The organism is Natrinema salsiterrestre (assembly GCF_029502005.1).
Lineage (GTDB): Archaea > Halobacteriota > Halobacteria > Halobacteriales > Natrialbaceae > Natrinema > Natrinema salsiterrestre.
Map to the genome: position 1 here is coordinate 336,979 of NZ_JAMQOT010000002.1, position 221,201 is coordinate 558,179.

Annotated in this window: 231 protein-coding genes and 1 tRNA gene (1 of these 232 running past the window's edge); 118 read left to right on the forward strand and 114 right to left on the reverse strand. The window is 65.7% G+C overall.

The window, feature by feature from the left end; translation table 11 throughout:
- Positions 1 to 53 precede the first annotated feature (53 nt).
- Complete coding sequence (locus NDI89_RS07125; RefSeq protein WP_277520823.1) at positions 54 to 287, forward strand: hypothetical protein; 234 nt, start codon at positions 54 to 56, stop codon at positions 285 to 287.
- A 284-nt stretch (positions 288 to 571) separates the two neighbouring features.
- Entirely contained in the window at positions 572 to 1,720 is a 1,149-nt protein-coding gene (locus NDI89_RS07130) for an MBL fold metallo-hydrolase (RefSeq protein WP_277520824.1), read from the forward strand.
- Between the two features lie 37 nt (positions 1,721 to 1,757).
- Here NDI89_RS07130 and NDI89_RS07135 read toward each other — a convergent pair whose 3' ends face one another.
- On the reverse strand, positions 1,758 to 2,507 hold the full coding sequence (locus NDI89_RS07135; protein ID WP_277520825.1) for a DUF2270 domain-containing protein: 750 nt from the start codon (positions 2,505 to 2,507) through the stop codon (positions 1,758 to 1,760).
- 97 nt (positions 2,508 to 2,604) lie between these two features.
- Positions 2,605 to 2,988, reverse strand: a complete 384-nt coding sequence (locus NDI89_RS07140) for a DUF302 domain-containing protein (RefSeq protein ID WP_277520826.1) — start codon at positions 2,986 to 2,988, stop codon at positions 2,605 to 2,607.
- A gap of 110 nt (positions 2,989 to 3,098) precedes the next feature.
- On the opposite strand from NDI89_RS07140, the gene NDI89_RS07145 reads away from it, so the two are divergent.
- The 4 genes from NDI89_RS07145 to NDI89_RS07160 all read left to right on the forward strand — a co-directional run bounded on the left by NDI89_RS07145 (position 3,099) and on the right by NDI89_RS07160 (position 6,019).
- Positions 3,099 to 3,761 carry a class I SAM-dependent methyltransferase gene (locus tag NDI89_RS07145; RefSeq protein WP_277520827.1) on the forward strand — a complete coding sequence of 221 codons (663 nt, stop codon included), beginning with the start codon at positions 3,099 to 3,101 and terminating at the stop codon, positions 3,759 to 3,761.
- A gap of 221 nt (positions 3,762 to 3,982) precedes the next feature.
- A complete protein-coding gene (gene trxA / locus NDI89_RS07150) occupies positions 3,983 to 4,339 on the forward strand; it encodes a thioredoxin (protein ID WP_277520828.1) in 357 nt (118 codons plus the stop codon).
- The gene (locus tag NDI89_RS07155; RefSeq protein ID WP_277520829.1) at positions 4,336 to 5,373 is read left to right on the forward strand and encodes an NAD(P)/FAD-dependent oxidoreductase; all 1,038 of its coding nucleotides are present in this window, start codon (positions 4,336 to 4,338) and stop codon (positions 5,371 to 5,373) included. Before trxA ends, NDI89_RS07155 begins: the two co-directional genes overlap by 4 nt.
- 322 nt (positions 5,374 to 5,695) lie before the next feature.
- Positions 5,696 to 6,019 (forward strand): hypothetical protein, encoded by a 324-nt coding sequence (locus NDI89_RS07160; RefSeq protein ID WP_277520830.1) that lies wholly within the window; start codon positions 5,696 to 5,698, stop codon positions 6,017 to 6,019.
- A 25-nt stretch (positions 6,020 to 6,044) separates the two neighbouring features.
- Here the strand turns inward: NDI89_RS07160 and NDI89_RS07165 are convergent, their stop codons facing one another.
- From NDI89_RS07165 to NDI89_RS07185, 5 genes are all read right to left on the reverse strand, one after another.
- Positions 6,045 to 6,173, reverse strand: coding sequence for a hypothetical protein (locus tag NDI89_RS07165; RefSeq protein ID WP_277520831.1), 129 nt, complete (start codon positions 6,171 to 6,173; stop codon positions 6,045 to 6,047).
- A gap of 280 nt (positions 6,174 to 6,453) precedes the next feature.
- Positions 6,454 to 6,849 (reverse strand): helix-turn-helix transcriptional regulator, encoded by a 396-nt coding sequence (locus NDI89_RS07170; protein WP_277520832.1) that lies wholly within the window; start codon positions 6,847 to 6,849, stop codon positions 6,454 to 6,456.
- A 346-nt stretch (positions 6,850 to 7,195) separates the two neighbouring features.
- The gene (gene surE, locus NDI89_RS07175; RefSeq protein WP_277520833.1) at positions 7,196 to 8,002 is read right to left on the reverse strand and encodes a 5'/3'-nucleotidase SurE; all 807 of its coding nucleotides are present in this window, start codon (positions 8,000 to 8,002) and stop codon (positions 7,196 to 7,198) included.
- Between the two features lie 47 nt (positions 8,003 to 8,049).
- On the reverse strand, positions 8,050 to 9,606 hold the full coding sequence (locus NDI89_RS07180; RefSeq protein WP_277520834.1) for a small ribosomal subunit Rsm22 family protein: 1,557 nt from the start codon (positions 9,604 to 9,606) through the stop codon (positions 8,050 to 8,052).
- The gene (locus NDI89_RS07185; RefSeq protein ID WP_277520835.1) at positions 9,603 to 10,385 is read right to left on the reverse strand and encodes a prephenate dehydrogenase/arogenate dehydrogenase family protein; all 783 of its coding nucleotides are present in this window, start codon (positions 10,383 to 10,385) and stop codon (positions 9,603 to 9,605) included. Before NDI89_RS07185 ends, NDI89_RS07180 begins: the two co-directional genes overlap by 4 nt.
- A gap of 163 nt (positions 10,386 to 10,548) precedes the next feature.
- Here NDI89_RS07185 and NDI89_RS07190 point away from each other — a divergent pair, with 163 nt between their 5' ends.
- The 3 genes from NDI89_RS07190 (at position 10,549) to NDI89_RS07200 (ending at position 13,489) form a co-directional block, all read left to right on the forward strand.
- Positions 10,549 to 11,283 carry a histidine kinase N-terminal 7TM domain-containing protein gene (locus NDI89_RS07190; protein WP_277520836.1) on the forward strand — a complete coding sequence of 245 codons (735 nt, stop codon included), beginning with the start codon at positions 10,549 to 10,551 and terminating at the stop codon, positions 11,281 to 11,283.
- Positions 11,284 to 11,601: 318 nt separating this feature from the next.
- Positions 11,602 to 12,222 (forward strand): heme NO-binding domain-containing protein, encoded by a 621-nt coding sequence (locus tag NDI89_RS07195; RefSeq protein ID WP_277520837.1) that lies wholly within the window; start codon positions 11,602 to 11,604, stop codon positions 12,220 to 12,222.
- Between the two features lie 217 nt (positions 12,223 to 12,439).
- The gene (locus NDI89_RS07200; protein WP_277520838.1) at positions 12,440 to 13,489 is read left to right on the forward strand and encodes an NAD(P)/FAD-dependent oxidoreductase; all 1,050 of its coding nucleotides are present in this window, start codon (positions 12,440 to 12,442) and stop codon (positions 13,487 to 13,489) included.
- A 12-nt stretch (positions 13,490 to 13,501) separates the two neighbouring features.
- On the opposite strand, the gene trkA is transcribed toward NDI89_RS07200, so the two are convergent.
- On the reverse strand, positions 13,502 to 14,839 hold the full coding sequence (gene trkA / locus NDI89_RS07205) for a Trk system potassium transporter TrkA (protein WP_277520839.1): 1,338 nt from the start codon (positions 14,837 to 14,839) through the stop codon (positions 13,502 to 13,504).
- Positions 14,840 to 15,047: 208 nt separating this feature from the next.
- The gene (locus NDI89_RS07210; RefSeq protein ID WP_277520840.1) at positions 15,048 to 15,569 is read right to left on the reverse strand and encodes an SRPBCC family protein; all 522 of its coding nucleotides are present in this window, start codon (positions 15,567 to 15,569) and stop codon (positions 15,048 to 15,050) included.
- A gap of 190 nt (positions 15,570 to 15,759) precedes the next feature.
- On the opposite strand from NDI89_RS07210, the gene NDI89_RS07215 reads away from it, so the two are divergent.
- From NDI89_RS07215 to NDI89_RS07225, 3 genes are all read left to right on the forward strand, one after another.
- Positions 15,760 to 16,497, forward strand: coding sequence for an NAD(P)/FAD-dependent oxidoreductase (locus tag NDI89_RS07215; RefSeq protein WP_277520841.1), 738 nt, complete (start codon positions 15,760 to 15,762; stop codon positions 16,495 to 16,497).
- Between the two features lie 96 nt (positions 16,498 to 16,593).
- Positions 16,594 to 18,702, forward strand: a complete 2,109-nt coding sequence (locus NDI89_RS07220; protein ID WP_277520842.1) for an IucA/IucC family protein — start codon at positions 16,594 to 16,596, stop codon at positions 18,700 to 18,702.
- Positions 18,703 to 19,107: 405 nt separating this feature from the next.
- Entirely contained in the window at positions 19,108 to 19,302 is a 195-nt protein-coding gene (locus tag NDI89_RS07225) for a hypothetical protein (protein ID WP_277521305.1), read from the forward strand.
- 21 nt (positions 19,303 to 19,323) lie between these two features.
- On the opposite strand, the gene NDI89_RS07230 is transcribed toward NDI89_RS07225, so the two are convergent.
- Together NDI89_RS07230 and NDI89_RS07235 are read right to left on the reverse strand one after the other, a co-directional pair.
- On the reverse strand, positions 19,324 to 20,256 hold the full coding sequence (locus NDI89_RS07230; protein ID WP_277520843.1) for a Vms1/Ankzf1 family peptidyl-tRNA hydrolase: 933 nt from the start codon (positions 20,254 to 20,256) through the stop codon (positions 19,324 to 19,326).
- A 29-nt stretch (positions 20,257 to 20,285) separates the two neighbouring features.
- The gene (locus tag NDI89_RS07235) at positions 20,286 to 20,681 is read right to left on the reverse strand and encodes a DUF5802 family protein (protein ID WP_277521306.1); all 396 of its coding nucleotides are present in this window, start codon (positions 20,679 to 20,681) and stop codon (positions 20,286 to 20,288) included.
- 248 nt (positions 20,682 to 20,929) lie between these two features.
- Here NDI89_RS07235 and NDI89_RS07240 point away from each other — a divergent pair, with 248 nt between their 5' ends.
- Positions 20,930 to 21,694, forward strand: coding sequence for a hypothetical protein (locus tag NDI89_RS07240; RefSeq protein WP_277520844.1), 765 nt, complete (start codon positions 20,930 to 20,932; stop codon positions 21,692 to 21,694).
- 155 nt (positions 21,695 to 21,849) lie between these two features.
- Positions 21,850 to 22,509 (forward strand): ArsR/SmtB family transcription factor, encoded by a 660-nt coding sequence (locus NDI89_RS07245; RefSeq protein WP_277520845.1) that lies wholly within the window; start codon positions 21,850 to 21,852, stop codon positions 22,507 to 22,509.
- A gap of 17 nt (positions 22,510 to 22,526) precedes the next feature.
- On the opposite strand, the gene NDI89_RS07250 is transcribed toward NDI89_RS07245, so the two are convergent.
- Positions 22,527 to 23,171, reverse strand: coding sequence for a DUF456 domain-containing protein (locus NDI89_RS07250; RefSeq protein WP_277520846.1), 645 nt, complete (start codon positions 23,169 to 23,171; stop codon positions 22,527 to 22,529).
- A gap of 82 nt (positions 23,172 to 23,253) precedes the next feature.
- On the opposite strand from NDI89_RS07250, the gene NDI89_RS07255 reads away from it, so the two are divergent.
- A complete protein-coding gene (locus NDI89_RS07255; protein ID WP_277520847.1) occupies positions 23,254 to 23,463 on the forward strand; it encodes a hypothetical protein in 210 nt (69 codons plus the stop codon).
- Between the two features lie 112 nt (positions 23,464 to 23,575).
- On the opposite strand, the gene ppsA is transcribed toward NDI89_RS07255, so the two are convergent.
- From ppsA to thiC, 4 genes are all read right to left on the reverse strand, one after another.
- Complete coding sequence (gene ppsA, locus NDI89_RS07260; protein ID WP_277520848.1) at positions 23,576 to 25,918, reverse strand: phosphoenolpyruvate synthase; 2,343 nt, start codon at positions 25,916 to 25,918, stop codon at positions 23,576 to 23,578.
- Positions 25,919 to 26,213: 295 nt separating this feature from the next.
- Positions 26,214 to 27,113: a PhzF family phenazine biosynthesis protein gene (locus tag NDI89_RS07265; RefSeq protein ID WP_277520849.1), complete on the reverse strand. Its 900-nt coding sequence runs from the start codon at positions 27,111 to 27,113 to the stop codon at positions 26,214 to 26,216.
- A 52-nt stretch (positions 27,114 to 27,165) separates the two neighbouring features.
- Entirely contained in the window at positions 27,166 to 28,506 is a 1,341-nt protein-coding gene (locus tag NDI89_RS07270; RefSeq protein ID WP_277520850.1) for an alpha/beta hydrolase family protein, read from the reverse strand.
- Positions 28,507 to 28,596: 90 nt separating this feature from the next.
- The gene (thiC, locus tag NDI89_RS07275) at positions 28,597 to 30,042 is read right to left on the reverse strand and encodes a phosphomethylpyrimidine synthase ThiC (RefSeq protein ID WP_277520851.1); all 1,446 of its coding nucleotides are present in this window, start codon (positions 30,040 to 30,042) and stop codon (positions 28,597 to 28,599) included.
- Between the two features lie 115 nt (positions 30,043 to 30,157).
- Between thiC and NDI89_RS07280 the strand changes: the two genes are divergently transcribed.
- Positions 30,158 to 30,856 (forward strand): phosphoribosyltransferase, encoded by a 699-nt coding sequence (locus NDI89_RS07280; protein WP_277520852.1) that lies wholly within the window; start codon positions 30,158 to 30,160, stop codon positions 30,854 to 30,856.
- Between the two features lie 82 nt (positions 30,857 to 30,938).
- Here the strand turns inward: NDI89_RS07280 and NDI89_RS07285 are convergent, their stop codons facing one another.
- Positions 30,939 to 32,399 (reverse strand): MATE family efflux transporter, encoded by a 1,461-nt coding sequence (locus NDI89_RS07285; RefSeq protein ID WP_277520853.1) that lies wholly within the window; start codon positions 32,397 to 32,399, stop codon positions 30,939 to 30,941.
- A gap of 148 nt (positions 32,400 to 32,547) precedes the next feature.
- Here NDI89_RS07285 and mtnP point away from each other — a divergent pair, with 148 nt between their 5' ends.
- A complete protein-coding gene (gene mtnP / locus NDI89_RS07290; RefSeq protein WP_277520854.1) occupies positions 32,548 to 33,408 on the forward strand; it encodes an S-methyl-5'-thioadenosine phosphorylase in 861 nt (286 codons plus the stop codon).
- Here the strand turns inward: mtnP and NDI89_RS07295 are convergent, their stop codons facing one another.
- The 4 genes from NDI89_RS07295 to NDI89_RS07310 form a co-directional block, all read right to left on the reverse strand.
- Positions 33,409 to 34,062: a DUF8108 domain-containing protein gene (locus tag NDI89_RS07295; protein WP_277520855.1), complete on the reverse strand. Its 654-nt coding sequence runs from the start codon at positions 34,060 to 34,062 to the stop codon at positions 33,409 to 33,411.
- 165 nt (positions 34,063 to 34,227) lie between these two features.
- Entirely contained in the window at positions 34,228 to 35,400 is a 1,173-nt protein-coding gene (locus NDI89_RS07300) for a segregation and condensation protein A (RefSeq protein ID WP_277521307.1), read from the reverse strand.
- A 142-nt stretch (positions 35,401 to 35,542) separates the two neighbouring features.
- A complete protein-coding gene (gene smc / locus NDI89_RS07305) occupies positions 35,543 to 39,115 on the reverse strand; it encodes a chromosome segregation protein SMC (RefSeq protein WP_277520856.1) in 3,573 nt (1,190 codons plus the stop codon).
- Between the two features lie 85 nt (positions 39,116 to 39,200).
- Positions 39,201 to 39,515 (reverse strand): DUF7518 family protein, encoded by a 315-nt coding sequence (locus NDI89_RS07310; protein ID WP_277520857.1) that lies wholly within the window; start codon positions 39,513 to 39,515, stop codon positions 39,201 to 39,203.
- Between the two features lie 244 nt (positions 39,516 to 39,759).
- Between NDI89_RS07310 and NDI89_RS07315 the strand changes: the two genes are divergently transcribed.
- From NDI89_RS07315 to NDI89_RS07335, 5 genes are read left to right on the forward strand one after another with little or no spacing between them, the layout of a single operon-like run.
- Complete coding sequence (locus NDI89_RS07315) at positions 39,760 to 41,088, forward strand: ABC transporter substrate-binding protein (protein ID WP_277520858.1); 1,329 nt, start codon at positions 39,760 to 39,762, stop codon at positions 41,086 to 41,088.
- Between the two features lie 28 nt (positions 41,089 to 41,116).
- Positions 41,117 to 42,037, forward strand: a complete 921-nt coding sequence (locus NDI89_RS07320; protein WP_277520859.1) for a branched-chain amino acid ABC transporter permease — start codon at positions 41,117 to 41,119, stop codon at positions 42,035 to 42,037.
- Positions 42,034 to 43,176 (forward strand): branched-chain amino acid ABC transporter permease, encoded by a 1,143-nt coding sequence (locus tag NDI89_RS07325; protein ID WP_277520860.1) that lies wholly within the window; start codon positions 42,034 to 42,036, stop codon positions 43,174 to 43,176. Before NDI89_RS07320 ends, NDI89_RS07325 begins: the two co-directional genes overlap by 4 nt.
- A 1-nt stretch (position 43,177) precedes the next feature.
- On the forward strand, positions 43,178 to 43,951 hold the full coding sequence (locus NDI89_RS07330; protein WP_277520862.1) for an ABC transporter ATP-binding protein: 774 nt from the start codon (positions 43,178 to 43,180) through the stop codon (positions 43,949 to 43,951).
- A complete protein-coding gene (locus NDI89_RS07335; RefSeq protein WP_277520863.1) occupies positions 43,948 to 44,712 on the forward strand; it encodes an ABC transporter ATP-binding protein in 765 nt (254 codons plus the stop codon). Before NDI89_RS07330 ends, NDI89_RS07335 begins: the two co-directional genes overlap by 4 nt.
- Positions 44,713 to 45,062: 350 nt before the next feature.
- On the opposite strand, the gene NDI89_RS07340 is transcribed toward NDI89_RS07335, so the two are convergent.
- Entirely contained in the window at positions 45,063 to 45,776 is a 714-nt protein-coding gene (locus tag NDI89_RS07340; protein ID WP_277520864.1) for a helix-turn-helix domain-containing protein, read from the reverse strand.
- Between the two features lie 226 nt (positions 45,777 to 46,002).
- On the opposite strand from NDI89_RS07340, the gene NDI89_RS07345 reads away from it, so the two are divergent.
- Both NDI89_RS07345 and NDI89_RS07350 read left to right on the forward strand, forming a co-directional pair.
- Positions 46,003 to 46,860, forward strand: coding sequence for an SDR family NAD(P)-dependent oxidoreductase (locus tag NDI89_RS07345; protein ID WP_277520865.1), 858 nt, complete (start codon positions 46,003 to 46,005; stop codon positions 46,858 to 46,860).
- 2 nt (positions 46,861 to 46,862) lie between these two features.
- Positions 46,863 to 48,887: an AMP-binding protein gene (locus tag NDI89_RS07350; protein ID WP_277520866.1), complete on the forward strand. Its 2,025-nt coding sequence runs from the start codon at positions 46,863 to 46,865 to the stop codon at positions 48,885 to 48,887.
- A 78-nt stretch (positions 48,888 to 48,965) separates the two neighbouring features.
- Here NDI89_RS07350 and NDI89_RS07355 read toward each other — a convergent pair whose 3' ends face one another.
- Entirely contained in the window at positions 48,966 to 49,715 is a 750-nt protein-coding gene (locus NDI89_RS07355) for a DUF4897 domain-containing protein (protein WP_277520867.1), read from the reverse strand.
- Positions 49,712 to 51,349 (reverse strand): DUF7096 domain-containing protein, encoded by a 1,638-nt coding sequence (locus NDI89_RS07360; protein ID WP_277520868.1) that lies wholly within the window; start codon positions 51,347 to 51,349, stop codon positions 49,712 to 49,714. The genes NDI89_RS07355 and NDI89_RS07360 overlap by 4 nt, the downstream gene beginning before the upstream one ends.
- A 172-nt stretch (positions 51,350 to 51,521) precedes the next feature.
- Here NDI89_RS07360 and NDI89_RS07365 point away from each other — a divergent pair, with 172 nt between their 5' ends.
- Complete coding sequence (locus NDI89_RS07365) at positions 51,522 to 52,670, forward strand: helix-turn-helix transcriptional regulator (RefSeq protein WP_277520869.1); 1,149 nt, start codon at positions 51,522 to 51,524, stop codon at positions 52,668 to 52,670.
- Positions 52,671 to 52,745: 75 nt separating this feature from the next.
- Here NDI89_RS07365 and NDI89_RS07370 read toward each other — a convergent pair whose 3' ends face one another.
- The 8 genes from NDI89_RS07370 to NDI89_RS07405 all read right to left on the reverse strand — a co-directional run bounded on the left by NDI89_RS07370 (position 52,746) and on the right by NDI89_RS07405 (position 61,675).
- A complete protein-coding gene (locus tag NDI89_RS07370) occupies positions 52,746 to 53,987 on the reverse strand; it encodes a hypothetical protein (protein WP_277520870.1) in 1,242 nt (413 codons plus the stop codon).
- Complete coding sequence (locus NDI89_RS07375; protein ID WP_277520871.1) at positions 53,984 to 55,261, reverse strand: Glu/Leu/Phe/Val family dehydrogenase; 1,278 nt, start codon at positions 55,259 to 55,261, stop codon at positions 53,984 to 53,986. The genes NDI89_RS07370 and NDI89_RS07375 overlap by 4 nt, the downstream gene beginning before the upstream one ends.
- A gap of 157 nt (positions 55,262 to 55,418) precedes the next feature.
- Complete coding sequence (locus NDI89_RS07380; protein ID WP_277520872.1) at positions 55,419 to 55,808, reverse strand: helix-turn-helix transcriptional regulator; 390 nt, start codon at positions 55,806 to 55,808, stop codon at positions 55,419 to 55,421.
- A gap of 85 nt (positions 55,809 to 55,893) precedes the next feature.
- The gene (locus tag NDI89_RS07385; protein ID WP_277520873.1) at positions 55,894 to 56,220 is read right to left on the reverse strand and encodes a hypothetical protein; all 327 of its coding nucleotides are present in this window, start codon (positions 56,218 to 56,220) and stop codon (positions 55,894 to 55,896) included.
- Between the two features lie 188 nt (positions 56,221 to 56,408).
- A complete protein-coding gene (locus tag NDI89_RS07390) occupies positions 56,409 to 57,950 on the reverse strand; it encodes a cytochrome c oxidase subunit I (RefSeq protein ID WP_277520875.1) in 1,542 nt (513 codons plus the stop codon).
- Positions 57,947 to 59,317, reverse strand: coding sequence for a transporter (locus NDI89_RS07395; RefSeq protein WP_277520876.1), 1,371 nt, complete (start codon positions 59,315 to 59,317; stop codon positions 57,947 to 57,949). The genes NDI89_RS07390 and NDI89_RS07395 overlap by 4 nt, the downstream gene beginning before the upstream one ends.
- A 147-nt stretch (positions 59,318 to 59,464) precedes the next feature.
- Complete coding sequence (locus NDI89_RS07400; RefSeq protein WP_277520877.1) at positions 59,465 to 60,973, reverse strand: permease; 1,509 nt, start codon at positions 60,971 to 60,973, stop codon at positions 59,465 to 59,467.
- A gap of 258 nt (positions 60,974 to 61,231) precedes the next feature.
- Positions 61,232 to 61,675 (reverse strand): hypothetical protein, encoded by a 444-nt coding sequence (locus NDI89_RS07405; RefSeq protein ID WP_277520878.1) that lies wholly within the window; start codon positions 61,673 to 61,675, stop codon positions 61,232 to 61,234.
- A 208-nt stretch (positions 61,676 to 61,883) separates the two neighbouring features.
- Between NDI89_RS07405 and NDI89_RS07410 the strand changes: the two genes are divergently transcribed.
- The 8 genes from NDI89_RS07410 (at position 61,884) to NDI89_RS07445 (ending at position 69,015) form a co-directional block, all read left to right on the forward strand.
- Entirely contained in the window at positions 61,884 to 62,450 is a 567-nt protein-coding gene (locus NDI89_RS07410) for a hypothetical protein (RefSeq protein WP_277520879.1), read from the forward strand.
- Positions 62,451 to 62,500: 50 nt separating this feature from the next.
- Positions 62,501 to 63,511 (forward strand): TIGR00341 family protein, encoded by a 1,011-nt coding sequence (locus NDI89_RS07415; protein WP_277520880.1) that lies wholly within the window; start codon positions 62,501 to 62,503, stop codon positions 63,509 to 63,511.
- Between the two features lie 30 nt (positions 63,512 to 63,541).
- The gene (locus NDI89_RS07420; protein WP_277520881.1) at positions 63,542 to 64,996 is read left to right on the forward strand and encodes a DUF7972 family membrane protein; all 1,455 of its coding nucleotides are present in this window, start codon (positions 63,542 to 63,544) and stop codon (positions 64,994 to 64,996) included.
- Positions 64,993 to 65,976: a WD40/YVTN/BNR-like repeat-containing protein gene (locus NDI89_RS07425; protein ID WP_277520882.1), complete on the forward strand. Its 984-nt coding sequence runs from the start codon at positions 64,993 to 64,995 to the stop codon at positions 65,974 to 65,976. The genes NDI89_RS07420 and NDI89_RS07425 overlap by 4 nt, the downstream gene beginning before the upstream one ends.
- Before the next feature lie 171 nt (positions 65,977 to 66,147).
- Positions 66,148 to 66,387 carry an AbrB/MazE/SpoVT family DNA-binding domain-containing protein gene (locus tag NDI89_RS07430; protein ID WP_277520883.1) on the forward strand — a complete coding sequence of 80 codons (240 nt, stop codon included), beginning with the start codon at positions 66,148 to 66,150 and terminating at the stop codon, positions 66,385 to 66,387.
- Positions 66,384 to 66,806 (forward strand): type II toxin-antitoxin system VapC family toxin, encoded by a 423-nt coding sequence (locus NDI89_RS07435; RefSeq protein ID WP_277520884.1) that lies wholly within the window; start codon positions 66,384 to 66,386, stop codon positions 66,804 to 66,806. Before NDI89_RS07430 ends, NDI89_RS07435 begins: the two co-directional genes overlap by 4 nt.
- Before the next feature lie 106 nt (positions 66,807 to 66,912).
- Entirely contained in the window at positions 66,913 to 68,409 is a 1,497-nt protein-coding gene (gene gatB / locus NDI89_RS07440; RefSeq protein ID WP_277520885.1) for an Asp-tRNA(Asn)/Glu-tRNA(Gln) amidotransferase subunit GatB, read from the forward strand.
- Between the two features lie 132 nt (positions 68,410 to 68,541).
- Entirely contained in the window at positions 68,542 to 69,015 is a 474-nt protein-coding gene (locus NDI89_RS07445; RefSeq protein WP_277520886.1) for a DUF6789 family protein, read from the forward strand.
- A 33-nt stretch (positions 69,016 to 69,048) separates the two neighbouring features.
- Here the strand turns inward: NDI89_RS07445 and NDI89_RS07450 are convergent, their stop codons facing one another.
- On the reverse strand, positions 69,049 to 69,570 hold the full coding sequence (locus NDI89_RS07450; protein ID WP_277520887.1) for a helix-turn-helix domain-containing protein: 522 nt from the start codon (positions 69,568 to 69,570) through the stop codon (positions 69,049 to 69,051).
- A gap of 201 nt (positions 69,571 to 69,771) precedes the next feature.
- Between NDI89_RS07450 and NDI89_RS07455 the strand changes: the two genes are divergently transcribed.
- The 6 genes from NDI89_RS07455 to NDI89_RS07480 all read left to right on the forward strand — a co-directional run bounded on the left by NDI89_RS07455 (position 69,772) and on the right by NDI89_RS07480 (position 75,681).
- Positions 69,772 to 70,782 carry an MBL fold metallo-hydrolase gene (locus NDI89_RS07455; protein ID WP_277520888.1) on the forward strand — a complete coding sequence of 337 codons (1,011 nt, stop codon included), beginning with the start codon at positions 69,772 to 69,774 and terminating at the stop codon, positions 70,780 to 70,782.
- A 157-nt stretch (positions 70,783 to 70,939) separates the two neighbouring features.
- Entirely contained in the window at positions 70,940 to 72,301 is a 1,362-nt protein-coding gene (locus tag NDI89_RS07460; RefSeq protein WP_277520889.1) for an ABC transporter substrate-binding protein, read from the forward strand.
- A gap of 15 nt (positions 72,302 to 72,316) precedes the next feature.
- Positions 72,317 to 73,189 carry a branched-chain amino acid ABC transporter permease gene (locus NDI89_RS07465; RefSeq protein WP_345781968.1) on the forward strand — a complete coding sequence of 291 codons (873 nt, stop codon included), beginning with the start codon at positions 72,317 to 72,319 and terminating at the stop codon, positions 73,187 to 73,189.
- Positions 73,182 to 74,240 carry a branched-chain amino acid ABC transporter permease gene (locus tag NDI89_RS07470; protein ID WP_277520891.1) on the forward strand — a complete coding sequence of 353 codons (1,059 nt, stop codon included), beginning with the start codon at positions 73,182 to 73,184 and terminating at the stop codon, positions 74,238 to 74,240. The genes NDI89_RS07465 and NDI89_RS07470 overlap by 8 nt, the downstream gene beginning before the upstream one ends.
- Positions 74,237 to 74,965 carry an ABC transporter ATP-binding protein gene (locus NDI89_RS07475; RefSeq protein WP_277520892.1) on the forward strand — a complete coding sequence of 243 codons (729 nt, stop codon included), beginning with the start codon at positions 74,237 to 74,239 and terminating at the stop codon, positions 74,963 to 74,965. Before NDI89_RS07470 ends, NDI89_RS07475 begins: the two co-directional genes overlap by 4 nt.
- Positions 74,965 to 75,681 (forward strand): ABC transporter ATP-binding protein, encoded by a 717-nt coding sequence (locus tag NDI89_RS07480; protein ID WP_277520893.1) that lies wholly within the window; start codon positions 74,965 to 74,967, stop codon positions 75,679 to 75,681. Before NDI89_RS07475 ends, NDI89_RS07480 begins: the two co-directional genes overlap by 1 nt.
- Before the next feature lie 93 nt (positions 75,682 to 75,774).
- Here NDI89_RS07480 and NDI89_RS07485 read toward each other — a convergent pair whose 3' ends face one another.
- Both NDI89_RS07485 and NDI89_RS07490 read right to left on the reverse strand, forming a co-directional pair.
- Positions 75,775 to 76,239 (reverse strand): acyl-CoA thioesterase, encoded by a 465-nt coding sequence (locus NDI89_RS07485; RefSeq protein WP_277520894.1) that lies wholly within the window; start codon positions 76,237 to 76,239, stop codon positions 75,775 to 75,777.
- Between the two features lie 99 nt (positions 76,240 to 76,338).
- The gene (locus NDI89_RS07490) at positions 76,339 to 77,133 is read right to left on the reverse strand and encodes an N-acyl homoserine lactonase family protein (RefSeq protein ID WP_277520895.1); all 795 of its coding nucleotides are present in this window, start codon (positions 77,131 to 77,133) and stop codon (positions 76,339 to 76,341) included.
- A gap of 138 nt (positions 77,134 to 77,271) precedes the next feature.
- On the opposite strand from NDI89_RS07490, the gene NDI89_RS07495 reads away from it, so the two are divergent.
- The 3 genes from NDI89_RS07495 (at position 77,272) to NDI89_RS07505 (ending at position 79,220) form a co-directional block, all read left to right on the forward strand.
- Complete coding sequence (locus NDI89_RS07495) at positions 77,272 to 77,409, forward strand: transporter (RefSeq protein WP_277520897.1); 138 nt, start codon at positions 77,272 to 77,274, stop codon at positions 77,407 to 77,409.
- Positions 77,410 to 77,566: 157 nt separating this feature from the next.
- Positions 77,567 to 78,877, forward strand: coding sequence for an NAD(P)/FAD-dependent oxidoreductase (locus tag NDI89_RS07500; protein WP_277520898.1), 1,311 nt, complete (start codon positions 77,567 to 77,569; stop codon positions 78,875 to 78,877).
- Positions 78,878 to 79,031: 154 nt separating this feature from the next.
- Complete coding sequence (locus tag NDI89_RS07505; RefSeq protein WP_277520899.1) at positions 79,032 to 79,220, forward strand: hypothetical protein; 189 nt, start codon at positions 79,032 to 79,034, stop codon at positions 79,218 to 79,220.
- Positions 79,221 to 79,269: 49 nt separating this feature from the next.
- Here the strand turns inward: NDI89_RS07505 and NDI89_RS07510 are convergent, their stop codons facing one another.
- Positions 79,270 to 79,986, reverse strand: a complete 717-nt coding sequence (locus tag NDI89_RS07510; protein ID WP_277520900.1) for a metallophosphoesterase — start codon at positions 79,984 to 79,986, stop codon at positions 79,270 to 79,272.
- The gene (gene artA / locus NDI89_RS07515) at positions 79,983 to 81,029 is read right to left on the reverse strand and encodes an archaeosortase A (RefSeq protein ID WP_277520901.1); all 1,047 of its coding nucleotides are present in this window, start codon (positions 81,027 to 81,029) and stop codon (positions 79,983 to 79,985) included. The genes NDI89_RS07510 and artA overlap by 4 nt, the downstream gene beginning before the upstream one ends.
- 130 nt (positions 81,030 to 81,159) lie before the next feature.
- On the opposite strand from artA, the gene NDI89_RS07520 reads away from it, so the two are divergent.
- The gene (locus tag NDI89_RS07520; RefSeq protein WP_277520902.1) at positions 81,160 to 81,939 is read left to right on the forward strand and encodes a DUF7839 domain-containing protein; all 780 of its coding nucleotides are present in this window, start codon (positions 81,160 to 81,162) and stop codon (positions 81,937 to 81,939) included.
- Between the two features lie 129 nt (positions 81,940 to 82,068).
- Here NDI89_RS07520 and NDI89_RS07525 read toward each other — a convergent pair whose 3' ends face one another.
- From NDI89_RS07525 to NDI89_RS07545, 5 genes are read right to left on the reverse strand one after another with little or no spacing between them, the layout of a single operon-like run.
- On the reverse strand, positions 82,069 to 82,836 hold the full coding sequence (locus tag NDI89_RS07525; protein WP_277520903.1) for a proteasome assembly chaperone family protein: 768 nt from the start codon (positions 82,834 to 82,836) through the stop codon (positions 82,069 to 82,071).
- Positions 82,837 to 82,842: 6 nt separating this feature from the next.
- Positions 82,843 to 83,022 (reverse strand): RNA-protein complex protein Nop10, encoded by a 180-nt coding sequence (locus tag NDI89_RS07530; RefSeq protein ID WP_277520904.1) that lies wholly within the window; start codon positions 83,020 to 83,022, stop codon positions 82,843 to 82,845.
- Positions 83,022 to 83,822 carry a translation initiation factor IF-2 subunit alpha gene (locus NDI89_RS07535; RefSeq protein WP_277520905.1) on the reverse strand — a complete coding sequence of 267 codons (801 nt, stop codon included), beginning with the start codon at positions 83,820 to 83,822 and terminating at the stop codon, positions 83,022 to 83,024. The genes NDI89_RS07530 and NDI89_RS07535 overlap by 1 nt, the downstream gene beginning before the upstream one ends.
- Positions 83,819 to 83,992 (reverse strand): 30S ribosomal protein S27e, encoded by a 174-nt coding sequence (locus tag NDI89_RS07540; protein ID WP_097378458.1) that lies wholly within the window; start codon positions 83,990 to 83,992, stop codon positions 83,819 to 83,821. Before NDI89_RS07540 ends, NDI89_RS07535 begins: the two co-directional genes overlap by 4 nt.
- Positions 83,993 to 83,997: 5 nt before the next feature.
- Positions 83,998 to 84,279 (reverse strand): 50S ribosomal protein L44e, encoded by a 282-nt coding sequence (locus NDI89_RS07545; RefSeq protein ID WP_226005608.1) that lies wholly within the window; start codon positions 84,277 to 84,279, stop codon positions 83,998 to 84,000.
- A 239-nt stretch (positions 84,280 to 84,518) separates the two neighbouring features.
- Here NDI89_RS07545 and NDI89_RS07550 point away from each other — a divergent pair, with 239 nt between their 5' ends.
- The 3 genes from NDI89_RS07550 (at position 84,519) to NDI89_RS07560 (ending at position 85,664) form a co-directional block, all read left to right on the forward strand.
- Positions 84,519 to 84,797: an HAH_0734 family protein gene (locus tag NDI89_RS07550; RefSeq protein WP_277520909.1), complete on the forward strand. Its 279-nt coding sequence runs from the start codon at positions 84,519 to 84,521 to the stop codon at positions 84,795 to 84,797.
- A gap of 279 nt (positions 84,798 to 85,076) precedes the next feature.
- Positions 85,077 to 85,529, forward strand: a complete 453-nt coding sequence (locus NDI89_RS07555; RefSeq protein ID WP_277520910.1) for a GtrA family protein — start codon at positions 85,077 to 85,079, stop codon at positions 85,527 to 85,529.
- A 60-nt stretch (positions 85,530 to 85,589) separates the two neighbouring features.
- A tRNA-Met gene (locus NDI89_RS07560) sits at positions 85,590 to 85,664 on the forward strand.
- Between the two features lie 275 nt (positions 85,665 to 85,939).
- On the opposite strand, the gene NDI89_RS07565 is transcribed toward NDI89_RS07560, so the two are convergent.
- The 11 genes from NDI89_RS07565 to coaBC all read right to left on the reverse strand — a co-directional run bounded on the left by NDI89_RS07565 (position 85,940) and on the right by coaBC (position 97,836).
- On the reverse strand, positions 85,940 to 86,728 hold the full coding sequence (locus NDI89_RS07565) for an acetoacetate decarboxylase family protein (RefSeq protein WP_277520912.1): 789 nt from the start codon (positions 86,726 to 86,728) through the stop codon (positions 85,940 to 85,942).
- A 13-nt stretch (positions 86,729 to 86,741) separates the two neighbouring features.
- The gene (locus tag NDI89_RS07570) at positions 86,742 to 88,109 is read right to left on the reverse strand and encodes an alpha/beta fold hydrolase (protein ID WP_277520913.1); all 1,368 of its coding nucleotides are present in this window, start codon (positions 88,107 to 88,109) and stop codon (positions 86,742 to 86,744) included.
- Between the two features lie 189 nt (positions 88,110 to 88,298).
- The gene (locus tag NDI89_RS07575) at positions 88,299 to 88,829 is read right to left on the reverse strand and encodes a DUF7974 family protein (protein ID WP_277520914.1); all 531 of its coding nucleotides are present in this window, start codon (positions 88,827 to 88,829) and stop codon (positions 88,299 to 88,301) included.
- A 66-nt stretch (positions 88,830 to 88,895) separates the two neighbouring features.
- Complete coding sequence (locus NDI89_RS07580) at positions 88,896 to 90,215, reverse strand: ABC transporter ATP-binding protein (RefSeq protein ID WP_277520915.1); 1,320 nt, start codon at positions 90,213 to 90,215, stop codon at positions 88,896 to 88,898.
- Entirely contained in the window at positions 90,212 to 91,306 is a 1,095-nt protein-coding gene (locus NDI89_RS07585; protein ID WP_277520916.1) for an ABC transporter ATP-binding protein, read from the reverse strand. Before NDI89_RS07585 ends, NDI89_RS07580 begins: the two co-directional genes overlap by 4 nt.
- Complete coding sequence (locus NDI89_RS07590; protein ID WP_277520918.1) at positions 91,306 to 92,427, reverse strand: ABC transporter permease; 1,122 nt, start codon at positions 92,425 to 92,427, stop codon at positions 91,306 to 91,308. The genes NDI89_RS07585 and NDI89_RS07590 overlap by 1 nt, the downstream gene beginning before the upstream one ends.
- Positions 92,428 to 92,430: 3 nt before the next feature.
- Positions 92,431 to 93,378, reverse strand: coding sequence for an ABC transporter permease (locus NDI89_RS07595; protein WP_277520920.1), 948 nt, complete (start codon positions 93,376 to 93,378; stop codon positions 92,431 to 92,433).
- A gap of 12 nt (positions 93,379 to 93,390) precedes the next feature.
- Positions 93,391 to 95,031, reverse strand: a complete 1,641-nt coding sequence (locus tag NDI89_RS07600) for an ABC transporter substrate-binding protein (RefSeq protein ID WP_277520921.1) — start codon at positions 95,029 to 95,031, stop codon at positions 93,391 to 93,393.
- A 198-nt stretch (positions 95,032 to 95,229) separates the two neighbouring features.
- Entirely contained in the window at positions 95,230 to 95,799 is a 570-nt protein-coding gene (hpt, locus tag NDI89_RS07605; RefSeq protein WP_277520922.1) for a hypoxanthine/guanine phosphoribosyltransferase, read from the reverse strand.
- A 113-nt stretch (positions 95,800 to 95,912) separates the two neighbouring features.
- Positions 95,913 to 96,548, reverse strand: coding sequence for a DUF7344 domain-containing protein (locus tag NDI89_RS07610; RefSeq protein WP_425607755.1), 636 nt, complete (start codon positions 96,546 to 96,548; stop codon positions 95,913 to 95,915).
- A 115-nt stretch (positions 96,549 to 96,663) separates the two neighbouring features.
- On the reverse strand, positions 96,664 to 97,836 hold the full coding sequence (coaBC, locus tag NDI89_RS07615) for a bifunctional phosphopantothenoylcysteine decarboxylase/phosphopantothenate--cysteine ligase CoaBC (protein ID WP_277520924.1): 1,173 nt from the start codon (positions 97,834 to 97,836) through the stop codon (positions 96,664 to 96,666).
- A gap of 192 nt (positions 97,837 to 98,028) precedes the next feature.
- On the opposite strand from coaBC, the gene NDI89_RS07620 reads away from it, so the two are divergent.
- Positions 98,029 to 99,225, forward strand: coding sequence for a polymer-forming cytoskeletal protein (locus tag NDI89_RS07620; protein ID WP_277520925.1), 1,197 nt, complete (start codon positions 98,029 to 98,031; stop codon positions 99,223 to 99,225).
- Here the strand turns inward: NDI89_RS07620 and NDI89_RS07625 are convergent.
- The 4 genes from NDI89_RS07625 to NDI89_RS07640 form a co-directional block, all read right to left on the reverse strand.
- Positions 99,222 to 100,553, reverse strand: a complete 1,332-nt coding sequence (locus NDI89_RS07625; RefSeq protein WP_277520926.1) for an MFS transporter — start codon at positions 100,551 to 100,553, stop codon at positions 99,222 to 99,224. The genes NDI89_RS07620 and NDI89_RS07625 overlap by 4 nt on opposite strands.
- Positions 100,554 to 100,637: 84 nt before the next feature.
- Positions 100,638 to 101,201, reverse strand: a complete 564-nt coding sequence (locus NDI89_RS07630; RefSeq protein WP_277521308.1) for a YqaA family protein — start codon at positions 101,199 to 101,201, stop codon at positions 100,638 to 100,640.
- 97 nt (positions 101,202 to 101,298) lie between these two features.
- The gene (locus tag NDI89_RS07635; protein ID WP_277520927.1) at positions 101,299 to 101,727 is read right to left on the reverse strand and encodes a GtrA family protein; all 429 of its coding nucleotides are present in this window, start codon (positions 101,725 to 101,727) and stop codon (positions 101,299 to 101,301) included.
- Positions 101,728 to 103,158 (reverse strand): sulfatase, encoded by a 1,431-nt coding sequence (locus NDI89_RS07640; protein WP_277520928.1) that lies wholly within the window; start codon positions 103,156 to 103,158, stop codon positions 101,728 to 101,730.
- Positions 103,159 to 103,476: 318 nt separating this feature from the next.
- Between NDI89_RS07640 and NDI89_RS07645 the strand changes: the two genes are divergently transcribed.
- Positions 103,477 to 104,496, forward strand: a complete 1,020-nt coding sequence (locus NDI89_RS07645; protein ID WP_277520929.1) for an N-acetyltransferase DgcN family protein — start codon at positions 103,477 to 103,479, stop codon at positions 104,494 to 104,496.
- A gap of 1 nt (position 104,497) precedes the next feature.
- Positions 104,498 to 105,538 carry a dipeptide epimerase gene (locus NDI89_RS07650; RefSeq protein WP_277520930.1) on the forward strand — a complete coding sequence of 347 codons (1,041 nt, stop codon included), beginning with the start codon at positions 104,498 to 104,500 and terminating at the stop codon, positions 105,536 to 105,538.
- A 43-nt stretch (positions 105,539 to 105,581) separates the two neighbouring features.
- Here NDI89_RS07650 and NDI89_RS07655 read toward each other — a convergent pair whose 3' ends face one another.
- Positions 105,582 to 106,790, reverse strand: a complete 1,209-nt coding sequence (locus tag NDI89_RS07655) for an outer membrane protein assembly factor BamB family protein (RefSeq protein WP_277520931.1) — start codon at positions 106,788 to 106,790, stop codon at positions 105,582 to 105,584.
- A 235-nt stretch (positions 106,791 to 107,025) separates the two neighbouring features.
- On the opposite strand from NDI89_RS07655, the gene NDI89_RS07660 reads away from it, so the two are divergent.
- Positions 107,026 to 107,904 (forward strand): hypothetical protein, encoded by an 879-nt coding sequence (locus NDI89_RS07660; protein ID WP_277520932.1) that lies wholly within the window; start codon positions 107,026 to 107,028, stop codon positions 107,902 to 107,904.
- A gap of 137 nt (positions 107,905 to 108,041) precedes the next feature.
- Here the strand turns inward: NDI89_RS07660 and arsN2 are convergent, their stop codons facing one another.
- The 6 genes from arsN2 to NDI89_RS07690 form a co-directional block, all read right to left on the reverse strand.
- Positions 108,042 to 108,488 carry an arsenic resistance N-acetyltransferase ArsN2 gene (gene arsN2, locus NDI89_RS07665; RefSeq protein WP_277520933.1) on the reverse strand — a complete coding sequence of 149 codons (447 nt, stop codon included), beginning with the start codon at positions 108,486 to 108,488 and terminating at the stop codon, positions 108,042 to 108,044.
- 84 nt (positions 108,489 to 108,572) lie between these two features.
- Positions 108,573 to 108,863: a hypothetical protein gene (locus NDI89_RS07670; RefSeq protein WP_277520934.1), complete on the reverse strand. Its 291-nt coding sequence runs from the start codon at positions 108,861 to 108,863 to the stop codon at positions 108,573 to 108,575.
- Positions 108,864 to 109,015: 152 nt separating this feature from the next.
- On the reverse strand, positions 109,016 to 109,387 hold the full coding sequence (locus NDI89_RS07675; protein WP_277520935.1) for an ArsR/SmtB family transcription factor: 372 nt from the start codon (positions 109,385 to 109,387) through the stop codon (positions 109,016 to 109,018).
- 153 nt (positions 109,388 to 109,540) lie between these two features.
- Positions 109,541 to 109,987 carry an AAA family ATPase gene (locus tag NDI89_RS07680; protein ID WP_277521309.1) on the reverse strand — a complete coding sequence of 149 codons (447 nt, stop codon included), beginning with the start codon at positions 109,985 to 109,987 and terminating at the stop codon, positions 109,541 to 109,543.
- Between the two features lie 77 nt (positions 109,988 to 110,064).
- On the reverse strand, positions 110,065 to 111,096 hold the full coding sequence (locus tag NDI89_RS07685) for a DUF7972 family membrane protein (RefSeq protein WP_277520936.1): 1,032 nt from the start codon (positions 111,094 to 111,096) through the stop codon (positions 110,065 to 110,067).
- Between the two features lie 199 nt (positions 111,097 to 111,295).
- Positions 111,296 to 112,345: a DUF7972 family membrane protein gene (locus tag NDI89_RS07690; protein ID WP_277520937.1), complete on the reverse strand. Its 1,050-nt coding sequence runs from the start codon at positions 112,343 to 112,345 to the stop codon at positions 111,296 to 111,298.
- Positions 112,346 to 112,580: 235 nt separating this feature from the next.
- Here NDI89_RS07690 and NDI89_RS07695 point away from each other — a divergent pair, with 235 nt between their 5' ends.
- Positions 112,581 to 113,090 (forward strand): FxLYD domain-containing protein, encoded by a 510-nt coding sequence (locus tag NDI89_RS07695; protein WP_277520938.1) that lies wholly within the window; start codon positions 112,581 to 112,583, stop codon positions 113,088 to 113,090.
- A gap of 45 nt (positions 113,091 to 113,135) precedes the next feature.
- Here NDI89_RS07695 and NDI89_RS07700 read toward each other — a convergent pair whose 3' ends face one another.
- From NDI89_RS07700 to NDI89_RS07715, 4 genes are all read right to left on the reverse strand, one after another.
- Positions 113,136 to 113,483: a BRCT domain-containing protein gene (locus tag NDI89_RS07700; protein ID WP_277520939.1), complete on the reverse strand. Its 348-nt coding sequence runs from the start codon at positions 113,481 to 113,483 to the stop codon at positions 113,136 to 113,138.
- A 152-nt stretch (positions 113,484 to 113,635) separates the two neighbouring features.
- Positions 113,636 to 114,475 carry a PspA/IM30 family protein gene (locus tag NDI89_RS07705; RefSeq protein ID WP_277520940.1) on the reverse strand — a complete coding sequence of 280 codons (840 nt, stop codon included), beginning with the start codon at positions 114,473 to 114,475 and terminating at the stop codon, positions 113,636 to 113,638.
- A gap of 148 nt (positions 114,476 to 114,623) precedes the next feature.
- Positions 114,624 to 115,163 carry a DUF7351 domain-containing protein gene (locus tag NDI89_RS07710; protein WP_425607757.1) on the reverse strand — a complete coding sequence of 180 codons (540 nt, stop codon included), beginning with the start codon at positions 115,161 to 115,163 and terminating at the stop codon, positions 114,624 to 114,626.
- Positions 115,138 to 115,479, reverse strand: coding sequence for a DUF7347 domain-containing protein (locus tag NDI89_RS07715; protein WP_277520942.1), 342 nt, complete (start codon positions 115,477 to 115,479; stop codon positions 115,138 to 115,140). Before NDI89_RS07715 ends, NDI89_RS07710 begins: the two co-directional genes overlap by 26 nt.
- 129 nt (positions 115,480 to 115,608) lie before the next feature.
- Between NDI89_RS07715 and NDI89_RS07720 the strand changes: the two genes are divergently transcribed.
- The 3 genes from NDI89_RS07720 (at position 115,609) to NDI89_RS07730 (ending at position 118,959) form a co-directional block, all read left to right on the forward strand.
- Complete coding sequence (locus NDI89_RS07720; protein WP_277520943.1) at positions 115,609 to 117,201, forward strand: M23 family metallopeptidase; 1,593 nt, start codon at positions 115,609 to 115,611, stop codon at positions 117,199 to 117,201.
- A 93-nt stretch (positions 117,202 to 117,294) separates the two neighbouring features.
- Positions 117,295 to 117,918, forward strand: coding sequence for an alpha/beta hydrolase (locus tag NDI89_RS07725; RefSeq protein ID WP_277520945.1), 624 nt, complete (start codon positions 117,295 to 117,297; stop codon positions 117,916 to 117,918).
- Between the two features lie 141 nt (positions 117,919 to 118,059).
- Positions 118,060 to 118,959: an FRG domain-containing protein gene (locus NDI89_RS07730; RefSeq protein ID WP_277520946.1), complete on the forward strand. Its 900-nt coding sequence runs from the start codon at positions 118,060 to 118,062 to the stop codon at positions 118,957 to 118,959.
- Between the two features lie 25 nt (positions 118,960 to 118,984).
- On the opposite strand, the gene NDI89_RS07735 is transcribed toward NDI89_RS07730, so the two are convergent.
- The 4 genes from NDI89_RS07735 to NDI89_RS07750 all read right to left on the reverse strand — a co-directional run bounded on the left by NDI89_RS07735 (position 118,985) and on the right by NDI89_RS07750 (position 123,096).
- Complete coding sequence (locus tag NDI89_RS07735) at positions 118,985 to 119,410, reverse strand: DUF6069 family protein (protein ID WP_277520947.1); 426 nt, start codon at positions 119,408 to 119,410, stop codon at positions 118,985 to 118,987.
- 217 nt (positions 119,411 to 119,627) lie between these two features.
- A complete protein-coding gene (locus NDI89_RS07740; RefSeq protein ID WP_277520949.1) occupies positions 119,628 to 121,481 on the reverse strand; it encodes an ATP-binding protein in 1,854 nt (617 codons plus the stop codon).
- 56 nt (positions 121,482 to 121,537) lie between these two features.
- Complete coding sequence (locus NDI89_RS07745) at positions 121,538 to 122,347, reverse strand: cohesin domain-containing protein (protein ID WP_277520950.1); 810 nt, start codon at positions 122,345 to 122,347, stop codon at positions 121,538 to 121,540.
- Between the two features lie 125 nt (positions 122,348 to 122,472).
- Positions 122,473 to 123,096, reverse strand: coding sequence for a DUF7344 domain-containing protein (locus NDI89_RS07750; protein WP_277520951.1), 624 nt, complete (start codon positions 123,094 to 123,096; stop codon positions 122,473 to 122,475).
- A 421-nt stretch (positions 123,097 to 123,517) separates the two neighbouring features.
- Here NDI89_RS07750 and NDI89_RS07755 point away from each other — a divergent pair, with 421 nt between their 5' ends.
- The gene (locus tag NDI89_RS07755; protein ID WP_277520953.1) at positions 123,518 to 123,865 is read left to right on the forward strand and encodes a DUF7113 family protein; all 348 of its coding nucleotides are present in this window, start codon (positions 123,518 to 123,520) and stop codon (positions 123,863 to 123,865) included.
- Between the two features lie 240 nt (positions 123,866 to 124,105).
- Here the strand turns inward: NDI89_RS07755 and NDI89_RS07760 are convergent, their stop codons facing one another.
- A complete protein-coding gene (locus NDI89_RS07760; RefSeq protein ID WP_277520954.1) occupies positions 124,106 to 125,383 on the reverse strand; it encodes a DNA double-strand break repair nuclease NurA in 1,278 nt (425 codons plus the stop codon).
- A gap of 126 nt (positions 125,384 to 125,509) precedes the next feature.
- Here NDI89_RS07760 and NDI89_RS07765 point away from each other — a divergent pair, with 126 nt between their 5' ends.
- From NDI89_RS07765 to NDI89_RS07795, 7 genes are all read left to right on the forward strand, one after another.
- Positions 125,510 to 125,788, forward strand: a complete 279-nt coding sequence (locus NDI89_RS07765) for a hypothetical protein (RefSeq protein ID WP_277520955.1) — start codon at positions 125,510 to 125,512, stop codon at positions 125,786 to 125,788.
- A gap of 139 nt (positions 125,789 to 125,927) precedes the next feature.
- Positions 125,928 to 127,481: an HTTM domain-containing protein gene (locus tag NDI89_RS07770; RefSeq protein WP_277520956.1), complete on the forward strand. Its 1,554-nt coding sequence runs from the start codon at positions 125,928 to 125,930 to the stop codon at positions 127,479 to 127,481.
- Positions 127,482 to 127,598: 117 nt separating this feature from the next.
- On the forward strand, positions 127,599 to 129,119 hold the full coding sequence (gpmI, locus tag NDI89_RS07775) for a 2,3-bisphosphoglycerate-independent phosphoglycerate mutase (RefSeq protein WP_277520957.1): 1,521 nt from the start codon (positions 127,599 to 127,601) through the stop codon (positions 129,117 to 129,119).
- Positions 129,120 to 129,396: 277 nt separating this feature from the next.
- Positions 129,397 to 129,615, forward strand: coding sequence for a hypothetical protein (locus NDI89_RS07780; protein WP_277520958.1), 219 nt, complete (start codon positions 129,397 to 129,399; stop codon positions 129,613 to 129,615).
- Between the two features lie 163 nt (positions 129,616 to 129,778).
- A complete protein-coding gene (locus NDI89_RS07785) occupies positions 129,779 to 131,515 on the forward strand; it encodes a histidine kinase N-terminal 7TM domain-containing protein (protein ID WP_277520959.1) in 1,737 nt (578 codons plus the stop codon).
- Between the two features lie 235 nt (positions 131,516 to 131,750).
- Entirely contained in the window at positions 131,751 to 133,043 is a 1,293-nt protein-coding gene (locus NDI89_RS07790; protein ID WP_277520960.1) for an O-acetylhomoserine aminocarboxypropyltransferase/cysteine synthase family protein, read from the forward strand.
- A gap of 93 nt (positions 133,044 to 133,136) precedes the next feature.
- Positions 133,137 to 133,526, forward strand: a complete 390-nt coding sequence (locus NDI89_RS07795; protein ID WP_226005561.1) for a DUF7522 family protein — start codon at positions 133,137 to 133,139, stop codon at positions 133,524 to 133,526.
- Here NDI89_RS07795 and NDI89_RS07800 read toward each other — a convergent pair.
- On the reverse strand, positions 133,504 to 133,710 hold the full coding sequence (locus tag NDI89_RS07800) for a hypothetical protein (protein ID WP_277520961.1): 207 nt from the start codon (positions 133,708 to 133,710) through the stop codon (positions 133,504 to 133,506). The genes NDI89_RS07795 and NDI89_RS07800 overlap by 23 nt on opposite strands.
- Before the next feature lie 188 nt (positions 133,711 to 133,898).
- On the opposite strand from NDI89_RS07800, the gene NDI89_RS07805 reads away from it, so the two are divergent.
- A complete protein-coding gene (locus NDI89_RS07805; protein WP_277520963.1) occupies positions 133,899 to 134,435 on the forward strand; it encodes a DUF5813 family protein in 537 nt (178 codons plus the stop codon).
- A gap of 547 nt (positions 134,436 to 134,982) precedes the next feature.
- Here the strand turns inward: NDI89_RS07805 and NDI89_RS07810 are convergent.
- The 4 genes from NDI89_RS07810 to tmk all read right to left on the reverse strand — a co-directional run bounded on the left by NDI89_RS07810 (position 134,983) and on the right by tmk (position 137,079).
- Positions 134,983 to 135,213, reverse strand: coding sequence for an Lrp/AsnC family transcriptional regulator (locus NDI89_RS07810; protein WP_277520965.1), 231 nt, complete (start codon positions 135,211 to 135,213; stop codon positions 134,983 to 134,985).
- Positions 135,213 to 135,971, reverse strand: coding sequence for a potassium channel family protein (locus tag NDI89_RS07815; protein ID WP_277520966.1), 759 nt, complete (start codon positions 135,969 to 135,971; stop codon positions 135,213 to 135,215). Before NDI89_RS07815 ends, NDI89_RS07810 begins: the two co-directional genes overlap by 1 nt.
- A gap of 166 nt (positions 135,972 to 136,137) precedes the next feature.
- The gene (locus NDI89_RS07820) at positions 136,138 to 136,368 is read right to left on the reverse strand and encodes an Lrp/AsnC family transcriptional regulator (protein WP_226005556.1); all 231 of its coding nucleotides are present in this window, start codon (positions 136,366 to 136,368) and stop codon (positions 136,138 to 136,140) included.
- Between the two features lie 108 nt (positions 136,369 to 136,476).
- Positions 136,477 to 137,079 (reverse strand): dTMP kinase, encoded by a 603-nt coding sequence (gene tmk, locus NDI89_RS07825; RefSeq protein ID WP_277520969.1) that lies wholly within the window; start codon positions 137,077 to 137,079, stop codon positions 136,477 to 136,479.
- Positions 137,080 to 137,182: 103 nt separating this feature from the next.
- Between tmk and NDI89_RS07830 the strand changes: the two genes are divergently transcribed.
- The 5 genes from NDI89_RS07830 to cofG all read left to right on the forward strand — a co-directional run bounded on the left by NDI89_RS07830 (position 137,183) and on the right by cofG (position 142,773).
- Positions 137,183 to 138,103 carry a complex I NDUFA9 subunit family protein gene (locus tag NDI89_RS07830; protein WP_277520971.1) on the forward strand — a complete coding sequence of 307 codons (921 nt, stop codon included), beginning with the start codon at positions 137,183 to 137,185 and terminating at the stop codon, positions 138,101 to 138,103.
- Positions 138,104 to 138,332: 229 nt separating this feature from the next.
- The gene (locus NDI89_RS07835; RefSeq protein WP_226005553.1) at positions 138,333 to 139,514 is read left to right on the forward strand and encodes a tubulin/FtsZ family protein; all 1,182 of its coding nucleotides are present in this window, start codon (positions 138,333 to 138,335) and stop codon (positions 139,512 to 139,514) included.
- 131 nt (positions 139,515 to 139,645) lie between these two features.
- Positions 139,646 to 140,335, forward strand: coding sequence for a 2-phospho-L-lactate guanylyltransferase (gene cofC, locus NDI89_RS07840; RefSeq protein WP_277520972.1), 690 nt, complete (start codon positions 139,646 to 139,648; stop codon positions 140,333 to 140,335).
- A 65-nt stretch (positions 140,336 to 140,400) separates the two neighbouring features.
- Entirely contained in the window at positions 140,401 to 141,534 is a 1,134-nt protein-coding gene (gene solA / locus NDI89_RS07845) for an N-methyl-L-tryptophan oxidase (RefSeq protein ID WP_277520973.1), read from the forward strand.
- Positions 141,535 to 141,609: 75 nt separating this feature from the next.
- Positions 141,610 to 142,773 (forward strand): 7,8-didemethyl-8-hydroxy-5-deazariboflavin synthase subunit CofG, encoded by a 1,164-nt coding sequence (cofG, locus tag NDI89_RS07850; RefSeq protein WP_277520974.1) that lies wholly within the window; start codon positions 141,610 to 141,612, stop codon positions 142,771 to 142,773.
- Between the two features lie 83 nt (positions 142,774 to 142,856).
- Here cofG and NDI89_RS07855 read toward each other — a convergent pair whose 3' ends face one another.
- From NDI89_RS07855 to NDI89_RS07865, 3 genes are all read right to left on the reverse strand, one after another.
- Positions 142,857 to 143,213, reverse strand: a complete 357-nt coding sequence (locus NDI89_RS07855; RefSeq protein ID WP_277520975.1) for a DUF7344 domain-containing protein — start codon at positions 143,211 to 143,213, stop codon at positions 142,857 to 142,859.
- A gap of 197 nt (positions 143,214 to 143,410) precedes the next feature.
- Positions 143,411 to 143,926 (reverse strand): Lrp/AsnC family transcriptional regulator, encoded by a 516-nt coding sequence (locus NDI89_RS07860; RefSeq protein ID WP_277520976.1) that lies wholly within the window; start codon positions 143,924 to 143,926, stop codon positions 143,411 to 143,413.
- A gap of 119 nt (positions 143,927 to 144,045) precedes the next feature.
- Positions 144,046 to 144,270, reverse strand: a complete 225-nt coding sequence (locus NDI89_RS07865) for a hypothetical protein (protein WP_277520977.1) — start codon at positions 144,268 to 144,270, stop codon at positions 144,046 to 144,048.
- A gap of 438 nt (positions 144,271 to 144,708) precedes the next feature.
- Between NDI89_RS07865 and NDI89_RS07870 the strand changes: the two genes are divergently transcribed.
- Positions 144,709 to 145,134, forward strand: a complete 426-nt coding sequence (locus NDI89_RS07870; RefSeq protein ID WP_277520978.1) for a hypothetical protein — start codon at positions 144,709 to 144,711, stop codon at positions 145,132 to 145,134.
- Positions 145,135 to 145,158: 24 nt separating this feature from the next.
- Here the strand turns inward: NDI89_RS07870 and NDI89_RS07875 are convergent, their stop codons facing one another.
- The 4 genes from NDI89_RS07875 to NDI89_RS07890 all read right to left on the reverse strand — a co-directional run bounded on the left by NDI89_RS07875 (position 145,159) and on the right by NDI89_RS07890 (position 148,870).
- Complete coding sequence (locus tag NDI89_RS07875; RefSeq protein WP_277520979.1) at positions 145,159 to 145,611, reverse strand: nucleoside deaminase; 453 nt, start codon at positions 145,609 to 145,611, stop codon at positions 145,159 to 145,161.
- Positions 145,612 to 145,662: 51 nt separating this feature from the next.
- Positions 145,663 to 146,421 carry an SDR family NAD(P)-dependent oxidoreductase gene (locus NDI89_RS07880; protein WP_277520980.1) on the reverse strand — a complete coding sequence of 253 codons (759 nt, stop codon included), beginning with the start codon at positions 146,419 to 146,421 and terminating at the stop codon, positions 145,663 to 145,665.
- Between the two features lie 98 nt (positions 146,422 to 146,519).
- Positions 146,520 to 147,533 carry an agmatinase gene (speB, locus tag NDI89_RS07885; protein ID WP_277520981.1) on the reverse strand — a complete coding sequence of 338 codons (1,014 nt, stop codon included), beginning with the start codon at positions 147,531 to 147,533 and terminating at the stop codon, positions 146,520 to 146,522.
- The gene (locus tag NDI89_RS07890) at positions 147,530 to 148,870 is read right to left on the reverse strand and encodes an aspartate aminotransferase family protein (RefSeq protein WP_277520982.1); all 1,341 of its coding nucleotides are present in this window, start codon (positions 148,868 to 148,870) and stop codon (positions 147,530 to 147,532) included. Before NDI89_RS07890 ends, speB begins: the two co-directional genes overlap by 4 nt.
- 243 nt (positions 148,871 to 149,113) lie before the next feature.
- Between NDI89_RS07890 and NDI89_RS07895 the strand changes: the two genes are divergently transcribed.
- Positions 149,114 to 150,079, forward strand: coding sequence for an NrpR regulatory domain-containing protein (locus tag NDI89_RS07895; protein ID WP_277520983.1), 966 nt, complete (start codon positions 149,114 to 149,116; stop codon positions 150,077 to 150,079).
- 75 nt (positions 150,080 to 150,154) lie between these two features.
- Here NDI89_RS07895 and NDI89_RS07900 read toward each other — a convergent pair whose 3' ends face one another.
- Both NDI89_RS07900 and NDI89_RS07905 read right to left on the reverse strand, forming a co-directional pair.
- On the reverse strand, positions 150,155 to 150,382 hold the full coding sequence (locus NDI89_RS07900; protein ID WP_277520984.1) for a hypothetical protein: 228 nt from the start codon (positions 150,380 to 150,382) through the stop codon (positions 150,155 to 150,157).
- Complete coding sequence (locus NDI89_RS07905; protein ID WP_277520985.1) at positions 150,379 to 151,902, reverse strand: sodium:solute symporter family protein; 1,524 nt, start codon at positions 151,900 to 151,902, stop codon at positions 150,379 to 150,381. Before NDI89_RS07905 ends, NDI89_RS07900 begins: the two co-directional genes overlap by 4 nt.
- Before the next feature lie 156 nt (positions 151,903 to 152,058).
- Here NDI89_RS07905 and NDI89_RS07910 point away from each other — a divergent pair, with 156 nt between their 5' ends.
- Both NDI89_RS07910 and NDI89_RS07915 read left to right on the forward strand, forming a co-directional pair.
- Positions 152,059 to 152,700 carry a cyclase family protein gene (locus tag NDI89_RS07910; RefSeq protein WP_277520986.1) on the forward strand — a complete coding sequence of 214 codons (642 nt, stop codon included), beginning with the start codon at positions 152,059 to 152,061 and terminating at the stop codon, positions 152,698 to 152,700.
- A gap of 334 nt (positions 152,701 to 153,034) precedes the next feature.
- The gene (locus NDI89_RS07915) at positions 153,035 to 153,904 is read left to right on the forward strand and encodes a cupredoxin domain-containing protein (RefSeq protein WP_277520987.1); all 870 of its coding nucleotides are present in this window, start codon (positions 153,035 to 153,037) and stop codon (positions 153,902 to 153,904) included.
- 64 nt (positions 153,905 to 153,968) lie between these two features.
- On the opposite strand, the gene cofH is transcribed toward NDI89_RS07915, so the two are convergent.
- Together cofH and NDI89_RS07925 are read right to left on the reverse strand one after the other, a co-directional pair.
- The gene (gene cofH / locus NDI89_RS07920; RefSeq protein WP_277521310.1) at positions 153,969 to 155,348 is read right to left on the reverse strand and encodes a 7,8-didemethyl-8-hydroxy-5-deazariboflavin synthase subunit CofH; all 1,380 of its coding nucleotides are present in this window, start codon (positions 155,346 to 155,348) and stop codon (positions 153,969 to 153,971) included.
- Between the two features lie 138 nt (positions 155,349 to 155,486).
- Positions 155,487 to 156,488: a potassium channel family protein gene (locus NDI89_RS07925; protein WP_277520988.1), complete on the reverse strand. Its 1,002-nt coding sequence runs from the start codon at positions 156,486 to 156,488 to the stop codon at positions 155,487 to 155,489.
- 241 nt (positions 156,489 to 156,729) lie between these two features.
- Between NDI89_RS07925 and NDI89_RS07930 the strand changes: the two genes are divergently transcribed.
- From NDI89_RS07930 to NDI89_RS07950, 5 genes are all read left to right on the forward strand, one after another.
- Entirely contained in the window at positions 156,730 to 156,912 is a 183-nt protein-coding gene (locus tag NDI89_RS07930; protein ID WP_277520989.1) for a hypothetical protein, read from the forward strand.
- 138 nt (positions 156,913 to 157,050) lie between these two features.
- Positions 157,051 to 158,070, forward strand: coding sequence for a phosphoribosylaminoimidazolesuccinocarboxamide synthase (locus NDI89_RS07935; RefSeq protein ID WP_277520990.1), 1,020 nt, complete (start codon positions 157,051 to 157,053; stop codon positions 158,068 to 158,070).
- A gap of 130 nt (positions 158,071 to 158,200) precedes the next feature.
- On the forward strand, positions 158,201 to 158,410 hold the full coding sequence (locus NDI89_RS07940) for a hypothetical protein (RefSeq protein WP_277520991.1): 210 nt from the start codon (positions 158,201 to 158,203) through the stop codon (positions 158,408 to 158,410).
- Positions 158,411 to 158,485: 75 nt separating this feature from the next.
- Entirely contained in the window at positions 158,486 to 158,758 is a 273-nt protein-coding gene (locus tag NDI89_RS07945) for a MoaD/ThiS family protein (RefSeq protein ID WP_277520992.1), read from the forward strand.
- Between the two features lie 51 nt (positions 158,759 to 158,809).
- Positions 158,810 to 159,610: a hypothetical protein gene (locus NDI89_RS07950; RefSeq protein WP_277520993.1), complete on the forward strand. Its 801-nt coding sequence runs from the start codon at positions 158,810 to 158,812 to the stop codon at positions 159,608 to 159,610.
- Positions 159,611 to 159,912: 302 nt separating this feature from the next.
- Here NDI89_RS07950 and NDI89_RS07955 read toward each other — a convergent pair whose 3' ends face one another.
- Positions 159,913 to 161,220, reverse strand: coding sequence for an acetamidase/formamidase family protein (locus NDI89_RS07955; RefSeq protein WP_277520994.1), 1,308 nt, complete (start codon positions 161,218 to 161,220; stop codon positions 159,913 to 159,915).
- Between the two features lie 197 nt (positions 161,221 to 161,417).
- Between NDI89_RS07955 and NDI89_RS07960 the strand changes: the two genes are divergently transcribed.
- The 6 genes from NDI89_RS07960 (at position 161,418) to NDI89_RS07985 (ending at position 165,683) form a co-directional block, all read left to right on the forward strand.
- The gene (locus tag NDI89_RS07960; protein WP_277520995.1) at positions 161,418 to 161,588 is read left to right on the forward strand and encodes a hypothetical protein; all 171 of its coding nucleotides are present in this window, start codon (positions 161,418 to 161,420) and stop codon (positions 161,586 to 161,588) included.
- Positions 161,589 to 161,755: 167 nt separating this feature from the next.
- Positions 161,756 to 161,926, forward strand: a complete 171-nt coding sequence (locus tag NDI89_RS07965) for a DUF7576 family protein (protein WP_277520996.1) — start codon at positions 161,756 to 161,758, stop codon at positions 161,924 to 161,926.
- A 296-nt stretch (positions 161,927 to 162,222) separates the two neighbouring features.
- Positions 162,223 to 162,903 carry a helix-turn-helix domain-containing protein gene (locus tag NDI89_RS07970; protein WP_277520997.1) on the forward strand — a complete coding sequence of 227 codons (681 nt, stop codon included), beginning with the start codon at positions 162,223 to 162,225 and terminating at the stop codon, positions 162,901 to 162,903.
- A gap of 70 nt (positions 162,904 to 162,973) precedes the next feature.
- Complete coding sequence (locus NDI89_RS23925; protein WP_277520998.1) at positions 162,974 to 163,315, forward strand: HalOD1 output domain-containing protein; 342 nt, start codon at positions 162,974 to 162,976, stop codon at positions 163,313 to 163,315.
- A 425-nt stretch (positions 163,316 to 163,740) separates the two neighbouring features.
- Positions 163,741 to 164,397, forward strand: coding sequence for a helix-turn-helix domain-containing protein (locus NDI89_RS07980; RefSeq protein ID WP_277520999.1), 657 nt, complete (start codon positions 163,741 to 163,743; stop codon positions 164,395 to 164,397).
- A gap of 98 nt (positions 164,398 to 164,495) precedes the next feature.
- Complete coding sequence (locus tag NDI89_RS07985; protein ID WP_425607758.1) at positions 164,496 to 165,683, forward strand: sensor histidine kinase; 1,188 nt, start codon at positions 164,496 to 164,498, stop codon at positions 165,681 to 165,683.
- Positions 165,684 to 165,719: 36 nt separating this feature from the next.
- Here the strand turns inward: NDI89_RS07985 and NDI89_RS07990 are convergent, their stop codons facing one another.
- Positions 165,720 to 166,670, reverse strand: a complete 951-nt coding sequence (locus tag NDI89_RS07990) for a formyltetrahydrofolate deformylase (RefSeq protein WP_277521001.1) — start codon at positions 166,668 to 166,670, stop codon at positions 165,720 to 165,722.
- A gap of 377 nt (positions 166,671 to 167,047) precedes the next feature.
- On the opposite strand from NDI89_RS07990, the gene NDI89_RS07995 reads away from it, so the two are divergent.
- The 4 genes from NDI89_RS07995 to NDI89_RS08010 all read left to right on the forward strand — a co-directional run bounded on the left by NDI89_RS07995 (position 167,048) and on the right by NDI89_RS08010 (position 171,819).
- Positions 167,048 to 167,362 (forward strand): HalOD1 output domain-containing protein, encoded by a 315-nt coding sequence (locus NDI89_RS07995; RefSeq protein WP_277521002.1) that lies wholly within the window; start codon positions 167,048 to 167,050, stop codon positions 167,360 to 167,362.
- A gap of 127 nt (positions 167,363 to 167,489) precedes the next feature.
- Positions 167,490 to 167,741: a phosphoribosylformylglycinamidine synthase subunit PurS gene (gene purS, locus NDI89_RS08000; protein WP_277521003.1), complete on the forward strand. Its 252-nt coding sequence runs from the start codon at positions 167,490 to 167,492 to the stop codon at positions 167,739 to 167,741.
- A 59-nt stretch (positions 167,742 to 167,800) separates the two neighbouring features.
- The gene (gene purQ / locus NDI89_RS08005) at positions 167,801 to 168,493 is read left to right on the forward strand and encodes a phosphoribosylformylglycinamidine synthase I (protein ID WP_277521004.1); all 693 of its coding nucleotides are present in this window, start codon (positions 167,801 to 167,803) and stop codon (positions 168,491 to 168,493) included.
- A 116-nt stretch (positions 168,494 to 168,609) separates the two neighbouring features.
- Positions 168,610 to 171,819: a PAS domain S-box protein gene (locus NDI89_RS08010; protein ID WP_277521005.1), complete on the forward strand. Its 3,210-nt coding sequence runs from the start codon at positions 168,610 to 168,612 to the stop codon at positions 171,817 to 171,819.
- Positions 171,820 to 171,829: 10 nt separating this feature from the next.
- On the opposite strand, the gene NDI89_RS08015 is transcribed toward NDI89_RS08010, so the two are convergent.
- Together NDI89_RS08015 and NDI89_RS08020 are read right to left on the reverse strand one after the other, a co-directional pair.
- Positions 171,830 to 172,042, reverse strand: coding sequence for a hypothetical protein (locus NDI89_RS08015; RefSeq protein ID WP_277521006.1), 213 nt, complete (start codon positions 172,040 to 172,042; stop codon positions 171,830 to 171,832).
- A 9-nt stretch (positions 172,043 to 172,051) separates the two neighbouring features.
- Entirely contained in the window at positions 172,052 to 173,152 is a 1,101-nt protein-coding gene (locus tag NDI89_RS08020; protein WP_277521007.1) for an archaeosine biosynthesis radical SAM protein RaSEA, read from the reverse strand.
- 109 nt (positions 173,153 to 173,261) lie between these two features.
- Here NDI89_RS08020 and tgtA point away from each other — a divergent pair, with 109 nt between their 5' ends.
- The 6 genes from tgtA to NDI89_RS08050 all read left to right on the forward strand — a co-directional run bounded on the left by tgtA (position 173,262) and on the right by NDI89_RS08050 (position 179,010).
- Positions 173,262 to 174,737: a tRNA guanosine(15) transglycosylase TgtA gene (tgtA, locus tag NDI89_RS08025; RefSeq protein ID WP_277521008.1), complete on the forward strand. Its 1,476-nt coding sequence runs from the start codon at positions 173,262 to 173,264 to the stop codon at positions 174,735 to 174,737.
- Positions 174,738 to 174,819: 82 nt separating this feature from the next.
- Positions 174,820 to 175,176, forward strand: a complete 357-nt coding sequence (locus tag NDI89_RS08030; RefSeq protein WP_277521009.1) for a TRAM domain-containing protein — start codon at positions 174,820 to 174,822, stop codon at positions 175,174 to 175,176.
- Positions 175,177 to 175,350: 174 nt separating this feature from the next.
- On the forward strand, positions 175,351 to 177,102 hold the full coding sequence (gene arcS, locus NDI89_RS08035) for an archaeosine synthase subunit alpha (RefSeq protein ID WP_277521010.1): 1,752 nt from the start codon (positions 175,351 to 175,353) through the stop codon (positions 177,100 to 177,102).
- A gap of 688 nt (positions 177,103 to 177,790) precedes the next feature.
- Positions 177,791 to 178,390: an HdeD family acid-resistance protein gene (locus tag NDI89_RS08040; protein ID WP_277521011.1), complete on the forward strand. Its 600-nt coding sequence runs from the start codon at positions 177,791 to 177,793 to the stop codon at positions 178,388 to 178,390.
- Between the two features lie 81 nt (positions 178,391 to 178,471).
- Entirely contained in the window at positions 178,472 to 178,603 is a 132-nt protein-coding gene (locus NDI89_RS08045; RefSeq protein WP_277521012.1) for a hypothetical protein, read from the forward strand.
- The gene (locus tag NDI89_RS08050; protein WP_277521013.1) at positions 178,600 to 179,010 is read left to right on the forward strand and encodes a metal-dependent transcriptional regulator; all 411 of its coding nucleotides are present in this window, start codon (positions 178,600 to 178,602) and stop codon (positions 179,008 to 179,010) included. The genes NDI89_RS08045 and NDI89_RS08050 overlap by 4 nt, the downstream gene beginning before the upstream one ends.
- Positions 179,011 to 179,071: 61 nt before the next feature.
- Here NDI89_RS08050 and dpsA read toward each other — a convergent pair whose 3' ends face one another.
- A complete protein-coding gene (gene dpsA, locus NDI89_RS08055; RefSeq protein ID WP_277521014.1) occupies positions 179,072 to 179,617 on the reverse strand; it encodes a DNA starvation/stationary phase protection protein DpsA in 546 nt (181 codons plus the stop codon).
- A 179-nt stretch (positions 179,618 to 179,796) separates the two neighbouring features.
- On the opposite strand from dpsA, the gene NDI89_RS08060 reads away from it, so the two are divergent.
- Entirely contained in the window at positions 179,797 to 180,816 is a 1,020-nt protein-coding gene (locus NDI89_RS08060; protein WP_277521015.1) for an LLM class flavin-dependent oxidoreductase, read from the forward strand.
- Between the two features lie 12 nt (positions 180,817 to 180,828).
- Here the strand turns inward: NDI89_RS08060 and NDI89_RS08065 are convergent, their stop codons facing one another.
- From NDI89_RS08065 to NDI89_RS08100, 8 genes are all read right to left on the reverse strand, one after another.
- Entirely contained in the window at positions 180,829 to 182,517 is a 1,689-nt protein-coding gene (locus tag NDI89_RS08065) for a bacterio-opsin activator domain-containing protein (RefSeq protein WP_277521016.1), read from the reverse strand.
- Positions 182,514 to 182,978 carry a response regulator gene (locus NDI89_RS08070; RefSeq protein ID WP_277521017.1) on the reverse strand — a complete coding sequence of 155 codons (465 nt, stop codon included), beginning with the start codon at positions 182,976 to 182,978 and terminating at the stop codon, positions 182,514 to 182,516. The genes NDI89_RS08065 and NDI89_RS08070 overlap by 4 nt, the downstream gene beginning before the upstream one ends.
- A 242-nt stretch (positions 182,979 to 183,220) precedes the next feature.
- A complete protein-coding gene (locus tag NDI89_RS08075; protein WP_277521018.1) occupies positions 183,221 to 185,425 on the reverse strand; it encodes a type B DNA-directed DNA polymerase in 2,205 nt (734 codons plus the stop codon).
- Positions 185,422 to 185,703 carry a DUF8156 family protein gene (locus NDI89_RS08080; RefSeq protein WP_277521019.1) on the reverse strand — a complete coding sequence of 94 codons (282 nt, stop codon included), beginning with the start codon at positions 185,701 to 185,703 and terminating at the stop codon, positions 185,422 to 185,424. The genes NDI89_RS08075 and NDI89_RS08080 overlap by 4 nt, the downstream gene beginning before the upstream one ends.
- Positions 185,703 to 186,395: a RecA family protein gene (locus NDI89_RS08085; RefSeq protein ID WP_277521020.1), complete on the reverse strand. Its 693-nt coding sequence runs from the start codon at positions 186,393 to 186,395 to the stop codon at positions 185,703 to 185,705. The genes NDI89_RS08080 and NDI89_RS08085 overlap by 1 nt, the downstream gene beginning before the upstream one ends.
- Positions 186,396 to 186,543: 148 nt before the next feature.
- Entirely contained in the window at positions 186,544 to 187,407 is an 864-nt protein-coding gene (locus tag NDI89_RS08090) for a VOC family protein (RefSeq protein ID WP_277521022.1), read from the reverse strand.
- Positions 187,408 to 187,480: 73 nt separating this feature from the next.
- The gene (locus NDI89_RS08095) at positions 187,481 to 188,509 is read right to left on the reverse strand and encodes a Cdc6/Cdc18 family protein (RefSeq protein WP_277521023.1); all 1,029 of its coding nucleotides are present in this window, start codon (positions 188,507 to 188,509) and stop codon (positions 187,481 to 187,483) included.
- A 308-nt stretch (positions 188,510 to 188,817) separates the two neighbouring features.
- Positions 188,818 to 189,003, reverse strand: a complete 186-nt coding sequence (locus NDI89_RS08100) for a hypothetical protein (RefSeq protein ID WP_277521024.1) — start codon at positions 189,001 to 189,003, stop codon at positions 188,818 to 188,820.
- 856 nt (positions 189,004 to 189,859) lie between these two features.
- Between NDI89_RS08100 and NDI89_RS08105 the strand changes: the two genes are divergently transcribed.
- The 11 genes from NDI89_RS08105 (at position 189,860) to NDI89_RS08155 (ending at position 195,460) form a co-directional block, all read left to right on the forward strand.
- Positions 189,860 to 190,714 carry a GNAT family N-acetyltransferase gene (locus NDI89_RS08105; protein WP_277521025.1) on the forward strand — a complete coding sequence of 285 codons (855 nt, stop codon included), beginning with the start codon at positions 189,860 to 189,862 and terminating at the stop codon, positions 190,712 to 190,714.
- A 103-nt stretch (positions 190,715 to 190,817) separates the two neighbouring features.
- Entirely contained in the window at positions 190,818 to 191,387 is a 570-nt protein-coding gene (locus tag NDI89_RS08110) for a helix-turn-helix transcriptional regulator (protein WP_277521026.1), read from the forward strand.
- A gap of 98 nt (positions 191,388 to 191,485) precedes the next feature.
- Positions 191,486 to 191,872: a DUF7971 family protein gene (locus NDI89_RS08115; RefSeq protein ID WP_226005501.1), complete on the forward strand. Its 387-nt coding sequence runs from the start codon at positions 191,486 to 191,488 to the stop codon at positions 191,870 to 191,872.
- A 92-nt stretch (positions 191,873 to 191,964) separates the two neighbouring features.
- Positions 191,965 to 192,315 carry a hypothetical protein gene (locus tag NDI89_RS08120; RefSeq protein ID WP_277521028.1) on the forward strand — a complete coding sequence of 117 codons (351 nt, stop codon included), beginning with the start codon at positions 191,965 to 191,967 and terminating at the stop codon, positions 192,313 to 192,315.
- 91 nt (positions 192,316 to 192,406) lie between these two features.
- Positions 192,407 to 192,685 carry a ubiquitin-like small modifier protein 1 gene (locus NDI89_RS08125; RefSeq protein ID WP_277521029.1) on the forward strand — a complete coding sequence of 93 codons (279 nt, stop codon included), beginning with the start codon at positions 192,407 to 192,409 and terminating at the stop codon, positions 192,683 to 192,685.
- A gap of 74 nt (positions 192,686 to 192,759) precedes the next feature.
- A complete protein-coding gene (locus NDI89_RS08130; RefSeq protein ID WP_277521030.1) occupies positions 192,760 to 192,969 on the forward strand; it encodes a hypothetical protein in 210 nt (69 codons plus the stop codon).
- A gap of 93 nt (positions 192,970 to 193,062) precedes the next feature.
- The gene (locus NDI89_RS08135; protein WP_277521031.1) at positions 193,063 to 193,857 is read left to right on the forward strand and encodes an AzlC family ABC transporter permease; all 795 of its coding nucleotides are present in this window, start codon (positions 193,063 to 193,065) and stop codon (positions 193,855 to 193,857) included.
- Positions 193,847 to 194,167, forward strand: coding sequence for an AzlD family protein (locus NDI89_RS08140; RefSeq protein WP_277521032.1), 321 nt, complete (start codon positions 193,847 to 193,849; stop codon positions 194,165 to 194,167). Before NDI89_RS08135 ends, NDI89_RS08140 begins: the two co-directional genes overlap by 11 nt.
- 58 nt (positions 194,168 to 194,225) lie before the next feature.
- Positions 194,226 to 194,486 carry a MoaD-like domain-containing protein gene (locus tag NDI89_RS08145; protein WP_277521033.1) on the forward strand — a complete coding sequence of 87 codons (261 nt, stop codon included), beginning with the start codon at positions 194,226 to 194,228 and terminating at the stop codon, positions 194,484 to 194,486.
- Positions 194,487 to 194,900, forward strand: a complete 414-nt coding sequence (locus tag NDI89_RS08150; protein WP_277521034.1) for a DUF8048 family protein — start codon at positions 194,487 to 194,489, stop codon at positions 194,898 to 194,900.
- Between the two features lie 107 nt (positions 194,901 to 195,007).
- Complete coding sequence (locus NDI89_RS08155) at positions 195,008 to 195,460, forward strand: pyridoxamine 5'-phosphate oxidase family protein (protein ID WP_277521035.1); 453 nt, start codon at positions 195,008 to 195,010, stop codon at positions 195,458 to 195,460.
- A 34-nt stretch (positions 195,461 to 195,494) separates the two neighbouring features.
- Here the strand turns inward: NDI89_RS08155 and NDI89_RS08160 are convergent, their stop codons facing one another.
- Both NDI89_RS08160 and NDI89_RS08165 read right to left on the reverse strand, forming a co-directional pair.
- On the reverse strand, positions 195,495 to 195,644 hold the full coding sequence (locus NDI89_RS08160) for a DUF7560 family zinc ribbon protein (protein ID WP_226005492.1): 150 nt from the start codon (positions 195,642 to 195,644) through the stop codon (positions 195,495 to 195,497).
- A gap of 176 nt (positions 195,645 to 195,820) precedes the next feature.
- Complete coding sequence (locus tag NDI89_RS08165; protein WP_277521036.1) at positions 195,821 to 196,480, reverse strand: helix-turn-helix domain-containing protein; 660 nt, start codon at positions 196,478 to 196,480, stop codon at positions 195,821 to 195,823.
- A 199-nt stretch (positions 196,481 to 196,679) separates the two neighbouring features.
- On the opposite strand from NDI89_RS08165, the gene NDI89_RS08170 reads away from it, so the two are divergent.
- Entirely contained in the window at positions 196,680 to 197,069 is a 390-nt protein-coding gene (locus NDI89_RS08170) for a winged helix-turn-helix domain-containing protein (RefSeq protein ID WP_277521038.1), read from the forward strand.
- A 160-nt stretch (positions 197,070 to 197,229) separates the two neighbouring features.
- Here NDI89_RS08170 and NDI89_RS08175 read toward each other — a convergent pair whose 3' ends face one another.
- From NDI89_RS08175 to NDI89_RS08190, 4 genes are all read right to left on the reverse strand, one after another.
- On the reverse strand, positions 197,230 to 197,826 hold the full coding sequence (locus NDI89_RS08175; protein WP_277521039.1) for a YIP1 family protein: 597 nt from the start codon (positions 197,824 to 197,826) through the stop codon (positions 197,230 to 197,232).
- Between the two features lie 252 nt (positions 197,827 to 198,078).
- Positions 198,079 to 200,004, reverse strand: coding sequence for an aldehyde ferredoxin oxidoreductase family protein (locus tag NDI89_RS08180; RefSeq protein ID WP_277521040.1), 1,926 nt, complete (start codon positions 200,002 to 200,004; stop codon positions 198,079 to 198,081).
- A 242-nt stretch (positions 200,005 to 200,246) separates the two neighbouring features.
- Positions 200,247 to 200,435, reverse strand: a complete 189-nt coding sequence (locus NDI89_RS08185; RefSeq protein WP_277521041.1) for a DUF1328 family protein — start codon at positions 200,433 to 200,435, stop codon at positions 200,247 to 200,249.
- A 112-nt stretch (positions 200,436 to 200,547) separates the two neighbouring features.
- Complete coding sequence (locus tag NDI89_RS08190) at positions 200,548 to 202,443, reverse strand: bacterio-opsin activator domain-containing protein (protein WP_277521042.1); 1,896 nt, start codon at positions 202,441 to 202,443, stop codon at positions 200,548 to 200,550.
- A gap of 106 nt (positions 202,444 to 202,549) precedes the next feature.
- Between NDI89_RS08190 and NDI89_RS08195 the strand changes: the two genes are divergently transcribed.
- Positions 202,550 to 202,741 carry an HVO_0649 family zinc finger protein gene (locus tag NDI89_RS08195; protein ID WP_277521043.1) on the forward strand — a complete coding sequence of 64 codons (192 nt, stop codon included), beginning with the start codon at positions 202,550 to 202,552 and terminating at the stop codon, positions 202,739 to 202,741.
- Between the two features lie 292 nt (positions 202,742 to 203,033).
- On the forward strand, positions 203,034 to 204,176 hold the full coding sequence (locus NDI89_RS08200; RefSeq protein WP_277521044.1) for a hypothetical protein: 1,143 nt from the start codon (positions 203,034 to 203,036) through the stop codon (positions 204,174 to 204,176).
- 68 nt (positions 204,177 to 204,244) lie between these two features.
- Here NDI89_RS08200 and NDI89_RS08205 read toward each other — a convergent pair whose 3' ends face one another.
- The gene (locus tag NDI89_RS08205; RefSeq protein WP_277521045.1) at positions 204,245 to 204,817 is read right to left on the reverse strand and encodes an NUDIX hydrolase; all 573 of its coding nucleotides are present in this window, start codon (positions 204,815 to 204,817) and stop codon (positions 204,245 to 204,247) included.
- Between the two features lie 200 nt (positions 204,818 to 205,017).
- Here NDI89_RS08205 and NDI89_RS08210 point away from each other — a divergent pair, with 200 nt between their 5' ends.
- Positions 205,018 to 205,293, forward strand: a complete 276-nt coding sequence (locus NDI89_RS08210; protein WP_226005482.1) for a PadR family transcriptional regulator — start codon at positions 205,018 to 205,020, stop codon at positions 205,291 to 205,293.
- A gap of 138 nt (positions 205,294 to 205,431) precedes the next feature.
- Here NDI89_RS08210 and NDI89_RS08215 read toward each other — a convergent pair whose 3' ends face one another.
- Entirely contained in the window at positions 205,432 to 206,160 is a 729-nt protein-coding gene (locus NDI89_RS08215) for a profilin-fold protein (protein WP_277521046.1), read from the reverse strand.
- A 149-nt stretch (positions 206,161 to 206,309) separates the two neighbouring features.
- Entirely contained in the window at positions 206,310 to 206,639 is a 330-nt protein-coding gene (locus NDI89_RS08220; protein WP_277521047.1) for a hypothetical protein, read from the reverse strand.
- A gap of 178 nt (positions 206,640 to 206,817) precedes the next feature.
- Between NDI89_RS08220 and NDI89_RS08225 the strand changes: the two genes are divergently transcribed.
- Positions 206,818 to 207,207, forward strand: a complete 390-nt coding sequence (locus tag NDI89_RS08225) for a pyridoxamine 5'-phosphate oxidase family protein (protein WP_277521049.1) — start codon at positions 206,818 to 206,820, stop codon at positions 207,205 to 207,207.
- A gap of 144 nt (positions 207,208 to 207,351) precedes the next feature.
- Complete coding sequence (locus tag NDI89_RS08230; protein WP_277521050.1) at positions 207,352 to 208,932, forward strand: acetolactate synthase large subunit; 1,581 nt, start codon at positions 207,352 to 207,354, stop codon at positions 208,930 to 208,932.
- Positions 208,933 to 208,992: 60 nt separating this feature from the next.
- On the opposite strand, the gene NDI89_RS08235 is transcribed toward NDI89_RS08230, so the two are convergent.
- Positions 208,993 to 209,241 (reverse strand): hypothetical protein, encoded by a 249-nt coding sequence (locus NDI89_RS08235; protein WP_277521051.1) that lies wholly within the window; start codon positions 209,239 to 209,241, stop codon positions 208,993 to 208,995.
- Between the two features lie 312 nt (positions 209,242 to 209,553).
- On the opposite strand from NDI89_RS08235, the gene NDI89_RS08240 reads away from it, so the two are divergent.
- The 5 genes from NDI89_RS08240 to NDI89_RS08260 all read left to right on the forward strand — a co-directional run bounded on the left by NDI89_RS08240 (position 209,554) and on the right by NDI89_RS08260 (position 218,870).
- Positions 209,554 to 213,387: an Eco57I restriction-modification methylase domain-containing protein gene (locus NDI89_RS08240; RefSeq protein WP_277521052.1), complete on the forward strand. Its 3,834-nt coding sequence runs from the start codon at positions 209,554 to 209,556 to the stop codon at positions 213,385 to 213,387.
- 221 nt (positions 213,388 to 213,608) lie between these two features.
- Positions 213,609 to 215,693 (forward strand): hypothetical protein, encoded by a 2,085-nt coding sequence (locus NDI89_RS08245; protein WP_277521053.1) that lies wholly within the window; start codon positions 213,609 to 213,611, stop codon positions 215,691 to 215,693.
- Between the two features lie 186 nt (positions 215,694 to 215,879).
- Positions 215,880 to 216,062: a hypothetical protein gene (locus NDI89_RS08250; protein ID WP_277521054.1), complete on the forward strand. Its 183-nt coding sequence runs from the start codon at positions 215,880 to 215,882 to the stop codon at positions 216,060 to 216,062.
- A gap of 385 nt (positions 216,063 to 216,447) precedes the next feature.
- Positions 216,448 to 216,957: a hypothetical protein gene (locus NDI89_RS08255; RefSeq protein ID WP_277521055.1), complete on the forward strand. Its 510-nt coding sequence runs from the start codon at positions 216,448 to 216,450 to the stop codon at positions 216,955 to 216,957.
- Positions 216,954 to 218,870, forward strand: a complete 1,917-nt coding sequence (locus NDI89_RS08260; RefSeq protein WP_277521056.1) for a hypothetical protein — start codon at positions 216,954 to 216,956, stop codon at positions 218,868 to 218,870. Before NDI89_RS08255 ends, NDI89_RS08260 begins: the two co-directional genes overlap by 4 nt.
- Before the next feature lie 131 nt (positions 218,871 to 219,001).
- On the opposite strand, the gene NDI89_RS08265 is transcribed toward NDI89_RS08260, so the two are convergent.
- Together NDI89_RS08265 and NDI89_RS08270 are read right to left on the reverse strand one after the other, a co-directional pair.
- Positions 219,002 to 219,415 (reverse strand): type IV pilin N-terminal domain-containing protein, encoded by a 414-nt coding sequence (locus tag NDI89_RS08265; protein ID WP_277521057.1) that lies wholly within the window; start codon positions 219,413 to 219,415, stop codon positions 219,002 to 219,004.
- A gap of 1 nt (position 219,416) precedes the next feature.
- Positions 219,417 to 219,827: a type IV pilin N-terminal domain-containing protein gene (locus tag NDI89_RS08270; protein WP_277521058.1), complete on the reverse strand. Its 411-nt coding sequence runs from the start codon at positions 219,825 to 219,827 to the stop codon at positions 219,417 to 219,419.
- A 973-nt stretch (positions 219,828 to 220,800) separates the two neighbouring features.
- Here NDI89_RS08270 and NDI89_RS08275 point away from each other — a divergent pair.
- Together NDI89_RS08275 and NDI89_RS08280 are read left to right on the forward strand one after the other, a co-directional pair.
- Positions 220,801 to 221,049, forward strand: a complete 249-nt coding sequence (locus NDI89_RS08275; protein WP_277521059.1) for a hypothetical protein — start codon at positions 220,801 to 220,803, stop codon at positions 221,047 to 221,049.
- A gap of 83 nt (positions 221,050 to 221,132) precedes the next feature.
- Positions 221,133 to 221,201, forward strand: partial view of a hypothetical protein gene (locus NDI89_RS08280; RefSeq protein WP_277521060.1) — the 5' portion only. The gene runs 63 nt beyond the window's last position; the window shows 69 of its 132 coding nt (coding positions 1-69); its start codon is at positions 221,133 to 221,135; the stop codon falls past the right edge of the window.

A 221,201-nucleotide genomic window follows, 5' to 3' on the forward strand; every position in this document is an offset into this window, starting at 1 on the left:
AGGGCCGAAAAACGTCACAATACATTTACGGGTATCCGATCGGAAATGGACTCATGGACTCCGACTCGGCCTCCCGACGGTCGCTCCTGGGTCTCGCGGGAGTCGCGAGCCTCTGTTGTCTCGGAACCGGCGGCCTCGTGGTCGGTGGCACCGCTGCCGTCGCCGGCGGTGCTGCGACTGGAAGCGCGACCAGCGGATACGTCCAGTTAGCGGTCACTCTCGTCACACTCGGCGTGATCGGCGCTCTCCTGCGGTTCCGGACACGCCGTTCGGACTGCCAAGCGTGAACTATAGCCACCGAAAGTCATTGCACACCTGACCGCACGACAGCGTTGCGGTCAGTGGGTAAACCGGTTCAGTGGCTGCCATCGCTCGCCGGAACTCGGTACGTGAGGAACCGGAACTCGCCGAACTCCCGACGATGGCGGGAGAGCACTGGAATTGGGGCTAATTCCGACCGAGACCGTCTTCCCTCGGATCGGTCGGTACTCGTCTCGGTGGCCGTGGGCGCTTGTGCAGGGACGAGAACTATCCGTGGCCTCGCGCCAGATAGTATTGCAGGGTGATTTCAATGGTGAACCAGATTTCCCCCGAGCGGCTCGCGGAGATGATCGATTCGGACGAGGCGTTCACGCTCGTCGATACGCGGCCCGAGGACAGTTACGAGGGGTGGCGGATCCACGGCGCCGAAAACGTTCCCTTCGGCCCGGATGACGAGATCACAGACGCAGAGCTCGAGCGCGTCGGAGCGGCGAGAGACGGCTATTCGGTCGTCGCGATCTGCGGAAAGGGACTCACCTCGACGCCGTTCAGCTTCGAACTCGAGCAGCACGACTACGACGACGTGGCCGTCGTAAAGGGCGGCATGGAGGACTGGAGTAAAGTCTACGAGATCGTCCCCGTCGAGACCGAAAACGACGACCTCGTTATCGTCCAGTTGCAGCGGCGGGCGAAGGGCTGTCTCGGCTATATCGTCGGCTCGAGGGACGCCGAGTCGGCCGTCGTCGTCGATGCGACCCGTCAGACGGACCAGTTCAAGATCGTCGCCGAGGAGGCCGGGCTGACGATCGAGCGCGTCCTCGATACCCACGTCCACGCCGACCATATCTCGGGTGGGCCGAAGCTCGCGGACGAACTCGACGTATCGTACCACCTCGGAGAACACGCGAGCGAACGGGGTGTCGAGTACGACTACGAACCCCTGGCAGACGGCGAAACGATCGAGCTCGGCGAGATCGAGATCGAAGCGCTCCACACGCCGGGGCACACGTCCGAGATGGTCAACTACCTGATCGACGGCGAGGCGTTGCTGACCGGCGACACGCTGTTCGTCGAGTCCGTCGGCCGCACGGAGCTTCAATTCGGTGACGAAGATGCGGCGCGAGGTGCCGAACTGCTCTACGAGTCGCTCCACGAGACCGTCCTCGAGCTACCGGACGAGACGCGGATCCTTCCGGGCCACGTTTCGGTCACGGAAGATAACCGATACGAGGTCGGCTCGCCCGGCGACCTGATCGGCGCTCGACTGGGTGACCTCCGCGACGACCTCGACCTGCTGGGACTGGACGAGGACGAGTTCGTGGACCGATTGGTCGACAACGCGCCCGACAAGCCGCCGAACTACGAGCGCGTGATCGAGATCAACACGGGTTCGGAGCCGCCCGAGGACGAGTCCGAGGCGACGGAACTCGAGTTAGGGCCGAACAACTGCGCGGCCTAGTTCGCGCAGCGGGCTCGAATCGGTTCCCCGCGGTCGATCATCGATTCCGCGGCTCGTCTTCCGTATCGGACTCCTTCCAGTCGCCTCCTGCCCCGTTCTCTTTGCGAAATTCACCCTTCGCCTGGCGCTCTCGCGGCCACAGCGCGATCGCGAGCAGGGCGACGTAGAACGCGACGACGACTGCGATCACGATCGGCCCCCGGATTCGAGCGATCGCAGCGGTTTCGATCCAGTCTTCGCGTCCCGCAAACGCGGTCACTCTGAAGACCCACGCGACGAGGAGGACGCCGAGCAGTGCGAGATACACGCGCTGCAGGCGATTCGCGAGAGCTTCCCGCATCGGTACCTTCACCGTGGGCTCGCGGTAGTCCCGACTCAGTTCCGCTCGCCAGTCGACGTGTTCGACCCCCTGGGACGGATCGAGAGCGGTCGCGAGCAGGTTCTCCTGCAGAATCCGAACGCGCGACCGGAAGACGTCGTAGTCGCGGTACCGTCGCCCCTCGATGCCGAGGAAGACCGTGACGATCACGATGCCGATCAGCAGGATGTAGTGGGGGTTATCGGGACTCGAGAACGCCCACGTCAGGATCGCCGCCATCACGGTCACCGCCCACGTCGTCGTCTGGTCGAGGCGCTGTCGCCACGTGTCTACCCGGCCGAGCTCGCCCCGGTACGCGTGGGCCATCACCGACCCGAGGCCCGTACTCTCGTCGACCATTTCGCGGCCGATCTCCCGCTGTTCGGGCGCCTTTGGATCGAACTCGTCGTCGTCGTTCGAATCTACCATGTACGACGGACACCGCCCTGTCCCATAAGCGAACGCGGCGTCGGGACGAACCGTGAACGGGACGAGACCGACCTCGAACGGCCGCTCTCGGACCCGACTACAGCGACTCGAGAACCCGTTTGAAGCGTTCGGACGCGTCGTCGCCGATCGGGTCGAGGTCGTCGTTCTCGGCGACACCGATCAGACGCCGCGGATCGACCGCGCTGACGACGACGCCGTCGTCATCGTCGTAGACGACGACGTTGCACGGGAGCAACGTCCCGAGTTCGAGATCGTCCTCGAGTCCCTGATGGGCCAACTGCGGATTGCACGCACCCAGGATTCTGTACTGTCGGAAGTCCTCGTCGAGTTTCTTCTTCAACGTGTCTCGGACGTCGATATCGCAGAGCACGCCGAACCCCTCGTCCTCGAGGGCGTCGAGCGTTTTTTCGACGACGTCGTCGAATCCGCCGTCGACTCGGGTACGGAGCGTATAGGACATACTGTACGACCGATTTCGAGAACGGTCGTCGTTGGGGTAGCAACAGCAAGCCCGCGGCACGTACGTCAGTTCGCGGAAGACTGTAGTCCGTCCGCGGTGGAGATGTTACTATGGTCTCTCGTCGTCCCGTCCGAGCGATGGTGGCCCTGCTCGCGCTTCCGCTGCTCGCCGGACTCGGATATGCCCTCCGGTGGCGATCGAACCCGTCACCGTGTCCGTACGCCCAGCGCCACGCGATCGACCTCCCGCGTCCGGTCATCACTCGCTCGAGGCTGCGAGACGTGCTCAAGCCCCGGCCCGGTGAACGTCTTCTCGAAGTCGGCCCGGGAACGGGCTACTACACGGGGACGGTTGCGCGAGCGATCGAACCGGCGGGGACGCTGCACGCCGTGGACGTCCAATCGGAGATGGTCGAACACCTCCGAACGCGAATGCGACAGGAAGGCGAGTCGAACGTCGAACCGGTCCGCGGCGACGCGCGCTCGCTTCCGTACCCGGACGACACGTTCGACGCCGCGTATCTGGTCCTCGTTCTCGGCGAGATTCCCGACCGGGAGCGAGCCCTCGACGAACTCGAGCGAGTCCTGAAACCCGACGGCCGACTCGTCGTCGGCGAGTCGCTCCCCGATCCGCATTTCGTCGGATTCGAAGGGTTGCGACGCCGTATCGAACAGCGGGGACTGGCGTTCGACGCGCGTGCCGGAACGCGAGTCGGGTATTTCGCGCGCTTCGACGCGAGTCCCGCGGCGGAGTCGATCGACTCCGTCGAATAGCCGATTGTTATCTGTATGTGCAAAACCGACCGGGACGATTCGATCGCCGAATGCGTCGCTATGTCACTCCAATATCTATGATGGACCACTATTCGGCGCCCTTAGCTGGTTACTCCGTTCACTACCATGTGCGCTACACGAGGTTCATCCCAAATCCCCTCATCCAATATTGTGCATACTACACAAAACCTTTAAACGCTATCAGTGCATACGTAGTGGTGATGGCAACTGATGCACGCGGTACCTCCGGTGAATCGCTCGACGAACCGATCTACATCGACGGCAGACGTCACCTCGAGGACGTCACGACGGCACACGACGTCGTCCTCGTGGACTTCTACGCCGACTGGTGCGGGCCCTGTCAGATGCTCAATCCCGTCCTCGAGGGGCTGGCAGACACGACCGAGGCCGTGATCGCCAAGGTCGACGTCGACGAACACCAGCAACTCGCGGGCTCGTTCGGCGTTCGCGGCGTCCCGACGCTCGTCCTCTTCGCGGACGGCGAACAGGTCGAACAGCAGTCCGGTGCGCTGCCGGAAGACCGACTCCGTACCCTGATCGAGAGACACACCGAATGAACGAGGAAACAGACGCGACTGGAGACGTCCGTGACGTCGTGATCGTCGGCTCCGGCGTCGCCGGCCTCTCGGCGGCCGTCTACGCCGCTCGGGCCGATCTCGAGCCGCTGGTACTCGAGGGGCCCGAACCGGGCGGTCAGCTGACGCTGACGACGGACGTCGAGAACTACCTCGGTTTCCCCGAGGGCGTCGGCGGGATGGAGCTGATCAAAAACGGAACGGATCAGGCGGAGCGCTTCGGTGCCGAGTTCACTCACGGCACTGTCGAGAATGCGACGCTCGAGGAGCGCCCGTCCGAACTCGAACTCTCGAACGGCGACGTCCTCCGAACGCGCGCGTTGATCGTGGCGAGCGGCGCGAGCGCTCGCTGGGTCGGCGCCGACAGCGAAGACGAACTGATGGGGTACGGTCTCTCGACGTGTGCGACCTGCGACGGCGCGTTCCACCGCGGGGACGACGTCCTCGTCGTCGGCGGCGGCGATTCAGCGATGGAAGAGGCGCTCTTCCTCGCGAAGTTCGCCGACAACGTGACGGTCGTTCACCGCCGCGAGGAACTGCGCGCCTCCGAGATCATGGCCGACCGTGCCCGCGACCACGAGGACATCGAGTTCCGCTGGAATACGGAGCTCGAGGCGATCCACGGCTCGCAGGAAGACGGCGTCACCGGGGCGACGCTCGTCTCACACCCGGACGGTTATCCCGGGGAGAAGGCCGCGAGCGGCGTCGACATCGATCGCGCGACCGTCGATGTCGGCGGCGTCTTCTACGCGATCGGCCACACGCCCAACACCGAGTTCGTGCGGGACACACCAGTCGAACTCGACGACGACGGCTACGTGCGGATCACCGACACCGACGCGTGGGCGACGACGGCGACTGCGGTCAGTGGCGTCTTCGCTGCGGGGGACGTGATGGATCCCGGCTACCAGCAAGCCATCACTGCGGCCGGAATGGGCAGCATGGCCGCGCTGGATGCCGAAGAATGGCTCGAGACGGCGCGGTTACGTCGGCAGAAACCCACGGCTCGAGCGTAGCGGAGGGTGACGACTGATTGGAGCGTGAACACGATCGATCTGTTAACCGTCGAGGACTTAGCGGATAGGATTGTCGTCTCGGTTCGGTTGCGGGAGACGGATCCCGACGAAACCGGGGACTGGTAGATAGCCGATAGCCAGTGACTGCGAAAGAGCACGATGGAAGCGACCCGCTGGCAGTATCCGTGATCGGTAACAAACTATCCGGACTGTACAACGAGTTTCAACGAGAACGGGCGTAATCGAAGCACTCAAAAGTGAAGAATATAACTACTGTGGCGTCATGAAATCAAGTCGAAGAGCGATACTCGGGGGAGCAGGTGTGGCGACGATAACAGCGCTGGCGGGTTGTTCCGAGAGTCTTAGCGGGGTTACTGGCGGGTTAGAGATCGAAAACGTCGATTCTCGGACCACCTCGCTCGGGGACATCGTTCTCACTGTCACGATCACCAACGATAGCGGCTCGTCGAAATCCAGCACGCTGATCGGTCAGGTCGATATTTCCGGGGGAGACACCTATACGAAACGCCGAGACGTGACGGTCACCGGGGACAGTTCGAATACGTTCGATCTCGGGTTCGATATCAGTTTTTCAGATTCGCTCTCTGCCAATCAGTACGAGTACGACACGGAACTCGAGGAGTAGAGCCGATCGAGGGAGTCGATGTCGGTCAAAACAGCCCTCTGAACAGTACCAGCGCGACTCCGGAAAGGACGACGAAACTGAGGAACCCGATGAAAATCAGTCCCGCCTGTCGACCGGTGAGCGACTCTCCGTCGAGGAATTCGTTAATGTCCATATCTCGTGATCGGAACTCGTCCGCTTAAACGTGATGGTCTACGTAAGGAAACAGTCGTGATCGAGCAGGTGTCCCGAGACTGGACGAGCGCTCGGTGTCTGTTCGGTCGTCCGAACGTGCAATAGCGGATCGGTGCTCGAGACCGACTGGTCGCGTCCGATTCTCGGGGCTCGCGCCGGGTGCGACCGGAAGGGGAAACAGCGCCGATCGGTGCCGAGCGGCTCGAGCCGAACTACCGGTCAGGAACGGGGCCCATCGTCGGTCGCTGACATGGGGGCTGTCACTCGTTGAGATGCCCGCGATAGCCTTTCGGTTCGAATCCGCGCCGACAGATCACGCGCTTTCGACCGACGGTAATCGCGCTGATCTGGTCGTCGTCTTCCATACGGTCGATGACGTCGGCGAGACGGTCCTGAGACCAGCCGGTTTCCTCCCGGACGGTCGATTGGTCGACGCGGCCGCCGCGTTTGACGAGCAGTCTGAGAATCTTGTCCTCGTCGGGGAGTTCGCGTTCGTCGACGCCGTATTCGATGTCTTCGGCGTAGCTCAACGTCTCGTCGTCGGCGTCTGTACTCGGTTCATCGGCTGGCGTCGCGGCGGACTCACCCGATGAGGACTCGTTGGTCGATCCGTTCCAGAGAGACGAAAGGCGAGTCCAGAGTGAATTGAATACCATCTGTTGATCACGCTCCGTTGGGACTGTCGTATCTTGAACGCCCACCTACCTTGCTTTTATGCTCTTCATATAACATGTTTGGAGTCCAGTTGTTACGCCGTGACTATCGTGACGGTGCGGGCCTCGAATAGCGGCGACCTTGCGACCCGCAAGTCAGTTATCACTTTCCGCGACCGACAGGCTCGTCGACAACCGGAAAGCGGTCCCGTAAAGACACGTGCTACGCGCGTGACACACCAGTAGTCATCGGTTTCGCCGACTCGAGTCGGCTCGAGCGGTCGTTGGTGGCCGCGTCGCGGCTCGGAGAGGGAGTCTCGAGGGCGACCGCGACGGATCGGCGCGGTCCTCAGCCGTCGGTCGGCTCCACGGTCTCGCGGTAGGTCCTGGCGAGCGCGTCGAGCGCGTCGTGGTGGTTCGTCGAGTGGGGTGCGGTCAGCGGCGAGACGCTGATGCGCCCCTCGACGACGGCGCGGCGGTCGGTTCCCTCGGGGTCGGGGAGCGAGTCGGGGTCCATGTCGCTCCAGACGCGGTCGTGAAGCGTAACGCGTGTACCGTCGCGCTCGGCGTCCATCTCGTAGCGCTTCGAGGGGCGCGTGATTTCGATGGGGGCCGGCTCGCCGTCCGGCAGGGGAACGTTGACGTTGAGATAGGCCGCGTGGTCGAACACGCCCGCCTCGAGGGCGTGCTCGGCCAGATAGCTCGTCACTCGAGTCGCTTCGGCGTACTCTGCGGCCGTCAGTTCGACCTCGTCGAAGGGCGTGTCCTCGGCGGGCACGTACAGCGACGTCGCGATCGCGGGGACGTCGAAGAAGGCCGCTTCGACGGCCGCACTGATCGTTCCCGATCGTCCGAGGACGTATTCGCCGAGGTTCGCGCCCTTGTTACAGCCCGCGACGACCAGGTCTGGGAACGGGCCGAGTTCGGCGAGGCCGGCGACCACGCAGTCGGCGGGCGTTCCGTGGACGGCGTATCCCAGGTCTCGCTCGTCGACGTCGACCTCGTGTGAGAGCGACCGGCCGCAGGCGCTTCGGTCGTCGGCCGGGGCGACGACGGTCACGTTGGCGTGGTCCGAAAGCGCATCGTACAGCGCCCTGATACCGGTGCTGTCGATCCCGTCGTCGTTGGTCAACAGGATCTCGAGGTCGTCGCTCATGTCACCCCGGTCGGACGGCGGCGCGAAAAGCCCACCGCTTTTTCATCTCACGCGATCCGGTCGACGATCGTCTCCCCGTCGACGACCAGATTGTACGCCCCCTCGTCGTCGTTCCAGAGCGCGAGGACGTTCTCGAACGAACAGACGTCGCCGTAGTCGGCCTCGAGCAGCGGCCGGTTGAGCGCGGTCTCCCTCGTGACGACGGCGTAGTGATCGGTGTCCTCGCTGCCGTCACTGATTTTGAACAGGGGGTTCGATCGTCCGCTGCCGCGACCGGCGGTCCCGTCGTCGGAGAGCGACCGACTGAGCTTCGCCGCGATCAGATCGATCCGCTCGGTGACGTGGCGTTCCATCTCGGCCATCTGCGCACATTCGTTCGTCCCGAGCGCCATGTCGATCCGCCGCCGGCCGTCGAGGCGAAGCTGCGAGTACGAAAACTGGACGTCGACGTTGACGAACTCGCCCGGCGCGTGCTCGTCGTCGTCGCTCGGCGCGGCCTCGTCGAGTCGCCGCTGCACCGACGGGACCGCCAGATCCGGTCGGACGTCGAACGACCAGCCCCGATCCGACGGCGTTTCGCCGGGCCAGAGCCGAACCGACGGGCCGTAAACCGTCACCTCGCCGCGTCGGTAGCGTCTCGGGCTCTCGTCGTCCGTCTCGTCGAAATCGACCGCCGACCGCTCCCAGAGCCGCTCGCCCTCGAGTTCCCGTTCGACCTCGCGCAACTGTACGCTCGTGTTCTTGTCCGCGGGTGCCATCGCGAGGAGGGTGCCGTCGGGCGCGAGCGTCTCGAGGAGCGATCGCGCGACTGCAGCCGGCTCCTCGAGTTCGCTCAGGACGTTACAGGCGAGGACGAGATCGAAGCCGTCGTCCGGTGTGGTCGGGTCGAACCCATCGCCGTCGCCTGAGATAGCGTCGCTCGGGTCGAACTCCTCCGCGGTCGCTCGATGGATCGTGGTGTGAACGTTCCGTCCCGTCTCCGCGAGGAGTTCCTCGAGCACGTCCGCGGCCGCGCTCGGTTCGACCGCGTGGTACTCGAGCAGGGCGTCGTCGGGGAGGTAGTCACAGAGCCCGAGGGCTGGGCCGCCCACCCCCGCACCGACGTCGAGAACTCGAAGGGTCCGATCGAGCAATCCGCGTTCCGCGAGATCGTCCAGGGCGTACTGGATCGCCGCGTAGTAGCCCGGCAGGTGGTAGATCGCGTAGCCCGCCGCGACGTCGTCGTCGTACTCGACCGCTCGGCCGTCGAGGTAGTCGGCTTTGAACCGGCGGACCGTCGACCGGAGCAGGTCGCCGGACGCCCCGTCCTCCCAGTTGGGGCCGTAGCGGTCGACCAGCAGGTCCTCGAGTCGGTCCTCGTACTCGGCGGGAAACCGCTCGACCGGCCCCCGGCGCGGTCCGACCGGGTCGTCGTCAACGGGGACGAAGGTCCCGTCGTCGCGCTCGATCAGGCCGAGATCGGCGGCGTCCTCGCGGAGATGTTGCCGAACGACTGCGGGGTGGGGGTTTCCTTCGACGTACTCGCAGATCTCGTCGGGGTCCACCGGGCGGACGTTCCGCAGATATTTCGCGTTCGATCGAATCGATTCGCGTTGGTCGGTCATTCGGAATCACTCCCGGAACCGCCCTCGGGTCGGTCGTCCCCGCGGTCCCGCCAGCCCGCCGTCGCCTCCCGGTACAGCGACTCGAGTTCGTCGGCGTCGGCGGCCGCGATCGCGGCGGCGGCGTCGGCGACCGCCTCGGCACCGTCGTAGGTCTCCTGAATGTCGGCGTAGACCCGCGGCGTGCCGCCGGTCACCTGTCGGACGAGCTGTCGAAGTCCGTCGTAGATCGGCGTTTCGAACCCGTCGGGAACCGACTCCGCGGCCAGCGCGAAGGAGAGGACGGCGGCGTGGGCGGCCGCCTGTACCGACTCCATGGCCTCGTCGTGATCGGCCGCCGTCGTCTCGAGCAACTCGTTCCCCCGCGACTCGAGCGCCGCGAGGAGCTCGTCCGTCACCGGTCCCGATCGATCCCGGACGACCGCGATCGAGCCGGGCGCACGCTCGGGTGCGAAGAGCGGGTGCAGGCTCACCCGTTCCAGGTCGGGGGCGTGACGCCGCATGGCCTCGATCGCGGGTTCCATCACGCCCGAGACGTCGACGACCGCCCGCTCGGCGCGCGCTGCTTGCTCGGCGATCGCGTCGGTCACGCGGGTCATCGGGACCGCGAGGCAGACGATATCGTACGTCGTGCCGGCCTCGAGGTCGGTCACGTCGCCCTCGACCCGTTCGGCCGCGGCTGCCGCCACCTCCCGGTCGACGTCGGCGAACGTGACTCGGGCGTCGACGGCCTCCCCGAACCACGTCCCCATCGACCCCGCGCCGACGATCAGTACGTCCATTGCCCGCTCCTACCTGCCGGCGTTGCAAAAGCCGTTCGATCGACCGACTCGCACGACTGTCAGCTCGCTCGAGCGGAACGAGGTCGTTACTCCTCGCCGACCGCTCGAGGCGGGGCCAGTAAACCGTCGGAATATACAAGTTACCTCCGCGGAGAGTTGGCGTATGAACGTCTCCCAGCTAGTGCCCGTCGCGCTCGCAGCTGGGGCTCTTCTCGTCGTCTTGACCTCCTATCCGTATCTGGCGACGGCCATCGCCTACCGGGATCGGGACAACGGGCTCGCGTACATCGTGTTCCTCATGGGAGTCGCGGTCTGGAACGGCCTGTTCGCGGCGCAGGTGATGGATCCGCGACCGATGGTGAAAGGGTTCTTCTTCAGCATCGCGACGCTGGGTGCCGTGTTGGCCGGCCTCGGCTGGTTGCTGTTCGCCAGCACGGCGAGCAGCACGCCGTTGCTCCCCTATCGGCGGACGGTCTACCGGGTCGTCGCGCTGGTCGCCGGACTCGATATCGCCCTCGCGATCACGAACCCGGCACACGCGCTCTACTGGACCGTGCCCGACAGCTCGCCCGTCTCGTCGGCCTTTACCGTAATCGAGCCGGCCGTCGGCTACTGGGTGCACACGGCGTTTCTCGTCGCACTGTTCGGGGCCGGCGCGGTGCTCTTCGGCCTCGCGTGGCGAAACGAGACGGACGTTCGATACACGGCCGGCTACGCCGTCGTCGGCAGTGTGACGGCCGTCGCGATTCTCGTGAGCGCCGTCTTCCTCGCCGGCACCGCCTCGATCGCCCCGCTGATCGCCGGCGGCCTCACCACGATCGGCTGGGTGCAGGCCCAGCAGAAACGGTACCTGACGCTCCCGCGCCCGTACCGCTGGGTCGTGGACTTGCTGCATTGACGGGCCGTTTTCCGCAGCCGACCGGCAGCGAGCGACGGGGTCGGCCGACGTGAGTTCGAGGCTCGAATCCCACCGTCGGCTACGGCGCGAGTCGAAATCGTCGATGCGGACGCACTCGCCGTGACCACGAGCTCGCAGACCCGGAAACGGACCGACCAACGTGATTTGGGAGTAGAATTATACTAATTCCGTACGTTCTCGGCACACGAACGACAGCGGGCGGATCTGACTGGGGGTCGCCGCATTCACCGAACAGCGCGGTGTGAATCCATCTCCGTGACGCGAGCGGGACGATTCGAATCCGATTCGATACGAGACATGCACGGGATCATATTTGTCGGGCTCAAGGAATTCGTCGTCGACACGTACGACAGACCGACCTGGGACCGCATTCGAGAGGGGGGCGGCGTCGAAGGGAAGCGGTACACCCCCGTCGCCTCGTATCCGGACGCGGAACTCCTCGCACTCGTCGAGGCCGCCGTCGAGATATCCGGCGTCGAGGAACCCCGACTCCTCCGATCGTTCGGTCGATACGTCGTGCCGACGCTCGTTGACATGTACGGCGTCTACATCGACGAGTCGTGGACGTGGCTCGAGCTGATCGAGAACGTCGAAGAGACCATCCACCAGGCCCTCCGAACCGGTGACTCGCTGGCGTACGAACCGCCCGCCATCGCCGCGACGCGGATCGACGACGGCGTGGCGCTGGTCACCTACGGTTCCGCGAGAGAGCTGTGTGACGTGGCGATCGGACTGGTCGAGGGAATCGGTGACTACGACGACGAATCGCTCGAGGTCTACGAGCGTCGCTGCATGCACGAGGGTGCATCGCAGTGTGAGATCGTCGCCGTCGATAGCACGACGACGCGACGACGAGCGAACCGGCTGATCGACAGGGAGACGGACGGAAACGAGACCTCGGCCGGATCGAACCACTAGTCGGCAGCGGACCGAGGCAGCTTCCCTGCCGCCACGCGTCGTCGGCAGCGGACCGAGGCAGCTTCCCTGCCGCCACGCGTCGTCGGCAGCGGACCGAGGCAGCTTCCCTGCCGCCACGCGTCGTCGGCAGCTCTCCCCTCCGCCACACTGTGTCAGCTACGACGCTCCTCCGCTGTTTGGGTCGGATTACTTCACGCCGCGAGTCCGAACTGTGACCATGACGCGAATCGGAATCGTCGGTGCGGGCGCAGCCGCCGCAGCCGCAACGGAGGCCCTCGAGGAGACGCTCGAGGACCCAGCGATAACCGTCCTCGAGAAGTCCCGCGGGGTCTGTGGCCGCGCCGCGACGCGGCGTCGCGGCGAGACGGTCTACGACTACGGTGCGAACTACGTGAGATCCGACGACGAGCGGGTCGTCGAGCTACTGACCGAGACGCTGGATACCGAGGGACTGGTCGACGTCACGGACCCGGTCTGGACCTTCGACGGCGAGGGCGACGTCTCCGAAGGGGACGGTCGCGACGGGCACAAGTGGACCTACCGGCGGGGACTGACGCAGATCGCGAAGCGACTGTTCGCTCGGACCGACGCCACCGTCGAACGGGAGACGCGGGTCGAGACGGTGATCCGGACCGACGAGACCGACGACGGCAACTGGCTCCTCGAGGACACCGACGGAACCCGCTGGGGGCCCTACGACGCGCTCCTGTTGAACCCGCCGGCCCCGCAGACGGCCGAGCTACTGCGGGCTGCTCGCTGGGACGCCGACGTCCGCGACTCGCTGGTCGACGCGATCGACGCGGTCCCGTTCCGGACGATCTGGACCGGGATCTTCCACTACCCCTTCGAACTCGAGCGACCCTACTACGCCCTGGTCAATACGGACAAGGACCACGAGGTGGGCTGGGTCGGCCGCGAGGAGCGAAAGCCGGGCCACGTGCCCGACGGCGAGTCGCTGCTGATCGTACAGGCCAACCACGAGTGGTCGGTCGAGCGCTACGACGAGGGGGCCGCCGCGAACCTCGAGGAACTCGCGGCCCTGACCGCCGACCTCCTCGACGACGACCGGCTGCGCGACCCGGACTGGACCGATCACCAGGGATGGCGGTACGCCTTGCCCGACGACGGCGTCGCCCGCGATCCCCTGCAACTGGCCGAATCCCACGACCTGTACTGCCTCGGCGACTGGGTCGCCGGCGAGGCCCGCCTCCACGCGGCGCTTCGGAACGGCCTCGAGGTCGCCGACCGCGTCGCGGACGCCGACTGAACGGACGGGGGGTCACACCGCCGCCGTGACCTCGTCGAGGACCGCGGTATCGACGAAGACGACGACGTGATCGCCGCCGTCGACGACCGTCTCTCCGCGCGGCGTGATCAGTTCGCCGTCACGGCTGATCGCGCCGATGACGACCCCGGCGGGCAGGTCGGCCATCGCGTCCCGGATCGAGGTCTCGAAGAGCACGCTGTCGGCCTCGACCTCGATCTCGAGCACCTCCGCGCGATCGGACTCGAGCATCGCGACGTTCTCCGTCGGCTGGTCGCGGGTGAATCGGGTGATCTCCTCGGCGGTGACGAGCCGGGGGTTGACGCCGACGTCGATTCCGACCGTCTCGAAGAGGTCGACGTACTCGCCCGACTCGACGATTCCGATCGTGCGCTCGACGCCAAGTCGCTTCGCGAGCAGGGAAACCAACAGATTCCGTTCGTCCCCCTCGAGCGCGGCGACGACGATGTCGGACTCGTCGACGTGCTCCCGAACGAGGAAATCGATATCGGTCGCGTCGCTCTCCAGGACCAGCGTTCCCGGCAACTGCTCCGCCAGTTCCCGGGCACGCGACGGGTCCCGTTCGACCAGCCGCGGCTCGAGACCTTCCGCCTCGAAGAGTCGGGCCGTCTGATACCCGATTTCGGTACCGCCCACGATGACGACCTCGCGGGCATCCGCGAGCGTCGGGTCGGTCGTCAGCGACCCCGCGAACGCGCGAACGCTCTCCCGCGAGCCGATGACGACGACCCCGTCTCCCTCCCCGATGACCGTGTCTCCCTGCGGGATGACGACGTCATCGTCGCGCATCAACGCGGCGAACGTGAGCGATTCGAATCGGTCGGCGTCGGAGACCGTCTCGCCGGCGATCGGGCTGTCCGCTTCGACCTCGAACTCGGCCATCTGGACGAGTCCGTCCGCGAACGTTTCGACGTCGTGTGCACCGGGTAAGCCGGCGATTCGGACGATCGTCTCGGCCGTCTGCAGATCCGTACAGACCATGAAATCGACGCCGAAGGCCCCCTTCGACTGCTCCCAGGTCCGAAGGAGGTTCGTCTTCTTGACGCGAGCGATCGTGAACGGGTCGCCGACGGCCTTCGCCGCGCCGCAGACCACGATGTTCGTCTCGTCGATGTCGGTGCTCGCGATGACCAGATCCGCGTCTTCGATGCCGGCCTCGAGGAGCGTCTCGATCGAAGTCCCGTCGCCGCGAATCGCCAGCACGTCCGCGGAGTACGTGATCGCTTCGACGCGGTCGGGGTCCGTATCGATGACGACCACGTCGTGGTCGTCGTCGAGGCTCTCGGCGATATTCGATCCGACTTCGCCCGCGCCGACGACGAGCACCCGCATCAGGGCATCACCCGCGAGTATCGCGAATACGTACTGACGCTACCGCCGGTCATGTCACGACCGTCACCGCCGAGTGACAAGTGGGTTCGGCATGACTCGAGACGGTCGCCGCTCATCGAGTGATCCGTTCGGGAACGTCCCGTCTAGACGGTCGAACAGCGGACGGAACGTCAGAGAGAACGCGCCGTTTTTCGGGGCGGCCCGGTTCTCAGGGCATCTCGTGGACCGTCAGCTCGACGTCTCGGGGACGGCCCTCGATGTCCGCGACAAGCCGTTCGACCACGGTTTCGGCCTCCCCGAGCAGTTTCGGCTGGACCTTCTCGACGACCCAATCTAACGAGACGAACCGCGGGAGCGAAATCGCGTTTTTGTCCGCCGAGTGAGGGTTATAGACGGCCTCGAAGTAGATCCGACTCGCCGTCTCCGCGTCCGCCGGGGCCGACTCCGGCTCCGGTTCGACGCGCCACTCGCCCCGGGCGTCGATATCGTTGACCAGTTCCCACGCGAGCGACTCGGGCGCAGAAATATCGGTCACTCGCGAGCGGGCGGTGTAACTGAGCTTCCACCAGGCCAGCCGCAGGTCGTAGACGGAGCCGACGCCGCCGTCGCCGTTGACACGGACCTCTTTCAGATGATCCGTGTACCGCGGATACTCCCGGAAGGACTGCACGTAGGGAAAGACCTCCTCGGGCGACCGATGAGCGAGCGTACTGAGGAGAATTCTGTCCACACCGGTGATAGAACGGGTCGGAAAGTAAGGATTGCCATACTATCCGCCGAGTTCGGTGCCGGAACCCCCTCGATTCCGTCCTCGAGCGACGGGTGACGCTCGCCGGATCGGAGAGAGCGAGAAGGGACGACCCGCAGTCCGACCGGCGGACACCGCCACCTTCTATACCCGGAGCAGTCAACGAGGGACCATGCGAGACGTCTGTATCGTCGGCGGCGGCGTCGCCGGCCTCACCGCCTCGGTTTTCACTGCTCGCGCGGGACTGGATACCCTCGTCGTCGACGGTGGCGAGTCCATCCTCGCGCGCAACGCCAGCCTCGAGAACTTCCCCGGCTTTCCGAACGGCGTCGACGCGCGCCGGCACCTGCAACTGACGCGCGAACAGGCGCGAAATTCGGGTGCCGAGTTCGAACTCGGGCGCGTAACCCACGCCGAACCCCTCGTCGAGGGCGAGCTGGAGGCCGGGTTCGTCCTCGAGACGGCGGGCGGCGAACCCCTCGAGGCGCGTCGCGTCGTCGCCGCCTCGTGGCCGACCAGCGACTACCTCGAGCCGCTGGACGTCGGCCGCATGCAGCGGGGGAGCAAGCACTTCGTGAGCGTCGACGAGGGCGGGCGGACGGCCGTGGACGGGATCTACGCCGCGGGGCGAATCGCGGACGAACCCCATCAGGCGATCGTCGCGGCCGGCCACGGGGCGAAAGTCGCCCTCGCGCTCCTCTACGACGCCGACGTTCCCTTCTATCAGGACTGGGTCGTCCCGGCGGGCTACTTCACCGGCCGCGACCGCGAGGTACCGCCCGGCTGTGAGGAGATCGACGACGCGGAGCGGCGGGAGCGCGATGAACGTGCCCGCGAACGCATGCTCGAGGCGTTTTCGGCCCCGCTCGACGAGGAGCCGACGATGCATCCGAGCGTCGATCGGGACTGACCGGAGACCGCCGGGTCTGGAGCGTTCGCAGCAGTCGGACGTCCCCGGTGAATTAACACGGTTCGTGTCGAAGCCCGTACCGGTCGTTTTGAACCCATGACCGAGACGAATCGATCGGATCGGGGTCCCCTCGTCACGGCCGCGGAGCGGGCCGCGTTCGGCGTCGCGACGCGATACGCCCGAACGAACGATCTCGCGACGCCGGCCGAACGGGCCTATCTCGAGGCGCTCGAGGAGTCGCGTCGCGAGATCCTGCATCGATTCGTTCGCGGGCTGTTGCGCGGGGATCCCATCGGCCTTCCCGACGTCCGGTTCGTCCCGCTCGAGTCCTCGGCGGCTCCGGTGCTTCCGGACGAGCCCGCCCCGCTCTCCGCGCTCGAGGGCGACCGGTTAGAGTCGATCGTCGCGTCGCTCCCCGAGGAGTGTCGGCACGTCGCGTTCATCCCACTGCCGGCCAGCGGGAGCGCGCTGTGCGCCGGGATCGCGGCGACGCACGGGTACGACCGGGTTCGGCTGACCGGGCCGGTCAGTCGCTGGTCGCCGACCGCGACTGCTCTCGAGCGCGTCTCGCACCCGGTCGATCTCGTCCCACCGCTCGAGTGCGAGGGCGCGTTCAGCGACGCGGCGCAGGCCGAGCGGATCCGGGCGGAAGTCGCCGAGAGCGTTGCCAACCTCGCGCTCGCACGGCTCGGGGCGGCCGTTCAGGCGCGTGGGGTTCCGGACGACGGATCGAAATCGCCGCTCGAGGCGATCCCGACCCGTATTTCGGCCGCGGCGGCCGCCGCGTCGTTCGAACGGATCGTCACCGGCGGGCACCCGTTCCACCCCAGCGGCAAGATCCGGCGGGGGATGACTCCCAGCGACGGGCTCGCGTACGCACCCGAGTTCACCGACCGGATCGACCTCCGGTTCGTCGCGATCGACCGCGCGTACGCCCTCGAGACGCGCACGCCGGGGTCCGATAGCATGACCGGGCGGCTGTTCGGGGCGTTCGACGGACTCGAGGACGCGCTCGAGCGGGCCGTGCCCGCGACGCGCGATCCGAGCGAGTACGCCGTCGTTCCCGTCCATCCGCTCCAGTACCATCGCACGGTTCCGGACCGTTACGCCCGCCAGCGCGCCGACGGGCGCGTCGTTCCGATCCCCGAGTACGCTCGTCCCGCGACGCCACAGCTGAACCTTCGAACGGTAGTCCCGTACGAGACCGACCGAACCGGGGACGATCCGCTTCCACACTGCAAGCTCGCGATCCCCGTCCAGACGACGAACGTCGTCCGAACGCTGTCGCCCCAGGCCGTGGCGAACGGGCCGCGAGTGACCGCCGTCCTGCGAGCGATCGAGCGACGGGAATCGTTCGAGCGGCTGGGACTGCTGGCCGAACCCGCCGCGACGTGTTACTATCCGTCCGGCGGCCCCCACACGAGCGGCGCGGCGTTCGACGACGCCCGCCACCTCTCCGGACTGGTGCGGACGCCGCCCGAAGCACACCCGCTCGTGACGGCGGGCACGATACCGATCGCGGCCTCCAGCCTCGTCGCCGACTCGCCCGCCAGCGGACGGCCCCTCGTCTGCGATCTGATCGATCGATACGGGGCGAACGCAGCGACGGGCACTGCGAGAGCGGCGCTCGAGTTCGTCGCCGACTACGCTCGGGTCGTCGTCCCCGAACAGCTCCGACTGCTCTGCGCCTACGGGATCGCCCTCGAGAGTCACCTCCAGAACAGCCTGATCGTCTTCGACGTCGACGACGCGCGCCCGGTCGCGACGCTGGTTCGCGACCTCGGCGGTATCCGCGTTCACCGCGGCCGACTCGCGGAGCACGGCGTCTCGCTCGAGCCGTATCCGGAGTCGGATCTGGACGCCGACGGGTCGGACGCGCTCTACCGGAAACTGTACTACGCGCTCTTCCAGAACCACCTCGCGGAGCTCGTCGCGACGATCGGCCACGAGTCGGGCGTCGACGAGCGGGCCTGCTGGCGGCTGATCCGCGAGCAGTGCGACCGCGCGTTCGAACGGATTCGCGCGGACGCGGACGTTCTCGAATCGAGGATTCGGCGCGACGAACGGGCGCTGTTCGGTGAGCGAGCGGTTCACAAAGCACTGACCGCGATGCGACTCCGGGGCAAGCGCCACGAGTACGTCACGAGCGACGTGTCGAACCCGCTCTCTCCGGCCGGTCGGAACCGAATCGACGTCCCGGAATAGACGAGGTACCCGATGCGGTCTGGACGGTTCTGGCTCGCCCGTCGCGTTCGAAACCGATAGCTGGCAGCCGCTCGTCGATCAGGTCGCCTCGAGGGCGCACGCGGGACTACAGAATTCCCGATCGGCCGCTTCGGAGTCCGGATACGCCGTGAAATCGTCACCACACTGTTCGCACGTGACGGTTTCGAAGTCGGACATGCTCGGTCGAATGCTGGTGATTCGGATGGGAAAACGTATCGGACCCGGTTCGATTCCGCGAGTCACCGGCCGCACCGGCTCGTTCTCCCGCCGTCCCCACCTCGTTCACGGTACCGGTTCCGACAGCCGGACCGGTTCACCGACGGGTCGCTGCGAACCGAATAACGGACGGTGTGCTTATGTAGATGCGGAATGACAACGTGGAACATGGACGGTGTCCTGAACGAGACGACCAACAAGATCCACAAGTACGAGTCCGGCCAGTCGGACTTTCAGACGAGTTGTGGGGCGACCTCCCACGTCGCACACGAGCACCTCCGACTGATTCCCGTCGAGCAGGCGACCGGCGATAGCGACGTGAACAGATGCGGTCGCTGCTTCGACGACGGCGGCGGGTACTAGCGGGCGACGAGGACACGACGCTCAGACGACCCGTAACTCGGTCGTCCAGAACGAACGGACCGCGTCCTTGAGCGCGGGCTTCGGATCGCCGGTCGCGTCGACGGCGGCCGTCGCGGTCGGCTCGAGCGCTGATTCTTCGACGAGTGCGTCGACGGTGCCGCGCTGGCCGACGAGGTACAGCGGCGTGTCGGCGGACTCGCCGCCCGGTTCGTACGCGGCGAGGGCGTCCCGACAGCGCTCGAGGTGGTCGTCGATCTGCTCGTCGCGGATCCGCTCGAACCGCGCCTGCGAGAACCCGCCTTTCGAATGGCTTCCCTTCACGTCGCTCTCGAAGCCGCGGTACTCGACGCGTTCGTCGCCCTCGTAGACGCCGACGGCGAAGAGGTCGGTTCGGACGAGCGCGACCGCGTGTCGCCCGGTCGGCAGGAACCGCTCGCGCTCGAGGGCGAACCGATCGCTCCAGGTCGCGTCGCGATCGGGTACGATCGGCGGCTCGAGGGTCACCGCAAGCACGCCGGCGTCGTCGACGCAGCAGAGACACGGTGCAGCGTCGTCGACGAGGGCGAGGCGATCGCCGAGAACGTCCGTCAGGTCGTCCCTGACGGACTCGGGTAGTCCGTCTTCGTCCACGCCGGCGGTCAGCGCCCCTTCGGGACCCGTTCGGAACGAGGCGAGTCGGTCGAGCACTGCCTCGAGGCGAGCACCGCGCAGGTGATCGCGCCGACGGACGGAGACTCCGGGTTCGGCGTCGGTACCCCGTTCGAGGTCCCCCTCGAGCTGGGCGATTCTGTCCTCGAGCCGGTTGACCCGCTCTTCGGCGTCCTGTCTGGCGGTCGCGGCGTCGGCCCGGCGGTCGGATTCCGCCTCGTATCGGTTTCGCAACCGCTCGTTCTCCGCCTCGAGCTCGTCGATTCGGTCCTTGAGCGATGCGCGGCCGAGCAGCTCATCGAGCATCCGGCCGAACACGCGCAGTGCGCGTACTTTTAGGTTCCGGCGTCGGGCAGGTCGTCGTCGGTCGGTCCGGCGCCCACGCCGTCGCGCCACCCGCCGGTGAATGCGAGCAACTGCTGGGCCCGCTCTCGCCTGGCGAGGAAGACTTCCCGAAGCGAGGGCGGGTTCCTGATCTCGGTTCCCTCGAGCATCGATTCCGGGAGCGCGAGCGTGTTCGCCGGGACGTTCGTCCCCCCGTGAACCGGGAAGTGTCGCGACTCGAGTTTCATCACGAGCGGCGTATCGAGGCGCTCGAGCCCGTCGCCCGTCGCGTACACCGCTTCGTTGATCCGCTCGTGTTGCTCGCTGTCCATGAGTGCGTGATCCCCGTCGGTGGGAGTCACGTAGAGTCGTCCGAGATAATAGCTACGCGAGAACACCTCGAACATGCTAACTAGTACCATGGTCTGGGGCGATATAACTGTTTGCAGATACGTTTAAATCGGCGCGCTATCGGACCGATCTCTCGAACGCACCGCGCCGGTCGGTGATCGGTCGCCGATCGGTTTCCCGAATCGATCACGGAAATTGTGGCCTTCTTGAACGCTCAAAACGAATTTCAACCGCCAGCAGAACCGAGTAAACGGTTCGAACGAAGGTTCGCCTTTTTATTATGTACCGGACAACGAAGAAGTCGATGACAACCACTCGGTCGGTCGCCCTCCTCGTAACCCTCACCGTCGTCGGGCTGACGGTCGCACCGCTCGCGAGCGGTGCCGTCGTGGGTTCGTTAGGGGCCGAACCAACCCAGTCCGACCAGTCCGAGACGACGACGACGAACGCGTCCGTCGGGACGTTGATGCAGGCGAACGCGGCCGACACCGAGACCACGGTCGAGTCCGAGATGTTCGACGCGGCGTACGAAACTGCGGACAACGATAGCCGAGCCGCCGTCGTCAGTGATCGAACCGCCGAACTGGACGATCAGTTGTCCGAGCTCCGATCCGAACGCGAAACCCTCCGGGACGAGCGGGAGAGCCTCTCTCCCGGCGAGTACCGATCCCGGATGGCGAAGCTGACGGTCGAAATCGCGAGTCTCGAGCGGTCGATCGATAGAACCGCGGATCGGGCCAGCGAGGCCGGCGTCAACGAGACCGAGCTCGAAGCGCTTCGAGGAGACGCGCGGACCATTCGGCGGAACGCCTCGGCGGACGCCGGCCCCGGAACCGCAGCGGTCGCTCGAGGACTGTCGAAGTCTAACGAGTCACCCGGCGTCGGCGCCGGACCGCCGGACGACCGCGGTCCACCTGTCGCCGACGGAGCATCCAAAAAGGACGATAGCCGAGGAAACAACGGGGCAACGGGAAACGGTCCTGACAACGCAGGGACGGGGAACAGTCCGGATAAAGGGTCGACGGGATCGTCGTCCGGTTCGTCGAACGGCGGCCCTCCCGACAAGTAAATCGAACGTCGGACGTCCCGCGAGGACGGTACCGGACGCGTCTTATCCGACCGGTGGTGGCAGCTAGTTCTACACTCGACGCCACGGACGGGAGTCGATAACTCGCACCCAGCGAGCAGACACGCTTTTCAGCGGTGATCACTTACCAGCGCTCGATGGACTCCGCCGCGTTGTTGGATTTACTCGGGAACGAAAACCGAAGACGGATCCTTCGGCTGCTCGCCCGCAAACCCTGTTACGTCACCGAAATCTCGGAATACCTCGGCGTGAGTCCCAAGGCGGTGATCGAACACCTCCGGAAACTCGAGGAGGCCGGACTGATCGAGAGCCGCGTCGACGATCAGCGGCGGAAGTACTTCCACATCGCCCGGAACGTGCGGCTCGAGGTGAACGTCTCGCCGTACGGATTCGCGAGCAAGAGCGCCTATCCGGCGAACAGCAGTTTCGATATCACGACGTGTCGACACCTCACCTTCGACGACTCCTGGGAGGAGACCGACGATCTCGACGAACTCCTCGCCGCGCTGGAGGACTTCGAACAACTCGAGAACGAACTATCACTCGCCCAGCGGTGGGTACAGGGCCGGCTTCACGACGTGCTCGATAGTATCTCCGAGACCGTCGGTGCCGGCCCCGAGAGTCGGATCTACGCCGATCTCCTCGCCAGCGTTCGCTCGGAGCCGAAATCGGTCGGCCAACTCAGCGAGGACATCGACGCGCCCCGCGAGGTCGTCGCGGAACTGCTCGAGGTGATGGCCGACAACGGCGTCGTTCGCCGAACGGAGCGCGGCTGGGAGTTGACGACGAGCGGGTAGGAGAGCCGTAACGCGACTCACTCGATATCCGTCGAGAGCCCGTCGCGGAGATCCCGGCCGAAGTAGTAGCCCACGAGGGACACGAGGAGTCCAACGGTTGCGCCCACCGCGACGACCCGCTGGCCGGAGCCGGCGGCGGCGATGAACACGTGATTGAGCACCGCTGCGACGCCCCCGACCGAGATCCCGGCCGCGCCGACCTCGAGATAGCGCCGCTTCGAGGCGAGCAGGCCGACGGTGAAGGCGGCGGCGAACATGCCGATCATGCGACCGGCGATCGGCAACACGGTGTCGCCGGCCAGCAGGCTGGCACTGAGGACGCCCACGAGCGCGAGGAACGACTTCGGCGAAAAGTACCGTCCGAACGAGAGCCGCGACGTGAGCGGGGAGAGCCACGAGCGCGACGACCCCGTCTCGGTCTCGCCGACGGAGCCGGCGACGGGTTCGAGGCCGTCGGCCGGTCGGTGATCGACGCCGACGGACGAATCCGGGAGGTCGCTATCGCCGGCCCGATCCGTCGACCCGTCCGCGGACTCTGGCGATCGGTTCCCGGCGTCGACGTCCGAATCCGAGAGCAGGCGCTCCGTCTCCTCGAGGAGGTCGTCGGTAGCGGGGGCGTCTCGGTCCCGGGTCTCGGTCACCTCGTCCGAGCGGTCGCTCATATGTCAACTGAGGCCAGCCTCCGTTATGGGCCTTTCCCCGCGCGGCCGCAGGGTATAGGGGGCCCGCCGTCCCACTGCGACCATGACCTGGGCCGGAACGGCCGTATTCGGGCTGTGTTCCGTCGCGACCGGCCTGTTTATTTACGTGCTCGTGGCGAACCTCGAGCCCCAGCCCGAGTACCCGGAACTGATGACCGACCTGCTGCGAGTGCTCGGGCTCGCGATCGCAGTCTGTGCCGTCGCGATCGGGATCGTCTTTCTCGTCGCGGCCGGACACGCGTACTCGTGGTAAGGACGTCGCTCGGCGAGGAGTTCGGTCCGGAACGGCGACTCGAGGTCAATCGTAGAAAACGACTCGGTCGAACGCCACACCGCTTTCGTCCGTGGAAAACGCCGGTAGGCCGTTAGCGAACCGAGTCGAGTAACAGCTTCTGTTCGACCCGTTTGACCTCGTGTTGGACGTCGCGAACGGCGTCGATGTTCGCGGAGATCGAGCTGATCCCCTCGTTGACGAGGAAGCGGACCATCTCGGGTTTGGAGCCGGCCTGACCGCAGATACTGGTGTCGACGTCGTGTTCGCGGCAGGTCTCGATGACGTCGCCGATCAGGCGCAACACGGCGGGGTGAAGTTCGTCGAAGCGGTCGGCGACGTGTTCGTTGTTCCGGTCGACCGCGAGCGTGTACTGGGTCAGGTCGTTGGTCCCGAAGGAAGCGAAGTCGATGCCCGCTTCGGCCATCCCCTCCACGGACAGCGCGGACGCCGGCGTCTCGATCATGGCACCCCACTTGCGCTTCTCGGGGTCGATTCCCGCTTGCTTCATGCACTCTTTGGCCCGATAGATGTCCTCGGCGTCGTTGACCAGCGGGAACATGATCTCGACGTTATCGTAGCCCAGCTCGTAGAGGCGGCGGAACGCCTCGAGTTCGTGGGCGAAGACGTCCTGCCGATCGAGCGAGCGGCGGATACCTCGGTAGCCGAGCATCGGGTTGTGTTCGGCGGGCTCGTCGTCGCCGCCCTCAAGCTGCCGGAACTCGTCGGTGGGGGCGTCGAGCGTGCGCACGCGGACCGGCCGCGGGTAGAACGCGTCGGCGACGCCGCGGATCCCCTCCACGAGTTCGGTGGTGTAGGCGTCCGTGCCGTTCTCCTCGATGTACTTCTCGGGGGTCTGGTTCAGCGAGAGGATCATGTGCTCCGTGCGGAGCAGGCCGACGCCGTCGGCACCCGTGGCGGCCGCGCGCTCGGCGGCTTCCGGAATGGAGACGTTGACCTTGACCTCCGTCGCGGTCATCGGCTTGACCGGCGACTGCGGCCGGACTTCCTCGACCGGCTCCGTCTCCTCTTCGGGGTCGACCGTCGACCCCTCGAGGACCGCCCCCTTGTCGCCGTCGAGCGTGACGACCTGACCGTCCTCGAGGACGGTCGTCGCGTTGGTCGTGCCGACGATGGCGGGGACGCCGAGCTCTCGAGAGACGATGGCGGCGTGGCTGGTCATACCGCCTTCGTCCGTGATGATACCCGAGGCCCGCTTCATCGCGGGCACCATGTCCGGCATCGTCATCTCGGTGACGATGATATCGCCCTCGCTGACCTTGGCCAGGTCGTCGAGTTTGGTGACGATCTTCGCGGGGCCGCTGACCGTCCCCGGACTCGAGCCGAGTCCGTCGACGATGACATCGCCGGTACCAGTCCCACTCGAGTCCGAGCCGCCACCGGCGCTGTCGGCCGACTGAACGCTGCCGCTGCCGTCGGTCAGGCCCGTCGCGGTGTCGACGCTGCCAGTGGGGTCCGCGGCGTCGCTTTCGTCCTCGTCGATCGTCGTGATCGGGCGGGACTGGAGCATATAGACGTCACCGCCGACGATCGCCCATTCGACGTCCTGCGGGTCGCCGTAGTGGTCCTCGACGCGTTCGCCGAGGTCCATCAGATCGTCGATCTCGTCGTCGGAGATGACTCGCGCGGTGCGCTTGTCCTCGGGAACCTCCCGTTCGACGGTCTGGCCGGTCGCCTCGTCTTTCTCGTGCATCACCTTCTTTTCGGCGACGGTGACGTCCATCGACCGATCCTCGCGGTCGATAACGTAGTTGTCCGGCGAGACGGCGCCGGAGACGACGGCCTCGCCCAGTCCCCACGCCGCCTCGATGATCATCGTCTTGTCTCCCGTGGAGGGGTGGCTCGTGAACATCACGCCCGACTTCTCGGCGTCGACCATCTGCTGGACGACGACGGCGATGTTCACCGCCGAGTGATCGAAGCCCTGCTCCTGGCGGTAGTAGATCGCTCGCTGGGTGAACAGCGACGCCCAACACTCCCGGACGCGGTTCAACAGGTCTTCCTCGGTGACGTTGAGGAAGGTCTCCTGTTGGCCCGCGAACGAGGCGTCGGGTAGATCCTCGGCCGTCGCGGAGGATCGAACGGCGACGAACGCCTCCCCGTCACCGACCTCGCGGTAGCTCTCGAGGATTTCCTCGCGCAGCTCGTCGGGGAACGGCGTCTCGACGATGAGTTCCTGTGCTCGATTCGCGGCATCGGCCAGCGCCGCCGAGTCGTCGACGTCGACGTCGACGGCCGCGAACAGCTCCTCGTCGATTTCCGCTTCTTCGATAAACGATCGATAGGTCCCGGCGGTCACGACGAATCCCGGCGGAACGGGCAGCCCCGCACCCGTAAGTTCGCCCAGGGAGGCACCTTTACCGCCGACCTTCTCGAGGTCGCCGGCACTGATCTCGTCCAGCCAGAGTACAGCCATCTCTACTGAGATGGTCACCGGAGCGAATAAAGAAGGTTGCGAACAGCGCCTCCCAATCGCAACTCGAAGCTGAATTAATCCCTGTATCTTTCGGCGTCAGCGGGCCGCTTTCGGGGCGTAACGCGATCCGACGAATCGCGACTTACCGGCTCCGATACGCGACAGTCGGCCCGCGACTCGAGCCGGCGGAACGAGGCAGTCACAGGGATCGACCCGGGCGAACCCGCGGCGATGTGACCGACACCGTCGACGGGTCACGACCCGTCGGATCCGCTCCCTGAGAACGTTCCCTGACTCACGCCTCGAGGATCTCCTCGTCGTCGTCTTCCGGGATCACGATCGAGCCCTCGAGGACGGTTACACCCCGACCGCCCACCCGTACCGCATCGTCGAGGCGGACGCGAACCTGACCGGGGCGGTCGACGTAGTGCCCCTGCTCGAGCCGGAGTTCCTCGGGCATGTCGTCGTCGAACGCGCCGAAGCGGTCGAGGTACGCGCTCACGGCCCCGCTCGCGGTGCCGGTGACCGGATCTTCGGGAACGCCCGCACCGGGTGCGAACATGCGGCCGTGTACCGTCGACTCGGGCTCGAGGGCGTCGAACGTAAAGAGGTAGACGCCCGTCGCATCGACCGCGTCGGTGAGCGCCTCGATCGCGGCCGTATCGGGCTCGGCGTTGCCGACGTCCGAGAGGTAGGTGATCGGGACGATCAGGAAGGGAAGGCCGGTCGAAGACACCGCGAGCGGGATATCGTCACTCGCACCCTCGAGCGCCGCCGCGTCGACGCCGAGCGCGTCGGCGACCCGGTCGTAGCCGACCCCGACCTCGCGAATCCGCGGCTCGTCCTGTGTCATCCAGACCGTTCCGTCGTCCGCGATCTCGATCTCGAGCGTCCCCACGTTCGTCTCGAGGGTCGTCACACCGGGTTCGAGCCCCTCATCGTGAAGGTGGGCGAAGGTTCCGATCGTCGCGTGCCCGCAGAGGTCGACCTCCTGAGTCGGGGTGAAGTAGCGGATTCGACGGTCGGCGGTCTCGCTCGAGCGGAGGAACGCCGTCTCGCTGACGGCCATCTCGGCGGCGATCGCCTGCATCTGCTCGCTCGAGAGCCCGTCGGCGTCCGGGACGACGCCCGCCGGGTTTCCGGTGAGCGGTTCGTCGGTGAAGGCATCGACCTGCAGGATCCGAGTCGTCTCCATACGACGTGGATCGGGCGACCGGCGTATGAAACCTCGGTCGTCCGGCGGCGCGCTACAGCCCGCCGATCCAACCGGCGAGATCGTCGATCACGTCCCCGGCGACGTTGTTCCGGACGAAATACGCGAACTCCACCGACGGCTTTTCGCCCGGCATGAAGAGGTGATCGAGCCCGTCGTACGTCTCGACGGTCGCGTCCGATCCGTCACCGAGTTCCGCCTGCCACCGCTCGAGGTCCTCGCCCACGCTGACCTGGAAGTCGCGTTTCCCCTGGAGGAAATACAGTGGCGCGTCGATCTCCGCCGCGGTGCCGAGGTGGTCGTACGCCTCGAGGCTCTCCCAGAACGCACCCGGTTTGCCGAGGAGCATTTCGTCCGAACCGTACTCGCCCGAGCGAACGGGTTCGATTTCGTCCGTCCACTGCTCGTACACCGCCGACAGGTCGTCCCACTCGTGAGATCCGACCGACACCTTGTGCTCGAGTTGCTCGAGCGTCAGTTCGTGGTACGGACGCGCCGGCGCTGCGAGGCCGACGACGCCGGCGAGATTCCCGTCACGAGCGGCGATTCGGGGCGCGGCCCGGCCGCCGAAGCCGTGGCCGACGACGACGATCCGGTCGGGGTCGACGCCGTCGGTCCCCCGGAGCCGCTCGATCGCGACCAGTGCGTCGTCGACGGTGACGCGATCGAGCGTATACTCGGCGGGCTCGACCTCACAGGCCGGAACGCGCTTGTCGTACCGTAGCGTCGCGACCCCCTGCGTGGCGAGTCCCTCCGCCAGATCCGTAAACGCCTGCGTTCCGCCTCGAGCGGCGTTCTGGGTGACGGGGCCGGAATCGTGCACCAGAACGACGCCGGGGGCACCGCCCTCGCCGTCCGCAGGCGTCGCGACGGTTCCGGACAGCGAACACCCGTCGACCGCGAGGGTCAGGTCCTCGCTGGCGACCGCACCCGAGTCGACGTACGACGGACGTTCGTACTCGTCGGCGATCCCGACGTTGCGGAGTCGCGAGTCGCCGTCGACGATGACGCGACAGGCGTGGTCGCCGCGGGCGAACGCCAGCGTCAGGTCGACCGCCGTGCGACTTCCTCCCTCGGTCACGGCCGTCTCGGCGATCTCCTCGAAGTCACCGCCGACCGCTCCGTACCCCAGCCAGAGCCGCTCGAGTCGACCGGGATCGCCGTACCGATCCCGACCGTCCGAGGCGAATCGCTCACTGGCTCGTTCGAACCGTTCGTTCTCGAGGTCCTCGAGGAACGCCGTGGCTGCGTCCTCGGGACTGTCTGGACCCGATTCGTCGTTCGTTTCCCGGGCGAGCAGGTCGGCACAGCCGGCCACCGTCGACGCCGTCGCCGTCGATACCGCCGCCAGTAGGGTCCGCCGTCGGGGAGTCATCTACCGGACCGACCACAGTCTGTCGGATAAAGACGATGTCGTTTCTCTGTGACTGTATTCGATCGTGATACCCGGCGGGCGACTCGCGGCTCAGTCGTCTCCCGGCTCCTCGAGCGGGTCGGCGTGCTCGTGGTCCCCCATCGGCGGGAACTCGCCCGACTCGTGCGTTCCGACCGGGGGGCGGTTGACTTCCGCGGCGGGTGACGACTCGAGGTCGGTTCGCGCGTCGCCTTCGATCGCCTCCATCTCGCCGCCTTCACGTGCGTCCTGATCGATCCGCATCGAGCAGAACTCCGCGCCGCACATCGAGCAGAACCGCGCCTCCTTGTAGTTGTCACCGGGAAGGGTCTGGTCGTGGAACGACCGGGCGCGGTCGGGGTCGAGCGCGAGTTCGAACTGTTCGCGCCACTCGAACTCGTAGCGGGCTTCCGAGAGGGCGTCGTCCCAGTCGCGTGCGCCGGGGCGTTCGTTACCCACGTCGCCGGCGTGGGCGGCGATCCGATAGGCGGCGAGCCCGTCGCGGACGTCGTCCTCCTCGGGGAGGCCGAGGTGTTCCTTCGGGGTGACGTAACAGAGCATCGCGGCACCGGCCTGTGCCGCCATCGCCGCGCCGATGGCGCTCGTGATGTGGTCGTAGCCCGGCGCGATATCGGTCACGAGCGGGCCGAGGACGTAGAAGGGCGCGCCGTCACAGACCGCCTGCTGGCGTTCGACGTTCTCCGCGACCTTGTGCATCGGGACGTGACCCGGCCCCTCGACCATCACCTGCACGCCGTGGTCCCAGCCGACGCGCGTCAGTTCGCCCAGCGTGTCGAGTTCGGCGTACTGGGCCTCGTCGCAGGCGTCGGCGAGACAGCCGGGTCGCAGGCTGTCCCCGAGGCTGAACGTGACGTCGTGCTCGGCGAAGATTGCACAAATTTCGGGGAAGACCTGATAGAGCGGGTTCTGCTCGCCGTTCGCTTCCATCCACTTGGCCATGATCGACCCGCCCCGCGAGACGATCCCCGTCTTCCGGCCGTCCGTCAGCGGCAGGTGCTCGGCGAGGATCCCCGCGTGGATCGTCATGTAGTCGACGCCCTGTTCGGCCTGTTTCGCGATGATCTCGAGCAGCAGGTCTTTCGTGATGTCCTCGGGACTGCCCGCCTGTTTGACCGCCTCGTACAGCGGCACCGTCCCGAGGGGCACCGGCGAGTGCTCGACGTGGGCCTCCCGAATCTCGTCGAGGTCGCTTCCGGTGCCGAGATCCATCACCGTGTCCGCGCCGTAGTGGACGGCCGTGTGGAGCTTCTCGAGTTCCGTCTCGAGGTCGCTGGTCGTCTCGCTGTTGCCGATGTTGGCGTTGACCTTCGTCGCGAACTCGCGGCCGATGATCATCGGGTCGAGCGCGTCGTGGGCGGCGTTAGCCGGAATTACGGCTTGTCCCCCGGCGACCTGCTCGCGGACGAACTCCGGGTCGCGGTCCTCTCGTTCGGCGACTCGCTCCATCTCGGCAGTCACCGCTCCCTCGCGGGCGGCCTGAATCTGTGTTCGCGCCATCAATAACTAGGTTGTATGACCGAGTTATAAATAACTACCTCCGGCTCCGAGTCGGACAGGGATTTCAGCCAACTTAAGGCGGCCGCGCTCGAGAGACCGGGTAGGTGGCCATCAGATGTCCGATCTACCGGACGACTTCGACTGTACGATCACTAACTGGGACTACATCTACAGCCTGTGTCGGGACGTCAGCGACGACGTTCGCGACGACGAGTTCGAACCGGACGTCGTCGTCGCACTGGCCCGGGGCGGCTGGTTCGCCGGCCGGTGTCTCTGTGACTTCCTCGGGCTGGACGATCTGACGAGCCTGAAGATGGAACACTACGTCGGCACCGCCGAGAAGTCCGGCGAGCCGACCGTCCGCTACCCGATGCCCGAGGGCAGCGTCGAGGACAAGGACGTACTCATCATCGACGACATCGCCGACACCGGCGGCTCGATCGAACGCGCCTACGAGTACGTCGACGACCGCGACGCCGGCGAGGTCCGGACTGCGACCCTGCAGCTCCTCGGCACCAGCGAGTTCCAGCCCGACTACGTCGGCGAGCGACTCGAGGAGTGGACCTGGATCGTCTACCCGTGGAACTTCATCGAGGACATGGTCGACCTGATCTCGGGTGCGATGGAGGCGGCCGACCAGAAGAGCTTCACGAACGAGGAGATTCGCCACTACCTCACCGAACACCACGGCATCGAGCGTATCGAAATGGAGATCGCCCAGCCCGACCGGCTGTCGGAGGTTCTCGACGAGATGGAACGGCGCGGTGTGCTCGAGTCGGTTGATACCGACCAGTGGGCGCTCGTCGACGAATAATCCGTTTTTACAGGCTGTTTTCGTTCGGTCGGCATGAGAGACAGCGACGGCAAACTCCTCGGGTCAGCGTCCGTTCGGGCAGTTACTCGGCAGTCGGTTCGACGTCGGTCGCGCCCGCTGGTCCGTCGGTCGCCGTCTGCTCGCTGTCGTCATCCGTTTCGACGATCGACTCCTTCCACGTGCCACGCGAAAACCACGCGACGGCCGCGATCGCGCCGACGATATCACCGACTACGACCCCCGCCCAGATGCCGGTCGGCCCCCACTCGGCGACGAAGAGGAGGTAGTACGTGACCGGAACGCGCACGATCCAGAGCCCGAACACAGCGAAGGCGAGCGCCGTCTTCGTGTTGCCGGCCCCGCGGAACGCACCTTGTACGATCTGGAGGACGCCCATGAAGGCGAAGCCGACCGCAGCGAACCGGAGGTAGGTCACGCCGTAGTCGATCGTCGCCGCTTTCCCCGCCGCGTCGGCCGTGACGAACACCGAGACGAACGGCTCCGGGAAGAGGGCGGCGAAGAGGCCGGTCACGAGCATGACGCCCGCGATCACCCCCGCGGCGATCCGGACCGCCCTCGCCGCCCGGTCGGGCTCGCCCGCGCCCAGGTTCTGGCCGACGATCGTGTCCGTGGCCTGCCCCAGCCCCATCGCCGGCAGGAAAGCGAGCGAGATCAGCCGATTTCCGAGCCCGTAGGCCGCGACGACCGCCGGCGGGAAGGTCACGACCATCCACGTCATCGCGACCAGCGCCAGCGCCGTCATCGACTGCTCGAGCGCCGTCGGGGTCCCCAATCGCGTGATCTTCGCGACGTACTCGCGTCGCGGCCGGAGGTGGGCCGCCCGAATGTCGGGGCCGACGTCGGTGTAGTAGAGCAGATAGAACCCGATCGCCGTCGCGATTCCCCGCGAAATGAGGGTCGCGACGGCTGCTCCCTGCACCTCGAGGCGCGGCAGCGGGCCGACGCCGAAGATGAGCAGCGGGTCGATCACGAGGTTGATGACGACGCTGACGAGCATCACCCGCATGGGGGCGCGCGTGCTGCCGTAGCCGCGCATGAGCGCGACGAAGACGAAGAAGCCGAACAGGAGGGGGAGCCCGAGGAAGAACACCTGCAGGTACTCGGCGGCCAGCGGGATGATCGCGTCCTCGGTTTCGGCGTCGGCCGGCAACGCGGCGAGCATCGGCTCGGTGGCGACGAATCCGAGCGCGCTCAGTCCGATGGCGACAAGCGAGACGAACGACAGCGTCTGCCCCGCGATGAGACCCGCATCGCCGCTCTTCGCACCGGTGTGCTGGGCGATCAGGATCGCGCCGGCCGACGTGAAGCCGGCGCCGATCGAGATCAGGAGGAAGAGGAGCGGAAAGGCGAGGCTCACCGCCCCGACGGCGTCCGGAGAGAGCGCGCCCAGCCAGAAGGTATCGCCGACGTTGTAGGCGACCTGCAACAGTTGGATGACCACCAGCGGCCACGCCAGCCGGATCATCGGCCGAACGAGAGGACCGTCGGTCAGCCCGCCCGTCGACTCCTCGTCGAACGACATACTCGAACCGTGTGGCCGACTCTATTTGTGTTCTCGTGACGTGTGGTATCGACAACCATCCAACAGCTTAGCTGACGGAGACCGTTTCAGTTCTGGCTCGAGAACGGGAACCAGTCCGTTTACGGTACTGGTGCGCCGAAGTGTCTCCATGACCATCGGCGTTATCGGCGGCAGCGGTATCTACGAGGCACTGCCACTCGAGAACACGCGCAAAGAGGAGATTTCGACGCCGTACGGCGAGCCGAGCGAGGCGGTCACCCTCGGCGAACTCGGCGGGCGGGAGGTCGCCTTCCTCCCGCGTCACGGGTCGGACCACCAGCATCCGCCGACCGACGCGGCCTACCGGGCGAACATTTACGCGCTCAAATCGGTCGGCGTCGACCGGGTGATCGCCACGAACGCGGTCGGGAGCCTGCGCGAGGACCTGCCGCCGCGGACGCTGGTCGTCCCCGACCAGATCTTCGACCGAACCAAGCACCGCACGCCGACCTTCTTCGGCGACGGCATGGTCGTCCACATGGGCTTTGCCGATCCCTACTGTCCCGAGATGGTCTCTCACCTCGCGGAATCGGCACGGGAAGCGACTGACGACGAGACGAAAACGCAGGAAGACGGCACCTACGTCTGCATCGAAGGCCCGCAGTACTCCACGCGAGCCGAGAGCGAGTTCTACCGCGATCAGGGCTGGGACGTCGTCGGCATGACGGCCATCCCGGAAGCGAAACTCGCCCGCGAGGCCGAGCTGAGCTACGCCACCGTCGCCGGCGTCACCGACTACGACGTCTGGAAAGCGGACAACGAAGTCACGCTGGACGAGGTCCTCGAGAACGCCGCGGCCAACCAAGACGCGATCAACGCGGTCGTCGAACGCGCCATCCGAACGATGCCCGAGGACTTCGAGAGCGACGCCTGGAGCGCGCTCGAGGGGACGATCAACACGCCACAGGAGGCGATCCCCGAGGACACGCTCGAGCGCGTCGACCTGCTCGCCGGGGAGTATCTGGACTGATCACTCGAACGCGCGTCTGAGTTCCAGCGCGGTCTCTTCGCTACTCCGGTCGATTCGCTGGGCCCGCTCGAGGCGGGGGATCTCGTCGTCGACGCGGGTCGTGACAGTCGCGGACGATTCGGTCTCTTCGTTCGAGTGTCGCTTTCGATCGTGATCGCGGTGCTGGTCCGGTTCCACCGTCGTCGACCCGTTCGACCTCGGGTTCGACTCTGCGCTTCGCTCGGCGTTCGGACTCGAGCCGACGCCGTCCTCGAGCCCGATGCAATCGTCACAGAAATCGTTCTCTCCCCACTCGAGGGTGTGCAACGGCACGCCGAGGATCACGATCTGTCTCGCGTAGCGGCGATGGGTCCCCGAGTCCGTCTGTGCATCACAGCGAACGCAGCGGCGGCGATCGGCCTCGAACCGTTCGTCCTCGAAGCGGTACTCGATCCCGAACGCGTGGGCCGGGTACAGCGGGAGCCGACTCACGAGGTGCAACCCGACGAGTGCGAGCAGAAAAGACAGCGCCGAGAGCCACATCCCGATCGCCGGGTCGACGACCAATATCGGCCCGACTAACGCTGCCACCAGCAGGGCGATCGGGACGAGCTTGCGGATCACCGCGAACGTCTCGACCCGACTGCGAAAGAGGACGTCGTCCGGCCTCGTCATCGACCCGACGTTTCGCCGGTGCGGGCTAAACGCTTGTGGGCGCTCGGGGCGATACCGTCCGGCCCGCTCTCGGGCACGAACCACCGGACAGCAGCCGTCGACGATAGTGGTCGCCTCGAACGGCCGACCCGTCCCGAGTCAGCGCACCGGCTCGTTTCGGAGCCCTCAGCTCGCGACCGCTTCGCTCGCCTCCGTCTCCACCGTCGCGTCTCTGACCCAGAGGTCGCCGAACAGTTCGTCCTGCTCGAGGGTCACCCGGCCCCGATGGGCCAGAAAGAGCAATGCGAGATACGTCATCACGCGCGAGCCGCCGACCTCGTCGATCTCGGCGTACAACACCTCGTCGCGCCCCTTCTCGTACTGGCGTTCGAGTTCGCCTTCCACGTCCTCGATGACCGCCTCGATGTCTTCCTCGTGGGTCGTGTGGGTGACGTCGTCGCTGGTCGGCTCGTCGTCGACCCGGAAGTCGTCGCCGGAGTGGTAGTTCAGCTCCTGAACGCCCCGGTCGTACCCCTTCGGCGAGTCGCTCGTGTCGTAACTGCGCGACTCCTTCCACCAGCTGTCGCGCTCGGCTGTCCGAAGCTCGCGGACGAGCTCGTCCAGCGTCTCCGGCTTCCCGCGGGCGTGTTTGCGCTCGAGGCGGCGTTCCATCTCTTCCTCGAGGTTTTCGACCGGATCGAACCCCGGCGGGTACTCCCGCTCGTCGTCGCCGTCCGCGTCCATCGGTCCGTCATCGGCGAAGGGCGCTTCCCACGGCGGGAGCTCCTCGTCGTCGGGCTCGTCGACCGCGAACAGCTCGTCGCTTTTCATCCGCAGAAGGACGCTCGCGTAGAACAGCGCCCGTCCGGACGTCCGCAGGTCGACGTCGTCCAGCGCGTCGAGGAACTTGTCCGTCACCGCGACGATGTCGATGTCCCACGGGTCGATCTCGCCGTCTTTCGCGAGCTGCACCAGTAATTCGACCGGTTCGACTTCCTCCTCGTCCTCTCCGTCGTCGTCACCATCGGCCGTCTCGACGCCCGTGAACTCGAGGACCGCCTCGTCGGACTCGTCCTCGAGTTCGTGATCTCTCTCAGCATCGTCGTTCGATTCGGAGTCTGGACTCGAGTCGCCCGGCCGCTCGCGGTCCTCGTGGCCGGCAATGTTCAGCGGGATCTCGTCGCCGCCGTCGGTTCGGAGGGGTCTCTCGCCGTCTCGTGGTTCATCGCTTCGCGACTCCCTGCTCGCGGCTTCGCCGTTCGCATTGCTCGAGGGCTCCTGCGTCGCCTCCGGCTCCTCAGGCACCTCGCTGTCTCGCGGGTCGCTTCGCTCACGGGTCAATTCGTTTCCCGTTCGCATATCCGAGGTCGTCACTTCGTTCCGACCTCGCTCTCGCTCCCCGCTCGACATATCGGAGCCGCTACGCGGCTCCCTGCTCGCGGCTTCGCCGCTCGCATTGTTCGAGGGTTCCTGCGTCGCCTCCGGCTCCTCGGAACCCTCGCTAGTCATCAGCAGGAACCTCCCCACTACTCAGGTCGATCCCGGTCACCGCACTCACGTTGTCCTGTTGCATCGTCACGCCGATCGCTCGCTCGGAGCGATCGAGCATGGCCGAGCGGTGGGAGACGACGACGAACTGGGCGTCGCCCGCGAGCTCCTCGACCATCTCGCCGACCCGTTCGGCGTTGACGGCGTCGAGGAAAGCGTCGATCTCGTCGAGCGCGTAGAACGGGGCCGGGTTGTGCCGCTGGATCGCGAAAATGAATGCCAGCGCGGTCAGCGACTTCTCGCCGCCCGACATCGCGTCGAGGCGCTGAATCGGCTTGTCGCCCGGCTGGGCCTTCATCGTCAGCCCGCCGTCGAACGGATCCTGCTCGTCCTCGAGGTGCAGCGACCCGGTCCCCTCCGAGAGCTTCTCGAAGATCTCGGTGAAGTGGGCGGCGATCGCGTCGTAGGCGTCCATGAAGGTCTGCTTCTTTTGGGTTTCGTACTGCTTGATCCGGTCGCGGATCCCGTCGGCCTCCTCGACCAGAGTCGCCTTCCCTTCCTCGAGGTCGTCGAGGTCGCTCCGAACCTCGTCGTACTCGTCGATCGCGAGCATGTTCACCGGCTCCATCGCCTCCATGTCCGTCTGGAGGATGTCGATCATCTCGAGGACCGTCTCGTGGTCGGGCACGTCCTCGGGGTCGTAGTTGCCGACTTCGGACTCCAGCGACTCGATCTCCCACTCGAGGCTGCTCGCGCGTTCGCGCGCGTCCTCGAGCTTGCTTTCGACGGTGTTGACCCGGTCCTGTTGCCTGTCGCGCTCCGTCCGAGCCTCGGAGAGCTCCTCCTTGAGATCGCTCCGTTCGCCTTTCAGTTCGGTGAGCTCTTCCTCGAGTTCCGCGACCGCCTCGCGTTTCTCCTCGAGGGCCTCCCGTTTCGTCTCGATCTCGGCCTCGTACTCCTTGATCCGATCCTCGTGCTCTGCTTTGCGGTTCTGGGCCGCCTCGATGTCGTCGTGGAGGTCCTCGATGGCGTCCTCCGCGTACTCCTTCTCGAGGCTCAACTCGTTGAGTTCGTTGTCGAGTTCCTGAATCCGATCCTCGCGCTCGTCGATCTCGGCCTCGAGGGCCTCGATCTGGTCGGTCAGCTCGGGGATCTTCGAGTCCGCGAGCTCGGTCTCGAGGTCGTCGATATCGGCCTCGAGTTCCTCGATCGTCGCCGTCTTCGCGTCGATCTCCGCGGAGATCTCGTTCATCCGCTCGTCGACGGATTCCCGTTCCTCTCGGAGGTCCTCGAGGTCGTCCTCGAGGTCCTCTATCTCCGCCTCGATCGTCTCGCGTTCGTCGTCGAGCCCCTCGAGTTCGGACTCGATCGAGCGGACTTCATCGGCCGCGTCGCTCTTGCGATCGCGGGCGTCGTCGAGGCGCTCCTCGACGCCGCGGAGGTCCTCTCGGAGGGATTCTCGTTCCTCCTGAAGTTCCGTGATCTGTTTGGCGACGCGCTCGAGTTGGCCCTCGCCGCCGCCGGTAAAGGAGTAGCGCGAGCCGCCGCCCGACCCGCCGGTCATCGCGCCGCTCTTCTCGACCAGGTCGCCGTCGAGGGTGACCATCCGGTAGTCGCCCATGTACGAGCGGGCGGTCTCGATGTCCTCGACGACCAGCGTGTCCCCGAGGACGTACGAGAAGATCCCCTCGTACTGGTCGTCGAAGTCGACGAGGTTGTACGCGAAGTCGACGACGCCCGGATCGCTTGGGGCCGACGGAAGCCGGCGCTGGCTCATGTCCGTCATCGGCAGGAAGGTCGCCCGACCCGCGTTGCGGGACTTGAGGTGCTCGATACACTGCTGGCCGATGACGTCGTCGTCGACGACGACGTTCGCCAGCCGGCCGCCGGCAGCGGTCTCGCAGGCGACCGCGTACTCGCCGGCGACGGTCCCCAACTGCGCGACCGCGCCGTGGACGCCGTCGATCCCCGAGTTGAGGATCGTCGTCACCGCGCGACCGAACGAGGAGTCGCCGCTCTCGCCGGCGTTCGCCTCGAGCTCCGCGTACTCCTGCTGTTTCGCCTGAATGTCGTCGTCCAGTTCGTCGACGTCGGACTGGATCCGGCGCTTCTCGCCTTTCAGGTCGTCGACGACCTCCGCGATGTTCTCGCGGTTCCGTTCGGCCTTCTCGAGTTCCCGCTCGAGGTCGCTCCGCTGGCTCTCGATCTCGGGGATCTTCTCCCGTCTCTCCTCGATCGTCGACTCCTTCTCGTCGATGGCGTTCGAGCGCCGGCGGGCTTCATCGAGCAGGCGATCCTGCTCGCGCTGGAGGTCGTTACGCTCGGTCTTGGCCTCCTCTAATTCCTCCTTGCGCTCCGCGAGGTCGGCCTTGAGCTCGTCGAACTCGGTGTCGACGGCCTCGATCTCGGCCTCGAGCTCGTCGCGCTCTTCTTCGCGTTCCTGAATCTCGCTCTTGATCGAGGCCTTCTCGAGCTTGTGCTCGCGCATCTCGTCTGCGAGATCGTCGATCGTCTCCTGCTTGCGATCGATCTGGACGAACGCCTCGCGGCGCTCGGACTCGGCGTCCTCGATCTGCTCCTCGCTGGCCTCGATCTTGTCCTCGAGCCGCGAGATGTCGCCTTTGATCTCCTCGATCTCGCTCTTGATCCGGAGCTGTTCGTCCTCGCCCTTGCGCTCGATCTCGGCGTTCAAGTCCTCGAGGTCCTCCTGCAGGCGGACGACTTTCCCCTCGCGCTCGTCGAGTTCGCGCCGGAGATCCGCCAGTTCGTCGTCGAGGTCGTCGACCTCGGTCTCGACGGACGCGAGCTCGGCGCGTTTCTCCTCGAGCTCGCTGGCCTTCTTGTAGCCCTCGTACTCCTCCTTCTCGCGGCGGAGCCGGCGGTAGCGCATGGCCTCCCGGCGCTCGTCCGCGAGCTGGTCGAGCCGGTCGCGTTTCTCCTCGATGCGGAGTTCGGCCTCGTCGATCCGTTCCTGGACCGTCTCGAGTTCGCCGAAGGCGTCCTCCTTCTTCGCGTCGAACTCCGCGACGCCCGCGATCTCGTCGATGATCTCCCGCCGGGCGTGGGGCGTCATGTTGATGATCTCGGTAACGTCGCCCTGCATGACGACGTTGTACCCCTCGGGCGTGATGCCCGCCTGCGCGAGCAGGTCCTGGATGTCCGAGAGGTTGACCGAGCGGTCGTTCAGATAGTAGTAGGAGTAGTAGTTGTCCTCGGTCTCCTTGACGCGGCGACGGATGCGGATCTCGTCGACGTCGCCGACGTCCTCGCTGCCCGCGGCGTTGACGACCTGTGAGCGCTCGAGTGCGCCCTCGGAGTTGTCGAGGATCACCTCGACGGTCGCCTCGCGGGGGCCGCTCGAGGCGTCGTCGCCCTCGTGGCCGGGGTTGTAGATGAGGTCGGTCAGTTTCTCGGCGCGAATTCCGCGGGTCCGGGCCAGTCCGAGCGCGAAGAGGACGGCGTCGATGATGTTCGACTTGCCGGAGCCGTTCGGGCCCGTCACGACGGTGAAGTCCTCGTAGAACGGGATCTTCGTCTTTCGCCCGAAGCTCTTGAAATCGTCGAGAACGATCGCCTTAATGTACATTCTTTGGACGAAACCTCCGTATCGCCGTCAGCCGCTGGACGGCAGCTACCGGGTCTCCGGTAGCCGCTCGACGGCGGTGTCGCAGTTATGCAACGATGATGTCGTCGCTACCTGAGTCTTCCGTTTCGTCGCCGGTGGCGTCGGTCTCTCCGTCGGCGTCGGCCGCCGCTTCGGCGACGTCGTCCGGTTCGGCTTCGGGCGTTTCACCCTCGTCGGCTACGGACGTCCCCGCTTCCTCGTTGCGTCGCTCGGGGACGCGCGTCGGCGTGTCCGCGTCGAGCTCGGCCTCGAGCACGCGGATCCGCTCTTTCGCCTCGATGAGTTCGTCCGTCAGCCCTTGGACCGTCGACTCGAGTTCCGCAACCGTCGATTCGAGCTTCTCGACACGGTTGTTCGACATATCAACTAGGGATCCGTCCGGCCACATAAACGTACGTCAGACACAGCTAGTTATTCTGGTAACTTTCAGGACCGTCGAACGATCGACGGAGGCACGTAACGGCTCGAACCGCCGTCGTCCCCCGCTTCGGTCGGCCGCGTTCCGCGATCTCTGCGGACGGTTAACATGCACACATTCGCCTATTTGCAGTGGTAGTGAGTCTCATGTGTATGGTGCGACACCCACTGGACGGTGCATACTAGCTATGACAACTGAACCACTTGCGGGAACGGAATCGAACGGAATCGACAGGCGAACGCTCCTGAAGACCGTCGGCGGCTCGGCGCTCGCGGTCGCACTGGCCGGCTGTACGGAACTACTCGAGGGCGAACAGGAGTCGGCGGCAGACGCCGACGTGCCGGACGAGCCGATCGAGTCGGGACTGCAAACGTTCACCGAAGGCGCGCCGTCGGTACTCGGTATTCAGGCCGAGTACGGAGCGGAAACCGCGGTCCGTCGGATCAACGAGAACGGCGGGATCGCGGGCCGGGAGATGAACCTCGACGTCGTCGAGGAGGGCGGTGCGTATCTCACTAACTACCAGCAGTTCGTCGACGAGGGGAAAGACGTCACCTTCGGCCCGATTTCGAGCAGCGGCCACGCGGAAATGGTCCCGGAGATCGAGGCCCAGGAGGTAATCAACGTCTCGACCGACGGGACCGTAACGACGCTGTACGAGGAGGACTTCCCGGACGTGACCTACTCGTTCCGGTTCCAGAACCACGACGTGATGGAGGCGCTCGCGGCCGTCAACCAGGCGGTCGAGGTTCTCGGCGCGGATTCCATCGACACGTACGCGGGAATCAACCCCAACTACGCGTTCGGACAGGACGAGATGAATCTGTTCTCGCAGGGGATCGAGAAACTCACCGGGGCAGAGCAGGTGTACAGCGGGTTCCCGGATCTGGGTACCAGCGACATGTCCACCCACATCACCGAGATCAACGGGGAGGCGCCCGATGTCGTCTTCTCGAGTTGCTGGGGCGGTGACGCGACGCTGTTGCTCGAGCAGGGTCATGCCAACGACATGTTCGACAACACCGAACTGCTGGTCGGGACGGTCCTGTACGGCTCGGCCAACGATATGGAGGAGGATCTCGTCGACGGTCCGATCTACTCGGGATCGCGGAACTTCTACTGGGGCGAGCCCTCGACCGACCGATGGAGCCCGGCCGCCGACTTGGTCGACGAGGTACAGAGCGAGTACGGGGTCGTGCCGACGGCCCACTTCATGAGCGGCTACGGCGCGGTGACGGCGTGGGCGACGGCAGCCGAGAAAGCCGTCAGCCTCCTCGGTCGCTGGCCCGAGCAGGAGGAACTCGCAATGGTCCTCGAGAATCACGGCTTCTTCACGCCGGCCGGCTACCACACGATGGGGTCGGACCACCAGGGCTACTCCAACGCTCACTTCGGTGAACTGACCTGGTCGGACGAGCACGATGCCGCAGCGCTTCAGGACGTGAACGTCTTCGCCGCCAAGAACGTGTCGCCGCCGCCGGGCGAGATCTCGAGCGATTGGATCGGAAGCTGGTGAGTGACGTGCGAGACGGTATTCAATAATTATGCTCGAACACGTACTCAACGGGCTGTACTACGGCTCGATCCTGTTCATGATCGCGTCGGGGATGACGATCATCTTCGGCGTGCTCGGGATCCTCAACCTCGCCCACGGCGAGTTGTACGCGCTGGGCGCGTTCAGCGCGTTCAGCATCATCGGCTTCGTCGCGGGACAGGTCGCGGCTCCGACCGGTCCAGTGACGGCGATCGTCTTCGGCGTCGTCGTCCTCGCCGGCTCGCTCGCGACCGCCGCCGTGTTGCTGCCGGTCGGCGGCGCGCTCGAGGCGGCGTTCATCAGGCCGATTTACGATCGGGACGAGGTCTATCAGCTCCTGCTGACGTACGGGCTGTTGCTGGTCCTCACCGACGTCATGAAGTTCGTCTGGGGGCCGTCACCGGTCGACCTGGGGGTCTTCGGCGGCATCAACGAGATTCCGACGACGGAGCTCGTCGGCATCGATTACCCCTCGTACAACGTCTTCGTCATCCTGATCGGCATCGCAGTGTTCGCCTGGCTCGTCTGGTTCTTCGATCGGACGAAGACCGGCCGAATCGTGCGAGCGACGGCCATCAACCGGGAGATGTCGACCGCGATCGGCATCAGTACGGACCGCATGTTCACCCTCGTGTTCGCCATCGGCGCGTTCTTCGCCGGTTTCGGCGGTGCGATGGTCAGCATCGGACCCGGCTCGGCCTCCCTCGGAATGGGACTCGACTGGCTGGTGCTTTCGTTCGTCGTGATCGTCATCGGGGGACTCGGCAGCCTGAACGGTGCGTTCGTCGGATCGATGCTGGTCGGCGTCTCCAGCCGCGTCGTGACGCCGTACTATCCGCAGCTCGAGCTGGCCGTTCCGTTCCTCCTCATGGTGCTCGTCTTGCTGCTCAAACCGGAGGGACTCTACGGGGCGTGGGGTGAGATCCAATGAGTCGCTTCCTCGTCGACCGCGACGGCGAAACGCACCTTCGTCTCGCGGAGGGGATGGAACTGACGAAGAATCAGGCGGTCCTCGCTGCCGTCGGGCTCGTCGCCCTCCTCATCGTTCCCGACATCACGCGGTTCACCCCGCTCTCGTTCACCGCGATCCACCGCGGGATCCTGTTCGGGCTCGCGGCGGTCGGGTTGAACCTCCTCTTGCGCCACACCGAACTCGTCTCGTTCGGTCACGCGGCGTTCTTCGGCGTCGGGGCGTACGCCGCCGCCGTGTTAGCGTCTCAGTTCGACGTCTCGAGCGGCCTCTTGATGCTGCTGGGAAGCGTCCTCGCGGCGACGGCGATCTCGGTGTTGATCGGCTACTTCGTCGCCGGCTACCTCGACATCTACTTCGCGTTGCTGACGCTCGCGTTCAACCAGGTGCTGTACGCGTTCGTCCTGCAGAGCGGCTACTTCAACTACAGCGACGGGCTCAACGTCCGCCCCGACGGGCTGAACCCGCCCGCGCTGTTCGGCCTCCAGCTGAGCTCGACGGGGTACGAACTGGTCCTGTACTACCTTACGGTCGTCGTGCTCGTCGTCTCGCTGCTGGTGATGTGGAAACTCGTCAACTCGCCGTTCGGCAGGGCATTAGACGCTATCGGTCAGAACCGGACGCGGGCGAGGTTCGTCGGTATTCCCGTCGAAAAGTACGTCTGGGTCGCGTTCGTGATCTCGGGCATCTACGGCGGACTCGCCGGGGGGCTCTTCGCCCTCCTGCAGTTGCACGTCAGCCCGGAACCGACGCTGTACGCGTTCGTCTCGGGCGAGATCCTGTTCATGGCGATCCTCGGCGGGTTCGGCACCCTCGTCGGCCCCGTTATCGGCGGCGTCGTCCTCGTCTACCTGCTGGTTCAGGCGCCGTTCTACATCGAGTATTACAACGCCTTGACCGGCCTGATGCTGCTCGCAGTCGTGCTCTTCCTGCCGGAAGGGATCCTGGGATCGATCCCGAAAATCGGCACGGGACTGTCGCGGCGGCGTCGCGATCCCGGCCTGCTCCGGGAGGACGTCGCGACGATCGGTTCGTCGCTCCGTCGGGGCGTGTCTCGCGCCGCAACCACCGTTCGAATCATCGTATTCGGGGTCAACTGATATGCTCGAAGCACGAGATCTTCGCAAGGAGTTCGGAGAACTGCGCGCCACGGACGACGTCTCGCTGACCTTCGGCGAGACCGACGGCGAGATGGTGTTCATCGTCGGCCCCAACGGGGCCGGCAAGACGACGCTGATCAACTTGCTGACCGGGCTACTCGAGCCCGACCAAGGGTCGGTCGTCGTTCACAGGGAGGAAAACGGCGGCACTGTCGAGGAAGACATCACGGGGATGGCCCCCGAGGACCGCGTCGGGGAAGGGCTCGTCCGGAGCTTCCAGATCGTCCACGTCTTCGAGGAGATGACCGTTCGCGAGAACGTTCGCATCGCCGTCCTCTCGAAGCACGACAAGACGCTGAGCATGCGCTCGGTCGACGACGGTCACGAGGACGTCGAGCGCGAAATCGACGAGCTGCTCGCGCAGTTCCGTCTCGAGGACGTGCAACACGAGGTCGCCGAGACGCTCCCCCACGGCGATCGGAAACTGCTGGACGTGGCCATGTCGTTCGGCCTCGACCCGACCTATCTGTTGCTCGACGAACCCACGGCCGGCGTCGCGACGCGCGAGAAGGAGTACGTCATCGAGACGATCGTCGAGGCCAGCGAGGCCGACGGCGTGACGACGGTGACGATCGAACACGACATGGACCTCGTCAAGGAGTACGCGGACCGCCTCGTGGTCCTCCACGAGGGGCGCGTCTTCCGGGAGGGCGATCCCTCCCTGCTCGAGACCGACTCGGAGCTCCGCCGAGTGCTGTTGGGGGTGGACGAATGAGCGCCCCCGGTTCCGACGACCGGAGGGACCCGTCGAGTCCGCTGCTCGAAGTGTCGAACCTCTCGGCCACCGTCGAGGGGTTCGAGGTCACGCACGGGCTCGACCTCGAGGTCAACGAGGGCGAGGCCGTCGCACTCGTCGGTCGCAACGGTGCCGGCAAGACCTCGACGTTCCGATCGATCATGGGGCTCACGCCGGTCGCCAACGGCTCGATCCGGCTGCACGGAGAGGAGTTGCTCGACATGCGGCCCGAACTGATCCCCAAGCGTGGGATCGGATACCAGCCGGAGAGCCGCGACCTCTTCACCGGAATGACCGTCGAAGAGAACTTCCGGCTCCCGATCTGGACCGCCGGCGAGGCGCGCGGCGTCGAGGACGAGGACGCCCTCGTCGAGGAAATCTTCGAACTCTTCGACGAACTCGAGGATCGACGCGACGCCGAAGTACAGAATCTGAGCGGCGGCCAGGGGAAGATGACCGCGATCGGGCGAGCGCTCGCGCTCCAGCCCGATCTGCTCATCCTCGACGAACCGCTCGAGGGGCTGGCCCCGGTCGTCGTCGAGAACGTCAAGTCCTACATTCACGAGATCATCGACCGAGATATCTCGGTGCTGATCGCCGAGTCGAACGCGAGCCACGTTCCGGAGATCGTCGACCGGATGTACGTGATCGAACGCGGCGAGATCGTCGACAGCGGCGATCCCGAGGCGCTCTCCTCGGACGAGGAGATCCAGATGCTCATGCAGGGCGGCGGCGAGTAATCCGGTCGCCGTCGAGATTTCCTCCGGATATCCGATCCGTTTTCGACGGGATCACCGCTCGAGTGGTCGGTCCGACCTCGCGGCAATAGTGTCGATAAACCGAACCGATCCACAAAGCGTATTATCCCGACACCTGACCGATTCGGTAGGAAGGCGGACAGTGGGTAGGGGTACTCGCAGTTCCTGTCCGCCGAGATGTCGACCCCGAAGCGGCGCGTACGACAGCTGTTCGGTGGCAGCTCGGGCCAGACTGAGCGCTGCGTATCGCGCGCCGACGACACGCCCGGCCCCCATCGGTCGACCACAGTCTCAAAAGGCGGTCGATCGACCGGTTGGTCCGGCCACGGCTCTCAGAACTGGTCGTCGTCCATCCGCTCGATCGCGCCGAGTACTCCATCGAGCACCTTTCGCTCGCTCCGGCGTAGATTCATCGAAACGGCCGTCTTCGAGATATCGAAGTGGTCCGCGAGTTCGTCGAGCGTCGTCTCCCGCGGCGTCTCGTAGTAGCCGTTCCGAGACGCGACCCTGAACGTTTCGCGTTCGGTGTCGGTCAGCGATCGACAGCCATCGAGTAACTGCATCGCGCTCTCGGAGTTCTCGAGCAGATCGAACAGCGTCGACGGGCCGAACTGGTCGCGATTCTCGACGCTGAAATCGTTGTGCCGCTCGAGCGCCGCGAGCGCCCGATCCTCGTCTTCGTCCGCGTCGAAGCCGACGTGCCACCGTTCCCGGCCGTCCTCGATCTGGAAGGGGCCGGTGATGTAACCGCCGTTGTTCTGAATCGTCCGCATAGCGTTCGTCTCCTCGATCTTCGTGCCGATCTCCGCCGTGGTATCCCGCTTCGAGAGGATGTAACAGTTCGTCATGTTCGGGTGCTCCCGAAGCGCCCGAAGGCCGTCCTCGAGCGCCCCTCTCGAGTCCGTCTTGGCGATGAGACGCGTCTCGAGTTTTTCGGCGTCGGTGTCGAGTTGCCACTGGACGGCGGAGAACGCGATATCGACATCGTCCGTCGTATCGATAAACGGACAGTCGTACTGCCGCATATCGATATCGAGGTCGATCATAGCCGGATAGGGAGAGTCTGACATACTATGTCTTAATACTTGGTATTATATTTCCACAACACCATCACGAAGTCGGTTTTATGAATTGATTACGGGACTGGTTCGCGAAATAAATAATCGTTTGGTCACTCAGTGTCCCGTCTCACGAATGGCCGTTCGAACGGTCACGGTTGATATGTTAATGGCGGTGTTTTAGATCGCAGTGTGCTACTGATTACCCGTGTCAATGTCTCAGAATCACGTGACGCCACCGAGAGTCTCTCGGGACGAGATTTACACGTTCCCCGACGACTCGTTTACCGAGCGCAACGTCTGTCTGGTGACGGGCGCCGCCTCGGGTATCGGCCGGGCGACCGCGCTGGCTGCCGCCGGTAACGGACTCACCGTCGCAGCGACGGACGTCGACGAAGCGGGTCTCGAGGGGACGATCGACCGCGGCGAAGAGCTCGACCTCGAGGGGACGATCGAATCGATTCCCGGTGATCTCACTGACGACGAGGACCTGGAGCGGATCGTCGACGATGCCGCTCGGCTCGGCGATCTCGCGTATCTCGCGAACGTCGCGGGGATGCAACACATCGATCCGATCGACGAGTTTCCGATGGCGGCCTACGATCGAATGCACGACGTCATGCTCCGTGCGCCGCTCTATCTCTCGAAGCTCTGTATTCCCCACTTTCGGGAGACCGAGGACGGCGAGGGCTGCGTCGGCAACATGTGCTCGGTCCACGGCCACTACGTCACCGGCGACAAGGTCGCGTACAACGTCTCGAAGTTCGGCCTGCGCGGGCTCACGCAGTCGATCGCCGCCGAAGGCGAGGGGAAGATCCGCTCGTTCTCGGTCAGTACCGGCTACGTGAAGACGCCGCTGGTGACGGCCCAGCTCGAGGACACCGCCGAACAACGCGGAATCAGCGTCGACGAGGTGATCGAAGACGTGATGCTCGGCCAGTCCCGCGTCACGGAGATGATGGAACCGATCGACGTCGCCAATCTCTTCCTGCTGGGCTTCTCGGATCTGGGCCGACACCTCGACGGCGGCGACCTGTTGTTTGATGGTGGCATGAGTCTAACCTACGAGTGAATATGCCCGGAAACACCAGCCCAAGTCTCGAGGACATCGACGAGATCGTCCACGAGCCGAGTCAGGAGTTCGTCGAGTCGACGAACGTCTACGACTTCATGCAGACGTACGGGATCGACGACTACGAGGAACTGATCGAGCGGACGACGACGGACGTCGAGGGCGAGCCCGACAGCGGCGTCGACTGGTTCTGGGACGAACTCGTCGACTACCTCGGGATCGAGTTCTACGAGGCGTACGACGAGGTTCGGGACGACAGCGACGGGCCGCAGTTCTCCGACTGGTATCCCGGCGGCGAACTCAACATCGCTCACAACGTCGTCGATCGCCACGCCGAAGTCGACGAGGAGCGCCGGAACAAAGTCGCGACCATCTGGGAGGGCGAGGACGGCGACGTCCGGGAGGTGACCTACCACGAACTCCACCGGCAGGCGAATCAGGTCGCGAACGCGCTCGAGGAGCGCGGCGTCGAGACCGGCGACACGGTCGGGCTCTACATGCCGATGGTGCCGGAGGTCGTCTCGATCCTCTACGGCTGTTTCAAGGTCGGTGCGATCGCGGTCCCGATCTTCTCCGGCTTCGGCGTGGACGCGGCCGCGACCCGGATCGCGGATTCGGAGTGTTCCGTGCTGTTCACGGGAGACGGCTTCTACCGCCGCGGTGATCCAGTCTTCCTCAAGTCCGCGGCCGACGAGGCGATCGCGGAAGCCGGGCACGTCGAGCACACGATCGTCTTCGACCGACTGGGCTCGAGCAGTAAAACCAGCGAACGCGAAATCCCGTGGACCGACGCCCGCGACGAGTGGTGGGACGACGCCGTCGAGGGGGCGGACGACGACTACGAGACGAAGTCGCTCGATTCGAGTCAGGAGTCGATGCTCCTCTATTCGTCGGGGACGACGGGCAAGCCGAAGGGGATCGTCCACACCCACGCGGGCGTCCAGGTCCAGTGTCCCAAGGAGGTCTACTTCGGCATGGACCTCAAACCCGCCGACCGGTTCTTCTGGGTCTCGGACATCGGCTGGATGATGGGGCCGTGGTCCCTGATCGGGACCCACACCTTCGGCGGCACGGTCTTCATGTACGAGGGCGCACCCGACCACCCCGAACCGGACCGCTTCTGGGAGATGATCGACCGGCACGAGCTCACCCAGTTCGGCATCTCGCCGACCGCGATCCGCGCGCTGCGAAAGCACGGGGACGACTGGCTCGAGGGCCACGACCTCTCGAGTCTGCGCATCCTCGGCTCCACGGGCGAGCCCTGGGATCCCGAGTCCTGGCACTGGTTCCACGAAAACGTCGGCGGCGGCGACGCCCCCATCATCAACATCTCCGGCGGCACCGAGATCTGCGGCTGCTTCCTGATGCCGATGCCGACCGAGCCGCTCAAGCCCTGCACGCTCGGCGGCCCCGGGCTCGGGATGGACATCGACGTCGTCGACCGCGAGGGGAACTCGGTCAGAGAGGACAACGAACGGGGCTACCTCGTCGCTCGCGACTCCTGTCCCTCGATGACCAAATCCCTCTGGTCGGGCGACGAGCGCTACCTCGAGGAGTACTGGTCGACGTTCGAGGACATGTGGGATCACGGCGACTGGGCCCAGAAGGACGCGGACGGCTTCTGGTTCCTCCACGGACGGGCCGACGACACCCTCAACGTCGCCGGGCGCAAGGTCGGGCCGGCGGAGGTCGAAGGCGCGCTCATCGACCACGCGGCCGTCAACCAGGCCGCCGCCATCGGCGCGCCCGACGACACCACCGGGACCGCCGTCGTCGCCTACGTCGTCCTCGAGGACGGGGTCGAGGAGACGGACGACCTCCGCGAGGAACTGCGCGCACAGGTCGGTGAAGAACTCGGCAAACCGTTCCGCCCGCGCGAAGTGCTGTTCGTCGACGAGTTCCCCAAGACCCAGTCGGGCAAGATCATCCGCCGGGCCATTCAGGCGACCTACACCGGCGAGGATCTCGGCGACATGAGCAGTATCGAAAATCCGGGCGCGTTGGAGGAACTCGAGGACGCGCGATAGACGAACAGGAAATCGGGCCGCATTCAGCGGGGACCGAACAGGGGTAGTACGGTTCGGTTTCCGTGCGGGGAACCGCCTTCACCGGCGGCAGTGGACCCACGCACCGCCAGCGATCGCGATCACTGCCGCACCGAGTCCGAATCCGGGCTGCGAGTCACCGTCGTTCGTCCCATCCGACGGGGCGATGACTGCCTCGAACCCGTCGAGAGAGGTGGTCGCATCCCAGCTGACCTGTCCGTCAGCACGCTCCGACGGCTCCGGCGTCGACTCCGCGAGCGCGTATCCGTCGGGCAGCTCGAGGACGACCGCCTGCTCCGCCGTGAACCCGCTCGTGAACGGTTCCGCGACGGTCAGCCGCCCGTCTTCGGTGGCTGCGAACCCGCGCCAGGTTGCCGAGACGGAGACGATACCGCGATCGGTCCCCTCGTCCGTTTCGAAGGAGACGCCAGCCTCCTCGATCGCCATCTCTCGGTCGGTTTCGTCGGCCACGCCGGCCACGACCGACCGCAATCGGCGTTCGGTGCGCGACTCGAGTTCGCTCCGTTCCGTTTCGTTCTCCTCGAGCGACCGGAAGGCCGCCTGATCCGCCTCGTCGGTCAGGTCGAAGGTGACGGCGACGGTCACCGTCGCGTCGCCGTCGTCCTCGAGGGCGACCACGAACGCCGAGTCCGAGCCCGTCTCCTGTGAGTGGGCGTCGATCGCACTCGCGCTATCGGCCGTTGCGACGACGCTTCCGGTCAGGAGGAGCGCGACCACCACGACGGCGAAGAGCCGCGACGTGGACGCACCCAGCCGCCGGAATTGAAGTCCATTCGGGCCTCGATTCATCGGTCATCGTCTTCCGTTTCGTCTTCGTCTTCCGCTTCGTCCTCGTCTTCCGCTTCGTCCTCGTCTTCGTCTTCCGTTTCGTCTTCGTCCTCGTCTTCCGTTTCGTCTTCGTCCTCGTCTTCCGTTTCGTCCTCGTTCTCGTCTTCCGTTTCGTCCTCGTTCTCGTCTTCATCTTCGAACTCGAGTTCGAGCTCGGTCTCGAGTTCGCCCCGAACCACGTCGATGTCGAGTTCGTCCGCATCAGCGGGGAGGGCGAACGAAACCGTGCCGTCGTCCCCGGTCGTCCCGACCGGCTCGTCGTTTGCGATGACGTCGGCACCCTCGACCGGGCCGCCATCGAACGTCGCGGAGACGGTCACGGTTCCGTTGTCGATCGTCGCCTCGGCGTCGAACTGCGATTCGGCGTCATCGCCCAGCTCGTCCGAATCGTCGCCGAATTCGAACTCTCGTTCGCCCTCGGCATCGCCGTGTTCGGCTTCGATATCGGCCTCGCCGCGTGGCAGGGTGACGGTGAGTTCGCCGTCGCCGTCCGTCTCGCCGACGGCCCGGTCGTTGACGGTGACCGTCACGGTAGCTGCCGGCTGTCCGTCCGCGAGTACTCGCAGCGTCACCTCTTCGCCGGGTCCTGCCGATCCGGACGCGACGAGAATAACCAACCGCTCGTCGGTATCGTCGTCTTCATCTTCCCGCTCGTCACTATCGTCGTCATCGTCCTCGTCTTCCTCTGCCTCTCGAGCTTCGATCTCTTCCTCGAGTTCGAAGACGGTTCCCGTTTCGCCGTCGACGCTGACTTCGGCCTCGCCGGTTTCGGTTCCCGTCAGCGCGAACTCGAACTCGTAGACGCCGTCGTCGTCGGTTTCGGTCTCGACGAGGCTCCAGCTACTGTTTCCGCCGACGTCGGAGAGGGCGTCAGTCGCTGCGGTGAGCGCCTCCGTCTGGGAGAGCACCAGCGATCCGTTCCCGTCGCGGGGCCGCTCGTACTCGCGGCTCCGTTCGCCGTCCTCGTTCTCGACTTCGATCGACAGGCCGCCGTCGACCTCGATCTCCGCACTCCCGCGCGCTTCACCGGTGAACTGCTGGAGCAGCGCGTCGGTGCCGGAGCTCGTGAGCTCGGCCACCGCCGCTCGCTCGTCCGCGAGCTCGGACGGCGTCACGCCGGCAGTGCGACGGTCGACCTCGTCGACCGACTCGAGGCTGTCCTCGAGACGATCGTAACTCGAGACGACGCTCTGGGCTCGCGCGTTCAGCGACGCGAGTCGCTGGGCGTACGTCGACTCGTCGATGTCACCGGCCTCGTAGGCGGCAGTGGCTTCCTCGTACTCCGCCTGGAGGGTTGCAGACCGGTTCTCGAGGACCGCCGCACGGTCCGCGATCGCCGTTGCGCGGTCACTGTCGTTCCGTTGCTCCATGCGTTGCTCGAACACCGTGTTCTCGAAGTCGGTCCGAACTTCGTCGCTCGTCGCGGTGACGACCGTCGACAGCTGCGCGCCGGTCGTCACGGTCACGGTGTTGTCGGTAGTGTCGTCGCCGTTCGTCTCGTCTTGCGCCACCGTCCCGGCGGCGACCGCCGGGCCGAGGACGCTCGTACAGAGCGCGATCGCCAGCAAGGCGATCAGTAGTCGTCGGGGTATCATCCGATCACGCCTCGGAACGTATCAGACATAAACCGGATCGATCGTGGCATCGGCTCCTACCGAATTGCACGAGTCGGATTCAGTTCGTGCGGTCGTTTGCAGCGATTTGCGGCGGTTTGCAGCGTTCAAGACAGTATCCTTATACGACCCCTCTCGAAAATAAGTGGTGACCGTGAGTACAGCATTCGATCGCACCGTCGTGATTCTCGCAGTAATACTCACGCTGGGGGCGGTTCCGCTCGGGGCGACGGCGTCGATCGGCCAATCCGAGCCGACAAGTATCGACGACGGGGAGGCAATCACAGCGGCCGAAACGCCGGACGCCGATACGACGGTGACGCGAATCGCGCTGGACGAGAACGGCACCGCTCACTGGTCGGTGACGGTCCGGACGCGCCTCGCCAACGACTCCGAGGTAGACGACTACGAGGCCTTCCAGGAGCAGTTCCGTACCGATCGAGAGACCTACGTCGAGCAGTTCGAACGGCGGATGACCGGCGTCGTCTCGAACGCGGCGGAATCCACCGGTCGGAACATGACGGCGTCGTCGTTTCGGGCGGAGACGTCCGTTCAGGAGGTTCCGAGACAGTGGGGAATAGTCACGTACTCGTTCGCGTGGACGAACTTCGGCGCGGTCGACGGCGGCGAAGTCGTCGTCGGTGACGTGTTCGAGGGCGGGTTCTATCTCGACGACGCCGACCGATTGCAGATCGCCCCGCCGAACGGGTACACGCCGACTGCGACGGCACCGCCACCGGACGAGCGTGACGGCACGACCGTCGTCTGGGCCGGGCCGGAAAGCTTCGCCGATCACCGTCCCACGGTCCGGTTCGAGCCGGCCGACTCGACCGTCGATAGCGACCGCGAGGGAACGAACTCGTGGGGCGGGATGCCGCTCGTGGTCGGCGGCGGTATCCTGCTCGTTGCGATCGCCGCGATCGTCGTGTTCGTCACGTCACAACTGGGTCTCCGTCGGCGGCTGCGCTCGAGCCTCCCCGTACCGACCGATGGGGCGACCGACCCCGCCGCGACCGAGACTGACGACGGCGTCGGACCGGAGCGCGACGGCGACGAGTCGGCGGGGACGGCAGCGAGCGGTCCCGCATCGCCGACGGCCGACCTCGCGACGGACGAGGATCGCGTTCGGACGCTCCTCGAGCGAAACGACGGCCGAATGCGACAGGCCGCGATCGCCGAGGAACTCGAGTGGTCGGCGTCGAAGACCTCGCGGGTCCTCTCGGGAATGGCCGACGACGACGCGGTCGAAAAACTCCGGATCGGGCGCGAAAACGTGATCGATCTGCTCGAAAACGGGGACTGATTCGGTCGGCAGTCGGACGCGAACGTCGAGTGCGATCGCCCCCGAGGGAATCGGATCCCATCGTGACGATCGCACTCAGTCAACGCGCTGTTCGCCGGTGCTCGAACGATCCCGCCGATCGCGCTCGAGGATCGTCCCCCCGGCACCGACGACGACGTCGACGGGGACGGTCCCGAGGCCGCCGTCGACGTCGCTACTCGAGCGGGCGAGCGCGAGGTCCAGCAGCGATTTGTCGGTGGGCGTCTCGAGTTCGGTCCAGCGGACGCTCTCGGCTCGTTCGTAGATCCGCCCGCCGGTCGCGACGGCGACCGCGTCGGCCCCGACGGATCGGATCGTCTGGAGCGCTCCCTGCCCGACGTAGAGCGGGGTCCAGTTCTCGCAGTCCGGGTCGAACCGGTAGGCGATGCCGTCGGACCCGGCGATGAAGATGGATTGCTCGCCGGCCCAGACGTCCTGAAAGTCGACCTGTGCGTTGCGGACGCCGATCCGTTCCCACGCGTTCGCCGCGTCCTCCCCGCTGGGTTCGGTATCCGCCGCGTCGTCGTCGGCGGATTCGGCGGTCGTCGAGTCGGCCGCCGAATCGGCGTCCGTCGATGCGCTCTCCGTCGACTCGCCGTCCGGTCGTTCGAGGTACGCGCCGCCGCTGGTATCGACGGCGTAGAACCCGTCCGGACCGGCGGTTACGCCGGGGATCGTCGATCCGCCGCCGGGTTTGACGACGTCTCCCCAGACGGGACAGCCGTCCTCGACGGTGCAGTCGAGGACCTCCCCTGATCCGTTCGCGATGCGGACCCGCTCCTCGCCGGTCTCTCCGGTGACGGCGATCGCTTCCCAGGTGCTCGTCTTCTCCATTGGCGCGGAGTAGTCGCTGAGATGGCCGTCGGCCACGTCGTAGAACCCGAGCGCACCGCTGTCGCCGGCGAACCAGAGCCGACAGCCGTCGTCGGTCGCGGCGATCGACCGGAGCGTGTTGTCCGAGACGCCCGGCCCCCGTTCGAGGAGCGTCCGCCATCCGTCCGACGTCCGGTGGAGGAAGATGCCGCCCTCGCCGCACGCGTACGGGCCGTCCTGTCCGTGGGCGACGCCGTGCAGGGTTCGCGAGGTCGGGGACTCGGCTGCTACCCAACTGCGACGATTCCCGTCTCCGTCGCTGCCGTCGCCACGAGCGCGTCCCTCGGCGGTGTTCTCTCCCCCGTCGGATCGGGAGTCGTCGCTGTGCGTCCCGCTCGTCGTACCGTCTTCGTTCGAGTTCATTGGTATAAGTCGCTTGAGCCAGTCGAGCGCGTTCGTTCCGGATTCCTCGAGCGGATCGATCATCGAACCACCTCGTGGGCGGCCGCGACGCGGGAGATGCCGACGCTGTAGGCTGCTTCGCGCCAGCTCAGGTTACACCGCTCGCGACGGTCTCGGACGTCGTCGATCGCCTCGGTGAGCGCGTAGCCGAACTCGTTGCTCACGCGAGCGTCGCTCAGCCGGTCGCGACCGACGCTCTGGACCCACTCGAGGTGAGCCGCGACCATCGTTCCGGCCGTCGCCAGGACGTCCGGAACGACGGTGATTCCGCGATCCTCGAGGACGCGCTGACCGCCGGGAGTAACGGCACCGGTCGCACCTTCGACGACGATATTCGCCCGGATCGCGTCGGCATTCTGGGCGGTCACCGCGGTCGCAGGCGCCGCGAGGAGCAGGACATCGACATCCTGCTGGAGGACGTCCTGTGTGCCAATCATCGTTCCGTCGTCGTATTCGGCGAGGGCACCCGGTCGCTCGAGGTAGCTCGGGACGAGATCCGTGTCGAGTCCGTTCTCGTCGCCCGAAGCGGTGAGTCCGGCCTGATCGCTGCACATCGCGACGACGGTGCCGCCCCGGAACTCGAGCAGGCGGGCGGCCGTCGCGCCGAGGGTTCCGGCCCCGTAGACGGCGATCGTCGCGTCCGACAGCGGGCAGTCGTGGTCGGTCTCGAGGACGTCCCGGGTCACGTGCGCGATACTGTCCCCGCCCGCCCTGGGCATCTCTCGGAAGCCGCCGATGGCGGGTGGTTTGCCGGCGACCGCCGCGTTTCGGGGTCCGTCGACTCGGTCGGCGGCGGCGTCGACGAACCGCGCCATCGTCCGCTCGTCGGTCCCGACGTCCGGAACTAGGACATCGCTGTCGGGTCCGACGCCGGTCACACTGCCCGCGTACGACCGAGTGAGCCGGACGCGTTCGTCCCGCGAGAGCGTCGTCGGGTCGACGGCGACGCCGCCCGCCGCACCGCCGAACTGGATGCCGGCGAGCGCGGCGCTGACGGTCGCCGCAGCCGCGAGCCCGGCACAATCGTTGCCGGTCAGGTCGGCGGCGTACCGATGCGGGCCGAGGTACGGGCCGCGAACGTCGTCGTGGCGGACGCGATAGCCGTCGCAGACGCCGAGAGAGCCGTCGTCGCGCTCGAACTGAACCGTGATCCGCTGGCGGTGGTCGGGATACAGGATCCGCTGCTCGATCTCGTCGGGAAGCGAGAGCCGATCCGCGGCGGTCGTCGCGTACGTCCACGGGGCATCGAGATCGGGATCTGTTCGACTGATTTCGTCGCTGGTGGTGTTTCTGGTCATTGTGGATCGAGTACGCACGTCAGATCGGCCGAGCGGGTCGATCGATCGGGACCGGCGACGTCTCGGCGGGCGGATCAGTCGACGCGACCGACCCGCCCGTGATCGAAAGAAAACGACCGGCCGTGGCCGTTGCCGGCCGCAACCGCCGACGACTCTCTCATGGGAGCTCACGAAAGAGACAGCGCCGCTCCCACTCGTAGTGTTCCTCGAGTCGCTCGTTCGCGCGCTCACTCGGTCGATAGGCGTTCGTTCGGCCGTCGACCGGGAGTTTCTCGACGTAGCCTTCGTCGACCAGCTCCGCCAGGTTCTGGTAGAGTCGCCCTTGCGTGATCTCCTCGTCGTAGTAGCAGTCGAGTTTGTCTTTGATAACGAGGCCGTGGGGATTGCGGTCCGCGAGCATCCGAATGACGAACAGTTGATCCCGTTTGAAGCCGGTCAGATTCGTCAGCGGACGAGGATCCGTGATCTCGCGGGTGCGCCGTTCGGTCCGGTCGTCGGAGGTCGATTCGCCACCGTCGTCGGTATTCTGTGACGTGTGATTGGACATCGGTTCGATATCGGCGGCGAAGCCGCCGAAGCTACGCGCGGGGATCGAACCCGCAGCCGGCCGGATCCGAGCGTAGCGAGCGGCTTCAGGGACCGAACTCTTTCCGATGCTCTCGATAGAGAACGGCGACGAACGCTCCCAGCGGGAGCAGGCCGAGGATCACGAGCAGGAGTCCGGCGTAGATGATGTTCGGGAGTTGCAATTGGACGATGAAATACGACAGGACGGTGATAGCGCCCGTGATCAACAGCGCGATACACGAGCCCACGAGGCCGAAGCTCAACTGCCGGAACCGCCACTTGAGGTTGTCCGATCGGCGCAACTGTTTGACCAGGACGACGGTCGACGGAATCGTGATCGCGATCAGTTGGATCAGCATCAGTGCGACGTCAGTACTTGTCGTTGTTGACATGGTGGTAATCTAGAGTGTCACGAAGGTGGTCCGACTGCGCGCAACTGCGGTGGTCGGAATCGATGCGTCCGTCCGGTCGGCTCGCGGTACGACTGATACTCGTCAGTCGTCGGTTCGCTCGGTGGATGATCGGATTGGCATCCGCCGACCGCGCGGGCGGCGAGCCCGGCCCTCTCACGGGCCGAACTCTACCGCCATTCGCGCGCGTGGGAGGGACCGTCCTCGAGGTCCCACGGATCGTCTGGAGCTGGGTCGCCGACCCACAGCGATCGACCGAGGTTCAGGAGGAACGCGAGCTGTCCGGTCGCGATGACGTACGCGCCGACGGTCGCGAGCTGCTGAAGCGGCGCGTAGACCGCCGGATAGGTCGCGACCCGCCGGGGTAGCTGTGCGAGCCCGACGAACAGGAGCGCACCGAACGTCACCGCGACGCCGACGATCGTGAGCCAGCCGTGCAGGCGGGCGAGGCCGGGCTCGAGGCGCCGACCGGTGAGCAGGGGGTACCAGTAGTACGCGCCGGCGACGAGCGAGAGGCCGACGAAGCCCGCGAGCAGGAAGTGGAAGTGCGCGACGACGTAGTAGGTCCCGGTGTAGCGGACGTTGATCGGGACGACGGCGAGGAAGACGCCGGTGACGCCGCCGACGACGAAGAAACCGACGGCGGCCAGCACCGCGATCATCGGCGCGCTGTACCGAACCGAGCCGCCCCAGAGCGTCACGAGCCACGTACACAGCTTCGCGGAACTCGGCACGGCCACCGCCAGCGTAGTGAACATGAAGACGGTCCGAACCGACGGGCCGACGCCGGTCACGAACATGTGGTGCGCCCAGACGGTGAAGGAGACGACGCCGATCGCCAGCGTCGAGTACACGGACGACCGGCGGCCGAACAGTCGCCGACCGGCGAAGCGCGGGAGGACGTGGCCGACGATTCCCATCGGCGGTAACACCAGCACGTACACCAGCGGATGGGCGAAGAACCAGAACAGGTGCTGCCAGACCAGCGGCCCGCGGCCGCCGAGGAGGAACGCGGTGCCGAGCGTTCGGTCGGCGAGCAACAGTGCGATCGCGGCCGCCAGCACCGGGAAGGCGACCAGCGCCATCCAGCCGGCCGTCAGCACCGTCCAAGTGAACGTGTCGACGTCGAGCCACCGGATCTCGCGACGCCGCTGGATCGTGGCGACGAGAGTCACCGCCGTCGCCGCGGTGCCGACCGCGACGAGCAGGAGGCCGACGAGCAACGCATCGACGGCCGGATTCGGTGACAGAACGCTCAGCGGCGGGTAGAGCGTCCACCCGCTCGCGATCGGCTCGAGTCCGGCGACGCCGAGAATACCGCCGATCGTTCCCGATCGAACCGCCAGCGCCGCCGGCACCTGCAGCCAGAAGGCCCAGACGGCGAGATTGGGGTGGGCGAGGTCGTCGGTCCCGATCAGCGGGGGCACCGCGGCGTACGCGAACCCCCAGATCGCCGGCAGCACGAACAGGAACAGCATCGTCAGCCCGTGGGTCGTGAAGAAGGCGTTGTAGGTCTCGGCCGGCCACTGCTCGAGCCCCGGCGTGACGAGCGCCGTTCGGAGGAACAGGGCGTCGAGCCCGCCCCACAGCCCCATCACCAGCGCGAGCGCGAGGTGCCAGCGAGCGAGCCGCCGGTGACCGACGCTCGAGAGCCCCGCGAGGGGATCGCCGGCTCCCTCGAGCGCGCGTCGCGGCGTCGACGCTCGGGTCATGCATCCCGTCCGAACGAGAACGCGCGACCCAGTTCGCGGACGCCGAGCAGGCCGACCGTCGTCGCGACCGTGAAGGCCACGAGGGGATTGATGGCGTACAGGATCCCGCCGAGCAGCGGCGCGGGAACGACGGCGACTCGGACCGCCGTTCGGATTTCGTCGGGGAGCCGCGGGCCGGGGACGGGAGCCGCTCGAGCGCTCGCGCCGACGGTGGGTCGGAGCGGCTCGATCACGGTGCGAAAGCCGAGGAGCCCGAAGAGGGCGGCGACGGCGGCGGCGCTGGCCGGTGCCGCCACGAGCGCCATCGGGAGCAGCGAGAGGCCGGCGAGACCGACCGCGAGGAGTAGCCGCCGATCGACGCGCGAGGCGAGTGTCGGGGACGCGACGGCACCGGCGATGGCACCCGCGGCCTCCGCGAGGACGAACAGTCCGAAGACGGCGGCGGGCGCGAGCGAGAGGCCGCCGATCGAGAGCCCGATCGCCCGATAATCGACGACCAGGAGGACCAGAAACGGGACGGTCCCCGCGATCGCGACCCGGACGAGCGCGTCGCCGATGACGGCCCAACGCCGGCGGTCGGGGAGCCGGGAAACGGCGCGCCGGACGACCCCGAGCGATGGATCGACGTCGATCGACGTGACGCCCGTTCGCTCCTCCCGCTCCGATGGGTCGCCGAAGAGCGACGGGAGAACGCCGACCGTCCCGAGTGCGACTGCGCCGACGATCGCGACCGCAGCGCCGGTCGCGGCGACGAGCGCGAACCCGCCGCGGATGCTGTCGGCGCTCGCGACGGCAGTCGTCGCGAACACCGCTGCGGCGACGATACCGAGCGCACCGAGGACGACGTGCGTCCGCTTGTCGGGAACGAGTACCGTCCGGTCCGATCGGGCGTGGGCGTCGTCGGCCGCACTCGAGGGAAGCGGCCCGGCGCGGGTGTCCGTCGGCCACAGCCGACGCGTCGGGCCACGAACGTGCCACGCCTGGAGGAGAACGATGCCGACGACGAGCCAACCCAGCGCCGTCAGAGGGGTTCCCAGCAGCGTATCGAGCGTCGGCGCGCCGGCCCAGGCGAGCAGGCCGACCGCGGCCAGCAGCGCCGCCAGCACCGCGACCGTCGTCGACTCGAGGGCCGGCGTCGCGTCGCCGCCGAGATCGGCGCTCGAGAGCTCCGACGCGGCGACGGCGGTTCCGAGGCCGAGGCTCACCAGCAGGCCGACGACGATCGGCCCGTAGCCGAGCGCCGACAGGAACTCGGGGAGATAGCGTTCGGCCAGTCGTACCAGCCCGTGGGTCGACACGATCGTTGCGAGGCAGATCAATCTGACCGGATCGCTCCGTTCGACGGCGTCTCTCGGGTGTGGTGTCATGAGTGCTGGAGTGGGGAAGCAGCGGAGGAGTGGGCGTCTCGAGCGATCGATTGGGACTGCGGTAGGAACCGGAAACGTCGGTAGCGACCGTATCGGCTCGACACTGGTCGATTTTCGACGGATAACGGGGCCAGGATCACGCGTCTCTCATTTCAGCCCGCGATCCTCGAGCGCGTACGCGATCCGCTCGAGGGCCTTGTGGACGTGATAGATGACGCCCGCGACGTGGGGCGCGAGTCGATTGCCGATTCGAACGCGCTGCTCGCGCTCGAGGGCGACGTAGACCTGGATCGCGAGGAACGGGATGGCGACCGCGTTGAAGAGGGCCGTGAACGTCCCGGAGATCGTACCGCCGGCTTCGCCGGGTGGCGGGACGAGGCCGAGCCCGCCGAAGACGAGTTCGACGACGAGGCCGGCGACGACCGCCGCGAGGAAGAACGCGACGAAGATGACGCCGGCCATCCGGGTGCCGTAGTACCGACGGTAGGTGCGGACCAGCGGCAGGATGAGCAGGTCCGCGAAGATGAACGCCAGGACGCCCCCGAAGGAGACGCCGTTCTGCCAGAGGACGAGCGCGAACGGGACGTTACCGACGGAACAGAGGAACGTCAACACCCCGACGACGGCGCCGAGGAAGACGTTCGAGGTGAGTCGCGTGACGCTCCCCTCGGCACCGACGCCGAAGAGCGCGGTCCACCACGAGGTGGGCACGAGCGCGGCCAGCAGTCCGGCGATGAGGAACCCCAGCAGGATGTCCCGCCAGAGCATGTCCCACTCCCGGATCGCGTTCGCGGTCGCCGACTGCCAGCGATCGCCCGAGAGGAGTTCCGGGCCGGCGGTGACCGCCTCCCGGTCGGTCGCCGGATCGTACGCGTTCCGACACCCCCCACAGCAGAAGTACTGCCGTTCACCCTCGATGGTCGCCTCGAGCGTCTCCTCGTCGGTCGGCTCCGCGGCCATCCCGCACGTCGCACACTCGTTTTCTTCGAGCGCCCGCGCGTGGGCTCTGGCTCGCTCGACCCACGCCTCGGGGACGAACCGGCGGTAGATCACGGCGACGACGAGGATGGCGACAAGCCCGCCGACGATCTCCGCGGCGGCGAACTGCCAGCCCAGCAAGAGCGTGACGACGAGGGCGAGCTCGAGGACGAGATCCGTGCTCGCGAACTGGAACGCGCCGAGACTGGACGCGGCCGACGCGCCTTTCGTGAACAGCGTTCGCGTCGTCGCGACCGCGGAGAACGAACAGCTCGAGGAGGACGCCCCGAACAGGGCGCCGTAGCCGACCTCCCGCCAGCCGTCGTCGCCGAGGTAGTCGGTGAGTTGGTCCTCGTCGACGAACTCCTGCACCGCGCCGGTGATCGTGAAGCCGAGCACGAGCGCCCACCAGGTGTCCCAGGCCATCTCGAACGCGATGATCAGGCCCTCGACGACGCCCAGAACGACGGCTCCGAGCAGGCCGACGAGCCGGGCCGCGAGATCGAGCCCGCCGCCTTCCGGGGGAGCGATCCCGGGATCGACCGACTGTGCTACCGAAATCGGACCGTTCAGGAGCGGTCCCCGGTCGATCGCCGTCAGCGCCAGCGATGCGAGCGGACGTCCGCCTGCGAGCACGGGGCCGAACGCGTCGGTGATGGCGTGGAGTACTGAGAGCATAATGGATGTCGGCGCGGTCGCAGCGTATCGACGGATAGACGAGTAACGCCTGAACAGCCGGGAAGCGGATAGTAGCGGCTGTGCTGTCGGGCCGGGATGTCATCCGCGCCGGGTGCGCGTCGTCCGGGCCAACCAACAATAATAACCAATGGCTTGTGCCGTATAAATACGGACGAAACCTAGAGAATGTACACCGAGAACGGGTGGTCGACCTGCGGTTCGATCGGGCTCGGAAAGGGGTCGCTTACCCGGCCGGTTTCAGCGGCGCAACAACCCGATCTCTCGATGGCGATTGTAGAGGTACGTTACGCAAACCGTCACCGTCGACAGGAGAAACGTGAAGACCGCGGCCGCGATCGCGATACCGAAGCCGGCCACCAGCCCGGCGAGAACGCCGAGAGCCAGCGGCGCTGCGATCGCCGCACCGACGTAGACCTGCCTGTCGGGACGCCAGGTGTCGCTCTCGGTCGCGACGAACTCGACGTCGCGCCAGATGGCGGGAAGCACGAGCGCGCCTGCGGCGGCGACGAGAATCAAGAGACCGATGCTCCCCATACTCGAGGCGAGAACCGAGCCGCCCCGGGTGAGGCGAGCGAGCGAAACGATCCCGAACAGGCTCAAGACGGGATAGCCGATCAGAACGTACCAGTACCACGGCGCTCGATCAGTCGAGTCGGCGGCTGTGAGTGAACCACGTGCCATGACGCATCCGCCGTATGAACCGACTACTGATAAGCTATCTAGATACGTAAGAAAGTTCCACAAAATAATCTAGACATACGTCTAGAGCCTCCGACGAGTCTGTTTCTTTATTCTAAATAGCCTCAGTATTATGTCACCTTATCCCGCTGGCACTGCTAGCCGGGATGCACGGTCGGACCGACCTGACGGTTCGATCGCACATACACACATGATCGGTAAACATGCCTTCTGTCCGACCAGCGGTGCATCTCTCTCGCGAGAGGTCCACTACGACGAACGCGGCCGTCCGGAGCGCGTTCCACAGTCAGACGACCTCTCGCCGAACGCGGCCCTCGAGGAGCCACTGACGACGGGGAAGCGTCGGTCCTCGAGGCGCGCGCTCGCGACGTACTTCCGGCGGTGTCATCGGCGACACGGTGACGCGAACGACGACCTCTACTGTCGCGCCGCGCTCGTACTCCGCCAGCTCAAACGAGTGGCGACGGGCGATCAGGAGCGCGACGATATCCTCTGGTACGCGCTGGGCGACCGACTCGCCCGCGACGGGTTCGACGTCGACTGGATGAGCGTCCACGCCGAGCCGCGGTGTCCGGACTGTGGCGGACGCCTGACCTACGGCGACGGGCCGAACGGCCCGATCGCCCGCTGTGGCGGATCGTGTAGCGGCACCCGTGACGATCGGCTCGTCACGATCCGGGAAACCGTCTGCACGCTGCTCGCCCGAGCGTTCCCCGACGAACCCACCCCCGATACCGATGCACTCGCGCTACTGTGACCGACAGCGACGGCTATCGCCGGTCGGACTCTCCCACGGAAACGTCGAATATGCGCCTCTTGACGGTGCTTGCCCCCACACAGTCGAACGCCGACGAGGTGACGGCCGTCCTCGAGCGCCACAACCTCGAGTACAGTCTCACCGACCACACCAACAGCGAGAAACGGACGATCACGGTTCCGGCACCCGAACACGCGATCGAACCGCTCGAGGACGACCTCGCATCGATCGGCGACGTCACCATCATCGTCGAAGAACCGATGGCGATCATCGGGAGCGACTGGGACGAATCCTCGACCGACGGCCGCCGCGAGTGGCTCTCCTTCGAACGAATCTCCCGGAGCGAGCTGCGCTCGAAAGCCCAGTCACAGCTGCCTTCACTGGTCATCTTCGCCGCGATGACCGCGATCAGCGGGGTCGTCGCCACGACCGGCGTCCTCCTCGATTCGCTCGCGGTCCTCGTCGGCGCGATGGTGATCGCCCCCCTGCTCGGCCCGGCGATGGCCTCGAGCGTCGCGACCGTCCTCGACGAGCGTCAGCTGTTCGTTCGCGGCGTCAAGCTTCAGCTCGTCGGGATCGGCGTTGCGATGTCGAGCGCCCTCGCGTTCGCGCTCTTCGCACGGACGTCGCGGGTCATCACGACCGCGGTCGATCTCGAGGCGAGTCTCGGACTCGGCAGCCACGGGCTGCCGCCGTCCCTGCTCGTGACCGTCGCCGTCTGTTCGGGCATCGCCGGCGGCCTCGGGATGGCGACGACCGGGATCACGGACCTCATCGGCGTGATGATCGCGGCGGCGATCATGCCCCCGATCGGCGTCATCGGCGTCGGCATCGCCTGGAACGCCCCCGAGGCCGTTATCGGCTCGTTCGTCGTCGTCGCGGTCAACGTCATCGCGATCAACGTCGGCGCGATCGCGACGCTGTGGACCGTCGGCTTTCATCCGACCGATCGCTCCCGGATCAGGACCACCAGAGGCGCGATCCTCAGACGGATCCTCCTCCTGACCGGGTTATTGCTGGTCGCAACGCGTCTCCTCGAGATCGTCTCCGACGGTCTCTGAGTCACTCGCCGACACCCCGCTCAGTATCCAATGACTGACGATCCATCACCGACAGATTCCGAACGCGACGCCGATTCGCCCCTGCCCCCCGAGGCACGTACCACGGCCGATTCCGGGACCAACACCGACGCGGGCCGCTCGAACGCCGGTGTGAGCACCGATACCGGCAGCGACGACACAGCCACTGACAGCGACGACACCGACGACTACGGCGAAGGCGAGGACCGCGATACCGGAGCCCGAAAGGAGGACGCCTCGTCGCTCGGGCTCTCTCTCGTCAGTTCCGCCCTCCGACTGCTGGTCACCGCACTGGTGGTCGGCGGCCGCCTCCTCTGGAGCGGCGTCCGGATCGCATCGAAGCACCTCACCGACGCCCGGTCGCGTCGCCGAGCACAGCGCTGGCTCTCGCTCGAGGGCGACCGCCGAGTGATCGTCGGCGGGTTCGTCGCCGGCGTCTTTGCCCTCGCGCTCCTCCTGGGCGTCAGCGACGTCATCGGCGTCCGCGAGAGCCGGTTCGTCACGACGATGTTCAGTACGATGATCGCGGGCCTGTTCTCCTTCATCCCGATCGTCGTCGCGGTCAACCAGTTGATCGTCTCGCGGCTGTTCGGAACCCCCGATCGACTCACCGACCGCATCGACGGCGTCCAGGCGTTCCGCACACGCGTCGAATCCCAGACCGAAGGCGACGGCATCAGTCCGACCGACCCCGCCCCGTTCCTCGCCCGGCTGGCCGGCACGCTCGGCAGCCGCGCTGACGAACTCGCCACCGAGACCGGGTGCGCGGATCGGACCACCGACGGCGGTAGCGAGCGCAGCCGCGTAGAGACTACCCGGTCCGACGGCACGCCGATCTCCGCCCTCGAGTCGGTCTGTCGCTTCGCCGAACGAACCCGTGAGCACACGGGCGCGCTCTCCTCGCGGCTCACCGGCGAGACGACGTCGGTGTTCGCCGTCGTGTCGCCGACCATCGACCACGACTACGCCGGGGCTGCGAACGAGGCGCGGCGACTCGAGCGGCGGTTCGACGAGGAGCTGTCGGACCGAGCGGCGTCCCTGCTCTCGGAACTCCGCGAGCTGTTCGTCACCGCGGACGCGACGCGCCAGTACTTCACGACGATCTACCTCCAGCGGGAGCTCGCGCGGCTGTCGCGGCTGATCACCTACAGCGGCACCGGTGCGATCCTGCTCTCGACGCTGGTCATCATGATCTACGCCAGCGGCTACCCCCCGGTCGCCTTCGAGGGGTGGCTGCTCGTGCTCGTGAGCGTCGCGCTCGCGATCGCGTTCAGCCCGCTCGCGGTCCTGTTCGCGTACGTCGTCCGCATCTCCGCGGTCCTCAAGCGGACCTCCGCACCGGGCGCGTTCACCCCGCCGGGCAAGTTCCACCAGTCGTACGATACTCGCAGCGCCGCCCGAGTATCGGACGGCGACCGGCAGAGCCGGACGACCGACGCGGACACCGCGATGCGTGACGACGAATGACGAACTCCGACCCGCACACGTCCCGGCGCGCCCTCCTCGCAGCGGTCGGCACCGCGGCCGGGTCGCTGTCGCTCGCGGGCTGTATCGACGCCGACAGCGAGTGGGTTGCCGCCGACGTCCCCACCGACGCGACGCTGTACGACGTCGTCCCGACCGCCCTCGGGACGTACGCCGTCGGCGAGAACGGAACCGTCCTCGCACGCGATGAGGCTCGCGGCGAGTGGACCGTCGAGCTCGAGAACGGTCTCGGCGGTCGAGGCGATAGCCTGCGTTCAGCGACAGTCACGAGCAACGGGCGCGCGATGTGGGTCGCCGGCGACAGCGGTGCGCTCGGGCTCTACGACGTCCTCGCCGGCCGCACGATCGACGTCTCGGCCCCGAAGGGGAAGACGACTTCCTGGACGGCGATCGCCGCCGCCGGGCTGGCCGGCGACGAACGACTCACGGCCATCAACAGCTCCGGCGAACTCCTGCGCGGTCGCCGCGACGGCCCGACCATCGAGTGGAGCGAGGTGATCGAACCGGGTTCAGGCTCGAGCGTGACGGACATCGACCTCACGCCGCTGGGCTACGGCTACGTCGTCGACACCGACAGCGGCGTCTTCGAGTCCCGAGACGCCGGCGTCTCGTGGAGCCGCATCGGGATCGAGGGCGCGGGCGTCGATTTCGCGGCGGTCGCGGCGACCGACCACGGCCACGTCTCGGTCGCGGGCGGTAACGGCGTCGTTTACACCTACGACGGCCTCGAGTGGTCGCGGACGACGCTGGGCGAGCAACCGATCGCGGCGCTCGCGCGGGACCGCGACACCGCGATGGCAGTCTCCTCGACCGGCGTGCTCTCCGAGCGCCGCTACGGCGAGTGGACGACGCTCGTCGACCTCCGGCCGGGTAACGAACTGCTCGCGGTCGCACTCGGGACCGCCCGATCGCCACAGCTCGTCGTCGGCCAGTCGGGGACGATAGTCGAGCGGCGGTACTGACGGTCGTTTTCGGTGATTTCGAACTCGTATAATCGGCTACTCGAGCGAGGATCCCGACCGGGTTGTGACTCGCGCTTCGCTGAAATCGGCCGTCACCGCTCTCCTCGACGACTGCGGGTTTTCATGTGGTCCCTCATGTGATTTATGTTCATCCGGGACGAACCCGTTCGTATGACTCCGGAGATAGAAGAGACGACGGTCAGCTCACGCGGTGGAGTCACGGTCCCCTCCTCGGTTCGCGACCGACTCGACATCGAAGAAGGCGACAAACTCCGCTGGCAGCTCGACGATACCGGTGAGCTACAGATCGAAGTCGTCCACCAGCGAGATGGCGTTTTCGACGACGCCGAGCCGATCGATATGGGAGAGACGAACGCCGTCGACGTCAAAACGGAGTTCGGAGAGGAATGACGGCGGTCGTCGATACGAGTGTTCTGTTCGCCCAGCGGAGTGCTCACGACGAATATCACGAGCAGGCTCGAGAGATAATCGCAGGGGTCGATCACGGTCAGTTACCCGAGTTCCATATTACGGACCACGTCCTCGCTGAGACATTGAACCTGATTCAGAACAAGGCGGATCACCAGAAAGCGACACAGACGATGGCCCTACTTATCGAAGGCAGTCATTTCCACCTCCGACACACGCCGAAAGCCGATTTCAACTCGACGCAGGCGCTCTTTCGCCGCCACTCTCATCTCTCGTTCGTCGACGCATCGATCGTCGCGTTCATGCAGCGAGAGGGGATCGAGTATCTCTACTCGTTCGACGACGGTTTCGACACGATCGAGGGGATTACGCGGCTAAACACTGCCGTCGATCCGCGGTAACAGGCAGTCCGTCCTCTTTTCGGCCTATCGTTTCGCTCGAGACGAATCGCGATCCCTCGAGTCCGTCCCGTTACGTTTTACCCCCGTGGGGCCGAACCGGTCTCCAATGACTGCCCAGACCGTCCAGCAGGGCGACCTCGTGACCGTCATCGGGCTCGAGGTCCACGTCCAGCTGGAGACCGACACGAAGATCTTCTGTGGCTGTTCGACCGAGCCGAGCGACGAGCCGAACGACAACGTCTGCCCCGTCTGTCTCGGGCTCCCGGGGGCCCTGCCGGTGCTCAACGAGGCCGCCGTCGAGGCCGCCGTCAAGATCGGGAAGGCGATCGACGCCGACATCCCCGAGGAGACCCGCTTCCACCGGAAGAACTACTACTACCCCGACCTGCCCAAGAACTTCCAGATCACCCAGTACGACGAGCCGATCTGTCAAGCGGGCGAACTCGAGATCGCCGTCGAGGGGCAGCGCCGGACCGTCGCGATCGAGCGCGCCCACCTCGAGGAGGACCCGGGCAGCCTCCAGCACGTCGGCGGCGGTGGCGGCATCGATTCGGCGGAGTACACCCTCGTCGACTACGATCGCGCCGGCACCCCCCTGATGGAGATCGTCACCGCACCGGACTTCCGCAGTCCGAGCGAAGTGCGGGCGTTCCTCGCCGAACTCGAGGAGGTCCTCGAGTACCTGGGCGTCTTCGACGCCGAACGCGACGGCAGCCTGCGGATCGACGCCAACCTCTCGATCATCCCCGAGGAAGACATCGACGGCGACGACACCGACGAGATCGGCGTCGAGGCGCTCGAGGCGGCGAATCGAACTGAGGTCAAGAACATCTCGAGTCACAAGGGCGCGGAGAAGGCCCTGGCCTACGAGGAGACCCGCCAGAAGAACGCCATCCAGCGCGGGCGCGCGGTCGAACAGGAGACCCGCCACTGGGACGAGAGTCGGGGCATCACGGTCTCGATGCGCTCGAAGGAGGAGGAGAAGGATTACCGGTACTTCGAGGAGGCCGACCTGCCGCCGCTGCGGGTCTCGGACTGGAAAGACGAGATCGCGATTCCCGAACTGCCCTCGGCCCGCCGCGAGCGGTTCCGGGCGGAGTACGGTCTCAGCGAGGAGGCCGCTTCGAAACTCACCTCGACGAAACAGGTCGCGGACTTCTACGAGGACGTCGCCGGCGAGTACGACCCCGACCTCGCGGCGACCTGGGTCGCGGACAACCTGCTGGGCGAACTCAACTACCGGGACATCGAGATCACCGGGATCGAGGGGCGACTCGAAGAAATCAAGCGCCTCGTCGAACTCGTCGCCGACGACGAGATCACGGCGAAAAACGCCCGCGAGACGGTGCTGCGCTCGATGCTCGACGACGGCCGAACCCCCGATGAAGTCGTTGCAGAGGAGGGACTGGGCAAGACCGGCGAGGACGAAGTCCAGCAGGCCGTCGTCGACGCGATCGACGAGAACCCCGACGCCGTCGACGACTACGAGAGCGGGGACGACGGCGCGATCAACTTCCTCGTGGGGCAGGTCATGCAAAAGACCGGCGGCAGCGCGGATCCGGGCGACGTGAACCAGCTGCTGCGGAGCGAACTCGAGGGGTGAGGACGCTCGGGGTGCTCGATTTCGATCGTCCGCTCCGTCCGCTGGACGAGGCACATTATAAAGGTACCGGGAGCGTGGGAAATCTCGTCACACTCTCCCCGTGTATACGGAACTGGGGGTACCCGTTTCGGTATGGCCACAGAGACCGGCCGCGACGTTCGGACGAACTCACAGACGATTAATTGGAAAGCGGGAGCAGTCGGCGGCGTAGCCGGCGGTATCGTGATGGGCGCGCTGATGCTCGCGATGAACGATGCGGTGCTCGCGGTAGCGATCCCGTCACTGTACGGTCTCGCACCGCCGCCGAACCTGCCCGCGGGACTGGGCGTTCACGTGTTCCACGGGACGGTGTTGGGTATTATCTTCGCCGGAATTGCCGGCTCGCTGGATCTCGATTCGACGGGGAAGGTCGTCGGCCTCGGCTTCGCGTGGGGCGTCATCACGTGGATCGCGCTGGCCGGACTCGTGATGCCCGTTTGGCTCGGCGCGGTCGGCTCCCCCGCGTCGCCGCCGGTCCCCAACTTCGCGCCGCCGTCGCTGCTCTGGCACGTCGTGTACGGGCTCGTGCTCGGCGGCGTCTACGCGGCGATCGAGGACGCGATCTGAGGCGGACCGACCGGAGACTGGAAACGCGCGTTTCTACTCCTGGTAGATCTGCCACTGGGGATCCTGCGTGTCGCGTTCCACCATCGCCTCGGCTTTCTCTCGACTGAGCGACTGAATGAGCGACGTGGCTTCCTGCGCCCAGACCACGAACGCCGCCGCCAGGTTCCGTCTCACCGAAGCGGGACCGGTGGGGGAATAGACGTAGACCTGTCCGCCCTCCCTGCGGAGTCGCCGCTCTTTGTCGACGACGCCGAGATCGGCGAGGTGGTTGAGATGACGGGAGACGACGCTTCTGTCGTAATCGATCCGGTCGGCCAGTTCCGCCACGGTCTGTTCGCCACCTTCCATGACGCAGAGACAGACGTCCAATTCGGTTTCGGACATTCCGAAGACGGTCCGCATCACGTCGTCGAGCGACGGCTGGCTAACGCCGACGGCGTCCCGAGTAGTCGACTCCATGGGACCGTCACAACAGATCATTTCGCCCTGCCCGAAGCCGAGGTTTCCGCAGGTGGTACACTCGAACAGTTCGATCGCCGGTGGAGGGTCTCCCATATGCGAACGAGTCGCACTGCAGGCGCACATACGTATCGGTGACTCGTCGTCACTCGAGCGGGTCGCGGAATTCGCCACCGTCGCAACCCCCCTCGTGCGCTCTCACGCGACGAGGCGGTCGACCGACGGCGTCCCTTTCTCTCCAGTCGTCCCGTTCCGATACCGCGCGAATTATTAACGCGAAACATGTCGGTAGCCGACATGGACCGCATTTCGCTCGGCAACGACGAATTCGAGGGTCGGAACAACGCCTACGTCCTCGCCGACGACGCCGAAGACGAACTCGCGCTGGTCGATACCGGCGTCGCGCTCGAGTCCGTTCGCCGGGACCTCCGGGACGGGCTCGCCGAACGGGGCTACGAGTTCGCCGACGTCGACGACATCGTCCTCACGCACTTCCACGTCGATCACGCCGGGTTGGCCGGCGAGATCCAGGCCGAGAGCGGCGCGACGGTCTACGTCCACGAGGCCGACGCGCCACTGGTCGCGCAGGACCCCGACGCCGTCGCCGCCGTCGAGGACCGCCGCCGGGAACTGCTCGAGCAGTGGGGCGTGCCCGAGGAGGCGCGAACCGAACTCCTCGAGTTCCTCGAGTCGGCGGATATCGAGGGCCCGCCGGCCGATCCGACGCCGATCCAGGACGGGGACCGGCTCGACGTCGGGGGTCGAACCCTCGAGACGGTTCACGCACCGGGGCACGCGGCGGGGCTGTGCTGTTTCGAGACCAGCGTTGCGTCGGAGACGCAACGGGAAGACGGTGAAGCCGTCGACGAACGGGGCGACGAGGCGTTCGTCGGTGACGCCGTCCTCCCGGTGTACACCCCGAACGTCGGCGGTGCGGACGTCCGCGTCGAACGCCCCCTGGAGAAGTACGTCGCCGCGTTGGAACGGCTCGCCGATCGCGACTACGACCGCGTCTGGCCCGGGCACCGCGACCCCATCGAGGAACCGACCGAGCGGATAGAAACGATCCTCGAGCACCACCGCGAGCGGACGGAAGCGATCCTCGAGATTCTGAACGAACACGGGCCGGCCGACGCCTGGACGGTCAGTGCGAAACTGTTCGGCGACCTCGAGGGGATCCACATCATTCACGGCCCCGGCGAGGCGTACGCTCACCTCGATCACCTTCGGCACGACGGTGTCGTGGAATACGAAAACGGCACGTATAGGCTTCAAAAAGAGACGATCGTACTCGAAGACGTTTTTTGAGGTTTCGTTCTGACGGCAAAATTGGTTCCAAACTGGTCGACAGCATACTGAAACTTTGCGACTGTGTATTGTTGTCAGGAGCCTTGCTAGCTTCCCTCATCTTTATTAACTGTGAATCGAAAGAGGTGGATGAGAATCGGTAACTCACTGACACACAATGGCTAACGAAGATAACAATACTCTCGAATCGGATAGAACTGGAAACGACGCCGTCGGACGCCGGACGTTTCTCGGCGCTGCAAGTGCAGGTGCGCTGACGACGACACTCGCCGGTTGCATGGGTGGAGTCGGCAGCGGAGGGGGTGGCGACGACGTGTTCAAAATCGGCCATCTCGGCCCGACGGAACTCCAGATGGGGCGCGGTGCCGAACGAAGTGCGGAGCTCGCGGTCGCCGAACTGAAGGACAACGGTGGGGTTCAGGGGCAAGACGTCGAACTACTGTCGGAAGACACCGGCGGCTCCCCGTCGGAGGCCGAGCGGGTGACGCAAAACCTGGTCGGCTCCGATAACGTCGACCTGCTCGTCGGTACCTTCGTCAGCGAGGTCACCCAGGGAATCATCGACTACGTCGCGGAGCGAGACGTGCCGTTCATCATTACGGGCTCCGCCGATCCGGCGACGATTACCGAAAATCACGGACAGGATTACGAACAGTACAAGAACATCGTTCGGACCGGTCCGATCAATTCCGATCTGCAGGCGGAAGGGATGGCCGGCTACGCGAGCCACCTCAACGACCTCCACGGCTTCGAGAACTTCTCGATCCTGGCCGACGACGCCGCCTGGACCGGCTCCTTCCGCGACATTCTCCCCGATCTGATCGAGGAGGACAGCGACCTCTCAGTCGTCCACGAGGACAGAATGGCGCTCGATACGGACAATTTCAATCCGTTCCTCGACGACGCTGCCGACGCGGACGCCGACGTCGTCATGCGATTCATCGCACACGGCGGTGCGGCGACCTTCACCAGTACCTGGGCCCAGAACGAGTACCCGTTCGCCCTCGAAGGGATCAGCGTGCCGGGAATGTCCCCCGAGTTCTGGGGCGCGACCAACGGCACCTGTCTGTACGAAACGACGTCTCAGTCCGGTGCAGGCGGCGTCTCGGAGTTAACCGACAAGACGATGCCGTTCGTCGAGGCCTACGAGGAGGAGTTCACTGGCGACGGGCAAGACCCGCCGAGCAAGCCGATGTACATGGGATTCAACTCCTACGATGGAATCCTCTTCTACGCGAAGGCGGCCGAAGAGGCCGGCACTACCGATTACAACAGCGACCTCGACGCCATCGTCGACGCCATGCTCAACACCGAGTTCACTGGCGCTGCGGGCGAGATTTCGCTCTACGGAGAGGATTCGGACTACCCGAACGACCTGAAAGAGTCCAGGAACGAGGACGGCATCATTTCGAACTTCCCGGTCACGCAGTGGCACGAAGACGGGGACGGTGGCGTCGTCGAGTGCGTCTACCCCGAACAGGACGCGACGGCAGAGCACGTCGTCCCAGAGTGGATCTAAGCCGAACACGAAGGAATGATAGAGCAATTACTCTCGATACTAGTGGTGGGAGCGATGATCAGCGCGGTCTATGCGCTGATCGCAATCGGCTTCACCATGATCTTCGGCGTTGGCGGCGTGTTGAACCTCGCACACGGGGCCTTGATCATGATCGGTGCATTCACGTACCTCGCAGCCACGTCGGCCGCCATTCCGCCCTTCGCGGGATTCCTACTCGCGGTCGTCGTCACAGCCGCTGCATCATACGCGCTGTACGCGGGGCTCGTCAAATACATCGAAGACAACATCGTGATCACGTTCCTCGCGACGGTCGTCGTCGCGTTGCTGTTGACCGAACTGGTCATCATCCAGTTCGGCAGCGCACCGTCGCAGCTCCTTCCCGTGATCTCGGGGACGATATACCTCGAGGCAGTGGGAACCCGGATCCGGTACGTCCAGCTGCTGGCGTTCGTCGTCTCGTGGATCGCGATCGGCGCCCTCTGGTACTACGTGACGAAGACCGACGAGGGGCGATCGATCCTCGCGACGTCGATGAGTACGCGCGGTGCGGAACTCACCGGGGTCGACCTGCAGAAAGTCAAATCTCGAACCTGGCTGATCGCCGGCGCGTTCGCCGGGATCGCCGGCGTGTTCATCGGGACCCTGCAGTCGACGTCGCCACAGATGTGGCTCAGCCCGCTCGCACTCGCGTTCATCATCGTCGTGATCGGCGGGATCGGCAGCATCAAGGGGTCCGTCATCGCGGCGTACCTCATCGGCTACCTCGAGACGGCGTCGGTCGAGATCCTCGGCCCGAGCTTTCAGGGAGTCCTGTCCCTGGTCGTTCTCGTCGCGATATTGCTGCTCAAACCGAACGGTCTCTTCGGGAGGGAGCTCGTCCATGAGTAGCGCAACGGATCGGTTGAGCACTGCGACGGGTCGTATCGATCAGTCGCTCCAGCCGCTTGCGGACGTCTACAACCGCTTGTTCGGTGACTACTTCGGTGAGATGAACGGGCTCCAGTTCGTGTTGATCTTCGGAACGGCCGCCGCGCTGTTGACGGCGCCGTTCTGGGGCAACTTCGGGCTCGTCAGAGCGATGACCGTCGCAGCGATCTGGGCGATCTTCGCGATGAGCTGGGACATCCAGAGCGGCTACACCGGCTACATCAGTTTCGGTCACTCCGTCCTCTCGGGTGCCGCGGGATACACGACCGCGATGCTCATTCACAACGTGAACCCGGAGCTGTCGATGATGATCACGATCCCGGTGTCGATCTTCGCCGCGCTCGTGGTCGGGCTGCTCGTCGCCTTGCCGTCGCTCCGGCTGACCGGCCCGTACTTCTCGTTGATCACGTTCGTCGCCGTGTTGATCTTCTACCGATTGATCCCCTCCTTCAGCCAATACACCGGCGGGGAAACGGGAATCCAGTCGGTGGAGGTCTTCACGTACGCACCGGTCGCTCGGTACTACTACATGGTCGTGCCGATGCTGCTGATCGCGGTCGTGCTGACGCTGATCGCCCGCTCGAACATCGGGCTGATCCTCATGTCGATCCGCGAAAACGAAGCCGCGGTCAACGCCGCCGGGATCAACGCGACGAAATTCAAGATCTTCTCGTTCGCGCTGAGTTCGATCCCGATGGGGATCGGCGGCGTGTTGCTGGTCCACTTCAGCGGCGGCGTCGATCCGACGACGTTCATCGTCGTCGACCGGAGTATCGAAATGATCGCGATCGCCGTCCTCGGCGGGATGAGTTCGATCCTCGGCCCGCTCGGTGGGGCGTTCTTCCTCATCGTGCTCCGGGACTACATCCTCACGGACATCGCCAACCTCGGATCGTCCATCCGCTGGACGGTCTTCTGGGCGCTCGTGTTGCTCGTGTTAGTGTTCGCCCGCGACGGCGTGTTCCGCAAGCTCTGGCACGGGCTCGATCGCATCGGAGGTGACCGCCGATGAGCCTGCTCGAGGTCGACGGCCTCACGAAGAAGTTCGGCGGGCTGGTCGCCGTCGACGATTTCTCCTTCGACGTCGAGGAGGGCGAGATCGTCGGCCTGATCGGTCCGAACGGATCGGGCAAGTCCACGGTGTTCAACTGCATCATGGGCCTCTACGACGTCACCGACGGATCGATCACGTTCAACGGGGACGACATCACCGACGACGCGACCCACGAGGTCGTCAACAAGGGCCTCTCGCGGGTCTCGCAGGAGTCGAATCCGATCCAGGAGATGCCGGTGGCGGGCAACATCAAGCTGTTCACGCTCCCGAACAGCATCCGCTCGTTCTACGGCGGTGCGAGCGAGGAGGAGATCTACGAGTACGCCGCCCGCATCGACATCGAGGACAAACTCCACGAGATGCCGAGCGAACTCCCGCACGCGGACGTCCGCCGGCTCGAGATCGCCAAATCCCTGGCGACCGAGCCCGAGCTCATGCTGCTCGACGAGCCGTTCGCCGGGATGAATCAGGCCGAAATCGCGGAGCTGGCCGATCAGATCGAAGGCTTCCGCGAGGAGGGGATGACGATGATCGTCGTCGACCACAACATGGGCGGGCTGATGGAGCTCGTCGATCGGATCGTCGTCCTCAACAACGGCGACTTCCTCGCGGAGGGAACGCCGGAGGAAATCGCCGAGAACGAACGCGTCCAGGAGGCATACCTCGCTGGGGAGGGACTGTAATGACCGATCCGATACTCGAGGTCGAAGACCTCAACGTCTACTACGGTAAGTCACACGCACTGAAAGGCGTCTCACTGTCGATCGACGAGGGCGAGATCTACGGCGTCATCGGGCCCAACGGGGCCGGGAAGACGACCATGCTCAACGCCATCGCCGGCTTCGTCGACTACGAGGGGACGATCCGGTACCGCGGAACGGATCTCGCGACCGTGAACCCACAGCAGATCGTCAGGGACGGCCTGATCTACTGCACCGAGGATCGGGACCTGTTCCCGTTCTTCTCGGTCCACGAGAACCTGCTGATGGGCGCGCAGTTCCGAGAGGATCGCGACGCGGTGCAGGACGACCTCGACATGGTCTACGAACTGTTCCCGCGGCTCGACGAACGTCGCGAGCAGGAAGCCGAGACCATGAGCGGCGGCGAACAGCAGATGCTCGCCGTCGGCCGCGCGCTGATGAGCGATCCCGACATGCTGATGCTCGACGAGCCCACCCTCGGGCTCGCGCCGGTCATCATTCAGGACATCAGCGACGCGCTCGAGCGCCTCTCGGAGCAGGGACTGACGATCCTGCTCGCCGAGCAGAACTCGACGTTCGCGCTGCGCCACGCCGAACGGCTCTCGCTGATCGAAACCGGCGAGATCGAACTGGCGGGCACGTACGAGGAGTTCCACGACAACGAGTACGTCCGCGAAGCCTACGTCGGCGTCCACTGAGGACCCGCCGTTCGGATTCGAATTTTTCGGTGCGAAACGGGGATTCGAAGCGTATAGCGACGGCGTTCGTCGCCGGAGACGGACGTGGGTGCCCTATTCGGCCGTCTCGAGCCCGCCCTGGAACGACGCGACGGCGTCCCGGAACTCGTCGGGGATTCGCGTCGGCTCCTCGGTCTCGAGGTCGACGGCGACCTGCGTGACGGTTCCCTCGGCCAGAATCTCGTCGTCGCGCTTTCGCTTCGCTCGGTACTCGTACTCGAGGCTGGCCGATCCGACGTCGCTGACCCGCAACTCGTTGACGACCACGTCCTCGAATTCGGCCCCGGTGCGGTAGTTCAGTTCCGTGTTGACGACGTGGATCTGCCAGCCGTCCTCGACCATTCGATCGTAGCCGTAGTCGACCGCCCGGAGGTAGGCGGAGACGGCCTCGTCCTGAAACGTGAAGTACTCGCCGTAGAAGACGATGCCCTGCTGGTCGGTTTCGGCGAACCGGACGCGGTTCTCGAAGACGGGTTGGAACGACGGGTCGTCGGAATCGTTCGTCTCGTGAGTTCCCATATCAGCTACGCCGCCGCGACGTGCAAAATCGTACCGGCCACGGCAAGCGGGCAGGTCGAAGCGGTGAGCCGCTGTCAAGTGGTGGCTCCCGGCCCCGCGCTACAGCCCCTCCCGCATCGCCTCGAGGTCCTCCGCGGCGTGGCCACAGATGACACGCGCGTCGTGGCGGCGCTCGAGATCCTCGAGCGTCCGCAGGCTCTCGAGCCAGTCCCGCTTGCTCCAGAGGAGGTTGCCGCCCATCGGGAGTCCGTGTTCGTAGTTCGCACGCGTGTAGGCCTGATCGCCGGCGAGGATCACCGTGCCGACGTCGTCGAGGTCGAGTTTCACGCCCAGCAAGCCGGGGGTGTGCCCGGGGAAGTGGACGAGCTCGAGGCCCTCGAAGAGCTGCCGGCGGTCGCGATGGACGACCTCCCACGCGAGGTCGCGATCGAAGTCGCCGCGGACGTAGGCGTCGTCGCCCTCGTCGGTCGTGACGCTGTAGTAGGCGTGTTTCAGTTCCGCCTCGTGGACGACAATCGGCGTGTCGGTCCCCTCGAACGCGTAGAGGCCGCCGGCGTGGTCGAGGTGGAGGTGGCTCTGGATCACGGCGTCGACGTCCCCGAGCTCGTAGCCGGCGTCGGCGAGGTCGTCCTCGAGCGGCCGGAGGTCGGTGTGCTCGAAGGTGGCGTAGCGGTCGGCCGGCCAGTGACCCGAATCGGCGTCGGGGTGGGAGCCGGTGTCCCAGAGGATCGTCGCCTCGGGGTGATCGATGACGACGTTGTAGACGGGGCCGTCGCCCATCATCGTCTCGGGGTTCGGATCGTCGGCCGTACCGCGAACGTGTCCCTCGATAATATTATTGACGTCGCTGGTGACCGTGCCGCGATCGATCGGTGTGAGCGTCGCGTCGACCATGGGCCGAACACGGCCGCCGAGCGCTTAATACGTGTGGGAAGTCGTGACGTATTCGATGTCCGGACGGTGGGATCGAGACGGGCCCGATACTGTGAATGCTTGCCGTAGCGCTACCCGTCGTCCCGCCGACTGCGCGATATGGTCAAACTCTCGACCCTCGTCATCCTCGCCGGTGTCGTGATGCTCGTGTTCCCGATTCCACCCGTCGCGACCGGGGTCGGCGGCCTCGCAGTCATCGTCGTCGGGGTTTTGCTCCGCCTCCTGACTGATCAGTGACCGAGTACCGCTGGGTACCGGCAACGAAAACCCGAACGGTAACGCTTCGGGGATTCACTTGCCTGGCACCCATCTCAGTCATGCCCTCCTCGAGCGCCGCGTCTCACCTGCACTGTTTGGTCGACGATTTTATTCGCCGCCGCCCGGACGTTCGCCTATGTCCTCGACTCCGAAGGTCGTCGTCGCCGGCGGCGGGTTGGCCGGACTCGTCGCCACCCGCCACCTCGCCGCCGGCGGCGTGGACGCGACGCTGGTAGAACGCAACGAGACGGTCGGCGGTCGGGTCAGAACGGTCGAGCGAGACGGATTCCGGTTCGATCGGGGCTTTCAGGTCCTCTTCACCGCCTATCCGGCCGTGAGGCGGGAGCTCGATCTCGAGGCGCTGGACCTGCGACGGTTCGCGCCGGGTGCGACGATCGCCGATTCGAACGGCCGGTCGACGCTCGCGGATCCGCTTCGAGAACCGGGAACGATTCCGTCGACGCTGACCAGCCCGTACGTATCCGTCGGCGACGCGGTCCGGGTCGCCCGGCTCTGGCTGCGGCTCCGGCGAACGGATCCGGACGAAATCTTCACCGGCAGCGACGAGCGGATCGACGAGTTCCTCCGCGACCGCGACTTTTCGAACGACTTCATCGAGGGGTTCGTCGCCCCGTTCTACGGTGGCATCACGCTCGATCGATCGCTGGCGACCTCCAGACGCGTCTTCGAGTACACCTTCCGGACCCTCGCGGCGGGGGAGATAGCGGTTCCGGCCGCCGGCATGGAAGCGATCCCGTCCCAACTGGCCGTCAGCGTTCGCGATGCCGGCGGAACGATCGAGACCGGAGTCGCGGTCCAGTCGGTCGGTACGAATGCCGGCGACTCGAGCGAGGCCGATCCCGCTACTGACGCGCCCGCCACGGTCGAGACCGACGACGGGACCGTCGAGGCCGACGCCGTCGTCGTCGCGACCGATCCGCCGGCGGCGCGGGAACTCACCGACGTGTCCTCGGTCCCCACGAACGCGCGGCGCTGCGTCACGCAGTACTACGCCGGCCCTGCCGACCTCGATCTCGAGACCGGCCGGCGTCTCCTGTTGAACGCGAGCGAGGAGGGACCGAACCACGTCGTCCCGCACAGCGCGGTCGCTCCCGAGTACGCTCCCGACGACGTGAGCCTGCTCAGCGCGACCTATCTCGGAAACCCCGAAGACGACGACGCGGCGCTGGCAGACCGAACGCGACGGACCCTCGAGTCGTGGTATCCCGACGAGCGATTCGACGGACTCGAGGCGCTCCACACAGAGCGCGTGCCGTTCGCGCAGTTCGAGCAGCCGCCGGGGATCCACGAGCAACTCCCCGACGCTCGCGCTCCCGCAGGTCCCGTCTATCTGGCGGGCGATTACACGCAGTGGTCGTCGATTCAGGGGGCGATGGAAAGCGGTCGGACGGCGGCGAAGGCCGTGATCGACGATCTGGCGCGCTGAGTCGTCGCGGTCGGTATCCCCTCGAGTCGCCAGGGTGCAGTGTGACGGCGCAGCCAGTCGCCGGTAGTGTCTCGATACGAAGACTGTGACGCGATAGCGGAGAAATACTAAACTCCGCGGGCGTCGTTAGCCGGACCACGGAGACAGAACAGCCATGGCCCTGGACGAACTCCTCGAGGGGACGTCGCTGACCGGGCGGCAGGCGGCGATCATCTTCTTTAGCTTCCTCTGTCTGATCATCATCGCTGCGATCCTACTCGTCCTGTTCAGCGATTTCTTCAGAAATCTGGTCGTCTTCGCACGGGCGACTGGCATCGAACACCTCGCGGCCCTTCCTGCGTAGTCGGTCGTCCCGCGATCGCACCGCAGACCGTTACGCGACGGTTCCGGGACTACAACAGCTTCCGACACTCGCCCAGCGGCGGGAACCACAGCGTCTCGCCGCTCGAGTCGTCGACGACAGCGGGGTGGAACGCGTCGGCGGTCCGGACGAGCGGGGTCTGAAAGTCGCGACTGCGCATCCCGTTGACCGTCGACCCGGCAGCGAGCCGCGTAAACGACGGGAGCACGAGCACGTCCGCGCCCTCGTAGCAGTTCGGGCCGTAGAGGAAACACGGCAGTTTGCGGCCCTCGATCGACAGGGCCGGGTGGTCGTGGCCCACGACGTAGCGCTCGGCCGTCGTCTGGGGGGGCTCGTGCCCGTGGCAGACCACCCAGCCGTCGGCCAGCGCGTACTCGTCGCTCGTCTCGCCGTCGAAAACCTCCGCGAGCATCGTGTCGTGGTTGCCGGGCGTAACGACCAGGTCGGCACCGCTCTCGTCGACGGTCTCGACGAGTCGAGCCACGTCCCGCTCGACCCCGCGCGGGAGCCGCGAAAACGAGTGCAAGAGATCCCCGGCGACGACGACGGTGGCCGGCTCGAGCTCGGCGAGGAGACCATCGAGGCGGTCGACGACGTCGCTTCCGTCGTCGATCGGAGCGTCGACGCGCGAGGCGGCCGCTTTGCCGAGGTGGACGTCCGCGAGGACGAGCGTCTCGGCGGCGGGAACGAAGACGGCGCGGTCGCGGAGTGAAAACGGAACGTCGATCTCGACGTCGATAGCGGTCATCGCTCGGAGTCGGTCTCGGAGGTCGACGCCGGGTCGGACTCGCCGCTGGTGCCCGACTCCGCGGTCGATTCCGACGCCGAGGCAGCCGACGTCGACGTTCCGCCGTCGGCCCGCATCTCCTCGCCGAGCGCGTCCGACAGATCGTACTCCGTGCCCGTCAGGATGAACAGCACCTCCTCGAGGGGGTCGAGGACTTCGGGCAGGATGCGGACGACGAGATAGGTGATTCCCAGCAGGGCGACGATCGACAGCGACTGGGCGATGAAGTTGTGGGCGACGATGTAGGACGTCCGGTCGGCGGGTGCTCCCATGAACTCGGTGGCGATGTGGACGAGGATATCCTGCTGGAACCAGCCCCACGGCGAGGCGATCCCGATGAAGACGTTCCGGACGAGATTGAGGAACCAGATGACGCCGACGGCGATCGCGAAGGCCGTCACCTTCCGCTTGAGCGACGCCGTGACCGACGCGATCAGTCCGCCGAAGATCGCCATACTGCCGATGCCGGTACAGGACATGATGATGTAGGTCGTCCGACCGGTCACCGTGACGTCGGGATCGAACGCGAAGCGGCTCTGGTACCCGTTCGAGCCCTCCTCGATACCCGGGCTGTGCCCCATCAGTTCCATCCCGAAATGGGTCTGCCTGGCGGTCGTCTCGATCAGCCAGGTTTTGACGAACGGAATCGTCTCGGCGGGCAGGTAGATCAGCCCCATGAACGCGATCGCCTTCGAAAGCAGCAGTAGCGACTCGCGACCCTGCAGGAGCAGATACCCGGCGTAGACACACAGCGGCAGCGCCGCCAGCGTCAGGAGCGTCTGGATCGGGCTCTTGACTTCGAGGTAGTAGTGGGGAACCATCGTCAGCCAGAAGACGCCGAAGACGACCCACGCCGCTGCGGCGAGATACCGTGCCGGGTCGGGGGCGTCGAGCCACTCGAGGACCATCGCGACGACGAACGCGGCAATCGCCGTCCAGGCCAGCACGTCCCCGAGCGGGATCGAACCGATGCTCACCGCGGTCGTCGCTGGTAGGGCCGGCATACTCACGTAATCCCGACGGACTCTCGCGCTATCAACTTGACGCCTCGGACCGAGCGACCGGCCCGAGGAGCCACGAGCGGCGACCGGGCGACCGCGTACCTTTTTGCATCGCTCGCGAAAAGGCTACCACATGGTCGACGTCCTCGATAACAAGCGGGCCGCGACGCGGTTTCGGATCCTCGTCCAGATCGCGGAACGCCAGCCCGCGGTCAGCCAGGGGGAGATCGCCGGGGAAGTCGGCGTCACGAGCCAGGCAGTCAGCGAGTACATCCGCGAGCTCGTCGACGACGGCCTCGTCGAGAAGGAAGGCCGGTCGCGGTACCGCGTCACCCGCGAAGGCGTCGACTGGCTCTTCCGAGCCGCGGACGACGTCCGCCGATTCGCGGACCACGTCACCGGCGACGTGCTGGGCGCGATGAGCGAGGACGCCTACATCGCGACTGCCGACATCGAGGAGGGCGAGACCGTCTCGCTGACGGTCAGAGACGGCCTCCTCCACGCCACCCCGGACACCGAGGGACCGGCGACCGGTATCGCGACGACCGACGCCGAAGCCGGCACCGACGTCGGCGTCACCAGCTTCGAGGGCGTCATGGAACTCGAGCCCGGCTCCGTCACCGTTTTGCAGGTGCCGTCGATCCGCACCGGCGGGAGCCGCGGGATCGACGACGAGACCGTCACCGACGCCTGCGACGACGCCGACATGGTCGTCGCCGCCGGCGTCGAGGCCGTCGTCGCCTGTCGACGGGCGGCCACCGACCCCGACGTGACCTTCGCCGTCGGCGACGTCGCGGCGGACGCCGCGAACCACGGCCTCGAGGTGACCGCCGTCGCCACGACCGACGCCGTCGGCCGAGTGACCGACGCGCTCCGGGACGCCGACGTTTCCTACGAAGTACTCGAGGGGTGAGTCGGCCGACCGCGATCGACCGGCTACGCCGCGTCATCGTTCTGCGACCGATAGCGGCCGCTTCCCGGAACGAGTCAGAACGGATAGAAACCGCAGCGATCGAACCGACTGCAGCGACGCCGTCGCTCCTCAGCCGATGTAACGCAGGTCGTCGTCGGTCGGCACGTCCATCTGCTGTTGTTGCTCCATCTCCTGTATCTTGCCGATGACCTCCTCCATCTCGTCGGCTCGCTCGTCCAGGGATTCGTACTCGAGATCGAATCCGAGCACGTCCTCGAGGACCTCGAGAACCGCGCGAGCGCTCTTCGGGTCGACGAGGTAGCCGCTGGTCTCGCCCATCAGACAGGAGGCTTCGAACCCGCGGCGCTCGCCCAACCCCAGCAGGAGGCCGGAGACCCCGACGATCCCGCCGGCGGGCTCGTCCTCGCGGAACTCGACGCCCGCGTCCTCGAGGCGCTCGAGCAGCGACTCGTCGCTGACGGCACCGACGACGGCATACTCGTCGATGAGCTCGCCCGTGGGGACGCCGCCGAGCGCGTACACCTCGCTCGCGCCGAACTCCTCGGCGACGTCGAGGAAGGCGTCGGTCAGCGTGTAGTGCCCGTCGTTACTCTGGGCCTGATGGTCGCCGGTCAGCAAGAGGAGATCGCGACCGTCGGACCCCTCGACGGCGTGAATTTCCGCACAGGTTAGCTCCGAGACGCCGTCCTCGACGCTCACCTGCGGCGGGAACTCCCGGGAGTAGATCCGGCGTACGAGCGTGCTTTCGCCCTCGAGCTCCTCGAGCAGGTGCTCGACGGCGAGGGTACCGACGTGTCCGACCCCTGGCAACCCCTCGACGAGGACGGGGTCGTCCAGTTCGACCTCGGCGACTGCGTCGATCTCGAGTTCGTCCATACCGTATCAGCGGTTGCGACGTTTAAGAGCGCGTCGGTACTCGCCGTGCGGATCGGTCGGATCGAACGGTGCCGGGGCGCTGTTCGCCGTTTCGGCACCGCAGTCGGGACAGGTATCAGAAAGCGTATACACCGGGCCGTCGTGGGATTCGCGCCACGCCGAACACACCCGGATGTCGGATTTCATTATTCGTCGTCGGTGCGGCGCTCGCGGTGGTACTGCCCTGAGCCACCGTGGCCTTCGATCGCGTCGACCGCCCGCCGTGCGCTCTCCTCGAGCTGGGACTCGGCGGTCTTGTAGTTTGGCGCCTGCACTTTGATCCGGTACTCGGGTGCGCCGACGTAGCTCACTTCGAGGTCGACTTCCTCGGGGATCTCGCCGTTGCCTTCGGCCGCTTCGAGGGCCTCGCGGATCCCGTCGACGCCGGTGTCGGTGGGGTTCTCGAGGTCGACGTAGCCGGTGACGTTGACGTAGGGCACCGAGACGTTCTCGCGGGCCGTGTCGACGATCGCTTCGATCTCGTCGTCGTCGAGATCGGTGTCCTCGAGAGCCTCCTCGCCGTGGATCGCGGCCTGCTTGAAGCCCTCGTAGAGCCCGCCGTGGATGGCGATCAGTTCGTTGGCGATCGCGGTGTAGACCTCGTCCTCGATCTCCTCGCCGAAGGCCAGTTCCATCCAGTTGTCGGCCTTCTGCTCGTTCTTCCAGTCCTGGATCTTGTCGGAGCGCTGGTGGTCGTTGACGTCCTTCAGCGAGAGGTCGATCTGCTGCGAGCTCTCGTCGACGTCGAGGACCTTGCAGACGGCGATCTGGCCCTCACGGACGTGATCGCGGACGTTCTTGATCCAGCCGCTCGCGACTTCGGAGATGTGGATCAGACCGCGCTTGTCCTCGTACTCCTCGAGATCGACGAAGACGCCGAAGTCTTCGATTTCGTCGATCTTGCCGACGACGAGTTCGCCGGGATCGGGCCAGCCGCTGTACTTCATCGTGACTCGACTGTCTCGAGGATCTCGTGTTCGATCTCGGCTTTGCCGCCGGTCGGTCGCACGAGCGTCGTCCCGCAGACGGCGCAGGCGACCTCCGAGGAGGCCTTGCCGAAGACGGTCTGTTCGTTCTCGCAGTCACTGCATCGAACGCTGTAGAAATTTCCTGCCATTGGTATCACTCCTGGAACTCGAGTCGGCCGGCGCGCCATCCCTCGCGGAGGTGGGCCTTGCCGCATTCGCTGCAGCGGTACTTGAGGTCGGTCTTCTTGGTCGGCTTTTCGCCGCCGGGCACTTTCGAGAAGCGACCGGAGTTCCCGATGGTCGAGCTGTTGCGTCGGGTGCGGCGAGCGTCCCACTTCATGCCGGACGAACGGCCCGTTCGGGACTTCTCGACTTCGTGTTCGTGGTGCTCGTTACAGAACGGACAGTACGTATTGAATCGGCGTGGCATCTGCATGGTTATCTCACTTGCCGTGGGCTAAGATAGCGCCGTTTAAAAAGCGTTTGATAGCCGGCCGTCCCGGTCACCGCACGCGGAAATAACGGCTCGTTCGGGTCGTTCGCGTCCGATACCGTCGAACGCGATCGGTGACGCCGGCGGCTCGCACGTGTGCTGGCGTCCGTTCGCGGTCGCCGGGACGCTCGAGTCGATGGGTCTCCGAAGCGTTTAATCCGCTCTCCTGTGAAGTCTGGGCCATGAAGCAGCTCATCATCCACGGGGATCCCGGCATTCGGAACGGGGCCATCGTCCGATACGAGGGAGACGAGGCGGAATCGGAGGTGGTCTGCTTCGGGATCAACAGAAACGGCGAGTACCACGGGCCCGATCGCGTCCAGCTCTGGTGTACCGTCGGCTCGGAGGACGAATACGAGGACTACGAGAAGCGAAACTTCACGCCACATTTCCTCGACGTGGATCGCGTCGACGCCGAGGACGTCGAGGTCGTCCGCCCGAAGAGCGATCTCGCGATCTAGTCTCCCCGTCGGTTGATGACGGAGACCGGACGCCGTGATCGGTTCCGGGCGGTAGTTTCGGAGACCACTGACGCTGGCCGTCGGCAACTTCATTTCACTCGCCCAACTCTTGTCCGAATGTTTATGGTTCTCTGCTGGAAGAATACGGACGAATGCTCGCGACAGGGGGACCGGAGGGGCGCGTATTCCGCGATCGCGTTCCAGCTATCCATGCAGTAATCGTAAGACCGAAAGTAGTGCCGTCGGCAGTGACCGGTAAGCTCGAGGACGGAGACGACGATGAGTAACTCCCTCCCAGAGACGATCCGAACGCGGGTTCGTGCGCTGTGCTCGACGACGCGGGTCGGGCTGTACGTCGGGGTCGGAACCTTCGGTGCGGCCGTCGACACTGCTACCCTCGTGTTTCTGGTAGAGATCACGGACCTCGGGACGATCGTCTCGAAGCTCCTCGCCTGGGAACTCGGTATTGCCGTCATCTTCGTGATCAACGAACAGTGGACGTTCGCGAGCTACGGCGAGGGGGGATTGCGAGCGCTGTGGCATCGGTTCATGCTCTCGAACGTGGTCCGGTTCGGCGGGTTGCTGGTGACGCTGGTAGTGTTGTCGGTGCTGACAGGGCACTTCGGCGTCGGGCTCATGCTGGCGAACGTGATCGGTATCGGAGCCGGGTTCTTCGTCAACTACATCTGTGAGTGTCTTTACACCTGGCAGGTGTATCAGGACCAGCGGTAGAAACCCGCATACGGCTACCGAATCACAACCCTTAACTAGGGCACTCGGGTATGAAGTGATAGCGGGATGGGATAGCCAGGAGATTCCGGCGGGCTCATAACCCGCAGATCGGTAGTTCAAATCTACCTCCCGCTACTTTTCAGGGATTCAACGACGAACGACGAGCATGGCGAGGAGTGGGTGCTGAATCCCTGAAAATACGACGAGTAGATTTGAAGAAGGCCACGAGCGACCGAAGGGAGCGACGTGGACGTAGTTCAAATCTACCTCCCACTTTGTTTTGGCGCAAACTGACTCGAGAACGCAGACCGTCGCGAGTCCCTGCTCGCGTGGTTCCAACGGCACGTCACGACGGCAGCTTCCACCCGGTCCGGACGGCGAATCCGTAAAAAGAGCGAGAGGGACCGCCCCTACGAGTCCGCGGCGAGATAGTCCCGGATCCGACGCCCCTGTGGATAGGTGAACGTCACAGTTCCGTGGAGAACCGACGGCGTCGAGAGCGGCTCGAGCGGAGCGAAGCGCTGGAACGGCGACTCCTCGGGGAACTCGAAGTCGATGCGATCGACCTCGGCCTCGTACAGCTCGCTGACGAAGGGGATCGGGAACTCGAGGAGTTCGCTGACCTGCGCTCGAGCGCCCGCAGGATCCGGGAACTGCCGGTGGGCGTAGTAGTGGAGGTGGCCGGTGAGCGTGTCGATTTGTTGGTCGCCGACGGTCGCTTCGACCTCGAGGACGGGTTCGTCGTCGACGGAGAGCGTCGAGACCAATTGCCCGTCGGCTTCCTCCCACTCGCACGACCCGGCGAGACTCGGGATCCCGCCGGCCTCGCGGGTGAACGTCCGCATCTGCGGGGAATCCGTCCAGTAGCCGACCCAGAAGCGGCCCGGAACGGGCATCTCGCCCTGACCAGTGCTGATCGCGCGGCTGTCGTGGTCGGCGACTTCCACCGTCAGGTAGGTGAGCGTGTACGGCTCGAGGAGACTCGTTCTCTCGGCCGACGGCACCTGATACGTGTTCAGCTGGACGAGGGTGTTCGGGTGGGGCTCGAGCCCGGGCGGCAGTGCGTCCGCGAGCACGTCGGGATCGGCCTCGTAGCCGACGATGAGCATGCGCGCGTTCTTGATCAGCTGGGGCGGTGATACGGCCGTTCCCTCCGGCATTCCGGTGTAGGTCTCGGGGGTGAACTGGTGGTCGCTCATGGCTGTGTCAGTGTTACTTGTTCGCCGCCACGCCGAAATCGTCGGGCGCGAAGACCTCGGGGATCGGTTCGTCTCGGACGCCGCGGATGTCCTCGAGGACGGGCTCGAGGTAGGCCCGGAACAGCTCCGGACGCTCGCTCATCGGGAAATGGCCGGTCGCCTTCATCTCGTGGGCGGTCGCGCCGTCGCCGATCGCCGCGGCGGCCTCGCGCGCATCGTCGGGGTTGGTCAGGTAGTCGTACTCGCCGTTCATCAGGTACATCCGCACCTGCGTGGCGTCGATCTCGTCGGCGGTGTCGCTGTAATCGTGGTCCATCGAGTAGTAGTGGAGGTCACCCTTGAGGACGCCGTTGGCACCCTGCTCGTACAGGTACAGCGTTTCGCGGCGCGCCCACTCCGGTCCGTGGGGAGCCATCAGCCCCCACGTCGCGTGGGAGTTGACGTCGTTGGCATTGACGTGTGGATGGTCGAGCCACTGGATGTAGAACCCGGGCGTGAACAGGCCCGCCTCGAGGCCGATCAGCGCCCGGAACCGGTCGGCGTGCCAGTCCGCGAGCTCGAGCGTAATCGTCCCGCCCATGCTCGAGCCGATGAACACGGGGTCCTCGAGCTCGAGGGCGTCGGCGATCGAGACGATGGTATCGGTGAACCGCTCGGCGGTGAGGTCGTACCGGTCGGCCCACCACGATTCGCTCGACGGCGGGACCGACTTGCCGTGGCGGGGCAGGTCGTAGGCTATGACCCGGAAGTGCTCGGTTATCTCGGGGTCGTTCAGCACGTGCCGCCACTGCTGGTTGTTACACCCGGCCGTGTGTTGACAGAGGAGCGGGATGCCGTCCGCCGGGCCGGCCGCCTCGTAGTAGATGCGGTGATCGACGCCGTCGAGATCGATGGTGACGTACTGGCCCGTAATTGGCTCGTCAGTCGCTTCTCGCGGCCGATGAGAGCCTTCGGTGCGCGGTTCGCCGCCGTTGTGGGCCGTCCGCATCAACTCGAGCGCGCGCTGGAACCCGCGGAAGTTCTGGAAGATCTTCTTGTGGTTGCCGATCAGGTCGAAGTACCCGTCCTCGCCTTTGACCGCGGTCCGGTAGAAAGAGGCGAACACCTCGTTGTGGTGAGCCGCCGGGACCTCGCTGACGAACTCCTCCCACGCCTCGCGCGGCCCGACGACCCCGAACGACCACGCGTCGTCCAGCCCCGGCGCTCGGACGTCCCGTACCTCACCGCCCTGCATCTCGAGCAGGTAGTGTTCGTCGCCGATCCCGACGAGGAAGTCCTCGTCGAACGCGTCGCGGCCGTGCTGGGTCATCTCCGGGTCCGCGTTCACGACGTCTCGATACTCGCTCCACCACGCCTCGCTGGCCAGTGTTCGGTCTGCCATACGTCGCGTTCCATCACCCAGCCTATTAGTGTGGTATGCTAACTATGGGCGTTTTCTGGGCGACCGCCGTATACGATACCGAAACGGGAAGGGGCCCGATCTCAGCGGAGCGTGGTCTCGGACCGGCGGAACGGCTCTCGAACAGCCGTTCCGTACTCGAGGAGCGGACGACACCGAGACGACGGACTCTCAATCCACGATCTCGATCTCGGAACGAGCAGCGAGCCCCCGGTCGCTCGCATCGTCACGAGTGACTCGCGCGTCGATTACGTAGCTGCCCGGGTCGACGAGTTCCCACTCGTCGTCCGCAACCTGAATGCGCTGTGGCCACCGCCGGCGGAAGCGTTTGCGCTCGTTTCGACCGAAGGAGAAGGCGGCGGGGCGATCGGGAACCATTCGCGGAACCTGCGAGGCGTTGCGATGGCCGTCGACGGTCCAGTGCCAGCGCTCCGGCGAGTCCGTTCGGATCCGGATCGGGAACGGGAGCCGGTTGCGAAACTCGACGGTGATCTCGACCGGTTCCCCGTGTGCGTAGCGTCGCTCGTCGGTCGAGACGCTGACGGCGATCGCGCGGTGGCGTAGCGCCCTCGGCGCGAACGCGTGGCTGACCGCCGCCCAGTCGATCGCTCGCGAACCGCCGTCGTCTCCCCCCGAACGCTCCGGCGCGAACGGATCGTCGTCCGTCCGCTCGAGCGCGGTGGAGTCGTAGATTCGTTTCATCGATCGGATCCTCGATTCGGGTCGGTAGCGGGGTCGGGTTCGGTACGGTTCATGATTCCGGTGGTGTTAGCTATCCGGTGATCGCGTTCGTGACGCGGTCGATTCGACGTCGCCCGCGAACCGCTCGTCGAACCGGTGGCAGGCGATCGGATGCCGTGCCGTTCCGTCGGTCAGTTCCGGCTCGACCGTCTCGCAGGGCGTCTCGAACGCCGACGCGAGCCGGTCCCGAGCGTCCTCGAGATCGGCGGCAGCGACGGCCTCGAGCGCGTCCGAGAGTGCGGCGTCCGCATCGGGATCGCGAAGTCGAGCGGGAATCCCGTGAGCGTCCCGGAGCGCATCGGGAACGGTCTCGTGCTCGTCGGATCGCGGAAGCAGCGTCTCGGGCCCCGCGTCGGCGTCCGCGTTCGCGAGTCGGGTTCGCAGCCGCATGATCGCCCGGAACGCGTGGTCCGTGAGATCGTATTCTGCCGGCGGGATGACCCTCGGACAGCGCGTGTGAAACCGGCAGCCTGCGGGCGGATCGGTCGGCGAGGGGACGTCCCCCTCGAGGACGATGCGGTCGCCCTCCCAGCAGGGGTCGGGTTCGGGGATGGCCGACAGCAGCGCCTCCGTATAGGGGTGTGACGGGGCGTCGAAGACCTCGGCCGTCGTTCCGGTCTCGACGACCTCCCCGAGGTACATCACCGCCACCCGATCGGCGATGTGCTCGACCACCGAGAGATCGTGAGCGATGAACAGATAGGAGAGATCGAACTCGTCCTGCAGGTCGGACAGCAGGTTGAGGATCCGCGCCTGTACCGAGACGTCGAGCGCGGAGACGGGCTCGTCGCAGACGATGAAATCGGGTTCGACGGCGAGCGCGCGAGCGATGGCGACCCGCTGGCGCTGGCCGCCGGAGAACTCGCGGGGATACCGGCTCGCGTGTCCGGCCTGCAGTCCGACCGTCTCGAGCAGCTCCCGAACCCGTTCGTCGCGTCGCTCGGCGGGCACGATATCGTGGACCTCGAGGGCCTCCCCGACGATATCGGCGACCGTCAACTGCGGGTTGAGACTGGCCATCGGGTTCTGGAAGACGTACTGGATCTCGGTCCGGAGCGCCCGGAGTCGCGACCGGGAGCAGCCCGTCACCTCGGTCCCGCGGTAGGTGATCGTGCCGGCGGTCGGCTCGAGCAGCCGGACGAGCGTTCGGCCGAGCGTCGTCTTGCCGCAGCCGCTCTCGCCGACCAGCCCGAGGGTCTCGCCCGCGCGGATCTCGAGGTCGACGCCGTCGACCGCTCGGACCGTCTCCGCCCGCCCGAGGAGCCGGTCGAGGAAGCCGTCGGCGGTCGTGTAATACTTTTCGAGGCCTTCCGCGCGGATCAGGGGCTCGCCGTCGCTCGCCGTCACTCCGGCTCACCTCGCTCGGTCCGTTCCCGCTCCCGTTCGTGACTCTCCCCGTCCGTCTCGTTTCGCACCAGGACCTCGTAGTCCAGTCCGTCTTCGAGATCGCCGGTGTACTCGAGACAGGCCGCGAGGTGTGCCCCGGGATCGTCGTCGGCGGCCGGCGTCTCCGAGTCCGTCTCGACGAGCGGCGGGTGGCGTCTGGCACACGCCGGCTCGGCGTAGGGACAGCGGGGGTGGAACCGACAGCCGGTCGGCGGATCGACGAGGCTCGGCGTCGGTCCGGGAACGGTCGCGAGGCGATCGCTGTCGGCCCCGAGCCGCGGGATCGAGGCCAGCAGCCCAACCGTGTAGGGATGCTTGGGATCGTAGTAGAGCTCCTCGACCGGTGCGCGCTCGACGATCTCTCCGGCGTACTGGACCAGGACCCGATCGCACAGCTCCGCGACGATCCCGAGGTCGTGCGTGACGAGCTGGATCGCCGTGTCCGATTCCCGGGCGAGCTCCGCGAGCAATTCGAGGATGCCCGCCTGAACGGTGACGTCGAGCCCCGTCGTCGGCTCGTCGCAGACGAGCAAGGCCGGGTCGCAGGCCAGCGCCATGGCGATCACGACCCGCTGTTGCATCCCGCCGGAGAACTCGTGCGGGTAATCGGCGTAGCGCGTCGCCGGCTCCGGGATCCCGACCCGCTCGAGGAGCGCGATGGCGCGATCGCGGGCCTCGGCGTCGGTTACGTCCCCGTGAGCCCGGACCGCTTCGGCGATCTGTTCGCCGACGGTGTAGACGGGGTTGAGCGCCGCGTCGGCGTCCTGAAACACCATCGCGATGTCGTTCCCCCGGAGGTCCCTGAGTTCGCGATCCGTGCACTCGAGGAGGTTCCGGCCGTCGAACCGGATTTGCCCGCCGACGATCTCGCCGGGCGACCGGATCAGGCGGAGGAGCGCGAGACTGGCGACGCTCTTGCCCGCCCCGCTCTCGCCGACCAGTCCGACCGTCTCGCCCGCGCGGATCTCGTAGCTGATGCCGTCGACTGCCCGGACGACGCCGTCGTCGGTGTAGAACTGAACGGTCAGGTCCTCGACCTCGAGCAGCGCCATCAGCGCATCCGCCTCCGGTCGTCGCTCGCGTCCCGACGCGGTTCGAGCGCGTCGTTGATCCCGTCTCCGACGAGGTTGATCGCCAGGACGAACAGGAAGATCGCGAGGCCCGGGAAGACGGTGACGTGCCAGTGGCCCTGCAGGAGCGAGTCGCGGCCCCGCGACAGCATCGCACCCCACTCGGCGCTGCCGGGCTCGAGGCCGAGCCCGAGGAAGCCCAGCGCCGCCGCCGCGAGAACGACCGTGCCGACGTTGAGCGTCGCCTGAACGACGACGGGGGCGATCGCGTTCGGAACGACGTGTCGCCGGATGATCGTCCGATCGGGGACGCCGAGCGCGGTCGCGGCCGTCACGTATTCGCGCTCGCGAACCGAGAGGATCTCGCCGCGTAACAGCCTCGCGTAGCCGATCCATCCGGTAACGGTGAGTGCGAGAACCACCTCCCAGAACCCCCGCCCCGGGATCGGGAGCGGATCGAGAATCGGGACGATCGCGATCGCGAGGACCAGGAACGGAAAGGCGTACAGCACGTCGACGATGCGCATGACGAGTTCGTCGATCCGGCCGCCGAAATAGCCCGCGACCGCGCCGAGGGGAATCCCGACGCACAGCGCGAGCAGGACGGCGACGAGGCCGATACTCAGGGTGTAGCGGCCGCCGACGAGCACCCGGGCGAACTGATCTCGCCCGGCCCAGTCGGTTCCGAACGGGTGATCCCAGGAGGGCGGGGCGTTCGCCGCGCCGACGAACGGCTCGTGGGGATCGTGCGGAGCCAGCGCGACCGGCTGGAGCGTGATCGTGTACTCCGCCGTCGAGACTTCGATCGGTCGCGCGAAGATCGCGAGCACCGCCATGACGGCGATGATCGTCACGCCCAGCATCGCCGTTCGGTTCCGTCGGAACCGGCGGGCCGCGTCCTCGAGTCGCCGTCCGTCCGGTCCCTCGGCGCTCCGCTCCGTCGCCGCCGCTGCCGTCGGGGAATCCGGTTCGGTCTCGGCGCTCGCTTCCCCCGTGGAAGGACTCGAGTCCCGCGAGTCACCGTCGCGGTCGTCCGACTCCGGCTCGTCGAAGCCGACGATGCGAATTCGGCCGCGTTCGGTAGTGGGGTGTCGGTCGCTCATTCGTTAGTATCGAATTCGGGGGTCGAGGAGCGCGTAGACGATGTCGACGAGCAGGTTCGCGAGGACGATCGAGACGCCGATGACCAGGACGGCGGCCTGGATGACGGGGTAGTCTCGCTGCAGGATGGACCGGACCAGCAGCCGGCCCATGCCCGGCCACGAGAAGATCTGCTCGACGACGACGGCGCCGTCGACCAGGAACGCCAGCTGGAGGCCGGCGACGGTCACGACCGGCAACAGGGAGTTTCGCAGGACGTGTTTCAGGATCACCGTCCGCTCGCGGAGCCCCTTCGCGCGGGCCGTTCTGACGTAGGGCGCGTCGAGCTCTCGCCGCATCGAGGATCGCAACAGTCGCGTGACGAGCGCGGCCGAGGCCGTCCCGAGCGTGATCGTCGGCAGGATCATGAACTTCGCCATCGCGAGGCTCGCCAGCGGTGCGTCCGGCGGAATGACGCGGAACCAGCCCAGCCGAACGCTGAACACCAACAGGAGGATCAGGCCGAGCCAGAAGTTCGGCGTCGCGATCCCGGCGAGCGCGCCGAGCCGAGTGAGTTCGTCGGCCGGCTCGCCCCGCTCGACCGCAGCGACGATCCCCGCCGGCACCCCGATCGCGAGCGCGAGGAGCCACGCCGCCCCGCCGAGCGCAAGCGTCGCGGGAAGCCGCCGACCGATCGTCGCCGTGACGCTCCGACCGGAGATCGGCGAGCGACCGAACTCGAGCGCGATCGCGTCCCGCAACCACAGCAGGTACTGTTTCCACAGCGGCTCGTCGAGGTGGTACTCGGCCCGGATCGACGCCTCGGTGGCGGGACTGACGGTCCGAAAGCCGACGATCACGTCGATCGGGTCGCCCGGAAGCACGTGGAGAAACGAGAACGTGAGCGCGGTGACGCCGAGCAGGACTGGAACCGTGACCAGCACTCGCGTGAGAACGTATCGACCCAGCGACATTGGTGATCCAGGTCAGGTCGGCTGTACGTACTCTTCGGCGATTCGCTCTTCGAACGCTTCGTCCGTGTAGTCCTCGAGGAGCGGCGAGATAGGGACGTACGCCGGTCGTCCGAGACCGTGATACACGTCCTCGAGAATCGTTCGACGGGGAATCAGCATGTTACACCCCCGGCGGACCAGCTCGTTGGTAAACGGGCCGTGGTAGAGCGGATAGATCACCATATCGAATCCGCCGCCGATCCGGCGATCGACGCCGTACGCGTCGTCGGCCGCCAGATCGGACAGGCTGGCCGACGGAACGCCGGAACTGAAGTCGATATCGCCGACCTCGAGTGCGCCCTGCCGGGACGCCGCTTCGGTGATGATCTCGAGCCGCACCGTCTCGGCCGGCGGCGTCGCGGGGACCCCTTCTGAGCCACCGAACCAGTAGTCGTCGAACCGTTCGAGCCGCCAGTGATCGCCGGGCTGGTAGTCGGCGAACCGGTAAGGACCGGTTCCGATCGGCTCCGATTCGAGGTCGCGGTCGCCGTCGATGGCCGCCATCGGGACGATCGGAAGATCGAACAATCGTTTTTCGAAGGGACCGTACTCCCGCCAGCAGTGAACGTCCATCGTACGGTCGTCGACGATATCGATGGTCTCGTACCAGTCGTAGACGTCGGACTCTCGAGGGGTGCCCTCGTACCGTTCGAACGATTTTTTGACGTGGTCGGCGGTAAGCTCCTCGCCGTTGTGGAACTGCACGCCGTCTCTGAGGGTGAATCGATAGGTCGTCGCATCGAGTTGCTCCCACTCCTCGGCCAGAACCGGCCGGACCGAACCGTCGAAGTCGACCCCCGTGAGGCCCTCGTAGACGAGCTGGGTCGCCTGACTCGAGGCCGTGTCGTTCATCGAGACGGGGTCGGTGGCGGAGATATCGCTCCCGAGGTCGCCGACGAACTCGTCGCCGTCGAGATCCGTATAGACGCCCGCCCAGGGTGCGTATACCGCGTTGTACGTTCCCGACTCGAGCGGATACGCCCGCCAGCCGCTGACCGCGTCGGCGTTCCAGACGTGTGACGCTTCGCTCACGCGGACGAACGAGACCGGGGAATCGGCGACCAGGTGCTCCTGTAGCTGCCGGTAGATATCGACCCGCTCGTCGGGATCCGTTTCCTCGAGCCCGTTATCGATGTAGTCGTCGACGGTGTCGCTGGTGTAGTGGTTGATGTTGAGCCCGTCGGGCGTGTGATTCTCCGAGTGAAACAACACGTTGACGTAGTCGTCGGGGTCCCATCCGCCGGTCCAGCTAACGATAAAAAGGGCGTTCGCATCGTTGGCAGCCGCCGTGTTCAAGCGATCGAGGTAGGTCGTCCACTTGTATTCCGACACCGAGACGTCGAAGAAGCCGGTGTCCTCGAGCGCGACTTCGAGGAGTTCCGCGAATCGGCTCCGTTCGGTGCCCTCGGTGATCGCGATGGTCGTTTCGAACGGCGGTTCGATTTCCGTCGCTTCGAACCCCTCCTGAATCAGCTCTTCGGCCGGACCGTCGGCTTCGATGTCGTTGCTACGGATACAGCCAGCCAGTCCGGTGACGCCGAGCGCTCCCACCCCCTCGAGTAGCGAGCGCCGCCGTAGGCGGCCCTCATCCCGGCCACCGCTATTCCCCGCCATCGCCGTGAATTTTACATTGAAATAACATATTCTTTGTGATGGGTGTCTCCGATCCGCCTCGCCGCATGGGTGTCTCTTCCCCACCCGTCGTCGTATCTGACTCACGACTCCCGACGCGTATAGGTGTTTCACCGAAGGCAATAACCGGCAGTCGCTGAAGGCGCGAGCCGACAGCGAAACCGCCGTCGATCGAGCCGGTTACCGATCGCCTTCCTCGTCGACGATGACGACCTCGCCGTCGACGACGTCGACGTTGATCAGCGTTTTGACGTCGTATCCCGCGTCGTCGACCTTGTTCTCGCCGCCCACCTTCTTGATGACCGCGACCGTGTCGATGACTTCCGCGCCGATCTCGTCGAGCGCCGCGAGCACCGCGGCGAGCGTCCCGCCCGTCGAGAGGACGTCGTCGAGCACGAGCACGCGCTCGCCCTCGCGCACGTCGTTGATGTACATCTCGTTCTCCGAGTAGCCGGTCTTCTGTGAGATCTCGACCTCGTCGTCGAGACCGTACTGGCGCTTGCGGATGACCGTCAGCGGGATATCGGTCATCAGCGAGACGGCGGTGGAGATGTGAATGCCCATCGCCGCCGGGGTGACGATCCGGTCGACATCGTCGAGTTGCGCCTTCCGGATGATTCGGATGACGATCTCCCGCAACAGGGTGGGGTCGAGTTTCGGGACGCCGTCACTGATCGGGTGGACGAAGTAGTGATAGCCGTTCTTCTCGATGATCGGAGCCTCGAGGAGGGACTGCTTTAGCTGATCCATGTCGTGGGTGGGACGGTAGCGGAGTAAAAGTTGACGATACGATCGAGGCGACTGAGCAATGCGCCCTCGCGTGACAGTCGTCGCCTCGGGTCGGCGGCTGACCGGCGGTAGCGCTACTCGTCGGTGCCGTAGCTGAGTTCGGGCGGTTGATCGCCGTGGCCGAGGCGCATGTTCCGTTCGTGGTAAATGTGGACGGCTGCGGTGACCGTGAACGTGGCCGCGATGACGGCCGTCCAGGTGAGATTCGAAACGGTGGCCAGCGGATAGATCTCCAGCCACAGGGCGGCGACCAGTGCACAGCTGATCGCGCCCAGAGAGAGGTACAGTTCCCGCCACGCGAACTCTCGACCGGGAACGATCTCGAGGTAGACGCTGATGTCCCGCGTTCGGTCGGTCGCCTCGATGACGCCCCGATCGGAGTCGAACCGGAGGATCCCGGCGGTATCCATCTTCGGGAGGTGCGTCTGCTGGAGCGTCGTGTACACTCGTTTTCGCTGTTCGGGGGTGACCCCCTCGAGCGTCGTGTCGTACTCCCAGGCGGCGATCTGTTGGGCAAGGTCGCCCAGTTCGACCGGTCGATCGTCCTGCTTGAGAAACTGCAGGACGTAGCGGCGCCGCTGGTTCCGGAGGAGTTCGAAGATCTCGCCTTTGGGGAGCGACTCGTCCGAGTCGGCGTCCTCGGTGGGGCCGGTGTCGTCGCGAGCAGTGTCGTCGTCCGCAGCGCGCTGTCCTTGCGCCACGGAGATCACCGTGTGGTCCCGGATTGCACCGGTGAGAGGGTAGTTTCTAGATCCAGTCCGAAACTCATTATTTCGGTCGAATGAACCCCACCCATATAACTCTCCTGACGAACTCGCGGCTGGATTAGTTCGTCGGCGTGCTGGATTCGAGTACCGCCGCGATCGACGCGGCGATCTCGCTACCCAGCCCCGCCTTCGATCCCTCGTAGCGAGCGACGTCGCCGGCGTGAACCAGCAGTGCGCTGGTTCGATCCGCGCCCATCACGCTGGCATCGTTCGCGACGACGAACGCGAGATCCGCTCGCTCGAGCGTGGTCCTCGCCTGCTCGATCATCGCCGGTTCGTCGCCCGACGTTTCGGTCTTGAAGCCGACGATCGGAAGGTCCGGACGGGCGGATCGGATCTCGTCGATGAGCTTCGGCGTCGGCTCGAGCTCGAGCGTGAGCTCCTGGCCCGAGCGGATCTTCTCGTCGCTCGTCTCGACGGTGTAGTCGCCGATCGCGGCCGCGGAGACGAGCGCATCGGCGTCGTCGCAGGCCGCCCTCGTCGCCGCGAGCATCTCGTCGGCGCTCTCGACTTCGCGGACGTCGGCGTAGGGCACGTCGGGGCCGTCGTGAACGAGGGTCACGTCCGCCCCACGCACGTAGCAGGCGTTCGCGACGGCTCGCCCCATCTTGCCCGACGAGCGGTTGGTGATCACCCGAACGGGGTCGATCGACTCGCTGGTCGCGCCGCTCGTGACGACGACGTGATCCCCCTCGAGCGGGCGGTCGCCGGCCGCGCGGGCCACGTCGGCGACGATTGCCTCCTCGCTGGCGATTTTGGCCTTCCCCTCCTCGATCCGGGGATCGACGAACTCGACGCCCCACTCCTCGACGGTCTCGATGGCCTCGAGCACGCCGGGGTGATCGTACATCGGTTCGTGCATCGCGGGGGCGATCACGATCGGCGTGTCGGCACCGAGCGCGGTCGTCGCGCACGTGGTCACCGGCGTGTCGTCGACGGCGCTCGCGATCTTGCCCACCGTGTTCGCGGTCGCCGGAGCGATCAGGAGGACGTCGGCCCAGCCGTCGTAGCCGCAGAGCTCGACGTGTTCGACGCTCCCCGTGATCTCCGTGACGACCTCGTTCTCCGTCGCGAACTCGACGGCCCACGGGTGGATAATTCCCCCCGCGCTGCCGGTCATCACCCCGCGAACCGCCGCACCCTGTCGTCGGAGCTCGTGGGCCAGTTCGACCGTCTTGACGGCCGCGATCGATCCGGTCACCCCGAGCGCGACGTTGACTCCCTCGAGCATGTGCTCTCCACTTCGGAACGGGTCCTTTTAGGAGTACTGTCAGTCGGATGCCCGTTGGGAAACCGAGTCAGCAAGAGCGGCAAGCGGTGGTACCCGTACGCGGTAAACTTATTTTGACCATATATTGTATTTACGATTCATCCAACAGAACTATCCCCAAACTGTTAGTTCCCGTATTCGAACAGGTAATCAATGCAGTCGCGTCGGCTTCGATCGGACGAGCGGGCGGTATCGGTAGTGATGGGAACCGTGATGCTCGTCGGAATGGTATCGATAGTGATGGCGGTTCTCGCGGCGGGGATTCTCGGCGCCGGCGTCTTCGACCAGACGCCCCACGCGGAGCTTATGTATCAGGAAGACGACACCGGAACCGTGGCGATCGGCTTCACCGACGTTCGGGGCCTGTCGGCCGGCAACACCGAGATCCGACTTCAGGGGGAGGGAAGCTGTGGCAACTGGGACGGGAGCGGCGATCTCGAGAAGGGAGATATTACGATCGTCGACTCGAGCGACTGTTCGGAGGCACTCGAGGAGGGAGACGTGTTGCAGGTGATCGGGTCTCAGACGCTACTCGATACGTACAGGTTACAGGGAAAGTACCCGGCACACGGTTGCGAAGTGGTTGACGAGGATGATTTCAACGATGGAAGTCAGATCGAAATTGACAGCGGAAATATGGTTGATTGCGAACTCACTGATGACGGCTCCGAATTGGACAATAAATTCCAATTAGATAACGGGACAACACTGGTTGGAGACGTGTACATGAGTGGACTGGTCACACTCACGACGAACGGTCAAAATAAGATCATCGGTGACGTCGATGCGAGAAACATAGACGTCAAAGACGGCAGCGCCATTGAAGGGAACATCGTCGCCGAGGAAACCGTCGACGTTTTCGATGGAAGTGAGATAGAGGGTACGATCGATGCCGAAGACACGGTGGATATAAACCAAGATACCCTCGTTTCTGGCACGATAGACAGTGATGCGAACGTAGATCTCGATCAAAACTCCCGTACGGGTAGCGATATTTACAGCGGTGACGACGTGACTATCAATGGGAATAGTATCGTCGAAGGTCGAATCACTGCTGACAGACAAGTCGATATCGAAGACGACACTGAGGTCGATGGACCGATCGAAGCTGAACACAATGTGATGCTGGGTCCAAACACCGTTGTCGACGACAACATAGCGGTAGATACGTCGGATCGAGACGTGGACCTCGGAAAAGATACGAACGTCAATGGGGACATCAACGCGGACGACAACGAAGTGATCCTCGGAGAGGACGCGACCGTCGAAGGAGACGTAACGGCAGACTCGATCACGTGTAACGACGGAGCCACAATCGATGGCGAGGACTGCGACGATTACACCAGCTAATCTTGAGTATTCGATGTGCTCGATGCGGCCACGCTCTGATTCCCGAACGCCTCGAGCGAGACGACGAGCCCTGCCCCGACCAGCACGAGCCCGCCGGCGACGGCGAACGCGGTGAGGTAGTTGACGGTCGCGGCCCAGCCGCCCAGCACGCTGCCGAGACCGCCGCCGATCGCGCCCAGCGCGACGTAGGCCCCGAGTATCTCGCCGCGAGCGCTGGTGGGCGCGAGCCGGGTGACGATCGCCGTCCCGATGACGGCGATGCCGGCCCAGGTGATCCCCACGAGCGTCAGAACGAGACCGGCGCCACCGAGCGCGGCGGCGCCGCCCAGCACCGTGATCGCGATGATCGACGGAAATAGCACTCCTCGCGCGGCGAGGGTACCCGCCTGCAGGCGGCGGACGTCGTATCGCGACGAGAGCCACCCGGCGGCTTCGTAACAGACCGCGGAGCCGAGACTCGAGACGAGATAGAGGGCGAATATCTGGCCGGAATCGAAGCCGATGTCGGTCAGGAACAGCGGAAGCGGTGCCCAGAAGGCCGCAGAGCCGGTAAAGAAGAAGAGTCCGGCGACGAAGTACGTCCGCAGCGTCGGGTCGAGTCGCGTCGCGAGCCGTCGCGGGTCGATGCCACGGGTCGTCCAGTAGAGACGGTTGGGTGAGAAGGCGAACGTCGCGCCTTTGACGCCGCGACCCGACTCCGCCAGCAGTCGGCCGATCCGTCGAACGGCGCGGTCGTCCGTGACGTGTGCCGACGGCGCGGGACGCGGGAGCGTCCGTATCGCCAAGAGGGCGCTGACCCCGGCACAGGCGGCGAGCAGCCAGAACAGCGCCCGCGTCAGCGTCGCCGCGTCGGCCGCGAGCAGCCGGCTCCCGACGAACGGCCAGATCGTTCCGAGGACGAGCCCGCCGGCCCAGCCGTAGCCCTGATACTTGTTCACTAGTCCGATCCGTTCGCTCCACGCGAACTCCGGTGCGTCGTCGACGACGAGCATGGTCAGCACGGGACCGACCGACGCGACGAACAGCCAGAGGACCGCGTTCGCGACGATAACCGCTGTGATCGACGTCAGAAACGGGATTACGGCCAGCGACACTGCGACCCCGAGGAGCGTGGCGATCACCAGCGGCCGGCGATTGTCGACCCGGTTCGCGACGCGACCGAACGCGATCGCGCCGGGCGCGCCGACGACGGCTGCCGTTGCGGCCAAAACCCCGAGCTGTACCGGTGTGGCACCGAGCAAGACGACGATGTAGAGTGGAATTAACAGCGATGCGCCGCCGAACGCGACCGAACCGAGTCCCCAGGCGGCGAGCCAGCGATCCGTCATACCATCTGCTCAGTCGCGAACGGGTAAACTGTGGTGATCGTCCGATTCGCGCGAAAGTAGTCGTAATTGAACCGATCGGTCCGATCAGAACACCGTCGCGAGGCCACCGAAGAAGCCGACCGTCACGACGAGCCGGCCGAGGCTCCCGAGAAACGTGGCCAGGGCGAATCGCGGGTAATCTTCCTCGAGGACCGCGAAGGCGTAGATCGAGATCGTGTCTGGGAAGAAGGGAACGGAGAGCGCGATCGCGAGCCCGCCGTAGCCGTACCGCCGGGCGAGCTGAACGGAGCGCTTCTCCGACCACGCGAGGACGTTCCATCTGGATCGACGGAGCCACCGCGTTATCGGTCCGGACTGTTTGACTTCCTGTCCGAGGTGGAACGCGACCACGCTGCCGGCCGCCTTCCCGGTCGCGCTGACGAGCATGATACTCGAGAGGTGGAGCCACGGCGGGAAGCCCAGATCGAGGGGCGCGAGCAGGACGACTTCGCTGGGGCCGGGCAGCGCGAACGCGATCAGAAACGAGTAGACGAAGACGATTCCCATTCCGCCCCAGCCGGTAGCGGACTCGACGAGCGCTTCACCGGGAGCGGCGAGCAGACCGTTCAGTGCCTCTACAACGAGAACCGTCGGGAGCGGTATAGCCATCATTGGTACCTACGTAGTCGGGTGGGTCGTGTTTTTTTCGATCGACGGACGACCAAAAGCGTCCGGCGACGCGTTCGGTCGCTACCGGGTGCTGCCATCAGGTCGCCCCCCACGTCCATCGCGCGTCGAGCACGTACCGATACACGCCGCTGAGAGCGATCGCGATCCCGTTGGCGATGAGATACGGAGCGTGGACCCACTCGACGAAGCTGAAGAGGACGGCGAGCTGGATCGGGATCGCCGTCCCGCGGACGACGTTCGTCTTGAGCAGTCCCGCGAGATAATCGTTAACGCCCGTGTTCTGGATCGTCTGGAACGTCCACGCGTTGTTGAGAACGTAGGAGAGAACGATCGTGATCTCGATGGCGATGATCGCACCGACCAGATAGTGCAGCCCGGCGCTGTCGACGAACGCCCACAGCAGTATCATCTGTATCGTCGCGGCGATAATCCCGACGATGACGAACCGTCGGAGCTGGCGTGCGAGGGGGCCGTCGACGAGACTGCGGAGGAACGATCTGATCATCTATCGGTAACCGAGTGCCGACAACCGCGCCTCGAGGTCCTCGTCGACCTCCCCGTCGTCGTCCGTCGGCTCCGCGTCCCGGATCGTACTCGCGTGGGCCGCAACGACCGGCGCGAGCGAGTCGATCACGTCCGCTTGCTCGGGAGTCGGATCGGTCGCGAGGTTCGTCTGCTGGAGCGGGTCGTCGGGTCGATAGTACAGTTCGGGCTCCTCGGTGTCGACGTTTTCGATGTAGGTCCAGTCACGGTTCCGAGCGCTGACGAGGAGTTCGCCGTCCTCGAGCGACCGCGGGATCGGTTGCGTCGTCACTGACTCGTCCCGGACGGTGACCGAGACGACCGGCTCGTCGGCCGGGGACTCCTCGCCGACGACGCTCGGGACGAGCGTCTCGCCGGTCCACTCGTCCGGGGCCTCGACGCCCATCAGATCGGTTACCGTCGGCGGGATGGAATCGAGTCCGACCTGCTGCTCGACTCGGCCCCCCTCGGAGCCGGGAACGTCCACGATGAAGGGGACGTGAATCAGCTCGTCGTACAGCTTGGGATAGTGTGCGAGGTGGCCGTGTTCCTGGAACTCCTCCCCGTGGTCGCCCGCCAGAATGACGGCCGTATCGTCGTCGTGATCGTGGTCCGAGAGGGTCTCGAGGAGCCGGCCGATGCTCGCGTCGACCTGCCGGGCCGTCGCCTGATAGAGCGTTCGGAGGTCCGCGAGCGTTCGGTCGCTGACGTCCCAGCCGAGTCCGGTTCGCGTGTGCGCGAGCAACATCTTGTGGGTTCCGAGCCGGTCGTCGGAGACCTCGCGGATGTAGCGGGGTGCGGGGACGTACGGCGTGTGCGTGTCCATGTAGTGGATCCAGAGGAAGAACGGCGAATCCGTCTCCCCGACGAACTCGCTCGCTGCGTGTTCGACGTCGAACATCCGCGAGGTGTCGAGAAACGGCCGATCGTCCGTGTTTCCGCGGAGCCAGGCTCCGGCGCGACGGATCGGCGAGGCGGCCAGCTGGAGCCACGCTTCGACCGTCGGGTGCGTCGCGAGATACCGGCTGTACACGCTCGAGCCAACGTTCGCGACGAAGGGATCGAATTCGTCGAACCCGTCGTCGTATCCCCAGTGCGTCGTGAGAAATCCGTTCGCGGCGTTGAATCCGCCCGTCGAAACGCCCGCGTCGGACACCGTTTCCGCGAGCGTCGGCGAATCTTCGACGCCGATCCGTCCGTTGTCGGCGAAGACCGGTCGCGAAGCCAGCATCGAGGGGAAGGAAAACGGCGTCCAGTTCCCGGTCGCGAACGCCCGATCGAAAACGGTGCCGCTGTCGGCGAGGGAATCCATCACCGGCGTGTGTCGATCGGTATCGTACGGGCCGATCGCGTCCGCGCGCAGCGAGTCGACCGTGACGAGTACAACGTTCGAGACAGACGTGTCAGATACCATGCTTTTGATTCCCTCGCTGTTTATCGTCGGCTCGAGACCGCGGTTCGGTTCCACGGATCGGCGGCGACGCGAGCGGCGGACAGCGGCCTCGCATCATCCTGTCCGATCCGGTGAAACACAGCGTTGAGACGGAATCGGTGGGTTACCGAAATGAGAGTTTCGGTATTCCTGAACTGATGAAGCTCGACTGATATGAACTGACTCTCGAATGTACCAGACGATCGAGTGACCTACTTCCCACCTCTCTACTCGAGGTCCACCACCGACGGCTCCGTCTCGGGACTGTAGGGTTAAGTGGGACCTCGTCCATGTCCGGATATGCGTGTCGCCATTCTCGCCCACGAGAAGTTTCCCAGTCGGGCCAAAACCGCCCTCGGCGTTCTCCGGTACGCCGACCACGACGCCGTCGCCGTTCTCGATCGAGAGACCGCCGGACGGCGCGTCTCCGATTTCGTCCCGGACGTGCAGGACGCGCCGATCGTCGCCGGAATGTCCGATCTCGAGCCGGACGCGGTCGACACCCTGCTGATCGGGATCGCGCCGATCGGCGGCGGCTTCGACGAGCGCTGGCGCGAGGACGTTCGAACGGCGCTCGAGTACGGCTGCGACGTGATATCCGGACTCCACTACTTCCTCGCCGAGGACGAGGAGTTCGCCGGATTGGCGGCCGACCACGGCTGCGAGATTCGCGACGTTCGGAACCCGCCGGACGATCTCTCGGTCAGCGAGGGCGTCGCCGGCGAGGTCGACGCCGACGTGATCCTCACCGTCGGCACCGACTGCTCGGTCGGCAAGATGACGACCACGATGGAGCTCGCCCGCGACGCGCGGGCGGCCGGGCACGACGCCGCGGTGATCCCGACCGGCCAGACGGGGATCATGATCGAGGGCTGGGGGAACCCGATCGATCGCGTCGTCAGCGACTTCACCGCCGGCGCGGTCGAGGAGATGATCCTCGAGAAGGGCGACGACCACGACTACCTGTTCGTCGAGGGGCAGGGAAGCATCGTCCACCCGGCGTATTCGCCGGTCACCCTCGGTATCCTCCACGGATCGATGGCGGATTCCCTCGTGCTCTGTCACGAAGCCGACCGCGAGTCGATTCACGGCTACGAATCGTTCTCGCTGCCGTCGATCCGGACATACGTCGATCTCTACGAGAGCATCGCCGCACCGGTCGCGGAGAGCGAGGTCGTCGCGGGCGCGCTCAATACCGCCGGACTCGAGGACGACGAGGCGGCCCGGGAGGCGGTCGACGACTACGCCGACGCGCTCGGCGCACCCGCGAGCGACGTGCTCCGGTTCGGTACCGACGACCTCCTCGAGGTGCTGTGCTGAGATGGGCCTCGAGACGTCGTTCGAACGGCGCGCGCTGCCGCTCGAGTACCCCTTCGAGATCGCTCGCGGGAGGACGACCGAAACCGAGGTCGCGTTCGTCCGGATCGAAGACGACGACGGGACGACCGGCATCGGCGCCGCCGCGCCGTCGTCCCACTACGGGGAGACCGCCGCAACCGTCGAGGCCGTCCTGCCCGACCTGCTGGCGGTCGTCGAAGCCGTCGACGATCCACACCGCCTCGAGCGGATCGAACAGCGCATGCGCGAGACGGTCCGACGGAATCCGGCTGCACGGGCCGCAGTCAGCATCGCACTGCACGACCTCGTCGGCAAACGACTCGAGACGCCCCTCTATCGCTACTGGGGGCTCGATCCCGCAGACTCACTCGAGAGCGCCTACACCATCGGACTCGACGACCTCGAGACGATGCGCGAGAAGACGGAAACGGCCCTGGACCGGGGGCACGGGACCCTGAAAATCAAACTCGGGACCGATCGCGACGCCGAGATCGTCCGGACGATCCGATCCGTCGCACCGGACGTCAGGCTGTTCGTCGACGCGAACGAGGCCTGGACCCCCCGCGAGGCGGTCGCGAAGATCGATCGCCTCGCGGAGTTCGACCTCGCGTTCGTCGAACAGCCGGTTGCAGCCGACGATCCCGAGGGGCTACGATTCGTGTACGAGCGGTCGGCGCTGCCGATCGCCGCCGACGAATCGTGCGTGACGCTCGCCGATATTCCCCGGATCGCGGACCGGTGTGACATCGCGAACCTGAAACTGATGAAATGCGGCGGCCTCCGGGAGGCGAAACGGATGATCCACGCGGCCCGGGCCCAAGGTCTCGAGGTCATGCTCGGTTGTATGACCGAGTCGAACGCATCCATCGCGGCGGCGTGTCACCTCGCGCCCCTGCTGGACTACGCCGATCTGGACGGCTCCCTGCTGCTCGCGGACGATCCGTACGGGGGGCCGATCAGGGAGAACGGAGAGATCGCTATCGACGACCTGAATCGCCCCGGAACCGGTGCGGAGCGACGCTGATAGCCGTCGTCTGTCGGCGGCGATTGCGAATCGAACCGTCGCGTTACCGTTCTCCGATCGCGTACACCCTGCGGTCGTCGCTCCCGACGAAGACGGCACCGCCGGCGACAGCGGGGCTCGAGACGATCGCGTCGGTCGTCGGAAACCGCCAGCGGTGCTCGCCACTCTCGACGTCGACCGCGTGGACTGCCCCGTCGTCGCTCCCCACGTAGACCGCGTCGTCGGTCACCGCCGGACCGGTCCGAACCTGTTCTTCGACCCGAAATTCCCATCGGACATCGCCCGTCGCGGCGTCGAGTGCGATCAGATCGCCCCTGCGGTCGGTGGACTCGGTGCCACAGCCGACGAAGACGGTGTCATCGTGAACTGCGGGAGTGGTGTTCGGGTACCCGTCCGTCTCGAACCGCCAGCGTTCCTCGCCGGTGCTCGCCTCGAGGGCGTACACGAACCCGTCGCCGCTCCCGGCGTAGACCGTCCCGTCGGCCACTGCCGGACTGCCGCGAACCGTTTCGTCCGTCCCGAACTGCCAGTCGGCTTCGCCGCTTCGCGCATCGATCGCGTGGATCGCCCCGTCCGCGCTCCCGACGTAGACCGTGTCGTCGACCACCGCCGGGGTCGTGTGCACGTACTCTCCGTCGGTCTCGAACCGCCAGCGTTCCTCGCCGGTTTCCGCCTCGAGGGCGTAGACCGAGCTCCAATCGCCCCCGACGTAGACGGTGCCCTCGACGACCGTCGGACCCGAATCGGGGACCACTTCGTTTCGCCACCGTTCCGCTCCGGTGGCCGCGTCGAGAGCGTACACGAACCCGTCGTCGCTCCCGACGTAGACCGTTCCCTCGGTCACCGACGGACTGTGGCGGATCGCCTCGCCCGTCTCGAACCGCCAGGTCGTCTCGCCAGTGCCGGCGTCCAGCGCGGACAGAATACCCGCGTCGTTCCCGACGTAGACCGCCCCGTCGGCCACTACTGGACCGCCGCGAACCGCCGCGCCCGTCTCGAGCCGCCACCGTTCGGCGACGCTTTCGACCGGCCCCTCCGTCGCCGCGTAGCCGGCGTTCGCGGCCGTCCCGCCGAACGTCGGCCACGACGCGTCACCGGCAGCGGTCGGTCCGGTCTCGGACTCGCTGGTGCCGTCGCCGGTAGTACCGGCACCGTCGCCGGTGCTGCCGGCGCCGAGGCAGCCCGCCAGACCGACCGTCCACGCTGCACCGGCGATTTTCAATACCGTGCGTCGGCACCCCGTTCGTGCCATCGTTTCCCGTTTCCAAAATAAATACTTAAATCTGGTTGTTTTAGTGCAGTGTCGCCCTCATACATCCCCGATCTAACACGATGGGATGGGCTGTTTCACCGCCTCGAGCCGACGTGATCGGATCGACTGGGTCGATCGAGTACTCGACGGCTACCCGCCGACTGGTTATCCCGAGCGACTCTCACTCGGCCGCCAATGGGGTTTCATACCGACGGTCGGTGTGGAACGTGCTGGCATGCACGACGGTGACGACGGATATCACGTGTCGCGCCGGACGCTGTTGCGGGCGTCGGCCGGAACTGCGACGCTTTCGGCGGTCGGGAGCGTGCGAGCCGATGGGGACGACGGTGCGACCGGGACGACCCGCTGGTTCGACGGGGACTGCCCGGAAGCGACCCTCGAGCCCGGGATGACCCACTGCGAGGGCGCGAGCGCGGAGGGCTGTGCGGACGACCATCCGGCGACGACCGAGCTCCGGTCGGCCGTTCGGGATACCCTCGAGACCGGGTATCCCGACGCGGAGACGCTGCTCGAGGCGGGATACGAGCCGTACTTCGATACGCTCGAGACCGGGGACGATAGCTGGTCGCACTGGCTCAGTCCGGAGTTCATCGGCGACGGCGAGCTCCTGGATCCCGAACGGCCGGAATCGGTGCTCGTCGACAACCGGTCCTGGCGCTCGATCGGCGTCATGTTCATCGCGACGCTGGACGGAGACCCGATCGATCCGCCGGCGGTGTACGGCGCGGAGACGTCCGAAGCGCAGTGTTCCCCGTGGCACGCTCACACCGGACTCCCCGGGCGGTTCGCGTGGTGGTACTACCGGCAGGTCTACGAACAGGGGTTCCGGCACGGCGAGCTCGAGCTACCCTGTCGAACCCCGTGTATGCTCCACGTCTGGACGGTCGACCACCCCGAGAGCGTCTACGCACACGACGCGCCGCCGCGGGAGTATCGCGACTTGGCTCCCGCGGACGATCCCGACTTCGACACCGACGCGGTCCCCGGTGAGGACGCGCTCGGCTGGGACGCCCTGCCGGACGAGGCCCTCCCCGAGCGACTGCCGGGCGATTTCGCCATGGCCGACCGGTTCGGTATCGATCTGGGGCTGTAGCGGTTCTTTCCCGGAGCACAATGCGGTGCGACCGCTCCGCAAGCGGAAGTACGCCGTCAGTCGAGTGGCCGGCTCTCCGTCGTGACTCGAGCGTCCGATTCGAGCCTCCCCGAGTCCCGGCCGATTTCGGCGGGTTATCACTCGAGGTTCTTTTTCAGGCAGATCGCCGAGTTCGGACAGAGATCCGCGAACTCGGTCGTTTGCTGAATGGGCTCCGGAACGACCTCTCGATCGACTGCGTCGTACCCCTCTCGTCGAAAGAACGCCGATGCGGTCGTGGTCAAGAGGTACAGCGTCTCTACCCCGTTGGATCGTCCGCGGTCCTCGAGCGCGCCGACCAGAGCCGTGCCGTACCCCTGACCGCGATTCGATTCCATCACGACGACCGACCGCAAGAGCCCGTTCGACCCGTATCGTTCGACGCCGCCGACGCCGACGAACGTCGTCTCGGAGAACGCGGTGACGAAACACTCCGGCTTCGTTCGGACGTCCCGATACGGGAGGTCGTTGGCTTTCAACAGCGCTTCGACGCGTTCGACGGTCTCAGCGTCCACCGGTCGGAGCGTTATCGAAACGTCGGTCATACGCTTCCATCGCCCTCCGTTGGCGGTGACTGGGTCGGCCGGTCGTCCCGCTGCCGGCGTCGCTTCTGCGGCGCGAACTGAAGGCTACCGCGAGTCATCGACCTGCGGCCGAGCGATCGTAATCCGGAGCTTCCCGCCCAAATCGACCGAGAACCCGCCACAATCGGCGAGGCAGCGGGCCAGACCGAGGCTGCGTCGCGCGACGAGGAAGAGGGCGACGGTCGCCGTGAGGACAACGATAGCGGCGTGCGGCTGGCTGATGGCCCAGAGCAGGAAGAGCAACGCGGGCACGAGGGCGTAGCTCGCGAGTACGCGTTCCCAGCTGGGTTGCTCGACGGCTGGACGATATCGTGGATCGAACGGTGGACGTGACATGGTGCGGTTGTGTAGGGCAGCGGTGACGATCGTGGCGGAGCCAGCGATACGTTTCGCAACGGCCTCTCGGTTTCGACGACAGCGGTCGTCCGAATCGACATGGGAGTGTGGCGACGGTGCTAGTTTTTTGCCGTCGATCGGTAGCGGCGTCGTCAGTCATCGTCGAGCGACCTCGTGTCGTCGAGGACGCGGAGCAGCCGCTCGGCGCGCGGCGTCGCGGTGTAGTACCGCCATCGACCCTCTTTTCGCCGGTCGACCAGCCCGGCGCTGAAAAGCCGGGAGAGGGCCTGGCTGACTGCACCTTGACTGACGGCGAGCGACGGCTCGAGCTCGCAGACGCAGATACCGTCGTCGGCCGCGGCGATGAGCCGAAGCGCTTCGTAGCGGGTTTTGTTCCCGAGGGTCGCAAGCGTTTGCACGTCGGCGGCGACCGCATCTTCCGGCAGGGAGTGGCCGGCCGAGCAACAGTCGACCGTCTGCGAGTCGTCCGGTGGAGCCGACCCGTCGATTTGTCGTTCGCTCATCTTAGCAATTGCTAATATTAGCACCCACTAATATAGAGATTGTGGTCGTGACAGTGACAGTTCGAAACGAAGACAGAAGAAACCCTCCGGGGAGACGGTCGCGGTACGCACACCGACCGGACCGCTGTAACACGGCCGGTCGGAACCAGACACTCACTCGAGCCAGCCCTCGATCGCGGCCGCGATCCGGTCGGCCGCATCGTCGAGCCCACACCGATCCGTGTCGATCTCGAGGTCGACGTCGGGTTCGTCGAACTCCCGGTAGACCACGTGGACGCCCTGCTCGTCGATCGAATCCGCACGGCGTCGGTTTCGTTCGAGACAGCTCTCGAGGCTCGCGGACATCAGGACGAACCGCACGTCACCGAGGGTCCGAAACCGCGTTTGCCACGCCCGGCGATAGAAGGTTCCGTCGACCAGCGTGACTCCGGGTTCGGGTGCCGCGGCGACCCGCTCGGCGAGTTGCTCGTAGGTGCGACTCGAGAAGTCGTCGGAGTGGATCACCTGAACCGGAATTCCGTCCGCCTCGAGCCGCGCACGGACGCGGGTCGCGACGGTGGTCTTCCCGGCACCCGGCGGCCCGCAGATGGCGACGATCACGGCCGACGGTATCCACTGGGGCCATACCAATAGCGCGGATCGGCGCTCCTCGATCCGGGGGTGACTCGAGCGCGTCGTCACCCAAGATCCTCGTCGCGCTCGGACTGCCGGAGAATGAAGGGGCCCATCGCGAGCGTTCGCTTGGCGACGGTCGCGATCCGGAGAATGTAGACGATGAAGATCACGAACGGCGAGATCCCGACGGCGAACCCCCCGCTGGTCAGCCAGACGAGATTGTCGACGCCCAGCGTCTGCCCGGGCAAGACGCTCGCGTTGACGTACATCAGCATGATCGCCGTCACCGTGAGCGCGGGGACCGCCACGTACAGCAGCGCCCGGGAGAGATTGATCAGCTCCCACTGGAAGTACAGCGTTTTGAAATGCTCCCGAGCGGGGCCGAAGAACTTCAGGAGCGTTACCATGTCGTCGATCTCCTCGTTGGCGTCGTCGGACAGTTCCTCGCGGTGGTCCGCGCGGAGCTTGCGGGCGTCGTAGATCTTCCGAGAGTAGTTGAAATTGAGCGCGTTCCAGATCACGTCGAACGTTCCGAACTGGGCGTTCTCGAGGTTTCCCTTGACGGTTTCGGCGTTGCCGGCGATGTCGTCGACGTAGTCGCGGACCTTCTCCGTGAGCTCGTCGCTGTGATCGGAGCCTTCCGTCATCGTCGACTCGAAATCGTTCGCTTCGTGCTGAATACCGTCGACGAGTTCGTAGAGGAAGGCAGCGGGCTCGGGCGGCGTGACGTCCTCCTCGAGGTTCTCCTCCAGATCCCGGCGGAAGTCCATCGCGTCCTGCATCCGATCGCGCTGGTCGCCGACCGCGCCGAGTTCCTGGGAGAGCACCAGCTGATTGATCGTGACGACGATCGAGGTGCCCGTGATGATCGATCCGATGAACGCCGAAAAGATCCAGAACGTGCCGTTGTTGACCGCGACGATCGTCCGCAGCGCCGGGAGACCGAGCTGACTGAGTCCGACGAGGACGCCGAACACGATCGCGAGCACGATCGCCGTGAGCAGCCGACGGTCCATCCGGAGCAGGAGATACAGCCGCGGTCCGGTGAGTCGTCCGCCGCCGTTCTCGTCAGCTACGAAATCCGGGCTATCCATCCAGCGATCCGAACCGACAACGACTGAGGACAAAAGCGTCGGCCCGGAAGGCGACGGGTCATCAGAGCGGGAACCGTTTCCGACAGCCTCTCAGCACACGGACGGAGGCCGGTCGACCGGTCGGAGTATCGCGGTCCGAGCGACGGTGTCCTCGGCGACCCTGGCAGCCGATGACGCCCTCGAGGACCAGCGGGCCGGCTTACTCGTCTTCGCCGTACGTTACGTCGAACGGTCCCTCGTCGGGATCTTTCTGCGGGACCATCGGTCCGACCGACGCCGTTCGGCGCGTGATCGTCGCGGTGCGGAGGATGTACGAAACGAGGAGGGCGAGGGGCGCGAGGACGACGATAATCAGTGCGCTCACGACGTACGGGAGCACGGCGACGTTGAGACTCGGCCCCGTGACGTTCGCGTAGAGGAGCCCGATGAGGATCGCCGACAGGATCGACGGGACGCCACAGTAGATCGTCAGTTGCGAGAACCGAGTGAGCTCCTGTTGCAAGTAGGTCGTCTTGAACTGTTCTCGAGCCACGTGGAGCAGTTCGAGCGAGTCGATCAGTTCGTCGAGCCGGTCGCTCGCCGCCGGCGACAGCGAGTCGGCGTACTCGCCGCGCAGGTGGGTCGCGACGTAGAGGTGCCAGGACTCGTCGTACGTAATCGCCGCCGAGACGGCGGTAAACGTGTCCGATTCGGAGCGTTCTATTCGATCGGTGATTCGATCGGTCCGCCGCTGGACGCTGTTCGTGTACCGGGTCCCCACCCGCCGAAGTTCGTCATCGTGATCCGCCACGGCGTCCGCGAAGTCGGCCGCGTCGTTGTGGATCGATTCGATGACGAGCTCGAGGACGCGCGCCGGCGACGCCGGCGTCGCGGGAATGTCGGCGGTGTCCGCGACGTCCCGCCGAAACTGGACGACCCCTTCGAGTCGCTCGCGGGCTTTCCCGGCCGCGCTGAACTCCTGTGAGAGGATGAGTTGATTGACCGAGACGACCAGCGTCACGAGCGAGAACGTGCCGGCGATCATGCCGCTCGCGACGCGCGTCACGGAGTTCGGGTTCGTAAACGAGATGACGCCGAGTTCGTAGAGCCCGATCACGATCACGAAGACGGCGACCGAAACGAGAGCCGCGACACCTAACCGATTGCCTCTGATCAGGAACCACTCCCGGAATCGCGTCGCCGCTCCCTCACGAGTCCCGACGTCGGCCCCGTAGGACTCGAGCGTCTCGTCGGTCCCGGCGGATCCCATGGCCGTACGTTCCACCGACCCGACAATAAGGGACTGCGTTGCACATACCGTCACGCATCGGTCTCGGACGGTGCGCGGCGCGATACTCGAGCGGGTGTGCCGATCGAGCGGCGCCGACGGGCCGACCGGGACCCCGAAAACGGACGGTTCAAGGCCTACACTGAAATGCGTCGACGGTGTGGGACCGATGCATGCTCGGAGAGGGAACCAATTCGCAGACGGACGGACGACGGCGATGACCCGACCGGAACCGACGAGCCGACGGCGGGTGCTCACATCGCTCGGAGCCGGGGTCGCGATCGCGACCGCCGGCTGTCTCGGTAGCGACGGTCTCGGCGGACAGCCGACCTACGAGGAAGGGACCGTCAGCGGCGTCAACGCCAGCAACGTCTCCGACCGATCGGCATCGCAGATGTCCACGGCGGCGGCACTCGCCCAGCGGCAACCCTCCAGCGCCGTGACGCCGCTCGAGCCGCTCGAGCTGGTCGACCACGAGTTCGTCGTCGAAGACGGCTATCTCGGCTCGACGATTCAGGGAACCGTCGCGAATACGGGGACCGACCGGATCCAGACTGTCGAAGTGCGAACGCGCGTCTACGACGACGCGGGCGACCTGCTCGGTCGGTATCTCGCCAGCACCGGCGATCTCGACGGGGGCTCGTCGTGGGCGTTCCAGGTCATCGTCCTCGAGGCACCCTCGGACGTCGCCGGCTACGACATCACCGTTCTCGGAACGCCCTCGTGACCGCCGGGTCGACATGCCGTCACGAGCGGGTCGACCGTACCGACGTCAGTCGTCGGATTCGTCGACCAGTTCGTCGGCGACGCCCTCGTACACGTCCTCGACGGTCACGGCGAGCGTGTACGACTGCCGCCCCTTCCCCGTCGGCGACGTCGCCACCGACTGCGCCTCGTCGACGAGGCCCTCGTCCTCGAGTCGGTACAGCGAGCGGATCACGTCCGCTTCGGTGAGCGTTCCGACGACCTCCGCGTCGACGTCGGAGAGTTGCTGCTTACAGTACTGGCGGAGTTCGTGCGTCTGGACCGGCGTCTCGCCTTTCTGATCGAGCTCGGCGACGCCCAGCAGGACGAACTGATTTGTCATCGAGACAGACCGGAACGGTGACTCGTCACTCATACCGGACACTTGATCGTGAACGATGGTAACCGTTTCTCCTTCTCGCGCAATGAGAACCGGAAATCGAGCGCGAATAGTGTCAGGAAGTGGGATCGAACGTTCCGCATTCAATACATGACAATAGGAAAATGAGATGGCGCATCGATCGGTAGCTAGGCGTTCTCTTCGTCCCGGAGCTCCGCCAGTTCGGCCTCGACGTCCTCCTGATCCTCGCCCTCGAGCTCCGTCAGCTCGTCCTCGTCGACCTCGGCCGCCGCGTCGGCCGCGGGTTCGGCGTCGGTCGCTTCGTCCGCGTCGCCGCCGACGTCGGACTTGAGCGTCTCGAGCTCGGCCTCGACGCCGCTGTCGGTCGACAGTTGCTCGAGTTCGCGATCGATGTCGTCCTTGTCGGACATGACGTCCTCGAACGCACCGGATTCGTGGAGTTCGTCCATCGCGGCCGCGCGAGCTTCCATGTCCTCCGTCTGCTCTTCCGCCCGCTCGATGGCGCGGCCGACGTCCTCGAACTCCTCGCCGGTGGCCGTCATCGCCTCCGAAACGGTCGAGCTCGCCTTCGCGGCCTCGTGGCGGGCCTTCATCGTCTCCTTCTTGGTCCGGAACTCCTCGATCCGCGTCTGGAGTTCGTTCTTCTGTTCGATCAGTTTGTCCTGCTGGCCCTGCAAGTCCGAGATCTGGCGCTCGAGGTCCTCGATCTGGTTCATCTTCGTCTTCTTCTTCTCGAGGGCGCGCCGCGCCAGATCCTCCCGGTCCTGCTGGACGGCGGTCCGTGCCTGCTCGTTGTGTTTCTCGACGTTCTCCTCGAGGCGGCGTTTCTGCATCTCGAGGCGCTTTTTCTGCGTGGTGAGGTCGGCGATACCGCGTTTGACCTGCTGGAGCTGGTCGCGCATCTGTTCGTACGAGTAGTCCAGCGTTTCGGTCGGATCTTCGGCCCGGTTGAGCACCGAGTTGAGTTTCGACCGGATGACGTAGGAAGCCCGAGAGAGGATGCCCATACTCCCTACGTATCGCTCGCCGGCCTTAAAAATGTCACTTCAGAGATGTCCGGCAGCGAACGAAACCTATCGGGTCGCGGTAGGGATCCGGCCCGTGCTCGAGGGCGTCCCGGGGACGAGATCGGACCTCGCCGCGCTCGGGCGGGAGCTACTGGCCGGTGTCGACGGACCGGACGCCGAACCCCTCGTCGACGACGATCGTGATCGCGGTTCCGTCCCCCGATACGTCGAATTCGATACGAACGGGGTCCCGGGACGCGACCCGCGTCGTCGGCGTCGGCAGCTCCCAGTCGTATCGCTCGGGGTCGATGCCGACGTCGTCGAGCGCACCGGCGACCCGCTCGTCGAACACGAGCGCGGGGAGCGGCGCCACGCCGACGAGAAACGTGCAGGTGTCGCACGCGATTTCGATCAGGTGGTCGGTCTCGATCTCGTCGAGCCGGAGATCGACGGTCGTCGCGCCCGTACAGAACGGACACTGTCCCTCTCGGGCCATCGCCATGTGGTGTCTGGCGCGGCGAGTCGTCGCCCGGGCGACCGCGTCCGCGCTCCGCCCCGCGAACCCGTTTTTCGGGAAGGGGTACGTGAAACCGACCCAGTCGTCACACGCCCGACACTCGACGGCGACGAACCCGCGTTCGTACCGCAGAATCGGCGCCGCGTCACACCGCGGACACGCCGAGTCGATCGTCGTCGGATCGTACTCGAAGGTCGGTCGGGCGGTGTGCCAGCACGGCCCGGTACAGGGCCGTCACGCTCGCCGTCGGAACGTAGCCGTCCTCGACCTGCCGGACGTAGACGCCGCGGAGCTTGTCGAGGTGGTAGTTGAACTTCCCGCTGTCCCGCATCCCGACCGCGTCCATCAACTCCGTGTACGATCGCGGTTCCGTGTAAACGGCGTGCCAGTCCTCGAGCAGCGCCAGCAGGATCTCGAGGCGAATCTCGTGGTCGAGCAGCGAGAACGCCTCCCGAACGGCGGCCCTCGCCTCGTCGTCGGTCGCCATAGGGGCTTCTTCTCTCGACAGCGTATTGACGATTCCGAACGGGCGAGTGGCCCGGAGGAGCACGCGAGCTGGATTTGTGAAACCCATTTCACAAAGCGATTACAGTATCAGAGACCGACTGTCGTACTGATGACCGACCGAGAAACTGGGAGCGAGTCGACGACGCTCGCGACGCGGGCCCGGCGTCGGCTCCGGTCGTTCGACCCGATGCACCTCGCGTTCCTGGCGTTGCTGGCGATCCCCGGCTACGTCTTCGAACCGCTCGCCGCCCTGCAGTTCTTCGAGGTGTTCTTCCTCGTGTTCCTCTGGCCGTTCGTCGCGCCGCTGGTCGACCGGGTGGTCCGACGCGGTGCGGACGAAGCGCGCGAGGAGCCCACGGACTGGATTCGGATGGGAACGTGGCGGGAGTACGCGGTCTGGCTGGTCATGATTCCGGTGACGTTCTGCAACCCGTTCGTCGTCGCTCAGGACCTGCTCCAGTGGCTCGGCGTTCCCGTTGCGTTCGTTCGCCACCGCGGTTCGTTCCCCGACGCCGAGAGCTACGACCAGCGCGTCTCCTACCGGCTCCCGTTCGACGGTGCCTGGACCGTCGTGAACGGCAGTCACGAGCAGGAGTATTCCCACTCCTGGTTTCCAGTGACCCAGCGATACGCGTACGACTTCGTCGTCACCGACGCCGACGGCCGAACCAGTCCGGCGGACGCCGGCTTCGACGTCGGCAGCTACTACTGCTACGAGGAACCCGTCCTCGCCCCCGCCGACGGGGTCGTGGTCGACGTGTTGGATAGCGACGTCGAGGCGTCGCGGGGCGGCGGCTTCTCCCACCCCCTGAAACGCGACATCCGCGGGAATTACGTGGTGATCCAGCACGCGGCCGACGAGTACAGCTGTCTCGCACACCTCGTCCCGGGTAGCCTGACCGTCGAACCAGGAGAGCGCGTCGCTCGCGGACGAGAGATCGCCCGCTGCGGTCACTCCGGCAACTCCTCGGAGCCCCACCTCCACTTCCAGCTCCAGGACCACCCCGACTTCGCGATCGCCGCGGGGCTCCCGATCGCCTTCGACGACGTCGCCGTCGAGTGGCCGGGCGCAACCGCGTCGATCGGTGACCCTCGATCCGACACGATCGAAAGCGCCAGCGACCGCGATTCCGAGGCCGAGGCGGGCGGCGGCCCGCTCGCGGACGGCACGTACCGCGCCCGATCGCACATCACCGCCGGACAGCGAGTCGCACACGTCGACGGCGACGGGGACGACTCGAGGCGAAATCGCAGCGACGTCGCATCCGAGACTGTCGACGAGACCGAGACGCGACCGCGGGACGGCCGACGCGCGGGTACCGCCGCGCTCCAGCGGTTCGGGTTCGGGACGTGCGTCGGCGGCGTCACCGCGTTCTTCGCGTCGATATTCGTGTCCTGGGTCCCCATCGCCGTCCTCCTCGGCGGCGGGGCGGCGATCGGCGCGGCCGCTCGGACCGGATCCGCGATCCTCGGCGGGGGCGAGCGGGGTCACGGTTCGATGGGAACCGTCGTCGGCATCGGAACCGTCGCCGCCGTCGTCGCCTGGTACGGCCACACCGCCCCCGCTCTCGGCGTCGGACTGCAACCGCTCGGCGCAGTGATCTTCTTCGTCGGATTCCTCTGCTACGTCGCCCTCGGCGAGTACGACCGACTGCAACTGAGCCGATCGTTCCCGGATCGCACCGGCGTCCGCCCGCTCTGAGCGGCTTCCGGTCCGACCGACTCGAGCGCCGATTCGACGCCGCGAGCGTCGCAGTGACGGGGCTTGATTAGCGGGCGGCCACAACGACGCGCCATGAGCGACGTCCTCATTCCCGGCGCTCGCGACGTTCGGGGGACGCTCGAGGAACCGACCGACGAACCGCGGGCCGTCGTCGTCGCCTGTCCGCCCCATCCCCAGCACGGCGGCTCGCGGAGCGACCAGCGCCTCGTCGCGGTGTCGGAGGCGCTTCGCGAATCGGAGATCGCCTGCCTGCGATTCGACTACGGCGCGTGGGACGAGGGGTACGGCGAACGGGAGGACGTTCGAAACGCCGTCCGATGGGCTCGCGACGAATACGACGTGGCAGACGCCGGTGACGTCCCGGTCGGCGTCTTCGGCTACAGTTTCGGCGCGTCGCTCGCCTTGCTCGCGTCGGCCGATACCGACCCCGACGCGGTCGCCGTCCTCGCACCCGCCACACGACTCGCCGACGACCGCGACGCGCTGGCGGCGCTGGATTCGATCGACGCCCCGCTCCACGTCCTTCACGGCGAGCGCGACACGACCGTCGACTGGGAGCCGATCGTCGAGCGCGCACGGGCACGCGGCGACGAGACCACCGCACTCGCGGGCGACCACTTCTTCCTCGGCGACCGCGACGAGATCGCGAGGGTCGTCGGGGCGTTCTTCGAGCGAACGCTGCTCGAGTCCGTCTGAGTCGGTTCCGAGTCAGCATCGAACACACTCTGCAGAGCCGGTAAGTCACCCGCGAGCGCGAGAATCGTTTTACTTCCGGGAGCGGAAACCCGCTGATGTGGAACCGACACACGATAGCTCCCGGATCGGCCGTGCGCACCGATGACGGGTGCCCGTTCCGGGTCGGTCCAGCGCGCTGAAACGTGGATCGAACTTCACGAACTGGTCACCCGAGACATGTGGTCGGCCGACATCGGTCGCCACCGTTCGCCCCACGTGTTCCGCGGTGTCGAAGACGAGGCCTTCAGCCTCGAGACGTCGATCGATCGCTTCGTCGGCGACTCGGGGGAGTGGCACCTCGAGCCGCTGTTGCTCCGGAACTTCGCCCAGTACGCCAGAAGCGAGATCGACGAACCGCGGTCGGTCTGGCACCTGCTCGCGATCGCCCAGCACTACGGGCTCCCGACGCGCCTCCTCGACTGGTCGTTCTCGCCGCTCGTCGCCGCGTACTTCGCGACCCGAAGCGGCGACACGGAGCACGACGGGGCCATCTGGGCCGTCGACTACCAGCGACTCCACGCCGAACTGCCCGACGTTTATCAGGACGTTCTCGAGATGACGGAAACCCACATGCTCGACACGCACCTCCTCTCGAACGCGACCCTCGAGTACGGGCTGACCGAGGACCGCGGCGGTGACGGACTCACACCGGTCCGGAACCTCAACGACGTCTCCCGCATCGACGAACTGTGGCGAGAGCTGTGGGCACCCGACGACGACGACCGCGACGAGTACGTCATGTTCTTCCGGCCGCCCGCCATCGACGACCGCATCGCCAACCAGTCGGCCGTCTTCTCGTTCCAGTCCGATCCGCGAATCGTCCTCGATCAGTGGCTGGCGGACCGCCCCGACTGCTACCGGAAGATCGTGATTCCCGGCGAGCGAAAGCTCGAGTTCCGCGACAAGCTCGACCAGCTGAACGTCAATCATCGGACGCTGTTTCCCGGGCTCGAGGGGCTGGCGACGTGGCTCAAGCAGTACTACCAGCCGCAAGGGGAGTGACTCGAGCGGGTGAACAGCGGGATTATCATCGGTTCCGGAGATCGGTGAGCGCCCCCACGCAAACGACTGCCGTCGCGACGTGCATCGCGCCGAGGATAGCACCGGCGATGAGGCTTCCGCCGGGCTCACTCGGAATGACGGTGAAATCGGGAACTAACGAGAGGACGAGGACGATCGCCGCGACGGCTGCGAACGGTCGATCGGGGCTGGCAGCGACTCGCGTGAGGACGCCGTAGGTCACGGTCGCACCGACAACGCCGAGGGTGGTAAACAGCGATACGGGGCCGTAATTCAGTGCCATCAGCGCCGGGGCAATACCGCCGGTCTTCGCCCCGAACACGATGAGCCAGTTGATGAGCAGCGACAGGACGAGCGCTACCGCTCCCGATAGCGCGATATCCCTGAAGGAACTCGTTCCGGACGATGACGAGGGATTCGTTTCCGGAGTCATATCCGGGTATGCAATTCAGGCGACGAAAACCGTTTTGACGGTATTCATATCTTGATCGAGCAGTGAAACGGGAGCGTTCACGGGAGATGCACGATGGGGTCGCGACTCCGAGAACACGTCTCGGATCGGGCAGAAACTGGGGTGGCAACGGAAAGCCTTGTGAGCGGCCGGTCGGAGGGCGTCTGTCCGGAAACCGACCGCGACAGCGTCGAGAATGTCAGTCCCGCCCGTGCCGGGTCAGACACTTCGGGAGCCCGATCAGTTCGACCGGCTCCGAGTTGTCCGGCGAGTAGACGACCATCTGGCCCTTCTCCATGTAGGGGACTTTCGACTCGAGGTTGCTGGGAATATTCACGCTCTTGATCGCGTCCTCGTCGCCGAGGTTGAGGACGACGGTGGTGTTGATCTGTTTGAACACGGCGTCGTGGATGTCCTGCGGGTCCTGCGTGATGAGGAACAGGCCGAGCCGCTCTTTCCGGCCCTGTTTGGCGGCCTCGGTGAACTTGGTGATGACCTTCCCGGCCTGGACCGAGTCGGCGTCGGTCAGGAAGTTGTGGGCCTCGTCCATCCCGAGCACGAGCGGCGTCTCCTTGACGCGGTCGTAGTCGGGATCGTTCGAGAGCTTCTGATCGATGATCAGCGAGGAGACCGCGAGCACGATGGCTTCGGCCGCCCGGCTGTCGTTGATGTGGTAGGTCGGCACCACGGTGAGCCCGCCGGGGCGAACGAAGTCGTGAACGAGGTCGGTGATCGGGCGCGCGTCCTGATCGAAGACGTGGCTGAACCCGAGCACGCGCCGGCGAACGGCGTCGAAGGTGGCCTCGTGAACGCGTCCGGACTCGTCGAGTTCCTCGCGCAGCGCGGGGTCGTCGAGGAACGTCGTGAACTCCTCGTAGGTGCCGCCCGATCCGTACTGCTTCCGGAACCGCGGCAGGAGCACGCTCGTGAGCGCACCGTACTGGTTGTCGTTCAACCCGCTGCCGGCGACCAGCCACGGGTTGTCGTGAACCATCGAGAACGGGATCGTGAACTCCACCTGTTCGGCGCGGTGGTGCCCCGCCGCGTACGACGCCGACCCGACCTTCGGGATGAACGCGGTCGTGTCGTCGTGACCGCCGTAGGCGATGCCCTCGCGCTCGAGGCGTCGCGCGAACTCGTCGTCGAGGTCGGGATTGTCGTCGTGCATCTGGGCGTACTCGTCCTGCGGGTCGAACTGGACGACCGCGGGGCTGACCTCGCGGCCGTCGTCCATCGGGTAGGTTCGCTCGTCCGCGAGGTACTGCCGCAGGATGTTCTTCGCGCCGTGAGTCTTCCCCGAGCCCGTGCCGCCGGCGATCAGCGAGTGGCGGAAGACGAGCGGATCGCCCGCGTCGTAGTCGTCTTTCAATCGGTAATCGATCGTCGGCGGCGTGGCCGCCGTCCGCACCTTCTCGCCGCCCACCGAGAGGTGACCGAGGAAGACGCCGTCGTCGGGCATCTTCAGTCCGGTCTTGATCTCCTCGGTGTCGTCGGCCTGCCGGATCACCGTCTGGGGTTTCGGCACGCGGTCCGTCATCCGCCGTTTGAGTTCGCCGTCGTCGTCGTACAGCACTGCGACGGGCTCGAGGTTCGCGACGAACTTGTAATCGGCCTCGTCGATCTCGTCGCTTCGCATCGCCCGCCGCGCGTGGATCTCCGTCGCGTCGTCGGCGTGGTACTGCTGGGCGTACTCGAGGCCGACGATCCGGCAAAAGAGCGTCTCGCCGTCGGGATAGGGGGCGAGCAGGTAGCTCCCGATGCGGACCGAGGATCGGTTGCCGCGGGTGACGTACGCCCGAAGCGTGGTCTCGTCTCCGTCCTCGGCGATGCGCAGGCCCTGGGAGACGCAGATCGTTCCGATACCGACGTCCTCGCCGCTGGGTTCGACCGGCGTGGGTTCGAACTCGTCTCCAGCCGTTCCGCTCGTCGAACTCGTACTCGCCGGTTCAGTGGTCTCCGAGGACGACGACGAGGAGTCGCCCGCGTCGGTCGACGCGCCGTCTTCGGACCCGGCGTCGCCGTCGAAATCGCCGAAATCTCCCAGATCGCTCATACGAACCCCATCCGGCCCGACCCTCAAACGCGTTTCCCTCCAGTCGGACGGAGTGTTTACTCGCGGTGACCGTCGCGAGCGGTTGCCAGACGAAGCGCCACGAGCAGCACGGCCAGGATCGCGACTCCGCCAGAGAAGCCCGGAACCGGCTCCGACCCGTCTTCGTCGGCCGGTTCGCTCCCTGAGCCAGCCGAGTCGTCCCCGGGGCTCGAGCCGGGGGACTCCCGATCGATCTCGTCGGGATCGGGGTGATCGAACGAGCCAAGCGATTCGTTACCGCCGTCGATCGCGACCGTCGCGGACTCGTCGACGACGGCGACGGGCCAGTCGCCGGTGAGATCGACCTCGCTCTCCCCGAACGAAATCGTCGTCGTCCCGGCCGGTGCGTCCTCGGCGATCCGGACGGTCACCGTCGCGATCGTTCCGGTTCCGGTCGTCCCGCCGGCGGCCGGGTCGCGGCGCTGCTCGAGGATCGCCGTCCCCCGTTCGTGGGCGATCGTTTCCGTCGCGTCGATCTCGGTCTCGTCCCCCTCGAGCCAAGCGCCTCGGTCGACGCTGATACGCTCGAGATGGTCGGGGTGGTACCGTGCGACGAGCGTGACCGCTTCGACGCCCTCGCCGCCGTGTCCTCCCTGACTCCGGAGGCTGACGTCGATCTCGATGGTCTCGCCCGGCGCGGCCTCGACCGTCGTCCGATCGGGCGAGACGATCGCTACCTGATCGATCGCAGCGGCCGTCCCCGCGATAGTCAGAATCGAGAGAAGGAGGGCGAGTACGACAGCGATGGCGATACCGACGAGGCCGTGCCTGTCGATCGTCGAACTGTCGACGCAGTGCTCGCCCGCGGCGTCCATTTCGTGATTCATCTAGCCCCTCGATAGCGATCCCTTTACCGGTTCTCGATCGAACGGATCCATCGGAAAAACGAGCGAGCGGACGCGGACCGGCGGTTCGGGAAACCGACTGTGAACGTCGAACGGACGATCGACGGCTATCGGACGATCGAGACGGCCCGGTCGAATCGGGTGACTCGCCTGGCCTTGTGATCGTAGCCGATGACACCGACGTCCGCCATCGCCGGCAGGTGGGAGTGATGAAGCGCGATCTTCGCGCGCTCGGCGTCGGCAAACGGGCTCCCGTCGCGGGCGACGAGTTCGGCCGCGAGCTGCTCGAGCGAGACGGGATCGTCGGCCGTCTCCAGGACGGAGAGGACTCGCATCTTGACGGGGTCGACGAGCGTCTCGAGGAGGGCCTCCGCGTTCTCGTCGTCACAGCGGTCGAGCAGGACGGAGAGGTCACCGGGATGAACCGGCGATCCGTCGACGAGCGCGACGCCGTCGTCGGTCCAGTCGACGATGTCGTAGTCCTCGAGTCGCGGCAGGTGATTGTGAACGAGACTGATTCGAACGTCGTGTCGCGCTCGACCGTTCGACCCGTCCGTCGCCGGTTCCTCGATCAGTTCCGCCGTCAGTTCCGACAGCGAGAGTCGCGTCCGCCGACGCCCGAGCACCTCGAGAACGCGAAGTCGGCGAGGATGGCGAAGGATCTCGTAACACTCCGTCGGAAACGGGAGTGGGTCAGACGTGTTGCCGCCGAGGTGAGCGTCCGAACTCATTACACACACCAACCCCTGCAACGGGCATAAGCCCATTTCCAAAACGATTTGGTTCGGGAATTCAGCGGTTACCCGTGTAATCGCTGAATACCACGTTGACACCGCCGGCAACGACACATAACGGTTATTTCTTTTGGAAACTCATATGGGGCAGGGCCGGAGGCGGACGTGTGGGACGGGTCATTCAGGCAGTGTTTTTTGAGAGCCGGATCAGAGTGATCGATTACGGCCGCCGAATAGACCAGTTACCGGTACTTCCACGGAGGTGGACGAGGCGGTCGCAGTCATCGACGACCGGAATCGGTCGCCGTCCGGACGGACGGACGAGCGTATCACTCATCGAGACCGAAACCCGTTCGATGTAGCGTTTCTCCCGACCGATGCCACGTCATTTTTGCGTCCGGGAAGCGTACCACGACGTATGTTGCTGGTACGCGGCCGGGCGGGCGGGACGGAACTCACCGGAACGCTGTACGAACGGGGTGAACGGGCCCCGACGTTCCGCGGTGCACCCGACGAAGACGCCGCGTACGTCTGGGTCTGCGACGAGTTCTACGAGGTCGACAGCGGCGGCACGACGCAGCTCGTCGACGGCCGGGAAGTCAACCTCGCCTTCGAGTCACCCATGCCTCGCGGCTTCGACACCCGCGAACAGGCCCTCGAGGGGGCCAAGGAACACGTGCGAACGCAGTTCGCGCGAATCGGCGTCGATCCCGCCGACGTCGCCCTCGAGGTCGAAAAGAACGACGACGAGTCCGACACTGAGTAACGGGAGCGGCGAACAACGCTCTCGGATTCGATTTTTCGTACCGACCGCCGCCGATCCGGTCCGACCGTCAGAACGACGACCCGCTCCTCTCGCTGGATCGCGTCTTCAGACAGAACGGCTCGGTTGCCGACGACCGCCGAACGATGGTAGGTGTACTCGATACGGTCGCCGGTCTCGAGGCCGTCGGCGATGTCGGAGGACGCCGAGAACCGGCAGCGAGAACCGCCCGCGCGGCGAGGGTCAATACGGCTGTTCGTCCCACCGGTGGTCGTCGTACGTCCGGTCCTGAGCCGCGTCGAAGCGCTCCTCGAGCGTCTCCCGGAGCGACGCCTTCTCCGAGTTGCTGATCCGGGCGAGCTCGTCGGCCTTGTCGACGATCGCGGGCGGGCCGTGGGCGACGGCGACGTCCTGTAACAGCTGCATCGCGAGCCGCTCTCGGGTGTCCGGATCCCTCGTGAACGCGTAGGGGGCCTCGATCCGGTAGAGGAGGTCGTCGCGCGGGTCGTAGATCACGAAGAAGGTGACCTCGTAGGCCTCGCGCTCGAGCCGACGCTCGACCCCGAGCGCGTCGCCCTCGGCCGACAGCGGCTGATCGACGCCGCCGCGCGACCGGAACCAGTTCGTGTAGGTCAGCGCCGACGTGTCCCGCTCCCAGCGGTCGCCGTCGATATCGTCCACGTACTCGCCGCGCTCGAGGAGGCGGGTGAACAGCGCCGAATCGTCGCTCCAGGGAACGCTGATATCGACGTCCCGCTTCGATTTGAGCGTCCGCGTGAGCACTCGCGTCGCCGGGTTTTTCACGAAACCGACGAGCGGGACGTCCCGCTCGACGAAGTTCTCGACCAGTCGGACGTAGTTCTCGAGGACAGTCGTCGGACGAGGATCCTCGAGCAGGAAGTCGGCGAGGTCGGGGTGCTGGTCGGCCCAGCGCAGCAGACCCCGGGGGTACAGCGGGCCGTCGAGCACGAGCAGGTCCGACACCGTTTCGGCGTGGTCGCGGGCGTGCTTGCTCTCCGCGAGGTAGAGCGCGAGGGCGTGGACGACGCCCTCGGCGAAGCGCGGCAGCGGGGGAATCTTGACGGCACGACTCTGACTGTATCTCTCGTCGAACGTGTCCCACGCCTCGTCGACCCGCATGGTCTCGTCGTTGGAGTGGACCGTCATCACAGTCGTTCTGGAGCGATGGAGGTCGAGGTCGCTCGGGGTCGCGCTCATCGCGGCCTGCGCGATATCGACGACCAGCCCGTTCTTGAACGTCGTCGGATTGATCGTCCCCGCGTCGAGGCCGTGTTCGGTCGGAAACTCGCTGTCGCGCAGCGCCACCGCCTCGCAGTCGACGACGCGCCGCGCCCGCTCGTCGACCGGCTCGAGAACCGTTCGCCCGTCGAACACCAGCGGGTCGAGGAACTCCTCCCAGACGGTCTCGGCGAAGGCGCGACGGTCCCGCTCGTCGGTCCCGTGATCGATCCGCCTCGCGAGCCGCGCGATACCGTCGAAGTGGACCGGATCGAGCGTCATGACAGGTGGCTCCCGCCCGACCCGCAAAAACCCAGTGGTCGTCGCTCGGGGCGGCGTTAACTCGAGACCGGGTAAAGAATTATCAGAAAACGTATATATGGACGGAACGAGAGCGTAGATATCTCGATGTCCGAGCGAGAACCGGCAGCGACTGCCCGCGAGGACCGTGCGATCAACTGGCGACAGAACAGTTCCGGGGTCACCCTCTACGAGGAGGGGAATCCCGACGCCTGGATCCACGCCCGGTTCGAGGCCGGCGTCTCACCGGAAGACCGGCTGTTCATGATCTGTGACAAGTGTGGCGCCGTTTTTCCGCAACGAGTGAAACCCGGAAAGGGGACCACGTGCGGCGACTGCGGGACGATGTTCGAACACGACGAAGACACGTCCCGATCGTCGCACTGACCGGCGCGGACGGTCGCCGTATTTTCGATCGCTGTTCGTGACCGAACGTGTACCGGCCGCCGTAAGGGACGTTTCAGTAAACAACAAACTTATCACAGTCGATACGCGATCGGGGAAGAACAGACGATCGAATTAGACAATGGCTCAGGCCCTCCCCACCAACGCGCGGAATCGGCTGATGAACGCAGCGGATCGCGCCTCGCAGTCAATTGCTCGCCGGTTCGCGATCGATTTGCGGGCGCTCGCCGCGTTCCGTATCGCGGTCGGCACGCTGCTGATCCTCGACCTAGTACTGCGGTCGCGGAACCTGACGGCGTTCTACACTGACGCGGGCGTGCTCCCGCTCGAGGCGCTGTTCTCGGATTACTCGTCGGTCTACTCCGTCCACGCGATCTCCGGTGCGGCATGGGTACAGGCGCTGCTGTTTTGCGTCGCCGGCCTCTTCGCCCTCGCGATGGTCGTCGGCTACCGGACGAGGGTCGCGACGATCGTCTCATGGCTCCTGTTGATCTCGTTGCACGTCCGGAACCCGATGATCCTCAACGGCGGCGACGTTCTATTGCGGATGCTTCTCCTCTGGGGTATCTTCCTTCCCCTCGGGGAGCGGTGGTCGATCGACGCCCGCCGGATCGATCGGGATCGATCGACAGTCTCCTCCGTCGCGACGATGGCCGTTCTCACGCAGGTGTTGCTCGTCTACGTGACGAACGCCATTCACAAACGGAGAAGCGACTCGTGGATGGCCGGGGATGCGGTCGTCGAGATCTTTCAGGCCGATCAGTTCACGATCCTGCTGGGGAACGTTATCGCGGATCAGCTATTCCTGTTGCGGGTATTCACTCACTTCTGGATGGTGCTCGTCTTGCTCTCACCGCTGCTCATCGTGCTGACCGGGTACCGACGGGCGACGTTCGCATCCCTCTTCGTCGGCATGCACCTCGGCATGCTCGTCACGGTACAGGTCGGGATCTTCCCGCTGATCTCCGTCGCCGGACTCCTCGTGTTCTATCCGCCCGCCTTCTGGGACGGTCTGAGCGCGCTCGGGACTCGAACCGGCGCGACGCCGCGACTCCGAAACGGCCTCGCCCGACTCCAGCGAGACGTTCCGCAGTTCCCGCTACCGCTGTTCCCCTCCGTTCGGGAGGCGATCCCCTCGCTCGCCACGGTCACGGACCGCAGTCGCGTTCTGTTGTCGACGATCGTTCCGTGGCTCTTCCTCGTCCTCGTCGTCCTCGCCAACGCGCAAGCGGTCGATTACACCGAGGTCCCCGACCCCGCCGAGGAAGTCATCGAGACGGCTCACGCCGAGCAGAGCTGGCGGATGTTCGCTCCGAACCCGATCTCCGACGCCCGGTGGCTCGTCGTCCCGGGTGTACTCGAGAACGGAACGGAAACCGACGTTTACGGCCACTCGGCCGTCGACTGGGATCGGCCACCGTCCGTCGACGGAACCTACGAGAGCGCCCGGTGGCGAAAGTACGTTAACAATATGCGATACGCCGACAACGAGAACCACCGCTCGTATTTCGCCAACTACCTGTGTGGGAACTGGAACGCCACCCACGAAACCGGCGTCGAGCAGGTCACCGTTTACGGCATGACCGATCGCGCCGCTCCCTACGAGGACCCGGACATCGAGGAGTACGAACTGCTCGAGTACGACTGCTCGGGCGAGTTCGTCCAGAACGACTGACGGAGCGCGACGCGACCTCGAGGCGAATTCGCGTGGACCGAGACGGAAACGCAGTCGAATCCCCCGCGGGCTGGCGACAACGACAGCTAATTAGGCGCCGCTGGAAACCGGGTACGTATGGACGCTGCGCTGATCGTCCTCGACGGCTGGGGACTCGGTAACGGCGGGAGAGACGCAGTTCGAGCGGCCGAGACGCCGGTCTTCGATCGGCTCTCGGATTCCGGATCGGACGGCCGGCTCGAGGTCGCGGGCCGGCGCGTGGGCCTCCCGGACGGCCAGATGGGAAACAGCGAGGTCGGCCACCTCAACATCGGAGCCGGCCGGGTCGTCTACCAAGAGTACACGCGCATCTCGGACTCGATCGCGGACGGCTCCTTCCGGGAGAACGACGCGATCACCGCGGCGTTCGACCGGGCGCGCGAGAACCACGGCCGCGTCCACTTCCTCGGCCTCGTCAGCGACGGCGGGGTCCACTCGGATCAGGAACACCTGCACGCGCTGATCGAACTCGCGGACGACCGCGGCGTCGAGGCCGTCACCCACGCGATCACCGACGGGCGGGACACGTCTCCGACCGGCGGGCGGGGCTACCTCGAGACGCTCGAGGAGGTCGTCGCCGAGCACGGCACCGGTGACGTGGCGACGGTCTCCGGCCGGTACTACGCGATGGATCGCGACCAGAACTGGGACCGGACGAACCGCGCTTACGACGCCATCGTGAACCGCGAGGCCGAGTGGACCGCCGACTCGGCCGTCGACGCCGTCGAGAACTCCTACGATCGCGACGTGACCGACGAGTTCGTCGAGCCGACGACGGTCGACGGTCAGCCCGCGCTCGAGGACGGCGACTCGGTCGTCTGGTTCAACTTCCGCTCCGATCGGGCCCGCCAGCTGACCCGAATGCTGGCCGACATTCGGCCCGAGGACTGGGCGGATACCGTCGAGACCAGTCCACCGGACGCCGAGGTCGTGATGATGACCCAGTACGACGAGACGTTCGACCTCCCCGTGGCCTACCCGCCGAATCAGCCCGATCAGGTGCTGGGCGAGGTGCTGGCCGACGCGGGCCGAACCCAGCTCCGGATCGCCGAATCCGAGAAGTACGCCCACGTCACCTACTTCCTCAACGGCGGCCGCGAGGTCGAGTTCGACGGCGAAATTCGGAAGATCGTCGAAAGCCCCGACGTGCCGACCTACGACCTGCAACCGGAGATGAGCGCGCCCGCGGTGACGGATACTGCGATCGACACGATCGAGTCGGACGATCCCGACGTGCTCGTGCTCAACTACGCCAATCCGGATATGGTCGGCCACACGGGCGATTACGAGGCCGCGATCGAGGCCGTCGAAGCCGTCGACGCGCAGTTGGGTCGACTCGTGGCGGCGCTCGAGGACGCCGGCGCACACGTCCTCATCACCGCGGATCACGGCAACGCCGACGACATGGGAACCGAGGAGGACCCACACACTGCGCACACGTACAACGAGGTGCCGCTGGTCTACCTCTCGCCCGACGGAACCGCCGGGGGACGAACGGTTCGCGAAGGCGGAACGCTCGCGGACATCGCGCCGACGCTTCTCGAGCTGATCGACCTCGATCAGCCGCCCGAGATGACTGGCGAGACGCTGCTCGAATAGAAGCGCCCCGTTCGATCACATCTGAGTGCGAGCAGTGGTCTAGAAATCGTTCCAGACCGACTCGTTTGGGTATAATTTCCCATCTCTTTCAGAATTATTATAAACAACGAATTCCCATGAATAGGCGTTCGTGACGGTAAACTCCACGCCGCCCGAGACACCGACGCCGTCGCGGAGCCAAACGGCACCGCTCGGCGTCAAGGTTTTCTGTGTATTCAGCGGCGTTGCGTCGGTTATCGCAGCAGTCCTCAGTTTCGCTATCGCCGGACGAGGCGGTGTGTTCGTTCTCCTCGGCCTACTGGTTCTCGTCCTCTCGGTCGCACAAGTAATCGTCTCTATCGGGCTCTGGACCCTCCAGTCGTGGGCGTGGGCTTGGGCGGTCGTTCTCTACGGACTGAGCGCTCTGCTTCGGTTCCTTCAGAGCGACCTGTTCGGCGCGGCGTTTTCGTTCGTGATTCTCGGGTATCTCGTCTCGAAGGAAGCGTACTATCGGTAGCGTGCTCGCAGCTGACAGCGACGACGCGGAGGGAACGACGACTCGAGAACGGAATCGACCGTGACACGCCTCTGAAGATCCGATCGGTATCGATGACGGCTGATCCATGGCGGCGAGAGTCCGGCCACAACACCGAAGGTGATCTACTTACACCCTCGAGTCGATGAGTTCGATTCCGTGGCCGGCGGCCGGGTCGATTCTGTCCGGCCTCGGAACCGTGGTGTTGCTCTGGTACCTCCGCCACCACCGCGGGAAACCGGGCGCGAACTGGTTGCTGCTGGCGCTCGTCGCGCAGGCGCTGTGGTGCTTCTCCTACGGGATCGGGCTGTTCGTCTTCGATCCGACGCTGCGATGGGCGTTCGAAGCGCTGACCTGGACCGGCATCGTCTGGACCGGCGTCCCGTTTCTGGCCTTCGGTCTCGAGTACACCGGTCGCGGGAACCTCGTCAGAACCCCGTGGTTCGGACTGCTGGTACTCGTCCCGCTGGTCACGACGGTGCTGGTCGTGACGAACCCGCTTCACGGGATCGTCTGGGCGGAGTTCCGGATCGATCCGGTCTTCGGTGCGGCCACGGTCTCCTACGATCCCAACGCGTGGGCCTTCTTCGCGATCATGATCGGGACCGTCTTCGCGGCGTCCGGGACCCTGCTGCTGTTCGATACGGTGGTCAGCTACGGCCCACTCTATCGGACCGAGGCGCTCGCCGTCGGCCTCAGCACGCTCCCGCCGGGGGTCGCCCTGCTCGTCTGGCTCTTCGGACTCGGCCCCGTGCCCCAGCTCAACCTCTCCGCCGTCATGTTCCTCCCCCACGTCGTGCTCGACGCCTACGCGTTCGTCGGGGGCAGCATGTTCGCGTACAGCCCGTCGGTCCGGCGAACGGCCGACCGGTCCGCGATCGAGGACCTCGAGAACCCGTTCCTCGTCGTCGACACGGACGAGCGGATCGTCGACTGCAATCCGGCGGCGGAGACGGTATTCGACGTCACGAAGCCGGCCGTCCTCGGGGAGCCGCTCGAGCGCGCGACCGGGTTGCGGATCGACGAGACCGACGACCGACTCCTCACGCACACCGATCGAGGGGAGCGCCGCACGCTCGCAGTGTCGACGTCCCGGCTCCGAGACGGGTCGGACCGGGTCGTGGGACACACACTCCTCCTGCAGGACGTTACCGAGCAGCAGCGACGCGAGCAGCGCCTCGAGATCCTCAACCGGGTGTTGCGCCACAACCTGCGGAACGATCTGACCGTCGCTCGCGGGTACGTCGGTATCGCCGCGGACCGAGTCGACGACGACGAACTCGCCGAACTGCTCGATGACGTTCACGACGATATCCACGGCGTGTTGCAGATGGGCGAAAAGGCTCGAACCTTCGAGCGTGCGATCGGGTCGATGACCCGCCCGTCGACGACGGTCTTCGCCCGCGACGCGCTCACGTCGGTCGCGGCCGATCTCGAGGCGGAAACGGATGGACACGTCGAGGTGGTCATCCCCGAGGATCTCGCCGTGCGGACGAACGGAGCGCTGTTCGAACTCGTCTTCGCGAACCTCCTCGAGAACGGGATTCACCACACCGACGCCGAGGAACCCCACGTCGCGGTCGAGTTCGACGGCGTCGCCGCCGACCGAACCGCCGTCTTCACCGTCCGCGACGACGGACCGGGGATTCCGGATCACGAGCTCGCCGTCCTCGAGCGCGGCGAGGAAACCCCGCTGGAACACGGGAGCGGGCTCGGCCTGTGGATCGTCTCGTGGTCCGTGACGGCACTCGGCGGCGATCTCGACTTCGAGACCGGCGAAGACGGGACGACCGTCACGGTTCGCCTCCCCGGCGTAGTGGAGTCGGAGCCGGCGGATCCTGCTGGCACGACGAGGTTCGAGTCAGTAGAGCATCCACCATAGCCCGATCGACGAGTTTCGGCCCCTGCCCCGATATCGGTACGGTCGGCTCCCGAGGGTACTCTCCGCGGCGTTCGTCTGCTGGCTCCTGCTGGAGAGTCTGCGCATCGTCAGCGTGCTCGAGTTCTGAGAACCGATCGGGCCGTCTCCGATCGATGTCCGACTGCCGGTCGACGGACTTCCTAGCCGAAGGGATTCGTCTAGTGGTTTTACTTAGGCCGCCTGCAAGGAGGCGGGTATGAGCGACGATCCCGACTCCGATCAGCACCGATTCGCCACGAACAGCGTCCACGCAGGACAGGAACCCGACTCCTCGACGGGGGCTCGCGCACCGCCTCTGTATCAAACCACCTCCTACGAGTTCGAGGACACGGACCACGCCGCCGCACTGTTCGGCCTCGAGGAGATGGGCAACATCTACTCGCGGATCATGAACCCGACGAACGCGATGCTCGAGGAGCGCATCGCGACGCTCGAGGGCGGTGTCGGCGCACTGGCCACCGCGTCGGGGATGGCCGCGTTCGATCTCGCGACCTTCATCCTCGCGGAGGTCGGCGACAACATCGTCTCCTCGTCGTCGCTGTACGGCGGAACCTACACGTACCTCACTCACACCGTCGCGAAACGCGGTATCGAGACGAAGTTCGTCGATACACTCGACTACGAGGGCTACGCGGAAGCGATCGACGAGGACACCGCCTTCGTCCACCTCGAGACGATCGGCAATCCCGCGCTCGTGACGCCGGACATCGAGCGGATCGCCGACATCGCCCACGACCACGACGTGCCACTGTTCGTCGACAACACGTTCGCGACGCCGTACCTCTGCCGGCCCCTCGAGCACGGCGCGGACCTCGTCTGGAACTCGACGACCAAGTGGATCCACGGCGCGGGCTCGACGGTCGGCGGGATCCTCGTCGACGGCGGTTCCTTCCCCTGGGAGGACGGCGACTACCCCGAGATCACCGAGCCGAATCCGGCCTACCACGGCGTGAATTTCCGCGAAACGTTCGGCGACATGGCCTTCTCCGTCGTCGCCCGTACCCGCGGACTGCGAGACCTCGGCAATCAGCAGGCCCCCTTCGACGCCTGGGTCACCCTGCAGAAACTCGAGTCCCTGCCGCTCCGCATGGAGAAACACTGCGACAACGCGATGGCCGTCGCGGAGTACCTCGACGATCACCCGGCCGTCGAGTGGGTCAATTACCCCGGCCTCGAGAGCCACGAGACCCACGAGAACGCACAGGAGTACCTCGAGGGCGGCTACGGCGGCATGATCACCTTCGGACTCGAGGGCGGGTACGACGCGGCGGAAACGGTCTGTAACGAGGTCGAACTCTCGAGTCTGCTCGCGAACGTCGGCGACGCGAAGACGCTGATCATCCACCCCGCGAGCACGACCCACCAGCAGCTCACCGAGGAGGAGAAGCTGGCCAGCGGCGTGACCGACGACCTCGTGCGCCTCTCGGTTGGGATCGAAGACGTCGACGACGTCATCGCGGACCTCGATCGGGCGATCGAGCAGATTTAGATCGCGAGCGCGGCGAACATCTTCCTCGACTGTGGTTTCAGTTCGCGGTGACTAGCCCTCGTCGTTAAGGTCACCGCGTTCGACTGGTCACCTATGCCGACCGGATTACTCACCTCGGATGCGTCGGAACAGATCGTCGCGACCTGTCGAACGGCGATCGGCGACAGTCTGCGTTCGGTCACCTACTTCACGCGCGACGACTACGAACAGGTCTACCTCCGCGAGGACCTGGAGCGCGACGCCGACCTCTCGACGTTCATCGGCCACGAGTGGCGCGGGTTCAAGACCACGCAGACCGCGTACGAGGGGTCGGAACTCGGCGCGTACGATTATACGATTCGCGTCTTCGAGAACGGGTTCCTGATCCGCGTGACCAACGACAGCGAGGGCGTCTTCGTCACGACTGACGGGTTGACGGTCAAGGACTTCGAAGAAGTCGCGACGGCGCTCGATACGTTCCTCAGCAGCCGCGAGATCTCGTAGGGACGTCGTCACTCGAGCGGTCGCCGTCGTCCGTATCGCCGTCGTCGGTGTCGCCTCCGTCTCGGGCCTCCGCCTCGCCGCCGGCGTCCTGTCCGCCGATCGGCAGACCGGACCCGCGATCGCCGTCCGTTCCGAGGAGGCGAGCGAATCGACGGCGTTCCGCGGCGTGTCTATCTAAACTCATGCCGTCGATAGAGGACGGTTTCCCTTGTAGTAATGCGGGCCGTTTCCGCGGGAAACGCGCTACTTCCCGAGCGAAACGATGCCGATACCGTCCCGCGGTTTCGACCGCGTAACGATTTCCTACAGGTGGATCCGCGCGCTGTCGGGACAGCGTAACACCCTTTTCCACCACGCCCGTGAGTCTCTCCAATGACCGACCCGCCAGATCCCATCGAACGGGAACTCGAGTCCCACGACGCGTTCGCCCGCGGCGACGACTGCTTCGATCTCACGACGACGGTCTTCGAGACGACCGTTACGGCCGACGATGCGGAGGGAAAACGGGACGGCCGATTCCACGTCACCGTCTTCCTCCCGACGCTCGACGCCGCCGTGGCCGACGAAGTCGTCGCGACCCCCGTCGAAGACGGCTGGTTCGAAACCCTCGAGCGACGCCTCGCGGACGTCTTCACCGTCGCGCACACGGACACCCACGACGACCCCGTCGTCGAACGCGACGACCGGGAGGTCCGGGTCGTCCTCGAGTACACCGCCTGGGACGCCGGCGAGGGCGTCGACGACGCCAAGGCGCTGATCGAGTTCGTCGAGGGCACCTTCGCACAGGGGATCATCCCCGGCTACGAGTATCGCGGCGAAGCGGCGACGCTGCTCGAGAACGCCCAGAACAGGGGCCAGCAAGCCGCAGACGGTGACGGCGACGGGAACAGCGGCGGCATGCCACTATAGACCGAAATTTTGCTCTGCGGGCGCGGCCAAGCCGCGCCCTCGGCAAAATCTTCAAAAGAGCGCTATGCGCTCTTTTGGACATCGCGGAGCTTCGCTCCGCTCAGTTTCGATCAAAAGCACTCCTCGCTCCCGTCGGTCGCTCGTCGGCCCGAGCGCGAAGCGCTCGGTGAACAGCATCGCTCGGGTTCTCCGAACCGCTCGCTCGCTGATGCAACACCAGATGAACGGTTCACGATCGACACGCTCGTTCTAATCAGTCGCTCACGGTGAGTATGGTCGTCTCGTCGGACACGTCACCGACTTCGATGGCCGGGAGCGGGGCTCGAGCAGACGCGAGAGCCCCGCGACTCGGGGGAGGGCAGGCGATTCACCGTCACTGACCGCGAGCAAACCCGAAGGGTGAGCGAGCGGGCCGACGACTGACCCGGAATGAACGAAGTGAATGGAGGGGAAGGAGGAGTGCTTTTAATCGAAATTTTACCGAGGGACGCCGCGCTGTGTGACGGAGTCACCAGCGCGGCAGACCGCAGCGTAAAATTTCGGTTCTTTAGTCCATCGCGATGTACGTCTGCGTGTCTTCGACGCCCTGAATGCCCTGAATGTGGGTCGCCGCGATCTCCTTGACTTCCGCCGGGGAGTCGACGTCTGCTTTCGCGATGAGGTCGACGTCGCCGGCGACGATGTGTGCCGATTGAACGCCGTCGATGGCCCCGATGCTGTCTTTGAGTCGATCCGCCTCGCCCGTGTTCGCCTTGATCATGATGAACGCCGTAACCATTAGTTGACACCTCCAGTGTCGGAGTCCGTCTCCGGGTCTCGCTGCAGTTCCGTCGCCGCCGAACTCGAGCCCGTGCCCGCGTTCGCGGCAGCTCGAGTCGCCGTCTCGCCGACCAGGATCTGTCGCACCTCGCTCAGGACGTCGAAGTCCGCGAGGACGACGAGTCGGTCGCCGTCCTCGAGCGAGAGGTCTTCGGTCGGGATTCCGAGGTCTCGATCGCGCTTACCGAAGGCGAGGACGGTCGCGTCGGCCGGCAGTTGCAGTTCGCTGATCGAGTAGCCGTTGACCGGGGCCTCGGTCGTGATCGTGAGTTCGACGACCTGCAGATGCGGGGCGATGTCGGCGATCGCACGGATCGTGCCGCCCAGGAGGGCGTTTTTCGCGCCGATCGCGCCGAGGCGCTCGGGGTAAATGATCTCGTCGACCTGCTCGGCGTACTTGCGGTAGATCCCCTCCCGGTAGGCCTCGTCGATCCGCATCACGGTCCGGCAGCCGTGGTGGTTGGCGATCATGCAGGCGGTGAAATTGACGTTGAGATCGCCGGTGAGCGCGCCGACGCCGTCGGCCTCCGTGACGCCGGCGTCCTCGAGGACGTCTTCGCGGGAGCCGTCGCCCTCGACGACGGTAAATCCCTGATCGCGGGCCCGTCTGAGCGTCGGCTCGTCGCGTTCGACCATCGTCACGTCGTGGCCCTCGTCACGCAAGACGCGTGCTGTACGCAGACCGACCCGTCCGGCCCCGATAATCACGAACCGCATGGACAGGGATACGCTCGCCCCGGTGAATAAGTTTGCCCCGGACTACCATGGGAACCGTTCGATCGATCGGTGCTCCTCGAGCGGGGACGTCGCCAGAAGCGTTCGATTCGGACGCCGCCTCGACGACCGCCGTGCTCCGGCTCGGGAGCGCCGACTCGAGGGCCGATCACGCCATCGCGATGTACGTCTTCGTGTCGGTGACCCCGCCGAGTCCCTGCACGCTCGAGGACACCGTCTGCAGAACGTCGTAGACCTCCGGCGCGTCGACTTCCGCGATGATGTCGTAGTTGCCCGCGACGATGTGGGCCTCGGCGACCGACTCGAGGCCGTCGATCTCCGCCAAGAGCCCCTCGGACTTCCCGGCGGCCGTCTTCACCATGATGAACGCGTGGACCATCGGCGGTGTGGTACACTCTGGCACGACTAAAGCCTTTGCCCGAAGCGGGCGGTAAACGGCGATGGGGTCGGGGAAATAGCGACGGAAATGGCGATCCGAACGACGAGATCACCGCGGATCCGGTACCGCCTCGGCCAGCACGTCCGTCACGTCCTCGAGCACCGCGTCGGGCGATTGCGTCGCGTCGACGCGGGCGAACCGGTCGGGGTCGCGCTCGATCAGTCGCTCGTAGTTCTCCCGAACGGACTCGAGGTACTCGGCGCGCTCGAACTTGTTCGTCGTTCCCGCGCGCGTGGCCGCGGTCTCGGGATCGAGGTCGAGGTAGATCGTCAGGTCCGGCTCGATGGAGAACGGGCGATGGACGTCCACGACGTACTCGAGCGGGTCGGCGATATCGTGACCCGTAGCGGCCTCGAGCGTCGCGCCCTGATAGGCGAAGCGAGAGTCGGAGTACCGGTCGGAGATGACGAGTTCGTCACCGTCGAGCGCGGGTTCGATCACCCGCGAGAGGTGGTCGGCGTGATCCGCGGTGTAGAGGAACAGTTCCGCGAGCGGATCGGCGTCGTCGTCCTCGATCGAGCGGTAAACCGCGTCGCCGTACCACGAGTTCGTCGGTTCCCGCGTGAACGTTGCCTCGGGATAGCGCTCGCGTACGGCCTCCCAGACCGTCGTCTTGCCGCTGCCGTCCAGTCCCTCGAGCGTGACGAGCATGGTCGCACTCGTCGGGACGGCTACTACAATCTGTCGAGAGCCTCGAGCGAGCCTCACAGCGTAGCCGTCCACCTATTTATCGCTGGAGCGTCAGATAGCGCGTATGAAGATCCTCGTCGCCGGCGGGACCGGCTTCATCGGCACGAACCTGTGTGCGGAACTGGCCGAGCGCGATCACGACGTGACGGCACTGTCTCGCTCTCCGACGGACGGCGACCTCCCGAGGGGCGTCGAATCGGCGATGGGCGACGTCAGCGCCTACGACTCGATCGCCGACACCGTGGCGGGCCACGACGCCGTCGTCAACCTCGTCTCGCTCTCGCCGCTGTTCAAACCTCCCAGCGGAACGAGCCACGAGGAAGTCCACCTGGGCGGCACCGAAAACCTCGTGCGAGCCGCCGAGGAGGGCGACGTCGACAGATTCCTCCAGATGAGCGGGCTCGGTGCCGATCCGAACGGCAACACCGCCTTCCTTCGCGCCAAGGGGAAGGCGGAGGCGGTCGTCAGGGACTCGAGTCTCGAGTGGACGATCGTCCGTCCGTCGGTCGTCTTCGGCGAGGGCGGCGAGTTCGTCGCGTTCACGAAGACCCTGACGACGCCGTACGTGACGGGGCTACCGGGGGGCGGCAAGACGCGATTTCAGCCCATCTGGGTCGGCGATCTCGTCCCGATGCTGGCGGAAGCACTCGAGGACGAGTCCCACGTCGGCGAGATCTACGAACTCGGTGGCCCGCAGGTCGCCTCGCTCGCGGACATCACGGAACTGGTCTACGCGGCCGAGGGCAAAGACGTCACGGTCGTCTCGATCCCGATGGGGCTCGCGAAGTTCGGCCTCTCGGCCGCCGAGTCCGTACCGTTCGTTCCGTTCGGTCTCGATCAGGCCCGGTCGCTCGAGTTCGACAATACCGTCTCCGACAACGACGTGTCCGTCTTCGGTCGGGATCCGGACTCGTTGACGACGCTCGGAACGTATCTCGGACTCGAGGGAACCGCTTCCCGCGAGAAACCGATAGGAGCGGCCTGAACCGGTGTACGGCCGGCCTCACACTGGACTTGCGCTCGTTCCCCAAACGTAGTATAAAAAACACATACGGCCGGAGTAAACACTGGTTTCCGAATCGGCGTTGAAGTTCGAATCCCGCTCCGGTCGCGCGATTAGGCGTAACATTACGTTAATTGAGACATTCAGATTAGCACAAGACTTATATCCTCTATCGCTCTGTTACCAATTCAACGGAGCCCCCTGACAAATAATGAAGCTGGCGATGATCGGATTCGGACAGGCCGGTGGCAAAATCGTCGATCGATTCCTCGATTACGACGATCGGACGGGCAGCGGAATCGTCCGCGCGGCGATCGCCGTCAACTCCGCGAAAGCGGACCTCATCGGTCTCGACAACATTCCACAGGAGAATCGCGTACTCATCGGCCAGGCCCGGGTCAAGGGCCACGGCGTGGGTGCTGACAACGAGCTCGGCGCGGAAGTCGCCGAGGAGGACATCGACGAGGTCCAGAACGCCATCGATCAGATCCCGACTCACGAGGTCGACGCCTTCCTGATCGTCTCCGGGATGGGCGGCGGCACCGGGTCGGGCGGCGCACCGGTCCTCGCCAAACACCTCAAGCGGATCTACACGATCCCCGTCTACGGGCTCGGCGTCCTGCCGGGCACGGACGAGGGCGGAATCTACACGCTCAACGCGGCGCGGTCCTTCCAGACGTTCGTCCGCGAGGTCGACAACCTGCTCGTCTTCGACAACGACTCCTGGCGACAGACCGGCGAGTCCGTCGAAGGCGGCTACGACCAGATCAACGAGGAGATCGTCCGTCGGTTCGGCATCCTCTTCGGTGCCGGCGAGGTCGGCGACGGCCAGGAAGTGGCCGAAAGCGTGGTCGACTCCTCCGAGATCATCAACACGCTCTCCGGCGGTGGTGTCTCCACCGTCGGCTTCGCCTCGGAGGAGGTCGAGCTGAACTCGGGCGGCGGCCTCCTCTCGCGATTCACCGGCGAAGACGGCGGTGCCGACGACGACCTCGACGCCGCGAACACGACGAACCGCATCACGAGCCTCGTGCGCAAGGCCGCCCTCGGCCGCCTCACGCTCCCGTGTGAGATCGAGGGCACCGAGCGCGCGCTGCTCGTCCTCTCCGGACCGCCGGAGTACCTCAACCGGAAAGGCATCGAACGCGGCCGCAAGTGGCTCGAGGAGGAAACGGGCAGCATGGAAGTTCGCGGCGGCGACTTCCCGCGGGAGGAGCCCGAAGTGGCCGCAGCGATCTTGCTCTCGGGCGTGACGAACGTCCCGCGGATCAAACGCCTCCAGCAGGTCGCGATCGAGGCACAGGACAACATCGACGACATCCAACAGGAGAGCGAAGAGAACCTCGAGGAACTCGTCGAGGACGACGAAGACGAGCTCGAGCCGCTCTTCTAGGCCCTCGCTCTCGGCGGCGCGAGCGGCCACACTCGTGTCGGGGGGCGCGAGATCGCCCGCAGTCGCGGTACGGATTTCGAACGACTCCGACGTGTTTTTGACCGCGCCGACAGTACCGTAACTAGATTCAGATGCGCGTCGCCGTCCCGTTCGCCGCCGAGACGCCGAAGACTCGCCTCGAGTCAGTGCTCACGCCGGCCGAGCGGTCGACGTTCGCTCGCGCCATGCTCGCGGACGTCCTGCGTGCCGTCGTCGAGGCGGGCCACGAGCCGACCGTCGTCTCGACCGCGCCGCTGGACCTCGAGACGTTCGCGCTTCCGGGCGAGATCGCTGCGGCGGCGTCTGTCACCGTCGACGACCGCCCGCTCACGGAGGCGGTCAACGCGCGACTCCCGGGGAGCGACGCGGAGACGGCCGACGACGAGCCCGATCCCGTCGCGGTCGTCATGGCCGACCTCGCACTGGCGACGCCGGACGCGCTCGATCGACTCCTGACGTCCACGGCCGACGTCGCGATCGCGCCGGGACGGGGCAGCGGGACGAACGCCCTGCTCGTCCGCCATCCCGAGTTCCGCGTCGACTACCACGGGACCTCCTATCTCGACCACCGCGAGATCGCCCGCGAGATCGGTGCCGACCTCGAGACCGTCGACTCGTTCCGGCTGGGAACCGACATCGACGAGCCGGCGGATCTCGTCGAAGTACTCGTCCACGGCCGCGAGCGCGACCGCGCACCGGCCGTCCTCCGCGACTTCGGCTTCGATATCGATCGCCTCGAGGGACGAGTCGAGGCGCGACGACCGAACGACTCGGCCGACTGACGTCGGGGTTCGATACCGGCGGCCCGACGCAAACCCTTTGACGACCTGCACCGTCGTGTGCGGCGATGACACGTGACTCGTTCGATGCGATCGTGCTCGGCGTCGGCGGCATGGGGAGCGCGGCCGTCTCTCACCTGGCGGCCCGGGGCGTCGACGTCCTCGGCCTCGAGCGCTACGATATCCCCCACGGCCGCGGCTCGTCCCACGGTGAGACGCGAATCTTTCGACTGACACAGCCGGAACACCCCGAGTACGTTCCGCTCGCCCGGCGGGCGCGGGAGCTCTGGCGGGAGCTGGAAGCCGAAACCGGCGTCGACCTCCTCACGGAGACCGGTTCGATCCACGCCGGCCCCGCCGACGGGGAGACCGTCGCGGACGCGCTCGAGTCCTGCCGGGCTCACGACCTCCCGCACGAACTGCTGACCGAATCGGAACTCGCGGAGCGGTTTCCCGCCTTCGACCTCCCGGCGGGGCACCGGGCCGTCTACCAGCCCGACGGCGGGTACCTCGACTGCGAGCGGGCCGTGACGACGCACGTGAATCGGGCGCACGACCACGGGGCCGTCGTCCGCGCCCGCGAGCGCGTCCGCGGCTGGGAACCCCGGGAATCCGGCGTCCGAGTGCGGACCGATCGAGACGTCTACGAGGCCGAGCACCTCGTCGTCACGGCGGGCGCGTGGGCGGCCGGGCAACTCGAGGTGCTCTCCGATGCCCTCACGCCGAAGCGACGCGTCATGATCTGGCTCCGGCCCGAAACGCCCGAGCGGTTCGCACCCGAAACCTTCCCCGTGTTCCGCGCCGACGTTCCGGACGGGAGCTTCTACGGCTTCCCCGTCCACGAGCGACCCGGCTTCAAGTTCGGTCGGACGCCTCGCTACGCCGAGACCGTCGATCCGGACGACTGGCGGGACGAGCCGACTCCGGAGGACGAGACGCTACTCCGGCGGCTCCCCGAGAATCACCTCCGGGGCGGTGCGGGGCCGACGATGGCGATGGAGACCTGTCTGGTGACGGAATCGACCGACGGGCACTTCTACCTCGACACGCACCCGGACTACCCGCACGTCTCGATCGCGGCGGGCTTTACCGGCCACGGCTTCAAGTTCTGTAGCGTGGTCGGCGAAACGCTGGCGGACTTCGTGACCGAGGGAGACACCGACAATCCGATCGGCGTCCACCGGCTTGCCGGCCGCACGTGAGTTCGACGACGACCGGCGAGGTCGCACGGCGAGGAAGTGAAGCGCTTATGTGCCGAGCGACGACATCCAGAGGTAATGTTCCCCGGGGCGAGCGAGTACGGTGTCGATATCGCGGTCGACGATCGGGCCGTCGAGGACCTCCTCCAGACCAGCCCGAGCGACATCGACGCACCGCCGTCGCTGACGTTTTCGCGAAACGTGTTCGTCCCGCTCACCACGGCCTGTCGCTACACCTGCACCTACTGTACGTACTTCGACCCGCCGGGACAAGCCTCACTGCTCTCGCTCGAGGAGGTCCGCGAGATCTGCCGGCGCGGTGCCGACGCGGGCTGTACGGAGGCGCTGTTTACCTTCGGCGACGATCCGGACGACCGTTACACCGAGATCCACGAGCAGCTCGACGAATGGGGTCACGACTCGATTCACACCTACCTGCGCGAGGCCTGCGAGGTGGCCCTCGAGGAGGGACTGCTCCCCCACGCGAATCCGGGCGATCAGACGCGCGAGCAGCTGGCGACCGTCGCGGACGTCAACGCCAGCATGGGCGTGATGCTCGAGACGACCGCCGAGGTCGGGGCGCACGCCGGCCCGCGGCGCAAGGTACCGGGGCAGCGGCTTCGAACCCTCAAAAACGCGGGCGAACTCGACGTGGCCTTCACCACCGGTATTCTGGTGGGGATCGGCGAGAACTGGCGCGACCGCGCGGAGAGCCTGCTCGCGATCCGCGAGCTCCACGACCGCTACGACCACATTCAGGAGGTGATTATCCAGCCCGTCGTGGAGAACGAACGCTGGTCCGACGGCTCGCCCGATCTCGCGACGATGCGGCAGGTGACCGCGATGGCGCGGGCCGCCCTCCCAGAGGAGGTGTCCGTGCAGGTGCCGCCGAACCTCGCGCCCGCCGCGGATCTGATCGACTGCGGCGTCGACGATCTGGGCGGCGTCTCGCCCGTCACCGACGACCACATCAATCCCGACTATACGTGGCCCGCGCTGCGCGAACTCGAGGAGATCGCGGCCTCGGCGGACCTGCCGCTGGGCGAGCGGCTGCCGGTCTACGAGCGGTTCCTCCCGTCCGACCTGCGGACGGACGAGTTCGACGGGAGGGTGGCCGACGGCGCGGACGGCGAACGGGAGTGGATCTCGCCGACGATTCGGGAGGCGCTCGAGGCGGGCGGGTCGGCCGGCGAGCGCTATCGGGCGGTGCTTCGGGACGAGGTGGGTGCCGTTTCGCGCTGACCGTCTTCCCGGCGTCGTGTCTCCCCGGAATACCAGAGAACTGGTTCGATCGGATTCCGAAACGGTCGCGTCCGGTCCGCTTCTCAGTCGCTGGTGGCGATTTGAACGTAGCCGTCGGTCCGTGCCGCGTCCTCGAGGAAGCCCTCGATCCTATCCGCTTCGTCGAGTTGGATCACGCCCGCGTTCGCATCGAACAGCACGATGCCAGCGTCGGCGAGTTTCGGAACGTGTGCGTGATGAAGGGCGGCTTCGACGGTTTCGGAATCGGTACTCGGGTCCGTTCCAGTATGGTCTCCGTCCCAGGTGGCGATCGCGCTCGCGAGGGCGTCGAGAGAGACCGTCTCGGATTCCCTCGTGAGATAATAGAGAGCGTAGCGCCGGTAGGGGTGGCTCAAGAGATCGAATGTTTCAGTCAGCCGTGACGGATTCGGTTCTGCCATCACGTATCGATGGGTCTAGACGGGCTTAACCCCTTTTTTGCGATAACTCTACGTATTTCACAATCCCACGTGGAAGCGGGCTAGCGGTTGACTTTCTCAAGCGATCGAGGTGCGTCCGCCGTGATGGTATCGGTAAGGGTTCAATAATCCAACTAATGTTGCTATTCCAGGGAGCAACACGGTGTTTCGATACGCGGCTACTCCTCGGAGGTGCCGATATCGGAGGGCGAGTCGGCGTCCTCGCCGGCGACCTCCTGGTGGAAGTGGTTCCACGGCTGGACGTGTTCCTCCGCCAGGATATCGCTGCTCACGACCCGCAACCCCAGGTCGTGGAGCTGTTCGGTACTTTGCTTGACGTCGGAGGTCGCCTCGGCCACGACTTCGACGTGGAGGTTCTCCTCGCCGGCCAGCATCTCCCGGACGTTAACCACTCCCCGGACGTCGAGGGCCTGCTCCGCCATCTCCGATCGATCGGACAGGTCCGTCGAGCAGATGAACAGGACGCGCATCGGATACCCCGCCTTCTCGTAATTGATCTCCGGATTGTATCCGAGAATGATTCCCCGTTCCTCCAGTTCCCCGATCCGATTGTGGACCGTCGTCCCGGTGACGTCGGTCTCCCTGGCGATGTCCGTGTCGCTCGCACCGCGGGCGTCTATCTGGAGGAGATGCAGGATCCGGCGGTCGAGATTGTCCAGCGGATCGTCGACCATAGGATGGTTTCCGTTGTCATACCAGTTGAATCGTCCACCTGAATAGACCACGCAGAGCGGTTGCGACCGGAGGGGCCGAGAGTCCGCCCCGAACCTGTGGTCGTGACTCGAGGCCCGCCTCAGGTACGCGGACTCCGATCGAGGGTGCCCGGCAGCACCGAACAGCCACAGGGTTCGGCGGTCCCGCTGTGCGGACCGGTGACGGTCACGTTCGTGACGGGCTCACCACAGACCGGGCAGTCGGGAAGCGAGAACACCCAGGGCTCGGGCGCTTCATTGGTTTCCTGGGGGTCGGCTATCTCGTCGTCGCTCGAGTCGCACCCCGCCTCGTCGTCGTCGCTCATCTTGCCCTCCGCGGGTCGTGGGTGCGGGCTCGACCTAGAGCGATCGCTAATCGTCGGAGTTGATTCCACCGTCGTGCGGGACGTTTATATCCCGGTAGGATGTACGCAGTCATGCTTTCAAATCCCTTGGCGGAATTGGAAGCAAGTCTCGGGTGCTGGTATCACCCGGGGCGTTTCGACGCGCCCCCACCGCTCGCGCGTTCGGAGACTCGCTCCGATTTACTGTTATCACGATTGTACTTATAACTAATGGGAAGTATTGCGATATCTATTCGGCGGTGGTCGCTCGAGCAGCGGTGTGATGGCCGGAGACGGTCGGCAGCAACGGAGAGCGGCCCACCGTGCGTTTCGGCTGGAAACGGACAGAGATAGTCGCTCGCTCGAGAAGAGATAGTTCGATAGTAACTATTATTCATGTCTCGAGAGGACGTATTGAAAATGAGGGGAAGATTCGGACCGGCGGCGTATTTTCCGGACCGGCCGCCGACGGGATGGGAGGTCTCGAGCGGCGTCGCCGCCGGTGCTCTGGTCGCGTTACAGTTCGTCACCGCGTCGGTGTCGTGGCCCGAACTGGTTCTCGGGTTTCTGGCGGCCGCCGTTGCCCTCGGTCCGGTCGCGACCACGTCGCTCGGCAAACGGATCGGGGAGTGGTTCCGCGAAATCGGAGTCGGCGGACGGGCGACCGTCTTCGTTCTGTTCGCCGTCGTCGTCGTACTGCTGGGTTTGTCGAAGACGATACCACCTGTGCTGCTCGATGGTGTCTTCACTGGTGGCCTTCTCGCCGGCTTCCTCTACACGGTCGCCCATCTGGCGTGGGCCGGCGAAGTGTCCGGCTGGACGACGGATGGAGAAACCACGGACTGAAAGACGTCCGCCTGCGTTTTCTCGCTAGAAGTACGCCTCGTGGACCGCGAGCCCCTCGCTCTCGAGCACCGGTCCCTCCACCGTCGTCGACCCGCCGCCTCGATCGACGACCTCCTCGCAGGGGATTTCGATCACGCCCTCCTCGCGCAAGTCCGCGAGCGAGTCGACGGACACGCTGTAGACCACCCGGCCGAGCCCGGCGTAGACGATCGCGCTCGCACACATCGGACACGGTTCGGTGCTGGTGTACATCGTACACGACTCGCGTTCGGCCGGCTCGAGTTCGCTCGCGGCCCAGCGAGCCAGCTCGAACTCGGGATGGGCGGCGATGTCGTCGTCTGTAAGGGTCGTGTTCTCGGCCGTCCGGATCACCTCGTCGTCGAGGACGAGCAGCGAGCCGAAGGGCGTGTTGCCGTGCTCGACCGCCGACTCCGAGAGCTCGATCGCGCGCCGGATATGGGATTCGTCCGTCGTCATGGCGGAGTCTTCCGTCGCCGGTGCCGAAATACTTCCTCTCGGCGGGTCCAATCAGGTACAGGAAAAGCCGCCGTCGACGACGAGCGCTTGCCCGGTGATCCAGTCGGCCTCGTCGCTGGCCAGGAACAGCATCGCGTTGGCGATGTCCTCGGGCTCCCCGAGTCGCTTGAGCGGATAGTGGCGCGCCATCTCCTCTTTGGTGGCCTCCCACTCTTCGGTTGTCTGGCCCTTCCGGGGCATCGGCGTGTCGGTCACCCCCGGACAGACCGCGTTCGCCCGGACGCCGGCCGGTCCGACCTCCGCGGCGACCGTCCGCGTGAAGTTGACGACCGCACCCTTCGACAGCGAGTACGCGCCGAGTTCCGGCGCGCCGATGACGCCGGCCAGCGACGCGGTGTTGACGATCGCGCCCGACCCCTGCTCCTTGAAGTGGGGAATAACGGCGTGACAGCCGTTCCAGACGCCCTTGACGTTCACGTCGATGACGCGATCCCGTTCGCCCTCGTCGATATCCTCGATCCGCGTTCGCTCGTGGCTGACGCCCGCGTTGTTGACCATGATATCGAGGCCGAACTCCGAGACCGCCTCGTCGACCGCCGCGTGGACTGCGTCGGAATCCCGGACGTCCAGCTCGAGCGCGGTTCCCCCCTGCCCCGCGGCCTCGACGCGGTCGATCGTCTCTTCGGCTCCCTCGAGGTCGACGTCGGCCGCGACGATCGTCGCGCCCTCTCGAGCGAATCGTTCGGCTGCTTCCCGGCCGAGGCCGGAGCCTGCTCCCGTGATAAACGCCGTCTTGCCTTCGAGTCGCATACCCACACATTATCGACCGGGTGCATAAACGCTGGTCCCATCGAGCGGAACAGCTCGAGGTGGGCGAAACAGAGAACGGAGACGGGCGAACGGGCGGCTTATTCGGCGAACTGTCGCTCGAGCAGCGTCGTCAGCAGGTAGGCGGCGAGGTTCGCCGTCTCGTCGGTGGGGTCGTACGGCGGCGCGACCTCCATCAGGTCGGCGGCGCCGACGGCGGGATGCGCGCCGAGCGTTTCGACGACGGCGAGCGCCTGCGAGGCCGAGAGGCCGCCGGGTTCCGGCGTGCCGGTGCCGGGGGCGACCGAGGGATCGACCGAGTCGATGTCGAAGGTGACGTAGACGGCGTCGGTCTCGGCCGCGGCGTGCTCGATGGCGTCCCCCACGACGTCTCGAACGCCCCGTTCTTCGACGTCGCGGATGGTGAATAGTCCGAGCCCCGTCTCCTCGGCGAACTCGAAGAACTCGGGCGATTCGTAGCCGCGGATGCCGACTTGCGCGACGTGTTCGAAGTCGGTGTGGGGCGAGTCCGCGATGTGATGGGTCGGCGAGCCGTGGAAGTCGGTTCCGAAAACCGGGCTCTCCGCGGCGGTGTCGGTGTGGGCGTCGATCTGGACCAGCCCGACGGTCTCGTGCTCCGAACCCTCCGCGAAGCCGCGGAACGCGGGGAACGTACAGTAGTGATCGCCGCCGATGAAGACCGGCATGACGCCCTGTTCGGCGACGGTCGCGACGTGGGCCGCGATCGATTCCGCGGTCGTCTCGAGATCCATCGGAAACACAGGCACGTCGCCGCAGTCGACGACGTCGAGGGAGCCGAAGTCGACCTGCTTGCCCGTCCGCATGTTCGTCAGCCCGCCCTTGTAGCCCGAGAGGTAGGCGAGCCAGCCGCTGGCGCGGCGGACGGCCCGCGGGCCGTACCGCGCGCCGGGTCGATTGCTCACGGAGCCGTCATAGGGAGCGCCCAGCACCGCGGCGTCCGCGCCCGCGACGTCCTCGACGTCAGTGGGATCGCTCTTGAGGAACGTGTCGAAGCCGGCGTAGGCGAGTTCGACCTCGCTGCCGGGCGTCGACTCGCGGAACGCCGCCGCGGGACTCCGATCCTCGTCCGTCATCGACCGGCCTCCAGTTCGGCGTCGATCGCGTCGCGAATACCGGCGACGCCCCGCTCGAGTCCCTCGCGGTCGATCGAGAGCGGCGGCTGGAGCCGCAGGACGTTCTTGTAGTAGCCGCCGACGCCCGCGACGATCCCCTGCTCGCGGAGGTAGTTCCCGACGTGTTTCGCGAATTCGGCGTCCGGTTCGGGCGCGATGCCGGCCGGCCCGGTCCCCGCGCTGGGATCGACGAACTCGAGTCCCTGCATCAATCCGATCCCGCGCGCCTCGCCGACGACGTCGTACTCGGCTTCCAGCGCGGCCAGTTCCTCGCTGAGCCACGCGCCCTGCTCGCGGGCGTTCGCGGTGACCTCGTCCTCGAGGCGGTCGATCGTGGCCAGGGCGGCGGCGCAGGCGACGGGGTTGCCGCCGAACGTCGAGAGGTGGTCGCCGGAATCGAAGGCGTCCGCGATCTCGGCCGGTGCGGTGAACGCGCCGAGCGGGAGGCCGTTCGCGATCCCCTTGGCCTGCGTGAGGATGTCCGGAACGGCGTCGTAGTGCTCGCTGGCGAACAGTTCGCCCGTCCGGCCGTAGCCGGACTGGACCTCGTCGGCGATCAGGAGCGCGCCGTGGTCGCGGGCGATCTCCTTGAGCCGCCGCAGATAGCCCGTCGGCGGCACGATGATCCCGCCTTCGCCCATCACGGGTTCGACGACGATCGCCGCCAGATCGTCGGCGGTGTGGGTGCCGATCACGCGCTCGAGGTCGGCCGTCGTCCGTTCGACGAACGTTTCGTCGTCGGCGTCCCGGTACGGAGAGCGGTAGCGGTACGGCGCGGGCGTGTGCGCGACGTCGTTGATCGTCGGGGCCATGTCGGCCTTGTACGCCTTGTTGCCGGTGAGCGCGAGCGAGCCGAGGGTGCGGCCGTGAAAGCCCATCTCGAGGGCGATAACCTCCTTCGAGCCGGTGTACTTCCGGGCCAGTTTGATTGCGCCCTCCACGGATTCGGTCCCGGAGTTACAGAAGAACGTCTTCTGGAGGTCGCCGGGAGTCACCTCGGCGAGCCGTTCGGCGAGCTCCGCGGCCGGGCCCTGCGGGTGGACGTACGTACAGCCGTGGACGAACTCGTCGAGCTGATCCTTCGCGGCCTCGACGACGGCGTCGTCGCCGTGGCCCACGTTCGTGACGGCGATCCCCGAGAAGAGATCGAGGTACTCGTTGCCCTCGAAGTCCTCGAGCGTACAGCCCGTCGCCCGTTTGACCGGGACGTGCAGGTCCTTCCAGATCGGCATCAGGTACTCCTCGTACTGGTCGGTGATCCCGTCGTTCGTTACGGTCGTGTCTGTCTGGCGTGCCATGGTAGATTGCGTGGCAGTAGTATGCCACCCTTGCCACCCTCTTACGATGACGAGACCAAAAGCTTTGAGGTCTCGAAATTCGCTACGCGGTCAAATTACGACGACAACGGCGACCCGAGCGGACTTCGATCCGGTCGACGACCGCAGTATATGCGGAAGAATTCTTCCACCTGCTCTCGGGAGGGACGACCGCGGCGGAGGGTCGACAGGGATTTTTATCGGGGGAGGGAAACGATCGGACGGATGGTCCCGAACGACGACCGGCGCACCTACGATCTGTTACGCCTGATCGGCGAACACGAGCCGATCGGGAGTATCCGACTCGTCGAGCAGATGCAACGACACGGCTACTCGATCAAGGGTCGGACGATCCGACTCATGCTGTCCGATCTCGACGAGGCCGGCCTGACGGAGAAGGTCGCCGGAAAGGGACGTAAACTGACCGATCGGGGCCGAAACGAACTCCGACGGGGCGACGTCAGCGGGCGTCTCGAGAGCGTCCGGGAGCAGATCGCCACCCTGACGAGCCGGGTCACGTACGATCCGACCGACGACGTCGGCGAACTGGTCGTCGGGACGGTACGGCTCAGCGACGACGCGATCGAACCGGCCTTCGACCGCCTCGAGGCGCTTCACGAGTCGGGCCTCGGCCCGATCCTCGTTTCCGCGACCGGCGAATCGGGCGACGGGATCGAGCTGGCCTTCCCCTCGAGCATCTCGCTGGACGGCGTCTTGCTCTCCCACGGGATCGACTCGCGGCTGATCACGGCGGGACTGGTCGAGTACGACGGCGAGATCAAGCGATACATCGACGCGATCAGCGGCGAGGACGCGACGATGGACGTCATCAGCCTGCTCGTCGAGGCGGGGCGGACCGACGTCGAACGCTACCTCGACGGTGAGACCGGCGTGTTCATCGTGGACAACCGGGAGTTTCCGCTCACGCGCTTCGAGGAGGGGCGGGACCTCGCGGCGGCGACACGCGACGCGATCGGCGGCGCGATCGACCTCCGCCGACCGCGCGAATCGGGGCCGTTTCCCGCCGGCAATCCCAGCTGGGACTTCGCGTCGCTCACGTACGTCGGAGCCAGCGAAACCGCGATTTCGCTCCTCTCCGAACACGGGCTGGGGACCGAGTGGGAATCGCTCGCCGGCATTCGTCCGCGCAGCGAGTTCGAACCGGTGCCGACCGCACGCCGACGGTTCTGAGCGGGTGACGGTCGGGAGAAAACGGAGACGGTTAGTACCGAAATCGAAGACGGTCGAAACCGAAATCGGCGGCCGTTACGACGCGAGCAGGATCCCGGCGACGAGGATCACGAAGAACGCGGCCCACATCGCCAGCGACTGCATCGTGTACGATCGATCCTCGAGCGGGGTGACGGCAGACAGGCTCCCGCTGTCGTCGTCGAACCCTTGCGTGACGAACCAGTAGACGACCAGCGAGCCGAAGGCGAGTTCGGCGAGCCAGAACACCGCAATCATCACGGTGAAGGCGGTTTGCCCCATCATTCGTCCTCACCTCCGTCGGTTCGCGCGGCCGATTCCGCGTCGGTCGCGGGTCCGGTCGTCGGCTCGCGCGCGATCGAGTCGAACTCGAACTCGTCCGGAGAGATCGCCGAGACGACCACGGCCAGCGCGGTCGCGAGGAGGTGGCCGACGGCCATGATCTCCCAGAGCTTCAGCGACGGTTCCGTGACGACGACGCCGTAGTTCGCCGCCAGCAGGTAGCCCGTCACCAGCTGCGAACCGACGACGCCGGCGATGAAGCCCTCACTCGAGGTGCCCGTCCAGAACAGGGACAGCGCGAACGGACCCACGAGAGCCGTCGCGCCGATGCCGCCGATGAGCAGCAACTGGATGAACCCGAACGTATCGAGTGCGAACACCGTCGCGCCGAAGATGATGACTGCGAACCCGAGCGACGCGACTCGAGCGACCCGGAGCTGATCCTCGTCCGAGGCGTCGGTCGCGAGGTGGCGGTAGTAGATGTCCCGCGACGTGAGGCTCGCGATGGCGGTCAGGTAGGAGTCGACGGACGATCCGAGGACCATCAGTGCGATTACCAGGAAGAGGATCGTCGCCCAGCCGGGCAAGAGCCCGAGCGCTTCGATCGAGAGGTTCCCGGGTGCGACCTCGGGGAACGCGGCGAGGCCGACGAGCCCGATGACGCCGTACATCGCGATCGTCGTGAAGACGCCGATCCCGCCGGCGGTGAGGAATCGGGACGTCTTGTCGCGGCGCACGGCGAAGATGCGCTGCCACGTCGACAGCGAGACGACGCCCCAGACGCCGAGTCCGAGTGCGTACGGCAGGAACAGGTCCTCGATCCAGTTGAGGTTCGACGCCGTCAGGAACGGGTCGGCGTTCTCGCCGAGGTTTTCGATCATTCCCTCGTAGACGCCCGTCGGGCCACCGGCCTCGAACAGCAACAGCGGAACGAAGACGACGGTCAGGATGATCGCGCTGACGAACTGGACGAGGTCGGTAGTCATCGATCCCCAGAGGCCGCCGAGCAGAATGTAGATCCCGATCGTCCCCATCAGGATCGCCATCACGACGTTCGGGTCGATCCCCGTCAGCCCGCCGATGACGGTTCCGCCCACGTACAGCTGGATGACGCCGCCGAGGATCATCGTGTACAGAATGACGAAGATCACGGCGACGTGGGCGCGTTTGTCGAACCGTTCGATGAAGTACTCGCTGTAGGTCAGCCCCTGCGGGAAGAGTCGGCGCATCCGGAGGGCGAAGGGAATGACGATCAGCGAGGAGAGAACCGCCGGGGCCGCGTACATCCAGATTCCCGCGACGCCGGTGATCCCGACGTACTCGGGAACGCCGAGGATGTCCCCCGCCCACATCCACGTCACGGCGAACGACGCGGTCGTCAGACCGACCTGCGCGCGCCCGCCGGCCGTGATGAACTCCCTCGTGTCGTCGACGTGTTGTCGTCGGAAGATGAGATAGCTCAATCCGACCATCGCGACCGCCCACGCGCCGAGTAGCGCGTAGCCGATACCGGGACTACTCATCGCCGATCACCTCGCGGACGAACCGATCAGGCGGGTCCGTCCCATGGGTGGTAATAGGTTGCCACATCCTGCTCACCACATATCGGACACTTCTAATAAATGTTGTGGTGAGGCCTATCACACATCGTTATACGACGCCGTCCGCTGGGTACCGCTATGCACGTCGATCTGAGTCACCCGATCCGAACCGGGATGCAAACCTATCCCGACGATCCGGCCGTCGTCGTCCGCCGGCACGCGGGCCACGATGAACACGGCGTCCGCGTCGACGCCCTCGAGTGCGGGAGCCACACCGGCACCCACGTCGACGCGCCCGCGCACACGGAGCCGGACGGGAAGACCCTCGAGTCCTACCCCGTCGACCGGTTCGTCTTCGACGCGGTTCGCGTCGATTGTCGCGATCTCGGCGCTCGCGAGCCGATTCCGGCCGAGCGGATTCCGGACGTCGACGCCGATCTCGTGGCCCCCTGGACCGGCTGGGACGAACACTGGGGCACTGAGCGGTACCTCGACCATCCGTACCTCTCGCCGGCCGCCGCCGAGGCGTGCGTCAAGCGGGGGTTCGACGTCGCAGTGGACGCGCTCAACCCCGATCCGACCCCGACGGAGAACGCCACCGACGACGAGCCCGAGGGGTTTCAGGTCCACCACGCGCTGCTCGGCAACGACCTGCTGATCCTCGAGAACCTGACGAACCTCGAGGTCGTCGGGGACCGGTTCGAGCTCCGGGCGTATCCGCTGGCACTCGCGAGCGACGGTGCGCCGGTGCGGGCCGTCGGGGTCAGTAATATGGAATGACTCTGCCACCCTAACGGACCCTCGAGACGACGCAGTTACTGGTTGACTACCGAGACGAGCGCCGACGTTCGATCGAACGGTCGCATTCCGTTCGATCTCGTCCCCTCACTTCACACCGATTCTCGGGCGACAATCGTCTCCCAACGGACGGTTGTCACGATCTCGCCATAGTATGTTAGTCATTACCATGGTACGATCGACGAGTGATCGACGGAACACGCGAACGTGCGACGTATCGGGCGGGTGATCCTAGCAGCGCGAAACGATCACGTCGCTATTTGCAGCCGTCACACGATGGGATCGGTGCAGTCGGCGGCAACTGGAGGGACTCACGATGACGTCATCCGAGGAAGAGAGAACAGGGGAATCGTTCCACGAACCGACGAGCGGGTATCTCGACGGGAGGCGACGACCGCTGTTGAAAGCCCTGGGTGCGGGGATCGCGCTCCCGCTCGGCAGCGGGGTCGCAACCGCCCGAAGCGGTAACGGAACCGATTCGGGCGGTACCGTCGATACCGGACCGAACGCGGGGCAAATCGATCCGCTGTACGGCTTTGCGACGCCGGACGCCGACGCACTGTCCGATGATCTCTCTCCCGATCATTCCGTCGAGCTCCACTCGGATATGCCGGACGACCCGGAGAACCCGGACCGCCCGCCGTTCTTTCACTTCGAGCCGAGCGGCATCCACGTCGACGCCGGCGACGTCGTACAGTTCGTCGGCGAATCACCGGACCACACGATTACGGCCTACCACCCTGCACAGGGCTTCCAGCAGCGGGTTCCCGACGGGGTTCCACCGTTCTCGTCGCCGGTACTCAGCGTCGGTAGCGTCTGGCTCTACGAGTTCACCGAGCCGGGCGTCTACGACGTCTACTGCGGGCCACACCACGTTCTCGGGATGAGTATGCGTCTCGTCGCGGGCGATCTCACGGCCGACGACGTGCCGGACTACGAGGACGCGTTCGAAGGGAGCGACGACCCACCGTTGCTCGCTCCGTTTAGCCCGGGCTTCCTCGAGCACGAACTCAACGCGATCAGCGAGACGAACGAGGACTGCGAGTGGCCGTGGCTGACACCACAGGAGGTCCTCGACGCCCCCGCGCTCGATCCGACGAGGATCCGAGAGCAGGGGTCCGTGTCGTTCGCGGACGTGCTCTCCGAGATCGATCGGTTCGCTGAGACGGGGGCGGAACACGACTGAATCGACGACGCAGCACCGACGATCCGGATCGGCATCTACCCGAAAAGAGAGCGGTGTCGACCGATCAGTCGTCGGCGGGAACCGCGCGCTCGTCGCGCTCCGCTCGAGTCAGCAGCGGCGTGCCGTCGGCCTTCGGCCCGAGCCGAGGGCCGAAGGGCGGATCGTCGGGGTCGATCACGCGGCGTCGCTCGTAGTCGGTCGAGCGTTCAACAGGGACGCGACCGATCGAGGCGATCATCTCGACGTAGTCGTCGAACGACCGGAACTCGCCGTAGCCCCCGCCCGCGCGCTTGGTGATCTCCTCGGAGAGGATCGTCCCCATGTAGTCGTCGGCGCCACAGGAGAGCATCTTCAGCCCCTGCTCGTCGCCGTACTTGACCCACGAGGACTGGATGTGCTCGACGTTGTCGAGGAAGAGCCGCGAGACGGCGATCAGCAGTTCGTCCTCGTCGATGCTCGGGCCGCCCGAAACCACGTCGTGTTCGAACAGCGGCGTGTTCTGGTGGATAAAGGAGAGCGGCACGAACTCGGTGATGTTCCCGGTCCGATCCTGCAGATCGCGGATCCGTTTCAGGTGCATCGCCCGGTGGGCCTCGTTGTCGACGTGGCCGTACATGATCGTCGCCGTCATCCCGAGTCCGACGTTCGCGGCTGCCTCCATCGCCTCGAGCCAGCCGTCGCTGCTGATCTTTCCGGGGCAGATCACCTCGCGGACCTCCTCGACGAGGATTTCGGCGGCGGTTCCGGGGACGGTATCGAGCCCCGCGTCTTTCAGTCGGCGGTAGACCTCCTCGTAGGACCAGTCGGTCCCCCGGCGGGCGTGGTAGGCCTCTTCGGGGGTCATCGAGTGGACGTGGACGTCGTCGACGCTCATCGCCGAAATCTGATCCGTGTAGGTACCGGGGCTCGTGTCGTACAGCTCGGGCGGTTTGTAGTTGACCTCCTTCGGGTTCGGGTGGTCGTCGAGGATCTCCCGGTGTTCCTCGTCGAGCGCGAACGCGGGGTGGAGGCCCGAAACGGACGTGACCTCGTAGATTCCCCGATCGACGGCGTCGGCGACGATCTCGCGGGACTCCGCGGGCGTCTTCGTGAAACCGGCCGTCTCGATCTCCGTGTCGCTCTCGAACGTGTGGGCGGCGTCCTTGAAGTTACAGAACAGACAGCCCACGTTACAGGCCGTCGTGACGTTGTTGTTCAGGTTCGCGATGAAGGTGACCTCTTCGCCGACCTCCTCGGCGCGGCGCCGGTCGGCCGCCTCGAGGACGCGTTCCTTGCGCCGGCGGTCGATCCCCTCGCTCTCGGTCCCCGTCGTCAGTAACTCGATCGCGTCGTCGACCGCGAGTCGGTCGCCGTCGCGTGCTTTCGCCAGTGCGTTCTCGAACGACTGGTCGGTCTCGGGAACGTGTTCGAACGTGAGGTCGGCCTCGGTCACCGGTCGCTCCATCGACGTAACGATACCGGTACAGCGAGAAAAGCATGGTGGATTCGCGGACTCGCAGGGGAGATCTCGGAGCGACCCGTCGCCTGCACCCTCCTCGTGGAGCGGGACCGCCACGTCAGCCATTATGATGCGAGGGACCAGTTATGTCGTTTCTGTGGACGGCCACTGTCGAACGTCGGATTCGACGAGGGCGAGCAACAGCCGTCGACGGTCCTGCAGATCCGCGACGGACGCCTCGAACTCGGCGTCGGCGACGGTCGGGATGTCCGCATCGCGAAGCGGCTCGATATCCGGTGCGGGCGGGGACCGATCCGCCGGCTGAATAAACGCCTCGTGGAGGGTCCCGAGATAACTGTCGACGCTCGCCCGGGCGTTTTTGACGATCGTATCGCTGGGTCGGTTCCGTTCGGGAACGCCGAACCGAAGCAGCGTGAGCGTGTCGTCAAGGAGGGCGACGCTCATTACCGGTGCCCGATCGGATTGAGTGGTATGGAAATAATGGAGGATCGGGTACGCCTTGTGGTTCGCGGTGAGCGTATTCAGCTGCGACGTGAGCGCGTTCAGGGAGAGCTCGAGGCCGTCGAACTCGTCGCCGTTCCAACTCGTCCGGAGGATCTCGTCGCTCCGGGAGCCGAGCCCGCTCACGCTGCTGGCGAACGACCGCTTTTGCGTGACGGCATCGAGAACGGAGAGGACGTAGGTGACGCTCAGGGTGACGAAGAGCATCCCGCTGGCCGTCGCGATCGTGGTCGCGATCTGCCACGGTCCGTCTCGCGGAACGAGGTCGCCGTTTCCCAGCGTGAATATCGTGTACCCGGTGTAGTACACCCGATCCGACCACGAGATCGGCCCTCCGCCGATCGTATCGATGAGGGGGTACTCGGCACCCGCGAAGACGAGCGTCCAACCGCCCCACAGGAGAACGATCCAGGTCACGAGACCGATGAGGAGGGTTACTGGTCCCGAGAGGGTAAGCAGCCGAGAGCCGCGATCGCCGACTCGGCGGAACCCGCTCCAGGTCACCGCCATCAGTTGCGAGGTGAGCGGCCCGGCACCCCCCTCGACCCAGAGCGTGGTCCACAGGAGATCCACGACGACGGCAACGAGCAGGAGTACCCCGAGACCGAACGGAACGGGATTCACGTCATCGCCACCTCGAGCTCGAACGACCCGCCAGTTCGTCGAGACCATCGGCTCGTGACGGAAGCCGACATGCGACGCGGTGGTCGGGAATGACAGTGTGCACACTATCGGGTTCGATCCCGAATCGGAAAACGTGCCGACCGGCTACTCCCTGCGTTTGGGCTGATTCCGTCGCTTTCGACCCCTCATCCGTCGAATGCAATTCTCTGAAGAATCGGAGCGGTCCGAGAACGACCTCCCTATGAGTTCACGGACGCTCGAGGAGCGTATCGAGGGACTCAGCTACAACGCGAACCTCGACGAGCAGTATCGTCGGGCCGCCCTCGAGTCGGTAGCGACGGCCCCAGTGCGAGTCGACGCGGACTGTCTCGAGGAGCCGCTTCGGGGAGCGGCGGACCCGCTCCTCGCGAGCGTCGACGACTGAGAGCGGGAGCCGTCGATCCAAACGCGATCGGGACTCACCGATCACCGACCTCCTGTCCGATACTGAAAACTTCTTACGGTCCGGCCACGGCAACTGGGATATGAACTGCGGCGGCGGATACGTCCTGAGGTGTCTCGTATGACGAGTGTCAAAGAGTTTCGGATCGAAGCCGAAGCGACCGCCGAGGAGCTCGGTCGCGGCGCGTTCGTCTTCACGGACGACTACTCCGTCTTCGACTGGGGGAAGATGCCCGACCAGATCCCCCAGAAAGGGGCGAGCCTCTGTGCGATGGGCGCGTTCAACTTCGAACTCCTCGAGAGCGAGGGGATCCCGACGCACTACCGCGGCGTGGTCGAGAACGGGGACGTCGTCGACCTCGCGGACGCCTCCCACCCGCCGTGGGAGATGGCGATCGACCTGACGCAGGTGCCCGACCTGCCCCACGAGGGCCGGGCGTACGACTACGACCGCTACCACGACGCGGCCGGCGAGAACTACCTGATCCCCCTCGAGATCGTCTTCCGCAACCGGGTCCCCGTCGGCTCGAGCCTGCGGAGCCGGACCGACCCCGGCGACCACGGGCTCGACTACGATAGCTGGCCGGAGGAGGCCGTCGACCTCGACGACCCCATCGTCGAGTTCTCCACGAAGTACGAGGAGAGCGACCGCTACCTCGCGCGCGAGGAGGCCGACGCCATCGCCGGGAAAGCGGCGATCGACGACCTGGAGTCGCTCGCCCGCGACGTCAACCGGATCGTCACCGAGCAGGCCGACGACGCCGGACTGGTCCATGAGGACGGCAAGATCGAGTGTCTCTACTATCGGGGCGAGATCCGCGTCGGCGACGTCGTCGGCACCTTCGACGAGAACCGCTTCAGCTACGAGGGCACCCAGCTCTCGAAGGAAGTGCTCCGCCAGTACCACAAGCGCACCCAGCCCGAGTGGGTCCAGGCCGTCGACGCCGCCAAAGCCCGGGCGAAACGAGAGGACGTGGCCGACTGGAAGGCGCTCTGCGACGAGTCACCGGAGCCCCTCGAGGCGTCGGTCCTCGAGACCGCCAGCGACCTCTACCGCGCCGGCGCCAACGCCTATACCGGGCGGGAGTTCTTCGACGCGCCGCCGCTCTCGAGCGCGATCGGCGCGGTTCGGCGCCTCTGAGTGACGCGGGTCGTCTCTCGCGACCCGCGAATTCGATTCCGTTCCACCGTGAACGGTGGTATCAGTCCGCACACCGGACGGACAGAGTAACCCTCATATTGGGGGCCGAGCTACGTCCGGCCGACAGCAAATGACCCCCGCTATCGCCGGCGGAATCGCAGCGAGTATCGTCCTGTTCAACCTCACGACCGGCATCTCGGCCGTCGCAGGCGCCGTGCTGACCCTGTTCGTGCTCGTGCTGGTCGGGTTCGCCGTCGCACCCCTGTTCTCCTCGGAGTGGATCGGCGAGCAAGACGTGGCCTCGACCGGCGCGGGCAGCGTCGAGCCGAGCGACGACTGAGCCGCGAGCGCCGGTTTTCGTTTCGCGACGGCACCCAGTAGCCAGGTTCTTGTCCCGTCGCACCGCTGTTCGACTATGGAGACGGCAGTTACCGTGTACGGACCCGTACGGGGTGCGACCGGCGACAAGACGGTGACCCTCGAGTGGGCGGGCGGCACCGTCGCCGACGCCATCGCGGCCGTCGTCGAGACGTACCCGCGAGCGGAGCCCCACCTCTACGACGGCGAGGAGGTTCGGACGAGCGTCAGGGTCTCGATCGACGGCGAGCGCGCGGCGCTCGAGGATCGGGTTCCGGAAGACGCGGCTCTGGCCGTCGTTCCCGCCGTACAGGGCGGCTCCGGCGAGTAACGTCGCGCGGGATCGGACAAAGTTTATTTCGACTGTCGAGTACGTCAGGATATGGCCGCCGAACTGAGTCGAACGCACCACCTCGAGTGCGAAGGCTTCGCCGACGAGTTCGAAGCCCTCCTCGAGCGGGTCGTCCCCGACACGACGGCTGCGGTCGTCCACCTCCGCGAGGACGAGCTGGCGATGGACCCGGACGGCGACGACTGTCGGCGAGTGTGGGACGGCGTTCGCCCTCGGTTCGACCGGGTCCCCAAGTCGGATCGAAACGGATCCACCGCGTGGCGCGTTCCGACGACGACCGACGCGGGGCGGGCAGCCCTGTTCGAACTGGTCGCACTGACGGACGGCATCGCCGGCTCGTACTTCGTGTTTCGACTCGAGCTTCGAGACGGCGAAACGCCGGTGCTCGAGGCGATTCCCCATCACTCGGACGCGAGAATCGATGCGACGCTGCTCGATGCTGCGATCCAACCCGGCGAAATCGTCGGGCTGAGCGGGCACGATGCGTGTCTGGTTCCCACCGAGAGCCAGTTCGAATGGGTCGCCGAGGACCGACAGTGGAGTATAGGGGGCGGGTCGCTCTGCGTCGAGACGCTCGACGGTCGGAGAGCGCGGTGTTACGGGATGACGAATCTCGAGCGGGCGACGCTCGAGGCGGACGGGACGGGTCTCGCGCTCGCCTGGGAGCCGGGAGAGCTACCGGACGATGCCGTTGGGAAGCTGCTCTCGTGGATCGCGGATACACTGTACAACCCGCCGCCGGAGCTGCCTTGCGAGACGGCCGAGCGAGCAACAGCCGTGAAAGGGCATCTGCAGGAGATGCTCGGGGCCTACGACGGACGCGAGATATAGAACGGGCTGTTTCAGACCGATTTAGGGTGCCGTGAAAGGACGTTGCGATCCTGAGACAACCGAGTGTATGTCGGCTGTCTCGAGGAATACGGTTCGTCGCGAACAGTCCGGTGAACGACGTGAAACAGGTTTGCTGCTATCGTGGCAACGGGGAATCTCCACGCCCTCCCCAACCGATTCGCTCTCTCCCTTCGGTCGTTCGCTCATCCCTCGCGCAATTTCGTTGCGCGGTTCGCCGTCGGCTCACCGCGCCACAGCGCGCGCCACGGCAATTGAAGCCCGGACTGTGTTACGTTCGGAACCTACAGATCGTACTGCTCGCGCACCAGGTGGTCGATGCCGCGGTCCTCGAGGACGGCCATCGGCGCGAGCATGTCGAGTTGGACGACGCCGGGGAGGCGGCCGATCTGGACGCCGCCGGTGAACGTACACCGCGAGCGGACCTCGCCCTCGGTCATGTCGAGCAGTTTCGTCGCGCGGTCGAAGGCGTTCTGCGTGGCGTCGTTGACCGTCGCACCGGAGCCGACGACCTGGATCGGGCCCATGTCGGTTTCGACGTCGACGTCGTGTTCGTCGCCGAGTTCGCAGCCCGCCTCGCGCTCCTCGTCGTTGTAGGGCTCGCTGATGAACGGCAGGTCCTCCTCGGGCGGCAGGAGGACCGGGCCGTCGAGCTCGAGCCCGTCGATGACCTCGACGTCCATCGTGACGGAGCCGCTCACGTCGGTCGTGTGCAGGGAGAGTTCGCCGTCGCCCTGGTTGGCGTGCAGGTCGCCGACGTAGACGCCGGCCCCGTCGACCTTGACGGGACAGAGCAGGGTCGCACCGGGCCGGACCTGCGGGATGTCCATGTGGCCGTCGGTTCGAGCCTCGAGGTCGGCCTCGCTGTCGACGCCGTAGTCGTGGTCGGCCCCGATGAGGAACTGGCCGAAGTCGCCGGCGTTGTGCGAGTCGGGCATCGTGATCGGCGGCGTCGTCCCGATGTTCCCGATGAACGGTCGCAGGCGGCCCAGCGTGCCGGGCATCTCGCCGGGTTCGTACAGCAGGATGGGGTGCTGGCGGGAGTTCTCGGGGATGTCCATCACCTCGTCGGCGTCTTTCGCGAGCTCGTGGGCGGCGTCCTCGTCGAGGGTGATCCCGACGGTGTTGTCCTCGTCGAAGGCGACGGTGTAGCCGTACTCGAACCCGAAGGAGGAGGCGTTCGCGCCGCACTCGGCGCACTTGATCGATTCCGGGCCCGTGCCCTCGACGACGGAGTCGGGCCACTCGGTGCCACACTCCGGACAGCGGTGATCGACGAACGGGTCGTCGCCGAAGGCCCCCTCGCGTTCGTCCATCGAGCCCGTGCTCGTCGCCATGCTCGTCACGTCGACGTCCCGGATGCGGAGCGCGACGGCGTCGCCGACCTCAGCGCCTTCGACCCGGATCGGCCGAGTGACCTCGTGGCCGCCGTGGAACTCGGGCGTGACCATCGGCCCCCAACAGCCCGGCGGGGTGTACGTCCGTATCGTGCCGCCGTCCGCGACGGTTCCCGCCCACTCCTGATCGGGACCGACGAGACCGAGCGTGTACTGATCGACGGACAGCTCCTGTTGGACTTCTCGCTGTGCCATACTATCGCATAGTTCGTCGCTGGCGGCGATAAGGGTGCCGTTCACGGAACCGTCGATGAGCGGGATATCGTCTCGAACGAACGACGGTTCGGCGTGAAACGAAACTCGAGTCGCCGTTCACCGACGGCGAAAGCACACGCTCGCGGCTTGCATCTGAGGGCCGGATTCCGATACCGGTCACGGGAGAAGCCTCGATTATGCAGGAGAACGAATTCTACGAGCTGGTGCAGGAAGCGGGACACCTCGACACGGTAGACCGCGCGGCGGTCGCGCTGACGGACGGCGAGTTGCGGGACCTGAAATCTCAGCTCGACGACGAGCTGGATCCGCTCTTCGAGGGCGTGACGATCGACCGGGAAAACGTCTGATCGCCGTCGAGCGATCGCGGCGACGGACTCGAGTTCCCGATACTCGATACCCGAACTTCGTTCGGCCTATTTTCACCGTTGACACGGTAAACGGCTGGGTTCGAGGCGCGTGGCCGAATACGCCGCAATGGATTCGTTCAAGTGGGTCTCGTCCCACGTGTCACCCGATGACTGATTCGACGGACGAGGACGCACCCGACTGCCGATCCTGTGGCGATCCCGTAGGACCGTCTTCCGAACAGCGCGTCGTGACGACGGTCGAAGACGCCGCGACCGTCTACCGACACTTCTGTAGCGACGACTGCCGCGAGCAGTGGGAGTCGTCGAATTCGGCCTGACGACCGTTCGACGCGTCCGCGCGGCGAGGCAGTGGTGAACCCCGCGCGCAGCCACAGGCGCGGCTGCCGGTGTGGTGCCGGGAGCGTGTCACCAGTAGCGCTATCGATCGGGGACGCAAATAGTTCCGTATTGAATAGAGACGATGAGTTCCCCACGACGACTGTCCGGCTTCGTTTCAGACCGATGAACCGGTCGTTCAGTAGAGACGCTTCCTGATTCGATCTCGGATCGGTCTCCCGGTCCCGTCCCAACTACTGTGGCCGCACGTTTTTATTGGCTACGGAGAACTAGTATTATGGCACTCGAAGCCTCATTTACTACCACGGAAGGGGAATTTCCGCTCGCGGAGATCTTTACTGAGTTTCCGGCTTCGCAGGTCGAATTAGACCGCGTTGTTCCGACGAACGAAGTCATAATTCCGTATTTTTGGCTCCGAGGCGTCGAGAATGCAGATGCAGAAATGACTGCTATCGATCACCCGGGGATCGAGGAGATCAGAGTGGTCGATACCGTCGATAGTGAACTGTTCGTTCGTATCGAGTGGGATTTCGAATACGAGAGTGTCCTCACAGCAGTCCTCGAAACGGAAGTCGCGCTCGTGACCGCTATCGGCAGAGAGGGCAAATGGACGTTCGAAATCCGGGGCGATTCCCAGCAGGACGTGTCGGATTTTCAGTCATACTGTCGCGATAACGACATTCCCGTCGAGCTCGTGGAACTACACGCGCTCTCACCGTTACACTCGGGAGACGAGTACGACCTCACCGACCCCCAGCGGGAGGCGTTGATACTCGCGTATGCGCGAGGGTATTTCGATTCACCGCGAAAGGCAAATCAGGGAGACGTAGCCGATGAACTCGGAATCACACGGCAGGCGTTCGCATCGCGATTACGACGCGGAATCCGACGCTTGCTCACGAGTACGCTTATCGAGTCATCCGAGAACGCGGATACCGAATCGACCGAATCGGGGTAGAGTGTGGGCCATATAAAGATAATACTCGAGTAAAAGTCAGTGTTACCACGGTCCCGCTTCTAGTACGGGTGTGAACCGAATTGATCATCCGGGGACCGGAAGCTCGGACCTCGTGGAATCAGCGGAGAGCCTCACGGTCGATGACGGGACCTACCGGTTAGCGTACGATCCGTCGGTCGACGACACCAGTCTCGCTGTGGTCGATCTGGTCGCCACCATCACTCACACGGACGCTGTCGACCTCGAGCCGCTCCATTCCGCTATCGACACGACGGCGCTCGATCGATTGAGCTCTGGGACGGACGGAGGCAATCACGTGGACTTTCGGTATGCGGGCTACCAGATAACGGTCGACACTGCCGGACTGATCACCTGTTCTCGATCACCGGGAGAAGAGAAACGGACAGAATGACGAACGAGTTCGTCGAATGCCTCGAGTGCAGCCTGGTCTTTGCGAGCAAAGCGGGCGACATACCGCTACTCAAGAACTGGGATTCTTGTCCGCACTGTGATGGGACGGAGTTCCAGTTTTTGGACGGGTAACGGCCGGGAGTTACACGACCGATATCGAGCGATCACTCCCTTCGACGATCGAGCCGACTCTCGCGTCCCGTTCGCACCTCGTCTTCAGCACAGCTTCGCCTAATGTGCGATTCCGTACAGGGCCGACAGCAGTAGAGCCGGAGTGTCGTGCCCGGCCGTTTCGTGAGCGGTTCTCGAGAGGTTCGACAGCGCAACAGCGGAATCACGGCGCGCCGTCGATCGGTTAGTCGCCGTTCGGCTTGCGCTGGACGGCCTCGAACAGGTCTTTACCCGCGGAGCGTTACGGGTCGAACGATGGCCACCGAAGCGACGTTTACCGTTCCGTCCGACCAGTTTCCGCTGGGGAGCGTGTTCGACCGGTTCCCGGACGTGACGGTCGAACTCGAGCGGATCATCCCGGCGCGGGACGTGGTAGTGCCGTACTTCTGGGTCCGGGGGACTCGAGTCGACGACATCGAGGCCGCGTTCACCGACCATCCGGGCGTGGAGCGCATCGACCTCGTCGATTCCGTCGCGGACGAGTACCTGTTACGCGTCGAGTGGTCGCGAGAGTACAGGGGCGTTCTGAACGCGTTGACCGAGACGGCGATTCCGCTCGTCGAGGCGGTCGGGACGAGTCAGCAGTGGACGTTCGACGTCCGAGGGGACGATCGAAGCGACATCGCCGTCTTTCAGAAGCGCTGTCGGGAGGACGAGGTTCCGATCACGCTGACGAAGCTCACGGCGCTCACGCCGATCGAGACGGCGACCGAGGCGGCGTTGACCGAGCCACAGGCCGAGGCGCTGGTACTCGCCTACGATCGCGGCTACTTCAACTCGCCGCGGGACGTGACGATGGCGGAGCTCGGTGAGGAGCTGGGCATTACGCAACAGGCGGTCGCGTCTCGGCTCCGGCGTGGTATCGATCGGCTGCTCGGCGAAACGCTCCCGGGACTCGGAGAGGCTACTTAAGCGGGTTGTATACTAAAAAGCGGCCCTGAACCGTCTCGCCGTTCGTTTGAGACGTAGTGGTTGGGAATTCCAGCGGATTCGAGTCGTATTTGAGCAGGCTGAGTCGCTGGCACCGCGTCGTTCCCGTACTCGGGGTGGCCGTTCTGCTCGGCGCGATCTGGAAATCGATTCACACACTGAGCAGTAGCGGCATCCTCCTGGAGGCAATGATCGATTTCGTTCTGATCGGCTCGCTCGGAGCCGTCCTCCTGTACGTCTGGGTCTGGTTACCCGAGAGCGGAATCTCGCCCAGGTTCTATCCCCGCATCGTGACGCGAGCCATCGGTGGCGTCGCCGTCATGGCCGTCGTGCTCGCCTTGCGCGTGCTCCATCCCGGCGTCACCGTCGACTTCTCGTTCGGGACGCAGGCGGTCCTGGTTGCGATCGGCACGATGGCGGGACTGGGGATCGGCGTCTACGAAGCCCGGACGCTCATCCAGGCCGAAATCCTCGAGGCGCGAAACGAGGAGTTGAAACGGACCGAGGAGCGCCTCGAGGAGGCGGTCGGCGACCTGGAAGACTCGAACGACCGGCTCGAACAGTTCGCGTACGCGGCCTCGCACGACTTGCAGGAACCGCTCCGCATGGTGACGAGCTATCTGCGACTCATCGAGAATCGGTACGGCGACGAGCTCGACGACGATTGCACGGAGTTCATCGAGTTCGCCGTCGACGGCGCCGATCGGATGCGCGCGATGATCGACGGACTGCTCGACTATTCGCGGGTCGAAACCCAGGGCGACCCCTTCGAGACCGTCGATCTCGACGCCGTGCTCGACGACGTCCTCACCGATCTCCAGTTCAAGATCGACGAGACCGACACCGAGATCTCGCGAGAGCCGTTGCCCGCCGTCGACGGAGACAGGCGGCAGTTCCAGCAGCTCTTCCAGAATCTGGTGAGCAACGCGATCGATTACAGCGGCGACGAGCCCCCGCGGATACACGTGTCGGCGACGCCGGAGGGAGACGACGTGACGATCGCCGTTCGCGACGAGGGGGTCGGCATCGACGCCGACGACACCGACCGTATCTTCGATATCTTCCAGCGTCTGCACTCGAGCGAGGAACAGGCCGGATCGGGGCTCGGATTGGCGCTGTGCAAGCGGATCGTCGAGCGCCACGACGGTGAAATCGACGTCGAATCTGAACCCGGGGTCGGATCGACGTTCGCCGTCACGCTGCCGCTCCGTACCGACCCGCCGGCTCCGGCCGAGCGTCGTCGCTCGGCCCGGCCGACCGAGACGTGACGATTGAGCGGCGGGGCGGAGCGACCGTTCGCGCGGCTACCGATCCTCGGCGACCGCGCTGCCGATCCCGTCGACCGGCCGATCGGGGGTGAACTCCTCGATCTCGTCGGGCAGGCCGAGCTGGTACCGGGTGCCGTTCTCCCGGACCGAGGTCCGACCGCGGTGGACCGAGACGTCGCCGTTCAGGTGGAGCTGGACGGCCTCGAGCAAGGCGTCGGCCTCCAGGGGCTGTCCGCGGCGTTTCATTTCGGGTAGGTCGGCGTCGTCGGGCACGTCGAACGCGCGCTGAGTGATGATCGGTCCCTGATCGAGGTCGGTCGTCACGTAGTGGGCGGTGACGCCCGCGACCCGAACCCCTTCCTCGACGGCCTGTCGGTAGGCCTCCGCGCCGGGGAACGCCGGCAGCAGGGACGGGTGGACGTTGATGATGCGGTCCTCGTAGCGGAAGACGACGTTCGGGCTGAGGATGCGCATGTACCGCGCGAGTACGATCAGGTCGACGTCGTACTCCGCGAGGAGCTCGAGGAGCCGCTCTTCGTTTTGCTGGCCCCCCTCGTCGCCGATGTCGTGAAACGGGACGTCGTAGTGTTCGGCCAGCGGCTGGAGGTCGTCGTGGTTGCCGATGACCACCCCGATGTCCGCGCCGAGTTCGTCGTTGGCCCAGGCCTCGAACAGCGCCTCGAGGCAGTGGCTCTCCTTCGTGACGAGGACGGCGATCTGCTGGGTCTCGCGGTCGGCGGGGAACCGAACTTGGACGTCCAGCCCGAGGTCGTCGCCGAGGTCGTTGAGGTCCTCGCGAAGGGTCTCCTCCGTGCAGACCATCTCGGAGGTGTCGACGGCGAGATACATCCGGAAGACGCCGTCGCGGACCGCCTGATCGAGGTCCTCGATATTGATCCCGCGCTCGAACAGGAGGCTGGTCACGTTGGCGACCAGCCCGGTGTCGTCGTCTCCGATCACCGTGATTTCCGTCACGTCGGTCGTCACCGCTGCCACCTCCGCTCGAGCGAATATCGATTCATCACGACGGAGTGCAGTCTATCGGCGGCTAAAAGTCCTGCTTTCCGGAGAGACGCGTGAGAGTCGCCCGCACTGCTTTCATTGTGTGCCAAATTCATGCGCAAATTTGTGCTCCGAACGCAATGAAGGTGGCGATTACTTCGATTTCGGCTCGGAAATCGATCGGCGGTCGTCCGCGGGAGGCGTATGACGGACGCTCGTGATCGACCACCCGCCCGTCCCGGAGACGCCTTTATTTTGTCCTACAATTGCATGTAATGTGTCTGACAGGGTTTTATACGCCGGACTGTGGTACGAGCGTTCAGTCACGCAGCGTGACAGTCGCCAGCCGATAGGTGAACACAATGACGGCAACTCACGACGACCACGGCCGATCACGAATCGACCGCGAACGGAAGACCGCGTTCGTCTCACACGACTGGGCGGGCACGGACTCGCTGACGAACACGATCGTCTCGACGGTCGCGGAACTCTCCGGTCGCGACCCGACCGACGTCGACCGACTCTACGACCGAATCGATCCCGAAAGCCTCGACGCCCTCTTCGCGCCGACGAGGGACACCGTAGCCCGAAACACCGGGCAGGTATCGTTTCGGCTCGACGGCTATACGATCACCGTCCACGCGACGGGAGACATCGTCGTCGCACCGGCACCGTGATCGGCCGGCAGCGGGTAGCCGGCTCGAAACCGCTGCGTGGACGGTCCCCCTGCTATAGGTGTCCACGAACGTGCATTACGGAGCCGATGCGAAAGCGTTTTTGAGCACGGTTACGGGGTAACAGGTAATGACCGCCTACACCGCGACGGTGACGGTTCGACTCAAGCGGGGCGTCCTGGACCCCGAGGCCGAGACCACGAAACAGGCCCTCGAGCGGCTGGGCTTCGAGCTCGAGGACCTGCGATCGGCCGACCGGTTCGAGGTCGACCTCGAGGCAGACTCCGCGGACGGCGCACGCGAGCGCGCCGACGAGATGGCCGAACGCCTGCTGGCGAACCCGACCATCCACGACTACGACGTGGAGGTCGCGGAACGGTAGATGACGGTCTCTCTCACACCGATCGAAACCGTCGGTCCCAACGCTGCGAGGTGGCGACTGTGACGGTTTCGATCGTCCGGTTCGGCGGGTCGAACTGCGACCGCGACGCCGAACGCGCCCTGACACACCTCGGCATCGACGCCGAGATCGTCTGGCACGAGGACGGGCTTCCGGACGACGCCACGGGCGTCGTCCTCCCCGGCGGGTTCTCTTACGGGGATTACCTTCGCGCGGGAGCGATGGCGGCCCGCTCGCCGATCATGACCGAGGTCCGCGACGCCGCGGCCGACGGCGTCCCCGTGCTCGGCGTCTGTAACGGCGCTCAGGTCGGCTGCGAGTCGGGGCTGACCGAGGGCGCGTTCACGACCAACGAGAGCGCGCGCTTCCAGTGCGAGCACGTCTCCCTGCGCGTCGAGCGCGACGACACGCCTTGGACCGCTCACTACGACGAGGGTGAGGTCATCGAGGTCCCGATCGCACACGGCGAAGGTCGCTACGAGATCGACGACGACCGGCTGGCCGAACTCGAGGACGACGGCCGCGTCCTCTTTCGGTACTGCGACGAACACGGCGAGACGAGCCCGGACGCGAACCCGAACGGCTCCAAGCACAACGTCGCCGGCGTCCTCGGCGATCGCGAGTCCGTCGCGGTGTTGATGCCTCACCCCGAACGCGCGACCTTGCCCGACATCGGCCCGACGGACGGACAGGGGATTCTCCGCGGCTTCGAGTCGGAAGAAACCGGCGTCTAACCCCATATACGGCTTTTATTCGAGTCGGATTCCCGAAAAACGTGGGCGACTCAGTTCGTGAGTCGAGTCGAAGAGTAATGGTGCCGGGACTCCTCGTCACCGACTGAATACAGGGGATGGGCACGAATATCGGACCGATAACCCGGATCGTCGCGGTCGATTCCGGATCGGGAGGGGCCGTCGAACGCGTTCTCGATGGGACGGACACCACCGTCGACGTCGTCGAGACGGCCGGCGCGTGTCTCGAGACGCTCTCGAGCGGCGACTGCGTCGTGATCGGAGACACGCGATCCGACACGGATCCCGTCGAATGCTGTCGAGCGATCCGGGACCGCGGCGTCGAGAGTCCGATCGTCGTCTACCCCGCGGACGGCAGCGAAGCGCTTGCGGGTGCGGTCGTCGCCGCGGGGGCCGACGGCTACGTTCCCCGCTGGGAGGGCGCCGAAACGCTGACGAAGCGACTGCGCGAGCTGACCGCCGACCGCTCGTCCGATGACCGCACGTCCGCCGACCGAGCCGCGGACACACCCGCAACCGGCCCGTCGGTTACCGACGCGACACGTCCGGAATCGACGGCCGATCCGACGGACCGCCTCGAGTCGTTCGTCGACGAGTTGCCGCTCGCGGTCGTCGAGTGGACCCTCGAGTACGAGATCCGGGACTGGAATGCGGCGGCGACCGAGCTGTTCGGGTACACCGCCGACGAGGCGATCGGCGGCTCCGCCTTCGAGCTGATCGTTCCCGAACACGACCGCGACACCGTTCTCCAGTGGCGAGACCGGATCGTCGACGGCGGCTCCGTCTGCTGGGTCAATCCGAACGTCTGCAAGGACGGCACGACGATCACCTGCGAGTGGGTGAACACGCCGCTCGTCGACGACGACGGCGACGTCGTCAGCGTCCTCTCGTTCGTCCGGGACGTCACCGACGAGCACACGCGGGCGAGCGCGCTCGAAGCGCTTCAGGAGACGACCCAGGAACTACTGCGAGCCGAGTCGGCCGACGAGATCGCGGACATCGTGATGACGGCGACCGAGGACGTACTGGATCAGTCCCTCGCCGGGATCCGGCTCTACGACGAGGACAGCGAGACGCTCGAGCTCGCGAGTACCACGACGACGTTCGACGAACACACCGACGAGATCCCGTCGGTCGGCCCGGGAAACACAATCTTCTGGGAGGCCTACGCGGATCAGATGCCGACCATCGTGGAGAACGTCTCGATGGAGCGCATCCCGTACGACGTCGAGACCGAAATCGGGAGCGTACTCTTCCAGCCGCTGGGCGGTCACGGGCTGTTTACCGTCGCAGCGTCGGGCGACGAGACCTTCGGCGACGCCGAAATCCACCTGCTCCACGTCCTCGCGTCGACCGCCGAAGCGGCGCTCGATCGGGCGGCGCGCGAGCGCGAACTCGAGCGGACGGAGGCCGTCGTCGAGGCGGTCGGCGACTGCGTCTACCAGCTCGATCGCGAGGGCCGATTCGTCACCGTCAACGACACCACGATGGGAGATGTCGACTACGATCGCGACGAGCTTCTCGGCGAGCACGTCTCGATGCTTCTCACGGACGAGAGTCTCGAGCGCGGGCAGCGACGGATTCAGGCGCTCGTCGACGACGACGAGCGACGGGTCGCGACCTACGAGGTGACGCTCACGGGACCCGACGGCGAACGGACGCCGGGCGAGGTCAACATGGCGCTGTTGCGGTCCGACGGCGAGATCGAGGGGACCGTCGGGATCGCCCGCGACATCAGCGACCGAAAACGGATGGAGCGAAAGCTCGTCGACAGGAAGGCGAAGATCGAAGCCCTTCACGAGGTCGCCTCCCGACTCGACGACTGTACGACCCGCGAGGAAGTCTACGAGGAAACCGTCGAAGCCGCCGAAGACGTGCTCAATTTCGACGTCTGTTGCGTCGACAGGATCCGCGGAGAGTACCTCGTCAAACAGGCCATTTCGTCCACGCTCGATACGGACTTCGATGAAGAGATGCCGATCGACGACGGGATCGCCGGCAAGACCTACCGTACGCGACAGCCGTACCGAGTCGACGACATCGCTGACGACGACGACGCGGCACCGAAAGTCGACGGACTCAGATCGGTACTGAGCGTTCCGATCGGCGATCGCGGCGTGTTCCAGGCCGTCTCCACGGAGCCGGCGGCGTTTACGCCGGCCGACACCGACCTGGCGGAGCTGCTGCTCTCCCACGTCACCGACGCGCTCGATCGGATCGAGTTCGAAGAGCGCCTGCGAACCGAACGCGACCGGTTCGTGGCGCTGTTCGAGAACGTCCCCGACGCCGTCGTCAGCGTCAGTCGGCTCGAGGACGGTCCCATCACCGAGGACGTCAACCCCGCGTTCGAACGGATCTTCGGGTTCGACGAGGCGGAGGTCGTCGGCGAACCGCTCGACGACTTCATCGTGCCGCCCGACAGAACGACCGAGGCCGAGACGCTCAACCGTCGGGGCAGTCGCGGCGAAATCGGCGAGGCGGAGGTCAAACGGCAAACGGCGGACGGGTTGCGCGATTTCAGACTTCGGGTCGTCCCGATAGAGACGGACGGCTCGTCGGACCGCGCCTTCGGGCTCTACACCGACATCACTGCACAGAAACAGCGACAGAAGCGCCTCGAGATCCTCAACCGCGTCCTGCGCCACGACCTGCGGAACGGGATGAACATCATCGACGGCTGTGCGGAGCTGCTCGCGGACACCGTCGACGACGACGGACGGGAGTACGTCGAAACCATTCGGGGCCGAACGAACGAACTCATCGGTCTCGCGGAAAAGACGCGCGCCGTCGAGCGGGTCCTCGACCGCGAGGGGGTCGCGGCAGGCCCGATCGACCTCTCCGACGCCATCGAACGGGCGATCTCCCGCCTCGAGACCGCTCACCCCGACGTCGACGTCACCGCCTCGCTCCCGGACCGACGCTTCGCCCGGGCCGACGAGTACCTCCAGATGGCCCTCTTCCAGGTGCTCGAGAACGCCGTCGAACACAACGACCGGGCGCGACCGACCATCGACGTCACGCTGCGTGACGGTCCCGACGACGACTCACTGACGATCGCGATCGCCGACGACGGACCCGGAATGCCCGACGAGGAGCGGGAACTGCTCGAGGGCGACCGCGAGATCACGCAGCTCCGCCACGCGAGCGGGCTCGGCCTCTGGCTCGTCAACTGGGTCGTCACCCAGGCGGGCGGCCACCTGTCGTTCAGCGACAACGAGCCCCGCGGCACCGTCGTCACGCTCGAGGTCCCCCGCGCCGACGCGGAGTCGATCGGATCGACCTCGGACGAACCGGCGACGAGCGATTAGAGCGGTCTCCTCAGCGCCCCCATTCGTAGAACCACCAGCTCGCACCGAGCAGCATGAGCCCCGCCCCCAGCGCGGAGGTCGCGGGCTCCGGAAAGACGAACAGGAGGAATCCGACGAGGATCACCGCCGCGGGCTCGAGTTCGTTCCAGTACTCGGAGTAGGACGGGAGTCCCATGTCGCCCGTTACCGCGACGGCAGTGAAGTACGTACGCCCGGCACTCACAGCGTGACGCTACCGGGTCAGCGGCTGGTTGAAACTCCGCTCGCGCTCGACGACCGTCTCCCAGGTCAGTTCGCACTCGCAGGAGACTTGCTCGAAGACCGTCGGATCCTGTCGCAGGTCGAAGTCCTTGATCGCCTTCTGGACGCGGTCGTCACACTCCTGGCAGTTGTGCGGCCCGCGATCGGAGCCGTGGCCGACCGGATCCGAGACGACGATGGCGTCGACGGCCGCCGTTTCCTCGAGGACGTGTGCCACCGACCAGAGCCACGGGGGGCGGTAGCCGTCCTCGAAGTAGAGGTCGTCGACCATCGTGTAGCGCTGGACGTTGCAGGGGTTCATCGAGACGGTGTGACAGCCGTCGACGTCGGCGCAGCGCTCGACCGACGAGATCATGTCGTCGACGGCTTCGGACTCGGTGAGGAACGGCGGCTTCATCAGGAGATAGGCCTTGATGCCGGCTTCGACGTCCGCATCCGCCTCGTCGTCAGCTGTGGCGGCTTCCGCGCAGGCGTCCTCGAAGTCCGCGAAGTCGAAGTACTTGTTCACGCAGTCGTGGCGCACGCGGTCGGTCGCGGTCTCGAGGCCGATCGCGACGTCCGTGTCGATGCCGTGTCGGGTGAAGTCGCCGATCTTCTCGCGGTCGACGAAGTCGGGCAGGGACTCGACGACGATCCGGTCGCGGTCGGCGAAGGTGTCGGCGATCGCCCGACGGGATTCCGCGCCGACCTCGCGCTCGTCGAGGAACGAGCCGGAGGTGTAGATCTTGATGAGGTCGGCGGGTTCCTCGGCGTTGTCGGCCTCGTGTGCGAGACAGACGTCGATCTGGTCCATCAGGGCCTCGTGGGTCACGGAGCCGCCGTCGACGCTCTCGGCGACGTAGCCACACATCGTACAGCCGCCGGCGCGAGCCCACCGGCAGCCGCCGGTGTTGAGGATGATCGTCAGACTCGACTTGACGCCGTCGGGGGTGTTGTCCTCGTCGAGCCAGACGCGCGTGGGCTCGTGGGGGTCGTAGCTGGCCTCCTTGCGCGAGCGGATCTCCCGCATCGCCTGGTTGTGGGCGTCCATGCCCTTGCCCTGCTCGTAGACTTCGGGCGTGGGTTTACTCATTAGCGGACGAAAGCGGCCCAGAGCGTAAAGCGCCTTCGTCTCCCTCACCTCGACGACTATCCGGGCGAAAACCGTCACGACTTACGTTCGACGCTCCAACGAAGGGCCAATGCGCGAGTCTTTCGAAGTCCGGGACACCGATGCCGGCGGCCGCATCGGGGAGCTCACCATCCCCCGGGCGGACACCACCGTCGAAACCCCGGCGTTGCTACCCGTTATCAACCCGAACCTGGATACGATCAGCCCTCGCCGACTCGCCGACGAGTTCGGCGCGGAGATCCTCATCACGAACTCTTACATCATCCACGGCGACGACGATCTCCGGGAACGAGCCCTCGAGGACGGCCTGCACGAGCTGCTGGATTTCCCGGGTGCGATCATGACCGACTCCGGGTCGTTCCAGCTCTCGGAGTACGGCGAGATCGACGTCACGACGGAAGAGATCCTCGCGTTCCAGCGCGAGATCGGCTCCGACATCGCCACGCCCGTCGATATTCCGACGCCGCCGGACGTCTCTCACGAACGCGCCGAGAGCGACCTCGAGACCACGCAGGAGCGACTCGAGATCGCCGAGAACGCCGAGACCGGAGAGATGCTGGTCAGCGCGCCCGTTCAGGGGTCGACCTACCCGGACCTCCGGGAGCGGGCCGGCCGCCACGCCGACGGGACCGACCTCGACGTCTTCCCCGTCGGCGCGGTCGTCCCGCTGATGAACGACTACCGGTACGACGACATGATCGACGTCGTCGCCGCCGCCAAACGCGGGCTGGGAGCCGACGCGCCGGTCCATCTCTTCGGTGCCGGTCACCCCATGATGTTCGCGCTCGCGGTCGCGATGGGCTGTGATCTCTTCGATTCGGCGGCCTACGCGCTGTACGCGCGCGACGACCGCTATCTGACGGTTCGGGGGACTCGCTCCCTCGACGACCTCGATTACCTCCCCTGTTCCTGTGCCGTCTGTACCGAGCACTCGCCCGACGAGCTCCGTGCGCTCCCCGACGGCGAGCGCGAGTCCGAACTCGCCGCGCACAACCTCCACGTCACCTTCGCCGAGATCCGCCGGATCAAACAGGCGATCCGCGCGGGCAACCTGCTCGAGCTCGTCGAGCAACGCGCCCGCGCGCACCCGACGATGCTCGACGGCTACCGCACGCTGCTCGATCACGCCGCCCAACTCGAGCGCTCGGATCCCGTCTCGAAGGGGTCGTTCTTCTACACCTCCCACGAGAGCGCTCGCCGGCCCGAAGTCGTCCGCCATCACCGGCGCCTCGAGCGGCTGTCCGTCCCCGACTCCCTGCTGCTCACCGAGGGCAACGAGCCTCGAAACGGGGAGTTCGACGACTCCTGGCGGATCGAACCGCCCTTCGGCCCCTTCCCGCGGGCGCTCTCGAAGAGCTACCCGCTCACTGCGGAAGTTCCCGAGCGGACGGACCGGGGGGCGCTCGAGGCCGCAGCAGACGGCGTGGCCCGCCTCGCGGAGGCGAATCCGGAGACGGCGTTGACGCTCGCTCACCGGGGTTGGCCCGCCGATATCCTCGAGTGCCTCCCCGACGACGTGGCGCTCGTCGATCTCGCTGCGGAGTGACGGCCTCGCCGGTCGGCCCGCCGATCTGAACCGTCGAGTCGGGACCGGAACACCGAAGAACCACGCGGCGTCGGATTGGAGTATGCTCGGCCCAGCGCTCGTCGGCGTCGGCGTCCTCGTCGCTCTCGTGATCGGAACGTGGCTGTTCAAACGCGTTCGCGGCGGCTCCGCGGACGAACGGCAATCGCGCGAACGCCACAACGAGGCCCAGGAGCGAGAGCCGCCGGTAGAGATCGGCGATATCGAGGAGATCGCGATCACCGAGTTCACCGACCACCACTCGGGCGAGCGACAGGCCGTCGGCAAGGTCGAGGGATTCGTTCTCTTCGTCGAGGACGTCCCGGACGCCTGCGAGACGACGGACGTGATTCGGGTCAAGGTCCTCTCGTTCAACCGCGGCCACACCTCCGCGACGGCGACCTTCCTCGAGCGGGCGTAGCTCGAGTTTCCGGATCGGTTTTCCGGGCGCGCGATCGTTTCGGAAACGGCTCCCCCCGCACGCGACCGGCCAGCGGTGAGTGTCGACGTCGTGTCGGAACTGAGCGAGCGCCCCGCCCGCGCGTCGGGCGGCCGCTATCGACAACCTCTTTCGCCCGCCGCGGCCATATCGAGTATGACCGACTACTTCGAAGTACACGAGCGCGACGGGGCCGCGCGCGTGGGCGAACTCCGCCTCTCCTCGCCGGTGACGACGCCCGCGCTCGTCGACGACGTCCTCGAGGACGCGGGCTCGCTCTGGAGCGCCGATCGGGACCTCCCCGCCGGCGACGACTCACGGCTCACCGTCCTCCCCCACCGGGCGTTCCCCGGGGGAACCGCCGAGGAAGTTCAGGAGTCGTTCGCCGTCGACGCCCCCGACGTCGAGTATCCCAGCGTCGCGGTCGTCTCGAGCGAGAGCGTCGAGAACCAGGGGACGGACGCCTACGCCGTCTCGAACGTCCAGTCCGTGATGGGGCACGGGGCGGCGCTGGTCGAGGCCGTCGTGAACGTGCGCGAGGCGATTCCGGCCGACACCGCCCTGCTGTTCTCCGGCGTCGCCACGCCGCGGAACGTCGCCCTGCTGGCCTACGCCGGCGTCGACCTGTTCGACGAGACCGCGGCCGTCGTGAAGGGTACCGAAGGGCGCTATCTCACGACCGACGAGGCGTACTTCCTCGAGGACTTAGAGGAATTACCCTGTTCGTGCCCCGCCTGCCAGCAGCCCCGCGAGGAGTTCACTCGCGAGGACTGCGCCGAGCACAATGTCAACGCCCTCGCGTCCGAACTGGCGATCGTCCGCCGACGGATCCGCGACGGTCGCCTCCGCGATTACGTCGAAGGTCAGGCCCGCCACGACCAGTGGCTCACCGCCGCCATGCGCGAACTCGATTCGCAGTGGGGGTATCTCGAGGAACGGACGCCGATTCTCCGCGACGCCCGGATCGACGCCGCGACCGCGGACACGCTCCGCCGGGTCGAGATCCAGCGCTTCGCCGACCGGGTGACGACGCGGTATCGCAACCGGTTCCAGAACCCGCTCGTGCTCGTCCCCTGTTCGGCCGCCAAGCCCTACAGCGAGTCCCAGAGCCACCGCCAGTTCCACGACGCCATCCAGTGGCGCGCCCACCTCGTCTCCATGACGAGTCCCATCGGCGTCGTCCCGCAGGAACTCGAGACGACCTACCCCGCCCAGCACTACGACACCGTCGTCACGGGCCGATGGTCGGAAGACGAGAAACGGTTCGTCAGTACGGTCCTGCAACGGTACCTCGAGCGCAACGACTATCCGGAGATCATCGCCCACGTTCCCGACGAGGGCTACCGCGACATCGTCGAGCGCGTCGAGGCGGCCCTCGATCTGGATATCACGTACACCGTCGACGAACACCCGACCGACGACGAGTCGCTCGCGAACCTCTCGAGTGCGCTGTCGGGCGAGCTGAAGTACTCCAAACGCGAACGCGAACACAACACCGTCCGCGCGATCGCTGACTACCTGCTGGGCGACGGTGCCGGCGACGAACTCTTCGACGACATCCAGACGACCAGCCGCTATCCCAAGATCCAGGTGCGCGACCCCGAGGACACCCAGCTCGCCACGATGGTCCCTCAGTACGGGACGCTGTCCTTTACGCTCGCGGGCGCGCGCCGCTGGCTCGAGAGCGACGCCCCGACGAAGCGCGTCGAGATCGACGGCTTCGTCCCCCACGGCAGCGTGCTCGCGCCGGGCGTGGTCGACGCCGACGAGGACATCCGCGTCGGCGACGAGGTGGTCGTCGAGGGGCCGAAGGCGTTCGCCGTCGGCCGCGCCGAGATGTTCGGTCGGGAGATGGCCGAGAGCACGCGCGGGATCGCCTGCGAGATTCGCCACGTCGACGAGAAATAAGTCGCCCCGATGCCGGCGGGGGCTACCGGTCGGCCGTATCGCGTCGGGCGTCGGACGGATCGAGGACGGTCGTTCGACAGGACGGACATCGATCGCCGTTCACGAATCCGTTGACGGACCGCCCGCACTCGGGACACTGCCAGATTCTCGTATAGAGCGCACCCATCACTGTCTCGTCGTGATTCCGACGAGTCGGAAAGGTCTTTTCCCGTTTCTCGAGTCGAGAAACCGACCGAAACGGAGCGTGTGCAGTGGTGGGGAGCGCTGCTACGGTCGACAGCACAGTCCCGCATTCGGGGTGTCGGGCCGCTCGGTCACTCGAGTTCAGTGGCGGCCGCTCTCCCGAGTTCGCGGGGGCCGGGCTCGAATCCGACGAATAGTATCACCGACCCGGACATTCCTTGAGCAAGTGTTCGTGATAGACGGCCGCCGGAACACGCGCGCCACAGAGCTCACAGTCGCGGTGGTCGTCGCTCTCTTCCGTCACGACTGGCCCTGCCACCCCGACCGAAATAACGGCCCCGACTCGCCGGTCGTTTCGTGTCGCTTCGCTCTTCGCATTCGTCCCCGTACCCGGCCGAAAACGTCGGTTCGTCCCGATTTCGGACCCGTCCGCGCCCGCGAGTTACTGTCAAACCGTATATTTGTATTATATACTGAGACGACGTATGTAGTATCGGTGAGTTCGATGAGTACTACTTCCACAGACGGTGTACACGCCGAGGGCTACGCCCTCGAGAACGAATGGCGACCGCTCGCGATCGCGGGCGGAATCGTCGGGCTACTCGGGCTGCTAGCGATGACCGCGCCGGCGGTCACCGGACTGTCGGTATCGCTCGCGCTGGGACTGCTCCTCGTCGCGGGCGGAATCGTCCACGGCGTGCACGCGTTCACCGCGCGCGGCTGGCGCGGGTCGGTCTGGCAGATGGCACTCGCGGCCGTCTCGGTGCTCGCCGGACTGGCCGTCCTCGCGGCACCCGCCGTCGCGCTCGTCACGTTGACGCTGGCGCTCGTGGCCTACCTGGTCGTCGACGGGCTCGCCGAACTCGCGACGGCGATGCGAATGCCCGGGTCGGCCGCCCGAACGTCGGTCGCCGTCAGCGGCGTCATCGCGATCGCCCTCGCCGGACTCCTCTGGGTCGGCTTTCCGGCGACCGCGGCCTGGGCGATCGGCCTTCTGGTCGGCGCGAACCTGCTCGTGACCGGTCTCTCGATGGTGGCCGTCGCCATGGCCGCCCGACCGATCGGCGACGCGACGCCGCCCGCGACCGAACCCCGCGGCGCGTGATCTCGAGCTCGACCTCGCCGATCGAGCCAAGGGAATCGACTGGCCGCAACTATTTTAATGATTTAGGCTTGCCTAAAACGTATGGACGACGATCTGCCACGGGATTACAGCCCGGCGCGGTCGCCCGTCGCTTCGTCGCTCGCCTCCCGGTGCGAGACGCGTCAGGAGGACCGCCAGCGAGTCGGTCACGACCACCGCGCTCGAGGCGCATGACGGACGCCTCCCAGTACCTGCTCGTCTGCTATCTCGCCGCGGAAGACGGGGCGGAATCGGTCTCCCCGGGATACGTCGCGGACGAGCTCGATCGATCGCCGGCGGTCGCGACGGAGACCCTTCAGCGACTCGCGGAAGAGGGGTATCTCACCTACGAACCCTACGACGGGGCGACGCTCACGGCGTCCGGACGGGAGACGGCCGCCGAGCTCTACGAGAGCTACGCGGTCCTGGCGACCTTCTTTCGCGACATCCTCGAACTCGAGGATCCGGAGCGGGAGGCGATGGCGCTCGCGGGGAGCGTCAGCACCCTCGTCACCGAGCGGGTCGCCGACACGCTCCTCGAGACCGAGGACGCCGACTCCGTCGACGTCCCGGCCCGACAGTCGACGACCGAGAACCGCTGAGCTAGTTGCGATCTTCGAAAACCGTCCGAAAGCGGGACTCGAGAGGAGGGTCGAACGTCCGTTAGTTCGTCGCCGACTCGAGGACGAGCGTGTCGTCTTCGAGGTAGTGCTCGACGTGGTGGGTGTGTTCCTCGATGGTCTCGAGTTGCTCGCGGAGCATCTGGGCGGTCGCGTGATCGCCCAGTCCCTGCGCGAGTTCGATGTGTTCCCGGTAGCTCTCGATGATGTCGCCCATCATCTCGAGGTCGTTCGCGAGCGAGGTTCGGATGTCGTAGACGTCCTCGTCTTCGGGCTCGACGGTCGCGTGCTCGGCGAGCGTCGTCATGCTCGCGTGGGGAACGCCGCCGAGGGCCTGCAGTCGTTCGGCGACCTCGTCGGCCGCCGCCTCGACGTCCTCGTAGACCTCCTGGAGGAAGACGTGGACGTCCAGGAACTCCGCGCCTTCGACGTTCCAGTGGTGCTTGTGGAGCTGGTGGTAGAGGACGTACGCGTCCGCGAGGTCCCTGTTCAGGGCCTCGACGATCTGTTCCGCCTTCTCGGGCTCGAGTCGCAGCGCGTTCTCCTCGACGGTACCGGCTTCCTGTTGGACGGTCTTCTGCGTGTTCATCACAGTAGCTAGATTGGCGTCCACCCGCATATAAGTTTTCAATTCGATTATATTTTTTCGTGTGACCTAAAACTCGTTCGCGGTCGGGTCGACCGCTGCGGACTCATCGAACGAGCGCCCGCGACGCGGTTTCGTACTGAATCGAACGGCTATTCACCGTTCGATTCCGAGCGGTCGATATGGATCTCTCGATCGTCGATCTCGCTCCCGTGCCGGCGGGCGGGAGCGCGACCGAAGCGTACGAGAACACGGTCGAACTCGCGCAACTGGCCGACGAGCTCGGCTACTCGCGGTTCTGGGCGGCCGAACACCACGGGATGGCCGACTCGATCGCGAGCACGACCCCGGAAGTCATGATCGCGCGCCTCGCGGCCGAAACCGACGAGATACGGGTCGGCTCCGGGACGGTCCTTCTCAATCACTACCGCCCGTTCAAAGTCGCGGAGACGTTCAGCTCCCTCGACGCGCTGGCTCCGGGCCGCGTCGACCTCGGCCTCGGTCGGGCGACCGGCATTCCGGCCGCGGATCGGGCGCTGGGAACCGAACGGCAGAAGTCAGATCCGGATGCAGACCACGCCGAGAAGATCGAGGCCACCGTGAATCACCTCTACGACGGGTTCCCGGACGACCACGCCTACGCCGACCTCCGGCTCCCCCGCTCCGAGGACGACGTTCCGGAAGTGTGGGTCCTCGGCTCGAGCCCCTCGAGCGCGGCAGTCGCGGGCGAGTTAGGACTTCGCTACTGTTTCGCCGGGTTCATCCGGCCGACCCTCGCCGAGCGCGCGTTCGAGACCTATCGCGACAATTTCGACCCGTCGCCCCTCGGCGCTGGCCCGGACGAACCGACCGGCATGCTCGCCATGAACGTCGCCTGCGCCGACACCGACGACGACGCGGCCAGGCTGCGAGCGACCGCCGAAGCGTCCTACGAGCGGATGCGACGCGGCGTCGTCGGCTCGCCGCCGTCCGTCGAGGCGGCGATCGAAGAACTCGGCGGCGTCCCGGATCCGACGCCGAACCCCCTTCCCGACGGCGAGTGGCCCCGTTCGATTTCGGGGAGCCCCCAGACGGTGGCCGAGCTGCTCGAGCAACTCACCGACCGGGTCGGCGTCGACGACGTTATCGTCCAGAACATCATCGCCGACCACGACGACGTGCTCCGCTCTCACGAACTGCTCGCGGACGGCGTCGGGCTCTGAAAAGCGACCCGATTACTCCTCGAGTACGGCGGTGAAGAACTTCCGCTCGGCCGTCCGGAGGTGCTGGTTGAACGTCGCCGGCGCGATCCCGAGGCGTTCGGCGATCTCCTCGCCGGTACTCCCCCGCGGCCAGTCGAAGTAGCCCGCGAAGTAGGCCGTCTCGATCGCCGCTCGCTGTTTCTCGGTCAGTTCCTCCTCGAGGACGGAGGGCACGGACGAGCCGGTGCGCTCGCTGCGTTCGGTGGTCCGCTGTGCGAGGTACGTGACGTCGTCGCGCCGGGTGTTGATGAGTTCGATCATCCGGCGGGTGTCCCGGCCCCGCGGGAGCTCGACGACGAATCGAAACTCCCCATCGGTGATCGTCGCCGACGCGACGTGGCCGCCGTGGGTCGCGATCGTCTCGAACAACGAGACGGCCGCCGGAGCGACGAGTTCGAATTCGAGTTCGTCCCGTCTGACCGAGAGGAAGCGAACGTCGTCGATGCCGTCGGTCCGGTCGATGGCGTCGGCAAACGTTTCCTGCGAGACGTCGCGTGCGGTGCCGTAGGCGAGCAACACCTCGTCGCCGCCGACCAGCTGCTCGAACTCGATCGTACACGATTCGGTCGTCGTGAGCTCGACCAGCGGTTCGGCCATCTCGTCGATGCGGAACTCGAGTTCGACGACGGCGTCGCTGACCAGCGCGTCCTTGCGTTCGATCGCCGTGACCGCGTGCGCGATGACCTCCCCGATCCGAGCGAGGACGCCGGTTTCCGGCCCGTCGAACGCCCGGGACGACGACGAGTAGACGTTCAACACGCCGTAGACGAGGTCCTCGTAGACGATCGGGATCGCCGCCGAGGAGTGGTAGCCTCTGGCACGCGCCTGTTCACGCCACGGCTCGAATTCGGGGTTCGTCTGGATCTCGTTCATGACCTGGATCTGTCCGGTCCGGATCGCCGTTCCCGACGGCCCCTGTCCGGCCTCGTCGTCCCCGTCGGCCGTGACGTCGATCTCGTCGAGGTACCCCTCTTCGACGCCGGCCGCCGCCTTCGGGACGACGCGATCGCTCCCCGGGTTGACCTCGCCGATCCACGCGAACCGGTAGGCGTCGGACGCGGCGAGGCGATCGCAGACCTGCTGTTCGAGATCCGCACGCGTTTCGCTCGTGATCACCGCGTGGGTGATATCGTGAACGATCCGGTTGAGTCGGTTGAGCGTCTCGAGGTATTCGCGTTGCTGGCGGCGCTCTCGCTCCTGTTTGGCGCGCTCGATCGCGTGGTGGATCGTCCGGATCAGCAGTTCGCTCGTCACCTCGTCTTTGACGAGGAAGTCCTGTGCACCGCGCTGGATCGCCTCGACGCCGACCTGCTGGTCGCGGACCCCGGTCAGGACGACGATCGGCGTTTCCGCGGCCGCCTCGTGAACCGCCTCGAGGGTATTAACGCCCTCGCTGTCGGGGAGGTTCAGATCGAGGAGAACGATATCGGTCGGCTCGGAGTCGATCACGTCGATCCCGTCCTCGAGGCGAGTTTCGCGGGAGATCTCCGGCGTCTGCCCCGTCGCTTCACCGGGATGGACTCGCTGCGCGAGCTCTTCGGTGTCCCGGAGCATCTCCTGAATCAGGCGGGCGTCACCCGGGTTGTCCTCGATGAGGAGGATCTGGAGCGCTTCGGCGGCTGCCACCTCCCCGTCGCCGGTCTGCGTGTCCGATTCGCTCATACGTTATCCGCCTCCGGCGGCAGTCGCACGACCGAGAACCAGAACTTCTCGAAGGCGCGAACGGTCTCGATGAACTCGTCGGGATCGACCGGCTTCGTGAGGTAGGCGTTCGCGTGAAGGTCGTACGACGTGACGACGTCTTCCTCCGCCCGCGAGCTCGTCAACACGATCACCGGAATCGATCGCAGCGACGGATCGGCCTTCAGTTCCTCGAGGACGTCCTGGCCGTCCTTGCCCGGCAGGTTGAGGTCCAGCAAGACGAGATCCGGCCGCGGGACGTCGGCGTACTCCCCCTGCTGGGAGAGAAAGGCCAGCGCCTCGGTGCCGTTGGAGACGACGTGGAGGTCGTTCTCGATCCGCCCCGCTTTGAACGCCTCCCTGGTCAGGCGAACGTCGCCGGGGTTGTCCTCGACGAGCAGAATCTGTGCCGGCTCGGCCCGGAAACTGTTTTGGTCGTTCATTGATCGGTAAACCCATATCGGCAGGAGCCGCTTCCGAGCGACTCGACGAAACTCCGCTCGAGTTCCGCGATGGCCTCCGGATACCGGATACGAGAGCCGCAGGGACGTATCGATAACTCGACGGCAGTCATAGTACGATTATAGAATCGGTCGATCGGTGTAAAGGTAGCGCTCAATTCGCTGATGAAACTAACTCTCAGACCAACGTAACGGTCGTGACGAGGTGAACGAGCGCACGGCGATCACTCGACGAACGTCGAGAGCCGAACCGTCCGTCCGTCGCGAAGCGAGCGCCGGATCCGGCGCTCGTCCCAGCCGAGCGGTGACACGACGCTCTCGCACGCCCGGACGAGCAGCGTCGCGTAGTAGTCGGCGTCGTACGTTCGCGGCTCCTCGAGGCCGAGCCGAACGCGTTCGGGGCCTCGAGCGTCGTCGTCGGTGACGACGTAGTCGACGGACTGGCCGGGATGGCGGTCGATCCCGCGGCGCTCGTATCGCCGGAGCGCCGCCGTGGTATGGGTCCGCTGGCCGTAGTCGGCGAGCCGTTTCGAGACGCGGTTCGTGATCTCGAGATCGGCCGGCTCGACCGCCCCCTCGCGAAGCTCGGTCAGTCGGCGACCGAGCGCGTCACAGACCGCTTCGGGGTCGCGCTCGCGGTCCAGCGCCTCGACGAACGCGCGCTGGCTGTCCGCGATGAACGCCGGCGTGCTCCGCTGGCGCAGCTCGATCCCGCGGAACTTGTACTCGCCGCCCGTCCGCTTGCCGAAGTACTTCGTGAGTGCGCCCGCCGATGGGACCGCACTTCCCGGCGTATCGCCGCCGTCGGCGGATCCGACGGAATCGCGCAGCGGGACGAAACAGACCCACTCGTAGCTGCCGTCGTGCTCGAGGGGAATGCCCACGGTATCGGACACCTCGCCGATCACGTCCGACAGGGGGTCGGGATCGTCGACCCGCGGCGTGACCCACAGGCTGTCGACGATTCCGTGGACGATCCGCCAGCCCGCGTCCTCGAGGCGGCGTTTCGCCGTCAGCGCGATCTCCCGAGCGTAGGCGTTAATCGCCTCGTGGCACTCGATCCGGCCGAACTTGGCGTTTCGATAGCCCTGATAGCCGAAACAGGAGACGAGCACCCACTTGATCGCGCCCGACTCGGCGCGGAGCCGAGCGGCTTCCTCCTCGGGGAGATCGCCCTCGAGCCGCTGCTTGATCCCGGCCCGTTCCGAAATGAGGGGCTCGAGGACGGCGGGAAGGAAAGCGTCGACCCCGCAGACGTCGTACTCGAGTTCCGGAACGCGGTGGCCATCGCCGTCGGCAGCGGACAGGTCGCTGTCGCCGACCCTGCAGTCACAGCCGACCGTCTCCGGACTCACGTCGCGTTCGCAGATGATCCGCGGGTACAGCGAGGCGAAGTCGATCTCGTGGACGTCCTCGTGGAACCCGACCTCGGGTGCGAACGTGAACCCGCCCCGATCGGCCGCGTGCAACGTCTCGACGTCGCTGAAGCGTTCGGGCTCCCACTTGTTCCACGGCGCGAGCACGCCCCGCTCCCGGCGGGCCAGCCGAATCTGTCGCGACGTCAGCAGCGTGCCGATGCTCCCCCACGCGGCCTCCTGTAGCGGCCGGCCGGTCCGCTCGACCATGTACCGAATCCCCGCCAGTCCCGACTGGTGCCAGAGGAAGCTGTTCGACGCGTCGATGATCGCCCGCCCCGGAACCCGATACCGCGACGGCGAGTGGCCCACCCGCCCGTAGCTCGCGTACGTGTTCTCGCTCGCCAGCCGGGTCCATCCGGGTTTCCGACCGAGATGAAAGCTCTCGAGCCCCAGCGCTTCCGCCCGTCGCTCGAGCAGCGGGACGAGATCGGCGTGGCTCACGACGAGGACGTCCGGGTCCCGGCGCTCGAGACGATGGTCGAGCGTCCGGAGCGTCCGCTGTTCGTCGCCGTCGACGGGCTCACCGCTCAGCTCCAGCGCCGAGAGGTCGCCGTCGGCCAGCGCGGCGTCGTCGAGCGCGAGCCGAAGCGTTCGCAGGTCGCGGTCCGGCGTGGGATCGAGCCCGCGGTCGAGGCAGTACCGGAACCCCGGCGCGAGGTCCACGTCGAACAGGCGGAACGTTCCCGGAGCCTGCGTCTCGCGCCCGTGGACGCCCCGGATTTCCCGGGCCAGCGTCCGGACCTCGCCGACGCGCTCGAGGTCGGCGCGCAGGACCCGACTCCGCTCGCCCGCGTGGGCCTCGTGGAGGCTCGTCGCCCACCGCTCGCGGGCCGTCGCGGCGACTTTCGGATCGGACGCGAGGCGCTCGCTCAGGTCCGCCAGCGCGTCGTCCGGCCCGGCGACGAACAGCGACGGCGTGTACTCCGTCACGGTCGCGGACTCGGCACCGCTCTCGGTCAGCCGCCACTGTCGGACGGTTCCGTCCTCGAACTCGAACGTATAGGGACTCATGGCGACTGATCCGCTTCGTTTCCGTCGGTCTTCCTGGCCTCGAGTTCCGTCCGCAGCCGCCGCAGTTCGACCTCGTGAGCGAGCAGGAGCGAGAGCAACAGGGCCCGTTCGGGCGCCGGCGGGTTGGCGTACCCCGCCGCGTCGGCGAACTCGCGCGCCCGATCGAACAGCCGATCGAAATCCGACTGATACTCCCGGCGCAGCGCCCGCCGCATCGGCTCCCAGTCGGACTCGATCCGCCGGAGGGCGTCGCGGTAGGTCGGATTCGTTCGACCCATCAGCCGCTCACCTCGAGCAGGCCCCGATCGTGCGCGGCGACGACGGGGTCGACCGCGTCGACGGCCCCGCAGCGCTCGACCCAGTAGGGGATCGTCGTCTGCCACTGGCTGCCGTGCCAGTACCCCGCGGTCGCGACCGCCGCATCGGCTTCCTCGTCCGCCGGCTCGAGTCGGAGCCCTTCGCGCGTCCGAACGCAGTCGATCTCGATGTCGGCGTACTCGGAAAGCAGCCCGGAGCCGGTCGCAGCGTCGTCGGCGCCGCCGGCGCGCGTCACGAGGACGGGACAGTCGAGCACCCGTCCCAGTTCCGAGAGCGTCTCGAGACTCGCGGCCAGCAGGTCCTCGCGCTCCCACGCCGCGAGGTCGTCGTCCCGGTAGAGAGCCGCGACGTTGGGCGCGACGAGGAGACTCGTCGACGGCTCGGCCCGCCGAGCGACGGTCCGAACCAGCGAGTGGTGCTGGTACGCGGTGAACGCTCGCGCGATCCGCAGATCCTCGAGTATGCGCGGGCTCGGGGCACGGTCGTACAGTGCGTGGGTCGAGGCCGCCGATCGCGCGTCGATCCAGTAGGCCGATCCGTCTCCCCGCTCGCCGTCGGCCAGCCGGTCACAGACCAGCCGGTGGACGATCCCCGACCGCGGCGACGGGACGTTCAACAGCGTGACCCCGGACTCGAGTTCGAACTGGTGCATACACGAGGCCTCGAGCCAGCGGGGCATAAGCGACGGACGCCGGGTTCCGACAGTTCCGAAAGTCGCTCGAGCGCTGAAATCAGCGCTAAGACCGCTTTTTCCGGGAAAATCCGCGTTTCCGATACCGATTCCGAAACCTCGAACCCTGTCACTCCGCCGGTCGTATTCGAATCCGGATTCCGTCCGGATCCGCGAGTTCGATGCCGCCGTCGATCGCGGTGACCGACCCGTCACCGTCGTCGAGGCGCTCCCGGATCGCATCGACTGGATCTCCGTCCGGAACGAGGAATTCGACCCACGCGAGCCCCAGTCCCTCGCCCGGCGTCGACCGCTGGTTCCACGTGTTCACCCCGACGTGGTGGTGATAGCCGCCCGCCGCGAAAAAGCACGCACCGGGTGCAAAGGACATCGACACGTCGAATCCCAGCCGCTCCGCGTAGAACGACCGGGCCGCCTCGAGCGAGGACACCTCGAGATGGATATGACCGAGCGTCGTTCCGTCGGGTACCAGTTGCGAACCGTTCGAGCCCGCCCCGTCGTCGGCTGCAGCCGCGAGCGCCTCGAGATCGAGCGGCGCGCCGGCCGCGCGAACGGAGCCGTCCTCCGTGCGCGGCCACGCGTCTCGGGGTCGATCGCGGTAGATCTCGACGCCGTTTCCCTCCGGATCGGTACAGTACAGCGCCTCGCTGACGCCGTGATCGGACGCGCCGTCGAGCGTCCACCCCTCGCGAACGCGCTCGAGTGCAGCCCCCAGCGCCACGCGGGAGGGGACCCTGAACGCGTTGTGGTAGAGCCCGGTCTCCCGCTCGTCGCGCGGCTCGGCGGCCGGGTCCTCGAGCAACACGAGAAGGGCGCGCTCGCCGGCGCCGAGCGTTACCCTCGGCCCGTCTCGATGCTGGACGCGGAGGCCGACGACGTCGCGATAGAAGTCGATCGTCACCGCGGCGTCGGCGACGCGAAGCGCGCTCCGACCGGGGCGAGTCTCGTCCGGGAGCGCTGGAACTGGAGTCATACGTCACCTACGGGCGCGAGCCTCGTAAGTGGCTCTTTCGCCGCCGGTGGATCCGGCGGTGCTCGAGTCGCCCCTACTGCTCGCCGTCGTCCTCGCCCGGCCCGTCGACGAGCCGGTAGGTCCGTCCCCGGCGCTCGCCGACGGCCTCGATCAGGTCGTAGTGAACCATCTTCGTCAGGTAGTTTCGCAGCGTGCGGTGGGTCTTCGGCTCCTCGACGCGCCGCTCGTACTCCGCGTAGAGGTCCCCGGGCTCGATCTCGCCGGCCTCGTCGATCACGTCGTACAGCACCCGCTGGTGTTCGATCAGCCCGTCGATGGTCTTCCGGCGGATCGCCGTCCGCGCGTCCGGGATCGCCGCCTCGAGCGTCTCCGCCGTGATCGACTCCGCCCCCTCCCGATCCGCGCGGCGGGCGGCCGACCGGAGGATGCCGATTCCGACGCGGGCGTCGCCCGACGCGGCGTCGGCGATCGTCCGCAGCTGCGAGTTCCCGACCGACTCCGGCTCGAGCGCCTTCGACGCCCGTTCCGCCAGGATCGCGGTGAGTTCGTCGGTGCCGTAGCGGTCGAACCGGACGCGAGTCCCGGCGTGGAGCCGCGAGCGCACCCGATCGTCGAAGCTCGCGAACAGCTCCACCTCGCGGTTGGCGATCAACACGGGCGAGACGTGGGGCAGCCGATGGAGGTCGTACAGCGCGGCCGTCTCCTCCAACTGGTCGACCTCGTCCAGAATGACGACGATCGGCTGGTCGTCCATCCGGGAGAGCCGGTCGAACAGTTCGTCCTTCGGCGTCGACCGGTGGACGTCGACCGCTCGGTCGACCGCCTCGAGGACGCTGTAGAGCACCCGAAATCGCGTGTACTCCTGCCAGCAGTTGACGTACGCCACCCGGACCGTCGGCTCCTGTTCACACAGCTGGGCGAGCGTGTAGCGAGCGATGCAGGTCTTGCCGACGCCCGTCGGCCCGAACAGGAAGGCTGGATCCGGCCGGCCGCCGTACACCAGCGGCTCGAGGGTCTCCGAGAGGAGGGTCACCTCGTCGTGGCGGTGAACCACCTCGCTGGGCACGAAATCCTCGCGCAGGACGCGGCCGTCGACGATCACATCGGCACCGTTCGGTCTCGATGATATTAAACGACGCCGGGCCGTTTCCGATACTTCCGAAACGTCGCCAGTTCCATATCGCGATATTTAGTTTATCAGCTTCGAATAGACCGTTTCGGCCGGGATACCGGCGGCTGAGCGAGACAACCGATCCGGCACCGAGGGAAGCCGAACAGGGCACTATCGGAACGACAGTCGCTTTCGGAACCGATCGGGCGCGATAGCGCACGAGTCAGACGCAGACCGGAGCTCGATTCGCCTACCGGCGCTCGGTTCGATCGAGCAGCCGGGTTTGCGACGGCAGCCCGTCAGGTTCGACTCGCCCTCGAGCCGGTCGGCGTCGGATCTCGATCGCGGCTATCGACCGCGACCGAATTCGGATCGCTCAGCGCCGTCTCGTCGACCGTCCCTTTGAGCGGGACGGCGATGGCCACCCGCTTGACGAATAGCAACGCCGACAGCGATGTGCCGGCGAAGCGTTCGAGTCGGACCACCGTATCGCAGCGATCGTCTTCCCACGGGTGTTCGCTATTCGGTCATCGAGGTGTTCCCGTCGGGACCTCCCGCTACGATCCGGCCACCGACGGGCGGTCCTCTGAGGCCGAACTGAACGGCGGTTCTAGCGTCTCACTCCCGGGGTTCACGTGTCGGAAACGGTGTTTTACGACACACGTCGCTCGAGGGTCGGGACGGACGTGAACGCCGACCGATACGCGGTGCGAGACGTTGCGTAGACGGGAGCGACACTCGAGCAGCGGTGGTGTCGAAAACCGATCGTCGCTTCACGAGCGGAGGTACGCAGATCGAACTCGAGCGACACCGGCACGAGTAACACTGGTTTTCGACTCACAATCGCAGTACAGGGTCGCCCCACGCTCGCAGTATACTGATCGCCAGGCTTCGCTGGACCCCGGTTTCCGATCCTCGCGATGCGAGTAGCCTGAGACATCCCGACGGTGGTCGAGTCCCACTCACGGCTGTTCGACGTCAGCGTGACGAGATGGAGTCGAGGCTTCGGAGGCGATTCCGGGCGTCCGGAAACCACGTCCGCGGTCCCGGGAGTCGAGATCTCCGTCGGCGCAGCTACTCGGCTGTGCGCGTCTCGTCCCGTTTAGCCGGGGACTAGCGTTTCGTGAATCGTATACTGCTATATCAATTCCGACTCCGGCTCGAGCGAACGCCGACCGGCGGAGAGAACGAAGCTAATGGAAGGTTGACCGGGAAAAACGGCACTGAGGGCGCTATGAGGGTATTCGAGACGGCAGGAAATCAGTCGCTTCGCCACTGCGGATCGCGAGTAGCAGCCGATACGGATCGCATACTAATACCCCAGTCGGTGGCCGAGTCGGTATGCGTACGCACCCAGTCGAGTCGTTCGAGACCGATCTGCAGCGCCGCGTCTACGAATACGTCGAGCGTAACGGGGCCGTCACGCCGGACGAACTGGCGCGATCGATCGAGGTCGACGGCGGTCGCGCCCACTCGAAGCCCGCTCGATCGGGAACGTACACTGAGACGGTCGCGCCCGCGCCCGACGACCTCCGGTCGTGTATCGAGACGCTGCAGACGGAGGGGTACCTGACCGACGTCGACGGCAAACTCCGGATCGCGCTCTCGGCGACGACGACCGACCTCGAGTGCGACGACGGCACCGTCACGATCCGGCCGGCCCACGAGGAAGACCGGGACGGCGTCGTCGAGACGATGCGGACGGTGGCCGACGACGGGACGTACGTCGTCGCCGAGAACGTCGCGACGGAACTCGAGCGCGAGCGGGCACTCGTGCGGGCCAACGAAGAGCGCTCGCGGGTCTTCTTCGTCGCGGAACTCGGCGAGGAACCGGCCGACGCCGAACCGGACGGCGCGGAAACGGGTGACGACGTATCGATGGCGGACCGCGATATCGTCGGCTGGGTCCACGTCGACGCACCGGAACTCTCGTCGCTCCGTCACACGGCCGAGATCACCGTCGGCGTGGACCCCGAATATCGGCGACAGGGCGTCGGCTCGTCGCTGCTCGAGTACGGGTGCGAGTGGGCGACGGACGCGGGCTATCGGAAGCTCTATCAGAACCTGCCGGCGACCAACGAGGCCGCGATCGAGTTCCTCGAAGAGAACGGCTGGCAGCGCGAGGGCGAACACGAGGGCCAGTACTGTCTCGACGGCGAGTTCGTCGACGAGATCATGCTGGCGACGTGGCCCTGATCGAGCGCCGACCGAGAGGCGAAACCCCGTTCTCGCGACAGTCCGTTTCGCTCCGCTCGAACGATCGAATCGGGGGGTCTCCGCCCCGTGAGGGAGTACTACTATGGCGATCGATACTGTGGCAGAGACCATGGAACCGAACCGACTCGCGGAACTCGGGGTGTTAGGCGTCCTCGCGGAGGAGTCCGCCGACAGAGAGCGGGTTCGCGATCGGCTCCAGCACAACGTGGGCCGGTACTGGACCGCGGGCCACGGAGCGCTCGAACCCGCCTTCGAACGACTTCGAGCGGACGAGCACATCGTGGCGGTCTCACCGAGTGGCGACGACGGATCCCATCGCGGAGTGGAATACGCGATCACGGACGGAGGCCGCAATCGACTACGCGAGCTCCTGAAAGAGCCGATACCGGACGACGATATCCCGACGCGGCAGCCGCAGTTCATGCTGAAGCTCGGCTTCCTCCATCACCTCTCGGCCGCCGAGCAAACCGACCAACTCGCGGCGCTCGCCGACCAGTTCGAGCGAGTGCGCGATCGGTGGGTCGATATCAAAACGGGCCACGAAGACGCCGTCCCGGATCCACGCGGCTATCGACGCGAACTCCAGGAGCTCACGATCCGTCTCACCGAGACGTATCTCGAGTGGGTGAACGACCTGCAACGCGACCGATAGCGATACTCTCCAGTAACGTCCGTCGAGCCGGTTTCGGTTCGTCGGGGTGACGACCGAACGGGAACATTTTCTTGCCAGTCGATCGCATATCCGCTCGCATGGAGGACATTTCCCTGGGCGTGCCGGAACCGATCCTCGACCAGTTGCCGGACAACGACGAGAGCGCGGCGGCGGACATGCAGAAAGCGGTCGCGGGCTGGGAGACCCAGTTCAACCGAATCCTCGAGGAGGCCGACGACGAGCGCGAGGCGGCCGGGCAGGTCCTCGAGGCGATCGATCGCTTCGAGGAGCGCTACGAGACCTACGACGCGTTCGTGCCGGAGTTGCGGGCGTGGGGCCAGTCGCCGATCTACGCGATCGCGTGGCGGACGCTGTACGCGGACGTGATCGCGCAGCTCCACGAGCACGAGGAGCTCGGCGAGCACCTCGACCGGGAGCGAAACCAGCGGCTGGTCGAGGACGGGATTCGACTGCAGGACCTGTAGCGACCGTCGGTCGGCGTTCCGGACCGATCGGCCGCCGAATCCCGTACTGTCGGCTCCCAAAACGTCAAATTCCGGGACTGCATAGAGACGGCATGAAGTTCGCTGTATCCCGCACCGGAACGACGCAGATCACTCTTCACGGGGGGTCCGATACGACCGCCTGCAACGAGGCGACGGCGACGCTCGCGGATACCCTCGAGTCCCTCGCGGACGAGGGACCGATCACCGACTGGGAGATCGAGGACGCGGCCGTGTACGAACATCCGACCGCACCCTTCGACCCGTACACGATCGCGCTCGAGTTCACCGTCGCGGTCACCGTCGAGGCCGACGACGCCGACGAGGCGACCGAGGTGGGCGCGACCGCGATCGACGAGGCGCTCGGGACTGCCGGCGTCGACTCCGTCTCGTACACGTCGTCGCCGGCGGCATCGACGGCCTGAGCGCGGTCCCGACCGCGGATCGGCGGCGTGAATCGCGGGAATCGACGACGCCATCGCCCGGACTTATGTCGTCCGAACGCGTTTGGACGGTATGGAAATCGATCTCCGGTTCTTCGCTACCTTCCGTGAGGCCGTCGGCCAGAAAGAGCGAACGCGAACCGTCGACGACGACGCGACCGTCGGCGACGTGCTCGGCGAACTCGAGGCCGAGTACGACGGGCTCGCGGGACAGTTAGTCGAGGGCGGGACGATCCGACCGCAGCTGAGCGTGTTGAAGAACGGCCGTAACGTGGTTCACATGGAGGGAGTCGACACGTCGCTGGAACCGGGCGACGTGGTGTCGGTGTTTCCGCCGGTCGCCGGCGGATGATCGGCCGCCGACGGTCACAGCGGCGTATTCGGAATTACCTAGACCTTTTCTCCGTCTGAATAATACCGACGCGTATGCTGGATACAGTCGTCGAACTGGTGCTCGAGCTGGGGTTCGACACGCTCCTCGATCGCAACGAGAACAGGACGCTCGCCCAGCAGCTCTGTCTGTTCGCCGGCCTCGTGTTCGTCCTGATCGCAATCGCCCTGTGGGTCACGAGCGGGCCGCTGTACGGACTCGCCGCGGGCGTCGTCGCGCTGGCACTGCTCCTCTACGGGGCGTAACCGAACGACGGAGTTCGCGGGACTCGATCGAGACGACCGCCTGCCGGGGGCGATTTCGAGAACGCTTTAGGCCTCGTTCGACTCGAGGCGAACGTGACGCGAACCGACGGCGACGAGACAGATCCCAGCCCGGGTGCGCACGCCGACCGAGCGTCGGACGAGCCGGCGGCCGATAGCGGATCGCCGGTAGCGGACGGCCGCGAGACGATAACCTTCGACCGAGCGGGGGTCCGCGCCGGCTTTCTGACCTGTGTCCCGGTCGCGCTCGGCGTCGGCGGCTACGGCGTCGCGTTCGGGATGCTCGCCCGTCGAGCCGGGCTGAGCGTCGCCGAGGCGACGCTGATGAGCGCGACGGTTCTCGCGGGTGCCGCCCAGATCGTCGCCGTCGAACTCTGGGCGGAGCCGCTCCCGGTCGCGACGATCGTCGTCACGACGCTCGCGATCAACCTGCGGTACTCGCTGATGGGCGCGGCGTTGGGCCCCTGGCTCGAGCGGCTCTCGCCGCTCCGAAGCTACGGGAGCCTCCTGCTGATGGCCGACGAGAACTGGGCGCTGACGATGCGCGATCTCAAGTCCGGCAGCGGCCGGGGGGCGTTCCTCCTGGGAACCGGGATCGCGATCTGGTGTTTCTGGGTCGCGTCGACGATCGTCGGGGCGGCCGCCGGCGGCGCGATCGGCGATCCGGCCCAGTACGGCATCGACTTCGTCCTGACGGCGGTGTTCGTCGCGCTCGCGACCGACCTCTGGGAGGGGCGCTCGACGCTCCTCCCGTGGCTCGTCGCGCTCGCGATCGCCGTCGCCGCTGCGGAGTTCCTGCCGGGCCGGTGGTACATCCTGCTCGGCGGGCTCGCAGCCGCGGCGGTGGAGGTGATCCGCCATGGTCGGTGAGGGGGCGTTCGCGCTCGATCCGCTCGTCGTCGGCGTCATCCTCGCGATGACGCTCGTGACGGCGCTGACGAAGGTCGGCGGCCTCTGGCTCCTGCGCCGGATCGAGGTGAGCGAGCGATTCGAGGCGGGACTTTCGGTCCTGCCGGGGGCCATCGTGATCGCGATCCTCGCACCGGAGTTGGCGGCGGGCGGGCCGGCCGAGTGGAGCGCTGCCGGAATCGTCGTGGTGGTCATGTGGCGAACGGAGAGCATCCTGCTGTCGCTGTGTGGCGGCGTCGGGGCCGTGGTCCTGTTCCGAGCAATTGGGTGACTGACACGCCGTTACCGGCGAACGTGACTTTATGCGTCCGGCGGTCGAACTCGACGGCATGGTAGCTCGTGTCAGTCGCTCTTTTCGCGGGATCTCCGAACGGCTCGTGGTCCGGTATTTGACGAATCTGGGCGGCGAACAGGTCGCCGAGGACACCGTCGAGGGAGAAGACTGGAGCGCGACCTTTTCCTCGGAGAAAGTCGACGTCGGGCCCTCGTTGCAACTGACCGAGATCACGATCGCCTTCGAGGGCGATGAAGACACCCTCGATCCCCTCGTCGAGAAGTTCGCACAGAAGGCGATGCGCGCGGGTGGATAAATGGCGGGCGAGCCGATCGAGGGGCAGGTCCTCCTGCTCACCGCGGCCAAGGCGAGCGTGCCGGGGACCCGCCTGCCCGACCTGATCGAGCGCGCTCAGGTAGCGCTCGCCCCGGCGCTCGAGCGGTATCGACGGGAGTACGAACGGCTCTACGCGGGGGAGGACCTCGAGATATTCCTCGTCGACTGGGGCCACTGGGAAGAGGTCGGCGACGAGATCGGCGTGACCGACCGCGAGCTCTCGGCGATCCGCCGGGCACACGAAGAACAGTTGCTGCGGATCGGCCGGCGGACGGACCGCGAAGACGAGTTCGAAACGGCGCTCGAGATCCGGGAACCGGTCGTCATCGGGACCGACGCGGATGAGACCCCCGAGAGCGAGACGAACGGTGACGACGGCGAGTATCCCGGGTGAGATCGAATGCGACGCGCCGCGGTGCGCTGGCACCGTCGCGGCGACGCTCCTCGCGGTCGATGGCAACTATAAAGATCGTGTTTCACCTTTGGCAAACCACTGAAACGATGGCTATCGACCAGGAGACCGAAATGACCGACGCCGAGATCGACGACTTCCTCACTCGTCACGAGACGGGGGTGTTGTCGCTCGCGCGCACGGACGAACCCTATGCGATTCCGATCTCGTACGGCTACGACGACGACGAGCGGGAGTTCTACATGCGGATGGTATCGACGCCCGACAGCGAGAAGCGCCAGTTCCTCGAGTCGACGCCCCAGGCGCGACTCGTCGTTTACGACGAAGCGGACTCGACATACCGGAGCGTTATCGCCACCGGCGAGCTCGAGAGCATCGAGCCGTCGGATCTGACGCCGGACCAGATCGCCCAGTACGGCGAGGCGAAGCGGCCGCTGTTCGAGATCTGGGCCGACGGAAAAGACGAACTGAACATCGAACTCTACCGTCTCGTACCGGCGACGCTCGGCGGGCGGCGAACGGAAATCGATCGCGAGGAGTGAGAAGGGGAGTCGGAGCGGCGGCCGTCAGGTGGGATTAGTTCGTCTCTTGTTCTGCGACGAAATCCGACGATCCGACCGACGCGCTACAGACCGGGCAGCCGTGCGATAGCGTGGCCTCACGCATCGATTCGTTGACCTCGATCTCCTGCCCGCACTCCGGGCACGTGAACTCGTATCTACTCATGTCGGGTGGTGAGTCGCGTGAAACTTCGGCCGTCTACCGTATAGCTGTAGGTCCAGTATATATAGGGTTGCGGTTCGATGCCGTCGACCTGTAGGTCCCGATACGTTCATGTAGCTCGAGTCGACGCTCGTCGCCGTCCCGGTACCGCTCGAGTCGCGACCACCTCGAGCGGGGTCTCACTCGTGATCCAGAATCGCATCCAGCAGCTTCGTCTGGGCCGCTGCGAGGTGTTCGGTGAACGTCGTCCCGGTGATGTCGAGCTCGTCGGCGACCTCGCCGGCATTGGCCCGCTTGGGGTGTTCGAAGTAGCCCATCCGGTGGGCCGTCTCGAGGACCTCGGTCTGACGGTCGGTCAGCGTGCTCCGGTCGACGAAGACGAGGTTTCGGTCGTCGTGGTCCTGCTGGGACTGGAGGAGTCGCTGGACGTCGAGCGTCGCGTAGCGCTCGCGCAGGTCACCGATGATGGCCTGGAGGCCCTGCATATCCGGCGCGTGAAAGGTCAGGTAGAGCGACGCGCCCTGCGTCCGGATGTCGACGACCGGACAGTCGTGGGCCTCGATACACTCACAGGGACAGCCATGGCCGAGCTCTCGCTGGAATCGGTAGACCGAACTCGAGCCGTAGGCGAAGATCGACGACAGCTCCGCGTCGACGTCGAACTCGTCCGGATAGGTCTCGGCCTCGAGCATGAACTCCTCGGTTACGCGCTCGGGTGCGGACGGGTTCGTGCTCCGCGAGACGGAGGTGACCTTCCCGTCCGTCTCGGCCGACGCTTGCGCGACGACGCAGTCGGGCGGGTCGTCGATTTTTATCTCCGCGCGAATCCCCGAAGCCATTACTCTCTGCTGGGGAGTCCGGCCCCCTAAACCCTGCGTCCGCGACGCGAACCCCGACCGAACGTCTTCGCCCGAGCGCCGGCTCGAAAACCCGTGTTAGCTCGTCTCACGGAGCGGTTTCGACGACCCCATATAAAGAACCCTGTATTTATTGGGACTCATTTGGAGGGGGCCGGGTCGGTACTAGAAGGTGTAACAGATGTCCGCTACGAACTCCGACGCCCGGCGAGGCTGGCACAGCGACGATCAGACCGACCCGCAAGCCGTTCTCACTGCGCTTGACGACGACGCCTGCCGGGCCATCCTCGAGGCGACGGCCGAGGAGTCGCTGACGGCGACGGAAGTGTCCGAGCAGTGCGATATCCCGATGTCGACCGCCTACCGGAAGGTCGAACTCCTGACGGAAGCCGACCTGGTCGAAGAGCAGGTCCGGATCAACACCTCCGGGAAGCACGCGACCGAGTACCGCAAGTGCTTCGACGACGTACTGGTCTCGATCGACGACGGCAACATCGAAATCGAGATGACCACGCCCGACGCCGACGCAGACACCGACGCCGGCGCGTCCTACGCCGTTGCCGACGACTGATCGGTCGGCGGAAGACGCGAAATCCGCCGTCAACACCGATCGGGTCGCAGTATAGCGGACGGCACGATCGGCCGTCGATCGTCTCTTCTCGCGTATCGTCGTTCTCCCTCGCTCCGAGTTCACCGGATCGCTCGAGCCGGCGATCACGACCGTCCGCCGATCACGCGACGACGTCGAACAGGAGCATGGGCGGTTGGGTGCCCGTCTGTGAGCCCATATCGAGGACGAACGTGGCGACTACGGCGGCGATGACGAGGATCCCGGGAAGCATGAACACCACTACCGGGAGGGCGGCGGCGATCACGGCTTTTCCGGTCGAGATGTCGTGAAACGTCGACAGTCCCTTGATCTGGAGATACAGACCGTAGAACCCGAGTGCGATGTTGACGAGCGGGAACCACCACAGCCCGTACCGGACGACCGTCGGGAACGCGTACGCCTCGAACGTCTTCGCGATACCTCGTGCACCGAAGAGATACACGACACCGTGAGCGAGTACCGCTTCGACGAGCCCCAGGATCCAGTACGCGATTCCGAACGCCAGGAAAATCACCACACCGACGGCTGCCTCGCCCGGTGCTGTAATGTTCAGCGCTGCAGTGAGCACCGCAGCCGGCAGCATGACAGCGAGGTAGGAAATCAGCATGAACGCGATCGGATATCCGATCCCGTGGCTCTCGTTGTACTCCGAAAAGAAGGTTCCCGGATCGTTGATCATGTACCCGTTCACGCCCTTCCACTGGTTCAGTAGACTCATACAACTACATACGAATAGGATTATAATAATGTAACGGATACTTAGACTATCCCGTTTAGAAGGGTCTCGAGGACTGAGAAGTCACGACCCGAATATACTGGCCGAGGAATGACAATTACTAGTGCCCATATTTAATGAGAGGTGTCCGACGGGTTGGATGGACGGACTACCGTCGTACCACTAATTACTGTCGTCGATCTGTGACCGTGCCGGAGCAAAATAATCGGTGGAACCGACGGCTCGAGGCTGCCGTCAGTCGTCGCTCGGTGCCGCCGCGCCGCCGCCGCCACTGACGCCGGTTCCGGGTCCGACCTCGATCCCGAGGTCGTCGAGTTTCTCGTCGGGGACGACGCCGTCGACCCAGCCGCGGTGCTCGTAGTACTCGGCCTTCATCTCGTCGAGTTCGCAGTACTCGCCCTCGCTGGCACCCTGGCCGCGGATGCCGTCCTCGAGGAAGCGCTCGGGAAGCGAGTCGTCCGCACCGTCGAAGCCGTTGAGGTTGTTGTAGTAGCGCTCGAGGGTGTAGATCCGCTCGCCGGCCTCGAGGAGGTCCTCCTCGGAGACGTCGCGGCCGGTCATCCCGTTGTACTGGTTGACGTACTCCTCGATCCCTTCGGCGAACGCGTTGAACTTGCAGATGTCGAAGGAGTCGCTGATCGCGTGGAGGTCCTGGAACTGGGCGGTGAGCTCGCCCTTGCCCTCGTACGCGTAGGGGTCGACCTTCTCGGGGACGCCGAGGATCTCCGCGGCGGGCGTGTACCCGCGCAGATGGCAGGCCCCGCGGTTCGACGTGGCGTAGCCGATACCCATCCCTTTCATGCAGCGCGGGTCGTAGGCGGCGATCGTCTGCCCCTTGACCGCCAGTGAGTTCTCGTGGGCGTCTCTTCGTTCGGCGACCCGGCGCGGCCCCTCGGCCAACAGATCCGCGAGGTCACCCTCGCGGCGGCCGATCTGCTCGATCAGATCGATCATCGTCTCGGTGTCTCCCCACTCGAGCTCGCCCACGTCCTCGAGTTTACCCTCCTCGGACATCTCCATGGCCATCGCCATCATGTTGCCCGCGTCGATGGTGTCGATGCCCATGTCGTTACACCGGTCGAGCATGACGGCGATCTCGTCGCGCTCGGTGTGACCGGAGTTCGGCCCCAGCGCGTAGGCCGTCTCGTACTCGTAGGACTCCGTCTCGACGTTCAGCTCCTCGCCCTTGTGCATCACGTCGACTTCGACTTCCTTCTTGCAGGCGACGGGACAGGAGTGACAGGTCGGCTCGTCCACGAGGATGTTCTCGCGGACGTTCTCGCCGGAGACGCGCTCGGCGTCGATGTCGACGCCCTCCGCGTCGCGCATGCTTTCGGTCGACGTGTACTTCCCGTTCTTCGTGGGAAGCCCGTCCATCTCCTCGCCGATGTTCATCAGGACGTTCGTCCCGTACAGCGAGAGGCCGCCCTCGTTGGGTGCGGTGACCTCCGACTCCGTGATCGCCTGCATCGCCTGCTGGTGTCCCTCCTTGAACGTCTCCGGGTCCGCCGGCTTGGGCATCTTCGTGGTCGATTTGATCACGATCGCCTTGAGGTTCTTCGACCCCATCACGCAGCCCGTGCCGCCGCGACCCGAGGCCCGGTCGTCCTCGTTCATAATACAGGCGTACTTGACGCCGTTCTCGCCGCCGGGTCCGATGGCCATCAGCGAGAGGTTCTTGCCGTAGGCACCCTCGTGTTCCTCCTCGAGCTGATCTCGCGTGTCGTGGACGCCCTTCCCCCAGAGGTGGGAGGCGTCCCGGAGTTCGACCTCGCCGTCCTCGACGTAGGCGTAAACCGGCTCGTCGGCTTCCCCCTCGAAAGTCAGGCCGTCGAAGCCGGCCCACTTGAGTCGGGCCCCCGACCAGCCGCCGTGGTGACTGTCGGTGATCGTCCCGGTCAGCGGCGACTTCGTACAGACGGCGATCCGGCCGCTCATCGTGACCTGCGTCCCAGACAGCGGGCCGTTCATGAACGCCAGCAGATTGTCGGGCCCGAGCGGATCGACGTCCGGTCCCTGGTCGAAGACGTACTTCGCCCCCAGTCCTCGAGCGCCGATGTATTTTTTCGCATCCTCGTCGTCGATCGACTCGTACGCGACCTCCCCCTCGGAGAGATCGATCCGAGCGACTCTGTCTTGAAATCCGCCGAGTTCTGTCATAGTAACCGTTCGCTCTTGTATACGGTCTCTATTGTGTTAGTCGTTCTCAGTCAAATGTAACCATCATTCGTTACGCAGGTCCGAACCGAGTCGATCGACTCATCGCTCGAGGGGCCGACGGCGACGCGAGACCGAGCGCCCGCCGTGCCGGGACGTACCGCGGAGAGGTAACCGTCACTACTCACGTCTCGATCGGCGAGAGCGTCGTTGCGGGGGCGGCGGGCACCTCGGTGTCCGGGCGGTCACAACAGGAGTGCGACCACCGCGAGGATGATGAAGATCAGCACGAAGATCCGCGCGATCTCCATCGAGATTCCGGCGACGCCGCGGGCACCGACGGCGGCGGCGACGATCGCGAGGACGAAGAAAATGATCGCCCAGTACAGGAACCCGCCGCCACCGATCTGAAGCGGAGTTGCGAAGGTCAGCATACCGACGACTCCCACGACGAGACATATAAACGCCGGCCACCGTCGAACACAGTTTTCGGCTCTAAGTGGTTGCTACAGGCTTCGAGACGTGACTATCACCGCTCCCGGGACGCTACGCGTCCCCGAAGAAGGCGCGACACAGTTTCGCCTCGGCCGTCCGCAGGTGCTCGTGGAAGGTCGGCCGCGAGACGCCCATCGACTGGGCGAGTTCCTCCCCGGTCGTCGGCCGGGGCCACTCGAAGTAGCCGCCGAGGTACGCCCGCTGTAACGCGCCGAACTGGCGGTCCGTCAGCGCCTCCTCGAGCCGAGCGGCGAACTCCTGGCGGGTTTCGCCGTCGCGTTCGCGCTGCTGGAAGGAGACGACGTCGGTCCCGTCGTAGCGGTCCTCGACGGCCTCGACGATCGAGCGGACGTTCGCCGATCGCGGAATCTCGAGGGTGAGGCGGGCGCGACCCGCCTCGCTCTCGATCGCCTGCGTTCGCACGCCGCGCTCGGAGAGCCAGCCGACGAGGTCGTCGTCGCTCGTCAGTTCGACGAGGCACTCGTCCTCGCGCTCGACGACGATCCGGCAGTCGACGTCGGAGAGGTCGGCGGCGGCGGCGCGGATCTCGTCGGCGCTCGCGCCGGTGACGGTAAACAGCGACGCCGTCTCGTCGTCGGTCCGGTGGACCGAGCGGCGGTACTCGAGTCGGCAGTCCGCCTCGGCGGAGAGGGCGACGGGAGCGAGGGCGCGGTCGGTCACCTCGAGTTCGACCGCGACGACGGCGTCGGTCGCGAGCATGCGGCTGGTTTCGCGGGCGTTGACGCCGCTCGCGACCGCGCGGGCGAGCGCGGAGAGGATCACCGTCTCGCGGTCGTCGACGGCGCGGTCCCGGTTCATCAGCACCGTCAGGACGCCGTACTCGATGCCGTTGTACGAGAGCGGGAACGCGGCGTACGTCGTTCCGTCGACCGCATCGACGGTCGACTCGTTCGTCGCGACCGTCTCGACGGCGGGGTGGTCGGTGTCCGTCGCGATGTGCCTGTCGTCGGGTTCGACCCCGGCGCTCGAGCGGACGTCGATCGTACCGGTCGCGGGGTTTCGCTCGCCGATCCAGGCCCCGTCGTAGGCATCTTCCTCGGCGATTCGCGCGCAGACCTCGGCCTCGAGCTCCGAGCGGTCCGTCGAGCCGGCGACGACGGCGGTGACGTCCTGGATCAGTCCGCCGACCCGATCGAGGATGTACTCGAGTTCCTCGGTGCGGCGCTCGAGCGCGAGTTCGGCCTCCTTGCGCGCGGTGATCTCGTTCTGGAAGCCGACGTAGTTGGTCACGTTGCCGTCCTCGTCCCGGACGGGGGCGATCGTCACCTCGTTCCAGAACTCGGTGCCGTCCTTGCGGTAGTTCTTGAGTTCCACGGTGACCGGGTGATCCTCGTCGATCGCTTTCGCCATCTCGGCGATCGCCTCCTCGTCGGAGTCCTCGCCCTGCAGGAACCGACAGTTCCGGCCGACGACCTCGTCGTACTCGTAGCCCGTCATCGCCTCGTAGGCCTCGTTGACGTACACCAGCGGGTTGTCCTCGAGATCGGGATCCGAAATGGTGATTCCGACGGGTGCCTCCTCGAGCGCGCGGTCTTTGACCAGTCGGTCGCTCGTGCCCGATAGCGAGGGGGTGTCGGTGCCCTCGCGGGCGTCGGGATCGGCACCGTTGCGGTCGAACGTGATCGTCGCCCCGTTTGCCCCCCGATGGATACGCACGGTCTCCCGATCGTCGAAATCGACCCGTCGGGCGGTGCCGACGGTCGTCTCGTCGATCGCCGCCGCGAGCCGGTCCCACCGTGCACCGAGTGCAGTCGCCGCGTCCCGATCGGCGTCGCCGAGGTCGAACGCCGCCCGGGCGGCCTCGTTCACGTACGTGATCGTCCCGTCGGCGACCGCCACGACCGGATCGACCACGTGCTCGAGGGCTCGAACCGCTGCCGCGGCGTCACCACCGGTGCCACCACGCTCGGTGTCGACATCGTCCATAGCTCCCTCTAGGGGAGGATCCATAAGAACCGTTGTGATTAGGGACGGGGTCACTGACGGCAGCGCAGGCTAGAATGTTATGTAGTAACGCGGTGTACGATAACACATGTCAGTACATCGATCGCCGTTCGAGCGCCTCCGGGAGAAGTTCGACGAGTCGGAGCTGCGCTGTCCGGCCTGTGGCTACGTCGACACCGAAGGCGGCTGGCGAGTCACCACCTCGGGCGGGCGCGTCCGCTATCAGTTCGTCTGCCCGACGTGCGACGCCGTCGAAACGAGGGAGCTGCGGCTGGACTGACGGCCCCGAGCCGCGACCGTCGACTCGAGGTACCGTTCTCGGCAGTGGGTCCGTGTCGGAAGCGCGCGATCAGCGACTCGGTCGTCGGGACGACGGCCGCCGTTCTATCACGAAACCAATGATTTTCGACACGAGCGCGCCGTATCGGGTCGAGCGGCCCGATACGGAGACGGGACGGCGGTCACGGATCGGCTGTAAACGGCCGATTCAACGCGACAACGGTCGCTGTAGACGCAATAATCCCGTAACAGTCGGCCCGTTTTAGCCCCGCGACGGCGGTACGTCAGCGCGTATGGCTTCACAATCGCGAACGCTCGGCGTCGCGGTCGTCGCGTTGCTGGTCGTGCTCTCGGGGGGTCCCGCCCTCGTCGGTGGCACACCGGCGCCCGCGGACGACGACGCCGGAGACATGGGCGAGACGAGCGCAACGCTTGCAAACGTGCAGGTCGACACGCTGGAACTCGAGAACGTCACGATCGAGAACGCCACGATCGAGGAACTCGAGATCCGGCAACTGGCCGGGCAGGGCGGTGAGGACCTCCTGCAGCGACTGAACGAAAGCGACGGGAATCAGACCGCGGACAACCAGTCCGACGCGAACCAGACAACGGACAACCAGACCGCACAGGGCGTGCTGATTTCGAACGCTTCCTTCGAAATGCTGGCGCTGGGGAACGTCTCCGTCGAGGACCTCCAGACGGGCGGCAATATGGACGGCGCGAACGAGACCGCTCCCGGAAACGAATCGTCGACCGGTATCGATCAGCTGATCGACGAGGGGAGCGACAACGTCACGGTGCAGAACATGACGATCGAGTCGATGAGCACTGAGCGAATGACGATCGACGAGTTGACCGTCGACGAAGACGGCGGGGGAATCCTCTCGGGGATCTCCGACTTCGTCGGCGGGCTGTTCGGCGGCGACGGCGGCGACGGCGGAGCCAACGCGACCGAGAACGGAACCGCCCAGGAGATCGACGAACTGACCGTCGAACAGTTCGACGTCGACGAGATCACGGTCGAGTCGATGGCCGTCGGCAGCCTCGAGACGCAGGCGGCCGGGAACCAGACGGCCGAGAACGAGACGCAGAACGAGACCGCCGGAAACGAGACGGCGACGGGCGAGAACGCGACCCAGAACGAGACCACCGAGAACGAGACGGCGACGGGCGAGAACGCAACCCAGAACGAGACCGCCGAGAACGAGACGGCGATGGCCGGCAACGCGACTCAAACCGAGACGGCGACGGACGAGACGATCCCGTCGCTCTCTGCGGGATCGATGACGATCGAGAACGTCTCGGCGAACACCGTCACCGTCGGTGACAGCGAACCGCTCGAGGAGTCGGTCGAGCCGCCGGCAGGAAACGAGACCGCCAACGAGACCGCGAACGAGAGCGACAACGAAACCGCGTCACTCGGCGCGCTCGGCTGATCGAAGCGCGGGAAACTGGTGGACACACCGTCGGGTCGACGCGGCGTCGACCGTCGGTTCCGCCCGGATCACTGGCTCTCATCCGGGCTGCCCTCCTCGTCGAACAGCCGGTAGTACGAGAGGGCGAGGACCGTCCGTCCGTCCCGGATCTCGCCGTCGGCGACCGCGTCGGTCAGTTCCTCGAGCGAGCGCCCGGTCACGCGAATGCTCTCGTTTTCGTCGAGTCGCTGTTCGGCGGTCGGCCGGCAGCCGCGAGCGACGAAGACGTGCAAGACGGAATCCGCGATTCCGTTGGCCGGCTCGACGGTCACCAGCGGCTCGAGGGCGTCGGCTTCGTGGCCGGTCTCTTCCGCGAGCTCGCGGCGCGCCGCGGCCTCGAGGTCGTCGTCCTCGGGTTCGACGCCGCCGACGGGAAGCCCGCGGTTGATCCGGGAGACGGCCTGTCGCCACTCCTCGATACAGACGACGTCGCCGTCGGGGGTGAACGGGAGGACGCAGACGCTCGGCGGTTCCGAGAGGTAATCGAACTCGTCGTCGGTCCCGTCGGGCAGTCGAACGGACTCGTTAACCACGTCGAAGCCGGGGCAGGAGTAGGCTACCTGGCGATCGCGAGTGTCCCAGGCGAGCGGGTCAGTCGGCATACCGGCCGGTAGGGCGGTCGACGTCAAAAAAACCGCGTCACGAAGGCGGGCTCGATGGCGGGGTACGGCGAACCAGGTATCGCCCCGTGTGGTACCGGTCGTCGTCGGTCCTACGCGGTGCGTTCCCGGTCGCACCGGACCCGTACCATCTCTATAACAAACCCACAGCACGGTGAACGTCGTCACTCAGAGGGTGATCCATGGACCAGCTAACTGGCTTCCAGCGAGACCTGTTGTACGTGATCGCGGGGAAAGACCGGCCGTCGGGGCAAGCGATTCTGGACGACATCAATAGTTACATCGACCAGCCGGTCACACACGGCCGGCTGTATCCGAATCTCGACACGCTCGTCGAGAAGGAACTCGTCGAGAAGGGACAGCTCGACCGACGGACGAATTACTACGCGTTGACGCCGAAAGGTCGACGCGCATTACAGCGGCGGCAGGAGTGGGTCGACCAGTACGTCGACGTGTAATCCCTCGCCGCGTTCTCTCCGGGAGTCAGTCGCCGCTAGCGCCTCGCTTCCGCGTCGCCGGCTCGTGACCCGCGGCCGATCTCCGGGCCCTCGAGGCGTCGCTCTCGTTCGGTCGGGAGCCAGGGTCGGAATGGAGTTCTAGACGTCCTCGAAGCTGATCGCCGCGAGGTCGGCCTCGAGGTCGTCGACGTGGGCGTTGAAGTCGGCGACGAACGCGGGCACGTCGTCGGCGAGCCGCCGGACCTCGGGAGCCGCCGGCGGACCGTACTGCGAGAGCAGATAAACACCGTCGGAGCCGCCGACGCGCAGGTAGGAGGCGAGGTCTTCCTCCCACTTCAGCTCCCAGCGGGTCCCCGAGATCGTCGCCGCGTAGGTGCCGTAGTCCCCGTCGTAGCGGTGGAGCTGGCTCGCCATCGCGTTACAGACGTCGCGGATCCGCTCGACGATGCGATCCCGCTCGGCGACCAGTTCCGCCGTCGATTCGACCGCGGGGAACTCGCCGGAGACGTCCTCGAGCATTCCCTCGAAGGACCGGACGTACTCGTTGTAGGCCTCGACGAACGCCCCGTAGTCGGCCATCGCCGTCTCGAGCGCCTCGGGCTCGGGCGGCTGCTTGCTCGAGACGACGTACGTCTCCGAGCCCGATTTCGGGTCGAATCGGAGGTACTGGACGTCGCCGGCCTCGTACTTGAGCGTCCAGCTGCCGCCGTCCGTATTGAACGTCTCCTGGCCGTAGTCGCCGCCCTGAAAGACGGCGAGTTCCCGCGCGATCTCGCCGGCGTGGGTCCGAACGCGGGCCGCCAGTTCGTCCCGTCGCTCGGCGACGTCGCCCATCTCCTCGACCTCCGTCTCGAGTCCCTCGGTCATTACTCGAGGAAGGAAGCGAGAGGGAGTAACGGTTGCGGATCGGCGATGCCTCTCGGGAGTCCGCTTCCGGACGGGTGACCGCCACGACCGCGGTTTAGTATGGACGGCTAGTCCGTTTCGCTACCGGGAGAACGGGTATCGCCGAGTGATCACTCGGATTCGTTGGTTTCGTTGGTCTCGTTGCCCTCGGTCTCGTTCATTCCGGTCTCGTTACCCTCAGTCTCGTTCATTCCGGTCTCGTTACCCTCAGTCTCGTTCATTCCGGTCTCGTTGGTTTCGTTCGTCTCGGTGTCGGCCGTCTCATCTTCAGTTTCGGTCGTCTCGGTGTCGGCCGTCTCGTCTTCGGTTTCGTCGTCTTCCTCGGTCTCGTTGTCGCCGTTCCCACCTGGACCACCGCAACCGGCAACGAGAGCGGTCGAAGCCGCGACACCTGTTAGCTGGACTACTCGCCGACGAGTCACCGGTTGTCGATCTGTCATACAGACCCAGTCAATGTCGAGGTGCATAAGCCGTCAGCCGACACTTGCGTGGTCAATGTCGTTCTCAGACCCGGATACGCACGGATACGAGAGCGTAGAGCGCGGAATTATTTCGGTCACGGTCGGCCGGAGTAGTTAGGCACCACGCACAAGAACGAGGCCGGCGAACGCGGTGGACGTGACCTCGATACCCGACGACTTCCACGACCTGTTCGAGACCGAAACGTTCGCGCACGTCGCGACCCTGACCGAAGACGGGCTTCCCCACGTCACGCCGGTGTGGATCGACTACGACGAGGGAGACGACCGGCTGCTGGTCAACACCGAACGCGGCCGCCAGAAGGAACGGAACGTCCAGCACAATCCCGCCGTCGGGGTCAGTATGACCGATCCCGACGATCCGTACCGGTTCCTCTCGGTGATCGGCGAGGTCGACGAAATCACGACCGACGGCGCTCGCGAACACATCGACGAACTGGCCCGGCGGTACATGGACGTCGACGAGTATCCCAACCCGATCGAAACCGAGCGCGTCCTCTTGCGGATCCGACCGGACCGGGTCCTGTAGGGCCGACGGGAGCGAGGGCGGTATCGTTCGGTCCCTCGAGCGATCGCGACGACGGCTGGTGGGCCCGTCACCCGGTACTGCGCATACGTATCCGATTCCCTAGATGGTGCGAGATTAATGGACAGCGGCGTGGACGGAGCGACCATGCAGACGGCATCCGACCTGCTCGTTACCTGTCTCGAGGCGGAAGGCGTCGATCGGGTCTTCGGGGTACCGGGCGAGGAGATCGAGGACCTGTTGTTCTCGTTGCGAGCGTCGTCGATCCGGTTCGTGCCGACGCGCCACGAGCAGGGGGCGGCGTTCATGGCCGACGTCCACGGGCGGTTGACCGGCGAGGCGGGCGTCTGCTGTTCGACGCTCGGTCCGGGCGCGACGAACCTGATGACCGGCGTCGCCGACGCGCAACTCGACAAGAGTCCGGTCGTCGCGATCACCGGTCAGGGCGACCGGGAGCGACTGCACAAGGAGAGCCACCAGGCGCTGGACGTCGTCGACGTCTTCGAACCCATCGTGGCCTGGAACTCCCAGATCGCCGAGCCCGAGATCGTCCCCGAGCTGGTCCGGAAGGCGTTCAAACTCGCCGAGTACGAGAAGCCGGGGGCGACTCACCTCGAGGTCCCCGAGGACGTCGCCGCCGCCGAGATCGACGGGGAACCGATCGAGCGGCGGGATCCGGTTCGCCGGCCCGATCCGGACGACGAGTCGGTCGAGCGAGCCGCGGCGCTGATCGACGAGGCGGAACGACCGATTATGCTGGCCGGGAACGGCGCGGTCCGGACCCGCGCGTCGGAGCACATTCGCGCCATCGTCGATCGCGTCGGGCTGCCGGTCGTCGAGACGTACATGGGCAAAGGCGCGATCTCGGACCGCGAGCCGGCGTCGCTGATGACGCTCGATTCGGGCCCCGACGAGGAGGCCGCGCGTGCGATTGAGCAGGCGGACTGCGTCGTCGCGGTCGGCTACGACATCGCGGAACACGACCCGGCGGGCTGGAACCCCGATCTCGAGAAGACGATCGTCCACGTCGACTACGAGCCCGCAGAGGTCTATCGCCACTACAACCCGGACGTCGAGATCGTCGCGGACGTCGGCGCGGCCCTCGCGGCCATCGACGACTCCCTGCCCGAAGAGGCGTGCTCCCTGTGGTGTGGGGACCTCCACGACCGCCTGCTCGAGTCGGTGACGGGGCCGCCGGCGGACGACGATCCGGTGACGGTGCGAAACGCGTTGCCGCTGTTGCGCGCGGCGATGGGCGATTCGGACGTGCTCGTCTCGGACGTCGGCAGTCACAAGATGGCGATCGCGCAGTCGTTCCCGACGTACGAGCCGAACACCTGCGTGATCTCGAACGGGCTGGCGAGCATGGGTATCGCCGTTCCCGGCGCGCTCGCGGCCGATCTGGTCGTCGAGTCGAACGTCGTCGCCGGTACCGGCGACGGCGGGTTCCTGATGAACGCGGCCGAACTCGAGACCGCGACGCGGCTGGACTGTGGTTTTACGACCGTCGTGTTCAACGACGACGATTACGGGCTCATTTCCGAGAAACAGGACGAGCACCGCGGCGAACACACCGGCACCGAGTTGACGAACCCCGATCTGGTGACGTTCGCCGAGAGCTTCGGGATCGACGCGTACCGACCCGAGAGCTGGGCGGCGGTCGAGGACGCGTTCGACGAGGCCGTCCCCTCCGACGAGCTGGCTGTGATCGAAATTCGACTCGAGTGAGGCGGCTCCACCGAGACCCCGGGCGGCGAGCGGTCGCTCGGACGCGGCCGCGACCGCCGCTCAGACCGTTCGCTGATAGGAACACTCGGGACAGTACAGCGAGTGCTTCGTGACGATCACTAAGCTCTCGCCGCACTGGCAGGGGCCACCGACGGACACGTCCGCCGTCGTTCGGACGACGTGTCGGAGCGTGTTCTCGAGCCGGACGAGGCGCTGTCCGTTCTCCTCAAGTTCCGCCTCGAGTTGGTGAAGCCGTCTGTGTGGCCGCTGGCGCTGTCTCGCGCCGTCCGGACGGAGTCGTCGACCCATACGTGCGTCATCACCCAGCCGCTGGAAGTGTCTTCGGGTCCGACGGAGATCCGGACTGTCAGGACCGGTCACGTGTCCGTCGCAGCGGCTCCCGGCGGACCGATCCCGCCCGGGTCACGAGTCCGCGATCGGACGACTGCGACGCAGCGAATACCTGCGGGCGGTCCGGGTAACTATTATACGTCCCTGTGTGGTTTTCCGTCGTAGCAACGCACGTCGAAAGAAAGGCGAGGACCGATACCCCGGTCGTCGGCAGCGCTCCCGCCGCGATCGATGCCGCCGACGGCGATCCGACCCCCCGTCCCGACTCTCATGCAGCACACGCCTCCGTACCGCACCGACCGCGGCCCGTTCTCGACGCGCTATCTCGAGGACGCCCTCCCCGAGACGACCGCGTGGAACGCGATCGACGCGGCCGACCTCCGCGAGACTCACGACGCCGTCAGCGCGTGCTGGGAGCGGAACGCGACGTCGAATCGGACCGACGCCGCTCGAGGCGAGTCGGTCGTCCGAGGGGTCGCTCGAGCGTTGAATATTCCGGTCCCGGAAGCCGACCGGGGAGAAACGGGCGGCGGCTGCGAGACGGATGCGGTCGCAGTCGCTCCCGTCGGGGAACGGGATCACTCGCTCGACACGTCCGGTCGAGATGCGGCCGATTGCGGGTTCCGGGTCCCCGATTACCGAATCCACGAGTTCCTGCGGGAAACGCCCGCCCGATGGGCCGTGCTCACGAACGGACGGCGGTGGCGTCTCTATCGCGCGTCGGGGATCCCCCGTCCGGACGCCTACTACGAGATCGACCTTCCGGCCGTGCTGGAACGCGACCGCGAGGCGTTCAAATACTTCTACTGTTTCTTTCGCCGCGAGGCGTTTCTCGACGGCGCAGACGGGACGTGCTTTTGCGACGAGGTCGCCAACGGGAGCGAGAGGTTCGCGGAGGAACTCGCCGCGGACCTCGAGGAAACCGCCGCCGACGCGCTCGCGGTGCTCGCCGAGGGGTTCCGTCGACACCCGGACAACGGCCTCGGCGACGACCCCGACGAGGAGACGCTCGAACTGCTGTCACGGAGTTCCCTCGTCTACCTCTACCGGCTGCTGTTCGGTTTCGCCGCCGAGCGCGAGAGCGACTCGCTCGCGGGGACCACCGACCGGGGCGAGCGAGCGGACGGTCTCCACTCGCTGAAACGCGAGATCGCGACGAAACTCGACGGTCCGGAGCCGGCGTACCGGCTCGATACCGACGACCTCCAGACGCGGCTCGACGATCTGTTCGAGCGCATCGACGAGAAACGGACGCCGGACACGTCCGATACGGGCGGCGCTCTCCCGACGGCCGGCGGCTGGCTGTTCGACACTGCACCCGACGACGACGCGCGTCGAGAGCTGCGATTCCTCGCCACGCACGCGATCGGCGACGCGTTCCTGGCGACCGCGATCGACCGACTGGCTCGACGGCCGACCCCGACCGACGGCGACGCCGCGAGCGACCGACCGTTCGTCGACTACTCCGCGCTCGACGCGCGCCGGCTCGGCGATCTCTACGAGGGACTGCTCGAGCGGACGCTCACCGTCGCCGACGAGCCGTCGGCACTGGAAGACGGGGGAGAGTCGAGCGGCGCCGACGCCGTCGAGGAGCTGGTGGGCACCGGCGGTGTCCGCCTGACGACGGAACGCGGCGAACGGAAGACCACGGGGTCGTACTACACGCCGGCGTCCGTCGTCGAGTACATCGTCGAGCACACGCTCGAGCCTCTGGTGACCGAGATTCGCGAGGACGTCCAAGCGACCCGCGACGACCGGGAGTTCGCCGCGGCGTTCGCCCGGAGCGTGTTCGATCTGGACGTCCTCGACCCGGCGATGGGGTGTGGCCGCTTCCTGACCCGTGTCGTCGAGTATCTCGCGTGCGAGATCCTCGACGCGCAAGCGGAACAGGCGGCTCGAGCGGGGCCGGCGACGATCGAGGCGTCGCGCGACGTCCACTGGGCGCGCCGGCGGGTCGCCGAGCGGTGTCCGTACGGCGTCGACCGCGACCCGATCGCCGTCGAACTCGCGAGACTGTCGCTGTGGCTCCGGACGCTGCCGGCCGAGCGGCCGCCGGCGTCGCTCGGTCACCGCCTGCGATCCGGGAACGCGCTCGTCGGCTGCGACCGCGAGGCGATCGACGAGCTGGCACCGGCGATCCGCGATCGGGACGGGACTACAACGGGGGCCGAGCCCGCGAGCCGAGGGGAGTTCGAGGGAGGACCCGCCGGGGTCCGGGGACGCCGAAGCCGACGCTACCGGCGGCTCGAGGCCATGGCGAATGTCCGAACGGCGCTCGAGTTCGGGCTGGACGGGGTGCCCGACGACGCGGTCGAACGCATGGCGGCCGCAGTGGACGACGCGGAGGCGTGGGACCGGCTCGCTCGAGAAGAGTGGTTCGACGACGCCCAGCAGCGCGCCGACGCCGAGGGGTACTTCCACTGGCCGCTGGCGTTCCCCGAGATACTCGGCGACGCGGGGGCGAGCGGGTCGACCGGGTTCGACGCCGTCGTCGGGAACCCGCCGTGGGTCGCGACGGCGGGCCGTACCGGCTGTAGCGCGAGTATGGACTCGCGCCTTCGGTCCTATCTCGCGGACGCGTTCGAGACGACCCGGGAGCAGTTCGACCTCTACGTCGCCTTCTACGAACAGGCCGTTCGGCGGTCGCGCGACGGCCGCGTCGGAATCGTCGTTCCCGATTCGATCCTCGTCCGAGACCAAAGCGAGCCGATCCGGGAGTTCGTGCTCGGCGAGACGCCGCTCTCGCGGCTCGTCCGAATCGGAACGGCGTTTCCCGGCGTCGAAACGGGTGCCGTCGTCTGTATCAGCGCCGAGGCTACGGGCGAGATCCGCTGTGCCGACGCGAGCGACCGATCGTCCCTGACGTCGCTGTCGTACGATCGGATTCCCGAACGCGTCTTCGAGGAACGGAACGCCACGCGATTCCTGCTCTCCCTCGACGAGGAGATGCGATCGATCGTCGAAACCGTCGAACAACACCCCCCGCTCGAGGCGTTCGCCACCGTCTCGCGCGGCGAAGAGCTCGGCAAACGGGCCGCGCGTCTGACCGCGAGCGGCGGCCCGGATCGCCGCCCGATCGTTCCCGGGAGTGCAGTGCATCGATACGGGCTCGAGGACGACGAGATCCGCTACATCCGGCCGGAAGACGTGGCGAAACGGGAGGAGATCTATCGGAGCCCGAAGCTCGTCTTCAGACAGACCGGCGACTCGCTCGTCGGGACCTACGACGCTGCCGACCGCGCGACGATCAAGTCGGCGTACACCGTCCGCACTGACTCGGGCTCGAGCGACGAACTCAAACACCTGCTCGGGGTGTTGAACTCGCCCCTGCTGAACTGCTATCACCACTACACCCGCGCCGCGTACCGCGCCGTGTTCCCGCAGATCAACCAGTCGACGGTCGACGCGTTTCCGATCGCACTCGAGGACGGGCCGGATCCGGCGCTCGTGGACGCAGTGGACGACCGGCTGGCGCTCACGAGCGAGCGATCGGGGATCTCGCCGGACGTCCTCGAGCACCTGGGCGAGTACGACGACGGCGACAGACTGGGTGATCTCGATGGCTGTCGGCGGGCTGTGGCGGTCGCGACGACAAAGCTCACGGCGACGACCGCGGAGTGGCCCGACCTCCGAATCGGTGCGGTCGACGTGCGGACGGCGGGATCGCCGGTCGTCGTGTCGGCGACCATTCGGTACAAACCGGACGACGCGTCCCGCGAGACCGATCGGTGGGGGTACGCGGAGACCGAACTGCGCCCCGCGCTCGAGATCTGCGGCGTCGGCGAGGAGCGACGGCTCCTCCTCGAGGCGTTCGTCCCCGCCGCCGTCGACAGGGGAAGCGGGTTCGCCGGGTTCAGGAACTACGCGACGAAGACGACCTCGCCGCTCGAGCGCGTCGCCGCCATCACGCTGCCCCGGCTCGCGGACGTCGCGGACGGTCTCCGGGAGTTCGAAGAGGCGCGCGCTCGCGCCGCGGCGCTGGACGAGCGGATCGCGACGATCGACGAGCGGATCGCGGATCGCGTGTTCGACCGCTACGGAGTGACGGGCGACGAACGAGCGCGGGTTCGCCGCGAGTTCGGCGGCGAAGACCGGACCCGCTGAGGGCCGTCCGGGTCCGACCCGACGGCCGTCGTTCGATCGGTCGTCCGCCGTTTCGGTCGGAGTATCGATTCGGCGCACCTTATCGTATCAAAGAGGACACAATTAGTGACTACGTCGGACAGAAGGATTATTCTGCGGAGAGACTCATGAAGAGGTATGTCCGAAACGGGATTCCGCAGTTATGTATTAACGCTGACTGTTCAGCGGAGTCGTGATACGACGTGACCGACGAGACGACAGTCGACCTGAATCGGCGAACGGTCCTCGGCGCGATGGCTGGTCTCAGCGGGACCGCCCTCGCCGGCTGTTCGGCGTTCGAACAGGGTGACGACGGCGAGACGAATCAGCTCGACGACGAGACGGCTCGAGAGTTGGCGACCCGGTTCGCCCCGACGCTGTACTTCGACAGCCGCGAGCCGTGGTTCCCGACCGATCCGGAGCCGTACACCAGCGAGCGCGACGGCGAGACGATCGTCGACGGGTTCGACGCCTTCGACGGCTACCACGAGCGATACAGCGACGGCGAGCCGCCGAACCCGACGGTCCTCTATCACGCCGTCGAGTACGAGGAGTCGCCCCTCGCCGTAGTCCAGTTCTGGTGTTACTCGGCGTTCGACCAGTTCACGACCAACTTCCACTGGCACGACTGGGAGGTGTTGCACGTCTTCGTGGACACGGAGACCGACGAGCCCCAGCTGTACGTCGCCAGCTCCCACTCCCGGAAGGTCCCCAACAACGAGTTTCTGGACCCCGACCCCGAGCTGGTCCCCCGAATCCTCTCGGAACTGGGCTCGCACTCGAGTGCGCTGTCCGTCAACGACGTTCCCGATCGGTTTCAGCGGATCGCCGACGGGGACCTGTTCGCGGACATCACGAACACGGCGATCGAGGGGATCGAGGACCTCGCCGACTACCCGCTGGCCTACGGCCTGCCGCGGGACGAGGGCTCGCGTCTCCCCTACCTCGTCCCGGAGTACGAGGGCGAGCCGATATACGAACATAAGAAGCTGCCGTCCGTCACCGAGGAGTCGCTCATCTCGGGCGACATAACCGTCCGATCGCTCGACGCGCTGACGTCGCCGCCGACGGACCTCCCGACCCGCGAAACGGGCCTCGTCTTCCAGCACGGCGAGCGGTCGGCCGACGCCGACATCGAGTACGAACTCGTCCCGAGCACCGAGCGCGAGCACATCGCCGAGTTCACCGGGCCGCAGTTGAGCTTCGAATTCGCCGTCCCGGACCTGGTCGAAGACGCGCTCGCGGGCCACCTCACGACGACGGGCACGCCGTGGAGCCAGCCCCGCTACGAGAACCCGGCCGCGGACATTTCGGTCCCCAACCACCGGGCCGAACTGGCCGATCGATACGACGCCATCGGCGACGCGGCCCCGATCAACACCGTCGTCAGCCGCGTCACGGACGCGGTCGCGAGCGAGGACGCGCCCGACGACGAGGGGTTAACCACAGTCGAGTCGAGCCTCGAGTCGGTCGTCCTCCTCGAGAGCGAGCCCGAGGCGGTCCCGACGTTCGGCGGCGTCGCGGTCGCACAGGACGTGCCGGCCGGCGACCACCGGCTGACGGTCAACGGGGCCGGAAAAGCGCCCCACAGCGAGCGGGTTAGCGTTTCGGACGGCGGTTCGACGACGGCCGCCGGCGTGGACGGCGAGATTCCGCTGGTCGCTCGCGATCGGGCGACGAAAGTGGAACTGGGCGACGACTCGGGGTCGACCGATCTCGCGGCGGTCGCCGTCGAGGACGACTTCGCCGGGCGGCTGTACGAGTCGCCGGCGGACGGGACCGACGCCGTCTACGTCCACGACGGCGGGGCCTACACGACCGAGGTCCGGGACGGCGACGACGCCGTCGGTGCGTATCGCGTCAACCCCGATCCGGATTCGGACTCGGGGGTTCGAATCGAGCGCCCCGAGACCGGGAAGGCGTCCCTCTCTGAGTTCGTCGCGGAGATCGCCGAGGAGACGCGTGCGGCGGTCGAATCCCGGACCGAAGGCGATTCCGACGATGACGATGACGACGATAACGGGTCGTCGAACGGCGTCAACGGACTCGAGCGCGCCCTCGCGGCCGTCGCCGAGTCCGCACAGCGGGCGGCCGAGCGCGCACGCGATTCCGATCGGGGCAACGCCGACAAGCAACTCGAGGCCGTCCGGAACCGCCTCGAGCGAGTGACGACGCGACTCGCGGAAGCGGAGGGCGAGATTCCGGACTCCCTCTCGAAGGCGACGGCGAACAGGCTCGAGCAGGCCGATCGGCGTTCCCGGCAGGCTCGCGACGCGGAGAAGCTCTGACGCTGGGAGGTGGGGCTTCGCCTCGAGACTGGACGCGGGACGTGGGGGTTTTCGGGAGTTTGGTCGTGTCTCGAGGGGAGAGGGTTCTGTATCGATGGTCGTACCGACGGACTACCGCGCGGTCTCGACCCCGAGTACTTTCCGACTGGGTATTGTTGACACGGTACTGGGAGTGGGATACGTTACGTGACATCATCGAACGAAAACAGAGAGAAGGCGGCCGGGATCTGTAACGACTGCGGCGAGCTGTTCACGGTGTGGGCGTGGCAGGACGGGACGGTGCGGCCGGTCAGTCCACACAACGCCTGTTCGTGCCCGGAGCCGTCGCCGCGGGTCGTCGACGAGGAGGAGGTGTTCGAAGGTGGCTAGGGAAAGCGGATCACGGACGGAACGTGCAGTGGCTTCTCAGAGTCTGATCGTAACGTAGAGAAGGGGTGACGGCTACTCTCCGGTTCGGTTCTCGCGTATCGATCATACGCCGGCATTTAACCGAGACGGAGGTGTCATTCAGGGTCGCTGTATCAGACACCATTGTACCGAGTGAAAGTCCTACGAGCCCCATCGAACTGCTGGTCTACGTGGGTCTCGCGCGTTCATAGTCGAATTCGATGGGGGAGGTCGGTTTGTTACTACGTTCCAATATATGATATTATAGTGTTCGATATCAAAGAGAATAGGAGTCTCGTCCCGAATTCTCGCCCGCTTTCGTCGTATCAACATATTTATTTCAGCGACTTCGATATAGAGGATCAGTATGATCGGGCAACGGGTCGTGTCGCTCGTCGTCATCGGAGTTATTACTGCGACGGTGTTCACTTCGGGCCCCTTCGTGCCGGTAGACTTTACGAGCCGTGACAGTCCCTGTGAAGGCGGCGTGCTCTCCAACCAGGGGACCGCGGTGGTGCAGTCGTCGTCTCTTCCCGAGTCCGCAACCCTCTCCCGCTCCGAGTTCGGGGCCGAGGTCTGGAAGCTATCTGTATCCGACGCCGACGTACGTATGACCGATATTCGGGGGTGCGTGCGGTTCACGTACGAGATCGCTATCGGCGAACTCGGAATTACGTCCCTCTCAACGACGACGGTGAGCGAGGAGTCGTCGGAACGGACCACACTGTCGATTCCGAAAACGACTGTCGACCCGGATCGCGTCACCGAAGACCGGTACGACGCGGAACTGAATCTTACCTACCACGGCACGGAAAACCAGACCGCCGTCGAGCGGACGCTCGTGAGCCGAAATATCACGGTGGAGGTCGAAGAGTGAGCTACCGATCACAGTATCGCGACGCGCTCGACGAATCTACTGGACGAGCGGGCATGGTTGCCCGTCGTCTCGGACGGCTCGTGTTCGGCGATTACGGCGGCGTATTCGTCTTTCTGCTCACGTGTACCGCGGCGATGGTGCTCTGGCGGACGACCTACTCCATCAACGATAACCTGACCGTCGCCAACGGGCTCGTCGCACTGAGCGAGGGACACCTCCACGTCGACACACCGACGTACGGCGAGACGCTCGAGACACCGGGAATGGCTAAATATAACGGAAAGGCATACCCTCGAAACTTCGCACACATCGTCTTCGCGCTCCCGTTCCTCTGGGTGCTGGACGGGGTCGCTGCGGTCGCGGACGTTCGCATCGCTCTCGCGGCACTGTGGAGCCTCTCGATGTTCGCCACCGTCAGCGTCGGCGGGCGACTGGTGGGCCGGCACGAGTGGGGACATCTCCTCGGCGGCGTCCTCGCGCTCGGCAGTTTCGTCGGCAGCGTGTCCGTGGCGACGCCGTTGCTGGTCGACCATCACGCGTATCTCGCGCTCCAGCTCGCGACGCTCGTCGCCGCCGCCGTCTCCGCGGTCGTCATCTATCGGCTCCTCTCGCGGCTCTACTCGGCCGACGTCGGGCTCGCGGCCGGCGTCGCGGCCGGCGTCGCATCACCGGCACTGGTCTGGGCGACGATTCCCAAACGACACGTTCTCACAGCTCTGTTCGCGTTGCTCACCCTCTTCTGTCTCTACCGAAGCCGGGAGGCTGGCCGGATCGCGACGTACCGGCGATACAGGGCCGCCGCCTACGTTCCGGTGGGCCTCACCGCGTGGTTGAACGCCGCCGAGGGGATCGTTCTCCTCATCGCGATCGTCGTCGCCGACTTCGTCACTGCACGGGAAAACGGGGTCCGGACGCTCGCGACGGTTGCGGCCGGATTTTTCGTCTCGCTGGTCCCGTTTTTCCTGACGAACTACCTGATCTCCGGCGGTCCGTTCACGCCGCCGCGGATGCTCGACCGGTACGGCAGCGACGCGATCGGAGCACGGGTAACCGGTGGCGGAACAGCGAGTTCATCGGGCGGAGGGGGTGGCGGAACCGGCGGTGGCGGAACCGGCAGTGGCATTCTCGGCGGTCTCATAGGCGACGCCGCTGCGCCACTGATCAGTACCATCGACAGGGCACTGCTGTTCACGCAGTTCCTCTCCCACGGCCTCGAGGCGATCCAGCGGGAACCGGGGCGACTGTACCACACGTTCGTTCGGAGCGGGTATCTCGAGTTTTCATCACCGGGTGCGACCGGGCTCGCTATCAACGTCGCCTTTCTCGAGGCGCTCCCGATTGCGGGCGCACTGGTAGCTGCACCCGTCGTCGCCATCCGGGCCGTGGTCAACAGGGTAGTCGGAAGTGGGTCTCCTGCTTTTAGATCTAGACCGGTCTTTGCCGCCGACGTATTTGTCGTAATTTACGGGGTTCTGATCACGCTACTGTACATCTACCGATTACCGCTCCATGCAATGCTCACTGTCCGATACGTGTACCCATTGTTCCCGCTCGCTATCTATGTCATTGCCCGCCTTCGATGGGTGCGTGCGACGGTGTCAGAGCGACCACTGTGGCTCGCGTTTAGCTACGCTGGAGCCGTCCTCATCGGAGGACAGCTCATCCTCATCACCGTCGTGATGCGGGATTACACTGCTGATGAGACAATACAGGGAATCGCTCTCCTCGCCATCACAATAACGACTGCGGTCGGGCTGTGGAGTCTCTTAGCGGCGTTTGACCGAACGAACACGTCCGTGGGTGCAATCCTATTGGGTCTGGGGAGCGGGCTCACTTCCCTTCTCATGGCCGCGTTTGCGTTCTTGCTTTTCGGCAGGGCAGCCGGATACGTACTGCCAATGGTGCCACTGTAGTTCGCTGAAGGAACGAATCTATAGAAAGTAGCTAATAAATATAATTATTTCTAATCAACCATTGCAGGATCCTATCCAAGGTACAATTCAAAAAAGATGAAAATACGTCTTAATAGTGGTTTGCCCAATAATTAGGCAGACCACGTTGCGACAGTAGTAGTTGAACCCTCGTACGAAGCGGTTATACTAATGTCAACTGTATTATCACAATATACTGATTCACCAACGCTACCTATCGATGACGTACTACTACCTCCAGAAGTGTCTGTACAGGAACCGCTCGCAATCGTTAGACCAGAACCATCTGTACGACCCTCTTCAATCCACGTAACTTGCACTTCGCCCGAACTACCCCCAGATTCTTGGAATTGAACCCCTGCAGATGCACTCGCACTTTGACTCTGGCCGAGGTCCAGCACGAAGGCTGCGATCACGGCCGCGAGAATGACCGTGATAGCAACCATAAGAATGACCCCGATAACCGGTGATACTGCTCGTTCCTCTTCACTTCCGATCAGCTTCGACCTAAGATTTTTTGCGTCCATATTAGTTACTCCAAGTTGCGACAGTGGTGTCTTCTCCCTGATACGTTGCAACGATACTGATACTGTTTGGCGGACTACTCCCATCACTACAGGTAACTGTTTGTCCGACACTATCGATAGTAGGGCAACTCCCACTAGGATCAGTGGTTGTTGATATTGCTTTGGACCCAGATGCTCCGTCAACGCGATCTGCGCTAATGAAGGTGACATCTACGCCACTACTCGTCTCTTCAAATTGAAAACCTGCCGCGGCACTCGCACTTTGACTCTGTCCCAGGTCCAGCACGAAGGCTGCGATCACGGCCGCGAGAATGACCGTAATGGCGACCATAAGGATAACACCAATAACTGGAGATACTGCGCGCTCGTCTTCGCTTCCGATCAACTTCGATCTGATTCGTTTTGCGTCCATATTTTTTGATCCACCGTACAGCACCGGCGTGAACGGTAGGAAAACTTATTCCGACCCATCTGATTGGGCCAAGTGGCGCACGGGGCCAGGGGGCCATCTGCGCGCCTGCGCTTTCCGTCCCGCTCGTCGCGGATGCTGATAGTAACCAGAAGATTTAGCCCATATATAGGTATGGGATAGTGACATTCAATATGTCGTTACGTTGTCTCGAGACGCTTTCATACATGATAATCAAGGTATCGTAGAGGGGTTACAGAACCGTCTTGAAACGCCGCCGTATTGCGATTCACTCCGTTGGCCAGTCAACGATTATTGATTTTAGTTCTAAGAGTGATTCTGCCCTGTGAACAATCCTCAACTCGTTCACACCGACCGTGCCGTCGCCAAACACCCGTGAGAAGTCGTCTATAGGCCTACAAGAAACAGTCGAGGAAGACTCTGCTGTTGCCAGCTACCGCGCAAAACACTCAGTAAAGAGATTTCAACCACTGTGGCCGCAGTGGATCCAATGTGAGCAGACACCAAAGTACAGATTATCGCTGGCGCGCGCTGACATTGTAAATGAAGTCTATCCAATACGAACCGGCAGCCGGTCCGGTCAGACTCTAGCAGGTACGCGCAGAAATTGAAGTGCGCCGCTCGAAGCCACCCTCGAGCAGCACCCTACGTCGACCAGTACATCGACCCGTTGCGACATATCTTCCCAACCAATTAGCAGTAGATATAAGTTAATTCATGATAACAATGTAATCGGAAGTCGGTCTCCGAACGCGATTGCATGGGGGCGCTTCGAAACGCCCCGGGTGGAACCAGCACCCGAGACCTGGCTTCCAATCCCGTCACGGGATTCGAAAGCCATGTTCGCGTACATCCTACCGGGATATAAACGTCCCGCACGACAGTGGAATCAACCCGCTCGACCAGCCACGGCTATGCACCACACCGGCCGCCCGCGCCGTCCCCGGAGGTCGCGATGACCGACGAGAGCCGCCCCTCCAGCGCTCGAGCGTCGGACACCGCATCCAGCGACCAACCCGAGCCGCCCGACGAGACGCGCTACTCGACGGCCACGGCCATGGAACGGTTCGAGGCCTCCCTCCCCGACTGTCCCACCTGCGGCCGCACCGTCTGGGTCGTCTCCGTCACCGGCCCGCTCGAGGCCACCGCCTCCCCCTGTGGCTGCACGATACCCCCCGGCTCGCTGGAGGGCGACCGTGAGTAGCACCGCCCCCACCGCAGTCGCCGCCCCCGATACCGGATCGACTGCCAGCGTCCCGCACCCCGATCGACCCCCCGTCACCAGCAATGCCCGATACCCTCTGCCCGGAGTGTCTGTCCAGCCCCTGTGACGTGACCGATCGAGCGGTCACCGAC

Excerpts from the sequence above, each read along its gene's own strand:
- NDI89_RS07670 (WP_277520934.1), bottom strand. The coding sequence starts at position 108,863 with ATGTCACGTCCACCGTTCGATCCACGATATCGTCCAGCCGTCGAGCAA.
- NDI89_RS08235 (WP_277521051.1), bottom strand. The coding sequence starts at position 209,241 with ATGGGTCGACGACTCCGTCCGGACGGCGCGAGACAGCGCCAGCGGCCA.
- NDI89_RS07355 (WP_277520867.1), bottom strand. The coding sequence starts at position 49,715 with ATGAATCGAGGCCCGAATGGACTTCAATTCCGGCGGCTGGGTGCGTCC.
- NDI89_RS07960 (WP_277520995.1), top strand. The coding sequence starts at position 161,418 with ATGCAGGAGAACGAATTCTACGAGCTGGTGCAGGAAGCGGGACACCTC.
- NDI89_RS07490 (WP_277520895.1), bottom strand. The coding sequence starts at position 77,133 with ATGGTCGACGCGACGCTCACACCGATCGATCGCGGCACGGTCACCAGC.
- NDI89_RS07250 (WP_277520846.1), bottom strand. The coding sequence starts at position 23,171 with ATGAGCGACCGCTCGGACGAGGTGACCGAGACCCGGGACCGAGACGCC.
- NDI89_RS07445 (WP_277520886.1), top strand. The coding sequence starts at position 68,542 with ATGGCCACAGAGACCGGCCGCGACGTTCGGACGAACTCACAGACGATT.
- cofH (WP_277521310.1), bottom strand. The coding sequence starts at position 155,348 with ATGGAGCGACCGGTGACCGAGGCCGACCTCACGTTCGAACACGTTCCC.
- NDI89_RS08110 (WP_277521026.1), top strand. The coding sequence starts at position 190,818 with ATGGCGATCGATACTGTGGCAGAGACCATGGAACCGAACCGACTCGCG.
- NDI89_RS08050 (WP_277521013.1), top strand. The coding sequence starts at position 178,600 with ATGACGGACGCCTCCCAGTACCTGCTCGTCTGCTATCTCGCCGCGGAA.
- trxA (WP_277520828.1), top strand. The coding sequence starts at position 3,983 with ATGGCAACTGATGCACGCGGTACCTCCGGTGAATCGCTCGACGAACCG.
- NDI89_RS07945 (WP_277520992.1), top strand. The coding sequence starts at position 158,486 with ATGGAGACGGCAGTTACCGTGTACGGACCCGTACGGGGTGCGACCGGC.
- NDI89_RS07685 (WP_277520936.1), bottom strand. The coding sequence starts at position 111,096 with ATGGATAGCCCGGATTTCGTAGCTGACGAGAACGGCGGCGGACGACTC.
- NDI89_RS08105 (WP_277521025.1), top strand. The coding sequence starts at position 189,860 with ATGCGTACGCACCCAGTCGAGTCGTTCGAGACCGATCTGCAGCGCCGC.
- gatB (WP_277520885.1), top strand. The coding sequence starts at position 66,913 with ATGACTGCCCAGACCGTCCAGCAGGGCGACCTCGTGACCGTCATCGGG.
- NDI89_RS07380 (WP_277520872.1), bottom strand. The coding sequence starts at position 55,808 with ATGTCCAATCACACGTCACAGAATACCGACGACGGTGGCGAATCGACC.
- gpmI (WP_277520957.1), top strand. The coding sequence starts at position 127,599 with ATGGACGCTGCGCTGATCGTCCTCGACGGCTGGGGACTCGGTAACGGC.
- NDI89_RS07475 (WP_277520892.1), top strand. The coding sequence starts at position 74,237 with ATGAGCCTGCTCGAGGTCGACGGCCTCACGAAGAAGTTCGGCGGGCTG.
- NDI89_RS07340 (WP_277520864.1), bottom strand. The coding sequence starts at position 45,776 with ATGATCGACCTCGATATCGATATGCGGCAGTACGACTGTCCGTTTATC.
- artA (WP_277520901.1), bottom strand. The coding sequence starts at position 81,029 with ATGCCGGCCCTACCAGCGACGACCGCGGTGAGCATCGGTTCGATCCCG.
- purS (WP_277521003.1), top strand. The coding sequence starts at position 167,490 with ATGACCGCCTACACCGCGACGGTGACGGTTCGACTCAAGCGGGGCGTC.
- NDI89_RS07770 (WP_277520956.1), top strand. The coding sequence starts at position 125,928 with ATGGCTCAGGCCCTCCCCACCAACGCGCGGAATCGGCTGATGAACGCA.
- NDI89_RS07145 (WP_277520827.1), top strand. The coding sequence starts at position 3,099 with ATGGTCTCTCGTCGTCCCGTCCGAGCGATGGTGGCCCTGCTCGCGCTT.
- NDI89_RS08170 (WP_277521038.1), top strand. The coding sequence starts at position 196,680 with ATGTCCGCTACGAACTCCGACGCCCGGCGAGGCTGGCACAGCGACGAT.
- NDI89_RS08140 (WP_277521032.1), top strand. The coding sequence starts at position 193,847 with ATGGTCGGTGAGGGGGCGTTCGCGCTCGATCCGCTCGTCGTCGGCGTC.
- coaBC (WP_277520924.1), bottom strand. The coding sequence starts at position 97,836 with ATGCTCGAGGGAGTCAACGTCGCGCTCGGGGTGACCGGATCGATCGCG.
- NDI89_RS08255 (WP_277521055.1), top strand. The coding sequence starts at position 216,448 with ATGATCGGGCAACGGGTCGTGTCGCTCGTCGTCATCGGAGTTATTACT.
- NDI89_RS07235 (WP_277521306.1), bottom strand. The coding sequence starts at position 20,681 with ATGTTCGAGGTGTTCTCGCGTAGCTATTATCTCGGACGACTCTACGTG.
- NDI89_RS08070 (WP_277521017.1), bottom strand. The coding sequence starts at position 182,978 with ATGAACGACCAAAACAGTTTCCGGGCCGAGCCGGCACAGATTCTGCTC.
- NDI89_RS07550 (WP_277520909.1), top strand. The coding sequence starts at position 84,519 with ATGAAGCAGCTCATCATCCACGGGGATCCCGGCATTCGGAACGGGGCC.
- NDI89_RS07135 (WP_277520825.1), bottom strand. The coding sequence starts at position 2,507 with ATGGTAGATTCGAACGACGACGACGAGTTCGATCCAAAGGCGCCCGAA.
- NDI89_RS07940 (WP_277520991.1), top strand. The coding sequence starts at position 158,201 with ATGACCCCCGCTATCGCCGGCGGAATCGCAGCGAGTATCGTCCTGTTC.
- NDI89_RS08040 (WP_277521011.1), top strand. The coding sequence starts at position 177,791 with ATGAGTACTACTTCCACAGACGGTGTACACGCCGAGGGCTACGCCCTC.
- NDI89_RS08130 (WP_277521030.1), top strand. The coding sequence starts at position 192,760 with ATGCTGGATACAGTCGTCGAACTGGTGCTCGAGCTGGGGTTCGACACG.
- NDI89_RS08175 (WP_277521039.1), bottom strand. The coding sequence starts at position 197,826 with ATGAGTCTACTGAACCAGTGGAAGGGCGTGAACGGGTACATGATCAAC.
- NDI89_RS07335 (WP_277520863.1), top strand. The coding sequence starts at position 43,948 with ATGAGCGCCCCCGGTTCCGACGACCGGAGGGACCCGTCGAGTCCGCTG.
- NDI89_RS07575 (WP_277520914.1), bottom strand. The coding sequence starts at position 88,829 with ATGAAACGAATCTACGACTCCACCGCGCTCGAGCGGACGGACGACGAT.
- arsN2 (WP_277520933.1), bottom strand. The coding sequence starts at position 108,488 with ATGACCGACGTTTCGATAACGCTCCGACCGGTGGACGCTGAGACCGTC.
- NDI89_RS08120 (WP_277521028.1), top strand. The coding sequence starts at position 191,965 with ATGAAGTTCGCTGTATCCCGCACCGGAACGACGCAGATCACTCTTCAC.
- NDI89_RS07215 (WP_277520841.1), top strand. The coding sequence starts at position 15,760 with ATGCGAGACGTCTGTATCGTCGGCGGCGGCGTCGCCGGCCTCACCGCC.
- NDI89_RS07460 (WP_277520889.1), top strand. The coding sequence starts at position 70,940 with ATGGCTAACGAAGATAACAATACTCTCGAATCGGATAGAACTGGAAAC.
- NDI89_RS07370 (WP_277520870.1), bottom strand. The coding sequence starts at position 53,987 with ATGATCGATCCGCTCGAGGAATCCGGAACGAACGCGCTCGACTGGCTC.
- NDI89_RS07805 (WP_277520963.1), top strand. The coding sequence starts at position 133,899 with ATGACCGACCCGCCAGATCCCATCGAACGGGAACTCGAGTCCCACGAC.
- NDI89_RS07225 (WP_277521305.1), top strand. The coding sequence starts at position 19,108 with ATGGACGGTGTCCTGAACGAGACGACCAACAAGATCCACAAGTACGAG.
- NDI89_RS07330 (WP_277520862.1), top strand. The coding sequence starts at position 43,178 with ATGCTCGAAGCACGAGATCTTCGCAAGGAGTTCGGAGAACTGCGCGCC.
- NDI89_RS07705 (WP_277520940.1), bottom strand. The coding sequence starts at position 114,475 with ATGGGCATCCTCTCTCGGGCTTCCTACGTCATCCGGTCGAAACTCAAC.
- NDI89_RS08115 (WP_226005501.1), top strand. The coding sequence starts at position 191,486 with ATGGAGGACATTTCCCTGGGCGTGCCGGAACCGATCCTCGACCAGTTG.
- NDI89_RS07760 (WP_277520954.1), bottom strand. The coding sequence starts at position 125,383 with ATGACGCTCGATCCGGTCCACTTCGACGGTATCGCGCGGCTCGCGAGG.
- NDI89_RS07890 (WP_277520982.1), bottom strand. The coding sequence starts at position 148,870 with ATGGCACGCCAGACAGACACGACCGTAACGAACGACGGGATCACCGAC.
- NDI89_RS08145 (WP_277521033.1), top strand. The coding sequence starts at position 194,226 with ATGGTAGCTCGTGTCAGTCGCTCTTTTCGCGGGATCTCCGAACGGCTC.
- NDI89_RS07455 (WP_277520888.1), top strand. The coding sequence starts at position 69,772 with ATGGACCGCATTTCGCTCGGCAACGACGAATTCGAGGGTCGGAACAAC.
- ppsA (WP_277520848.1), bottom strand. The coding sequence starts at position 25,918 with ATGGCTGTACTCTGGCTGGACGAGATCAGTGCCGGCGACCTCGAGAAG.
- NDI89_RS07230 (WP_277520843.1), bottom strand. The coding sequence starts at position 20,256 with ATGCTCGATGAGCTGCTCGGCCGCGCATCGCTCAAGGACCGAATCGAC.
- NDI89_RS07895 (WP_277520983.1), top strand. The coding sequence starts at position 149,114 with ATGGTCCCGAACGACGACCGGCGCACCTACGATCTGTTACGCCTGATC.
- NDI89_RS08200 (WP_277521044.1), top strand. The coding sequence starts at position 203,034 with ATGGCTTCACAATCGCGAACGCTCGGCGTCGCGGTCGTCGCGTTGCTG.
- NDI89_RS08160 (WP_226005492.1), bottom strand. The coding sequence starts at position 195,644 with ATGAGTAGATACGAGTTCACGTGCCCGGAGTGCGGGCAGGAGATCGAG.
- NDI89_RS07505 (WP_277520899.1), top strand. The coding sequence starts at position 79,032 with ATGGCCCTGGACGAACTCCTCGAGGGGACGTCGCTGACCGGGCGGCAG.
- NDI89_RS08065 (WP_277521016.1), bottom strand. The coding sequence starts at position 182,517 with ATGAGCGAATCGGACACGCAGACCGGCGACGGGGAGGTGGCAGCCGCC.
- NDI89_RS07965 (WP_277520996.1), top strand. The coding sequence starts at position 161,756 with ATGACTGATTCGACGGACGAGGACGCACCCGACTGCCGATCCTGTGGC.
- NDI89_RS07310 (WP_277520857.1), bottom strand. The coding sequence starts at position 39,515 with ATGTCGAACAACCGTGTCGAGAAGCTCGAATCGACGGTTGCGGAACTC.
- NDI89_RS07600 (WP_277520921.1), bottom strand. The coding sequence starts at position 95,031 with ATGGCGGGGAATAGCGGTGGCCGGGATGAGGGCCGCCTACGGCGGCGC.
- cofC (WP_277520972.1), top strand. The coding sequence starts at position 139,646 with ATGCGCGTCGCCGTCCCGTTCGCCGCCGAGACGCCGAAGACTCGCCTC.
- NDI89_RS07390 (WP_277520875.1), bottom strand. The coding sequence starts at position 57,950 with ATGACCCGAGCGTCGACGCCGCGACGCGCGCTCGAGGGAGCCGGCGAT.
- NDI89_RS07880 (WP_277520980.1), bottom strand. The coding sequence starts at position 146,421 with ATGCGACTCGAAGGCAAGACGGCGTTTATCACGGGAGCAGGCTCCGGC.
- NDI89_RS07140 (WP_277520826.1), bottom strand. The coding sequence starts at position 2,988 with ATGTCCTATACGCTCCGTACCCGAGTCGACGGCGGATTCGACGACGTC.
- NDI89_RS07995 (WP_277521002.1), top strand. The coding sequence starts at position 167,048 with ATGACGGCAACTCACGACGACCACGGCCGATCACGAATCGACCGCGAA.
- NDI89_RS07595 (WP_277520920.1), bottom strand. The coding sequence starts at position 93,378 with ATGTCGCTGGGTCGATACGTTCTCACGCGAGTGCTGGTCACGGTTCCA.
- solA (WP_277520973.1), top strand. The coding sequence starts at position 140,401 with ATGACACGTGACTCGTTCGATGCGATCGTGCTCGGCGTCGGCGGCATG.
- NDI89_RS07555 (WP_277520910.1), top strand. The coding sequence starts at position 85,077 with ATGAGTAACTCCCTCCCAGAGACGATCCGAACGCGGGTTCGTGCGCTG.
- NDI89_RS07835 (WP_226005553.1), top strand. The coding sequence starts at position 138,333 with ATGAAGCTGGCGATGATCGGATTCGGACAGGCCGGTGGCAAAATCGTC.
- NDI89_RS07790 (WP_277520960.1), top strand. The coding sequence starts at position 131,751 with ATGAGCGACGATCCCGACTCCGATCAGCACCGATTCGCCACGAACAGC.
- NDI89_RS08150 (WP_277521034.1), top strand. The coding sequence starts at position 194,487 with ATGGCGGGCGAGCCGATCGAGGGGCAGGTCCTCCTGCTCACCGCGGCC.
- NDI89_RS08155 (WP_277521035.1), top strand. The coding sequence starts at position 195,008 with ATGGCTATCGACCAGGAGACCGAAATGACCGACGCCGAGATCGACGAC.
- NDI89_RS08125 (WP_277521029.1), top strand. The coding sequence starts at position 192,407 with ATGGAAATCGATCTCCGGTTCTTCGCTACCTTCCGTGAGGCCGTCGGC.
- hpt (WP_277520922.1), bottom strand. The coding sequence starts at position 95,799 with ATGGATCAGCTAAAGCAGTCCCTCCTCGAGGCTCCGATCATCGAGAAG.
- NDI89_RS07400 (WP_277520877.1), bottom strand. The coding sequence starts at position 60,973 with ATGCTCTCAGTACTCCACGCCATCACCGACGCGTTCGGCCCCGTGCTC.
- NDI89_RS07630 (WP_277521308.1), bottom strand. The coding sequence starts at position 101,201 with ATGGCTATACCGCTCCCGACGGTTCTCGTTGTAGAGGCACTGAACGGT.
- NDI89_RS07935 (WP_277520990.1), top strand. The coding sequence starts at position 157,051 with ATGACGAGTGTCAAAGAGTTTCGGATCGAAGCCGAAGCGACCGCCGAG.
- NDI89_RS07300 (WP_277521307.1), bottom strand. The coding sequence starts at position 35,400 with ATGCGAACGGGAAACGAATTGACCCGTGAGCGAAGCGACCCGCGAGAC.
- NDI89_RS07535 (WP_277520905.1), bottom strand. The coding sequence starts at position 83,822 with ATGAAGTACAGCGGCTGGCCCGATCCCGGCGAACTCGTCGTCGGCAAG.
- NDI89_RS07540 (WP_097378458.1), bottom strand. The coding sequence starts at position 83,992 with ATGGCAGGAAATTTCTACAGCGTTCGATGCAGTGACTGCGAGAACGAA.
- NDI89_RS08220 (WP_277521047.1), bottom strand. The coding sequence starts at position 206,639 with ATGACAGATCGACAACCGGTGACTCGTCGGCGAGTAGTCCAGCTAACA.
- NDI89_RS07295 (WP_277520855.1), bottom strand. The coding sequence starts at position 34,062 with ATGACGAGGCCGGACGACGTCCTCTTTCGCAGTCGGGTCGAGACGTTC.
- NDI89_RS07570 (WP_277520913.1), bottom strand. The coding sequence starts at position 88,109 with ATGGCAGACCGAACACTGGCCAGCGAGGCGTGGTGGAGCGAGTATCGA.
- NDI89_RS07255 (WP_277520847.1), top strand. The coding sequence starts at position 23,254 with ATGACCTGGGCCGGAACGGCCGTATTCGGGCTGTGTTCCGTCGCGACC.
- NDI89_RS08275 (WP_277521059.1), top strand. The coding sequence starts at position 220,801 with ATGACCGACGAGAGCCGCCCCTCCAGCGCTCGAGCGTCGGACACCGCA.
- NDI89_RS07360 (WP_277520868.1), bottom strand. The coding sequence starts at position 51,349 with ATGATACCCCGACGACTACTGATCGCCTTGCTGGCGATCGCGCTCTGT.
- NDI89_RS07170 (WP_277520832.1), bottom strand. The coding sequence starts at position 6,849 with ATGGTATTCAATTCACTCTGGACTCGCCTTTCGTCTCTCTGGAACGGA.
- NDI89_RS07485 (WP_277520894.1), bottom strand. The coding sequence starts at position 76,239 with ATGGGAACTCACGAGACGAACGATTCCGACGACCCGTCGTTCCAACCC.
- NDI89_RS07830 (WP_277520971.1), top strand. The coding sequence starts at position 137,183 with ATGAAGATCCTCGTCGCCGGCGGGACCGGCTTCATCGGCACGAACCTG.
- NDI89_RS07750 (WP_277520951.1), bottom strand. The coding sequence starts at position 123,096 with ATGAGTTCGGACGCTCACCTCGGCGGCAACACGTCTGACCCACTCCCG.
- NDI89_RS07155 (WP_277520829.1), top strand. The coding sequence starts at position 4,336 with ATGAACGAGGAAACAGACGCGACTGGAGACGTCCGTGACGTCGTGATC.
- NDI89_RS08075 (WP_277521018.1), bottom strand. The coding sequence starts at position 185,425 with ATGAGTCCCTATACGTTCGAGTTCGAGGACGGAACCGTCCGACAGTGG.
- NDI89_RS08230 (WP_277521050.1), top strand. The coding sequence starts at position 207,352 with ATGCAGACGGCATCCGACCTGCTCGTTACCTGTCTCGAGGCGGAAGGC.
- NDI89_RS07280 (WP_277520852.1), top strand. The coding sequence starts at position 30,158 with ATGTCCGATCTACCGGACGACTTCGACTGTACGATCACTAACTGGGAC.
- NDI89_RS07675 (WP_277520935.1), bottom strand. The coding sequence starts at position 109,387 with ATGAGCGAACGACAAATCGACGGGTCGGCTCCACCGGACGACTCGCAG.
- NDI89_RS07660 (WP_277520932.1), top strand. The coding sequence starts at position 107,026 with ATGCACGACGGTGACGACGGATATCACGTGTCGCGCCGGACGCTGTTG.
- NDI89_RS07820 (WP_226005556.1), bottom strand. The coding sequence starts at position 136,368 with ATGGTCCACGCGTTCATCATGGTGAAGACGGCCGCCGGGAAGTCCGAG.
- NDI89_RS07510 (WP_277520900.1), bottom strand. The coding sequence starts at position 79,986 with ATGACCGCTATCGACGTCGAGATCGACGTTCCGTTTTCACTCCGCGAC.
- NDI89_RS07765 (WP_277520955.1), top strand. The coding sequence starts at position 125,510 with ATGTCCGAGCGAGAACCGGCAGCGACTGCCCGCGAGGACCGTGCGATC.
- NDI89_RS07480 (WP_277520893.1), top strand. The coding sequence starts at position 74,965 with ATGACCGATCCGATACTCGAGGTCGAAGACCTCAACGTCTACTACGGT.
- NDI89_RS07190 (WP_277520836.1), top strand. The coding sequence starts at position 10,549 with ATGAACGTCTCCCAGCTAGTGCCCGTCGCGCTCGCAGCTGGGGCTCTT.
- NDI89_RS07900 (WP_277520984.1), bottom strand. The coding sequence starts at position 150,382 with ATGATGGGGCAAACCGCCTTCACCGTGATGATTGCGGTGTTCTGGCTC.
- NDI89_RS07785 (WP_277520959.1), top strand. The coding sequence starts at position 129,779 with ATGAGTTCGATTCCGTGGCCGGCGGCCGGGTCGATTCTGTCCGGCCTC.
- NDI89_RS07950 (WP_277520993.1), top strand. The coding sequence starts at position 158,810 with ATGGCCGCCGAACTGAGTCGAACGCACCACCTCGAGTGCGAAGGCTTC.
- NDI89_RS07730 (WP_277520946.1), top strand. The coding sequence starts at position 118,060 with ATGACGGGTGCCCGTTCCGGGTCGGTCCAGCGCGCTGAAACGTGGATC.
- NDI89_RS07350 (WP_277520866.1), top strand. The coding sequence starts at position 46,863 with ATGCCCGGAAACACCAGCCCAAGTCTCGAGGACATCGACGAGATCGTC.
- NDI89_RS08185 (WP_277521041.1), bottom strand. The coding sequence starts at position 200,435 with ATGCTGACCTTCGCAACTCCGCTTCAGATCGGTGGCGGCGGGTTCCTG.
- tgtA (WP_277521008.1), top strand. The coding sequence starts at position 173,262 with ATGCGCGAGTCTTTCGAAGTCCGGGACACCGATGCCGGCGGCCGCATC.
- NDI89_RS07200 (WP_277520838.1), top strand. The coding sequence starts at position 12,440 with ATGACGCGAATCGGAATCGTCGGTGCGGGCGCAGCCGCCGCAGCCGCA.
- NDI89_RS07910 (WP_277520986.1), top strand. The coding sequence starts at position 152,059 with ATGCACGTCGATCTGAGTCACCCGATCCGAACCGGGATGCAAACCTAT.
- NDI89_RS07620 (WP_277520925.1), top strand. The coding sequence starts at position 98,029 with ATGCAGTCGCGTCGGCTTCGATCGGACGAGCGGGCGGTATCGGTAGTG.
- NDI89_RS08265 (WP_277521057.1), bottom strand. The coding sequence starts at position 219,415 with ATGGACGCAAAAAATCTTAGGTCGAAGCTGATCGGAAGTGAAGAGGAA.
- NDI89_RS08190 (WP_277521042.1), bottom strand. The coding sequence starts at position 202,443 with ATGGACGATGTCGACACCGAGCGTGGTGGCACCGGTGGTGACGCCGCG.
- NDI89_RS07870 (WP_277520978.1), top strand. The coding sequence starts at position 144,709 with ATGAGGGGAAGATTCGGACCGGCGGCGTATTTTCCGGACCGGCCGCCG.
- smc (WP_277520856.1), bottom strand. The coding sequence starts at position 39,115 with ATGTACATTAAGGCGATCGTTCTCGACGATTTCAAGAGCTTCGGGCGA.
- NDI89_RS08045 (WP_277521012.1), top strand. The coding sequence starts at position 178,472 with ATGGACGACGATCTGCCACGGGATTACAGCCCGGCGCGGTCGCCCGTC.
- NDI89_RS07970 (WP_277520997.1), top strand. The coding sequence starts at position 162,223 with ATGGCACTCGAAGCCTCATTTACTACCACGGAAGGGGAATTTCCGCTC.
- NDI89_RS07545 (WP_226005608.1), bottom strand. The coding sequence starts at position 84,279 with ATGCAGATGCCACGCCGATTCAATACGTACTGTCCGTTCTGTAACGAG.
- dpsA (WP_277521014.1), bottom strand. The coding sequence starts at position 179,617 with ATGAACACGCAGAAGACCGTCCAACAGGAAGCCGGTACCGTCGAGGAG.
- NDI89_RS07410 (WP_277520879.1), top strand. The coding sequence starts at position 61,884 with ATGATCGGTAAACATGCCTTCTGTCCGACCAGCGGTGCATCTCTCTCG.
- NDI89_RS07180 (WP_277520834.1), bottom strand. The coding sequence starts at position 9,606 with ATGACCGACCAACGCGAATCGATTCGATCGAACGCGAAATATCTGCGG.
- NDI89_RS07755 (WP_277520953.1), top strand. The coding sequence starts at position 123,518 with ATGTTGCTGGTACGCGGCCGGGCGGGCGGGACGGAACTCACCGGAACG.
- NDI89_RS07315 (WP_277520858.1), top strand. The coding sequence starts at position 39,760 with ATGACAACTGAACCACTTGCGGGAACGGAATCGAACGGAATCGACAGG.
- NDI89_RS07375 (WP_277520871.1), bottom strand. The coding sequence starts at position 55,261 with ATGACCAGAAACACCACCAGCGACGAAATCAGTCGAACAGATCCCGAT.
- NDI89_RS07520 (WP_277520902.1), top strand. The coding sequence starts at position 81,160 with ATGGTCGACGTCCTCGATAACAAGCGGGCCGCGACGCGGTTTCGGATC.
- NDI89_RS07240 (WP_277520844.1), top strand. The coding sequence starts at position 20,930 with ATGACAACCACTCGGTCGGTCGCCCTCCTCGTAACCCTCACCGTCGTC.
- NDI89_RS07320 (WP_277520859.1), top strand. The coding sequence starts at position 41,117 with ATGCTCGAACACGTACTCAACGGGCTGTACTACGGCTCGATCCTGTTC.
- mtnP (WP_277520854.1), top strand. The coding sequence starts at position 32,548 with ATGACCATCGGCGTTATCGGCGGCAGCGGTATCTACGAGGCACTGCCA.
- NDI89_RS07530 (WP_277520904.1), bottom strand. The coding sequence starts at position 83,022 with ATGAAATCCGACATCCGGGTGTGTTCGGCGTGGCGCGAATCCCACGAC.
- NDI89_RS07325 (WP_277520860.1), top strand. The coding sequence starts at position 42,034 with ATGAGTCGCTTCCTCGTCGACCGCGACGGCGAAACGCACCTTCGTCTC.
- NDI89_RS07655 (WP_277520931.1), bottom strand. The coding sequence starts at position 106,790 with ATGGCACGAACGGGGTGCCGACGCACGGTATTGAAAATCGCCGGTGCA.
- surE (WP_277520833.1), bottom strand. The coding sequence starts at position 8,002 with ATGAGCGACGACCTCGAGATCCTGTTGACCAACGACGACGGGATCGAC.
- NDI89_RS07735 (WP_277520947.1), bottom strand. The coding sequence starts at position 119,410 with ATGACTCCGGAAACGAATCCCTCGTCATCGTCCGGAACGAGTTCCTTC.
- NDI89_RS08215 (WP_277521046.1), bottom strand. The coding sequence starts at position 206,160 with ATGACCGAGGGACTCGAGACGGAGGTCGAGGAGATGGGCGACGTCGCC.
- NDI89_RS07955 (WP_277520994.1), bottom strand. The coding sequence starts at position 161,220 with ATGGCACAGCGAGAAGTCCAACAGGAGCTGTCCGTCGATCAGTACACG.
- NDI89_RS07345 (WP_277520865.1), top strand. The coding sequence starts at position 46,003 with ATGTCTCAGAATCACGTGACGCCACCGAGAGTCTCTCGGGACGAGATT.
- NDI89_RS07435 (WP_277520884.1), top strand. The coding sequence starts at position 66,384 with ATGACGGCGGTCGTCGATACGAGTGTTCTGTTCGCCCAGCGGAGTGCT.
- NDI89_RS08270 (WP_277521058.1), bottom strand. The coding sequence starts at position 219,827 with ATGGACGCAAAACGAATCAGATCGAAGTTGATCGGAAGCGAAGACGAG.
- NDI89_RS07855 (WP_277520975.1), bottom strand. The coding sequence starts at position 143,213 with ATGGCAGAACCGAATCCGTCACGGCTGACTGAAACATTCGATCTCTTG.
- trkA (WP_277520839.1), bottom strand. The coding sequence starts at position 14,839 with ATGCGGGTGCTCGTCGTCGGCGCGGGCGAAGTCGGATCGAATATCGCC.
- NDI89_RS07405 (WP_277520878.1), bottom strand. The coding sequence starts at position 61,675 with ATGGCACGTGGTTCACTCACAGCCGCCGACTCGACTGATCGAGCGCCG.
- NDI89_RS07640 (WP_277520928.1), bottom strand. The coding sequence starts at position 103,158 with ATGGTATCTGACACGTCTGTCTCGAACGTTGTACTCGTCACGGTCGAC.
- NDI89_RS07220 (WP_277520842.1), top strand. The coding sequence starts at position 16,594 with ATGACCGAGACGAATCGATCGGATCGGGGTCCCCTCGTCACGGCCGCG.
- NDI89_RS07285 (WP_277520853.1), bottom strand. The coding sequence starts at position 32,399 with ATGTCGTTCGACGAGGAGTCGACGGGCGGGCTGACCGACGGTCCTCTC.
- NDI89_RS07195 (WP_277520837.1), top strand. The coding sequence starts at position 11,602 with ATGCACGGGATCATATTTGTCGGGCTCAAGGAATTCGTCGTCGACACG.
- NDI89_RS07270 (WP_277520850.1), bottom strand. The coding sequence starts at position 28,506 with ATGACTCCCCGACGGCGGACCCTACTGGCGGCGGTATCGACGGCGACG.
- NDI89_RS07565 (WP_277520912.1), bottom strand. The coding sequence starts at position 86,728 with ATGAGCGACCACCAGTTCACCCCCGAGACCTACACCGGAATGCCGGAG.
- NDI89_RS08205 (WP_277521045.1), bottom strand. The coding sequence starts at position 204,817 with ATGCCGACTGACCCGCTCGCCTGGGACACTCGCGATCGCCAGGTAGCC.
- NDI89_RS07865 (WP_277520977.1), bottom strand. The coding sequence starts at position 144,270 with ATGAGCGACGACGACGAGGCGGGGTGCGACTCGAGCGACGACGAGATA.
- NDI89_RS08240 (WP_277521052.1), top strand. The coding sequence starts at position 209,554 with ATGCAGCACACGCCTCCGTACCGCACCGACCGCGGCCCGTTCTCGACG.
- NDI89_RS08060 (WP_277521015.1), top strand. The coding sequence starts at position 179,797 with ATGGATCTCTCGATCGTCGATCTCGCTCCCGTGCCGGCGGGCGGGAGC.
- NDI89_RS07690 (WP_277520937.1), bottom strand. The coding sequence starts at position 112,345 with ATGGGATCCGCCGGGACCGACGAGACGCTCGAGTCCTACGGGGCCGAC.
- NDI89_RS08080 (WP_277521019.1), bottom strand. The coding sequence starts at position 185,703 with ATGGGTCGAACGAATCCGACCTACCGCGACGCCCTCCGGCGGATCGAG.
- NDI89_RS07745 (WP_277520950.1), bottom strand. The coding sequence starts at position 122,347 with ATGAATCACGAAATGGACGCCGCGGGCGAGCACTGCGTCGACAGTTCG.
- NDI89_RS08030 (WP_277521009.1), top strand. The coding sequence starts at position 174,820 with ATGCTCGGCCCAGCGCTCGTCGGCGTCGGCGTCCTCGTCGCTCTCGTG.
- NDI89_RS07590 (WP_277520918.1), bottom strand. The coding sequence starts at position 92,427 with ATGAGCGACCGACACCCCACTACCGAACGCGGCCGAATTCGCATCGTC.
- NDI89_RS07430 (WP_277520883.1), top strand. The coding sequence starts at position 66,148 with ATGACTCCGGAGATAGAAGAGACGACGGTCAGCTCACGCGGTGGAGTC.
- NDI89_RS07265 (WP_277520849.1), bottom strand. The coding sequence starts at position 27,113 with ATGGAGACGACTCGGATCCTGCAGGTCGATGCCTTCACCGACGAACCG.
- arcS (WP_277521010.1), top strand. The coding sequence starts at position 175,351 with ATGACCGACTACTTCGAAGTACACGAGCGCGACGGGGCCGCGCGCGTG.
- NDI89_RS07185 (WP_277520835.1), bottom strand. The coding sequence starts at position 10,385 with ATGGACGTACTGATCGTCGGCGCGGGGTCGATGGGGACGTGGTTCGGG.
- NDI89_RS07645 (WP_277520929.1), top strand. The coding sequence starts at position 103,477 with ATGCGTGTCGCCATTCTCGCCCACGAGAAGTTTCCCAGTCGGGCCAAA.
- NDI89_RS07815 (WP_277520966.1), bottom strand. The coding sequence starts at position 135,971 with ATGCGGTTCGTGATTATCGGGGCCGGACGGGTCGGTCTGCGTACAGCA.
- NDI89_RS07420 (WP_277520881.1), top strand. The coding sequence starts at position 63,542 with ATGACTGACGATCCATCACCGACAGATTCCGAACGCGACGCCGATTCG.
- NDI89_RS07495 (WP_277520897.1), top strand. The coding sequence starts at position 77,272 with ATGGTCAAACTCTCGACCCTCGTCATCCTCGCCGGTGTCGTGATGCTC.
- NDI89_RS07165 (WP_277520831.1), bottom strand. The coding sequence starts at position 6,173 with ATGGACATTAACGAATTCCTCGACGGAGAGTCGCTCACCGGTCGACAG.
- NDI89_RS07860 (WP_277520976.1), bottom strand. The coding sequence starts at position 143,926 with ATGGTCGACGATCCGCTGGACAATCTCGACCGCCGGATCCTGCATCTC.
- NDI89_RS07720 (WP_277520943.1), top strand. The coding sequence starts at position 115,609 with ATGACCGACCGAGAAACTGGGAGCGAGTCGACGACGCTCGCGACGCGG.
- speB (WP_277520981.1), bottom strand. The coding sequence starts at position 147,533 with ATGACGGACGAGGATCGGAGTCCCGCGGCGGCGTTCCGCGAGTCGACG.
- NDI89_RS07810 (WP_277520965.1), bottom strand. The coding sequence starts at position 135,213 with ATGGTTACGGCGTTCATCATGATCAAGGCGAACACGGGCGAGGCGGAT.
- NDI89_RS08090 (WP_277521022.1), bottom strand. The coding sequence starts at position 187,407 with ATGACTCCAGTTCCAGCGCTCCCGGACGAGACTCGCCCCGGTCGGAGC.
- NDI89_RS07795 (WP_226005561.1), top strand. The coding sequence starts at position 133,137 with ATGCCGACCGGATTACTCACCTCGGATGCGTCGGAACAGATCGTCGCG.
- NDI89_RS07385 (WP_277520873.1), bottom strand. The coding sequence starts at position 56,220 with ATGTCAACAACGACAAGTACTGACGTCGCACTGATGCTGATCCAACTG.
- NDI89_RS07695 (WP_277520938.1), top strand. The coding sequence starts at position 112,581 with ATGACCCGACCGGAACCGACGAGCCGACGGCGGGTGCTCACATCGCTC.
- NDI89_RS08180 (WP_277521040.1), bottom strand. The coding sequence starts at position 200,004 with ATGACAGAACTCGGCGGATTTCAAGACAGAGTCGCTCGGATCGATCTC.
- NDI89_RS07725 (WP_277520945.1), top strand. The coding sequence starts at position 117,295 with ATGAGCGACGTCCTCATTCCCGGCGCTCGCGACGTTCGGGGGACGCTC.
- NDI89_RS07905 (WP_277520985.1), bottom strand. The coding sequence starts at position 151,902 with ATGAGTAGTCCCGGTATCGGCTACGCGCTACTCGGCGCGTGGGCGGTC.
- NDI89_RS07470 (WP_277520891.1), top strand. The coding sequence starts at position 73,182 with ATGAGTAGCGCAACGGATCGGTTGAGCACTGCGACGGGTCGTATCGAT.
- NDI89_RS07425 (WP_277520882.1), top strand. The coding sequence starts at position 64,993 with ATGACGAACTCCGACCCGCACACGTCCCGGCGCGCCCTCCTCGCAGCG.
- NDI89_RS07450 (WP_277520887.1), bottom strand. The coding sequence starts at position 69,570 with ATGGGAGACCCTCCACCGGCGATCGAACTGTTCGAGTGTACCACCTGC.
- cofG (WP_277520974.1), top strand. The coding sequence starts at position 141,610 with ATGTTCCCCGGGGCGAGCGAGTACGGTGTCGATATCGCGGTCGACGAT.
- NDI89_RS08010 (WP_277521005.1), top strand. The coding sequence starts at position 168,610 with ATGGGCACGAATATCGGACCGATAACCCGGATCGTCGCGGTCGATTCC.
- NDI89_RS07800 (WP_277520961.1), bottom strand. The coding sequence starts at position 133,710 with ATGAGTTTAGATAGACACGCCGCGGAACGCCGTCGATTCGCTCGCCTC.
- NDI89_RS07915 (WP_277520987.1), top strand. The coding sequence starts at position 153,035 with ATGACGTCATCCGAGGAAGAGAGAACAGGGGAATCGTTCCACGAACCG.
- NDI89_RS07585 (WP_277520916.1), bottom strand. The coding sequence starts at position 91,306 with ATGGCGCTGCTCGAGGTCGAGGACCTGACCGTTCAGTTCTACACCGAC.
- NDI89_RS07525 (WP_277520903.1), bottom strand. The coding sequence starts at position 82,836 with ATGGACGAACTCGAGATCGACGCAGTCGCCGAGGTCGAACTGGACGAC.
- NDI89_RS08085 (WP_277521020.1), bottom strand. The coding sequence starts at position 186,395 with ATGCACCAGTTCGAACTCGAGTCCGGGGTCACGCTGTTGAACGTCCCG.
- NDI89_RS07415 (WP_277520880.1), top strand. The coding sequence starts at position 62,501 with ATGCGCCTCTTGACGGTGCTTGCCCCCACACAGTCGAACGCCGACGAG.
- NDI89_RS07395 (WP_277520876.1), bottom strand. The coding sequence starts at position 59,317 with ATGACACCACACCCGAGAGACGCCGTCGAACGGAGCGATCCGGTCAGA.
- NDI89_RS08020 (WP_277521007.1), bottom strand. The coding sequence starts at position 173,152 with ATGAGTAAACCCACGCCCGAAGTCTACGAGCAGGGCAAGGGCATGGAC.
- NDI89_RS07875 (WP_277520979.1), bottom strand. The coding sequence starts at position 145,611 with ATGACGACGGACGAATCCCATATCCGGCGCGCGATCGAGCTCTCGGAG.
- NDI89_RS07625 (WP_277520926.1), bottom strand. The coding sequence starts at position 100,553 with ATGACGGATCGCTGGCTCGCCGCCTGGGGACTCGGTTCGGTCGCGTTC.
- NDI89_RS07700 (WP_277520939.1), bottom strand. The coding sequence starts at position 113,483 with ATGAGTGACGAGTCACCGTTCCGGTCTGTCTCGATGACAAATCAGTTC.
- NDI89_RS07740 (WP_277520949.1), bottom strand. The coding sequence starts at position 121,481 with ATGAGCGATCTGGGAGATTTCGGCGATTTCGACGGCGACGCCGGGTCC.
- NDI89_RS07650 (WP_277520930.1), top strand. The coding sequence starts at position 104,498 with ATGGGCCTCGAGACGTCGTTCGAACGGCGCGCGCTGCCGCTCGAGTAC.
- NDI89_RS08195 (WP_277521043.1), top strand. The coding sequence starts at position 202,550 with ATGTCAGTACATCGATCGCCGTTCGAGCGCCTCCGGGAGAAGTTCGAC.
- tmk (WP_277520969.1), bottom strand. The coding sequence starts at position 137,079 with ATGCTCGTCACGCTCGAGGGACTGGACGGCAGCGGCAAGACGACGGTC.
- NDI89_RS07930 (WP_277520989.1), top strand. The coding sequence starts at position 156,730 with ATGAGTTCACGGACGCTCGAGGAGCGTATCGAGGGACTCAGCTACAAC.
- NDI89_RS07245 (WP_277520845.1), top strand. The coding sequence starts at position 21,850 with ATGGACTCCGCCGCGTTGTTGGATTTACTCGGGAACGAAAACCGAAGA.
- NDI89_RS07635 (WP_277520927.1), bottom strand. The coding sequence starts at position 101,727 with ATGATCAGATCGTTCCTCCGCAGTCTCGTCGACGGCCCCCTCGCACGC.
- NDI89_RS07465 (WP_345781968.1), top strand. The coding sequence starts at position 72,317 with ATGATAGAGCAATTACTCTCGATACTAGTGGTGGGAGCGATGATCAGC.
- NDI89_RS07125 (WP_277520823.1), top strand. The coding sequence starts at position 54 with ATGGACTCCGACTCGGCCTCCCGACGGTCGCTCCTGGGTCTCGCGGGA.
- NDI89_RS08165 (WP_277521036.1), bottom strand. The coding sequence starts at position 196,480 with ATGGCTTCGGGGATTCGCGCGGAGATAAAAATCGACGACCCGCCCGAC.
- thiC (WP_277520851.1), bottom strand. The coding sequence starts at position 30,042 with ATGGCGCGAACACAGATTCAGGCCGCCCGCGAGGGAGCGGTGACTGCC.
- NDI89_RS07980 (WP_277520999.1), top strand. The coding sequence starts at position 163,741 with ATGGCCACCGAAGCGACGTTTACCGTTCCGTCCGACCAGTTTCCGCTG.
- NDI89_RS08210 (WP_226005482.1), top strand. The coding sequence starts at position 205,018 with ATGGACCAGCTAACTGGCTTCCAGCGAGACCTGTTGTACGTGATCGCG.
- NDI89_RS07500 (WP_277520898.1), top strand. The coding sequence starts at position 77,567 with ATGTCCTCGACTCCGAAGGTCGTCGTCGCCGGCGGCGGGTTGGCCGGA.
- NDI89_RS07715 (WP_277520942.1), bottom strand. The coding sequence starts at position 115,479 with ATGGCGACCGACGACGAGGCGAGGGCCGCCGTTCGGGAGGCGTTCTCG.
- NDI89_RS07130 (WP_277520824.1), top strand. The coding sequence starts at position 572 with ATGGTGAACCAGATTTCCCCCGAGCGGCTCGCGGAGATGATCGATTCG.